The following is a 230686-nucleotide window of genomic DNA, read 5'->3' as shown; positions in this document are numbered from 1 at the left end:
CAGCATGGAGATATCCAGCCCATCGGGGGCGTAAATGAAAAAATCGAGGGTTTCTTTGATATCTGTAGCAAGCGGGGACTAACCGGCGACCAGGGCGTCCTGATACCCGACGCAAACATCAAAAACCTGGTGCTGAAGCAGGAAGTAGTAGGCGCCGTTGGAGAGGGGAAATTCCATATCTATGCCATCAAAACCATCAATGAAGGTATGGAAATCCTGACCGGCATCCAGATGGGAAGCCGGGACGACAGCGGGCGCTATCCCAAGGGGTCGATCAACTTCCTGGTGGAAAAAAAGCTCAACCGGTTCGCCTCCATACGCCGGGAGTTCGGCACCTCAATCAAAGAAAACGGCAAAGCTGAAAACACCTAGAAAATGAGACTATCCTCCATATTGGTTGCCCTGGATCCCTCCGGCTCCACTGCCGGATTTAAAGCTGCGGCTGAATTGGCCCGCCGGTCGTCTGCAAAGCTTCAGGCCCTGTATATTGAAGACCAGGAATGGTTCGAAGCCTGCCAGCTGAACTTCACTCAGCAGACGAGCAGTTACACAGGAGAACTTATCCCTCTTACCGAACAGCACATCCGGGAACAGTCGGAGGCCCTGAAAGCACGGCTGCAGCATGTATTTACCCAGTACAGCGAATCGCTGAAAATACACTATTCCTACCAGTCGGTGCGCGGGACTATCAACAATGAAATCATGAAGGCCGCAAGCCAGGTGGACCTGGTCGTTATCGGTCGCAATGCCCAGCCCTTCGGCCGTCGTGCTTCTGTCGGAAGTACGGCCCATTTCCTGGCCCGGAACAGCCCCGCACCGGTGCTGGTATGGAACAACGGAGCCTCATGGCCCCATAATGTCATTGGGATCTGTACCACTCCGGAGGAAAGTGCCGAAGTCATTCGCTGGACGTTCGGCCTGAGCCGGCTATTGCAAAGGGATATGCATCTTTTCTGGCCTTATCCTTTCCATATTCCTGAGGGCTGGCCCTTCCTGAAGACGGAGCCGGGAGCCCCAGAAGCCCCGGAACTTTCCGGCTCCAGTATCAGGGACAAAAGTGAAGTCCACCGCCATATGGACGTGGAATTCCTACGGTCTCACCGCAATGCCATATATCTCGTTCAGCGACAGGAGTCGCAGCCCAATATCTCCAGCCTTTTGGAAGAACTTCCCAATTCCATCCTCCTGCTGTAGCGGATGAATCCTCTTCAGATCAAGCCGATGACAAGATACAGGATAAATGTTATTCCACCCGTGACAAGAGCATAGGGCAGCTGTGTTTTAACATGGTCAAGATGATCGCAGCCGGCAGCCAATGAGGACATGAGCGTAGTATCGGAAATAGGAGAACAGTGATCGCCGAATACCCCGCCCCCGATGACGGCTGAGAGTAGAAGAGGGACCGCAAGCCCCAGATCCAGAGCGAGGGGAATACCAATGGGAATCATGAGGGCAAAAGTCCCCCATGAGGTGCCGGTGGTAAAGGCAATGGCCCCTGAAGCCAGAAAAATAAGGGGAATAATCAGATACCGTGGCAAAAAAACGCCGATGAGCGAAGAAATGTAGCTCCCGGTGCCCAGATCCTGTAAACTCATTCCCAGCGCAATGGAAAGAAGAACGATGGTAACCAGCGGCAGCAGGTTACTCATGCCTTCAAATGAAAGATCCACCAGCTCCCTGTGGGTGTACACCCCTTCAAAGCGAAGCAGCAGGTATCCCACAGCTATGGCCAGGGCCGTAGCCCAGAGCACCGAGGTAGCCCCCTCCCCTTCCATGATATTTCCATCCCCGGTCAGCCACAGGAAAAAGAGGATCCCCCCCGTCATTACAGCCAGCGGAACCAGCATATACCGAGCATTGGTCGGTGGTTCCGTGTCATCCATATCCGTTTCCCCATCATGGGTCTCCAGTTTTTTCATCGGCCCGTATACCCTGCCTGTCAATACCGTATAGAAGACAAGGCCGAGCGTGAGGAGAGCATAAAAATTCAGCGGGATCGTTGCAGCCAGAACGGAAACCGGGTTTTCAATCTCGTAATTGCCAATCAGCCCCAAGAGATAGGCTCCCCATCCGTTCAACAGAATAAGAACGGCCACAGGCGCACAGGTTGAATCAACAACATAAGCCAGCCGCTCACGGCTCATGTCAAACTTATCGAAAAGCCCGCGCGAAAGGATTCCCGCCGTAAGGATACTCAGATTGGTCTCAATAAAAATAAAAATGCCCGTGATGGTCGTCAGCATACCCACTTGGCGCGGCGTCTTGGTCAGCCCGATCGCCGAAAGCCGCTGTACCAGGGCGCTTACCCCGCCCGAAGTCTTGATAAACTCGATCAGTGCGCCCACCATAAGGCTGAAAAGCAGCACGCTGGTATTCGATGGATTTTCAAAAACGGTCACCAGTCGCTCCAGCAGCCCGGTAAAGGCGCTGCCGGGATGATAGGAGGCCACCATCCATTCCGACAGAAAGAGGGCAGCCAACAGCGATAAAATCACTTCCCGCCGCCACAGGGCTATTCCTATGGCAACTATCGGCGGTAAAATGACGATCCAGTCGTTCATGAATAGAACTCGAAGTTAATTAATCGATACGGATGATACTGAAATTTACAGGTGCTGCCAACCGCTATTTCACGCATGATGCACTCAAAACCATACCACTGAGCAATCGGGAAATTTAACATTATCATGCTATTGGCATGCCGCCGAATAGTTGATATTAATAAGCAGCATCATTAAATCAGACCCAAGCAGGAGGTTGTTATGATTAGAAAAGTATTTGTTACGACATTATTTATTGCATTTTTTAACGTGCCGCTGGCTGCGCAATCTACCTATATAGAATTAAGCTATCAATCGTTTAAACCCTTTGTTCACTTTCAGCTGAACCTCGGTCACTCCCACCGTTACTACCGGGATTCCTATCAGGCCGCCTACCTGAAAGGCTATATGGACGGGGTTAACGATGCCTATTACAACGATTACCGCTTCTACGACCTGGTCCGTGATATCGACATCTATGAGGCCGGGTATCGCGATGGCTTCAGAGACCGCGGACTGCTGATCCGGCTGCGGGGACGGGACTGGTATCATCGCCACCGTTTCACCTACAACGACTACCATTCGCCCTATTATTCCGTACAAATATGGCTGGATGGACTGACTTTTTCGTTCCTGCGCGCTCCAAGACACCGCCTGCCCGATCGATGGGCCTACCACATTCACCCCAAAGTGAGAAGATACCGGGCCCGCATGCAAAAAAGAAAGCATTATGCCCATATTGAAAAGCGGTATCGAAAACGCGTCAAGCGGTTAAGAAGAAATGCCCATAATGCACGCTCGCGATACCGCAGGCAGAAGGGACGAGATGCCTACCGGTCCGGAGCCGTAAAGCGCGCTTCGAAGGTGGACCGGAGCAAAGCCCGAAAAAAAATTCGCGGAAAACAGCACCGAAAAGGACGCGGAAACTCCGTATACCGCTCACCTAAAAAACGAAAAATTCAAAGCCGGTCCCCCCGGCAGTCCAAGCGTCGGATCCACAAGCGAAAAAAGGTGAGGTCCAACCGGACAAAAAGATCCAGCCGCAAGGCCCGCATCCAAAAGCGGCACAGCCGCAAGCAGCGAAAGGCGGTTCGCCCTGCCAAGCGAAAATCGGAAAATCGCCATCGCAAGGTCCGTCAATCAAACAGTAGCCGGAAAAGCCGGGGCACGGTCCGCAAAAAAGGAAACAGCAGGAAAAGCAAAAGCCGGCGCGGAGGACGCAGTCGCGGGCGCGGTAACTGACAACTTTCTTCGGAGGTACAAATAGCAGGGATTGTCTCGCAAGGGGCAATCCCTGTTGTCATTATATACCTCTCATCCTGATGACAACGGCCTCACGGCCATTGTTTCCACACAAAATGGTTGGTCCCGTAAAATCTTTTAACCGGCTGAACAGCGGACAAGGCGAGATCAAGAGGCAAGTCAGGATTTTGCCCGGTACAGAAACGAATTCATATAATATTCAATTAATTGTTTTATCATCCATAATTTAACACCAAAATTAAGATTAACGACTACTGCATCATGGTTATCATTGTAGGGGCTGGCCCCATCGGACTTGCTACGGCTATTGAGCTTCAGCGCAAAGGGATTTCTTCGAAGATCATCGAACGGGGCAGCCTGGTCAACAGTATTTTCCATTATCCCAAGGACATGACCTTCTTTTCAACCTCCGAGCGGCTGGAGATCGGAGAGGTCCCTTTCATCTCGCATAATCCAAAACCCACGCGCCGCGAAGCCCTCGAATACTACCGGCGGGCGGCGGAAAGCTACAACCTGGATGTGCACCTGTACGAAGAGGTCCAGGCCATAGACGGCGAGGATGAACAGTTCCTTGTCAAGACCGACCACGGGCAGTATGCAGCCTCCAAGGTAGTGGTGGCGACCGGATTTTATGACATTGCGCGGCTGATGAACATACCGGGTGAGGAGCTGGACAAGGTACGGCACTATTATGATGAGGCCCACGCCTATGCCTGGCAGGACGTACTGGTAATCGGCGGAGGGAACTCGGCCGTGGATGCAGCCCTGGAAACCTATAGGGCGCACGCCAATGTTACCCTTGCTGTTCGAGATGGCCACATTAAGGACACCGTAAAGTACTGGGTGAAACCGGATATTGAAAACCGTATCAAAAATAATGAAATCACCGGCTATTTTAACACAGAGGTACAAGAAATAAAGCCGGATGAAGTTGTGCTCAAAACGCCGGACGGCATCAAGACCATCCCCAATGATTTTGTGCTTGCAATGACCGGCTACCAGCCTAACTTTGAGCTGATGACCCGCTTTGGCATCGCACTGACCGATGACAGCAAACGTATGCCGGTGTACGATGATAAAACGCTCGAAACGAACCGCCAAGGCCTCTATGTTGCCGGTGTCGTGTGTGGAGGAATGGATACCAACAGCCTCTTTATTGAAAATACCCGCATTCATGCGGAACATATCTCCAATGATATCAGCCGCAAGCTGGCCACCGGTCAAAAGAAACCATCTCTCACCTGACCATCCATTATCGACTGCTTCCGCCGGGCCAATAGGTGGAAACCACAATCCCTGCCATGGTAGTCAATTACTGTTACGTGCTTGTGTTCGCCTGAGCACTGATAACAATGCGGTGGGAGCGGAATAATCTACTGAGGAGGGTAAAAAAAGAGAGGGTAAGCAACCTGCATCACGCCGCTACGACCTCCTACCGCTGCTACCTTCCGGTCCTGACGGAGTTGAGAGGGAGCTGGCTGCGCAGGGCCTACCCTCGAAGTCCTAAGATACGGGATCCAATGGGTGAATGGCAAACAAAAATCAGGACTAATTTCCCTTCCTGCCTCCTGTCTCCATAATTCGGAACATTTGCAGATCAAAAAAGTATCTCCTAACAGCATGCCGGGATGGGCCTGTACGCTGCTGTATTTGGAAAGGAAAAGAAAAGTGGAGCTACGGGGACTTGAACCCCGGACCTCTTGCATGCCATGCAAGCGCTCTAGCCAACTGAGCTATAGCCCCAATTCGAGTGTGCAAATATAAGTGGTTTATTGAACTAATGCTAACATTTTATGCATTCCTTTAATCAAGGGTCGCTGTTTGATATTTTTTTGAATCAAATATTTTTTGCCTTTGATTCTGTACAACCACATATTTAGTACCTTAAATTCTAAATTTTTTACAGGAGATTATCATTATGAAAAGAGCTCTCAATATTTTTTTAATATCGTTTATGTTAATAGGCGGTACACTCGTACAATATGGGTGTAGTTCGAGTGAAGAGGTGGTACAAAACGTTGATACTGATGGCGATGGGTTGACCGATGCACGGGAAAAAACCCTGGGCACGGATCCCAATAATGCTGATACCGACGGCGACGGATTAACGGACGGGGATGAAGTGAACGAATACGATACCGATCCCCTCGAAGCCGATTCTGACGGTGACGGACTCTCAGACGGAGAGGAAGTCAATTCCTACAACACCGATCCCAACGCAGAAGACAGTGACGGCGATGGGCTGACGGATGGACAGGAAGTAAATGAATATCGCACCGATCCCAATGCCGTCGACAGCGACGGCGACAGCATCAGCGACTATGATGAAGTGACGGAACACAATACGGATCCCAATAACGCAGACACTGACGGCGATGGATTTACCGACTCCCAGGAACTCGAACTGGGAACCGATCCCAACGATCCCAAGGATCCGCCCTACCTGCGACAGAGCGACCTGGATGTGGTTAACTTTGATTTTGACCGTTCCAATATCGACCAGGCAGCAGCCCGCATCCTCAGGGAAAACGCAAAAGCCATCATGGGCGCAGCGAAATTCCATGTACGCATTGAAGGCTATACCGATCACGTGGGCGGCGACCAGTACAACCTGCGCCTCAGCCAGCGTCGTGCCGAAGAGGTAGCCCGATTCTATATCAAGAACGGCGTAGCTGAAAGCCGACTTACGGTCCGCGGTTTAGGAAAAGCACCTGTTCCCTGCATGGATCAGGATCCGGGACAGGGATGCCGCAAGAACCGACGTGTGGAAACCATACCACTGAGTCCGTTCGACATGAAACCGGCAGCCAACTAACCCTCTGCGTATTTTCTCAGTAATTTTCCAAGGCGGCCCTGTCAGCAGGGCCGCCTTTTTTTATATGGCGTGCCCGCGAAGCTGAACCCATCGCCTTTCGCCCTTGATCTCACACATGAAAGCCTTTGCTCAACAGCAATAAAAATTTGGATATCCCGTTAAAAACTGGCTAACTTGCGTCACTTAAATTGTCATCTTCTCAAACAGCTTTGTTGACTGATTACATCCGACATACAGGTCTCCTATTACTTTTGGTCTTCACCGGATCAATCCTGTCCCGGACGGCCACTGCCGTATATCAGGTTCACCAGCTACCCGAGCTGACAACAAAGGCAGTGCAGTGGTCTCCCAACTGTCCAAAGAAAAACCTCTTTTCTTTCGGCAAGGTGCAAGAGTCCAAAACGGTTTTTGATCTCCCTACTTCCGATCCTGATACCGGGAAAAAGATCAGGATCAATAATTGCAATTCAAGTATTCACCTGATACCGGCGCATGCCATGCCATCGCCTGAGCTGCACAAAGAGTATTCGCTCATAAAGCATCTGACAACCCTGCACTCCCAGCTTTTTGTAATACGTATACCCGACCCCCCGCAATACGCTTAGCACACGGGCAAAGTATATCATATCCATCTGTCGAGGCGCCGATCTCCCTGGATACAGTATGATTCTTCCTTCTGCACACCTTTGCCAGTCCGCAGGGCATACCGGGCATTATAAACCGCAAACACTCTGAAACCCGATCGCCCATATATACACTAAGCGAATTAACGTATTTTCTCATACCATGAAATTCATCAGTACACACTTGATACCAGCAGTTATTCTTTTTTCACTTATGATCGCCTCCTGCGCGGCCGACCGTAAAAACAGCCAAGTCCAGTCACCGGCCGTCACGGCTTCCGCATCATATCCGGCTGAAGCTTCCCGGACCGATACGAGCCGCAAACTCAAAGACGCCCCGGACTTCACCCTCGAAAAAATGAATGGCGAGCGCTTTACACTTTCCGACCATGAAGGCAAGGTCGTCGTACTCAATATATGGGCTACCTGGTGCGGCCCTTGCCGAAAAGAGATCCCTGACTTCGTGGAAATACAGGAGGAAATGCGTGAGGATGGGGTTCTTTTTGTAGGAGTCTCTCTTGATGAAGAGGGCTGGGAAGTGGTTCGTCCCTTTGCCAAAAAATATAAGGTTAATTATCCCCTGGTAGTCGATGACGGCTCTGTCTTTGATGGCTATGGACCATTTCGGGGAATCCCAATGACTTTTATCATCAACAAAAAGGGCAAAGTGGAATATGTCGCTCCCGGTATGGTCAACAAAAACATGATCAAGCCGGCCCTGGAAAAACTGGCCAGCCGCTAGCGTATTTGAAATGAGCCGACCAGGGTCATTCCAAGAACAGAACAAAGAATTTAAATACACACCAAGATGAATACAGAAAACAAAAATAAGAAATCTTCAGGATTTAAGCGCAGCCTATTGGAATGGCTGGGCATAGCGGCCGTAGTGGCTATCCTCTACCTGACCGGTTTACATACCGAAGTTCTGGGTACGATGCAGCGCGCGCTGCTGTGGACCGGTCTTTTCGATGCCAATGCACACGAGGTTACCACCGTGGAAGGGCCTTTTCTCTCAGGGGATAGCCAACAGCTGTCCCTGGTTACGCCCAAAGGCGAACAGCGAACTCTCCGGGATTTCGAGGGCAAGGTGCTCTTCATCAATGTCTGGGCCTCCTGGTGCCCTCCCTGCGTGGCGGAAATGCCAACTATTGAAACCCTTTATGAAGAAGTGGGAGAAAATGACAATATAGAATTCCTATTGATCTCACTCGACGAAGAGCCCGAGAAAGCGGTGAATTTCATGAAAGGAAAAGAATTTTCCATGCCCTACTATTTTCCGACTTCAGGAATGCCGCAGGTGCTTCAAAGTCCCTATATCCCATCCACCTATGTGATTTCCAAAAAAGGGCAGGTCATCTACAAAAAAGAGGGCATCGCGGATTACAGCGCACCGGAATTCCGAAACTGGCTGGTCGGCATAAGCCAGTAAAAGCGTCCTATATCCAGCGGCGGACAGCCGACTGGTAACGGCGGTAGGCATCGCCGAATTTCTCAATCATGATTCGTTCTTCGGGAATAATCTGAAATCGGTTCATATACCAGACAAACAGCGGGATCAAAAGCAAGCTTGCAGCGCTTCCCAGGTAGAAGCCCCAGGAAAGCAGGACACAAGCCAGCGCCAGGTACATCGGGTTCCTGGACAGCCGGTAGACGCCGGAATCAACCAGCGAACTGGCCTTTGCAGGCTTATGCGGGTTTATGGTCGTGGCATGCCTGTAAAACTCCAAGAGCCCCAGAATACCCATCACCACCCCGGCCGACGCGGTGACGACAGCCGGCCAAAACCACAGCCCTCCACGCGGCCAGTACATGGGCAGCCACTGCTGCAGCGCCCACATTATGATACCGAAACCAATCGCAACTGCAGCGGGCGGTATTTTAAGTTCCAGATTCATCTGTTTTCACAAGAAATTCTGCCAGGCTGACCAGGTCCTGTTCAAAGATGGTGATATCAGTCGGCTGGATCCGGATTCCCGGCTCAGGCAACCTGCCGAAAACTTTTGCTTCTTTCCAGTCCTGTCTCAAAGTTCCCAGCTCAGCGTCCCCATGGCCCATCGCCCGGGCATGCGGGCGCCCAGTATATCCTGGTAGCGTTCATCAAATACATTATCAACCTCCAGGCCCAGAGTCACATTTTTATAGAAGGTATAGCCTATTTTTAAATTCCAAACGCTGTAGCTCGGCGATTTATACGCACTTATTGCTTCGGCACGGTCTGTTTCACGCTGTTTCCAGAGTCCATTAAGGGCGACCTCCAGGGCTCCCTGCTGCAAGGCCAGCATCCCGTTCACCAGGTGCCGGGCGTAATTGGAAATATATTTAGAAGCAATTTTTTCCTTGTTCAACGCATCGGCAAAGGTGTACCCAAGGCGGCTTTTCAAGATCCAGCCGCTCCCGACTTCCCTGTTTAATGAGAGTTCCGTTTCTATACCGGCTGTTCGTACGCTGCTCAGGTTATTGGCATAGAGGTACTCGGTATCATCAATCAGGTTCTCGTTATTGCGGATATTGCCCGAGTTCGTAAGCACGTAATCAATCAGGTTGGAGGAAGACCGGATAAATCCAGTAGCAGAAAACCGCAGATTCTGTACGGGAAACAGATCAAGCCCGGCTTCGCCTGACCACGACCGCTCCGCCTTCAGCCAGGGGTTCCCGATATTTCGCCCCCCCGCTAACGGTCCTTCAAGATTATTGGATATATACCGCTCCGTATAACTGGCAGAACGGATACTTCGCCCCCCGGAAGCCCGAAGGATCCATCGACTGCCTTCATACGATGCACTAAGCTGGGGCATCAATTCGGTCCCGTAATTCTCGTCATGATCGAGCCGCAGACTCCCCGTCAGCGTCAACGGATCGCGGGGCTTCCACTGAACCATTGAAAAGCCCGCATAATGCCAGTCGTTATGGCGTCCGCGATCGTTGCTGCGGATAAAACGATTGCTCATCTGGGCCCCATATGTCCATTCCCAACGGGAGGACAGTGATCGGTACTGATAGAGCTGAAGATTCAACAAATTCGTGGTATGATGATTGGCCGGGAACTCCGGGTTGAAAACAAAATCATCGGCATTGTGCTTGAACGATCCCTTCAGGGTTGTCACCTGCCGGTCGGACTTTTGGGTAAGCTGCAGCTGATTCCACCAGGCCGTAACCCGTTCGACAGCCTCATCATAGGGACTGACCGTATAAAAATACCGGGCATTGAAATCCCGGTCATCGTAGGCCGTACGGGCTGCAAGGTCCCAGCCGTGCCCGAGATGAAAGCCCGCGGACAAGGATGCATTGCCAATACTGAACCGATTCCTATACCCTTCACCCAGTGACTGTCCGGGCGTATGATACCACATGCCCCCGCCCCCTATGCGAAAGTTATCACCACGGTGAAAAAAACCGCCCTGGCCCATCTTAAGCTCATCCTGGCCATAGCCGATTCGGGCATCCGCACTGGTCACCTGCTCTCCTTCTGAGTGAGCAAAAGTGCGCGTAATAATGTTGATAACCCCTCCAACCGCATCGGCTCCATACTGCGCGGCTGCCGGCCCGTGCAACACCTCGATGCGCTCGATCTCGGAGGGAGCCACCGGGATGTTGGAATTGAAATGCGCCGTAAGTGGATCATTGATGCGTACGCCATCCACCATCACCAATACCTGTGAAAACGTGCTTCCCCTGATACTGAAGTCTGACTGGGTCCCGAAAGCGCCCCGGGACTGTACTTCAACACCCGATACATACCGAATCACCTCATCAACCGTATGTACCGGCATACTCTGAATGGTTTTGTATGGTATAATCGTCAAGTTGCGACCTGAAGCTGCCGCCGTCTGGGGGATCCGGCTTGAAGACACCACCAGCTCCCTGGAAACAACCATCGTGTCGAGGGTTTCGGCCTGCTGTGCCATTACGGGCAAGGCACAGAATACCAGCCAAAGGGCAAAGGCATGAATGATGATGCCCTGTTTTTGGAAGGGAAAAATGTTCGGGAAAGAAATCATAAATAAAAAGCTATCTTATTGATATGTTAACTGGGATACTACCATTAAATCCCGCCGAGAAGTTATCATGATTTTTTCCACAAAAAAAGGCTGTTTTCATAGATATTTCCTATGCCCCGGTAGTCTGAACAACAGCGAGGACCTTCCGGAAAGGTGTACACTGTTCTCCCAGCCCATCAGCCCATCCGTATTACAATAAGCCTCTTATCCCTGGAACTATAATCCCCTTACTCTTCCATGGCTGGATAAGAAACCCTGGAGGTGATATATAGATAATTCGCATTAAACTACTCTGCTCTCTTTTCGGACGGCTGCCCGTCGCGGTGCTCGGCATAGAGATCCACCTGGATCTGAAGGGGCGTTTCCTCCTTCCATGCACCCACATGGATATGCGGAGCTCTTGAATTGCCATTATTCCCCACCCGGCCGATAACCTCGCCGGCCTTGACCTGTTCTCCTTCTTCGACCTCAATCTCGCGCACATGGGCATAAATAACCACGGTGCTGTCCGCACGTTGAAAGAACACCAGTCCCGGCTGCGCCTCCCGGTTCATCACTCCCGGCCTGTTGGTCGTATCGGGATGGTTGACTCTCGTGATCCTCCCGCTGATAGGAGCCAACACCTTTTTGCGCCATCCGTACCAGTCTTCATTGGTAAGGCCCTGCCCTTTGAAACGACGCAGAATGCCGTGTTTATTTATTTTAGCTATGGAAAAGTCTCTTGCGATCTGGTCGCCGAGCCGCAGGTCTGAATTATAGGTGTGTTCCGAGCTCACAATATGATCATCGGCGATAACAGGATGAATGAGGACCGTCTGGGTCAGTGTATCAGGGGCCGTCTCTATTTCCGTCTGGGCCTTTGCCTGATTGGCCACTATCAGAGCGGTAACCATGACAATGCCTGTGAACCACCGGCTACAAAAGATGTTCAATGTGTGCATATGTTTCGTCTCCTTTTAAAAATTGAAACTGGTTTACCTAAGGCACACGAAAACAGCAGCTTATTGTTACACCGGGATCAGCCTCGGGCCCAACATTAAAAAGCTTCTCCGAATTGCAGATAAAATCCAATCGACTCTTTATTAAAGCCAACATCAATCCGAAGGTTTGTCGGGTCCTCCCTGTTCAGGTTCAAACGCAGGCCTGCACCCATCGTCCATTTGTACGTAGCAAAGCTGATATTTTCAAACCGCCTCCAGACTTCTCCTGTAGCAGCAAAAACGGCAATACCAAGTCTGCCCCTTAAATTTTGCCTTAACTCTGCCTGTGCCTGCGCTGCATTTTGGTCACGGTACCGGCCGCGGTAGTAGCCCCGGTTGATACGATCACCACCCAACAATGCCATATCACTGAATGGAGGGGAACCGGAATGAAGCTGAATTAAAGCCTGTAGCGCCAATACGGATCTGGCCTCCTTCTTCAGGGGCACGTATTTACGTGCATCCAACTCGTAGAGCATATAGTAATGAGAGTTCCCCGACCAGGCCGGCTGGCCCAGCAGCGTTATTTGCACAAAGTGATTTCTGGTAGGCGTCATATTGCTGTTGCGGCGGTCCCATCTCGCGATCCATCCGCCCCCCGCAGTCACCACTCCTTCTGCGCCCCGGACATCGGGAACAGCTATTCGATTTCCTTTCGTATCCTCAAATGTCAGATTATACAGTTTTGACCAGCGCAGATAAGGTCCCGTAAAGAATCCGGCTGCAACCTGCCTTAATAACTGCTGTTCCAGATTCACCTGGGTATACAGCACCGTGACCTCATCATCTTTATCGGTTGATGGTCCCACGCCCCAGTAACTCTCAGGGAAATAGTTGACAAAATAATTGCCGCTTGCTATCCACGTTTCACCCGTCCATACAATATCGGGAAGCATGCTCAACAGAATCTGTTTTTTGACTGTATAGATCGCCGAAACCAGGACACTTGACGATCGGGTTTCAAGTCCAGCCGAACCCATCTTAAACTGTGCGACCGCAACGGCCCCGAACATGAATCCAGTTTCCGGGCTCGATCCTATGGCCGGAAGAAGAAGAATCTTGTTTTTGTATTCAGATTCTGAGACAGCCGTACTATCCTGGGCGCTTCCAGGCTGCAACACTGCAAGCATCATTAACAAGGAAAAAAGGATTATCGCCCTGATTTTTCTCATGGCTGCTGCCGTTCTATTTGTTGCTTAACCCGTATTACCTCTCGGTTAAACCGTACTGTTTCAGCAATAAAGGGAGTATGAGCGGAATGCCTGAATGATATCAGGACCTTGCCCCGAGGGGCTTGAACAAACTGATAATATTCCTTGACCAGCACACAGGGCGTATTATAATCGTGCACGCCGGTGAAAAAGAATACCGGGATCTGAAGTGTATCAATTTCAGTAAACAGGTTCATCTCTCTGGTTTCGTTCCACATCGGACCGCTGCCTCGGCTGGCGCCTTTCAGCCATGCTATATAGTCTGAAAAACTGTATATGGCGGTTCCCAGCGATTTCCAGAGGAGCTTAAAAAATGGGGCATCCATCCCGCCGCCAAAGGCATCCTTCATTTTTGCAAATTTCACATAGCGATCGTGCTCCTCAAAAGGGGGAAGACCCAGTTCAGCAAGCTTTCGCCTGTCTTCTTTTGCTCCCTCTTTCTCTACCTGATTACGCAGCCACTGGTAGGATATTTTATCGGCTCTCTGCGGGTGCACCACTTGAGCTACAGAGATGAACGCCCTGTAATCCCCCGGATAGCGGTAGACGGCCTGGATTCCCAGCGTGGTACCCCAGGAATGACCCAGGAGGTAGATCTTTTCGCGGTCAAACCGTTTTTTCAGATACTGCGTCACTTCATGAACATCCAAAACAAATTGCGCCATCTCCATCGTTTCTTCCGCAAAACCACGATGATTGGATTTTCCTGCTCCCCGCTGATCCCAGTGAACAACAATATACTCTTCTTCCAGCTCACTGGTAAAAGCATCGTGTATGGGCATCTGGGCGGCTCCGGGTCCCCCATGAAGCCAAAGCAAAACTGGATTGTTCCTGTTTGCACCCCTGATTAAAACCCACTGTTGCATCCCTCCAATTTCGATGGCAAGCAGCTCTGCCACACCGTCTCCCGGAATGTTCTGCGTTGTACCCCTGCATGAAGATATAATCAGCAAAAGAACCAAAAAAGTCCCGGTAGGCATCGCCAATCCGACTATCTTTTTCCCCATAGCTTCCGATATTATTTCCATCCTCTACACCTGTTGCACATCCGTGATGTACCATCATTTACCGGGTATCAGCTCAATATCCCAGAAGCTGACATCACCTCCTCCTCTCATTCAGTAAGGATCCACATGTGATGTATGCATCGGCTTCCATTTCATCAAAAAAGCTTTGTCGTCCTTCCTCATAACCCGGTAGGCAGCAACAGAGACTGTAATTGAAAACGGAAATCCGGCACCGACGCCAAGCGGGGCGATACTTATCAAAAAGATGATGATTCCCAGGCAAGCCAGCCTGACCCACCAGCCCTGGAGCAGTATGCCAAGGGCAATAAGCCCCTGGCCGATGGCTATAGCACTTACCATAATCGTAATATGATCTTTGAACCAGCCCTCGATAAAGTCGCTGTACAAGGGAATGGACATAGTGGCATATTCCAGATACATTTGAGGAGATTCAAAGGCCGTAGTGAAATTATACCAACACGCCCAGCCAAACAGCAGGGAAAAGAGCCCCCTTGCAAGTTTTGGCTTTTTATAAGCAGCCCAAAGTATCAGCAGACCGATGACATTGGATACCGCGCACGGGATAAGATATATCTCCAGTCCTTTCATTGTATATTACTGATGACCGCTGGTTTTACGCCGGGCTATCTCAGCCTTGATTGTTTCCGGTATATCGCGGCATGTGCAGTTTTGCGCATGCTGAATATGCCATTCAATTCGCTGTTCCAGCGTTGGCTTCTCAGGCATTGGATGCTTTTTGTGCCATCCTTTATTTATAGTCATATCTCCCTGTTCTATGGATGTATCGGCTTTCAGGTTCAAAAATATCAGTTCCTGCTGCACCCCTCCAGGGTACAAACCCCAAGAGCGGTGTAAGGATTTAGCGCCTTCGTTTGTGGAGTATCCACAATTCTGCCTGTCTTATAATTTGGAACTTTTGGCCGCTCGCCCGGGATCGGCGGCGGGAGTGTTGTTCGGTCGCCCGTTGCGATACCACAGCATGAGTACGCCCCCCACGCCGGCGATGACAAGTCCCACATCCTCGTAGATCGTGAGGTGCAAGGCGGCGGAAAAACCGATCAGCGACCAGAAGGCCGGTATGACCAGCAGCCACAGCGGCACGCCCCCCCGGGCCTGGAGGAGCACCCCAAACGTGAATATGGTAGTAGGACACGGGGCTACACCAAACACCGGCGATTCGGGGTAACCATGCCCCAGCAAGTAGCCGAGAACCGGATAGATAACCATCGCGTAGAGGATAAACAGCATCCCCGTACTCCCGTAGCTGTCTCTGTGGAATCCATAGTAGAGTTTTACTTCACTTCGACTGAGCATCACAAAAGCAATCCCCTGGACCATAAAAAAGGTGCCGAATATATAGGCCGCAGGATTTATGGCGGCAAAAAAAACCATGTGATAGGCCACCCCCATCCAGATCCAAAACAGGCCAAGAATGCTGTTGATATAGGTATCTGCCGATCCCCGCCTCTTGTTGACCAGTAACCACAGGATCACACCCCCGAGCATATACCCGACCCCCTGGGCCGGCCAAATGGCCTGATTGTACTCCCGGAACACTTGCAGAAATTGTTCTGTGGTAAAAGGGAAATCCCCCATCGCTGATGTATTGAAATACAAGTTACCATCCATCATACGCCTTTGTCAGACCGGAAGGGGAAGGGATACCTGCTAATTCGTTGTAAGGTAATCGCCTACTGCTCACAGCCGGGAATACAAACATACGATTACAATTGGTACAGGTAATGCCCTACAGCTGCCATTTTGAAAAATGACTATTTACCGGCATAACCATAACCAATTATTAAAATAAGCGTCTGATGAAAAATCCAATCTTGCTACTCCTGTGTTCCGCGGCCCTGTTTGCCGGCTGTACCAGCTCCGGAGCGTTTCTCTCAGCCAATCAAACTATCGTCAATCTGAACGAGGGCAATTATACCATTGCAGCTCCCGGCGTGTCAGGCGAATCGGAAGCCGCCTACCTCCTTGGGTTGAGCTACTCCAATGGATTTGCAGCTACTACACTGGCCATCGCCCGGGTGGAAGGCAGCGGCATGCTGTACGCCGAGGCACTGGAAAACCTGTGGGCAAACTACGAAAGCGACCATGGCCCGAATACCGACCGCAAACTGGCGCTCACAAATGTACGCTACGATACCGACATCCTGAACCTGATTCTGTATACCAAAGTAAAAATTACCGTCCGGGCAGATATCGTCGAATTCGAATAAATGCTACCTCACAGGTTTATTGAAGAGCAATGCAAGAGTGATTATTCCTGTTTTACCTGGATACGGCAGAATCAATGAACAGATGAGACGCGTACTGGCTATACCCATGAGAAAACTATTCGTCATTCTTTGCGTTGCCATCATTTCCGGCTGCGGCAGTGTGAGCAACCCGGAAGCAGCGATTGACACTCTACAGGATCGACCGGGGATAACTCCTCTCCAGCTAAAGAATATAGCCCGTACCCTCCGCTGCTATCCCAACCTGACCCAGCTTTCCATAGCTTTTATTAACGACAGGAACAGCATTTTTTACGGAGCCATACGCAAGAACGACACGTTGAAGACCATTCGTAATGACACCGCTGCTTTTGAAATTGGCTCCCTGTCGAAAGTGTTCACATCAGCCCTTCTTGCGGACCTGGCATACCGCGAAAGGCTGTATATAAACCAGTCAATCCAGGATTTTTTGGACTTCCCCCTTAATGGCTCCGCCCGTATTACTTTCAAAGAACTGGCCAATCATACTTCCGGACTGCCTCGTATTCCACCCGGCTTTGTCTGGGAATCCCTCGGGCACATGGACAATCCCTACAAAAATTATGGGGAAGAGAAACTACGCCAATACATGCGTAAGGAGATGGAACCGGAACATGAACCGGGAACATTTTTCCAGTATTCCAATATCGGGGTGGGCATGCTCGGCTATGTGCTCACCCAAGTTGAAGAGCAGCCCTATGAGTCCCTTCTCCAGCAGAACCTGGTTCAGCCGCTGGGGATGCGGCATACCACAACAAAGCGTTCCCTGGTCAAAGGACAGCTTGTAACCGGGCTAACCAAACGGGGGCAGCCGGCTGCAAACTGGGACCTGGGAGCACTCCCGGGGGCAGGAGCTATTCTATCTACCGCCGAAGACCTGGTAACATTCGGGCAAACTTATTTTAACCCGGCAGCCCACCCGATGCAGCTGCAGTAGCTAAAGACGTTCAGCATAGATGCACATATGGATATCGCTCTCGGCTGGTTTATCCTCAAGCGGGGTTCCACCCGCCAGTGGCTCTGGCATAATGGAGGGACCGGCGGCTACCGCTCTTCCATGGTACTGGATACCGGCAACCGACAAGGAGTCGTCGTATTGTCCAACATCTCATCCGGTCACCGGGATGCAGCGCGCATTGATTCTTTGAGTTTCACACTGCTCCAGCACATGGCGTCTGAGACAGATTCACCATAACCCCATAACAACCAACTATACTGAACTTTTTATTCCCTGATTACCCTGCTCCACGGTCTTATACATCTCAGGGGGAAAGCCTTTCAGCTTACAGAAATCGAACAGCTGAGGTTGCCCATATCGAAACCCGCCGGTCTCTTCTGGCTGCTCGGCTCTTTTGTTGATGATAGCAGCAGGCCGTACCTACCTTCTTAAGATTGCCTGGTGGTGGATAATAGGTATCGCTCTACCCGTCCTTTCACAGATGCTTATCGTGCTTTATTGGCCGGTTGCCAAATACGGTATATCAGCCAATATCCTCATTGCCCTCTTTCTATGGATCAGTCGCCATTACCAGACTTCGGCCTGCGGTCCCCCGGCTGTGAAAACTGTTTTTCGACGGCATTGAGACAGAGCCTGTCAAGCTTAATCTGGTTGGAACAGTGCGGGATGGTATTGCATGTCACCACCCGGCTGGTATAGGCCTGCATCAACTTTTGATAGGCGCTGCCTGAGAAAACGGCATGTATGCCAATACAGACCGGGGGCTTCATGTCCGCCTCTTCCAGTAGTTCAACCGTTTTCAGCATGGTTTCTCCTGTAGAAATAATATCATCCAGCAGCACCGGGGTATGATCCCGGTAATGATCTATGTCGGGCAGCCTTATTTTCACCTCCCGGTCTCCGCGACGGGCTTTTTCCAGGATCATATAAGGCGTTCTGCTCTCATCAGCCACTTGGGATACCCATTGTGCACTCTCCTGGTCCGGGCCGATAAGCACCGGCTTCTCTACATGCCTTTGAACCCAGCTTGAAACAGGCCCCGCAGCATGTAAGATGGTGGTCGGCACCCGGTAAATGCCGCCAAGTGTGGTTCGGCGGTGCAGGTGCGGGTCGATAGTGATCACCGATCCTGCAAACCGGGAGAGGAGTTCAGCAAAATATTTTGACGTCACCCCCTCCCCCTCCTTAAACTGCCTATCCTGGCGCATATAGGCCAGGTAGGGAGCCAGCAGGCAGGTACTATGCCCCCCGAGATCCGTAATGGTCTGTGCCAGAAAGTAGAGCGGCATAACTTTGCGATCCGGGCGGTCGAGGGTGCAGATCAGGATACACCTTCTTCTTTTAACCTCGGTACAGAGCCGCACGTAGGTTTCGCCATCCGGGAAAGATCGAAACTCAGCCTTTCCCAGCTCAAGGGATCCCATTTCTGCTATTGAACGGGCTAATCGTTCATTTCCCGGCAGGGCAAACAGGAGCGGTTTCATGAGGTTATCTCCAGAATATCGGGTTGAGTGTCAATATACTCTAGGGCATACTCAAGCGTGCCCCGGGTTTCGGCATGGACAGTAAACAGCGGCTGCCCGCTCTCCACCCTGTGCCCGGGCACTGCCTGAAGCATCAGTCCTGCCGTGGGATCGTGCGGGGCACCGGCCAGCTTTGCTACTTTGGCCAGTCTGCGGTTGTCTATGGACAAAATGAACCCGCTGTGTCCTGCTTTTATCTCACGGGTATATGGAGCCTTTCCGGGGATCCTGAATCCCCCCTGCGCTTCACAAATGGCATAGAACTTTTCCCACGCTTTGCCGCTGCGCAAAATGGCGTCGGCTCTGGCCGGACCATCCCCTTCAGCCGCCTGTCCCGTCAATTCCAAGAGACTGCCCGCCAGCATCAGCGACCGCTGCCTCAGATCATCCGGCGCGTCTTGATCATTCCGGAGTACTGAAAGAACATCCGCAGCCTCCAGGGCCGGCCCGATACCACGCCCCACCGGCTGTATACCTTCGGTCAGAATAACCTTAACCTTCAGATCGATGGCATCAGCGACCAGTTCAAAATACCTGCTGAGCTGCTGTGCTGCCTCGGGGGTTCTTACTTTGGCTGTCGGACCAACGGGCATATCAATGACCACATGGGTAGAACCGGCAGCGACCTTCTTAGAGAGTACCGAGGCAATCATCTGCCCCTCACTGTCAATATCCAGTGCCCGTTCCACCCCGATCAGGATATCATCGGCGGGACTTAAATTTACTCCGGATCCCCAGACCACGCATCCCCCCACCTGTTCTACTACTTGCCTAACATGATCCATAGAAAGATTCACCGGGGCCATGGTTTCCATGGTATCAACCGTGCCTGCCGGAGATGTAATGGCCCGGGAGGACGTCTTGGGAATCGCAAGACCTGCAACAGCCGCAATGGCCACAATAATGGGCGTCGTACGGTTGCCCGGAAGTCCGCCTACACAATGCTTATCAGCAATAATCTCCCTGTTCCACTGCAGACGTGAACCCGTACTGACCATCGCCCTTGTCAATGCTATGATCTCGTCAAGCTGAAGCCGTTCTCCCGCACAGCTGGTTACAAAAGCCGCCAGCTCAGGTGTTGAATACTTGTGGTCGATGATATCGGCAATAATCTGATCGTAGTCCCCCCGCTCCAATGTCTCACCGTAGATTTTGGCCCTGACTCTGCTCATGGATTGAGCCGGCTGCAGGTGGCTGAAATGGATTTCATCCCCCTCGCGGGCCTCGAGCTTGTTCCATGCGCTCGTTGACAAGCTTGCCTCATCCCGGGCAAGGAGATCCGAATGGATAACATTCAGCGTAGCAATAATGGTCGTATTGCCGACCCTCACCATCACTCGCGTAAGCGCTTCAAACCCCTCGGAGATGCACACCGGGCAATCGGAGCGCATATAGACTACAAACTCCTTCTGGGTATCGATACCCAGCCATTTCAACCTCAGATTCGTTAAACCACTGTCCATAACATACTCTCTACAAGGGTAACGTTGCTATATCATAAAGTTCCGGTATCTCCGACTGCCAGTCAAAAACATCTTTCAATTTAACGCGCAGCGTATCTGAAGCCTGCGCTTCACCGTGAACGATAAACACTCGTTCCGGCTTTTCAGTAATTTCAGCAAGCCAGTCAAGCAACTCCCGCTGGTCGGCGTGCCCGGATAACCCCTCTAGATACTCAACACGGGCCCGCACCGGGTGATACTTTCCATAAAATTTCAACTCTCCCGCCCCCTGCAGCAGCTGTCGGCCGCGTGTCCCCTCAGCCTGGTAGCCTGCCAGCATAACCGTTGTTTCCGGACGGGCTATATACTGCTGCAAATAGGTAAGGACCCGCCCGCCGGTGACCATCCCACTGCCGGCAATGACTACTTTGGGACGCGGATCATCGATAATGTCCCAGGTTTCGCGGTAGGATTGAACTACACGTATTCGATAACACATCTCGGCACACTCTTCAGAACTCAGGGTGTGCCAGTCGTGGTGCTTGTGAAAGAGCTCCAGCACATTAGCACCCATCGGGCTGTCCATAATTATAGGAAGCGAGGAAGGCAGTTCGCCCCGTCGATCGAGCTGCCATAGCAGATACATCAGCAGTTGCGTTCGTTCCACGGCAAAGCTGGGAATAATTACCGTTCCCTGCCTTTGGACTGTATCATTGACCACCTGTTTTATCCGCTCCATGATATCCTCATCCGGATGGAAACGGTCGCCATAGGTACTCTCGATCAGAAGCACATCCGCTTTATTCGGCTTTTTAGGTGCACGCAACAATGGATCCACAGGACGTCCCACATCTCCTGAAAAAACGATCCTTTGTCCCGGGACATCCATTTCTATAAAAGTGGCCCCTAATATATGCCCGCTGTACTCGAATCGAATGCGGAGATCAGGATCAATATCTATCCACTTTCCCTCCTCCTGAATCTCAAAAAGGGGGAGTGTATGTTCCACATCATCGGTAGTGTATAAAGGTAAAGCCGGCTGATGTCTTGTAAAACCGGCCTCATTAGCCCTGTCCGCATCCTCCTCCTGGATTTTAGCACTATCGCGAAGAATAACCTCAGCAATGTCAAGCGTCGGCGAGGTTCCCCAGACAGGTCCCCCGTACCCCCGGCGCACCAGGCGTGGTAAAAACCCGGTGTGGTCCAGGTGCCCGTGGGTAAGCAGCACAAGGTCAAGCTGCGAGCTGGGAACAGGCAAGTCTTCCCAGTTCAACGTGCGCAGCTTTTTGACCCCCTGGAATAAACCGCAATCAATAAGTATTCTTTTCCCCTCAAGCTCGAGAAGGTACTTTGAACCCGTTACCGTTCCGGCCCCGCCGAGGAAATGTATGTTGATGGTATCAGCCATTGTTCTGTTGATTAGCATTGCATATGTCCCGTGCCTCTTCGCGTACTCGTACTTTTTTCAGGGCATCTATGTTCAGATGACTGAGCACCTGCTCGTCCTCACTGAGTTGCATGCAGAATACAACGTCACGCTTCAGCAACTCCTGTTTTTCCTTCTTGCCAAGAGACGAAAGACAGGTTATGGGATGAAGATTCACGCGGCTGATCAGATCTTTAAGCCCTTCGTGCCGGGGATAATCCCAGCTCAACAGCTTTAGTCTCACACATTTGCCATACTGCAGGGCATGCTGGGTAAATCGCGTATTCGTAACCACCCACCCGCGGTGCAGTTTATCTTTGTGCCCGGGTAGACTGCTCCATTTTTTCTCCAGATCCTTGAAGCGGGATTGTATATAGAGAGGGACCTTGACATCTGATTTATGGCCCTGGTGATTATGAAATTTACATTCTATCATAAAGCGCTTGTCGTCCTTTTCAGCAATCACATCTATTTCATGAGACACGCACTCACCCTCTACAATCACCCCTGTCCGACTGGTATATCCAAGCCTTTTGAGCATCTCGCTCACAAATTTTTCAAATGGAAAACCGGTGGGACCAAGTTCCAGGATGGCCTCCTTGAGCCTGTAGCGCCCGGCCAAACGATCCGAGGAGTGCCGAAGCCGGCGAAAAGCCTCCCGGTATATTTTCTGCGTAGAAATACCCTCATAAAGCAGATCCCCCATAGAACGTGCTATCTGGTCTATCGTATCCTTATCGGCACCTGCACTAGCCAGTGAGCGGCGCAACTTTGCCTCATTGTATTCTTCTTGCTCTCCTGACGCCTTGATAACTTTCATATCACTCACTTCTCCCTCCTCTTCAGAATTCGCTGTATTCCAAGCCGGCAAACAATACTTCTGTCTACAGCACTTGTAAAACTGCACTCAATAGTTATGAGAATCTTTGTATAAACATATTACATACTCACAACTAATATTGCTACACCCATATGCACAATTTTGTAAAATCAGGGCGTATAAACCTGCCAGCATCAACATGGGAGGTATAAAAATAGCCTGTATCCCTGTCTGGCGATACAGGCGATTAACTACAATGTTTTTTGATCAAAGCTGCAGCAAGAATCAGGCTGCCGTACGTTTAGCTACCCCTTCTGTTCTACAGCTATTCGATTTGTCCGCGCACTTCGCCGGAGGGATGCTGCGTCGTATGAACATTCACATAGGTATTTCCGGCTTCCATTTCATCAATCAAAGCATCCAGTGTCGCTCCCTCCAATGCCCCTGTAAGATCATCGGCTGTAATTTCGCCTTCAGCCAGTACTCCCTGGAAGGGTCCCTCAATAAGTTTCGGGGGAGGCGAAGCAGGGTAGAGCCAAACGACCACGCCCCCGTTTTCATCGGGAGGTGCAACGTGTATATGAGCCATCAACACATTCTCGATATTGGATACTAAGAGTTTATAGTAAATAGACGTGCCTTCCTTGTTTACTTTGAACAGGGCCTGTCCCTCGGCCTTTGTTTCAACGGGGGGAACTTCGTTTCTACCCTTGAGATGAGTGCGGAAATTGCGCTGTTCATGATCGGCTGCTATATGAGCCTTTCCCTTGACCTCCTGCAGGGCCGTGGCTTGTTCCTGCCCGGGCTGCGTGGATTTGACCGGTTGGTCTTCGCACCCATACCCCGTCAATAATGTACCTGCCAGTAATCCGATGATCCATCCTTTATTGGTCTTCATAATAATCCCTCTTATTTATTCTGGTTTGTGACATGATGTGCAATCCTGCCTTATCTCCTACAGCTATTCCCTTTAACCGTTAACGAAGACGTGCTGCTGCAGCGGCAAGGATTAGCAACACCTTTCTAGTCTATACAGAAAACCGGGTGCTGGGGTTGCCTTACCCTACAGATTGGAATCCCGGAACAATACTTTCTTTATTATCCAAATCAACTTGATTCGCTAACCTGCTATTAATACATTAGTTACAGATAAATACAAGAGAGAGCCATTGGCGGGGCGTCATTTACGGGGATAAACAGACACCTCTATAATCGTTGAGCAAAGAAGACCTCTTTCCATTCGCTCGCTCACTAACATCAAAATCATTCAACGGAGAATAGTTATGAAATCAACACAATTGCTGTTGCTGTCGGGAATATGTTTAGCTGCAACTTTTTTCACATTGAGCTGTGATAACAGAATAAGCAGTTCAAGTGATTCAACTACAGAGATCGAATCGATTGAAAAAAAGTCGAATACCAGCCATGCCCCGGGTGGAACGGCCTCTTGTAAAAGTGCTGGCGACACCGGCCAGACGGCCCTATACGTCAACCAGTCCGTAAAAAATGCCACCATCAATTTTACAAATCATGATTGCGACATCGCGATCTATTTCGATGAAAATGCCCCTGAAAATGCCATGGTACAGAATACCACCATTATTCAAGAGACGGGAAATAGTGGAGAAAAAACCGGTATATGGAACCAGGGTGGAAATGTTACAGTGCATCATTCAGCGTTTTCGACAGATTTTGCAGGCCAGTATATCCCCATTCGATTTGAGGATGGGGCCCGGGGAATGGTTTCTATGAACAAAGTGACTGGCAACCACCGGGTTGCCATAGTGGTGCGCGGCGCTCTTACCGAAGTAACCATCAAGGGTAATACCATTGCCGGAAGCGGCCCAAAAAAAGGAGACTGGGCTGAAAATGGCATCCAGGTAGACGGGGAAGCCACAGCTGCTATTATTAATAACGACATAAGTGGCCATTGGTGGGATGGCGATTCAAATTTCGCTTCATCCGCAGTCTCTATGCTTGGCGCATCGAACTCCAGGGTCACGAATAATACTTTTCAGAATAATGAAGTGAGCATTGTTCTCTTTGGCACGGGAAATAAAGTTACCGGCAACAGCACAAGCTCTCAAATTGTCAGTCAGTCTGAGTTTGATTTCAAAGCCTACGGTGCCTGGATAGGGGGCAGCGACAATCATCTGGCCGGAAACACCTTCAGCAGTCCCCCGGGGACCGGTGCTGTGGGAATCTACATATTTCCCGGAAGCCCGAACGCCAGGGTAACCGGCAATCACGTCCACGGCTTTACCACTGCTATCTTCGACGGTACAGGGGATGCCATGATAAAAGGAACGCCCACACCCCTGCAGGGGATATAAATAGGAGCCGCTTTATTCAGCTGTGTTCAATTTTTCAAAGGGGAGGACCACTTTTACGGGTCTTCCCTTTCCTGAAATCAAAATAAGGATAACCTTCGTCTATTGTACGACCCGGCCTATACCTCAGCAGTCCCATATCTTACATAACATTGACAGTATCAAGATGCCTTGGGCAGGCTGAATTTAAAGGTTGTTCCCTCTCCCTCCCTGCTCTCTACCGCAATTTCTCCGTCCTGCTTTTCCAAAAATTCCCTGCACAGCTGCAGGCCAAGTCCGCTTCCGCTTTCGTTATTCGTGCCAAGCCGCGGTTTACCGCCCTCTGAAAAAAGCCACTCCCTGTCTTCTTCCGAGATGCCGATCCCCTGGTCGGCGACCTCAAACACAACCGAGCCGTCTGTATTTTCAGCTGTGCGTACCACCACATCATCCCCTTCGTGGGAAAACTTGATGCTGTTCGACAACAGGTTCCGTACTACAAGCGAAAACAGGTTCAGGTCAGCCTGAACCTGAATATGGTCGGGGACCTCATTTCGCAATGATATTTTTTTGCCCTGCGCCTGGAACTCAAAGTTCTTGATTACCTCCTCGACGATGTCATGCGCTTTCAGAGAAATCGTGTTGACTTCCAGTCCTGACATTTGCTCACGCGCCCAGGCCAGCAGGTTATCCATCATGTTGATATTCTGGCTGATGCGCATTTTCAAGCTGGTACTCACCTCTTCAACCTCCTCCCTGCTTAACTTTTTCCGTTCCAGCATCTGAAGCATAACCTTCATAGATGCCATCGGTGAGCGCAGGTCGTGCGAGATAATCGCCAGTATTTTATCCTTGACCTGATTGAGCTCCCGAAGCTGGCGTTGCTGGGACTCGAGTTTTGCATTGGCCTTTTTCTTCTCTGCATTATACCGCGACAACAGCAACAGCAGTATGGATATGATAAAAATAATGGCAACGGTACCCCCTATCATCCAGTTCTGGACTGCAATACGCGCCTGCTGCTGCTCCTGTTTCTCCTGCAGCAGCTGGTTGATTTCCTCCTGGCGGCGCAGCCCCAGTTTGGTTTCCGCTTTTTCAATCTCCTGTTGGCGGGATACATTCTGCAGGCTGTCTGATATCACTACAAATTTCTCGTGGTAGTTCAAGGCTTCTTCATACGCACCCTGGCTTTTCATCAAATCATACAGGCTTTCCAGGGCATCCCGCTCCAGCGGGGCGATACTTATTTTCCGTGCAATGTTTAACGCCCGTTTATAATAGTTTTCTGATTTCGAGAAGTTGCCCCGCAATTCCGCCACATTGGCCAGCCCGCCGTAATTATAGATTAATCCCTGCGGGATACCCGCTTTTTTACAGTACTCCAGCGACTGCAGGTAATACGCTTCGGCCTTGTCCAGTTCTCCCTTTTTCTTGTAGAGCTGTCCCATATTATAATAGATCTGGAAGGGAGGAGTGTTCTTTCGTACTTCTTCATCCAGCTTAACAGCCCGTTGATACAGCGAAATGGATCGATCGAAATTCCCCAGTTGATCCTGGGAAATCGCCAGGTTGACAACGGAGCGCAATAGCCCAACCCGGTTATTAATCTGCCTATTCATTTTGATTGCCTGCTGGAGGTGGTGTTCCGCCTCCTCGTACTGGCCATAATTATTGTAAGCCACTCCAATATTATTGAGGGCCGTCGCCAGCAGGACACTGTCGGCGGTGGCTTCTGCAATGTCGATGCTTCTGAGATAATGATTGAAGGCAGAACCGAAATTCCCCGTTTCCTCGTGTACCGTTCCCTTGTTCAGCAGAATCCTGCCATATATCCGGGGCTGGCGCACCGAGTCAACCAGGGCGCTGGCCTCCTCCTGCCGGGCAATCGCCTCTTCATACCTTCCCATATCCATGTATGATCGGCCCAGCAGCGTTAAAACCTCGGCTTTTTTTGCCATTTCTGAAAATTTATTCAACAACCCGGCGAGTATTTTTTCGGCCGAATCGGGGTTATTATTGCTCAGGTAACTGTCGGCCAGCTGGATCTTCACCAGCTGCTCAAGATTGGACTTCCCCACCGATTCAACCACCGGCTGGGTTTTTTTAAGCAGTTGTATCGACTCCTGTATCTCGCCCACCTTCTTCAGGGAATCCGCCCGCCCGACAATGAGCATGATACGGTCGTTCATCGAAAACGCCTGAGCCTGCTTTTCCGATGGCGCCGGTTGCTGTTTTATCTGCCCAGGTGCAGAAAAAACAACAACAAAAAGAAATAATATCAAAGAAACCAACCGCATATTATCCAAATAACCTAACGTCCTTTATTATCGCTCCAATAAACCTAAATCCTGTGGTTTTTACCAAAATAAATTTCATCATCTAACATATCCTGTCCATTATTTGAATACTATTGGAGATCTGTTTCATAAAAAGCAATAGATATAGATCAATAAAACTTCACCATGTGGATATTCTGGAGATGCTGGTTATTATAGCTATTCTAAAAATTTATATTGACAGAATAAATTAAAGATTCCGCGGAACGATAGGCAAATGAAATAAATTATCGATAACTCTAAAATCCATTTATCGATACAGCTGAGAATGAAAGTAAGCATGAGTGCAGGAATTACTATTCTGAAACGATAACCCATAGTTAACTTTTAACACTACTTGAACGTCACTATGATCATCCTGGTAATTGAGGGAACCTACCCGTGGTACAGAGGGGGAGTCAGTGAATGGGTGTCACAATACCTGGGAGCATTTGAAGATACAGAATTTGCACTACTTCAAATTGCCACTGACCCCTTCAGGAATGCTTCCATACAAGACGCCCTGTATGAGGTCCCGTCTCATGTGACTCATTTTCTTCGGTTCCCACCCCCCATAATCGATATTGACTGGGAACAGGATATGAAGGACTGGGCCGCAGAGTCTGTCCGAAGAATAGATCGCAGGATTATCGATAATGCGAGCTGTGTGCATGTCGCCAACACCGGATTTGCAGGATGGCTGGGGATGGCCCTGGCTCAGCAGTATGACACCCCCTTGCTACTGACCGAACATGCCCTCTACTGGAAAGAGGTCGATATGGGTGCCGTAGCCCTGGAGTGCGGATATGAGATTTCAGAAGCCCATGGCGGAAAGAAGTTTATCTCTCATCTTTTCAGAAAGACGGCCCAAAAAGTATATCAGGCATCCGATCTTATAATCTCAGTTTCTGAATGCAATATGGCCGACCAGCGGTTGCTGGGTGCCCGTGATATAGCGTATATTCCCAATGGGGTGGAGGCCTCCTGGTTATTGGACGAGAAACCCTGGTCCGGCATGCTCACGCTCGGATGGATTGGCCGATGTGCTGAAATGAAGAATCCTCTGAAATTTATTGCCCTTGCCCGGGAACTCGGTGAAAGGGCCCGGTGCGTCATGATGCTGTCCGATGCCGGTGAAAAACAGCTGGCGCAGAAGGTCTGTACGCTTGCAAAGACGATCCCAAACCTGACACTCATCTGGGACCAACCTGCCAGGGCACACATCGATACCATGGATGCCCTCTGTATCACCAGTCACAACGAATCACAGCCCCTGGTTTTATTTGAGGCTCTCTCCAGGAGAATACTCCCCGTGGGCTGGCGGGTCGGTGATGTTACAGAAAAATATGCGGTAACCTTTGATGATGCCTGTCCCATTCCCGTCTTTGCCGATGCTGTTTTGCAGCTGTGGGCAGACAAAAAACAATGGCGCGAAAAAGTTGATCACTGCCACCGGAGGGTCAAAGAAAAGCATACCTGGCGCATCATCTTTGAATCCTACAGAAAAGAACTTTCCTCCTGCCTGACGAGCAGTGCCCGGCCGTCATAAATTCCGGGGCTTAATATTTCGAAATACACTGGACTCACCCACTACCTGTCTAAGTTCGTTCAATTTTTCCCGGGACCGGTGCCAATCGCTCATTTCCCCCGTTCCAACAATATACAGTCCCCGTACGGGATCAATGCTCAGGGAAATTTCATACTCATCAATTTTTTCCCGGATGCCAGCAGCGAACTCCCGGGCATGATCCCTGTCTGTAAAAGAACCGAACTGAAAACGATAGGTAACCGGCACCATATTACTGTCAGCATCCGTCGAATAAACAGACGTCGCATGCTCCATCGCGCCGTTTTTGTCCCTTATCCAGCCTGCCGCTTTTTCCCGGCTTGCAAAGCTTTCGTCCCCCCGTAGAACAATTTGGTTTTGTTGTTGGTCGTAAAAAAGGCTGGCTATAATATTGTGCTTCTGCTGATGTCGCCTGACCAGTGCGATGGCTTCGGGCAGGGTCTCCTCGCGGCCCAGCTCAACAGAATAGCTCTCCCCGGATGCTTCCCGTCGTACCTCCGTTCGGGGGTGTACCACAAACTCAACACCAGTACGTACCTGCTGTTCCAGGGGAGGGTGAAGTTCTACCAAGGTCGTGTCTTCTGCGGCCCTGAAGGTTGAATCTGCAGGATGCAACCAAAGTCTGTACGCCCCCTCAACCATATTTTCTATAAAAAAAGAGCCATCGTAGTACGTCTTTACCATTCCCTCTCTCCTTCCATCCACCCTGCGGTAATAGACCCGGTGATTATGCAGGCCAACCGAAGCCACGGAATCGGGCAGTGAAATTTGTCCAAGAATATGATACAATGGTGACTGCGTTCGTCTGCCGGCAAGATCTGGCAAAACAGTCTCGCGGGTTGGAAGGGACCGGTCGGAAGGGCTGCGGCGATCTTTTCTTTCGGGTTCGGGGAACCCCCGGGGAATGTCGAACCGCAGCGAAAAGCTGAACTGGTTGGATTGATAGGCCTCACTGCTGGAAAAATACCCTCCCAGCTCAATGGATGCATAATCGGTGAGGGGGGCGGATACAGACGCATTCAGGGAGCCGAATACCGGGGTATCCTTGTCATGATTAGCCCTGGTCTGGATCCGGATATCGGTACTGCTTTCCGGAAGTACATACGAAGCTGCGAGCCCCCCGCCGGATGTAATCAGGTTATCTGGGGTGAAGTAAGGAATTCCTGAATTGCGGTGCACCGTGGCATCTGCGTAAGAGATGTATGCCGTAGGCGAAAGTTCGACCAGTCCGATATCAAAAGGAAAGATAAACCCGGTCATCCCTGCCTCATAGTGGAACACACGGTCGCTGTAATACCGTGCCTGCCCCGATAGGGCGGTTCGGAAGTACTGATCCACCCATCGGTCCTCTCGGTAAATCGTCGTCCGCAGCTCTTTGATATCGGCCTCGATAGCCGCATTGGTATACACAGGATTGAAGCTGAATTCACTGCTTGTGTACGAACGGTCGCCGGCATAAGCAAATCCTGTTTTGACTGACGAAAAAAACCGGTCGCGCCGGTACTGCACCCCTCCCCCCATATGAACCTGCAGGCGTTCTTGCATAAAACTCCGGCCATAGTCATAATTGATCTTGTATAGCCGTTCTTCCCGAAGCTGACGGCTCACCCGCGAACCTACAAACAGATTGGAAAGGGCCAGCGTATGGATGCCGCTGCCGCCTGATTGCAAACGGGTTCTGAGCCCGGCCTCGGCAACAGTATTGTCAAAATTGTCGGTCCGGTATGAACCGTAGGGATTAACACTGAATCGGTGATTAGCCGCATATTGCTCGTACAGCTGGCTTCGAAGTGTATCGTTAAAAAAAGAGGGATAAGACTGGTACAGATCCAGACGTTCCTGGTAGGGCATGTATCCCACTTCCGTATGAATAACCCTGTCGACACTGTCCGGCTTCTGATTCTCCAGGAAAGGACGCAAAACGGAATAGGCTTCCTTGCGAAACCCCTGGTACAGCAGGTTCAGTCCAATATATGAACGCAGAGAATCGGATTGCGGATTCTGCTGAAGCGCCCTGAGGCCCCGGGATCGGAATTGCGCTGAATCAGTATCCGCCCGCAGTTGCTGCCAATAAAACCTGGTTGACGGATCAAACACAAAAGCCCGGTCGGCCCACTGCACGGCTCTGACATAATTCTGCTGACCGGCATATAGGTACGCCAGCTCATCAGCAAAAGGCCGCAACTGCTCATAGGTCCGGGGTGGAAACTGCTCCACGAGTTCCAGCGTGGCCTCAGTGGAATCGTACCAGAACGATCGCTGGAGCGTAAAGGCATAGAGCGTATCCGACCGGGGGACCGTACGGATGAGCTCCTGTGCCGCATTCTTTGCAATATCCCATGTAGAATCGGTGGCAAAAGTCCAGGCCACCCGTTGGTTTATATCGACTCGCTCCGGGAAAAGCTCATGTTCGCGCAGCAGCCAGGTACGCTGAGTTGGCAGATCCGGCCAGCCGTACCGGCTAGCAACGGTATCCCTGAGTTGCAGCGTGGTCGTATCCGGATACTGGGGCCACCGTCGTTCCAGGAGTTCCCAGGAGGCTTCCGGCTGTCCCTCCCAGCCGTAGAACGTTAACAGCCGTTCAATCTGCATGGGATCCCACTGCCGTTGATTCAGAATACGCTCCTCGAGCAAGGGGATCACTGCTTCGGTTTGATCGATGCCGGCAGCGACTCGTACAATCTCAGCCAAAAGCTGATCAGACTGCGGATTTTGTGCATAGGCTTCCTTAAGACTGTCCAGCCCCCGGACGGTAAAGGAGAGACCGGGATTCTGGACGTTGTTTCTGACCTGCTTGTAATTCTCAACCTGTGCATTTAATGCTTCAATAGTCAGGGACCGGCTGCGGGAACGGGATGGGGACAGCCGGGGCAATGCCAGACCTGCCTGTTCCGTGGAAAACTGATAGAGATGCCCCTCCCATATCGATGTTTTGGCAAAGTCAATACTCAGCTCCCGCACCAGTTCCTGCATCTGCGGATCGTCTTCGCCCGGTACATACATGAACCAGTATTTCGTACCGGAACCGGGCACCGATTCAATGGCTCTTAACCGCACAGAATCCTCCGATATTCTATACTGATACGGTGTATGCTGCAGCTGCCTCACTATTTCTGCGCCCCGGTGGGCCGGCAGGAACCGAAGCAGCGGGTACCAGTCTCTTGTATCCTCGAGCCGCTTTTTAAACAGGGGAAACAACCCTGTCCTGCCTCTTCCCAGCCCGCTTTTCCAGCCCAGATTCAGCGGATTCCTGGGATCAAACTCCTCATATTTTCCTCCCTCATCCGTGTCATATACATCATCGGGATGAATAAAGTGATTCCAGACCCCATGCTGCAATAGTTGGCCGTGCTGGGTGAAAATTGACCTGTTCAGATTGTAGTATCCATCTGTCGTCCGTGGATAGGTGTAAAGAGCCGGCGCATAAGGATCCTCCCCGAACCCTCTGCCTCCTCCCTCGGCCACCCTTCCCTGTTTGATGGAACTGAGAATGCGCAGGGCCGGCATCCCCTTGACAAGATTCCTGATCCCTGTAGAATCTATAATATTGTGCGGCGGTATATAGGTGACGGGGTAATCGCCATACCCCTCAATCAGCCACATGCGCCGGGCAGCTTCAGCAGCCAGGAACATGTATCGCGGCATTTTCCAGGGCGCCCTTTCCAGGGAAATGTGATTATATCCGTGAAATCCCAGCTCATGACGGCTTTGCATCACATCCTCGGTAAGCAACGGGCTCACATCACGAACTTCGGGCTCGGCTTCAACTTTACCAATACGCCATTCGTCAAAGTTAAAGGGCGGCAGCATTCTTTGATTATAGTTGAATACCAGGGCTGTTGTGTAGGTAATCCGGAGCGAATCGGCCAGCTCTTTCATGTCCGGCCACCAGATATCATGCACAAACTCAGCCTGTGTGATCCCGTATTCTTCCGCAATGGGCTGTTCCAGGGTGTTGTAGTAGGGTGCGGGAAAATCATCCAGGAAAATGGTTGATACATTACTCACCGGGTATGGGATACCCGGCAGGGTTCTGAGCAGGTTTGAGAAAAAGGCGTGCCTGAAAAGAAAATTGCCAAATGTGTAGCTGTTGTACAGGTATACCCGACCACCGCCGATACGGTGCTCCGTTATCACCGGATAGCTGCGCGGGGATGTCGCCGTCGCTATGACCTCTACCCCCGCTTTAAAAGTGTCCCCTGAAAAGCCCCCGTGGGCATCACTCCAGCCCAGGGAGTCAGCCTCCCCCCTGAAACCGGGGAAAATTTCCCTGTCAAAGATCACCCCTCGTGCTGTTGAGTCCGTCTGTGGTGCCACATTGGGCCTGATGCCCATCAAGAACATCAGCTCCGGGTTCCAGATGGGCCGGGTGATAATCATGTTATTGCCGGCATTCACATAAGGGACAAACTCACGGATATAGGTCGAATCACTCTGCTCTGGGTTGGTTGTCAAAAAGGTCGTCCGCGCCGTTTCGGGTATGGAGGCCGGCGCCGATTGCAGGTCAGTCGCACTGTAGGGTAATTTTGAGGAGGCCAGTATCTCTTCAAGATGATCAAACATGACAACACTGAGCGAATCATCCGCATCGTATACAATATGCACCAGCGGGGCTGATTCCACGGCCGGACCGGGGGCCGCTTCCAGAGGGATCGGATTTGTCCTTTTGTCACAGGCCGCCATTGTCCCTGCCAGGATCAGACCGATAAGGATATATTTTATCATAGCCTTATTCATTGAAAAGCGGGAAAGGTTCGTTGGTCTGTACCCTGAACAGTTCCGGATTTATCCGGGAGGTTCCTGTCTCATACTTCAACTCATAAATGATGCAATGCTCATTTTCGTAATAAAGCTCAACCGTCCGTCCCGGCTTCCGGCGGTATTCCCGGACCCACTGGTGCATCCGCCGCATCATATCCTCTCCTCCCACAACCATCTGGTGCTGAAAGACATAGGGGGCCTTGGCAACAAAAAGGAACATGCTTGGACTGGGCCGGTATTCAAACTTTATTTCCCTGATGGGTTCATCCGTAGTTTCCACTTTTTGAGCATACCGGGAGTCAATCCGGCTGAAATTGTTGAGAAAGAAACTGTAGCTCATAAATGCATTGCGGTTGGTACTCAGGCTTTGCATGATTTCGGGTCCAACCACCGTGTAGGTGTATGGAATCCGTGTGGTTGCAATCTGGTAATAGGACTCAAAAAAACCAGACGGCAGGGTTGGCGGGACCTCCGTTTTCCGGGGAAAGTGATACTGCACATAGGTAGCCCCGGTAATTGATATCAACAGAACCGGAATAGTGGTCCACGACAACATTTTTTTGGACGAAAGGTCATGCACGAACCGAACCACGTTAAGTGCTATAAGCCCATAAAAGACAGCCGTAATAAATGAAAAAAAGCTGAGCAGCTGATCATTATATACCCAGCTGAAACCAGTATTCAGGCTCGGATGATAAAGCAATGCCATGGAACAGAAGACCATGAACAGGAAGAGCTCCAGCAGCCGAGACTTTCGCCCTTTCAGCACCAGGATGCCATTCAGCAGAATAAACCCCAGACCGGTCCAAAAGCCGTACCACAAAAGCGGCAGCTGGATCCCAGAAAGCCGGGAGCCCGGATTATAGATCTCCGGGTTAAAGAACTGCCAGAGTAAAAAAGAGCGGTACGACAGACCGTAATAGGAAATAAGAGTAGCATAAATGGTAATAACTGCAGCTGTAGCGCCTATTAACATGCCTGCCTTCCCGATGCTTTTTTGCCAGCCTGCAACCACCAGGAAATAGGTACAGACCACAGCCAGAAGTGGCAGCAGAATGTAAACGAATATAAACAGGTCGATCGAGGCCACCGCCAGGAGTGACAGACTGAATAATAGTCGGTAGCTGAATTTTGCAGAGATATAATAGAAGCTGTACACACAGGGAATGGCAAAACTTATCGCCAGGGTGGCCTTGCTGTAGTAAAGCCCGGGATCAAAAGCATTGTGCATGACCAGAATTGGCGCAACGGCATAGACAATGACCGCAAGCAGTCCAGCGATATGCGAGATTCTTCTGTCTGTCCGGGCTGCCCATTGAACAATCTGGTAGATAAAAAAACAAAGGATAAAGACGGTCAGGCTTTCAACGAGGTGTAAAAGCAGTTCGGGCTGTATCTGGGTCACCTGGCTCGTAAAACTGAGCAAACCATAGAAACCGAAAGGTTCGGGCAGGAGAGAAGACAGATTCTGCAGTCGGAACTGTTTAATATTCTGCAGGGCATAGAACCACCCGGTTGTGGCCGGTACCGGATCTTTGACAACCGGAATCAGCCGCAACCCACCGCCCAGCAGGGCTGTCATGAACAGGGAGGTATTAAAAGGCTTTCCTGTGGATATACCTGTAAAAAGACGAGGGAAGGTTATTGCGGATTCGCCCTTTTTCCACTTGTTAATGAAATTGGTCAGGCGTTCGATTTTTTTTATCTGCCAAATCAAAAACCGGGAATGACCTTTCGGTTTTCCATGGGCCCCGGATGCCGGTTCCCCCCGACCCTTGTCACAGCCGGCCCTTTTGCGACCCACCACCTGAACCGTGGCAATAATGGCCAGCAGTGTGATGAGGATTCCTGCCAGGTCGTAGAGTCTAAAAAGAGCCAGCCCTATGACAATGGGGAGAATCATGGACCCGATAAAGCCCCAGTAAACCAGTACCCGCTGTCCAATCCACGGACTGTCGGAGGACAGTCGGAATGCCCGCGGCAGCAGGCTAAATAGGATATAGCCCCAGAACAAAAGCCGAAACTGGGCAAATAAGAGATCAGCGGTAAATAGATGTATCATAGTGCCTCATTCCTTCCTCTCTCCTGTTTAATAGGCTGAATAGTAGTAGTAATGCAGGTTCTTGAACAGCTTCCGTGTGTCGTAGGTCGTAATCGCCGCAAAGGTGATTCCCCCGGCCACCAGCCCCAAGACAGCATACTCATAGGAAACCATTCTGCTCGAGACAAAGCCAACAAGAATATTGATGAGAATGGCCGAAGTTATAGCCTTGACAATCTTTTGAGGGCGGCCAAGTGTAAAGAAAAACAAGGTATTCAACAGGCCAAAGGAGGTGAAGAGGTACCCAATGCTGGCAAGCCAAAAAACCTTGGTCAGTATCTTACTGGAAAAAAAGTCCTTCACAATCTCAACATCACCTGCCAGATCCTTCAAGCTGGTCACCAGGAAGTAGCTGCCCAAAATTGAGATAATCCCGACAACCATGAGTAAAACCAGTTGACGCACATAATAATGCCTGAAAAAATTCTCGAAATCTTTCTGGTATTGGATATCTGTTTTTTTCTGGAAGGGCAGTATAAGGTTTGAAAACCTGTTGATACTGTATTCCAGGGAGGCAGTAATAAATACAAGGCAGATCAGAGCCCAGTCCATCCCCAGTTCGTAGGAGGTATCGAACCAGATAATATATGCGGGCGGCGGAGTTCCCGTCGACCAGGCCATGATGCGGTCTATAAAGAGAAAAAGGAAGTAACAGGTGCCATAAATAAAATACCGGTAATTATTATAGTACCTGACCTCAAAACGGGGCAGGCCCTGCCCGGTTGTACTTTGGTCACTCTCGGCCATTAGCCTGTTGAAATAGATAAATCCATACAGGATCATGACCAGGGAAGAAACGAACATGCCAATCCAGTGAGCGAAATAGATGCCAAAATCATAGCCATCCATGACCACTACTAAAACGATGGTACCCACAATGACACTTAACAGAATCATGAAATTCTTCTGCAGGGCGTACAGCACCGTCGAGGAGAGCAGCCAAATGCCGATAAAAAAGGCATAAACCGAACTCAGGATCATCAGCTGGTGTGGAAAGAATGGAATCACAATATTCAATGCATAAACCAGTACGCCCATTCCAACCAGGGAAAACAGCCCCGTAATAACATTCTTGCTGGCTACCCGGTAGGACAGCTCATAATTTTCCTGCCCCATGTAGAAGGATATTTCCCGGCCCGTTACAAGGTTGATCCCCCCTGTCGCGATAAAGGCGATGATGGTTCCTATAGCCACGACCGTGGCCTGTAATTCATTGAAATAAAGCCATGCCCACAGTGAATACCCGATAAAAATCACGGAAAGAATCTGCGAAAACATCGGCGCCATAAATATCAAGCCGGATCCGTAATATTTTAAGAAGGCCCCCACCCGCTCCCATATCTGTGCCGCCGACAGGTTAAACGAATGCTGGTGCTGCTTCGCTTCCTTTTCCCCGGCGATATCCTCCTGAATCTGCTCATACACTCGCCCGGCTATGCCAAACAGCGTAGCGCTGTCCATCCTTTCCCGTAATTTCCGATCCGTGATTCCCATCAGTTCCAGCTGGATTGCCACGGCATATTTCGAGGTGGGGTTGGGCAGATGCCGACGTACCCTGCCGCTCAGTTCCTTGATGAATGCGCTGTCTATTTTTCGGGTCGTTATACCTCTCACAGCCTATGCATAGCTTAACATATTCATCTTCTGCCGGTCGTCGGGGATTCCTTCCATCCGCCGAACACTGTGGTAGTTTTCGAGGTACTTTGATATGGTGCCAGCGGAACCAAACTGCTCTATGACTTTTTTTCGACTCTTCTTGCCGAGCAACTCGCGTAATTCATCGTCTCTCAAAAGTTTGACAACCCCTTCGGCAAGCCCCTCCACCGATCTCGGCTCCGGTATGATTCCACAATCTTCGAGCACTTCCCGAACTCCGCCTACATCTGTGGCCACTACCGGACAGGCACAACTCATGGACTCCAAAACCGTGTAAGGCGCTCCTTCCGATATGGAGGTCAGTATGGATAGGTCCGCCTTGTTGTAGACCTCCACCGGATTATCATGGAAGCCCTTGATAAAGAAATGATTCTCAAGGCCCAATTGCTCGACCAGCCGCCTGCAATCCGCGGCATAGGATTCATCCACGGTCGTGTCCCCGTAAAGCAGGAATTGGACCTCCGGAATCTCTTTTCGGACGGCTTTGCATGTACGGATCATTGTCTTGATATCCTTAAGCGGAAATAAGTTTGCCAGCCCCACCACGGTTGGTCGCACGTATTGTTCCTCTGCCGGCACGCTGCAGGGCCGGAATTTATCAATATCCACCCCATTGACAACCGGTTTGATCTGTTCAGCTTCCGCCGAAAATTCCTCCTCCCAGCTTCTGTGAATGCTGGTCACCGGGGTCACAAGGTCAGCATAATAGTAAGCTGTTTTACAGATAATGATGGAGAGATTGGTCAGAAGCCTCTTGGAATGAAACCCCAGCTCTTTATCCTCGTTCAGATTCTTGATCCGTTCACGAATCCATACGCCGTGATCAGTTACAATATAGGGCGTTCCGTATTCTAACTTGCCGATAATAGATGGCAGAGCCGGCAGTCCCGATGAAGCAGCATGCGACACATCCACTTTCGGCACGGGCACATCCAGGGGCATCAAAAAGTGATAGAGCCAACGCAAGCCAAAGGTCTGTTCCAGTAGATTGAACGATTCAATCTGGCGATTAAGATCATTCGAACGGTAGTACTCCTTTACTTTTCGATCAAAACAACTCCATATCCGTTCGTTCTGAAGGGCTTTCTTGTAGCTGAACTCCTGGAAGAATTTCCACATTCGGTAGAAAAGCAGGCCTATATCGCGGGGACTGCTTTCGACAGGATGAAACAGGCAGGTCAGAAACTCTTCGAAAAGGGGGAAAAAAATATTCTCGATTACTCCCTCTGTTGTCAGCTCCTGCTCCAGAACCATCGACGAAAAAGAACGGTCGGGTTCATAATAGGCCATGGGGAGTTCAGCTCCCCACAGTGGTACCTTGGTGATGTCGGTGATATTCCCGGGCAGCTCATACTGAAGATCCAGATGCGGACTTCCCACCACGCTGTAAATATGAAAATCAATTTCCCCGGCTAGGCCGTTACACAGCATTTCAGCCCAGGTCGACACCCCTCCTCCTTTGACAAAGGGGTAAGCTCCCTGGGTTTGTAACAACACATGTAATCTATCGCTCAAAGTACAACTGTTCTTTTATGATTTATCCTTTGTGAAACATCTATCCAGGCCATTCTGCGGGAAGGATAAGCCTCTCGCAACAGACCCTCTTCAACCCTACTTTCCCACTCTTCCCGGAAGCGTATCAAGTTGAATATTACTGATAAAGTAAGGCTGACCGAGCGTATCCAGCCGTTTTGTTGCCTGTTTTTTCATCTCTTCCTCGACCGCATAGTCCAGCAGCAAGACCGGCTTTTTCAGCGTATCCGCAAATGAGTGAATCCAACGAACATGTTCTGCATAGCTTGTTTCAGAACGTATCGAATACTGTCCCGATGTAAAATCATATCGCGTTGTGACATCCTCTACCATCACCGCGTCAATATGGGCGGAGGATTGCGGCAGCAGGAATATTCCCCGGTTCTGGATGATGTAAGCCTCCGGGAACCGTCGGTCGAGCTCCCGGATCAACTCCACCATCTCATCCTGCAGGTGCCCCCGGTCGGTATGGGGGGCGACCCCGTCCACGGTATCCAGGAACAAACCGTCGAAGCCCATTTCCATGATTTCAGAAGCAACCTGGTCGAGCAAAACCGATCGAACGGTCGAATCTTTCAGGTCGATATAGTAACTGTTCCAGTTTTCATTTTTTCCCAGGAAGCCAGCCTTTCTAAACAGGGGATAATACCAGCGATGTGGGTTCACCTCACTCATGCTGATATAACCGATGATATCCGTCGCCGACTGCGACAGGGTTGCAATCTGCTGCCTGCTATACTGCTCCGGTTCAAGAATGACCAGGTCATAGCCTTCGATATCACCGAGTTCAACCTTTCCGTAATGAACGCCATATTTCATGATTGCTCTCTCTGTAGAACAGTTGGTAATAGCCACTACCATCGACATCAACAGTATTATGCTAAAAGGATAAAAATAAGTATGCTTCATATGAAGCCTTTCGGCCTGAATGGTCGTTTGTTTCAGGAATTATTGTTTCTCTACTTAACCTTCACAACAATAGAGGGAAAATCATCTCCCGAATAGCAATATCTCCTCGTGTGAAATTTTCGATGGTTAACCTAATTTGATTCCACCTAAACAGATGTGCCTAATACCTATCACTATTGTGACAAATGTTGCAATTGATATTAAATATCAGATATACTCCATCACAGCAATAGTACGTGGTGTATATAAATAAACCGCTGAGCGGGCAAAAAATGGGTGACAAAAACAATAAAACAAGCTTAAGGAATGATCGGGAACACCTGCCCCGAACGCGGGAATCCGTGCGGCTTAAAAATGAGCTGCTCAGCGATGTATCGCAAGAGTTTCGCAATACCCTGGCTCTCCTGAATCATCCGCTGAAAAAATTGAAGCAAAACCTCTCCAGGGATCAGGAAAGCGCCCAACCACTGTCCGAACTTATTGAGAAGCTAAGCCATCTGAATCGACTGGCGGATCAACTGCAGGATGTTGCCCGATTGAATGAGACTGATGATGAGCTTGAAGTCACAGAAATTGAAGTTCGTACCCTGTTACAGGTTTATACTGCTTTTTTTGCAAACAAGGTCGAACAGCGTGGCATTGAACTGGTAACCGATCTTCCCGATTATGAGGTTGTCCAGACAATGGATCCCTCGAAGCTGAAAGAAATCCTTATCATCCTCATTACCAATGCGCTTCAGTTAACCCCCGAAGGGGACCGAATACAGCTCGCACTGGCAGAGACTGAAGAAAATTTGCAGCTTACCATATCCCATGGGGGGGACCCTATTTCGCGGCCCGACACCTTTGACGAACTGGATGCTGATGCGCATATCCACCCTGGAAAGAATCGTTCTTTTGGTGTCCGCCTCTCCATTGTACGCCAGCTGGTCGACGCTCACGAAGGAGAAATGACGGTTACCGGAAATGATCAGGAGGGTACCACCATTTTACTGACGTTTCCCAAGGACGCTGAAAGTATTACGAATGCGAAGATAAGAGAGAGCGCACTGGATGACTGGGGGCCCTATCCCGACCCTGCAACGGTCGTGGGGGCCCCTTTGTCGCCGGTGGGTTTTAACCCGGACGGAGACGATACCTCGATTTTAATTGTGGAAGATGATCCGATCCTGCGTCGATTTGTATCTTCAATCCTTCAGGAAGAGAGAGTACGGCTGGAAGTTGCCAAAAATGGGGCTGAAGCACTTAAAAAACTTGCTATCACGGATCCGGACCTGATCATATCGGATATCATCATGCCGAAAGTAGACGGTTTTGAACTGGTTAAGAAAATTCGCTCCAAAGCCAAATACCGCCTGACTCCGATCATTTTAGTATCCTCCATGGCAGAAGAGAAGTCGCGGGTTCATGGTTTTAATATTGGAATCAGTGATTATCTGGTAAAACCGTTCAGCGAGTCAGAACTGAAAGCAAGGGTACAAAACCTGCTGCGACAAAAATTTGAACGAGATAAATATTTACGGGAAACGGACAAACAGTCGCACGAATCGGAAGAACAGAGTTTCATCAAGCGTTTAATTCAGTATATAGAAAATCATATTCACAATGAGACGATTACCATTGAGAAATTAAGTCAAAGCGTAAACACAAGCCGTCGGCAACTCTATCGCGACCTGAAATCGTACACTGGTTATACGCCGGCTGAATTTGTACGGGAGGTCAAACTCCGGAAGGCACGCAGGATGCTGGAAGAGAATAGCAAATTGACGGTGGCTGAGGTGGCCGACAGTGTCGGTTACAATACCGCGGCCCACTTTAGCAGAATATTCAAGGAGCGTTTTGGCAGCAATCCAAGCCAATATAAAAATGTCAATTCTGGTGTATAACCATACACCTTCCACCAAAATATATTACAGGCATTGTTAAAAAGTTGAGGTGTTTCATGAATCCAATAGTTAGGGAACAACAAAACAACAGAACTATATCTGCTCTTGTACTGCTAATGCTGTATGTACTGTGCCATCCCGCAATCAGCATGGGAGCCGTCCAAGGCTTTCAGCAGGTCCCTTCCAATTCAACGGTTATCCCAGGCTGGGTATACCTGCTGGGCGGGCTTATGCTACTGGCGATCATCAGCCTCTGGGCCTTCAGCAGGAAACGACAGCAAAAAAAGGATCAGATCATCAGCAAGCAGGCAGCATTGCTGAAACAGCAGGAAGAAGAGCTGAACGAGATGAAAATTTTTAAAAGAAGCGTGATGAAACTTATTGCGCATGATCTCAAGAAGCCGCTGGATGTGATCATTGGCATGTCTGAAAATTACCGGTTGAAAAAGTCGGGGCTTGTTATGCGCTCGGTTATGAGCAATATTCTGGATATTGAGCGTATGAAACAGGCAGAGCTGAAACCGGTGTTCCAGGTCATCCAGCTGTCAGCCCTGGTCGAAGGCATACAGCAGTATTTGGAACCGATTCTTAAAACAAACAAGCAGCACGTGGAGATCAGCATAGCCGAAGAGCTTCAGGTAAAGGGTGATCCCTTCCTGCTCTTTCGCACGCTGGAGAACCTTCTGTCGGAAGTGGCAGAGTATTCTCCATCGGGCAGTGTAATAAAAATACAGGCGACCCGGACAGGAAGGACCGCCGGGATTACCATCAGGAGTAATCTGAAGGGTACTTCAAAAAAACAGCTTAACGCAATCATTGAGAATACGGACACGGCCGGCGATACAGGCAGCAGTGATTCCTCGCTTGAGCTGGGACTTTCCTATTGCAAACGGGCCCTTCATCTTCATGAGCGGGATATCAGCCTCGAGAGCACCGAGGAAGGTGAGACCGTTCTCCGGTTTTCACTTCCGGTTAATGAAGAACTCTCAAACGATGCAAAACCCATAGAGACTCAGCAGCCCGTCCTCTGCCAATAGCGGTCTGACCAGAACCAGAAAATACATCCTGCACCTGGTCAAGAGGGTACATGATCTAGCGATCCGCGAGCAACGATGCCTGCAGCATATCTTCGGACCAGCCACAACCTATTGAATTCCCGGAAAGAGTATCCGCCTGAATCCCCCCTCTTCTATTTCAGGCAGCTGAACGAAAACTGCATTGGAAAGCACAAATCCTATCAGCATCAAAAGCTGTGTATGTTGACTGATATTCCAATAAGAGCAGGATTCCACCTGCCAATTCTATTGCCATCGTCACAGATTCAGCCATCTCAGCCCAGCGCTTCCAAGCCTGTAACTAAACTATATTTAGACTTAGTATAAATAAACTTTGCCCCTTTTTTAAAAGACTGTTATACTTTGGCGGAATTACAGCTACTTATACTAAATCTAAATAACAACTCCTGTCAAATGAAACGCCTGCACCTGATCACCCTTCTTCTACTCGCTTGCTCTGGATCTGCATTCGCCCAGCAAGCCGCCAGCATCCGGGGCACAGTAACCAATGCCGAATCCAAGGAGCCACTCTCCTATATCAATGTAGCACTCGAAGGAACCATAAAAGGGGGCTCCACTACCATTAACGGGACATACCAAATTACAAATATCAAGCCGGGCAGCTATACGCTGGCTGCCACGGCGGTTGGCTATCAAAGTGAAAAAAAATCCATCACGATCTCGGCTGGTGAACAGCTGGTCATCGACTTCAGACTTAATAAATCGGTCAGCAACATGAATGAAGTCACGGTCTCGGCCAGCCGACGTACTGAGAATCTTGATGAGGTCACCACTTCGGTGACCGTGGTCGACAACCAGCAGCTGAGCCGCCAGGAAACTATGAACAGCAATGTACAGGATATGCTGGCTAATACAGTGCCCGGCCTAGGCCCGGGTACCAATACCACCAGCAATACCGGACAAACCCTCAGGGGCCGCAACATGGTGGTCATGGTAGACGGTATCCCCCAGTCTACCCCCCTTCGCAGCGGCGGACGTGATGTACGCACCATTGATCCCGGTGTGCTGCAGCGGATCGAGGTAATTAAGGGGGCCACCTCCCTTTACGGCAGTAATGCTGAAGGCGGATTCATAAACTATATAACCCTGATGCCCACTGAAAATGATCCCCTGCGCAGCCAGACAACACTGAGTAATACCGGCTTGCTGGTGGAACCGGGAAATACGATGGGGGGACAGGTGGCCCAGCAGTTCTCCGGAAAAATAAATGAGCTGAGCTACGTGGTACAAGGACGGTATGAACAAACCGGCGTTAAGAAAGACGCCAACGGAGAAGTCCTTTCCCCGCGCTACGGACTTGGTGAGACCGATATTGTGAACACCTTTGGAAAAGTTGGATATGAGCTCAACCCCGACAACCGTATCGAGGCAATGTTCAACTTTTACAGCAGCCGACAAAAGACAAAATATAAATTGCAGGCCGGGCACTATGGATCGGAACCCGCCATCGGCGTTTTGGGCGACGACCTGGGAGTACCCCAGGGAACCCGCTACAATTACAACGGCTACCTGAGTTTCATCAGCCAGGATATTGTCGGCAGCACCAACCTGGATGCGAAACTGTATTACCAGGACTTCCAGACGATATACGGTTACTCCGGCTACTTCTACGAAGGCGGACAATCCACCATAACTTCTACCAAAAAGGGGGCACGCATTAACCTTGAAACGCCATTCCAATTTAATCCTGCTGTTAGTGGACACCTGATTTACGGAATGGATCTGCTGAATGATATTACGGCTCAAAAACTGGTAGATGGACGTGTCTGGGCCCCCGAAATGGATATGTGGAATACTGCCGGTTTTGCACAGCTTACCTTCAATCTCTATGATCATATTGTAGCGAAGGGAGGAGCCCGGCTGGAAGGTATCGGTATTACTGTTCCGGATTATACAACCCTGCGGACGGGCGACGGTTCCAGTGGCGGAGTGGATGTAAAAGGCGGAGATATCAATTATGATGCCCTGGTTTTCAACAGCGGACTACGCTATAGGCGCTACGAATCCTTTAAACCGTTTGTAAGCTACTCCCAGAGCTTTTCTATTTCCGATCTGGGCCGCATCCTCCGCGGGGCTACTGAAAATACGGTATCCAATGTACAGTCGGAGGCCGTCATAGTGAATAACTATGAAGTTGGATTCAACAGTAATCTAAGCCCGCTCTTCCTGAAAGGATCCCTCTTCCTGAGTAGCTCCAGTCTGGGATCCAGCTACAAGGAAGTAGATGGGGTTTACCAGATTGTACGGGCCCCGGAACGCGTATATGGCTTCGAACTGGCTGCAGATATGAATATTTCCAACGCTATCCGGGCCGGCGCTTCCTATGCCTACGTTGAGGGTAAAATTGATAATGACAGCGACGGCACCTACGAGCAGTTTCTGCCCACCAACCGTATTGCCCCGCCCAAAGCAACCTTCTACCTCGATTACAATCCGCTCTCCCGCTTCAGTGCGTCCCTGCAGGGTCGCATCATGGGATCACGCAAGCACTTTGAACCGACAGAGGATGGCAGCTACGGTTACGGCCTGGCTCCGGTAGACGGGCACTTTCTGGCGAATCTGTACTCGTCTTATGAAATAAGCCGGAACACCACCCTCAAGCTGGGAATCGAGAACCTGCTCAACCGCGACTACTATACGGTGATCTCCCAGTGGTACGGGCGTGACGACACCTACGTAAAAGGCAACGGAATCAACTATACGCTGACCCTTTCCGTCAACCTGTAGGAATGCTGTCTGCAAATGATAAAAAAGTATTCCAACAACATATTCGCTCTTCATACCTGGGCCGGAATTATGGCCGGCCTGGGTCTTCTTTTGCTGAGCCTGACCGGAAGCATCCTGCTGTTTCAGCACAACATTGACCACGCCTTTTACGAACCCGAACTGGAAAGTACGCACGAAACGGAATCGGGGGTTGCTTACGACAAGGCCCTGGCTACGATCCGTGAAGCCTATCCCCACTGGAATATTCGCATTCATCTAAAGCCAGCACAGGCCTCGCGTCCGCTGTTGTTCGACCTGCGACGGCCGGGAAAGAAAATTCATGTGTATACGCACCCTGCGACGGGAAAAATTCTTTCTGAACTTTCCGAGCGCAGCAGTGTCACCATGATCGCCCTGAAGCTGCATTATTCGCTGATGGCCGGGCTCAGCGGACGCATTATCGTCGCCATCCTCGGTATGCTGTTCCTGCTTTCCCTGCTGACCGGCCTGTACCTCTACCGCAACAAACTGTTGAAGATGCTTAGCTTCCAATGGACAACTAACAAACGCAGGAGACGAAAAAAGTATGCCTTCTGGCATAACCTGGTGGGCACCTGGTCCCTCATATTCAACCTGTTGATCGCCATTACCGGCCTATACCTCTGCTACCTGGTCGTTGCCAACGGTTTCCGAATAACCGGTCAGCAGGAGCAGCCCAATCCGCCCGCCATTCATGCTTCCCTCGCCACTGTTCTTGCTAATGTAACGGATAGCCATCCTGGCTTTACTCCATCCTACATCAAATTGCCTGTAGCCCCTGCCTCGGTGATAACAGTCTATGGAAGCATGCAAGATGATTTCTTTCTTTTCGACCATTACGCCAACCGGCTAACTGTACATCCGAAACGGGGAAGCCTGGAGAAACGCTATTTCATGCGAAATCAGCCGACAACGACACAGCTGGCCGCCCTCATGAAACCCCTCCACGCCGGGGAGTTCGGGGGCCTAGCCATCCGTATTCTATACCTGCTTGCCGGGCTGTCTATCCCTGTACTCTCCATTACCGGTTACCTTGTGAACTGGAAACGATAGATTCCTGCTGCGGCTGGATGCTCTGCCACCACAGGCGCAGGATATCAGCCCGACTCTACCAGCATCCGTAAAACAGCATGCTCTCGTCTCTTATTATCTGTTTGCTTAAGGATCCAGACCAGCAGAACTTTTGAAAAGAAGAGCGTGAACCCTGCTATCACTTATTCTTATTTTTGGCCGGGTGATAATAGAGCGTCACAGGTTCGCCTTTGGATTCGCTCAGCGTGTAATAGCCGTTTCCCCTCGGACCGATTGCAATAGCCTCTTCCTGCGGTCCTGTGCCATAGGAAAGTTCGCCGGGGGGGGCAGAAAGCATGTCTGAAATCGACTGGCCGGGCATACGATGCCATATGAAAATCCTTGGGAGGGTTTTCAACAAAAGGGTCTGTCCGTCGGCCGACAATTCTCCGCCTGCGAACTGGCTAAAGGGGAGTTTGCAAACAAATTCGACGGTATCAGTCTTGGCAGTGGATTGCGGATAAGGATAACGGTACACCCTGTCATGTGTCTCCTGCCTGGTAACGATATACAGGTCCCGGGTCGAGGGATCGATAAACAGCGTTTCAGCATCGTGACTTCCATCCGGGTAGACAAAACGAAGTTGATCAATACCGGTCACGGTTTTCCTAGGTTGACCGTCTTCCGTGCCGGCAGCGACCTCCGGCTGTTCCAGGCGATAAATGACGTAGCTGGAATAGAAGGTATAGTTGTCGCCAATATCGCCGATGTATAAATAGTTGGTGTCCGGCTGGGGACCTGGTCCGACCGCGATATCTTCCCAGTCACGGTTTGTAGCGCCCTCCAATTGGTACTCTGCCCGGAAGTGCCCGTTTTTCCGGATTAAAAATATCCGTGCTTCATCCCCGCTGTCATTATGGGTCCATAGAGAAAAGGGATGTTCTGGATTAACCACCAGGCCAGAGGCTTCGTTAATTTCCCTGTTGTCGATTTGCCCCATTGCCATGGCCCTTCCATAAGTATCATCCTTCTCAATGGTACCATGATTAGAATCGTGGCCCTTCTTTTTCCCATTCGTAGAGCATCCCCCCAGGGCCAGGAAATTGACGAGGGAGGCAATAAAAAAACACAGAAACCACGAGTGCAATACATACTTATTTCGGGACATATAAATTGTAAAACTGGCCATATGAAATTTACCGCAAAGCGGGCATAACTGTCAGTTAAAATCCGGGCTCCACTTCCTTAACTGAATCTTTGAACCGTTGAAACTCAGGTAAACCCATAGGCAAGGAAATCCGGAACAGCATTCTTTATGAGATGTTTTTGTGAGTCATCCTCAATACACATATACAATGTTCAGGGAATATTGTTCTCCCAAAAAAAATAAAGTTGGTTCCAGGGCATCATACAAGTCTCCCTGTTTTTCAACCCACTCAGAAGCACAGATTCAGCCGTGATTCAATATTAATGACTTTAAATTGAGATTCTCCGCATTCAAGCCATGATGAAGCTTCTGCATTGGGCTGATAACTCTTCAATCAAAAATAGCCTGTGATTTTCTCGTAAGATCTTCGCCCGGTGCCTACTCTAATGAATGAAATAACCGTTAAAATTTTTAGGCCAAGAAATAATATGACAAGGAATGACATTAGTATTGCCGCTCTTCTTATGGTGTTACTTTTTTTGGGAGCCTGCTCTGCCGAAGATTCAGAACCTACAACAGAAAATACGGCCATCAGCAGGTCGGATGAGCTTAGAAAAGCGCCAAATTTCGAGGTTGAAACCCTCCAGGGCGATACGGTTAGCCTGCAAACAACGATGAGCGAAAACAAACCGATGGTCGTCTATTTTACCGCTTCCTGGTGTCCTGTTTGTGCTAAAAACTGGCCGGTGCTTTCCGAGGTGTATCCCGATTATAAAGATGAACTGGATTTTGTAGCCATAGGGATAGATCCCACCGACACCAGAGAGGTTATGACCAGATTGGCCAGGGAAAAAGGCTTTACATTTCCCACTACCTGGGGACATCCACAGATTATGGTAGACTTTGGGGTCGAAAGCCAGGCTACAACAGTAGGCATCAACCGTGATGGCAAAATTGCTTTCCAGAAAAATAAGACCGCTCTCAGTGAAAAAGAATACCGGAAGCTTTTTGACCGGTTAGTGGGTCAGTAAGTATGGAGTTTGTCTATTTTTCCTTTATACAAGGGGTTTTTGCCTTCTTGGCTCCCTGTGCCGTGGCACTATTGCCCGGATACATTGTTGCTTTCATCTCGCGTAACTCGCAGGATGATCCTGCGATAGGAAGGCGCCTGTACCGAGGATTAAAGCTGGCATTTTTAAGTATACTGGGAATTCTGATGGTATATGCCCTGGCCGGTGGATTTATTATCGCAGCCGCGCAGGTACTCAAGGCATACATGAAATGGATTGCCATGGGGATGGGTGCTGTATTGATTGGGATGGGGCTTTTTATGGTAGCAGGAAAAGATCTCTCGTTCTCCATCAACATGAATAATCCCACTCATCAAACAGAAGCAGCCGAAGCACTTGTATTTGGAATGGCCTATGCCATTGGGGCCTTGGGTTGCTTGTTTCCCTTATTCCTGGTGGTTGCCACACAGGCCATGGCTGCCCCAACCCTCTGGCTGGGCGCTTCGTATATTGGAGCCTATTTTGTGGGCATCAGCGGGATGATGATCGGAACCATTTTGCTTTCCACCTTTGCTAAAAATTGGCTTAAGAAATATCTGCATAAGATTCTTCCGCATATGGAACGCATTACCGGTGGATTACTAATGGTAGCCGGAGCTTATGTTATCTATTATCAGACCGCATTGCTTTAAACGTAAGATAGGTTGATTTGTCAGCATCAATAGGTGTAACTCATAACTATTAAAGATCAGGACCTACATATGGATCAATTAAATAAACTTTCGGGAATAGCACACTGGTTGCCACGATTATCGTTAGCAGCAATCTTTATTTATCATGGGTTTCCCAAAGTAGCTATGGCAGGAGATGTGTCAGCGATGATGGGCATGCCATTTATAATGGTATTACTGCTTGGAGTTGCTGAAATAGGTGGCGCGCTGCTAATGCTGTGGGGTGGAGTTGGCCCGGACTGGGCAACACGACTATCCGGCCTTATTTTCACGGTGATTATGGTCGGTGCCATCGCGATGGTGCATGCCCAATTTGGCTGGAATTCTATAAATATGGGCAACAACGGTGGACGAGGAATGGAGTTTCAGGTACTTATTATAGCCGTGTCGCTGCTCTATGCCTTTAAAGGTAATGCTATTAAAAAATCGACCGAAGCTGTTGGGGCCTGAACAACGTAGTTCTAAACTGGAAGGGATAAAGGAGTGCTCCTTTATCCTTTTTTTATTTACCCCCCCTTTTATTGCCAAATGATCAGGCCTTCCACTCTCGATAGGATTTTCCGGGTCGTTGCACCATTCAAACCAACCCCCGTCGTAGACCGAGATCTTAGGCCATTCCATTAACCAGGCGTTTATAAAGGCTTCGCTTCCGCGCCAGCCGGTCCCGCAATAAAAAGCGACATGTTTGTCGGGCGTTATACCGCCTTCTTTCCAGGCCGATGCTATTTCCCGGTATTCCCGCATGGTATGGTCAAAGTTGCGATAATTTTCCATGTGATAGGCGTCGCTTCCGCAGTTGCCAAAAGTCGCACCAGGAATTCGTCCCTTCTTTTCAATATAATGATAACCGCTGCGGTTGCCGATAAACTCCTCCCAGCTTCTAATACTGACCAGCTCTCCTTCATTTGACTTCAGCAGTTGTTTGGCTTCCGGCGTATCAATCATATACTCGGGACGGGCGGGAACAGCTGTGCCAAAACCATCAACAGGAGTGGGCTCATGCTGTTCCGTTGAAAGCTCGTATCCTTCTGCCTCCCAGCTTGTGATACCGCCGTTTAGTATCCTGATATCCTCCACGCCCGCATACAGCATAATAGCTGCACACCGCAGGGCGCCAAGATGTCCGGCGCTTTTGCCGGGAAACTTTTCTTCATCATACACGGGAGCGGAAAAACGCCCATAAATCACGACCGTCGTATCGTGGCGAATACCCAGATTTTCCAGGGTTGCCCGAAGTTCCTCAGGAGTACGGCGGTTCCAGGTTTCGGTCGATTCCAGGCTGTTGGTGTCTAAGGGAATAGCTCCCGGAATATGTCCCCTGTGATAATCTTCGATATGATCGTAATGGGAGTGACACACAACGTAGTCATTATTATTGTAATGAGGTGGTTGCTGACCGTCAATTAACTGCTTTATCCACTCCGGATACACCAGGTGCCTGTAGCGGGGTAATTGATCCAACGGCAGATCCGCATTGGCGGTCCATTCCTCCATAAAATCATTATATATCATAACCTGTTGAAAACCAAGCTCATCTAATTTTTGGTCCATCTGCCAACCATCATCATTGTCGTATCCATATACAACAACCGGCTGTTCTCTGCTGATATTTTTCTCTTCCAGCACCTCGATCCAGTCCATATACTGGGTCCACGGCAGGGGGATACTTTTTGCACCGGGGATATGCCCGCCACGCTGCTCGTTTTGAAGCGTCCATCCATTGTAAGCTGCAATGGGGCGAACATCGATCAGGAGAGCATTAGATTCTTCAAGCTTAGAAATAAGTTCTTTCGTAGATAAGGTTTTCATGAGTAGTTACCAGATAATTGATTATGTGGATGGCATCTGCTGTTAAATCGATATGAATTATATTTTCTGCAGATATTGAAGCGAAAAGTAGTGGTCGGAGTCGGTCCATACTTTTTCTACAGAAAACCATTCGCTCACCAGGGTTTCAAAATCTGCCAGACTGTATTTATAGGAATTTTCGGTGTGAATGGATTCGCCCTGTTTAAAATGGAACACCTCCTTTTCAATGGTTACGGTCTGATCCGTTCTGGAAACCAAATGCATTTCTATGCGCCCTTCATCTCTATTGTAGAAGGCCTCGTGGCGAAAATTGTTTAGATTAAAATTGGCATCCAGTTTACGGTTGATGTGCCGGAGTATATTTTTGTTGAATGATGCCGTCACTCCCTGCCTGTCATTATAAGCCGTTTCCAATACACTGATATTCTTTTTCAGGTCAACCCCGACAAGCATACCATCTCCGGGGTCCAGCTGTGTGGAAAGGTTGTTTAAAAATGCTTTGGCCTGAGATGGCTGAAAATTGCCAATAGTAGAACCCGGGTAAAAGAAAACAATTTTGCTATAGGGTTGTGCGATGGCAGGAAGCTGAAAGGGCATAGAATAATCAGTACAGAGCGGTTCTATTTGTAAATCCGGGTATTCCTGATTTAGTTTCTGAACGACTTTTGCCAAATATTGCTCAGATATCTCTATCGGGATATAGGAAGTGATGCTCGGAAAATGGTCCAGCAGCAGACGGGTTTTCTTACTGCTGCCGCTTCCCAGCTCCGCCAATATGATATCACTGCCGACGGTTCGTATAATATAAGGCATATTGTCCTGCATAATACGCATTTCAGTCCGCGTGGGATAATACTCCTCGAGCTCGGTGATTTCTTCAAACAGCTGGGATCCCCGTTGGTCGTAAAAGTATTTGCTCGGCAACTCTTTTTGATCCTTTTCTAATCCCTCAATAATCTCATCCAACATTTTGGGAAAACTCAAAGTAACGTGATCATCCATACAAAACCTGCCTTCTAATGATTATTGACTTTCTAACTGCCAGATGCTACCGATGCTCGGGGTTGGGATGGTCAAACCGGCAGCCTGCCTCCCACTCCGACCGCTGGTTCCCGTGAGCTGGTATCCCGCCGGACTGATCGAGCATCCGGGCCATATGCATCAGGTTCCAGGTCATAAAGGTGGTATTGCGCTGGGTGAATTCATTATCAAATCCAACCGGTCCGTCTTCGCCTTCGTCCCCGTAACTGGGGCCGGGACCGGCTTCGCCGATCCATCCGGCATCAGCCTGGGGAGGAATAACATAACCCAGATGCTGCAGGCCGTAGAGGATGCTCATCGAACAGTGTTTGATGCCGTCTTCGTTGCCGGTAATCAGGCATCCACCGACGCGTCCGTAATAGGCGTATTGCCCCTTCTCATTGAGATTCCCGGAATAACCATACAGCCGCTCAATAACCTTGGTGGCGACCGAAGATTTTTCACCCAGCCAGATCGGAGAGCCAATAATTAAAATATTGGCATCCATGACCTTTTGCTGGATCTCCGGCCAGTCATCTTCCTCGAAGCCGTGTTCGGTCATGTCGGGATATACGCCCGGAGCGATGTTGCAGTCCACGGGACGGATAACTTCGGTAGAGACCTGATTCTTTTCAAAAATGGATTGCGATACCTCGATCAGCGTCTCGGTATGTGACTCGTTGGGATTTGGTTTGAGCGTACAGTTCAGGAAGAGAGCACTTAAATTTGAAAAATCCGTTTCGTTCTCTTCGCAAAGCCGACTTTGTTTTTCTGAAAGAGCCATAATAATTCGGTGTTTTATGGGCGTAACTAAATATTATCAGTTGATTCCCGCCGCAGTTTGGACATTTTTTTTGAGAGCCCTAGCTATCTTTTGAAGCTCCTGGTCACATCCTTCTATAGCGTGTCGCTTTTTCAGGTAATCCGGTGAATTATACCCCACATGGACCTGCCCGTCCTGATCTCTCCAGATCAGGATTTTTTGAGGCAGATCAATGGCGACCGTGGGTACACATTGCATTAATGGTGTGCCCAGTTTGGGGTTTCCAAAAATGAGTACGCTTGTTGGCGGCAGCTCCATACCTGCCGAGGCTGCCCCCTCCTGATGATCGACTTTCCTGAAGATGGTAAGCCCGTTTCCCGTTAGCACATTCTCAAGTCGGTCGATAGTCTTTTCGACAGAATAATTGCTTTTCAACTTAACCATCCCATCCTGGGCCATGACAGGAGTTACCGCTGCTCCCAGAATAACTACAATCGCTGTTATAATTGCTTTATACATATCATCTTTATGAGTTGATTGAGGCTACAGTAAAAAATGTATCCGAATCCATGAATTATTTTTTGCTCAAATCAATCCTGCTCTTCTGCTCTCCAAGGAGGCACTTTTTATACCAATAGGATAATATATTCAAGACCGTCCCCCCCGAATTCTCGGGATAATCTTTGGAGAAGAGAGGTTGGGAGTGGACAATGTTTATTGTTAGATCCATTGTGATATTAATATTTATATCCCTGCATCTCCTCTTCATTGGTTTCAACTCCCAATCCCAGGACCATGCGATTCACAAAGTTAAAGTAGCTGATAACCAGAACGGCATCGAGGATAGCCCGGTCGGAGAGGCCGGTATTTTTAAGGGGTTGCAGGTGCCTGTCTTTATCCACCCCACCAGGGTGCCTGGTAAGGACCTGTGCCAATTGACAAAGGCGGGCATTCACATTGTCGAGGTCCAGTTTGCGGTAATCATCTTGAAGCTGCTTGATGCGGCCCCGATCCCTCCAGTAGTGGTTGAGGGCTTCTCCGTGATGCTGCTGGCAATAGTCGCACTTATTGGCAGCTGAAACGACCACTGCCATCATCTCCCGCTGCGCTCTGTCCAGGGGAGATTGGCTAAACATAACCGACATGTAGAGGTCCATGTGCGCCGTTATCGTCGGCGGGTTCAGGCTCTGGATTTTGTGAACCTGCGCCAGTTTTCCCCGCTGTTTTTCAAGCTTATCGTATATTTCCCTGAGCTCACCCGTTGCATCTTCAGGTTCAATAATGTCGATAAATGCCATGCCGCTTAATCTTCTTAATGGTCTGTGTTGATAAACCCACGCGATTTCCTCCCCAGGTGATTCCGATTTTCTTGATCTCATTCCAGATAATCAGCATAAGATAAATCAGGTCTTCATCCCCCCATACTCTCTATATTTATGGGCTGACGTTGGGATGCGGTCATCAAGTCAAGTGCGATAAATAAAGAAACGTTTGATAACGCCGCATCATTTCCTGATCTATATATATGTAAAATATTCATTATTGTTTCTTTCTGTGTTCATTTAGTTTGTGACAATACCTCCATTTCACTATGAGTGATGTGATTGCCTGCCGTCGTCTTACTTTGACAAATTATTTTTTTCTGTCCGTCAGAGATGGCAGCTTTTGCAAAACGGCTTTTATTTTGGATATAAGTACGGCAAGTAAGAAATCTTATTCACGGTTCATCAGAGATATCCAATACATAACGGCAACAATGTTGCCAAGGTAAAATATTCAATGGAATTAGAAATAATACACAAGTGGCTGATGAGCCTGTCGGCCGGCTACAGCGTCAATCCATATGTCTTTGCGGGAATATATGTGGGCGCTATACCATTTTTCCTGGCATCTGTGGCATGGATTATGCGTAACAAAAAACGCAGAAAATCCCTCCTACTGCCCGTTTTGTCAACCGGGCTTTGTATGTCATCAGCTTATATTTACTTGATCATCGCTGGTGAAGGTGTGCCCATTTGGGTTTACCTTCTTATTGTCGGATTATTGGGGTACGGGTTATATTCAACATTCCGAAAGGTTCAAACCGGGAAAAAATTTAAGGATAGATGAAATACGACTATGATTTACTTGTAATTGGCGGCGGTGCAGCTGGACTTACGTCTGCAGGTATGGGCGTGAATTTTGGGGCCAAAACGCTGCTAATTGAGGCAAACAAACTGGGCGGCGATTGTACCTGGACCGGCTGCGTACCCAGTAAAACACTTCTTCATGCCGCGGGCCTCGCCCAAAAAGTAAAAGAAGCGGAAACATTTGGTCACAAGACCGCAAAGCAGATGGATTTTTCTTCCATTTTGAACCATGTTCGCGCCAAACGCGAAGAAGTTTACCGTGAAGCTGATGATCCGCATATATTCCGTAACATGGGCGTTGATGTTACATTCGGCAAAGCGCGTTTTGTGGATCCCCATACCATTTCTATTGATAGCGGTGAAAAGCATCAACAGGTATCCTCACGCTACATCATCATTGCAACCGGCAGCAAGGCCGTGGCTCCGCCCGTCCCGGGACTTGAGGATATGCCATATCTCACTAATGAAACGATTTTTGAGCTTGAAGAGCAGCCCCGCAGGCTGGGCATCATCGGGGCGGGACCGGTCGGCATGGAAATGGCACAGGCATTTCAACGGCTGGGTACCCATGTTACGGTGTTTGATATGCAGCCCCGCATCCTCATTAATGATGATGAAGAACTGGCCGGAATGCTGCACAGTCGCCTGGTGAAAGAGGGGATCGCATTCAGACTTTCCGCTTCTATCACCAGGGTATCCAAATCGGACAGCGGAGAAGTTCAGCTAACAGCGGAGGTCGGACGTGAGGAACAAGTGTGGACGGGGGATGCCCTGTTGGTTGCTGCCGGCAGAGTAGCTAATCACAACAGCCTTGCCCTGGACAAGGCCGGGATCGAATACACCCAAAAAGGGATTACGGTTAACGACCGCTGCCGTACGAATCATAACCATATTTATGCCGCAGGTGACGTCACGGGCCGGTACCAGTTGTCGCATATGTCGGAACACATGGCAAAAATTGCTACAACCAATGCCTTGCTGAAAATGCCCCTGAAAATCGATACCAAACACCTGACGTGGAGTACTTACACCGATCCCGAGCTGGCGCACGTAGGAGCAACTGAAAAGCAGCTTAAAGACAAGGGAGCAACATATGAGGTCTACAGGTTTCCCTATGAAAAAATAGACCGGGCACGGACCGATGAGGCTACTGACGGACTGATAAAGATATTTGCCAAAAAATGGACCGGTAAAATATTAGGGGCTGCCATCTATGGCAGACAGGCGGGAGACCTGATCAGTGAATATGCCCTGGCCATGCGTAACGGGGTCACACTCCGAAATATAGCTGATACTATCCATCCCTACCCCAGCTATGGTTTGGGAGTGCGTCGTGCGGCGGATCAATGGTATGTGAAAAATCAGTCGGAGTGGCAAATCAAGCTCATTAAATGGCTGTTCGGTTACCGCGGCAGCATTCCAGACCTGAGTAATAAGGACCGTATTCTATAATATGTTCCAATGTTTTCCTCTTGTCATTCTCAGTAATTGAACTCCACTGCTCAGGCTGTCTTTTCCAAACCTTTCATCGCTTCCAGCAAAGCCTCATATTCTTCCCTGCAGCTGCCGCAGCGTTCAAGATGATCACTAACCAACGGCATGGCCTCTTCCGGTGATTTGCCAACCAGTTTCATTTCAGCAAACTCATGGAGCTTATCATAGCATTCATCACAGCCAATTTCCTCCGTTTTGGTCATCTTGACCATGCGGATCATTTTTTTCAAAAAATCAGGCGTTAATTTCATAACCAAATATTGTCTTTTCTAACTATAGATGTGACCAGCATGATATTTCTTACATATTATTAAGCATTTCATCAGGATCAATGCCATCCAATTCAAATCGGGTTTTAAGTTTTAGCCGTGCATCATATATCACTTTATAAAGCGCATTCCGGTTGGTTCCCATTTGCTTTGCCACGACTGTCGGGGGCAGGCCATTTATTACAACGGCCTGAATGACCATTTTTTGCTTTTTGGTTAGCTCTTCCTCCATAATGGTCATCATTTTCTCCATCAGCTGTGCTTCGTGCGCTGATCGGTCGGGAGAAGGCTGGCTATCCGCGACATTCATTGAGCGTATCTCAGTGTCACTGTCTCTGGATTTCAAATCTTCAATGGAGATATTATCATAGCGTTTCAGTCGGAGTTCCGTTAGTCCTTCCCGAACGGCAATTTTCATGGCCCAGGTAAGAAGTTTGCTGTCACCACGGAAAGAATCAATGTTATCCAGCACTTTCAAAAGGGCATCCTGGGCAACATCTTCCACAAACTGATCGAGTTCATGATCAACATATTTGTGCAGGGCTGGTTTTAGTCCTCTGACCAGCTGTTCCCGCAACAACTCTACGGCACGTTCATCCACTGGTGGCTTGAGCGCCTCGACCCATTCTTCATTAGTGTCGTAAGATGTTTTCTTCTTGCGACGTCTCTTAAACCAGTTAATCATGTTATTTCAAGTTTTTTTGCTATCGCAACGGTAGATAATAATAGTCATGTCTGTATGCAAGCTTTGGAATTTAAGTTATGTAATAATCTTCTTGTTTGGAATTAGTTTGCCAACTTATGGACAGTCTCAAAATTTGCCGGGCTGGAAGAGCAGTACAGAAAAATTGCTGATTAATCTCACTGAACTTAAAAAGGGGGGCACCTAAAGATGGTATTCCTTCTGTTGATGATCCTGAATTTATATCTATGGATGACGCCCGGTCCTGGATTGCCAGTAAAGAACCGATTTTAGCCGTTGAATACAAGGGGACCGTTCGGGCCTATCCACTTCAGATTATGATATGGCACGAAATCGTAAATGACCGTATCAATGGAGATCCGCTTTTAATAACGTTTTGCCCGCTTTGCTATTCGGCACTGGTTTTTGAACGAACGGTAGATGGGGAAGTTCTTGAATTTGGGGTTTCGGGTTTTCTGCACCATTCTGACTTGGTAATGTATGATCGCAAAACGGAGACCTGGTAGCAACAGTTTACCGGCAAAGCCATTGTCGGTAAATACGCAGGGACTACATTGAAACAGGTGGCGAGTCAGATTATCTCATTTTCACAATTCCGGGAAAATTACCCGGATGGCAAGGTCCTTTCACGGAATACCGGTTATAATCGAAACTACGGGAATAATCCGTACACCGGATATGATGGTAGTAACAATACCCCGCTGTTCGGTGCCGGAAATGATGATGGCCGGCTGCCGTCCATGGAAAAAGTAATTGGTGTAACCTTAAATGACCAGCGAAAGGCTTATCCCTATTCCATTACCCATGAGAAACAAGTGATTAACGATGATATTGGTAACAGCCCGCTGCTAATTATTCATACTGATGGGGCAACATCGGCGGTGGATGCTGCCCGAATAGGGGAATCCAGAGAGTCGGGTTCAACGGGCGTTTTCAAACACACTCTCGAAGACCAAAAATTATCTTTTTTCGTTAAGGAGGGATACATCATAGATAAACAAACTCGGTATGGACCATTACGGGCCACGCTGTAGAAGGCCTTACAAGGGACAACGGTTGGAAACTGTTACTTTTGGGGATTATTTTGCGTTTGCCTGGCTGGTCTTTTGGCCGGATACTGAAATTTATACCACAATTAATACCACAAATAGCATTTATGGGAAGCAGGAAGATTAAATTTCCCGGAAGTTAGGGCGTCCAATTATCAGCCCGAATTGATGAACCAGATCAAGGGGTTGTCAAAGGGACGGTATTATTTGCTCACTGCTTTACCTGCAGTAAAAACCTGCGGGCTGTCGGGCATATCAGCCAAACATTAACAGAGCACGGGATGGGCGTTTTTCGTTTTTATTTTACCGGCCTGGGAGAAAGTGACGGAGACTTTGCTGACACCAATTTTTCATCCAATATCGATGACCTGCAAAAGGCAGCAGCGTATATGGAACAGGAATGGTCCGCCCCCCGAATGTTGATCGGCCACTCGCTGGGAGGAGCGGCGGTCCTTCAGGCGGCCCACCATATTTCATCGGCTGAAGCCGTGGCAACCATTGGTGCCCCGTGCAATCCTGAACATGTTACGCATCATCTTATGGATAAGATGGATGAGATTGAGAAAAAGGGAAAAGCCCGGGTTAAGCTGGCTGGAAGAGTATTTACCATCAAAAAACAGTTTTTGGATGATTTGAAGGAACAGGCGATGAACAAGGTTATTTCAACCCTTGATAAGCCATTACTCATTTTCCACTCTCCCGTCGACCAAACCGTGGGTATAGATAATGCAGCACATATCTATAAGCTGGCGAAGCATCCCAAAAGCTTCATTTCGCTCGATGATGCCGGCCACCTGTTACATAATGAAGAGGATGCAAAATATGTGGGTTCGGTGACAGCAGCCTGGGGCGACCGGTATTTATAGAATACGGTCACAGGCTTCAGGGGGTTAGCAACAACCTCCATTATTCTGTACGGGTGGACATGGATTATTGCCATAGGAACAGAACACACAGCAGTCTCCCTGTTTAGCCTTTAGCCCCTCACCGCAATGGGGACATTCCCAAAAATACTGGCACGAATCCTCCGGCATGATTTCTTTGGTCTCTTTCGCACAATTGGGACCGGTTATTTTAGAAGTAGGTGAAACTTCATTCATGATTAATCATACTGACTGAAATGAAACGAATCTTTTAATTCAAAGGCTCCAGATTCTCCAGCATCGTGGGGATAAGTTCCGAAACGGTCGGGTGAATATGGACCGCATCCCGAATCGTGGTATAGGATTCACCGGCATACATGATATCGATAATAGAGTGTATGATTTCGTCCCCTTCGATGCCCAGGATAGCGGCGCCAAGTATGTTCTCGGTATCGGCATCGACGAGTATTTTCATAAAGCCCCTGGTTTCTCCTTTCTCCTTAGCTCTTGCTATGCGATCCATTGGTCGCTTGCCTATTAGTACTTTTCTGTCAGATTCTTTGGCCCGGGCCTCGGTCATGCCCACGCGGCCCAAAGCGGGGTCGATGTACAACCCATAACACATAATGCGGTCAGACAGGCGGCGTTCTTTATCATCAAAAAGGTTGGCGGCTACAATTTCAAAATCATTATAGGCCGTATGCGTAAACGCTCCTTCGCCATTGCAATCGCCCAGTGCCCAGATATCTGTTCCAGTAGTACGCAGCTGATTATCTACCTGTATAAAACCGCGATCATCTGTTTGGACCGTTGTGTGCTCAAGTCCCAGATCATCGGTATTGGGACGGCGCCCGGTCGCCAGCAGCAGGTGCGATCCCGTTACCTGGGGAGGACCACTTTTACAATTTACATCCACGACGATCTGCCCGTCTTCATTGGATCCGCCTATGCATTCAGCACCAAACCGAAAATTTATGCCTTCGTTTTCCAATATCTCCTGAATGGCATTTGAAATATCCTCATCCTCTCTGGGAAGCAGGCGCCTGCCCTGTTCAATAATCGTTATTTTGCTGCCAAACCGGCGATACATCTGTCCAAATTCCAGGCCAATGTACCCGCCCCCAACAATGATCAGATGATCCGGTACTTTATCCAAATCAAGAATGCTGGAGTTGGTGAGGTAATTAACCTCATCAAATCCCGATGGGATGAATGCGCGTCCCCCGACGTTGATAAAAATTTTATCGGCCGTAAGTTTGTTTCGGCCAACAGAAAGAACATTCTCGTCTTCAAAACGCGCATGTCCTTCATAAACCCTAATATTTTCCGTGTCCTTAAGCCAACGCTCGACTCCTTCCGTCGATTCTTTGACGATCGCATCTTTTCGGGCTTTCACTTTCTCCATATCTATGGAAATTGAACCGTCTATATCGATTCCAAAATCACTCATTCGATGGGCCATGTAAGCAGCACGCGCACTGGCTACCAACGCTTTGGTAGGCGTACATCCGGTGTTTACACAGGTCCCCCCGAATTGATCACGCTCAATAACTGCGGTTTTTAGTCCCTCTTCGGCACATCGGGCCGCAAGAGATGGGCCTGCTTGTCCGGTTCCGATAATAATGGTGTCAAACTGTTCCATGGCTGCTATAATGGTCGGTTTTATTACGTTGGATTACATAATCGTAGACGGGGCTTATGCAAACATTCTTACATTTATTATTTCAGGTTATCATAAAGGTATATCTCATTACTCATAAGAAAAGTTGTATTAATTATCGTAAAAATATTGAGAGTACTGCTATCTGTTAATCTAATTAAAATCAATGAGACCTATGTAGCAGATGATAAAAACCTACCGAGATACCGAACTCGACAGCCGGATTATATTGGCTGACCGGGAGGCTGACCTTCATCGTTTTAAAGAACAGGACTTCTTCAAAATCCTCTGGAATCGCGGGGAGATGATGCATCTCAATATTGACGGGGAAGAGCTTCCGATGGAGCAAGATCAGATGATCTGCCTTACGCCCATTCAAAATCCGGACTTGTCCAGCTTATCCGGAGATTATTTTTTATTGATGTTCAATCGGGAATTTTATTGCATCCACGAGAACGACCATGAAGTCTCCTGCGAAGGCCTGCTCTTCTGGGGATCCTCAGAGTTACCGGTGATACAGCTTGATGAGGAGCAAAAACCGAAGTTCGAGTCGTTATGCCAGATACTTGTTGATGAAATAGAAACGAAAGATCGAATCCAGGGAGAAATGCTTCGCATGTTGCTAAAACGTTTAATTATCAAGGGAACACGCCTGGCCCGCAAGCAGCTCTTTCCCGAATCAGTGGGTAACAAACAGACCGAGCTGATCCGGCAGTTCAATATTCTGGTAGAGAAACATTTCCGGGAATATCATCAAGTGAGGGATTACGCCGAAATGCTGTACAAAGCGCCGAAAACCTTGTCGAATGTGTTTGCCGACGCCGGACACAAGACGCCTCTGGAAATGATTCACTACCGGATTACGCTTGAAGCCAAGCGTCAACTGAAAAAAACAGATAAGTTCGCAAAAGAGATAGCCTTTGAACTGGGCTTCGAGGAAGCTGCTCATTTCAGTCGTTTCTTCAAGAAAGAGACTGGGATATCTCCTTTACAGTATCGTAATCGTGCTGAGATATAAACGGGGAAAATATATTTCATTAAGTACCTCAGGTCATGCGTGAATCAATCTCTATGAACGCCTCTACTCCAAGAGAGATTATAAAACCCTTTACATTGCTATAGAGTGACATGCACTTCTTAAGAAATTCCTCTCTGGAGAAGAAGGTCAGGAGGATTGATCCTTCTACTTCTTAATATTTCAAGAGGTATTTATCAGTACACCATTTTTAAACAGTCGCCAAATAGTTTCAATAAAGGAAAAATTGGTAAGGATACGGGAATAGCTGTTATTCGCCTTCTGGTTTGGATCAATCATATTGGAGCAGAATCAAAATTGGAACAAACCAACACACACTATGAAAGAACTAAACTGGAAGAAAGCGATTATCGCCGGCATTATTGGAACAGTCTTGTTTGATATTGTTGGCTTCATCTTTACGGGTCAATGGTGGGATATTCCGGGCTTGCTGGGACAAAAAACGGGACTGGGTTTTGTCTATGGAATCTTTGGTCATTACGCCAATGGAATCGTATTGGCCATACTATACACCGCAATGGCGCCTCACCTGTGGGGCCCCCACTGGCTGCGACCGCTTATCTTTATAACGGCGGAGACCATCGCACTGGTCTGGCTGTTTATGCTGCCCCTGCTTGGCGCGGGCGTTGCCGGGATAAATCAGTCACCCATGGCCCCGGTCGTAACGCTGCTTCGCCACTTTGCTTTTGCTTTGCCGCTGATTTTCTGGATGAGTCAGGAATTCACCAATCCGCCCAAACAGGCAGAAGCTACGGCATAAAGAATCGACACCCAGCACCAATAATCAATTGACTAAAAAAACCAATACTATCATGAATTTTCCAATTTACACCGTTGATAATGCACCTGAAAACGCACAACCGCTGCTCAAAATAGCCAAAGAAAACTTCGGCTTCGTCCCCAACCTGCTGGGCGAATTTGCCGAAGCGCCGGCCGTCTTGGAGGGCTATCTAACCCTGAATGAGATTGTCGGCAAAACAGGCTTTTCGCCTGTGGAACAGCAGTTGGCTATCCTGGCCGTAAGTATTGAAAACAGATGCCCTTACTGCTCGGCCATTCACTCCACCATTTTGAAGAATCAGCTTAATGTTGATGAAGGGATCGTAAATGCCGTGCGCAGCGGTGATCCTGTCCCCGATGATAAGCTCAATGCCCTGGTTACATATGTCACAGAAGCTGTTCAAAGCAGAGGTTTTGTCGATGAAACAGCTCTTCAGGCATTTATCGATGCCGGGTACAGCAAGCAAAATATACTGGAGATCAATCTGATCATTGCACTAAAAACAATCAGCAATTATACCAACCATTTGGCGGATACGCCGCTTGATGAGGCTTTTGAAGCAGAGAAGCTGAATTTTCAAACGGCTTGACTATATATAAGGATCATCTGAAAAGGGTTAACTCTCTAAGTTAACCCTTTTCTATTTGTAACTACTGGTATATCAATAACAAATAGAACACCCAAAAACCGTCCATGATACATTTTTAAAAAGGACTATGGGAATCCTAATGATAAAAGATCCCCAATAGATGACAAGAGTGAGGCATACGGCTCAAATCCAGAAGACTGGTAACGGAATAGGAATTTAGATAGTTCTTGGTAATATACTGATTAGATGTTGAATGGATTTGGGCTATTTGGATAACCAGCTGATCTCCAAGATTTACAGCCGATCCATTGTACCCCGCCAGAAACAAAAATTTTTCCTCCCAATACTTTTTTAAAGTATCTGAGGGCTGAAAACATGACTTACTACAGATTTCTTGGGTGCCCTTATCCAATGTGATTCTTACGCCAACGATTGACGAATTTGTCGAGTTCACCGCCTAAAATGACCAAGAAACCTATACCAACTATCAACATCCACTGATCGATGGTGAGCGGCATAGTGCGGAATATGGTTTGCAAAAATCCAACATGAAGTACAGCCAGATGAGCAGTCAGGGCAGCGACCAGGCTGACAAACAAAAACTTGTTTGAGAAAAAATTGATACGGAAGATACTCCTGTCCAGCGAACGGCAGTTAAGAACATGGAAAAACTGGAATACGACCATCTGGGTCATCGCTGCGGTTCGGGCCATATCCAGGTCACCTGTTTGCTGGTATATCCACCAAAATATTCCAAGTGTCCCGGCAGCAAGAACAAGACCTACCCCGCCGAGGCGCTCCATCAAACGGCCGGTCAGTATGCCCTCTTTAGGGGGGCGCGGTTTGCGTTTCAGTATGCCCGGTTCCCCGGGTTCAAAGGCCAGGGCTATATCCTGCAATCCATTGGTTACCAGATTAATCCAAAGGATCTGAACAGCAATAAACGGGAGCGGCCAATTCATCAGAACCGCGATCAATATTACGATGAGCTCACCAACCGCTGTGGAAAGCAGGAAAAAGGTCACCTTTCGAATGTTTGAAAAAACAATTCTACCCTCTTCGATAGCAGCCGTTATGGTGGCAAAATTGTCGTCAGACAGGACCATGTCGGATGCTTCCCGGGCAACGTCGGTTCCGCTTTTTCCCATCGCCACCCCGAGATGAGCAGCCCGCAACGCAGGCGCATCATTTACTCCATCCCCGGTCACGGCCACCACATGCCCCGACTCTTTCAGCCGATCAACAATACGGTACTTGTGTTTGGGAGAGACACGGGCAAAGATATTGATCTTCATCAGCTGAAGATCGAGCTCTTCATCTGAGAGCCTTTCAAGTACTTTCCCTTCCAATGCTCCGTGCTCCTCAGGATCCAGGCCAAGCTGCCGCCCGATTGCTACAGCCGTGTCAATATGATCTCCTGTTATCATGATTACCCGGATCCCGGACTCCTGCGCGCTTTGCACCGCTTCTATGACTTCAGGTCGTACGGGGTCTTCCATCCCTTGAAGACCTGTAAGCACAAACTCTTCTTCCAAAACTGACCTGTCATCGAGGTATTCAGATTCCGTACTGCGGTAGGCCATCGCCAGCACCCGCAGCCCCTGGGCTGCCATCTGTTTGGAAACAGTCTTCACTTTTTCTGGATCAACGGGTACCAGTTCACCATCCTTCAGCTGGTACTTGCACCGGTCCAGAACTGATTCCGGAGCACCCTTCATAAAAATGGTCTGGCCATTTTCGTTTTTGTTCAAGGTGGCCATAAATTTTCGTTCAGGCTCAAAAGGGAGAAAATCCAACTGCTCTTTCTGCAACCGGATATCAGACAGGCGAATGCCCCCTTTGTAGGCCGACACATGCAGCGCGATTTCAGTGGGATCGCCTTGCGGTTCACCCATCTCAACAGCGGTTACATTAGCCTCATTGGCAAGTGTTCCCGCCAGGAGAGTTTGGAAAAGCCCGCTTTCGGCGGGAGGGGTTATCACATTACCACCTTCGCTAATCGTTCCTTCGAGTTGGTAGCCCGCTTCAGTCGTCTCGAATAGGTTATCATCAGCCCAAATCTGGCGGACAGTCATTTGGTTTTTGGTCAGCGTACCTGTTTTGTCTGAACCAATGACCGTGGTACTGCCCAACGTTTCAACAGCCGGCAGAGAGCGGATGATGGCCTGCCGGTTGGCCATCCTGCGCACACCTATGGCCAGTGTTACGGTAAGTATGACCGGCAGTCCCTCTGGAATGGCCGATACTGCCATTGCAACAACCGTTATAAAGATCTCCGTGGGATCCATGTTGTACAGGATCCCGATCACAGCGATCAGCAATGCAAAACCCAGAATAAGATTGCCGATATGCTTGCCCAGCTTGTCGACCTTCTCCTGCAACGGGGTTTTTGTGATGCCAATCTCCTTGACGGTAGAGGCTATTTTCCCCAGTTCTGTTGAGTCGCCAGTACGCACTGCAACCGCTTTTGCCCGCCCTTGCGTGACAATAGTGCCGGCAAAAGCCATGTTTTTCTGGTCGGCCGGAACGAGATTGGGCGTTCGCAGGGGATCTACGTGTTTGTTGATCACCTCGGATTCTCCGGTGAGTGCCGACTCATCTACCTCCAGCCCCTTTGACATAATAATGCGCATGTCTGCCGCCACCCGTCCGCCCGAGCTGAGCAGTACAATATCGCCGGGTACCAGGTCACGGCTCGGTATCTCGATCTCACGGCCGTTGCGAATTACCTGCGCTTTGGGATCCGACAATCGGGAAAGTGCACGAATAGCACTTTGAGCTTTGTTTTCCTGGATATAGCCGATCACTGCATTTAGCAGAACCACCGCCAGGATCACGCCTGAATCGACATAGTCCTGCAGCACAAAGGTCACAAAAGCCGCTGCAAGAAGAATATAAATCAGCGGATCTTTAAACTGGTGAATGAGGATCTGCCAGCGGGTCAAGCCGGCTTCCACGGCAATTTCATTGGGGCCAAAAAAGCTTAGGCGCTTCTCAACATCCTCTTCAGTCAAACCGGTTTCAGAAGCAGTATTGGCTATCTCACATGCTTTTTCCGAGGTAAGAGTATACCAGGGCTGCTCGGAGATATTAACATTAATCGGGGTTTCTATTGGATCGGTCATAAGCTGTAGGCTCTCTTTGTTTATCTCATTTTATCTAAGCTTCAATCTCCAATCAAAACAAGCAGTGGTACTTTGGTGTAAAAGGCCATTTCTTTAGTTCGGTTCCTTTCAACCAGCTTCTCCCAAAAAGCTTTTTTGTGTCTGACCATCACGAGCAGGGAATGTGGGTTATCTTTAAAGTAATCGGCCATGACTGCAAAGAAATCGGAATCATACTTGAGCTCAAAAGAGATATTTTTATAGTCGCTCCGGTCTTTAACAAGGTCCCTGAATCCCCTGAATTTTATTTCCGTTAACAGGCTTCGCTGTTTTGCGACATATATAACCTCAACCCTTGATTTAAACAGCTCTGCCAAGTCGAATGTCTGCTTCAAAGCATTGAGGTCTCCTTCATGGTAGTCGGTAGTAAAAGTGATGTGCTTTAGGTCATCAAGGCCTCCGTCCGGAGGTACGGCAAGTACCGGAACCTCCGATGAATTTATTGTACTTGATGCAACACTCCCAAAAATTATATTTCGATCTCCGGTGGCACCTTTCGTTCCCATTACAATCAGATCAGCTTTGTATTCACTGGATATTTCTAATATCCCGGCAGTGGGTTGTTCTGACTCCAACACTCTTGAGATCTCAATATCCTTGTATTGGTCATCCCTTTTGAGGTCAGCTATAAGTGTATCAAATCGTTGACTAGCTTTGTTGGTGACCTTCTTCTGGTCCTGTCTGAAATTTGGTGCAAAATCCAGATCAACCTGGATAGCATGGAATAAAATTAAGGTAGACCCGGTAAGTGAGGCTATTTTTGCAGCAAATGGTAGTGCTCTTTGAGCATTAATTGAAAAATCTGTTGGAAAAAGTATGTTTTTTAATTTGAGCGCCATAACTAACTCTCCTACATGAATATTGAATGTAACCAAATTAATTTTTTCCTCATCTATTCGTTGTAATGCTATACCTTATTTTTTATATAATTTGTTGCCAAAGGAACGCAGAGCGACAGCAGCAAGTGATTACCTGAGCCAACAAGAAAACTGCATGCAATGTGCTGATCTGTATGACAGAAAAATATTCGCATCCTGTCGGCAACCAAGGCTGGCCAATGCTACGATCACCCATCATTACTACAGCCGGTTATCCCAGGATCATGCTTACGACCTGCCACTCCATGAAATTTATAGATGGCCGGCCAAGAGGATATCGCAAAATGGAATGTGGACACCAACTATCATTAGCGGCCGCATTTGGCCTGTCCTGCATTTGTGAGAAAGGAACGCGCTCCCCCGTACAGCCGATCAATCCCACCTATTCTTCAGAAGCTTACAACAGGAAAAATTCATCACACTCTTATAGCATCCAGGTCCTTATAAGAAGTTCGGATAAGGAGGGATATTCAACCATTAATTTTTCCAATCCGTTCTCAAAAAGGCCAGATAAGGGGGGCAAGCAACACCGTAATGATCCCAATAATTATGTTCAGGGGCAGTCCTATTTTAGCAAAATCCGTAAATTTGTAACCTCCTGGTCCGTACACCATCAGGTTGGTCTGGTATCCTATGGGGGTAGCAAAACTGGCGGAACCGGCCATCATGATAACTATGACAAAAGGTTCGTAATTTAGTTGAAGGGAAGCTGCGATAGATATCGCAATCGGGAAAATCAAAACAGCTGCCGTATTATTATTGATGACCTCCGTGAGCAGCGTTGTTGCCAGATAGGTAGCAGCGAGGAAGAAATACGGACTGTTGGTGTCAATATTCAGGATCTGCCGGGCCATCATCTCGGCCGCTCCCGTTACCTGCAGCGAATTTCCAATGCCTATTGAGGCAGCAATCACAATCAATACCGCCCCGTCCATGTTTTCTTTTGCCACCTGTGGTCGGCAACAGCGGGTCAGGATCATGGCCGCCGCAGCGAGCACGGATGCCTGGAACATGCTCAGTATACCACTGGTTGCAAGCACTACCATTCCACCAAGGATTACCCATGCAATCTTGGCTTTTTCGGTAGCACGGGGACTGAAATATGAAATATTGCTGATGAGGGAGTAATCACTGGAGTTTTTATATCGCTCCAGAAAGGAAGGCAGAGTCTCCAGCAACAGCGTATCCCCCGTTTTCAATCTGATATCCCCAACGCTTTCCCGGATGCGCTCCCCATTTCGGGCAATTGCCAGAACCACGCCATCGTACAGATCTCTAAACCGCCCCTCTTTGATGGTCCTATTGTTTAAGGGATGGGTGGGGGATATTACGGCTTCTACCAGGATGCGATCACTGGGTAGCGCATCTAATTTGAATACCTGGTCTGTTGCCGGCTTTAGTCCCTTGATATGTTGCAGATCAACCACTGAGTCCAGGATACCTGCAAAAACTATTCGATCATTTTCTTTCAGCAACTGCCGGGGGTTATTAACCGCGATAACCTCACCACCGCGGTATATATCTATGATATAAAGACCGGGCAGGCCATAAATGCCTGCTTCCTCCAGTGATTTTCCCGACAACGGGCTCCCCTTCTCCACAACCATTCCGATGGTGTATTCCCGTGGATCCTTGAATAAACTCAAGCCCAGTCCTCTGTCGGGCAACAGCTTACCGCTTGCTAATATGATATATATGAAGCCAATGATGGCACAGGGCACTCCAATATAGGCTATTTCAAAAAAACCGATCCCCTCCGTGGATGCTTCATCAATTAACAGCCCATTTACAACCAGGTTGGTGCTGGTTCCAACCAAGGTACATGTACCCCCGAGTATGCTTGCATAGCTCAATGGAATTAAAAGCTTGGAAGCAGGGATTTTTTTCTTGCGCGACCAATCCTGTACGGCCGGTATAAAAGAGGCGACAACAGGGGTGTTGTTGATAAAGGAGCTTACAAGGATGACGGGGGTCATCAAACGCACCTGGGCTCGTTGAACCGTTCTCGAGGTCCCGATGATTTTGTTAACGACAACTTGAATAGCCCCGGTTTCCTTGAGGCCTGCCGCTACCACATATAAGGCGGCAACGGTTAACATGCCCTGGTTGGCAAAACCCAGGAGTGCCTCTTCCGGAGGAACAACATTTAATACGATTAAAGCAGCCAGCCCACACAGGAAGACGATGTCAGCAGATACGGTAGTCGTAACCAGTACCAAAAAGCAACACACAATTATAACAATTACAATCCATTCTGCTATCATCTACCGACCGGCCTTATTGGGATCATTTATATTGAAACCTATTTAATAATATACCTAATACTTCTAATTCTGAAGTATTATTTACTCTTTCAGTACATACGAAATACAGTCCTGTAAGGTCTATTCATTGCAGCTTGACGATATCAAAAGCGCTCAAGAGCCCGGCCAGGAACATCATTAACATGCGAATTGTGAGAAAGTGCTACCGAAAATACTAACAGAAGCTGATGGATGATAAGGGAAAGACCTCGGATTAAAACCATTCTATGATTCACTACAGGCTTGCGATTTATCGACCACCAGACATTCACTTTCAAAGTGCATTTCGATGGTGTCCCAAGGTGGTCCCTGTCGAATACCGGTATACTCATTCTCTGCCGTAGGAACCAGGATGACTGTTGGCCACGGTCCGCTATACACGCCTTTATAAGTGCCGTCCTTCTTCCAGACGATATTCCAGTATTGATTCCAATGTGCAAATTCTGCATAAACAAAGGTGGTCCAGGGACCATATTCTGAAAACCGAGAACCGGGAGTATTTGCATAAGTACCTATCACATGGAGCGAATCGAGATTGCCAATTTGGTTGATACGGTTCAGCAAAACACTGGTGGGTGCAACAGGGTCTTCCCCTTCGCGCATCAAGCCATCAAGGGCATCTTCCTGGCCGTCCTTAAGCTTATTCATGGCATCCCTGGTGCGCCGGTTAAGTTCTGCAAATTGTTTTTTCTGTTCCTCCGCAGGATTCATCAACAGATTAAGAGCCGGCTGTCCCCAGAGCTTGGCAACAAGCCGCGTGTCATCGGCGGTAAGTTCCAGCCTGCCTCCATCCAGATGGTAGGCTCCTTCTCTTTCCTGAGCGACCCGGGGTTTGGCGGCATCTTTGGACTCAATCAACGGAGGCATGAGGAAATCATCGTTAAAAGCCGCGCCAAGTACAGAGCTGCGCTGTTCGGAGGCGGCCATCATGGAGGTATTGCCCTGTATGTAAAAAAACAACTCTTTCTCGGGAAGCCACACAAAATCCGCTGAAAAAATCCTGTTGCTGCCGCTGTGGGCAATCATCGGACCCCATTCGGTATCATAAACCACCCAGCCATAACCGTACTGGGATACTCCGTTGCTCTCGGTGATGTAGCCCGTAGTCCAGCGTTTGACGATTTCTTCGCTTAACACACCTTCTCCTCTTAAGGTGTTTTGAAACCATCGATACATGTCGTCTATCGTGGTGTGCAGTCCCCCGTTGGCACGCAGGTGCCAGCCAGGTCCCTCTTCGAGCCAGCCGCGCTCATAGACCAGTCCCCACTTTTCGCCATATTGGTACCCCGCCGCCAGCCGGCTGCGATCCCAATCGGGAAGTACGTAACCGGTTTCAGTCAGACCCGCGGGCAGCAGCAGTTCTTCACGCAGGAAGTGCTCATACCCCCGGCCGGATACGCACTCCACGATAATTCCCAGTAGGGCATATCCGGCATTGGAGTAAGCATAACCCGTACCGGGATCAAACTGTAGGGACGCTCCCATCAGGCGATCAACATAGGCCGGAGCTGCGATAGGTTCATCATCGGGTCCTACCCCTCCCGGCAAGCCGGAAGTGTGGGTAAGAAGCTGATGAATCGTAATCTCCTGCTTCTCCTCCGGAATGTCCTCAAGATATTCTCCAATGGAATCATCGACCGACAGCAATCCGCGACTTTCAAGCAGCAGGATGGCCGCCCCCGTCATCTGCTTGGTAATGGAACCGTGCGACTGTACGGTGGTTGGCGCGTATGGGCGCCGGCTTTCCCGGTCTGCAAGACCATAGCCTTTCCTCAATACGATGCCGTCACCTTTGCTGACGACAGCCGCACCGGAAAACCCCATCGCTTCGATAGCCGAAAGGTAACGATCAATAGTTACACCAATTTCGGATTCTTTAACTGACTTTTCTTTGACAAAGGTCGAATTTTCCTCAGCTGAAGGGGCTGGATCGCTTTTATTATCCGGGCTGCAAGAATTGGCAAAGAGGAATAGCGATAATAAAATTACGGCACGTATTCGTTTCATCATGATTGTCTTAAAAAGTTTGTAAAACTAAATTTATCTCTAAAACAACCGCGGCTTATTGATCCTATGCCGGGTAATTATCCGATCCCGGCACATATTGAAAATCATCCCATCGGTTGCATCCGATACAGTACAAGTTCCAAGTAATCTTTTGCAGGCATAGATCATCCGGCAGTGGCCATTGGATTGCCGGCTATTGGATCAAAATGGGGTTGCTTTTATTGAAAGCGGGGAAATGGTATATAAAAGCCATTCTAAGGGGCATTTATGGCAATACCGCTTAAAAGAGGGATGAATTTTAAATGATGGGTAAATAAAGGCAGGTGGTTAAACAACGTCAGGTTCTTTCCCTGTATTAATTTATGACGCTTGCTGTAAAAGGTCGCGTCCACGGAACGTCCTTTTGCAGGCAGAAGAGAATAGGTTTGGGCTTGGTTAATAAAAACAGGTTTTTTCGTGCCGGTTTCAGCCTCTTTCTTATCCTCCCCTTCACTGAATAACAGTTCAGCTAAGTTACTTTTATCGCCTTTTTGTTCCTCAACCGGTAGATCAAGGTCATCTTCGGAGATGTTGCTGACGACCTCTGCTTCTGTATTCGACGACAGGCCAGAAGCAAATACCGCATGCTCGTAATGAGCAGTTGGACTCACCAAAAAGAAGACCGCCCCGATTAACAACAGGCCGACACTAAAAAACCGATTGATATGTTTTTTGGGAAATTCCATGTTGGTATAGATAATAACCAAAAATTGTATAATTACAACTTTGTAGTCATAGCTATCTGAAAAATGGCAGCTATAATAGTGCCTTTTGTTAAGAATGTTGACGAGAACTTAAATGGATAAGCCTTAAAATCCCATAAAAAGTGATATTGTACCCCCACCAGGAGTCGAACCCGGATTTAAGGTTTAGGAAACCTCCGTTCTATCCACTTGAACTATGGGGGCGTGTCACCGTAGACAATACGAATATTGGCATAACAAATTCAAGTCCGATAGCATCTATTCTGAATTGGATATGATCACCGATAAATGGTACTATGTACACGGACGGGCAATGGCGATAACATCTCGCTGCTCCGGCCCTCATCCGCGCCGCACCAGATCCGGCCGGTAACAAATCACGCAACCGCAACCTTGCAATTTATGAAACCATATACAGTACTCCTGGCTCTCCTGCTGCTCACTGGCTGCGGAGCGCAGCCCGAAACGGAAAACAACCTAAAACCTGAAGAAGCGGATACCACGGCTGCTCCTGAGATGATCGGAAGCATTGAACAGCTGAAGCCGGAACTGGCCGAACTGCTGGACCCCGAGAGCCGGCTGGAGGTACTTGGAACAGGCTACGCCTGGTCGGAGGGTCCGCTGTGGGTGCCGGAGCATCAGTTCCTGCTGTTTTCCGATATCCCCAATAACGTCGTTTACAAATGGAAAGAGACCGAAGGCATATCGGAGTATCTCAAACCCTCCGGTTATACCGGCCAACGGGAGCGCGGCGGAGAGATGGGCTCCAACGGGCTGATCATCGGGCGGGACGGCTCACTCCTTCTCGCCCAGCACGGCGACCGACGCATTGCCCGCATGGACGCCCCCCTGACCGATCCGGCCCCCCGTTTTGTGACGCTGGCCGACAGCTTTCAAAACAAGAAAATTAACACACCCAACGACCTGGTGCAGCACAGCAACGGGAGCATCTATTTTACCGACCCGCCCTACGGCTTTGAGCAGCAGGGGGACGATCCGGCCCAGGAACTCGGGTTCCAGGGAGTCTACCGCCTCAGCCCGGAGGGTAACCTGACACTGGTCACTGACGAGCTGGACCGCCCCAACGGCGTGGCTCTTTCGCCGGACGAGAAGACACTCTATGTAGGCAATTCCAGCGGTACCAATCCCCTTTGGATGGCCTTTGATGTGGACGAAGACGGTCATACTTCAAACGGGCGCATTTTCCTGGAACCCCGGGAGGTCGTGGATCAGCCCGGAGGTCCCGACGGCATGGATGTGGATGCGCAAGGCAACATCTATTCTACCGGTCCGGGGGGCGTCTGGGTGATTACGCCCGATGCCAACGTTCTGGGTATTATCAAAACCGGAAGGGCCACCTCGAACTGCACCCTCGGCAATGACGGGAAGATGCTCTACATCACGGCCGACGACTATCTGCTGCGGCTTCCGCTGAAATAAGGCTCAGCATGTCCCTTTTCTGGATATTCGCCGACTGCATCCGGATACCGCTGCAGTACAGCAGTCAGGCTGTAACATTGGCGGACGGAAGTAGTATAACAGCATCACAAACTATGTCATAGCTGAGAACTGATGTCCCGTTTTATAAAGAAGGGCGGCCTGCTCCTCCTGCTTTTACTGTCGGTGTCGCCGGCCCTGGCCCAAAAAAATATTAAAGGAACCGTCACCGATGCCCGGACAGGTGAAGCATTGCCTGCAGCCAATATCTCGGTTGAAAACACCTATCGTGGCACCATTTCCAACGAAAATGGCCACTACAGCCTTTTAATTCCCGATTCGCTGCTGCCGGCAACCCTGGTCTTCCGCTACATCGGCTACCAGACCCATAGCCTGACTATCGGGCGCGCCACACCCGCCCGGCAGGATATTGCTCTCCAGCCCTCTGTGACGGAACTTGGTGAAATAGTCGTTACCGACGAAAACCCGGCGGTCCGCATCATGCGTGAAGTCATCCGCCGCAAGCAGCAGTGGCGACGGCAGCTGCAGACCTACGAAGCGGAGGCCTATACCCGCCAGACCCTGGCCAACGATACCAGTATTGTCTCCATAACCGAATCCGCATCCCGCGTATTCTGGGATAACGAGCAGGGCCACCGCGAGGTGCTCAAGTCAAAGCGGCAAACCGCCAATATCCAGGATACTGAAAACCTGGCAGGGGTCAGCTACCTGCCCAACCTTTATGACGACAATGTTGATATCGCCGGATTTGAACTGGTGGGGGTAACCCATCCCGATGCCCTGGATTTCTATGACTTCCGGCTGCTCGAGCAAACGTCCCTGGACAATCAGACCGTCTACAAAATTGAAGTCATTCCGGCCCGCCGGCTGCAGCCGCTCTTCCGCGGCACCGTCTTTGTACTCGATGGAGCCTATGCCCTGCTGGAAGTAGACCTGCGTCCCAACGAGGTGGTCACATTCCCACCCCCTGTAAAGTCATTCGAAACTTCCTACCAACAGCAGTACAACAACTTCAACCAGGATTTCTGGCTTCCCATCGATATGCGCATCACCGGGGATGTCAAAATATCGATGGTGGGCCTTGACTTCCCGCTCATCCAGTTCAGGCAGATCTCCCGGCTCACCAACTACGAGGTGAATATCCCGCTCCCCGATTCACTCTACCGCAAGGAAGACCGGTTTACCATCGATAGCGCATCCCTGTCATCCGACTCCCTGCTCATCAGCCAGCGGGCCCGGGCCGTGCCGCTTTCCGAGGATGAAGAAAAAGCCTATGCCTCGCTCGACAGCAGCGCCACTCTGGAAAAGGCCTTCAAACCAAGCGGATTTCTGGCCCGGTTTATCGATGAGGAGGAAGAGGAAAGCGGGGATTCCGATTCCGGACGTTCATTTCGACCCTTTGAGCAGATCCCCGGACACCTGCGCCCCGATGCCCGGTTCAATCGTGTGGATGAACTTTTTGCCGGACTTAAATATAAGTACCGGCCCGCTGATCGTCTTGTGATGCATGGCAAGGGAGGCTACAGCACCGGCAATAATAAATGGAGCTACGGGGGCGGTCTTTCGTTTCGCTGGCTTAGCCGTGATTCCTACTATGCTGACACGGGCTGGCAGTACCATGCAGAAACCACTACCCGTTATACCTCTCACATCTACAGCCCTTATTTTACGATCATCCCCAACCTCTTGGGCGATAAAGGATACTTTGATTACTACCGTTCGGAGGGGTACCGTGCCTTTTCTAAGTGGACATTGAGGGCGCCCGACCTCTCCTTGGAAGTGGGATACCGCAGGGAAAATCACCGCTCACTGACTACCACCACTGCCTATGATCTGCTGGGCAGCACGGGCAACTACCGGTATAATCCCGCTGTTGACGAAGGCCACCTCGGCTCGGTCGACCTGGTGACCGGCTACAATCTCGGAGAATCCTATAATTTTGGCATCACCGGACGAAAATATCTGCGCTTTGAACTTGAACATGCTTCCGATGCCTTCGGCAGCGACTTCAACTTCACCCGCTATGAGACCCGTCTTGCCTGGTCTTTCCCCACCTTCTATCAGCGCAGGCTGCTTCCCAATACACTGGATGTGGGATTGAAAGCCGGCACGTTCAGCGGTGAACTGCCCTACCAAAAGATGGGAATTATTGACGGGGCGGTTGGGATGCTGAGTCCCTATGGCATTCTACGAGCTGCACGGGGACGCCCCTATGAAGGGGAACAATATGTGGCTCTCCACGCCGAACATAACTTCCGGACTATTCCCTTTGAAATCATGGGGCTGCAGCCAGTGGTGAAGCGCAATATCGGGCTGATTCTTTTCGGAGGCATGGCCCGAACCTGGGGCCCCGATGACCTGCCAGCCCAGGCTGCAGATACCTATCGCCCCCATGGAACCGGCGGCACCCACTGGGAAGTTGGAGCTTCACTGAATGGCTTGCTGGGACTATTTCGACTCGACGTGGCAGCCCGTATCGACCGGCCGGCTCTTCTGGTCAATGTCGGTATTGCCAGGCTCTTCTGATGATTTCCAGCTGTCGCCGGCACGATAGACAGCTTTTCAACGAAAGCCCATCAAGGGTGGGTGAATTGCGGGCTGTTCCCCCATCTAAAGCCTTCTCTTCTATCTTCTGCCCTGAACCACAAACGCATTCCCAATTGTTATGATTTTTTGGTATACTTAGACTCATTTTAAATAAGAAACCAAAGCAGCACGACCACCATGAATATTTTCGGGAACGGCACGGCACGTATATTTTCAATCCTGGGTCTTTTTATTGCTTCCGCCCTGATTATCCAATGCAATTCCCAGCCGGGTGAAGAGCCTGTATCGGAACAGCCGCAACAAGCCGCTCAGAAGGCCAAACAAGACACCCCCGAGCTGGCAGATGCCATGGGACAGCTCCAGTATTACACACACAAATATGCCCTGGCACTGGATGCCCGAAACCACGAACTGGCGACCTTTTATTTCCATGAAGTACGTGCTGCTGCGGATGGCATCATTGAAAACATTCCGGGCTACGAGGGATATGATATAGCCCGTTTCATGAATCTGTTCCTGAGTCCTACCCTGGAACCGGTGGAGACGGCCCTTGCCAGCAGGAACTGGGAGGAAGCACGGCAGCGAACGATCGAGATGGTCGACGCCTGCAACTCCTGCCACAATGCAACCAGCCACGGCTTTGTGAAAGTTACGCCCGGATTCTCAGATAATCCCTACAACCAGGACTTTTCCGCTCCTGAATAATCAGTTCTATACGCGGCGTCCCCGGGTAAGCAGTCCCACTACAATGGCAAAAAGGGCTGAACCGATAATAGACCAGATGATGGGAAAGGTTTCCCCGTCGATTTCGATGGGAAGCATCAAAGTAAGCCCCAATTCGGCTGCAAGCCATTTTCCAATCAGGGCACCGATAAATCCCACCACAATGGAGACCAGGCAGCCGCCCATCGAATAGCCGGCGATGCTCTGACCAATACCGCCGCAGATAGCTGCAATAAGTAGTAAAATCAAGAGACCCGTAAAAGACATAATAGATACTTTTTTGTTTAGTTTCCGCCTTCCAGTATTACAGCCGATTCCAACGGCTTGATTACAACCGAATCATTAGGTTCAAATATGACGCGATTATCAGTATGAACCAAATATTTTTCCCCATTCAGTTCCACATGGTAGGTAATATCATGTCCCTTGAACTCGCGGGCAACGACAGTCCCGACTTCCTCCGGCTGCTGGCCGGCAGGCTTTTCCAGCGTCAGGTGCTCGGGCCGGATCGAACACAATATCTTGCCGCAGGCGTTACAGTTGAGACGCATGGTACCGAGACTGGTTCGCACTTCTGATCCGCCAGTAGCGTCGGCATGAAATATATTGGTGCGTCCCAGAAACTGGGCGACAAATTTGGTCTTGGGGTTATAATAGACCTCTTCCGGTGTCCCAACCTGTTCTATTTTACCATTGTTCATAACAGCTATACGATCGGCGAAAGAAAGTGCCTCTTCCTGGTCATGGGTCACCAACAGGGCACTCATGCCTCCCTTTTTCAAAATAGCACGCACCTCTTTACGCGTTGTTTCACGAAGCATGGCATCCAGGTTTGAAAAAGGTTCATCCAGGAGCACCAGTTTTGGTTTGGGAGCTATAGCCCGCGCCAGTGCCACCCGCTGCTGCTGTCCCCCGGACAGCTCATTGGGACTTCGTTTCTGGTAGTCTCCCATACCAGTGCGGCAGAGCACTTCCTCGGCATAGACGTGCCGCTTGTGCTTGGGTATATCTGTCAGGCCGAAGGCAACATTATCAATAACCGACAGGTGGGGAAACAGCGCATAATCCTGGAAAACAAAGCCAATGCCGCGATCCTGGGGAGCGGTATGATGGTCTGGAGACTCCAGCAGCTGTCCTTCGAGCGAAACGGACCCCTTGTCGGCCCGTTCAAAACCGGCGATAAGACGCAGGCTGGTAGTCTTTCCGCAGCCGCTGGGGCCCAGGAGCGCAAAGATTTCATTCTCGCGTATCTCAAAATCGATACCATCCACTACCGGACCGGTCTCATCGAATGCTTTTGTTAAATTGGTAACACGCAGTAAATCTTTCATGTTTTTTTCCACTCTTTCGAGAATAAAAACCCTACAAACAGGGATGAAAATATTAAAATTGTCAATGCAAAAGGAGCAGCTTCCGCAAACATGGCCTCCCCGGTATAGGACCAGACCCTGAGCGCCAGCGTATCAAAGCCGATGGGAGATAATAAGAACGTGATTGAAAGCTCCTTCATTGCAGATAAAAAAACCAATGATGCCGATGCAATCATTCCACCGCGAAGCAGCGGCAGGGTAACCTTGAAAAAAGACTTGATAGACGAATAACCAAGGGATTGTGCCGCTTCTTCAAGCTGGGGCGGCGCCTGGTACAGCGCACTGCGCACCGGGCCAATAGCCTCGGCCAGGAAGTGCAGCGAATACGCTATAACAAGCAGCAACAGTGACTGATAAAGCGAAGAGGAGACATAAAGCGAGAAAAAAACCAGCGCCAGGGCAAAAGCAAGGGGCGGTGTGGCATATCCCAGGTAGGCGACCCGCTCGAGGGGATTGCTCAATCTTGTTTTGTATCGAACCCCGATATAGGCCAGCGGAAGTGCCAAAAACGTTGTCAGTACAGCGGCCGGGGCTGATGCCCGAACCGAGTTCCAAAAGGCATCGAACAAATTGAAGGATACGGAAGCAAGCGCCGTTTCATTAAACCAGAATCCGATAGAGGTGACCGGCAGCACCACGGCTATGATAAACAACACGCCTACAAAAAGATAAGCGGGAATCGTCCACGGCCCCAGGTTAAGAAACGTCTTGGCACGTGATGCCCCCCTGCCCAGCCGGTGGAAAATAGCCTGTTTGAGTAGTCGATACTCCAAGACCAGCGCTCCCGTGGTCAATGCCAGCAGCATCAACGCCAGCCACGCCGCATAAATGCGATCATAGGCCGAAATATACTGCAGATACAGCGCATAGCTGAACGTTTCAAATCGCATGAGCGAAACCGTTCCGAAATCCCCGATAACATGAAGGCTGATCAACAGCCCGCCGGCCAGCAGGGCCGGTTTCAGCTGGGGTAGAATTACCTTGAAAAAGGTGGATTTCGCATCGTGTCCCAGCGAACGGGAAGCTTCCTCTATTGACTGGTCCAGGCCCATTAACGCCGTGCGAAGATTCAGATAAAGGTAGGGAAAGGTACATATGGTTAAAACCAGCAGCGATCCGCTGAATCCGCTTACCCGGGGGAAATTCCAGCCGAACAAAGCCTGGAAAGTGCCGTTGTATCCACCCAGCCCCAACAGGGCGTACGCCATGATATAACCCGGCATCGCCAGCGGCAGCACTCCCAAGAGCGTAATAAAACGCCGTGCCCTGATCTTGCACCGCACCGACAGGTAAGCCAGGGGCAGCGCAATAAGAATATCCAGTGCCAGCACGCTCCCGGCCAGCAGCAGGGTATTGCCTAAAAGGCGCAAATTGCGTATTCTGAAAATAACGTTGTTTAACATCTCTGGCGAGGCACCAAAAGCACGAATCAACAGATAAAGTAAGGGCAAGAGTACACCGATGGCTATGATTCTCGCAAAAGCCAACAGATACCAGGGGGGGGATTTTCTATGTATTTTTGTGTCTATAATGCTCAGTCGCCTTACAATACAATGAGTCTCAAAATATTTAGACCAAATCTAAATAGAAACCTGCTTTATAGCAACATGGAACACCCTGAAAGCGGAACAAATTCTCCGAAAGAACATTTAATAACCTCCTTCTTTTTATATACTTTTTATTCCGCACTGATAATCATCCAACCCTTTAACCAGGCAGCACTATGAAACAGTGGATTCTTTTCTTACTCATTTCAACAATCTCCATTGGAATGCTAAATGGCTGTGGTCCAAGTGAGGAAGAGAGACGACGTGCAGAACAGGCACGGCAGGATTCTCTTGAGCAGGTGCGACAGCGGCAACTGGCCCAGCAACGGAAAGACAGCATTGCACAGGCCCGGGCCGACAGCCTTGCAGCCCAGCGAGAAAAGGAAGCGGACCAGCAGGATCAAATCGATGTCTCCTTTGATCCCGACGGTGCTTATGCGGTACAGGTTGAGGCCTGGCGCTCCGAAAGAAAAGCCCAGAGTCAGGTTGACAAGTGGGTGGAGCGTGGTTTTGAAAACGCTTTTGTTGTAAAATATGGCCAGGAAGAGACCGGGGACGTTTGGTTTCGCGTACGTCTTGGCCGGCTGTCGGACCGGGAATCTGCTCAGAACCTGCGAGAACAGCTGCAAGAAAAATACAACGCGCCCTCCTGGATATCATCACTCGGCGACTGATTCAGGGCACACTGCGACCGGGCATGCCTAGAGTCTTTTTATTATTTTGGGCTCTATGAATTTAATGACCGACATCCCCGATGATCCTTCCTGCCTGGACGATTTCCTTGAAGAAAGGGAATCGTCCTACAACCTAATGCCCGATACCCGGGCCCGGATAAGCTGGAACAATAAAGAAAAAACCCGAAAAACCGAATATGCCCTGGTCTATCTTCACGGTTTTCGTGCATCACAGCAGGAGGGACATCCCGTGCATCGGGCCGTGGCAGATTTTCTGGGGGCCAATCTTTTTTTAAGCCGACTGCAGGAGCATGGGATAGAATCGGACAGGCCACTGCAATATCTGACAGAAGAAAAACTTTTAGCATCCGCCCATTTCGCTTTGGCCATCGGAAAAAAAATTGGCAGGAAGGTACTGATTATGGGAACCTCCACCGGGGGATCGCTGGGACTGTATTTAGCAGCCCATCCTTCCTATAGGTCGAACATTTCGGGCCTTATCCTCTACTCTCCACTCATTCGTTTTTATGGCATCAAGGAAAAACTGCTGGAATGTTCGCTGGGCCGTCGAGCGTTACACATTATCCCCGGGAAGTCGCACCAAATAAAAACCCAGCAGACAACCTATGCCGAAGATCGCATCTGGTATCCTTCCTACATCCTCAAGGGCGCCCTGGCCCTGGGTGCCTTCGTTGACCATTATATGAATCCATCGCTTTTCAGGCAGATCCAATGCCCGGTCTTCGTCGGCTACTATTATAAAAACAAGCAGGAACAGGACAAAGTGGTATCAATAAAAGCGATCAGGAACCTCATCCGACACCTTAACCAAAATGGACGACAGGTATACGATCGCAATTTCCCGAACGCAAAAAACCATGTTATTTGCAGTTCATTGGTTTCCAGATCGGTTGACCAAGTCATACGCGAGACCCAGACTTTTTTGAAATCCGTTGGCTTGCATCAGAATAACCATGACACTTAAACCTGGAGCCATTGTGATTCCTTTCAAATATAATTTTATGATAACACTTGTTTAGTACTAAATAATTACATTATATTACAATGCGCTCAAGTAGCGTCTCTCTTGATGAATAGTCAGGGCCTCACACCTGATACGTGTGAGGCCTTATTATTTTTATTGAATCCTTTCTTCATTATTCCCGTATAACACCATCAACGAAACATCCCCTCCCTATGAAATCTTTCAAAGTGGAGGCTGAACCTTTTTTCTTTGAAGCTGATATACTATTTACAACAAGGTTATCGTAGTTTTCAAACGTTTTATAAAATCTATAGGCCGGTAGCGGGATTAAAGATTTTTCGATCCTTTATTTTTTACACATCATGTTAGAAATTTTTGTTTATGTTAGGAGCTGAACATCATCCGGGAATCGATAGTTAACTCAATGCTGCGATAATGAAAAACTTAAATATCAACCACAGGAAAGTAGAAACATACGAGGTATTGGAACTCGCCGGAGAGTTGGATGCTCACACCGCTTCAAAACTTGAAAATACGTTAAAGCAACTGATCAGCCAGAAGAAACACCAGATCATCGTCAACTGTGAAGAGCTCGACTACATTGCCAGTGCCGGCCTGGGCGTATTTATGGCTTATATCGAGGATGTTCGCTCCATGGGCGGGGATATCAAGCTGAGCAACATGAATCCCAAAGTATATAACGTCTTCGACCTGCTGGGATTTCCAACGCTCTACGACATTGTTCAGAAAGAAGAGCAAGCCATCCAGAAATTTCAAACGGACGAAAGCGAATAGTTAAAACGGTGGCAAAACCAACTGCTACATATAAAATCACTGTCAAGGCGTCGACCGAACACCTGTCGAAAGTCCGTAATTTTGTGGCTAAACACGCGGCGGCTTTTGGCTTTGACCAGCAAGAGGTGGCTGACATCCGGCTGGCCGTGGATGAAGCCTATACCAATATCATCAAGCATGCCTACCAGAATAAGGAAGAGGGAACCGTTGAAATTGAACTTGGACACGACCGTTCGAAGTTCTGGGTGACCCTGCTGGATACCGGCGCCGCTTTTGATACGACCAGTTACAGCGAGCCGGACATCCTCAAAAGAATCAAGGATAAAAAACGGGGAGGCGTAGGTGTATACCTGATCCAAAAGCTGATGGATGATGTTCAGTACCAAACAGAGGATGCCTGCAATACGATTCGCATGATCAAAAATAAGTAATGTTTTGAATCGCTCCGTCAACCAACAAGAAGATCACCAGTCAAGATTTGAACTGAAGACCCTGCTTGAGACCTCACGAATGCTTGTGGAGTCGCAGGACATGGACTTCGTGCTTAACAATCTGCTGCTTATCAGTATGGGCAAGCTCATGGTAAGCCGGGCAATGGTAATCATCTACCAGCCGGCAAGTGACATCTATGAGGTCTCAAAGTCCAAGGGCCAGCACTGCCCGCCCGAAGGTGAGCGCCTTTCTTTCAGTTTCGGCAGCGACGTGAAGGAACAGTCCGTCATTCAGTGTGGCATTGATGATATTGAACTGCCCGAGCTCCTTGAGGGTGAAGACCGGTGTACCCTGTTCAACCTGCAGACCAGCAACAACCACATAGGATTTTTATGCCTTGGGTCAAAAGGTAACAACCAGCCATTGAGCCCCCATGAAATTGAATTCATTGAAAGCCTCTCCATCATCTCCTCGGTGGCCATTGCCAACTCCAGGATGTTCACTGAACTGCGCCAGATCAACCGGAAGCTCGATCGCAAGGTCTATGAGCTGAATACGCTGTTCGATCTGAGCAAGGATTTCAATATTATGGTCGACCGGCAGGAAATCATCCGTATTTTCAAATTCGCCATGCTCGGGCAGATGCTGATTCGCAAGTTCTTCTTTGTGCTCGAGCATGAAGGCCAGCGCGAGATGGTAACCACGAGTGGAATCCGGAAAGCGCCCGACGTGCAGGACATCGACACTCTTTTTGAGCTTGAAGAGGATCTCACAGAAGTGGACGGGGACCTTCAGAATGCCATCCCCTTCCTTGAAGAAAATGAAATCAGGGCTGTGATCGGCCTTCGATTTCAAAGCGAAAAGATTGCATTGGTGGGTGTGGGAGCCCGGGCCAACGGGGAGGCTTACAGCCCCTCCGACTACAACTTTTTACGATCGCTGGGCAACCTTGCGCTCCTCTCGATACAGAAAACGTACCTGCTGGAAGAGCGCATTGAGAAGGAACGGCTCGAAGAGGAGCTTGATATCGCCAAAAGTATCCAGAAAGGGCTGCTCCCGGATCCAATTCCCCAAAATGACCTGCTGGATATTGCAGCCCGCAACATCTCCTCTTCCCAGGTAGGCGGAGACTATTTTGATATTTTGGAAACCCCTGACAAGCGGCTTCTTTTTGCCATAGGTGACGTCACCGGCAAAGGAATTCCCGCCGCACTGCTGATGGCCAACCTCCAAGCCATGTTGCATGTGCTTCTGCCCACCGACGTCACACTCTCGGAGGCAACCGGCCAGGTGAATAATATCATTTATCATAATACCCCGGCAGACAAATTTATCACCTTTTTCTGGGGCGTCATCGACCCGGTGGACCGGTCGTTTCGCTACATCAATGCGGGACATAATCCCCCCCTCTGGTTTAAAGCGGGAGCCGATGAACCCGTGGAATTGGAGGAGGGCGGTCTTATTTTAGGGGCAATGGCTACGTTTACCCCCTACCAGGAACAGACCGTCATCCTTTCCGAAGGTGATCTTCTTGTCTTCTACACCGACGGCGTGACAGAAGCCATGAACCAGGATGGTACTGAAGAGTTTGGTGAAGAGCGCCTGCTAAAATGCATTCAGCAACATCGCCCAAAAACCTCCACCGAGATTGAACAGGCGATCATCGATCGGGTCATGGCCTTTTCCCAGGGAATACAGTCGGATGACATTACCCTGATCGTCATCAAGGTAGATTAAAAATACCCAGCACCCCCGGCACGGATTGCTGGTCGTCCATCTCCTTCATCGCAAGTACATTCTTATAGATCTCGTACCTGTTCCTGATTTCCCGTACATAGCGTACCGTTTCAATACCCCGGCAGAAGCCGTGGCGTGCATTCCGGTAGTAGGTTCGATGCATTAACTTCAGGAGGGCATCGGCTACATTTTTCCACTCGTTGGGATTCTTGTACTGGTCCATGGCCAACCGCCGGGCATCGCCCAGGTGCCCCTGTCCGGCATTATAGGCAGCCAGCGAAAAGGCCCATTGGTTGGTGCTGTCCATATAGGAGTAGTGGTCAAGGTGCTCGCTTAAAATTCGCACCCCTTCCCGAAGGTTGATCTCTTCGTCGTAAAGCAGGGTGGAATCTTCCACCTCGGAGTACCGGGGCAGAATCTGCATGAGTCCCATGGCCCCGGCCCAGCTTTTGGAGCGGGGGTTAAATTTAGTCTCCTGGGCTATGATAGAGGCAACCATCAACCAGTCCAGGCCGGCGGAATCAGCCACAGATTTGATTATATCATCATAGGGTGAAATAACCCCTTTATTTTCCAGCCCGGAGTTCGGATTGTAGTAATCCGCCAGCGGCTTGCTGTCTTCAAAATAACGGTCACGCAGCACGTCCAGGAAAAAAGAACGCTTGGGCTTCCTGTCCTCTCCCCGAAACTGAAAATGGTCGTACAGGTAATCGTTTAACTCCTTCTTCAACTGCGGGGCATTCTTCCGGATAGCCCAGGCAATCGTATCGTTCTTTGCAATAGTAGGCCCCTGCACCAGGCCCTGCATATATTTGGCTGACGCCTGGAAAATATTGTCATCGGCTATGGTAGCCTGGTACTTATGCTGCGAGACATCAAAAAGCAGCGATTCAGTATCAAATTCGTTGGCCACCAGATTCACCGCAATATTCATCCCCTTTTTCTGCAAATCCTGAATATGATGATAGTAGGAACTGTTGCTGCGAATAGTTACGGGAATATCGCTTCGGGCTAATTCTGCAACAGTCCGGGGTGGATTATCAAGGTTGTCGGAATAGACCAGCACCTGGTTAACGAGATTATAGGGCCGGGTGAAATCGACCACCCTTTTCCGCTCCGGGGTTTTGGTATAATTGCCGGCAATCAAATCTCCCTTGCCACTGTTCAGCAAATCATAGGGATTTCCATCCACACCAATGATAACAACCTCCAGGCCCAGATCGTGTTCTTCCGCAAAGCGCCTGACAAACTCGTATTCGAAGCCCCACTCTATCCCCTGGTGAAGGAAATAGGTATTGGAGCTGTATCGGGTGATCATCCGCAGCACCCCGTCTTCCTTGATGGCATCAAAGTCGCGGGCAACCGGTTCCGTAATATTGAAATCAAGGCTGCTGTCAGCCGGACTTTGCTCCACAGAACCGCTACAGCCATACCCATAAAGGCTTAATCCAATGATAGCCAGCAGGCAAACGCCTGAAAACCGACACACCGTATGTTTCATATTCTGTATCTTTTATTGCGACGCACTCAAATAACGACCAAATCATTACGCCTGATACTTCTCTAAGTATAGAAAAAATAGACCTAAATTGTGCATTTTATGACAAAGGAGCCAGAATAGCGTTACAACTGAGCCCTGATGGCCAGCGATATATTACGCCCGGGCGCACTGATTCCCGATGAATAAGGACGATAGTGCTTGTCAAAAATATTCTCAATCCCGGCATTCATCATTAGTTCTTCATTGATCTGATACGATGCTTTCACGTTCAGCGTAGCCCACGCGGGCGAACCTTCGGAAGTATATAAATGGGGTTTGCCCCGTTCAGAGGGTGAAAAGCTGGAAATATCTTTCTTGCCATTAAATTCGGTATAAACCTCAGCCTGTATTTTACGGCCATGGAAAGTAAGTCCGGCCGACCCAAACAGCGGGGCGACATGGCGCAGGGGTTCGCCACCAGAACGATCACGGCCATAGGAGTAGGTGAGTCCGGAATGAAATATCAAATGCGGACCCATTTCAGCAGAAGCCCCCATGCTGGCCCCGTAGATATAGGCCTGCCCCGCATTTACCAGGGCCTCCACCCTGCTGGTTGTACCATCATAATCTATCTCCTTACGACCATCGAATTGAAAATCGCGCCGGACCATGGCATCTTCCAGCCAGGTATAATAGGCATTGAGTTCCAGCCGTGCCCGGTCTTCAACATTTTTGATGACAGTAAAATCCAGGTTGTAGGAATACTCCGGTTTCAGATTGGCGTTGGGCACCACAACGGTGCCCGGCTCCGAGTCAAATACTTTGGCGACATCATCGATATTCGGCGCACGAAAACCGGTGGACCCATTCAGCTTCAGTTGAAGATTCTCAAGCGGGCGGTAAGTAAATCCCAGGCTGCCGTTAAAAGACCCGGTACTGAGCTCAATGACTGAAAAGGGAAAATCATAAAATTTATCGCTGAATTGTGCATCCAAACTGATGTGACTGTACCGCGCCCCGGCAACGGCCGTCATCCTGGATGACAAATCATGCCGGTATTTGGAATAAGCGGCCAGCTGGGTATAGATGCTTCCTTCATCCGGGTATCGGGTGGGCACTTCAAGAGCGCGCCCGGTATCGATATTCCGGGCCCCGGCCGCCGAATGTACGTCGTTGTAAATGGTCTCCAAACCATAAAAAAGCTCCCTGTTCTCATTCCAGCGCTTGTCAAAATCCATATTGAAGGTATAGACATCCACATTTTCTTCCCTGTTGCGCAGGAACTCATCCCCAAAATCCCGGTCATTCCTGCTCTCCTGGAACCACTGTTGCGATATAGAGGCACTCATTTTGTCATATAAAGCAGTCTCGGCAAGGTGATCGGCCTTGACCATGTTCATCATCCAGATCTGGGGACCATAATACCATTCCGCATTGACAAGGGGCCCCGAATCGCCTTCCTCACGCTGGATGAGTCGGTCATAGCGGGGAATATCGGACGTTGTAGCATAATGGAATCCATAAGACAAGTTCCAGTCACCGGCCGGCTGATAGCGTACTTTCTGCATCAGGTTGAGTTGCTGGTAACCTGAAAAACGCTGAATAGTCACGTCATCATTTTCGACAATCACATCTCGTCCCCCGCGGCGTACTACATATTCCCTGCGTTTTCCAAACCGGGGAAAATCTTCATAAAAATCACTTCCTGAACGCAAACTGCTGAAGTTACTGTAGCTGACACTGCTCAGCAGCCCCCATTGCTCAAAGCCCGTGCTAAAATCAGCATGAAAGGTTCGCTCGCGGTTGGCTGAGCTGTACCGCAGCATGGCATTGGTTTCTGTGAGTGATTTTACATCGGAATAGGACAGCTTCGGATTTTTGGTTTGAAAATTCATTACCCCTCCCAGTGCATCGCTCCCGTAGATTACCGAACCCGGCCCGAACAGGACCTCTGTGCTTTCCAGTGAGCCGGGATCCAGTGAGATAACATTCTGCAGGTTTCCGCTGCGGAAAATGGCATTATTCATGCGGATGCCGTCCACGACAAGGACCACCGAATTGGCTGCAAAACCACGAATCATGGGACTTCCCCCTCCCAGCTGGCTTTTCTGAACAAAGACCTTGCCGGAACCCTGCAGGAGATCTGCTGATGTTTGAGGATTCCGGAACCGGATCTCCTCCCTGCTGATGCGGGTTATCTTCTGCGGGATATCGGCCAAATTCTGTTCCCACTTACTGGCCGAGACAAACACCTCATCCATGACAACCGGCCGTTTGGACAGCACAATCCTAAATCCATGGTTCTCAAGTTCCACATAAGGAATTGAATAATCCCTGAAAGAGGGATGCTGGAAATTGAGGGTATCTTTTGCTGAAAAGGATTCCAGAGAAGCCGCTCCCTCGGCATTAGTCACAGCCATCTCATTACGTCCGTTATTATATATATAGACCTTTGGTATCGCCCGCAGACTGGTTTCTTCCACCACCCTGATCGTCTGGGCCAGAGCTGAAAACGGGATGAATATACCGACTATTCCCATCACCAGGTAGATTAACCATTGCTTCATGGATGCAGCTGTCCGTTAACTTTTATTGCAGAATACTATGAATTATGAATACCATTGAACATACCATGATCATGCTATAGCCCTATCCGACCGAACCGTCTTTACGTCGCCAGGTCAGGCTTACTCCCAGCAGGATAATAACCATAGCGACAATAGAGCTCAGGGGCGGGAGCTCGGTGAAGAAAAAATAGGCCAAGACCGATGCCAGCAGCGGCTCTACCAGAATAAGCGTGGAAAGCAGGGTCGGCGAAATATACTTCACCGCATAATTCATCGAGCCGTGTCCCAGTATCTGGGGCCCAAAAGCAAGCCCTGCGCCCGCCCAGATACCAACGGAAGAGATAGCAAACAAATCCTTGCCCAGTACCACCGCAATGCCCAGACAGGTAGCTGCGGCGTAAAAATAGGTCGGAAAAACATAGTCGATCCACGCCCTTTTTTTGCGAACTTGCTGCCCAATCAACAGATAGACAACAAAAATCACAGCCGCACTGAGAGCCAGTGCATTTCCCAATAGCGGGTTGGCAAAAGGCTGGTCAATCTGGCTGTCTGAAATTCCCAAAATCAAGGACCCGGAAAAAGCCAGGATAACGCCCACCCAGGTAGTGCGTGCGAAGTGTCGCCTGAACCAGAGGCGTTCCACCAAAATCATGATAATAGGATGAATCGTTACCAACACCGAGGCGGAAGCGACCGATGTATAGTAGAGAGAGGTGATCCAGCAGGTGAAATGAATACCGAGACAGGCTCCCGAAAGGGCAATCCAAAGCCGCTCCCTGGTTTTACCACTGCGTTGCTCCCGGCTGCGTTTCCACAACCAGAAAGGGAGCAGTATGAGGGCGGCTATAACCGTACGGTACACCACCAGTACCAGGGGTGACGTATCGGGGGCGAGCCGTACCAATATGGGAGCAAAACCGAAGGCTGCAAGTCCGGCGGCGAGCGCTGCTAATACATTTACCTTCGGGTACGATTGGGAAGTCATGCCTCAGATGGGCTCTCAGTTGGGTTACCGGATGCGGTCCATCGACTTCACGAGCTCAATATCATCCTTGATCTTTTTTCGTGCAAAAAGGGTCAGCAGCAGAGCTGCAATCAGCAGGCCCAGGCCAATGCTTTCATCCCACAGGAACGAACCAAAACCGCCCAGCGAACTGTATATGCCCGTCCCGAAGCCAAGTGCCAGGATCTCTGTCCATAAACTGATGGTTACGACCCGAAGCTGAAACTGCCTGTTGTTGTACAGGAAGATGCTGACCAGCGGAAGGAGAGCGGCCAGCGTCAGTGTGACGGCAAATGTAATGCCAATCCAGCTGCCCGGATCTGTCACTGCATGTTCATAGAGCGCGTTGAAAAATACGCTTCCATTCAGAAGGAAACTCAAAAAAAGGATGATTGACTGTATCCGTTGAATCACAATGCTAACTTTTATTTGGATGTTAATGGAAACGGGCTAAGATACCATTTTTTGGCGTACGGGTCATCCCTGTACCCAAATCCATTAAAAGCCTATTTTCGGTCCTTGCCCCCGGCTAGTATTTTCAGCAGTATGCTTTCCCATTATCAGGCATCTGCTGATTGCACCGGTTCATGATGACGCCGGTGGGTGTGCTGCCGTATGGTACTCTGATTGTTCGCCGCTTCCGTCTTTCGTCTCCTCTTTTGCTACAATAATGCCCGGATTGGGATCATCGAAGAAAAATTGGTTAACGTTTCGGCGTCCATTTTCAAACATATAGTAAAGTACAGGGACCAGGATCAGGGTGAGAAATGTGGCAAAAATAAGTCCATTGATCACTGCTATGGCCATCGGTGCCCACCAGGCGGCTTGCTCTCCCCCCCAGTACAGGTACTCCCCGAGGTTTGTGAAAAACTCCACAGGGCTGTTCATGAGCGTCAAAAAGTCGAGGTTGAAGCCAATAGCGAGGGGCACCAGTCCCAGCGTGGTGGTCAGTGCCGTCAGTATAACCGGTCGAAACCGCACTTTCCCTCCTTGTACGAGGGCTTCAAACAGTGGCAGATTATCCCGTGTGCGCAGGATGTCGATATAGTCAATCATAACAATAGCGTTGTTGACGACAACCCCTGCCAGCGATATAATGCCGATACCAGTCATGATAATGACAAATGGCATCTGAAATATAACCAGTCCATAGAAGACCCCGGCTGTCGACATGATGACAGATGTCATAACGATAAAGGGCTTGCTTACCGAATTGAATTGCGAAATCAGAATAAAGGCGATCAGGAAAAGGGCAATCAAAAAGGCAGAAGACAAGAAATCGATGGCTTCCTGTTGATCTTCCTGCTGTCCGGTCCAGCTGGCATTGTATCCCGCGGGCAGTTCATTGCTGATATAATCGTCCAGTACCGTCTGTACCTCCTGGAGCACTGCATTGGCGTTGTAATTCGACCGTACATCGGCCATCACCGTAATCACACGCTCCTGTTCTATATGGGTAATACTTCCAAATCCTTCGCCAATTTCCCACGATGCAACACTGGAAAGAGGGATCTGGCGTCCCTCTTCGACGATAGTAAGATCATCCAGTGCACTTAGGTTATTCCGAAATTTTTCGTCAAGCCGTACGGTCACCTCATACTCTTCTTTGCCATCGCGAAACTGCGAGGCTTCCACCCCGTTTATTGCCTGCCTGACCGTACTTCCGATCTGCTGGGTTGAGAGTCCGAAAAGAGCGGCTTTCTCACGATTGACATTGATCTGAATTTCCGGACGTGCTTCGGAAAGATCCCGCTCCAGACCATCCAGTTTACCGTAAACCGGATCATTTTCAAGAGTGGTCATTATTTTATTGGACACCTGTTCCAGTACGTCCATATCCTTACCCGAAATTTCCAGGTTGATGGGCTTCCCGGACGGGGGACCGTTTTGCGGTTTCTCGACCGTCACTTCAGCACCGGCAATACCTTCGGGGAAATTGCTGCGGGCATATTCTATTGCATCAAAGGTAGTACCCGTTCGCTGCTGATAATCCACAAAGTTTAACACGATGGTTCCTAGATGGGTTGAGTTTCCCTGGCTGGCCATCGGATTGGCCGTTATGGCTGATCCCGAGGTACTCAACACTGATTCCACGTCCCCACTGTTTGGAATATTGGAAACCCTGCCGGACAGCTCATCCACAACGGACTTGGTAAAATCCACATTCGTGCCAACCGGCGCTTCAATCTGAACATAGGCCTGGGCCGGGGGGATGCTTTCGGGGAAGTACTCCACGCCCGAATTAAAGAGGCCGAACACCACAAAACTGGAAATGAGTACGAGCACGGAAATGCCCAGCACTGTCTTCCCGTGGTGGAGTGACCAGCGCAGGGACTTCTCGTATTTATTAAGCACATCAGGCAGACCATCACGCTGCCACCAGTCCCCCAGCGGATCCAGCACAAACCGGTTGAGCAGGTAAAGCAGGGTAATTCCGACCAGGATCATGGTCCACGTCAGGAAATTGCTCAGCAGCCCCGCCAGTAACAGCACCGCAGCCCCTCCCGCCATGAATCTCTTTCCCCTGGACGTCATCTTGGGTTTATCAGAGCTGTCTTCATGATCCAGGTTCATAAACAAGGCACACAATACCGGGTTGATAATCAGAGCAACGAAAAGCGAGCTGCTCAGGGTAATAATCAGCGTCTGGGGTAAAAACCCCATAAACTCTCCGGTTATGCCCGGCCAAAAAAGCAGCGGAAAAAACGCCCCAAGTGTCGTCAGGGTACCCGATATGATAGGTATTGCCACCTCGCCCGTACCCTTTTTAGCAGCCGTGAAGTTATCATACCCTTCCTCCAGGTAACGATAGATGTTTTCGACGACAACAATGGCGTTATCAACAAGCATTCCCAGGGCCAATATCAGCGAAAAAAGAACAATCATGTTCATTGTCATCCCTACCGCACTGATCACGATGAACGACAGAAACATCGACATGGGAATGGCAATACCCACAAAAGACGCATTGCGAACACCCAGAAAAAACAGTAGGACACCCACTACCAGCAACAGGCCCGAAATGATATTATTTTCAAGACTGCTGACCATCGCCTTGATGTTGTCGCTCTGATCCGAAGTGATCTCGTAATGGGTGGTGGGCGGCAGACCGGGCATCTCCTCTTCCAGCAGTGCTTTAACCGCCGAAGAGGTCTCCAGGATATTTTCACCGCTTCGCTTAACCACGGAAAGCGATATTACCGGGTCGCCATTCAGCTCTGCATAGGTTTCCCGTTCTTTGAAACCGAAACTGACTTCCGCCACATCCCGAATATAGACCGGCCGGTCACCGGGGGCATCGACGACAATATCCTCAATCGGCTCTACAGTCTTGAACTCGCCCGGCACACGCAACAAGAATTTTTTAGTACCGACATCGATATTGCCACCTGGCACCGTCACATTTTCAGTTTGAATGGCGGCGACAAGGTCGCTGAATGTCAATCCATAGTATTTCAGTTTGGGCAAATGGACGTCCACCTTAACCTCGCGTTCGAGTCCTCCTGCGAGATTGACCTCCAGCACAGACGGAATTGTTTCAATCTGGTCCTGCAGATCTTCGGCAATCTCCTTGAGCTGAACCAGGCCGTACTGACCCGACAGGTTTACCTGCATGATCGGAAATTCAGAGAAATTGATCTCCTGAATGATTGGATCCTCAGCTTCTGAAGGCAGCTCCGGTTTGGCTAAATCCACCTTCTCCCGCACTTTTTGCAGGGCATCATCAATATCGACATCTGCATTAAACTCCATATTGATATTCGAATACCCTTCAGCCGATGTCGACCCCATCTGCTTGATATCCGAAATACCGCTCAGCTCATCCTCGAGCTTGCGGGTGATGAGGCTTTCCATATCCTCGGGCGAGACCCCGGGATAAGTAGTAATTACCATCACATTGGGAATGGTGATGTCCGGGGATGCCTCTTTGGGAATCGACAGGTACGACTGTATCCCCAGGATAGCAACCAGCAGCACCAGTACCAATACGCTGATGCGGTTGTCGATAGAGAAAGAAGACAGCCCGAACTCTTTCTGCTCACGGCCCCCTTCCCTCCCGTTACCGCTAATATTTTTGTTATCAATCGTTGATTCACTCATTGTCAAATACCTTGCTAATTTTCCTGAACAATCTTCTTCTCCTTATCCTCGACGACCTCAATCCGCATTGAATCCTGGAGAAAAGAAGAACCTACGGTAATCAACCGCTCATCGTTACTGAGCCCCTCAGTAACCATTATTTCATTTTGGTAAGAGGGCCCCAGCTTCACCCGTTTCATCCGGGCCATGCTGTTGCCATCCCCGTCTTCATCCACCACATACACCACGTTTTGATTTCCCTCCTTGTAAATGTACTCCTCACCGATCACGACGGCACTGTCTTTCCTGAATGTGGAGATCTTGATATTTCCGATCATGTCCACCTTGTAGTCTTCCCTCTGAGGGGGAAGCTTGACCTCCACCTCGAAAGTACGGGCCTCGGGGTCAATCGACTGCCCGACAAAGGTGATGGGCAGCCTGAGAGTATCGCTCAGCTGAAAATCAAACCAAATCTGTGCCGTATCTCCTCTGGTGATGGCATCCGAATAAACGGAGGGGACGCCGGCTGAAACTTTGAGCCGGTTGCTGCCAATCAGCCGCACCAGCACGGCACCGGGACTGGCCATCTCCCCCGACTCCATAATGACCTCCTCCAGCGTAGCATCAAAAGGTGCCCGCACGGTGGTATTCCGCAGATCCACTTCAACCGACTCCAGGGCGGCACGGGTCTGCTCATAGGCTGCCTTGGCATTGATAAGCTCTATTTCCGAACCCACACTATCCTGTTCAAATACCCGCTTTAGGCGTTCATACTGCTCTTCCGCCTGCTGCACCTGGGCCTGAAGACGAGCCTGCTCGCGCTGGAGTTTGCTATCATCAATCTTGAGGATAGGTGCTCCCTGCGCAACGCGGTCTCCCTGGTCTACATAATACCGCTGGATTCGTCCTGAAACCTCAGCCGAAAGACGCACATCATTCTGAGCCTCAATCGATCCCACCAATTCAAGGTGGCGCTCAAAGAGCCGGGGACTGATGGTTTCCGTTTCCACGGTAACACTTTTCACGACCTCCTCTTCCGGCTGCTGCATATCTTCGGCACATCCGCTTGCCATCAAGAGAGCCATCAGTGATCCAAATAATAACTGCTTATTCATCCTGTTGTAGTCTAATAATTAAATTTAATCGTTAAGCGTCGGTTGATCACCATCAACAAAGGGAACCATACCAACTGCAAGATCATACCGGGCCTTGGCTGACAAATAACTGAACACCATTTGCGCATAATTCGCTTCAGCTTGTCGAAGCTGCAATTCTGCATTCGTAACATCCAGCTGTGAACCCAGCCCGTTCTCAAGTCGAGCCCGGGCCCGGCTGTACCCTTCCTGTGCCAACCGAAGCGCTTCCTTGCGTGCCGGTGCTGTTTCTATAGCCTGATCCAGTCCCTCCCTTGCCGATTGGATCTCATTTTTGGCTGAACGGAGAACGGCCCGTTGCTGCTCTTCGAGATCCTTCTTTTCAATCTGTGCGATACTCAGGTTGGCCGACCGCTCAAACCCCTCGAAAATGGGCAGACTGAGCGTAAAACCCAGAGTCTGGGAACGCGCCCTGCTATCCTGGGTACCGAAAAAAACAGGATTTCCAGCCTGGGCCGCCGTCCAGTTCAAATTGTAATTAGCGGAGAGTGTCGGCAGAAAACGACTCTTGATAGCCTTGATTTCCCGCATTTTGAGTTGATTCTGCTGCTCCAGTATGCGTACATCTCCGCGCAGATCAGCAGCTTTCTCCACCATTACCGGCTCTTTGGTGTACTGGTAAGGAGTCATCTTATCCACTCTTTTCAGATTCCGGTTGAGCTGATCTTCCGTCTGCTGGCTGGTAATGTCGAATTTATTGAGATTCCCCTGCACGGTAAATTTAATATCCAGGGGGATTCCCAGCACCACAGCCAGCTCCCGGTAGGCCTCATCAACAGCATACCGTGCCCGGGTCAGCTGCGGACGCTCATTGCCAAGCTGCACCTCCACCTGCAAGACGCTGTACTCGTCAACCAGGCCCGCCTTTTGTCGTGCTCTGTTTTCTTCCAGGTTCCTCTCCAGACGTTCTACGGTAGCCTGCTGAAGACGGAGCTGCTCTTTGGCCACCAGCACATTGTAATAGGCGATGCGCGTCTGGGTCACAATTTGCTGAGCAGTAGCACGCAGGTTCTCCGACTGTACAGCCTTGTAGACCTTTGAACTCCCAATTCCAATTATCGCTTCTCCCCGGAAAAGAGTCTGGCTGACCGACACGCCTCCCTGCCAGTTGTTATCGGTGCCGAACTGAAGGGGTACAAGCTCTCCGGAGGGGGCCTCCGGGTCAAAAAACTGGGCCGGGACAAAATTGACGGGGATTTCCAGGTTCCGGGTATAGGTCGCCGAGCCAGATATGTCAGGCAGCACTTCGCTCCACGCCAAGCGAACCTGCTCGTCGGCACTCTTCAGGCTCAAGAGAGATCTTTTGACCTCTGAATTATTTGCAAGTGCTACGTCAATAGCTTCAGTCAGCGTTAATATTTTCTGCTGACCAATAACGTCTGAGACGCCGGTCGTATCAGTAACCTGTCCTTCTGCAGGAATTGCCATTGCTGTGATAATCAATCCAACCATCAGCATAACGGTACATGCTGCTATTGATCGGCAGGCAGAAATTCTGAAATCCTTCATACCCTATAGTATGTGTTTCTTTAATGATATCATGAAATGGAAAACGTATACGCTAAATATTGCCATGAGTTTCACATTTTTTGACTGTCAGTCATTTTTTTCATTCGCGCCTCTTCCGTGGCAAGCCCGGTGCCCACCAGATCCAGAAAATTCTCAAAGAGTGAACTTACCTGGATTTCCATTTCGTCCAGCACTTTGAAATAATGACCCACACCCTTCATGTGGGTAATCGTGGTGATGCCGCGAGTGCTGGACCAGAGGACAATGGCCAGTTCCCTGGGGTCAAAACTGTCGTCTATAGTGCCATCCTGCATCCCGATTTGCAATGCGCGAACCATGAAACTCAGGGCTTCGCGCCGGTTTTCCTCACAACCGGCGGCGATCTCACTTTCACGGAGTTCATCAACCTCGCTCATGGATTCATAATACATAAAAGCCTTGAAATACTCCGGGTTTTCACTGACGAAATCGAGATAGGTCTCCCCAATCCTACGGATGAGTTCAAGACCGCTACAGTCACTGGCAAACACTTTGGCGAACCGTTGATTAAGCGTATCTGATCCTCGACGCGCAATGGCCGTATACAGCTCATTCTTGCTTCTGAAATAAAGATAGAGGGTACCTTTACTCAGTTCGGCTTCATGTGCAATCTCCTGCATGGTAGCCTGTTCAATTCCCTTGGAAAAGATCACTCTTTCTGCAGCATCAACAATCCGGTTATACCGCTGCTGCTTTTCTCTTCTTTTTCTTTCTTCTGTACTCATATATGAAACGGTTGTGAATGACTGACAGTCATAATGTGACCGAAGTTAACCATTTAATATCTGTCATCCAATAGTGAAGCGATAACTATTTCTTATAGCCCCCATAAATAATTAATTCTGCAGGCACTGAGATCAGTCTTGAATAAACCGTACCTTTGAATTTGATTTTGGCAGTGAAATAGCCAATTGCTGCAGCGTGCCAGCGCTGGTCTGCAGGTAAACACCTGCATACTGTTACATCGTTCCTGAATCAAGGAAGGCCAGCCTTTTCGACTTCACACAGAATATTCTTGTCATTACTGCATGAACTTTTCCAAAAAATCGCTGGTTGAATTTTCACTACTGGCGGTCGCATTTATTTGGGCCCTGAACTTCTCAGTGATCAAAAGCGCCCTGTCAGAAATAGATCCGCTCAGTTTTAACGGCCTTCGGTTTATTTTTGCTGCTGCGGCTGTCTGGATAGTGCTTTTATACCGGGGACAGCTTTTCACCATCCCTCCCGAAGACTGGCTCCCGCTGTTGGGAATGGGCCTGCTCGGCAACCTGGTCTACCAGGGACTATTCATCATTGGCATCGACTATACCTATGCAGCCAATGCGGCGGTCATGCTGGGAACGATCCCTATATGGGTAGCACTGTTCAGCCATCTTTTTAACCTTGAGAGAATGAACCTGACCAAAGCCATGGGCGTAGTCCTTGCTTTTGGCGGGATTGTATTTATTATGGCGGGGGGCAATGAATCGTTATCCATAGATTCCGATTCATTGCTGGGCGACCTTGTTATAATCGCGGCTGCCATCGTCTGGGGTGGTTTTACCCTGCTGTCAAAGTCATTTCTGGATCGTTATACTCCCATCCAGTTCTCTGCAATTATGGCTACGATCGGGAGCATCGTTCTCTTTTTGATCGGACTGCCCAATATCCTGACCCTGGAATGGAGCAGCATATCCAAGGCCGCATACGGAGGAGTTTTCTACAGCGGGTTCCTGTCTATCGGTATTGCCTTTGTAATCTGGAATTACGGACTGCAGACCGTCGGTGCCGTCCACACGGCCACTTACCAAAATCTGGTACCCGTGCTGGGGCTGGGATTCGGGGTGGTTCTGCTCAATGAACATCTTACCCTGCTTCAATATGGTGGATCAGCACTCGTTATCGCAGGCATCGTATTGGCAAGATGGAAGAAAAGAAAAAAAGCTGAAGCCGTGGTCTGACTTCCTGATTCAACATTGGCCGGGGAGGGCATCCCAACAAGACTACAGTGCCTCTGGCTCTTAAGTCCAGGACATAATCTTCAATAATCAGCCCTTGTCAGATCCTGGTTCCACCACTCAGCAGGTACAGGATAGCCATTCTGACGGCCAGCCCGTTTGTCACCTGGTCCAGAATGATCGAGCGGTCACTGTCGGCCACCCTGCTCTCCATTTCCACTCCGCGGTTAACCGGGCCGGGATGCATGATGGTGAAATCAGGATATTCATCCAGATGTTTCATGGTAATACCGAACAACTGGTGGTATTCACGGATACTGGGGAACAGTTCCGTTCCTTCATCCTGCCGTTCCAGCTGAATACGCAGGGCCATTGCAATATCACACCACTGCAGGGTTTCCTCTATATTGTACGACACATTGGCCCCCATTTCTTTCACAAAAGCGGGCATCATTGTTTTAGGTCCGCATACCGTGACTTCGGCCCCCAGCTTCAACAAGCCCAGAATATTGGATCGCACCACCCTGCTGTGGCTGATATCCCCGATAATAGCAATATGCCTTCCTTCCAAATCCGGATAAATCTGCTGCATGGAAAACATGTCCAGCAGGGCCTGGGTGGGGTGTTCATGGGCCCCGTCGCCCGCATTAATAATAGCAGCATCCACGCACCGGGTAAGAAAGTGCGGCACTCCGGGACTCTCGTGGCGCACCACCACCATATCGATTTTCATGGAACTGATATTCCGTATCGTATCTTTCAGCGACTCCCCCTTCTTGACACTTGATGAACCGGAGGAAAAATTGACGACATCTGCCCCCATTCTTTTTTGGGCCAGCTCGAATGACAGCCGCGTGCGTGTGCTGTTTTCGTAAAAAAGATTTACAATGGTCTTATCTCGCAGCGTAGGCACTTTGGGAACGGCCCGGTCCAGGATCTCACGAAAATACTGGGCCTGCTCCAGGATATAGAGAATATCTTCTTTCGTATAGTCGGCCAGCCCAAGCAGATGCTTGTGCTGAAAATCATAATCGGCCTTGTCTAATGCTATCTCGTCAGTCATCACTATTCCTTATCCGGGTTTTGTACCACATAGACCGCGTCCTCATCGTCCAGCTCCTTGACCTTGACCAATACCTCTTCCTGCACGTGCGTAGGCAGCCTGGTCCCAACATAGTCGGCGCAGATGGGCAGTTCCCGATGCCCGCGGTCAACCATGCAGCAAAATTTGATGCTGTGCGGACGGCCATAATCCATAATCGCATCCATAGCCGACCGAACCGTACGCCCGGTGTAGAGAACATCATCGATGAGTACGACATCCCGGTCGTAGAGATCGAAAGGTATTTCAGTAACCTTCACCTCCGGCATCTTCAGGCGTGATCGAAAATCATCGCGATAAAACGTTACATCCAGGACCCCGAAATCAATCTCATATCCGAATTCCTTCCTGATCAGCTGAATGATCTTCTTTCCCATGTACACGCCACGGGTCTGCATACCGATAAGAGCTAATTTCTCTGGATGGTCGTGCGGCTCCAAAAACTGATGGGCAAATCGCACATAGGTGCGATTCAAATCTTCGGCCGACATTATCTTGACAGTGTTCAAACGAAGTTCCTCGTTCTGTGTTTTTTAGAAAATAAAGGTAGGCAATGCATCGTAAGAACTCAATGCTTTTTTCAAGCAAAATCACAGCTTGTTCAACGCACAGCCACGAGCCATTGTACGGGCTTTTCACATATCCGAATTTAAGAATGTCCCCGGAGAGGCGATAAGTTACTATACGGAATAACAGACAAGAACAAACGATGAGCCTGAATCAATCTATTAATCAAATAGCACCGCACCAGATTGTCGCTCCCCGTATCAAACGGCAAAAAGCCCATCGTGTTCCGTTCTCTCCCCATCTTAACGAAAGCGACAAAAAATTCACTGCCGAAGAAGAGGCCAAACAGCAAGAGGAAGCTGATGCTTTCGGTGTTGAAACCGACGAGAACAAGGAAAGCGAAACCGGGGAGGCGCCCGAAATTTTCCTCCTTATTGCCAATCCCGATTTCAGGGAATTAGGCATGCTCGGTGCGGGCGACCAGGATCAATTCCTGACGATTATCATTAAAAATGCCAGGCAACAGAGAGGGGTGACCAGCCAACTGCCCATCTCCCGGAAACAGAGGGATCATAATCAGATTACTGACGAAAGAGCCTATCAGCATACCAACCGCTACTTTCGGAATCCCTCGGGCGAGGAGTTTCAGGGCCGTATGTAATCCACCATTATTAGTAGGCCTGAATTCGGGGCAGGCTAACCGTAAATAAACTTCCCTGCTGCAATTTGCTGGCCAGTGTGATAGAACCATCCATCAAATCTGCGAAAAACGAAGCAATATACAGGCCGAAACCGCTCGACAGTACATCACTCTTTGCCTCACCCAGCTTTACCGCCGGCAGAAAAATTTTTGACTGGTCCTCCTTTTTGATTCCCACGCCGGTATCCTTCACGAGCAGTCGCGCCTGACCGTCAACAGGGATGAGCCTGACCACGACTTCTCCCCCTTCCGGGGTATATTTGATGGCATTGGAAACCAGGTTGTAGACAATGCGCTTCAACTTCACCACATCCGCCTTCACAAACATCGGCTCGCCGGAGAGCTCCACTCTAAAATCGAGTCCCTTGGTGACGGCCCGGCTTTCAAGCAAGTCACACACTTTTTTTACCGGCCAGTTGAGGTTTACATCAACGGTATTCAAATAGACCCTGCCCGATTCAATTTTACTCAGATCACTAAATTGTCTCAGCATTCCGTTGACTTCAGAAAGACCCAGGTTAATACGCTCGTGATATCGTTGCAGCTGATCGTCCGAATCGTGCTGTTCCAGGTACTTGCCAATCAGATCAACATAGCCGGATATGGCATTTATGGGTGAGGTGAGATCATGACTGGTAATGCTGAGAAGCTTGTGATTGTACTCCTGTACCTTTTCCAGTTCCTTCTCCCTGGCTGCAACCTCCTGCATCCTGGTCTCCATTTCTAGTTCCTTTCGCATCTTCTCCAGCTCATGTGCCATCAATACGGCATAGGCATCTGCCAATTCCTTGAGCAGAATGTTGGAAAGACTGCTTGTTAAACCAATCGAAATATAGCCGACTACATGGCCATTAATCGTCATCGGCTGGAAATGGCATTTTGCCTTTCGCAATGGAATGTTGGAAAACAGCAACGGTTCATTTTCTTCCCCAATTGCGGTCCCCTTTTCCCTGCTGCCCGATTTTGCCAGCAGCAGATCCTGTTCCAGACACAGGTAAAGAAAGGCCGACTCTGCCACAGGGATTTTGGAAATGAGCGTTGATAACCGCTCGGTCACCTTTTCGTCGCCTGGCAATCGTTCAAAAACATAGCGATAGGCCTCCTCCAATCGCTTTCTGTTATATCGCTCGTTATCTCTGGACGGAGAATCCGTGCAGTCCCCACCCGAAAGGACCAATCGCGCTGGTCTCATATGCTGTACCCCGAAAGTCGCTTAAATTTATTTTACCAAAACCAAATGTATCAAAGAAATTTTGAAGTCGAAAAAAACTTTTTGTAAAAAATATACTATAAAATCGTAACGAAAGGAAAAAATCTGTTTACATTATCACTCATCCGGAAATTCAATCTTCTTAAGTTTATTCCGGATGGTACGGTCGGATACCTTCAGTAATTTCGCCGCTTCTTTCTGGTTGCCATCCGTCTTTTCCAGTGCTTTCTTAATCATTTGTAATTCCATCTCTTCAATAGGCAGCACCGGAATATCATTCATTACTTCCCGGGTCAGCTCTTCGTTTACATTTTCAAAGATGGGATTCTCGACATGCGAAAGGGTAATTTCATCCTCATCCTGAGACATTATGACCCCACGCTGGATATAGTTTTCGAGTTCCCGCACATTGCCTTCCCAGTCTCGCCGCAGCAGATGCTTTTTTAATTCCTTTGAAAGGCTCTTTTCATTCAGCCCGAACTCACGGGTAAACCGATCAATAAAATGCTGTGCCAATATTGGGATATCCTTTATCCGCTCACTGAGCATGGGGATCCGGATTGGAAATACGTTCAGTCGATAGTAAAGATCTTTGCGAAAGTATCCTTCATTGATTGCTCGTGCAATCTTTCGGTTGGTTGTCGATATGATGCGTACATCAATCTTCTCCGTCTTCTGGCTTCCTACTTTTTTAAACTCCTTTTCCTGCAGTACCCGAAGCAGTTTAGCCTGCAGATTAATGTCTATTTCGGTAACCTCATCCAGCAGCAAGGTTCCCCCGTCGGCTTTTTTAAAGGCCCCCTCCCGGTCCTCTATGGCTCCCGTAAAGGCACCCTTGACATGGCCGAACAGGGTACTTTCCACAAGTTCACTGGGTAAATTGGCGCAGTTTATTTTAATATAGGGCTGATCCGCGCGATTGCTGAATCGATGAATGAGGGAGGCGTAAACCTCTTTACCAGTCCCACTTTCGCCCTGGATCATGACGGGAGCGCTGGTAGGGGAGATCTGTGGCAAAATGGAAAGGAGCTTCTTTACCTTGGGATGCTCCCCTACGAAACGATCGCTGGCTGAGAACGACTCCCTTTGGGAAGGCCGGGATGAAACATCATATCCGGAAGGTCCCGTTGCCTTCCGGGCAGGCAAATTTTCTGCCTGGTTATCCGACTTTTTTGAAAAATAACGCTTTACCCGGGAAATAAACTCCGTGCCGCTGAAAGGCTTGGTGATATAATCAAACGCCCCCTTCCGCATGGCATTCACGGAATGACTGATGTTGCCAAAGCCGGTGATCAGGATCACTCCCACACCGGGATGTTCCCTTAAAACATGGTTAAGTACCTCATCACCGGTCATCTCATTCATTTTCACATCACTGATCACTAAAGCCGGCGGAGCCTCATCCAGGGCTTCAATAGCCTTTACCGGAGATCGAAAAGCCTGAACATCAAAATTATTGATAGAAAGATGTTCCCGCATATAACTCAGTATATGGGGATCATCATCAATAATATAAATACACTCTTTCATAAGACGTTAGGAGAGTTGCCATTAACTGCATTTAAGAATAAAAACCTGTTACAGGGCAAACGGAAAACAACAAATAAATATATAATTCAATCAATTCCAATAGCCATATTAATAACTGATACTCCATACACCCGGTATCCATGACATCAGGCAGCCTAACATTCTTCTTCACAGGCCAACACACCTTAGCCATTGAACTTGCTGGCAGACCTTTCATCTTAATGATACATCACCATTATACCCGGTACCCCGAAAACCAATAGGCGGGAATATTTTTTTCTTTGCAGGAAAAGCCTCTGCTAAAATAAAAAAAATAATTATCATTTACAGCCCGTGCCATTCTCCTCTCCGAAATCCCAGATCAGCATTCACCATTTCTCCCCTGGAACGGACAAAATTGTAGGCCGGCGGAATTTTTTTCCGCCGCCTCTTTACCCTGGACCGCATGATGATGCCGCCAACCCGGATCCAGCATTACTGACAGCTCAATAGCGTACAATTGCCGTGTGCTGGCATTTTATTTGCAGCTATACCGTAGTAAAACAGTAAATAACCGGGACTTCACTTTTGGAAAGTCAACTGAATCGTATTCAATCGCTTCTCGAGCACCCCGATACCAAGCCGAATGAAGCCTTAATGCTGCTCACACCACTTACCGGGGAAGACCATACCCCATGGCCTGTACTTTTCTACATCGGCATCGCCTACATACATAAACGAGCATTCAAAACAGCCTTGCGATGGCTTCAGAAAGCGCTCTGCGAAAGCAGCGACAAAGCCAGAATTTATCATGCCATATCAATATGCCATTACAACCTGAGGTCCTTCGAAGAAGCAGAAACCTATTCCAGGAGGGCCCTGGAGAACGAAGATCTTTACAAGGCATGGGTGCATCTGGGGTCGGTATACCGGGCCCAGGCGAAATTGCGGGAAGCACTGACATGCTATCAGGAAGCTGTTAACATCGAACCGAACAATGTAGAACTGGCTCACAAGATCGCAGAAATATACCGCGATCAGGGACAGCTGGATAAAGCCCTTGAACTGTTTCAATACAGCATTGAACAGCATCCGGACAACCATATTAGCAGGGCGGCCATTGCGCAGCTGCTAATTGAAAAAAAACGCTTCGGCGAAGCAGAAGAGCACCTTGAACTCATCATTGCAGAGAAGCCGGAGAGCATCCCTGCGCAATCAACTTTTGCTGATTTGTACCGGCAGAAAGGGGATTACCCCAAAGCACTGAAGCTTTGCCGAGATCTGCTGGAGGAACACCCCGGCAACGCCAATGTACGGCAGAACTATGCCCTGTGTCTTCAGGAAGTGGGACAGCTTGATGAAGCCGAACGTCATTATCTACAGGCCCTGCAGGATGAACCGGATCAATACCAGTGTCTTTCCAGCTATCTGATGTGCATTCATTATAACCCTGAGCGGAGCCGGAAGGAAATTTTTAATGCCCACAAACTTTGGGATCAGCATTTTGCTCCCGAAAACCAACCCAAAAGACCGATACCCCAAAATATAGATCCTGATAAAAAAATACGGATTGGCTTGATTTCAGGAGGGCTTAAGATGCATCCCGTTGGATGGATGATAACCCCTGGACTTGAAAATCTCCCGGCCGACCAATTCGAAATATACTGCTATACCACGAACAACAAATTCGACTGGATAACACAGCGGCTCCACCGCCGGGCCGATAAATGGCAATCGGTCATCGGTTATAATGATGAAATTATTGCCGGCATGATCCGCGATGATGAGATTGATATCCTGGTTGAACTGTCTGGCCATGCGGCCGACAACCGGCTCCGGACCATAGCCATGGAGCCCGCCCCGGTCATAGTGAAGTGGGTGGGCGGGCTGTTCAATACCACCGGCCTGCAGGCGGTGGACTACCTTATCACCGACCAGTATGAAAGCCCGGCCGGCGAGGAAGCTTTTTATACCGAGAAGCTGGTGCGCATGCCGGATGACTATATCTGCTATCTCCCCCCGGATTATGTCCCGAAGATAGAACCCCTGCCCGCGCTGGAAAACGACTTTATAACATTCGGATGTTTTAACAATCCATCCAAGGTAAACCCTGATATCCTGGGGCGCTGGGCAAGCATCATGAAAAGCGTGCCCCGCAGCCGACTGCTGCTAAAAAGCAAGCAGTACGAAACCAAGACACTCCGGGAAAGAATTATCAAACCCCTGGAATCGGCGGGCATAGCTGCAGACCGGGTGACCTTCCGGGGAGAATCGAATCACAAGGATCATCTGTCCCACTACAACCAGGTTGATATCGCCCTTGATCCCTGGCCCTATTCCGGGGGACTTACGACCTGTGAGGCCCTGTATATGGGAGTGCCGGTGGTAACCAAACCGGGGCCCACCTTTGCGGGACGCCACTCCGCCACCCATTTGACGAATGCGGGTTTCGCTGATTGGGTTACGGATTCCTGGGATGAGTATGTCGAAACTGCCGTTAATTTGGCAAAGGACCAAAAACATTTGACAAGGCTTCGCCAGTCGATGCGAGAGCAAGTTGAGAACGCACCTCTTTGCAACGGCCGGCGATTCGGAGCTCACCTTTCCATTGCATTACGGGAAATGTGGAGACAGTGGGTCGATGGATATGAAAATAATATCGAGAATTGGCAGGCCCACATTGATGTAGAAACACTGTCGGAGCAAGAAATTAATGAATACGCAGCACTGACTAAAGTAGAGGAAGCGACGAATAAAACCGAACATAAGGAAAGTGACAAGTCTGTGGAGGCCGATGTGGTGAAACAGCAGCAAATCACAACAGATCACGAAACAAAAGCTTGGAACAGTAACATGAATTCGATATCAACAGATCAAGGAATCAAAAATAGCATTACTCCCAACAAGGAAGATAATGATGATCGGCCTGAAGTGTTTAAGATAGAAACCAAGGATGGTGTGACGGTTTGTACACCACCAGACCTTGAACTGTTGACTCCATACGTACTGCTGGAACAGGAGCAGTGGTTCGAGCCGGAACTGGATTTCATCCGGGATTACCTGCAGCCCGGCATGCGGGTAGTGGATGCCGGTGCGGGATTTGGAGCCTATGCCCTCCCGATGGCAAAAATTGCAGGCGACACAGGAGCCGTCTACGCCTTTGAACCGGCTTCCGAAACGGCTTCTTACCTCGAAAAAAGCAAACTGGTAAATAACTTTGACCAGCTGGAGGTAAACAGGCGAGGACTTGGTGCAGAAACCGGCCCGGCGATGCTGCACCATGCACACACGCCCGAGCTGAATGCCATTGACGAAGAAGGAGACGAAGGGGTGTCCCTGACAACCCTCGATGCCTGGTGGACCTTTGCAGGCCAGCCGGCGGTGGATCTTGTCAAACTGGATATTAACGGCATGGAAACCGAAGCCCTGCAGGGCGGCCAACAGCTGCTGGAAGCCGACCGCCCCCTCCTTCTGCTTTCGCTGGGACAGGGAGCTGAAAGTCTCAGAGACCTCCATCAGAGCATTCATTCCCTCAACTATGAACTCTTCGAATATATCCCGGGGTTATCCCTGCTTGCTGATCATGAAGCGGGAGAGAAGGTGGATCCCTACCTGATGAATCTTGTCGCAGTACCTTTGGAAAAGAGGCAACAGCTTGAGCAGGAGGGCTGGATTTATAAGAAAGATACCCCAGGCGAAGAAGCCGTAGAAACGTCCTGGAAAGAGTTGCTGGGCGCATTCCCATGGACTACCGGACTGCTTGATCACTGGGAGCAGCAACTTGCCCCCAATCAACAGGGGGAATATGCACATGCTTTGAACCTGCTTAGTACTGCCGAGCAGATTGAGATCGACAGCGAGACCAGGCCGACCGCCGCCTCACAGAAAGGGAGCCTCATGCTTGCCGCGGCGCGTAAGCTTGTCAAGCTCTACAACGAAGGTAACACAACCCCGGCTGTGGCACTAACCCTGGCCCGGGTCATGGCGCAACTGGGCAAACGAAATCAGGCCGTTGAAATAATGGACGACCTGATGGAAAGGATGGATACCGAGGACAGCACACTGCTGGATGTCCATCTGCCCTTTTTCCTTCCACTGCCAGACCAGGACCAGGCAGAAATAGAAACCACATTCTCCCAGTGGCTGACAGTGCGCATTGCCGAGGCGTGGGTTCTGCTGAGAGAGCCGACCGGCTACCTGGGTGGAAAGCAAACCCTTCAAATGCTTGAGGCCCTCGAGGACAACCCGGAAACGTTGACAATCACCCGGGCAACAATCCGGCTGAGGAAGAACAATCTGAACGACCCGGCCCTGGATACGGATCATAATCGCTGGTTCTGGGATCCATTGAAAGAAAAAACCGCTGATTCAGCAACAGCCAACAGCGATTATCGTGTTCCCTCTGAAATTATAAATGTCAAGGTAAACTTTAACAATGGCGGGGATACCGCTTCCGTTACTATCAGGATTCCTGAAAAAGAAGTATTCCGGCTCAAAAACATTTTTGAAGATGACGAGTACGCCCTACCGGAAGGACTCAGTATTAAAGATAATGGAGTCATCATTGATATAGGGGCAAATGTCGGAGCCTTTGCAATCTACGCCAGCCAGTGGAATAAAAATGCCGTTATCCATTGTTTTGAACCTAATCCACAAGTAACTCCCCTGCTGGAACTCAACACACAGGACCTTCATAATGTTACCAGGAATTATATAGCCCTGGGTGACAGTGACGGAACGATAGCATTATCCCAGCACCCCATCAATACCGGGCAGAGCAGTACTTCACATCCAATCAAGGGTGGGAGCAAGGTTGATGTAAGTGTAAGACATTCAGGAGCAGCCGTTTTAGAAAAAGGAGTCACTCATATAGATGTACTGAAAATCGATACGGAAGGAGCAGAAGTTGCTATCCTCAGAGGCCTCAAGGATCTGTTGGCAGCTACAAAGGTGGTTATGCTTGAATACCATTCAGAAGATGAGAGGCGAGAGATTGACCGGCTATTATCCGGATTTCAGCTTTATGCAGCAGACGTACAGAAACTCTGGGGCATTGGGACAGTCAAGTATGTAAATAAAAAACTGTTAACGTCCTGAATTACAAGAATAGCATACCGGGAGCCCTATATGAAAACACTGTACCTGCATATCGGATCTTACAAAACAGGGACCACCTCTATTCAGAACACATTCCACGCCAATCGCAAGAACCTGGCCCGGCAGGGATTTATCTATCCGGGAAATTTATCAAACCATCATCATTTTTTCTTCGCCACCAAAAGCAATGAGGAAGATTGGCCAAGGCAGTTCAAACATGTCGATAAAAGCCTGCTGAAAAGAAGAAACACAATTTATTTTAACACCCTTGAGAAAGACCTGACCTCCAACTATAGCAAACAGATTTTTTCAACCGAATACCTGTTTATCGATAATAAACAGTACATTGAAAATATCTACACTTATCTGAGCACCTTTTTTTCTGATATCAGGGTTTATGTATTCATTCGAAATCCAGCTGATTATTTTAAATCCATTCAGCAACAGATGATTAAGGCGCGATCTTTTGTTTGCAACCCCGTAAGCTGGAAAAACAAGTTTAGAACGGTCATTGAGGCATGGAAAACTTTTTTTGAGGTGGAAGTCATAGCGTACCAGAAAGAGATGGATTCATGTCAAACACTATGCGAAGCAATAGGCCTGAATTATCATCGGCTAAACAAGCCGGACGGAGACAGCAATAGCTCGCTCTCCATAGAACAAATGCTGCTGCTGGAAAAAATTCAGCATCACCTTTATCAGGAGTATGAGGACCGGTTTAAGAATCACCTGGGGCTTATTCAGCAGATGCGTCCCTCTTTCACTCATGCTCCCCAACTCCGGGAATGGGTACAGTCCGTTATCTACAGCAACCACCTGGAGGATCTGTATTGGCTTAAAGAAGCATATGGTATCAATTTTCTGCAGGATCATGCTGAAGTACAACGGCAATCCGACTTACCTGCCTTTGATAGCGGCAAGGTCGCAGTCCGGGATGTCTACCGGGTGCCGGATAATGAGACAATAGAAAAATTTGAAGCACTGGTCATGGATGCCCTTCTCAAGAAGATGGTGGAGAATAGGTAGTTGAAACAGGTGGCATTCATCTTGAAAAGAAGGGAGCCAAACGCCTACTCTGCCCTCAAACAGCGAACATTTTTCCGATTTTCCTCACCTGAAAAAGGCAAAAACCTGATCCCCATCGTTACTTACCAGGGTCACTTACAGCCGTTTTAAATCAGCGGCAATCTGCTCAGCTACCCGGCTGATCACCTTGGGATTTTCAATCAGGTAGCGCCGGTAGCCTTCAGAAAGGGAAGTCTCCTCCGCTGCCGTCCCGGCTTCTGAAGGAGTGGCCAGCACATGTTCTATAGCGTTCAAATCTTGTTCAACAAGTGCTCCTATCTTCTTATGGACCTCGCTGCTGTTGTACTCCCCCCTCTCTATCCGGGCCTTGATCTTGCGCAAAGCCTCAAAGGAGCGGTTGTCCAATTTTTCAAGTTCCTTTTTGGCAAAAGCTGCATCCCCCTTGAAATCGATCTCCGAAAGGGTAAACTTGTCACTGATCGACCGGCGGTGCGCGCCGGCTTTGGGAGCCCCTTCAAAAGCACTTTCCTTCGCACCTCCGGACTGCCGGGATTTGCCGATATTTTTTTCAGGAATGTTATTTCCGTTGATCTTATTAATCGTCATCTGATCAGCCTAATTTAAAATCAATAATATTACGTCGGCCACCCTCATAATCAGCATGATCCGAATAGCGGGAGGCGGCCTCCTGGTGATCATGCAATGACTCCAGGTCCTGCCTTTTCTGCTCTTTCCACTGTCCGAGCTTCTCATTCAGTCTTTTTTCCAGTCGGGCCATCCGATCGAAAAGTACACGGCAGGCGTTCCGCTCTTTCTCGGAAATTTCATCTGCTGCATGCGGCATATCAGCTTCCAGTGCCGCTATTTCACGGCCGCGATCGTCATACAAGCTGCGTACGGCTTCAATAGAAGGATCCGGGCATTGCACTTCCTCTAAAATTGCCTGTCCCAGATCCAGAATCTTCCTGCATCTTTTCTGCATATCATTTATAGTACAAATTCTTCCGTTTCTTCACAATACACTCACCTAAAAGCTCATGCCCGACCGAAAATTCAAGATACTGTTAAACTGGTTCTGCCCCTGATTGATAACCTGGTTCAGCTCATTGAATTCCGCTCGCAGCTGCTCTTCCTTGCGAACGAGATAATCCTCTTCCCGCTGGATACGCTCATCCAGGCGGTCGATCTTGCGATCCATGCTGTCTGTGATACTGTCAAAAATATTCCCATCAATCTCGACATGGCGATCGATCTGCTGTTTCAATGAGGCTGCAATTCCATCATCGGCTGAGAAGAGCTGCGCGACCTCACCGGAATTATTGTTCAGGGCCTCGGTCAGTTTATCGCTGTCCTCTATCGACATCGTGCCGTCCTGTGCCAATTCGATGCCGATGTCGTTGAGGCTTTGAAGGGAAGAGCCGTCCATGCTATTGACCGGAAGAATAGCCTCTCTGCGCAACGTCAGGCTCAGGTTCCGAATTCCCCGCTCACCCTGTAACAGCCCCCGGTTGCCCGATTCTCCATCCAGGAACGTTTTTTCACGGATCAGGCTGTTCACCTGGTTGAATTTATCAATGAAGTCCTCAATATTTTCTTTTGCGCCTTCAGTATCACGGGTAACTTCAATAGATTCCGTCGCAGCCGTTTCTTTCTGCAGTTCAAAGGTTAATCCCTCCACCGCATCATCGATTAGATTGGATGACCGCTCAAAATTGACCCCGTCCATGGTAAATTTGGCATTCAGCTCATCGGCTGTATAATGATTGGCGAAGCTCATGGCCGCGAGATCCCCCTGCTGATTCGAGATACTGATACGGTGGGCTTTTCCGGTCTCTGCACTTTTAAAAGAGAGACGCGCCGTCCCGCTCTGGGGCTTTATAACGGAAGCGCTTATAAAATCACCAAGCTGGTTGTTGACCTCCGCTGCAACAGCCTCCATGACTTCCTGATTGTTCAGTCCCGTGGTATCTACCGAAATGGTGGCACTCTGCCCACTGGCGGTTGCAATATCAAAGGATCCGCTGCCCCCGGTATTGTAATCCGTACCGGTCGCAGATACCTCATCGGAAAGCATGATATCTCGCTTGGCCAGCTGATTTACGTTCACGGTAAAATTACCGGGACCACTCATCCCGGAGGTGGATACAATATCGATGGCATCCGGATTGGTTGAACGACCGGCAAGCGGAGCCACTTGCTCGCCGGGGGAAGTGATAAAGGATTCCAGTACCGAATTCAGCGACGACAGCTTGCTGTCGATACCAGAAATAGCGGTCATCTGGTCCTGCAGGAAGTCCTGCTGATCCAGCAGCTGCTCCTTCTTCATGCCCTCTATCCGCAGCAGCTGCTGGATAGAGCTTTCATAAGGATTTTGAAAAAGCGTATTCGTTGAAATCATACCACAAAGCCTCTTCCCCCCTGGTTAACCGTTTCCTGTTTATCCTTTACAACACTTTCCTCCCAGGCCTCACGGATAGGCTCCAGCAGCTCCCGTACTTCGTCAAATTCTTTCTGACGGGCCAGTCGCTGGCAGTATTCGTAAAGGCCGTATAGTTCACCTGCAATTTCATAGTCATAATTCAGCGACTGGATAAGCGTTTCCAGCACTCGGTTAAGCCGCTCGCCGTCTTCCTGATAACACGCCTGAATGGCAAAATCATACAACTTGCTTATAAGCTCCGTTGGAGAAGCGTTTTTTATGGCCTGTCGCTGGTATTTTATCTGTGGATTTTCCATCATGTTATTCCATTGGTTTCCATCTCTTTTTTTCTGTTATCGGCACTGAAATGGAAGACTTAAATATTTTTTCAGGCCATTCTGCTGGCAGTGTCTGCCACCGTCCTGGGATAACCTGAAAATGAAAAAGGGAGGCAACTCTCGTTGCCTCCCTTTTTACCGCCCTTAAAAGATAACGCATCACACGATTTAGCCCAGGAAATTGAGCACAGTCTGGGGACCGGCATTGGCCTGCGCAAATGCAGATGTGGCCGTCTGCTGCATAATCTGCAGCTTGACGGATTCGCTTTGCAGCTTGGCAAAGTCAGCATCCTGAATGCGGCTTCGGGCCGATTCATTACTATTGATCTGCTGCGCCAGGTTATCCTGTTTGATGGACAGGGAATTCTGGTCAATACCAATTTGGTTGAACTCGCCCGCCAGGCTTGAAATTGCCGAATCAATTGCGGTAATGGCCGAAGAGAAGTCTCCCTGGGTAGCGCCGCCCAACGTAGGAGCCCCGGTTTGCGATGCAATTGTAACTTCCATGGTATCGCCATTGCCTTCTCCAACCTGGAACGAAAGGCCCGTAGTTGCAAATGTACCATCCAGCAGCGTCTTGCCCTGGAACTCCGTACCGTTTGCAATTTTGTCAATTTCGGCCGCCAGCTGATTGATCTGATCCTGGATGTAGCCTCGCTCTTCGGAGCCCACCGTGTCGGAAGCACCCTGTACCGCCTTGGATTTCATGTCTATCAACGTATCCATAATTGAGTTCATGCCGGACTCCGCAACATCAAGCATGGCCTTGGCATCCCCGATATTCCGCTGCGCCTGCTCCATACCCTCCAGACGGCTTGAAAGCTTGGAAGCGATGGAAAAGCCGGCCGCATCATCCTCGGCCTTGTTAATGCGCAGGCCGGTTGACAGCTTGAGCTGATTGTCGCCCAGCTGGCTGTTGATTTTATTTAATGAATACCGGGCATTGAGCGCCTGTATATTCGTATTTACTCTGTTTATATCTCCAAAAGACATAGTATTCTCCTTTTTTGTTAAAAATTAGCATGAGTTTCACGCTCTTGAATTACTTATCGATGCAATCTCAGGGGAGCTTAAATTTTTTTTATTTTTTTTCTTCCTGCCGGTCCTGAACAAGGCTGATCGACAAATAAAAAAAGTGGGGATCATGCTGTGAAGCAGTGAACTGCTGTATCACTCTGGCAAATATGGAAAGACGGTTGCTGCGATGATTTCAGGGAAGATCGGGAAGCGCCCCAAGCAGTCGCGGGTCCACCCGGCAAACAGCTGTTTAACTAACAAGAAAAGCCAGGTTGAGCCAGGAGAAGAATAGATGTGTATAAATAAATACCATTAACAGCAGAATATACGCTGCCTACGGCAATGCGGGGCCGTCGCATGCCCTATTAGGATGTTCGTTCATTCAGCGTATCCGCAAGGGTTACCCCATGCGCAATTCAAAGGTAATGCCACGGATGGCGGAATTCCGGGAAAGGACGAGGTCATATCCCATTTCCCGGGCGTACAGCATGCATTGGGGAAGTCCCAGCCCAACGCCCCTGGCTTTCGTCGAGTAGAAGGGATAAAAAATTTGGTCTATTTCAGATCCGGCAATGGGTATGCCGCTGTTTGTTATTGAAATGCGGTAGTCACTTGAAAACTGAAGATCGACAGTATCACCGGGCGAAGTGCTAAATTCAAGGGCATTATCGAGCAGTTCCCGTACCATGGTGCCCAGCAGTGCCCTGTCACTCCTGAACTGATCTATATTTTCGTCCAGCGTGACCTCTATCCGCTTTCGCTCCCTGCGAGGGTAGGCCGAAAGCAATTCAACTGTAAAATCCTCTAGATCGATCATGGAGTAATGGGCTTTCACATCCTTTGCCAGTCCCTCGAGCTGGTCCAGCACCTTTTTCAAATCATCAACTCCTTTTTCCATCTCGGCGGCATACCTGCGCTGGCGATCCGAAAGATCCAGGCCCTGCAAAAGTTCCAGGTAACCGGCAATTCCGTTCACCGGCGAGCTTAATCGATGAACCATCAGTTTGTTCATGCGCTTCTGCATCTCCAGCAAAGCCAGGTAATGATCCCTGTCAATGGGTTTAAAACTCGACTTTATATAGGGTCGGCCCGAAACCACCACTTCTTCTTCCTCAACCTCGAAATGCTGATGGTCACATTGCCAGATGGTATTATGGCCAATGACCCGCTGATTTTGAAAATAATCATCCACTCTTGTCCCTCGCAACTGGGTGTCTGACCTCCCCAGCTTTTCCCGGGCTGCGCTGTTGCACCTGACAATATCGCCTGTGGCAGCATTGCTTAAGATGGTTGCTTCCCGAGAGCCCTCGAGTACTGATTCTATTGCTTTTTCCATATAACCTGATTTTGGAGAATATGCATCTGCGTTAACTATGCTGATCTCCGTACAGCCCTCTTAATCCAGATGCGGCTGTTTAACAAGAGATTGAGCAGACAACTTTAACATGAACTGTGTCCCATTGTTCCGCCTTTTATTGGTTATCAGCAAAAAAACTGAAAACTTTAATTTTTTTTTGGGATTTAGTAAATCCCGCCCCCGGCTGTCCTCCAGAGCCAGGCCGAAGCTGAAATCACCCTGTCAAACAGGACAGCTTTTCCGCTCTATGGAAAAAATTACCTCTCCCTCCCGGTGCGCCTGCAAAGATCATTCTTCACAGGCCGCAATTACCGGGATTATTAAATACGGCATGACACTTGCTCTCATAGAGAGTGCCAATTGAACGAACGATATTTCATCACTTTATCAGCATCATGAAACTGATTGACAATCAACATACCCGTCTGCTGGCCAAGGCCATGGATGTTTATTCTCTGCGGCAAAAGATGACCGCTTCGAATATTGCAAACATTGACACGCCGGGATACAACCGGGCTTCTGTTTCTTTTGAAGAAGAGCTGCAACGTGTGGAAGAGCTTTCGATTGATTCAAGGGAACTCAGCTCCGTCAATCCCACGGTAACGGAACATGATGAAAAGCCCATTCTCGAGGATGAACTTCTTGAGATGTCCGACACCCAGATGCGTGTGCAGCTTGTGACCCGTGCCCTGCGGCATAATTACGAGATAATGAGAACCGGAATTACCGGAAGAAACCGATAATATCAACCCCCAGCACCTATGCCGATTGATCGTTTTTTTTCAGTATTCAAAACTGCCGGAAGAGGCCTGGCCGCCCAGCGGAAACAACTTTCCATCGCCTCCGAGAACATTGCCAATGCCCAGACGACTCAACGGGCCGATGGTAAAGGCCCCTACAGGCCCAAGTACCTGCAGGCTTCCACCGGCGGAGAAGATCGTTTCAGGCGAACCCTGAAAGCATCAATCCTGGATATGGAGCGCACAAACAGCAGCCACCGGTCAGGACCACAGCCCGCTTCCTCTTCCGGTGCTCCTGTGGATCTCGGTCCGCAGACCGAAGTCGTTGAACAAGAACAGTTTCGATTCGAGTATGATCCTGGTCACCCCGATGCCGATGAGAACGGCATGGTAAAGTATCCCGATGTGGACATGGTAGAAGAGATGACGAGGATGGTCAGCGCCAACCGGCTCTATGAAGCCAACCTGAGCGTCATCCAAGCCGAAAAATCAATCATCAAAAGTGCACTGGAAATATAATTTACGAAGCGTTACCGCATGGAGACAAGAGGATTAGGATCATTTGTACCGACCCGGGAAAAAGGTCCCGAACCATCAGCCCGAAAACCGCACGGCCATACCCCGTCTTCGAAAACCGATAGAAGGACCCCGGAACTTTCTAAAAGGCGTACTATTACCCTGAACCTGTATGAAGGATCCGGCAGCCTGCGGACCGAGCAGCCCGATGCCCGGGGAAGAAATATTGATATCACCGTTTAATTACGAATTTCTCGACCATGGAAATTACACCCGTACTCAGTCAATTACAGCAGCGCGCCGGCTCCGAAGGCCTCAGCCGCAGTCGTGAACTGAACACAGAAACCGAAGAGCAGCAGACATTTTCGGATATGATTCAGGATGCCATCAACTCAGTGGACGAAGCTCAGAAAATATCGGACCAGAAAACCCAGGACCTGATCATGGGCAACTCCGACAATGTCCATGAAGTCATGATCGCCATGGAAAAGGCACAGCTCAGCTTTCAGCTGATGGTGGAAATTCGCAACAAAGCGGTGGATACCTACAAGGAATTAAGCAGAATGCAGATATAGTACAGGACGGACCCACATGGCACAATACATTGATGCTTTTAAAAATTTTTTCCGGCCGCTGAGCGGAGCCCAGAAAACGCTGTTTGTTCTACTCAGTGTTGGGATCCTCTCGCTGACCAGCATGCTCTTTTACTGGGCCCTGCAACCCAGCTATTCTATACTGTTCGGCTCGCTGTCTTCCGAATCGGCCCAGGAAATTGTGGAGGAACTGCAATCCATGGGGATCTCGTACGAGCTCCGGGATAACGGACAGGCCATTATGGTGCCCCGCGACAAGGTCTATGACCTGCGTCTGCAATTCGCCTCTGAAGGAGCTTCCGGCTCTGACTATCTCGGTTATGAGCTCTTTGACCAGAATACACTGGGCATGACAGACTTTATGCAGCAGGTCAACAAGAAAAGAGCCCTGGAAGGCGAACTGGCCCGAACCATCAGCAATCTCCGTCAGATTGAATCTTCGCGTATTCACATTGTCATGCCCGAACGCTCGCCCTTTCAGGAAGCCACCGTTGAACCTTCCGCATCAGCCATTCTGAATCTCAGGAAAGGTCAGCAGCTCGATAAAGAACAGATACAAGGCATTGGTGCGCTTATTGCAGGAAGCGTGGAAGGTCTGACCATTGAAGATATAACCATTCTCGACCAGCTGGGCAATCGCATATCAGAAGACGTGCTGATGACGGAAGAAGCCATGGCGGGATCCGGTCATATGCGACTTAAAGAGACCACTGAAAACTATTTGACCAACAAGGGGCAAAGCATGCTTGACCGCGTGCTGGGCACCGGCAACAGCATCGTCCGCGTGTCTACCGAGCACAATTTCAACAAAGTTGTACGGGAATCAAATTCCGTCGATCCGGAAAGCCGGGTCATCATTTCGGAAGAGAAACAGTCGGAAACCAACAACAGTATGAGCCAGCAGCCCAATCCCCGGCAAATGCCCGGCGATAATGCGATGGTTCCCACCAGTGAAGAGATGGATGAATCGAGCGTACAGCTTCGAAATTATGAAGTAAGCAAAACCAGGGAAACGCTTCAAAATTCGGTGGGAGAAATTGAACGCATCAGCGCCTCCATCCTGCTCAACTATAAAAAAACAACGACAACCAACGAGGAGGGCGAACAGGTAACCTCCTATGAGCCCCGGACCCAGGACGAACTCGACCAGCTGCGAAATACGATGGCAAGCGCCCTTGGCATCCAGCAGGATCGCGGGGATATGCTGACGCTGACCCAGGTTAAATTCCAGGATCCCTATGAAAATATGAGCTATGAAAACAACCTCTTCAACCAGCCTTACAACTGGTTTGAACTGATCCGCTGGGCCATTGTCGCAGTCATCATTTTAGTAATTGCCGGCCTGGCCTATCGTATAACGCAAAATGCCGACATGCCCCTTGACTCCCTCCTGACCAAAAAAGAACAGAACCGGCTTTCCGGCGAGGAGCAGGAGAAATACCTGGAGGGGGAGAGCCGGGAAACCGAAGATATCTACAAGAAGAAAATGAGTCAGGAAGCCAAAGCCCTTGCAGACACCAGCCAGGCCACCGATGAAATCAAGGAATTTATCGATACCAATACCGGGGAGGCTGCGAGCTACGTGCGCAGCATGATGCGCGGCGTATTAAAATCGGAAACATAGAGGGAAGGATCATGCCAAAACAGGAACAACTAATTGATGATGTATCGGATCTCAACGGAACACAGAAAGTGGCTGTACTGCTGATTTCCCTGGGCGTGGAAAAAGCTTCAAGCATCCTCAAAGAACTCAGGGATGACGAGGTGGAGGCCATCACCCTGGAAATTGCCACCATGAGCAACATCAGCCCGGATGTGGTTGAGGCAGTGATTCAGGAGTTCCACGGCCTCATCCGCAGTGAACGCTACGTGCTGGAAGGCGGCATGGATTATGCCCGAAATGTTCTTAAGGAGGCCAAAGAGGAGGATGAGGTACAGGGCATCATGAAGCGGCTGGAAAGCAAGACGGGGACCGATACATTTGGGCTGTTCCAATCGGCCGAGACTTCTCATATCGTACAGTTCCTCCAGGATGAACACCCGCAGATTGCCGCCGTTATCCTGGCCCACCTGAATGTCCGCCGGGCAGGTGAAATACTGGGCGAACTGCCCCCCGGGTATCAGACCGAAATAAGCATGCGCATGGCTACCATGGGCAATATTTCGTCGGAGGTCATTGAAGAAATAGAAAAGGTGATTCGCGACCAGATGGGCACCACGCTCACGCAGTCAGCAAACCTGCGCAGAGGAACTCTCGCGGTCGCCAACATCCTGAACGAAGTGGATATTTCGACCGAACGATCGGTCATCGGCAATATTGAAAAAATGGATGAGGAACTTGCTCATGACATCAAAAGCCAGATGTTCCTCTTTGAAGATATCATTGAGCTGGCTGATCGCTATGTACAGATCATCATAGCCAACATCGACCGGAATGACCTTGTCATGGGACTCAAAGGGGTCGAGGATGAACTGGTACAAAAATTCATGGACAACATGTCCTCCCGGGCCAAGCAGATGCTAATTGAGGATATAGAAGCTGCAGGACAGGTCCACCGCAATCAGGTTGAAGAAGCCCAGCAGCGCATCGTAAGCAAAATAAAAGAGCTGGAAGAAGAAGGACAGGTTTCCACCCGGAAGTCAAATGCAGAAGAATTCATCGAATAACACCACAGGATTATGGAAAGTAATATTATTGACGCATCAGATTTTACAGGCGGGCAACATGGCCAGCATCGCCTCTCCTACGACCTGCTGTTCGAGGAACAACCCCAAAACAGCAGCCCCGACAGTGTCCGGGCAGGGACGGGATCAAACGATGGGGCCATTTCCCGCAAGGAGCTACAAGAGCTGCAGGACAAATGGAAGCAGAAAATAGCAGTCGCACAGGAAGAAGCCTACCAAAAGGGATGGGAAGAAGGACAGCAAGCCGGACGGGAGGAAGCTCTCTCCTCAATGGAGCAGCACCTTGCCCCTCTCCAGGAGGCCATGGGCGCTATGGATCAAGAGATCAACAGTCTGATCGAGGAACTCAAGCCGTATATGGCCACCATGACTTTCGACATAGCAGAGAAGATTCTGGATATCCCCCTGGATGATAAAGAGCTGCGGGAAAAAGTGTCGGCAGAAATCAGGAATACACTCAGTGCCATAGACCGCGAGATCATGATCAAGATAACAGTCTCAGAAAAGGATTACGGTTATGTTGTGCGCAAGATGAAGGATGTCCCCCACTCGAATTACCTGCAGATCAGCGGATCTGACAAGCTAAAAACGGGTGAATACACCATTGATACGGAAAAGGAGTCCATAGTCAAGAATTTCAAAAAGATGCTGCGTGATTTCAGGGAAAAAGTGGCGCTGGAAAAAGATGATTTATCAATCGACAGCCGGGACTGCTGAGATGACTGATTACCTCAGAGAAATATCATCCCAGCTGGATGGGCTTGACAACACGCCCAAACGCTTCGGCAAAGTCTCCTCGGTAATCGGGACCGTCATCGAGGCCACCGGGCTGAATGCCTCAGTCGGGGAGCTGCATGCTATCCGTACTGATCATGGAAAGACCATCCAGGCAGAGGTCGTGGGCCTGAAAAATGAACGGACCCTCCTGATGCCGCTGGATCGCGTGGAGGGCATCAAATGCGGTTGTTTGGTCGAAGCCACTCCCCGGTCAATGAGTATCAAAGTGGGCCCGGGACTGCTCGGCCGCGTCATTGATGCCAATGGAAAGCCCATTGACCAAAAAAGTCCCCTTGCCAACTGCAAGAGCTATTCCGTCCATAATAATCCGCCCGGCCCTCTGCAGCGGGAAACCATCGATGAGGTCCTATATACCGGAATACGCAGCATCGACGCTTTCCTTGCCCTCGGAAAGGGACAGCGCATGGGCATCTTTGCCGGTTCCGGGGTCGGGAAAAGTACACTTATGGGCATGATCGCCCGGCACTCTTCGGCCGACATCAATGTTATTGCGCTTATCGGTGAACGCGGCCGCGAGGTTAAAGAATTTATTGAGGATGTCCTTGGGCCCAGGGGACTTGGCCGATCGGTAGTCGTAGCAACAACATCCGACAAAGCAGCCATGAGCAGGGTAAAAGCAGCATATACGGCCACAGCCATCGCTGAATATTTCCGTGATGAGGGCCGGGATGTCCTTTTGATGATGGACTCCGTGACACGGGTAGCCATGGCCCAGCGTGAGATTGGTCTTGCTTCCGGTGAACCCCCTACAACAAAGGGGTACACACCCAGTGTTTTTGCCATGCTTCCCAAACTTTTGGAGCGAGCCGGACGCACAGCCGGGGGGAGTATTACCGGCCTCTATACTGTCCTGGTCGACAATGACGACATGAATGAGCCCATTGCAGATGCCGCCCGCTCCATCCTGGATGGGCACATTGTGCTTTCACGGGATCTGGCTCACAAAAATCATTACCCGGCCGTGGATGTGCTCTCCAGTGTCTCGCGCATTATGAACAGCATCGTCGACAAAGACCGGCAGCAGCTGTCGCGGCAGGCACGGGAATTGCTCGCCACCTACAAGGAGGCTGAGGACCTGATCAATATTGGCGCCTATGAACAGGGATCAAATCAGCAGATCGACCGTGCGGTAAACACGATTGAGGCCCTCAACAACTTTTTGACCCAGGGCATGGAAGAATCGGACTTTGGAGAAGACATCTGGCCGCGGCTCCGTCAGATTGTGCAACCTTCAGCTAATCAAATGGGGACGCATAGATGAAGTTTGAATTTAGATATGAGTCTGTACTCTCAGTCCGTCAGTTTCGCAAGAAAAAAGAACAGCAGCGACTGGCAGCCTGCATTCAGCAGAGAAACGTCATCCGCAAGCGCTACCGGGAGCTGCGAGAACAGGGCGCGGCCTCCTCTCGCAATCCTGAATCAGAATCGGTCTCCGTGCATGAAGTCCGGCAAGACTACGAGCAGCGGCATCAGCTTCAGAAACAGCTTTGGCAGTTGAGGAACAAGCGTGACAAACTGGAAAAGGAAGTTTCAAAACAACGCAAAAGACTTGTCGAAGCCAACAGGGAAAGCATGATTTTGGAAAAACTGAAACAGCGCGAGCGAATCAAGTTTATTGAACACCAGCAGCATATCGAGCAGCTGCAGCAGAACGAGATTGCAACACAAATGTATAACCGCAGGTAGTAACATGAATTTAAAGAGCACACTTTATACCAGCTTCGGTGTTTTTGTTTCTTTTCTGGTGATTATGGTGGCGGTTTATTTTCTGATGCCCTACATCAATCCCGAAAAGGGAAAGTCTGCTGAAAACAACAATTTCCAGCAGACCTTCACCCCTATTGAGCGGAATATTTCTGCCGTCGACAGCTTGCAAAACATGACAGACAGCCTCCGGCAGGTCATTGAAACTTATAGAAAAGAAGAAACAGAATACCAGGGAATCATCGACTCGCTGAACAGCCGCCTTGCTTCAAGTGAAGAACAAAATGATACACTTAAGGCCCGCATTCCCCGTGTCGCCGCAGAAAATATAGAGGAAGTATCCAAATCACTGTTGACGCTGGATGAGGATCAGTTAACCCCGATCGTTAATATCCTGAAAGATGATCAGCTGATAAGCCTGTATAACTCGGCCAGCCGCATGCAACGGTCTAAACTACTCCGCTCGCTGGAACCGGAAAAGGCGGCCAATATCCTGAAACAAATCATGTAGCCATGAATCTACTATCGACTCTTATATCCGCGCACACATCATCCCCCGGTACTGCTACCGGCGCGGGCAACTCATCGATGCAGAAGCTGCCGGGTGAAAAATCGAATTCCTTTTCCAAATTCCTGATGCGGTTTCTGGGCATGGGAGCCTCACAAACAACTGAGGTTGCTTCCGCACTTCAGCCGCCGGAGGCGGACAAAGAATTTTCGCTGAACCCCATGCCCCGGCAGGGAAAACAGCATCCTGATGCCGCATCTCCCCTCTCCGTTCCGGGAGGCAACATCACCGGCCATGAGGAGGGCGGTAAGCAATCTTCAGAAACCGCGGCATCGGTACCAGGGAAAGGACAGACCGATACTTCCGGGGATGAGAGGCCGGCTGACCAAGCCCCTCCCTCCACCAGCCGGCCGCAAGCCGAAAAAACTGAAGATTCGCTGCAAAAGACAGCCGGGGCCGCCGCAGATACCCGCCTCCCCGTCGATACCGACAAGCGAGAGGCTACCACGGGCACTCCCTCCCAACGGCCCGGAGCCGTCCCATCCACACCGGGAGAAGGCGCGGGGCAACCTCAAAACGGAAATACTGACACAGTCACCACCCGGAAGGCAGGCAGCAGCAATAGTCGGACCGGCGGCAAGGTGATGACATCCCCTGTCCTGGATTCATCTTCACAGAAGGGATCGCCCGCCCCCGAAACGACGCGACAGAACACCAGCGTCAAAAACCCTGCACCAATGAACAGCGGGAAGACCCGGGCTGATTCGGATCGTCCTGCATGGCAGAAAAACGTTTCCAATCAGCAGCAGAAAACAGCATCACAGGAGGGTGAAGCCCGGTCATCAGCCGTAAGTCGAGGCAAACAGCAGGCTGATGCCACCGCTCGCCGACCCTCCGGTTCACCGCTGCGGCCGGCCGCCGATGCAAAAAGCGACCGCCTATTTTCCTTGAACCGTACAGATGCCGATACCGGAAAGGCAAACCATCATCCCCAACAACAGAAAACGCCCGTGCCGGGAGAAAACAGAAGATTGCCAAACACCCCCCAACCTTCGATACAGACGCAGCAACCTGGCGTTAAACATCTTGAGTTCCAAAGCCCGGCGGCACAGCCGGATTCTGCCGGCCTAAAGATGAAAGACATCATGGACCAAGAGCTTTCCCTGGAAATGGAACTGCAGACCGGAGGGAACAAAGACGGGGAGGCACCGGATGACAGTAAAACACTGCTTAAAACCGGGAGTAGCAATACCATCCTTCAGCTCAAGAATGTTACCGGCCGGCGAGAATTCAGTACCCAGCTGGTACGCCAGCTACAGCAGCAGTCCAAAGGTGAACAGACCGGCAGCTGGCAACATCATCGATTTGTCCTGGAAGACGGACAATCGCTGAATGTAGCTGCACGGAATATCGAAGGAGCTCTTCACCTTCAGCTGAGCAGTGGAAATACAGAACTGAACAAAGTCATACAGCAACATATCAATGAAATTCGTCAGCATCTCAAAGAACAGCTTAACATTGAAGTAGACCTGCATTTCCAACAGTTCGACGATCAGCAGGCTCAACAGCAATCCGGGGAATCTTCCGCTTTCAGCAGCAGCGACTACGGGCCATCGTCCGGACCGTCAAAAACAGAGCAATCCTCTGCATCCGGCTCGTCAATAAACCCCACTCGCTACCTCGGATTTAACCATAACGAATGGACCGCCTAACCAAAAAAAATTATGAATATTTCACCTATTGCAGCTCAAACACAACAGCAGACGACCGGGGGCCCACAACAGCTGGGCAACCAGGAAATGGGGAAGGATGAATTCCTCAAACTTCTGGTGGCACAGATGAAAAACCAGGATCCCATTAATCCCATGGACGGCACAAAGTTTGCTTCACAGCTGGCCCAGTTTAACTCCGTTGAACAACTTATCAATCTCAATGACGGAATCCAGCGACTGTCCAAAAGTCAGCAAATGATGAACAGCGGGTTGAACAATACCATGGCAGCCTCGCTGACAGGGAAGTCAGTACGTGCTATGAGCAGCCGTGTTGGCGTGATGCAGGGTCAGGATACGGAGATCCAGTTTCAACTAAACGGGGCGGCCAGCAAAACCACCCTTACAATTACTGATTCAGCGGGAAATATCGTGCGTTCGGAAGAACTGGGAGGGCGCAGCAGCGGTGATCACAGCTGGAGCTGGGACGGCGCCTCGGATTCAGGCGCCAGGGTCCCGAATGGCACCTATACTGTAGACATTAAAGCCGAAAACCCGGAGGGAGCTGTAACGTCCCTTAGTTTTATCGAGGGGACGGCAGAAAAAGTGCACTACACCAGCGACGGGGTGGAGCTGATGGTCAACGGCGTATACGTTCCCCTGGGCGACGTTGAGGAAATCGGCATCTGAGCAGTGCCCTTTCACTCCTAATTCAAATTGCCACTATGGATATACGACATTTAACAGGAAGAACCGCTCCCGATGCTTTTCGGGGCAGGCAGCAGGCCCCCCATCACCCCTCGGCCGATGCTCCCTCATTCAGGGAAATCCTGCAGGAGGTCACCGAACTGGAATTCTCGGGACACGCGATGCAGCGGCTGGAAGATCGTTCGATCTCCGTCGACAAGGCCGGCATGCAGCGCCTGCAGGAAGCCGTGGCACGCGCCGAACAGAAAGGAAGCAAGGATTCCCTGATCCTGGATGGCGACCAGGCTTATCTGGTCAACATCCCCAACAAAACCGTGGTAACCGCGGTGGATATGATGGAACTCAGGGAGCGGGTGTTCACCAATATCGACAGCACCGTTTTCACAAAAGAATACTAAACAATAACAATCAAATAATGGGCCGGACCCTCTACGGGGAGCCCTCAGGCAGTCAACCGACAGCGACTGTCCACTAAACACACGAGGTAATAATTATGTCATTAATGAAATCTCTCAATTCCGGAGTCAGTGGGCTGAAAGCCTTCCAGACGAAGATGGATGTCATTGGAAACAATATCTCCAATGTTGAAACTTATGGATTCAAATCATCAAGTGTTTCTTTTTCAGAAATGCTCAATCAGCAAATAGGATCGGGCGGAGGAGCTGAATCAGCGCCCTCTTCAAGCAACCAGGTTGGACTCGGGGTACGCATCTCCAATATCCAACGTGACTTCAACCAGGGGGGATTGCAGTCGACCGGTCGTGAAACCGACCTTGCCATCGAGGGCAACGGCTTCTTCATCCTCTCAGAGGGCGGTCAGCAGTTCCTGAGCCGGGCCGGGAACTTTTCATTCAACAGGGACGGCTTCCTGGTCGACCAGTCGGGACGCAACGTGCAGGGATTCAACGCCAATGCGGCCGGTGATGTGCTGCCCAGCGGCACAACGGATGCCATCCGCGTCGATTTTAACAGCGTTGATGATCCGCAGGCAACCCAGAATGTCTATGCCGCCGGCAACCTCAACGCAGAGACAAGCAAGCCTCAGATTGTACAGTCTCAGTCTACGTTGACGACTGACTCCGGCAGCATTGCAACCGGAAGCACCGCCCTCAACGATCTCGCCCAGACGGATACTGATTTTGTCAACAACGATACCATCGATTTTGATGTAACGCTCAATGACGGCAGCACGCAGACCATTTCGCATACGTTCAATGCCGGCGATACCGTGAGCGATCTCATCACCACCGTCAATAATGACCTCCCGGCCGGAGAAGCAACAGTGAGCCTGGTCGACGGGCTGCTCGTCATGCGATCCGAAAACCTGGGCAGCAGTGAGCTGGATGTCAACAGCGTCACCACCACGGGAACCGGGAGTATCAACTTTCCAGGTTTTCAAACCACACAGGCCGGACAGACCAACAGCCAGACGGTCAGCACTACGGTATACGACGCCGTGGGCAAGGGCCATACCCTGACCATGAACATGACCCAGACCGACACCAACAGCTGGGAATATGAAGCCAGTTTCCTGGATGGTGAAGAGGTCACTTCCGGCGGAACAGGGACCATCAGCTTCGACCAGTCGGGCAATCTTTCCAGCGACAGCACCATAGCGATGGCCTTTGACCCCGGCGGAGGCGCCGACGAAGTTAACTTTACGGTAAACCTCGGAAACAAGGACAAGGGATCCCGGCTGACACAATTTTCGGGCTCCTCTTCTGTCCAGTTTACCTCCCAGGATGGGTACGCCCAGGGAAACCTGGTAGACTTCAACATTGACGGCGACGGCTATGTCACCGGCATCTACAACAATGGTCGGAATGTAAACCTCGCCCAGGTGGCCATTGGCGATGTCTCAAACTACGACGGGCTCGAAACAGCCGGCAACGGCCTGTTCAAGGAGACCGTAACCTCCGGGAAAATCAGCATGAATACCGCTCCCAACCTTGCGGAAACCAACCTTAACTCCGGGGTCCTGGAGGGGTCCAATGTTGATTTGGCCAATGAGTTTACCGATATGATCACGGCGCAACGAGCCTACCAGTCGAATGCCCGTGTCATCACTACCGCTGACGAACTGCTTACCGAAGCGGTGAACCTGAAACGGTAAAGCAGTCAGGCGCAAACCTTAGAAACAGCAAATTATCATTTAAGGAAAGGGCTTTTGTTCCGATAATACTATTGAGGAGCAAAAGTCCTTTTCTGTTTAACAAAAGTATATCTTTCTGCCATTTTGGATAAATCAAGCACTATTGGTCTCCTGGGGGGCATCCTGCTTATTATAGGAGCGATTACCATACAAGGATCCATATCACTATTCCTGAGTTTATCCGCCTTTATCATCGTTATGGGCGGCATCATCTGTTCATCTTTCATCAACTTCAGTATCGAAGGGGTGTTGGGTACCTTTGCGCTGCTGTTCCGCACGCTAAGTTCTCACCAGCACGACCTCAGAACAGACATCGAACTGATGAATATGTTTGCCCGCAAGGCCAGGCGCGACGGCCTGCTCAATCTCGAACAGGACGTAGCGGAGATTGAAAATGATTTTTTAAAGAACGGACTGCAGCTTGCCATTGACCGCACGGAGAAAAATACCATGATAACGATTATGCAGGATCAGATTGAAAGCTCCAGGCGCAATCTCAACAAGAGTGTGGATGTTCTCCTGAGCATGGGCGGTTATGCCCCCGCTTTTGGCATGATTGGGACCATTATCGGCCTTATCCTGATGCTTCAGAACATGCAGGACCCCCAGTCGCTGGGACAGGGCATGGCGGTAGCCCTGCTGACGACCCTCTACGGCACCGTCTGTGCAAACCTGATCCTGAATCCGCTGGCCGGAAAGCTGGAGCATCTCGGGGATAAGCAGATCATACGCAACCAGATGTTCAAGTCTGCCCTTATCTCCATTGTTGATGAAGAGAATCCCCGCCTGATGGAAAACAAGATGCTCAACTACGTATCCCCGAAAGAGCGGGCTGAATACCGCTCCTATTTCAGCAACAGGACCTTCAACAAAGAGCGGGAACAACAACTGTACGAAAATTGGATTCAACACCAACATAATTCATGGGAAAATCTACTGACAGCTCTGGAAACTGGTTAATGACGTATGCAGATTTCATCACGCTGATGCTGATCTTCTTCGTGATGCTGTATACACTCACCCCCGGAGTGCAAAAAGATAAGTTCGAAGCTATCGTCGGCGTTTTTCAAAAGAACCGCGGCGTCCTTGAATACCGGTCTGTAGCTAAGGAAAGAAATCCTGTCAGTGCAGACATTGAACGCGCCAAAAGCTGGGAAGAACTCCAGCAGTACATTGATGACCAAGGTCTGTCGGAACAGGTGCAGCTCGACCTGATGCAGGACGGCATTCGAATCACCCTGGGCGAAGCAGTAACCTTTGATACCTATTCTGCCGAGCTTAAAAAAGCCGCAAAAGAACTGCTTGTCAAAGTGGGAGACAATATTCGGGACTATACGGCTGAAGATCTAAAACTGATCGAGATCGGGGGACATACCGATAATAAACCCATAAGAAGCAATGCTACCCGCTACCGAAGCAACTGGGAGCTGGGTTCAGCCCGTGCCACTACGGTCCTGAATTATCTCGTCGACAATATTAACGTATCCCCCCATTATTTCAAAGCCAGTACGTACGGGGAGTATCGACCGCGGGTCCCCAACGACTCTGAAACCGCCCGGCGGAAGAACAGGCGCGTGGAAATTCATGTAAAATACCAGCAGGACGGCCAGGCAGATTTTGACCCCCTGTCCGGACAGAAAATTAAATCCATGAAATACGAGAACTAAGATGCCAGAAGACATAAATCATGAGCAACAGGAGACTGCAGAGAAGAACACCTCCAAAGAAGAAAACGGCAATTTCTTTAGCAGGTATGGAAAATTTTTCCTCATTGCCATCATTCTAATTGTTCAGTGCAGTGCGGCTTATTTCCTTGTTAATACCTACTATGAGGATATTTCGGACTGGATGGAAGCAATCAATCCCAAGGAAGAAGCCTACCACAGCTTCGAAAATATCATTATTAATCCCCAGGGATCTGCAGGGGAACGCTATCTTTTACTCTCTGTAGTGGTTGAGGTGGGTTCAGGCGACGATGCACGCCTCCTGGAAAACCGTCAGGCGGAAATCGTTGATCGAATAAATACCATATTGACCCGCCGTACGGTCAAGGAACTTGCCAATCTCGAGAACCGGGAAAAACTGAAACAGCAGATTGGCTCTATGATTAATAACCTGCTGGAAAAAAAATCGGTACGGAATTTGTTCTTTACTAAGTACGTGCTACAGTAATGAACAAACAATTCCATGGAAGAATCGGTTTCCTCACCGAAAATTTTTGCCTCAAAATCCAGCGCCTCTCCCCGCAATGTGTCGGTAGAACCATACGATTTCAAGCAGCCCAAACTCGTCAGCAAAGGGATCATGAAAGGGCTGCAGAATATCCACGACCTGGTATCCCGAAGTTTGACCAGGATTTTTACCGACTCCATAAATCAAAAAGTGGAGGTATCACTTGAAGATATCGATGAGAGGATTTTTTCTGAATTTCTGAATGTCCTTGAGGCCCCGGAAGCTCTTTTCCTCTTCAACATCAAGGAACTGAGCAACTGGACCCTCATAGAAATCCCCCCCTCTTTCTGCCTATACTGTATTGAACGCCAGGGCGGCAGCCGAACTGCCAAAGTAAAGCCCCCCAAGGCACTGAGCAGGATCGAAGAGCGTATCATTTCACGTATCATCAAAAAGGTATCAGCGGAGCTAAGCCACGCCTGGTCTCCGTATATGAATATAACCTTCGAGGACTACGTCTACGAAAGCAAGCCTGCTAACGTTCGCACCATATCCAGCCACGTTCCGGGCATCATCGTCACCTTCAAGGTAAAGACCGGCGACATCACCATGCCGATCAGGATTTGCTATCCCTATGCCATGCTCAAGGACCAGATGGACAATTCCCTGCAAAATCCCAACACACCCTATCGGCAGAGAGCCCTCGATTCGAAGGAACAGCATCAATTTGAAACCTATATGAAGCAGGTGGATGTACCGCTTCAGGTCATATTGGGACAGGCGAACATCACCATGAAAGAGTTACTCAATCTTACTGAGGGAGATGTCATCAAACTCGGCCAGCCGATTGATAAACCGCTGCCCGTGCTCATTAACGGTACCCAAAAGATGAACGGATACCCCGGTAACTATAACGGGAACAGGGCGGTTAAGATATTTGATATTCTCACGCCTGTTAACACGGATTAAAAAATCGTCATGACCATCAACGAATGGGAAAAAGGAGTCCGAATCCACGCTTCTGCTCTGGAGTCTTTCCTTGCAAAGGCCCTTGCAACTGATTGCCGCATTAAGCTGAATGAAGCTGATGAGGAGAACAAGGCAGAAACGCTTACCCAGTTGCAGGAAGCCGACATCTGTATAAAGGCGCCTCTGGCAGACCTTGAGACAGAACTATTCTTTGCTTATGCAGGAACACCAGGGGGGATGCTGTTTCCTGCGGAAGAGAAAGAAGATCGGCAACAGCAAAGAGAGAACAGAAATCTCCTGGAATTGACCGGGCGTTTTTTAACGATACTCCAGCAAGCATGGCATAAAATGGGTACCGGGATCGACGTTGCAGCCGTCCGGGAACTCACTGATGAGGAACGCCCGGGCAGCCTGTCTCACGATCACTACTTTACGGCGGAACTGGAAATAGGATTCCCTGCTGAAGCCGATCAAAACGAGGAAAACCCTCTGAAACTGATGGTTGCACTGGCCCGGCCCAACACGCAAGACATTGGTCCTGAGATCCTCAACCTATTTGGAGATGAGGGATATCCCTCCCGTATAGCCCGGCATATGACAGAAGTAGCTCTCCCATGGAGGGAAGAGACAAGCAAGGCCCGTGAACCAAAACAGAATAACATCAACCTTACCAACCGCAATAAGAAAGTGGAATTCGAAGATTTTAAAAAAAGCGAGAACGCTGAAACCGGACAAGAGGTCCGTAATATTGATATTCTCAAGAATATTGAAATGAACCTTTCCGTAGAACTCGGTCGTCGGAAGATCCCACTCGGAGAGGTCTTACAACTGGTCAAGGGATCAGTCGTAGAGCTTGAAAAACTATCCGGAGAACCGGTGGAAATACTGATTAACGGTCACCAAATAGCACGCGGCGACGTCGTTGTCATCGACGAACATTTTGGCGTGCGCATCTCCGAGCTGCTGGCAACCCAGGAACATATGAAGGATTTGGGATGATAGACTGGGAAGCTTTTAAAAGACAGGTGCAGGCCAGGCCCTCCAGGATGCTCGGCTACGTACTGGCCATTGCTCTCTGTTTTCTGCTCTTATGGGTGCTGGTTGTCATTCAGACCGATAGCCCGGGCGGTCAGCGGGTGTCCGATGACGCCTCCGGCCGGCTGGACGGCCTGTATATGGATTCGGCCCGGGTTTCTCCGGCAGATTCCCTGAGGGCATCCCCTTCCGACCTCCAGTCGCAGCCCACTGCTGAAAGCAAGAGCGGCGACTCGCTGTTTCTGGATTCCCTGCCCACTTTTTTACTGCTCCTGGCCGCCGTCACCGGCCTCTGGATATGGATCAAAGTGCGGGATGCAGATCCTTCATCGGCCGCCTCCTCTTCCCTTTTCACAGAAATAGCTACCCAGGAGCTTTCCAACGGCCAGCAGCTTATTGTTATTCGTATTAACAGCGAATATTGGGTTTTAAGCAGCGGAATGAATGATCTTTCGCTGCTTCATCGGTTTACGGAGGAACAGTGGGACGGCCCCGACCATCCCGCTGCTTCCCCGCCGGCCAACCAGGCGTTGTTTGCCCGTCTTCTCAAGAAAGAGCAACAAAAGGATCCCTCTTCCGTATGACCCTCAGGAACTCTCTTGCAATGTTACAAAAAGCTGGCATCACAGCAGCTGTTCTGGGAATGCTGCTTCTGATCCCTGCTGAGTTTGCCTCCGCTCAAACAAGCGGTCAGTCCCAGCAGGGACCGGGGATCAGCCTGAATTTTAACAGCGGGGATGAAGGGGAGGAATTTTCCCTGGCCATTCAGACGCTGATCATCCTGACGATCCTCTCCTTCGGTCCGGCCATAGTAACCATGATGACCAGCTTTACCCGCCTGATTGTTGTCTTTTTCTTTCTGCGTATGGGCCTGGGAACCCAGCAGTCGCCGCCCAATCAGGTACTGCTGGGGCTGGCCATGTTTATTACCATCTTTATCATGGCCCCAACCTTTAACCAGATCAACAATGAAGCGATCCAGCCCTATCTGGATGAAGAGGTTACCCAAACCGAGGCCCTCTCACTGGCCAGTACGCCGCTCAAGGAGTTCATGGTCAAACAAACGCGGGAGAAGGATCTGTTGCTCTTCATGGATATGGGAGATATCGACAGCGTCGGCAGTATCGAGGAGCTGCCTATATATGTGCTGATTCCCTCTTTTGTGATAAGCGAACTGCGCATCGCATTTCAAATTGGATTTATGATCTACCTGCCCTTCATGGTGATAGACCTGGTTGTGGCTTCGGTGTTGCTTTCCATGGGAATCATGTTTCTGCCCCCGGTACTGGTGTCACTGCCCTTTAAAATTTTAGTATTCGTACTCAGCGACGGATGGTACCTGCTGGTGGAATCGATGGTACAAAGTTTCAACTAACAATACCCTCTTATGAATACAGAAGTCGGACTTTACTGGATACAGCAGGCACTCACGGCTATTGTTGCCCTGGCAGGCCCCCTTTTGCTGGGAGCACTCATTGTGGGATTGATTATAGCCGTCTTCCAGGCCGTTACAACCATCCAGGAGATGACCCTTACCTACATCCCCAAGATGGTGGTGGTGGCGGTCATCCTTTTTTTCCTGTCCGGCTTTATGCTCGAATACGCCATTGATTTTACCGAACGCATTTTTGCGTTCATAGCAACCGTCAACCAGTAGCTGACCGGATGCCATGACCCTATTCAGCGTGGAGATGATACTGACGGGTTTTCTCATCTTTGTCAGGGTCAGCGCCCTGGTGGGCAGTGCCCCCTTTTTCAGCAATGGGTCCATCCCCGTACGGGTCAAAATATTTTTCGCCATCGTACTGACCGTCATGCTGTACCCCATTGTACCGATCCAGGGGGCCGGCGTCCCCGTCGATGTCTCTACCCTGGAGCTTGTTATTCTTATCATCAAAGAGCTGCTGGTAGGTACCGCCATGGGACTGGTGGGACAGATCATATTTGCGGGACTGCAGATGGGTGGGGAACTGATGAGTGTCAATGTCGGCCTAAGCTTTGCAAGTGTCGTCGACCCGGTCAATCAGTCCCAGGGCTCCATCATCAGCCAGCTGTTCGGTCTGCTCGGGATCCTTGTTTTCATCGGTATCGGGGGCGACACTTTGTACATACAGGCACTTGCTCGCAGCTTTGACATCGTACCCATCGGGGGAGGACATATTGCCATGGCCGGTCCATCGTTTATTCAGATGGCCACCTATCTTTTTGTGGTGGGTGTACAGATGGCCGCCCCCTTTATGATTGTCCTTTTCCTGCTGGACCTCTCCTTTGCCATCTTTGCGCGCATCATGCCCCAGGCCAATATCTTCTTCATCGCCCTGCCACTCAAACTCGGCATTGGTATCATACTGCTGATTCTGATCCTGCCCTACACGCCCGCTGCTTTTGATCAGTTTTTCCAAAAGTTATGGGATTTCCTTGACAGGCTCATCCATGCCATAAGCTAACGCATCAGGGCCTGTTGACCGATTCCCCGACAAGCGAGGACCGCAGGCTGAGCAATAGCTTACCGACAATCTGGGATATTCTTGCCTCGGTCAATCCCAGCAATACCGCAATCTCATTGAGCGTGAGGTCTTCATAATAGTAGAGAGACAGAATCAGACGCTCCCGTTCTTTCAATTCCTTGATGGCCATCTCCAGCTCCTTCGACATGCTTTTGCGATTGAGCTCTGCATCGGGCTGCTCAACCTGTTCATCTTCGATGGTACTGCTCAGTGTTGACCCCTCGCTGTCTTCAAAAACCTGCTGATCCAGCGACAGCACCGCCCGCTGCTGTACGCTGCTAAGCAGTTTATGAAATTCCTCCAGGCTGATTCCCATCTCCGCGGCCACTTCCTCATCCTCCGGTTGCCGACCCAGCTCCTGCTGCAGTCTCCTCATCACTTCCTGGGCTTCTCCATAGGTTTTCCGGGCGGTCCGGGGAAGCTCGTCTATGGAGCGCAAGTAGTCGATGATGTTACCTCTGATGCGATAATAAGCGAAAGTATTAAATTGAATATCCTTGCTACAATCATAGTTATCCAGGGCCTGCAGCAATCCCATCACACCGGCACTTTCCAGGTCTTCATACTGTGAAAGCGGGGTATCAGGTCGACTTATTTTACCGATAATACTCTTTACCAACGGTATTGCTTCCGTTATGATGGCATGACGCAACCCCTGTGTGGGTTCATCACAATAGGCATTAACAAGCTCTTGTAAAGACTTATCCATGGTTCACGACGGATTCTTAATTGTGACTGTGCGATTCTTGCTCCCTTTGCGGGTTTTCACCAATGATATCGAACAGATACACGCATGTTCGCGTGCCTGCAATCAAACAGATGAATACTGTCCCGCTTTTAAACAGGGCGGAATCAATCGACGAACCCATGATGATAAGGGCCACACAGACCATAAGTGCTATAATTATAAATATCCGAACAAGCATAATACAGGCTAATTTTTGGTTGAACAATCTGTCTCCCGATCGCGCGGATTTCACTGCAGCCTTTTGCCCCATTTTAAAAATAGCCGGACAAAACGAACGAAATCAACTGGAGCGATCGGGGTGGACCTGATCATTATAACGGTAATATTTCTTCTGCAAAGCGGTCGGCGTCGAACCGCCTGATTCCGGCCTCAGGCTGCCGCCCTTCACTTATGTAACGAATCTTGCAGCCGCTCCCTGCCATGAGCGGTACAACCGCTCCCCGACGCGGGGTCTCATCCATATGTGTCAGGGCCAGGCAATCTGACTCCGACAGGTAGTCAGCTGTATATTCCTCCCCCAGCAAACTACCCTCCAGGGTGGCGTTCACCGTAAAGTGAATTTCCAGCGGATGCACCGAGGAAATGATCTGCCTGATGTCGCTGAATAGCGACAAGCCTTCCCCGGGATCCATGGGGAGGGCCGGCGTATCAAAAAGAACCCGGTCATAGTTTGACAGTTCATCCTGGAGCTGTTCCAGGTCTACCCGGGTTTTGACAGAATAGCAGGACAGTCCCCGATCTATCGCAAAGGATTTCAATATAGAATAGGGCACAAAAGTATCCGGCGGCTCTATTGCCACCACGGCCACCCTGTTCCCGTCCGAAAAACCGGCATTGGAAGCCAGTTTCATGATCAACGTTGACTTCCCTGCACCCGCGGGTCCCATGAACAACAGGTTACTCCCGACCGGCCCCTCTGGCTGGGCCCTGCTCAGTTTATTTCGAACAATGCCCGCAAGCTCCTTCGCAAAGGATCGGGATTGGCTGAAAGGATCTATTCCTTTCATTGCCACCTCCTTGAACCATAGCCCAGTCATTGATGCAGGAACCCCCGCTTCTGTCAGCCGCAGGTAGACCGGGTGCGACATATACTGCGAACCGGCCGAGATTATCCCCTCCAGGCGATCCAGCCGCTGCTGCAGATTTTTTTCTTCCCCGGTAGCTGCCGTGCTGACATCGCCCTGGACTTCCGGCCTAGGGTCGATCTGTCCGGGATGTCCCTGCTGTTCAAAGAACGACAGGCCTGTTTCATCTGACTGCCCGGGAGACTCCATCAGCTTGGCCGCCGGCCCCTCCTGGGGGGACGCAGGGGTTGTCTCGTGCCCCGTATTGTGGGGCCCTGAATTTTCTGCCTTGGCAATTTCAGGTTTAAACTGGTTAACCACTCCTTCTGTAATTAACTTTTTAACCTTGCGGATCGACCGGGGGATAAAATCCCCCTCTTCCTGGTCCGGGGCCGCATGCACGGCTTCCCTACCACCGCTCCCCCGTTCATCGTTGACGAGTACTGACACTGTGGCCTCCCGGTCTGCATCTTCAGCGGTCGTTTCCAATACTACACAATCCTTACCCAGCGCCTCATAGGCATTTTGTCGGGCGTCCTTTATGCTTTCGCCGTGAAATTTTTTGATAATCATAACAGCAGATTTAGTTTACCGGGGTAGACTCAGGTTCAATTTTCTGCAGGCTGATGGTTCCTGCTTTGTTAATCTGGGTGTCAATAGTCAGGTCGTTGTATGACAGGACCGTAATTTCAGGAATCACCGACACCAGAAAATCATAGAGGGCGGGCCGCAGCACCGGTGACGTCAGCAGAACAGGATCCTGTCCCCTGCCAATCATTTCCTCAAATGCTTTTGAACTTTTCACATACAACTTCTCGACCGTATCCGCCGTGAATCCGAGAGTGTTGGGATTAAGCTGTCCCTGCTGTGCTCGTTCAATGAGGTGTGATTCGAGCGGAGAATCCAGCACGCAAACCGTAACTTCACCCCCGCTGTCCTGGTACTGTTCCGTGATCGTCTCCTTCAGGGCCGAACGGACATACTCGGTCAGCACATCCGGATTCTGCGTCTGCGTGTAGTAGTCGGCCAATGTCTCCAGTATAGTATTCAAGTCGCGAATGGGAACCTGTTCTTTCAGCAGCCGGCGCAGCACTTTCTGTACGCCTCCCAGGTTCATCTTCTCGGGTACCAGCTCTTCGACCACGGCCGGTGACGTTTCCTTTAGATTGTCCACCAGCCGCTGTACCATCTGTCGATCCAGAAGCTTGTGAGCATTACGCTTGATAATTTCCATAAAATGGGTGGTGATTACCGCGCCCGCCTCGATAACAGAGAGACCGTACTTTTCCGCCTGGTACTTGTTTCGTTCGCTCACCCAGACCGCATCCATGCCAAAGGTGGGATCCGTTGTTTTTACGCCCGAGAGCTTGATATCAAAATCAGCGGGCAGCAGCGCAAGGTGATATTCCGGCAAAAGATCGCCGCGGCCCTGTTCTATACCCCGCATTTTGATCACATAATCATTGGAATCCAGCTGAATATTATCACGAATACGGATCGGCGGGACCAGTATTCCCAGCTCAATGGCAAGCTGTTTGCGCAGTGAGGCCATGCGATCAAGCAGATCCCCGCCCTGGTCGGGGTCCACAAGCGGAATCAAGCTGTAACCGATTTCCAGCTCCAGAGTATCCATCAACAGGTAGTCCTCCACCTTTTCCTCGGGCGGCTGATCGGTTTCGAGCTCCTCAACCTCCAGCTCTTCAACGGCCTGCTTTTGGTTCTTTTTATACGCATAGTAGAACAGGATACCGGCTATCAGCCAGAATGGGATGAGCGGCATTCCGGGCAAAATGCCCATAAGCAGGACAAAACCGCCCCCCATGGTGATCACTTTGGGACTTCCGAACAGCTGGGCGGTTATCTCCGAGCTGAGGTTCCCCTCCGAGGCCGCCCGCGTAACAATGATACCAGAGGCTGTCGAGATAAGCAGGGCCGGGATCTGGCTCACCAGCCCGTCTCCCACGGTCAGCAGCGTGAACTTGGCGGCGGCATCGGCAATGCTGAGCCCCTGCTGCATGGTACCGATAACCAGTCCCCCCACGATATTGATGAAGGTAATCAGCAGTCCCGCAATCACATCGCCCCGGACAAATTTGCTGGCACCGTCCATGGCCCCGTAGAAGTCGCTCTCGCGCGAAATCTCCTCCCGTCGCCTGCGCGCCTCCTCGTCGGTAATCAAGCCTGAACTCAGGTCGGCATCAATAGCCATCTGCTTGCCCGGCATGGCATCGAGGGTAAAGCGCGCAGACACCTCGGCCACCCGCCCGGCGCCCTTGGTAATCACGATAAAGTTGATGATGATCAGCACCGAAAAGATGATAATCCCTATCACGTAGTTTCCCTGTACCACATAACTTCCAAAAGCCTCGATAAGGTTGCCCGCATATCCTTCGCTCAGGATGAGCCGCGTGGAAGCCACATTGAGCGACAGGCGAAAGAGCGTCAGGATCAGGAGCATGCCCGGGAAAACGGCGAATTCAAGTGGCTTCAGGGTATAGAAAGCCACGAGCAATACGATGACAGAAAGGGAAACATTCATCGCCAGAAAGAAATCGAGTACCATGGGAGGGATAGGCAGGATCATCACCATCAGGATAGCAATGATGCTCGAGGCCACCAGAATATCGGTACGCTGGGTTAGCAGGCTTGTGAGTTTATTTGAATCGGGCTCAGCCATTTAAGTAGTATCTTGCTGTTTCAGTTGGTAGACATAAGCCAGAATTTCGGCAACAGCCTGATACAATTCCGGGGGCACAAATTCGCCTTCTTCTGCTGAGGCATGCAAAGCCCGGGCTACGGGCGGGTTTTCGATCACCGGCACCTCGTATTCGCGGGCAAGTTCGCGTATTTTCAGTGCCCTGTTCCGCATCCCCTTTACCTGTATAACAGGTGCATCCTCTTCCCTGGGTTCGTATTTAAGCGCCACGGCATAGTGGGTCGGGTTTGTGACAACCGCGTCCGACGACAGCACCGCATGGTCGAGCCGTTTTTGACGAACAAAACTCATGGCCTTCTCTTTTCGCTTGTTCTTCATGTGGGGATCCCCCTCCATCTGCTTCTGTTCATCCTTGACCTCCTCTTTGGTCATCCTCAGATCTTTATGGTGCTGGTACTGGGTATATGCGGCATCCATCAAAGAAAGAACCACCAGGGCTGCCAGAATGCGGCTGGTGACAAGTATGATATAGTCACCCGACTGCAACAGGATCTCTTTCAGCGGCATCACCAGGAAGGAGGTAAAATTTCCAATTTCCGTTCTGAGCGTAAAATAGATAATGACCCCTATCAGGAATATTTTGCTGAATCCCTTGACAAACTCAACAACACCCCTCATCGAGAATATCTTCTTCAATCCTTTGGCCGGGCTAAGGCGGCTAGCCTTGACCTCCAGCACCTTGGGAGCGAAGACCACGCCTGTTTGTCCCACATGAGCCAGGATAGCGACCACCACCAGTCCTGCGAAAAGGGGAGAAATCATCTCAAAACCAAACATGAGAGCCTGCCCCAGGTATTCCATGGCACTGGCCTGGTTGTTCAGTGATTGTCCATGATCAACAAAAGAAAACTCAAAAAGCTGCTCATATCGGCCGTATATCCAGTCACCAAAGTTGAGAAGCACTACCATCGCTATGACCATCAACATCACCGAGGCCACCTCCTGGCTCTTGGCAACATTTCCCTCTTCCCTCGCTTTCTTGAGCTTACGGGCTGTGGGCTCTTCCGTTTTATTCTGATTGTCTTGTTCAGGCATAACAGGTATAACAGAACAAAAAGGGTACCAAACAGCCATTCTTCGGCTGTGTTCTGAGAGCTCCCCGTTGAACAATGTGAGAACTACAATTTCTTCCGCTCTCAGGAAAAGATTTCCCATCTCTGCAGCCCGGTTATTTATTATCGCTTACGTGCCAAAGTTGCTTTCAACCTGCTGCCCTGCTGAAGGCTTTTCCGCCCCGGGGCAAATTTTTCCGATGAGAACGATGGGCCTCTCCCTCTCCTGCAACCGATCCCTGCCTATTACCTGATGTACGCTGTACAAGGCACAGGCTTCACATAAAGGCCTTCTGGTTGCCCATTCCCCCCTCCCTGCTGGAAGCTTCAAAACCCGCACACTATTTTTCTGGCACGGCTTTTGAACCTACAAGAGTGAACATTAACGATATGCAGCATGATATGATCGACCGTCTCAGACATTCTATGCGTGCCCTTCAAATGCTTATGCGTTCGCAGGAGGTGACCGCCAACAACCTGGCCAACATCAACACGCCCGGCTTCAAAAGTGACAAGTTATTTTACCGTGCTTTCCGGGAAAAGCTGGACGGTGAGAGCGTCCAGGGAGTAGAGACCCGGCAAAGCATCAGCATGCAGCAGGGAACGCTGGAAGCCACCAACAACCCCCTTGATTTTGCTATTGAAGGAGAGGGTTTCTTCCAGGTCTCCAATGGAACAGGAACCTTTTTAACCCGGAACGGACGATTTTCGCTCAATCCGGAAGGGTATCTCGTTGATTCGAACAACAGCATGGTGGAAGGCGTATCCGGTGCCATTCACCTCCCCCAGTTTGCCGGGTCGGGTGCCGACAGAGAAGTTACCATTGAGGTTGCCAAAGACGGAACCGTCAAAGTCGAAGGGGAGGAAGTCGCCCGGATTAAAGTCGTGAACGTGGATGATCTCCCGGGCCTGGAACGACGCACCAATTCGTATTTGGCCGTACCCGAGGGGCTGGAGATGTATGAAGAAAACTCCGCCCAGATCGTGCAGGGATATTATGAAGCGGGAAATGTCAACCCGCTTTCAGAGATGGTCGATATGACCCGCAATATGCGTCTTTTTGAATCCCAGCAGCGGGCCATGCGCACCTCCGATGAAATGCTGTCGCAGACAACCACAAAATTAGGAAGATTTTAAAAACCAATAAAAAACCAAGGTAGTTACTATGCCTATTAGCAGAGCACTGAGTACCGCGGCACTCGGAATGAGTGCACAACAGAAGACCGTCGACAACATAGCCAACAACCTGGCCAATGTAAGCACCACCGGATTCAAGCGATCCACCATTGCATTCCAGGACCTCTTCTATCAGAATATTGCCACTTCCAAACGCGGCGGGAGTATGGCCGACGGCAGTTCGGGGGGCGGCCGTCTTCAGATGGGACACGGGGCGAAACCTGCTGCAACCGTTCGCAACTTTTCACAGGGATCGGTGCAGGAAACCGGCGGTTCCCTCGATCTCGCAATCAACGGTACGGGCTTTTTCCAGGTGGAAATGCCGGATGGCTCCATCAGCTACACCCGGGATGGCAATTTCACCATGGACGCCAACGGTCGCCTGGTCACACAGTCCGGGCTTCCCCTGGCCGACCAGATTGATATCCCGGAAGATACAGTGGGGGTGCAGATCTCCCAGGACGGCATAGTCACGGCCAAGCTTGACGGCGATCGCGGAACGATTGACCTCGGTCAAATAGAACTGGCGAAATTTGTCAATCCCGGCGGACTTGAAGCGCTCGGTGACAACCTGTTCGGTACCACTGAAACCTCCGGCATGCCGTTCTACGGTACCCCGGGCATGGAAGGGTTTGGCGGGCTTCAGCAGGGGTTCCTCGAACAGTCGAATGTGGATATTGTAACCGAGATGGTCAGTCTCATTGAAGCTCAGCGGGCCTACGAAACCAACTCCAAGATGGTCCAGACGGCCGAGGATATGATGGCCATGACCAACTCCATCAAACGATAGGCCATCATGCGACGGGGACCTGTTCTGATACCAGTTATTATTTGTTGGTCGCTGCTCCTGTCCGACGCCCACGGCCAGGAGCAGGCCGTGCAGCGGATTGAGCATCTGGCCAAAGTCCAAATGCAAGAGCGATGTCCCGATTGCAAAGTCACCATTGAAGGCAAGTGGATACCCGGCTTGCTCCGCATGGCTGACAGCTCCCGGATACAGCGTATACAGTTAACCGCCCCGGAGCTTCCCCGTGGTTATCAGAAGGCTGTCGTACATTTTCACGATGCTGATCAGCAGGCACGTTCCACGCAGGTTCAGCTGTATATCCGGCTTCACCGGAAGGTGCCCGTAGTTCAGCAGCCTATTGAGCGGGGGGAAGTAATAACAGCTGAAAACCTGAGCTGGGAGCTGCGCGACATCACCAGCCTGCGAAAAGACCCGGTTGCATCTATTGATGAACTGCATGGCCAGTCGGCCCGCCGCTTTATTGCCGGCGGCAGTATCCTTTTTAAACAGGAGATACAACCGACGCCTCTCGTTCAGGCAGGAGACCGCGTACAGCTTATCTATACAAAAGACGGGGTTGCCATCAACCTGCGGTGTGAAGCCCGCGAATCAAAAGCCAAAGGAGAACTCATCCGGGTACAGAGCAGGGAAACACGAAAAATATACCAGGGCAAAGTACTCAGTGACACCAAAATAAAATGGACGAAAACCTTATGAAGAACTGTCTGACGATCGTACTCACCCTTCTGCTGTGCTACAGCCTGGCGATGCCGGCCCGGGCCCAGCAATCACTTTATTCTGACGTCAAGGCACATCGCCCGGGCGATGTCATCACGATTATTCTGACGGAAAATATCTCAGGATCCTCGACCACCAACGCGCGTTCGGCGTCCAATACCAACGGCAGCACCGAGGGCAGCATGAAAAGCAATTTCCTGCCCTTTGACCCGGTCTTCGGGGGTGATACAGAGGTCAACTATAATTCTGACGAGCGAATTACCGCCGATCAGAGCCAGCTTCTGCAGGGATCCTTCAGTGTGCAGGTGCAGGAGGTCAATCAGAACGGCAACCTGCTGGTAGAAGGCAACCGGCGTACGGAGATCAACGGCGAGCTGCATGAAATGTCGATCAGTGGCTATGTCCGTCCCACCGATATCAATGATGCCAACCAGGTGCTGTCGTACCGCATCGCCGATGCTGAAATCACCTACCTGAAAAAGGAAGGACTCAGGCAGCACCGAAACAAAACCGGCATCGGCCGGAAGATTATCTGGGGGCTCGTAGGTATCGCCACGGGAGCCGCCGCTATTATGGTTAACAACTAATGCAACGGAAGATGAACAAGCTTGCCATCTGCTTTTTTGGGTCTATCCTGTTTTTTGTACTCGGTACCGACGGTAAGGCCCAGACGAAGATCAGCGAACTGGTGAATATTGAGAATGCCCAGCGTATCGAACTGATCGGCTACGGACTGGTTACCGGCCTGGACCGGTCCGGCGATCGGACGATGGGGAGCCGCGGCTCCGCCTTTACGGTACAGTCCATCGCGAGCATGCTGGATAAATTCGGAGTCAGCGTCAATCCCGGGCAGCTGCGGACCCGGAACGTGGCTGCCGTCATGGTTACCGCTAAAGTAACGCCTTATCATGCACCCGGCAGCGAGCTGGATATAACGGTATCCTCCCTGGGTGATGCCAGCAGCCTGCGCGGCGGTGTCTTAATGCAGACGCCCCTGCTCAATCCCCAGACCCAGAAAGTATATGCCTATGCACAGGGCCCGCTGGTGCAGGGGGGATTTGAATCGGGCATTCCCGGTGCGCGTGTTTCCAGGAATCAGTCACTGACAGCTACAGTTCCTGCGGGGGCCTCCGTGGTGGCAAATAACATTTACACCCCCTCCCGCGACCAGCCGCTGGGACTGGTGCTGCGAAAACCGAATTATTCCAATGCCCGCCGTATTGCCGAAGCCATCAACGGACAGTATGAAGAAGAGATTGCGGCTGTTTCCAATGCCGGCAACGTGCGCGTGGCCTGGCCGGAGGGTTTTGAGAGCACCGGGGACCTCAACTTTTTTACCAGCAACATTCTGGATCTTGAAGTAGAAGTGGAGACCCCCGCACGCGTCGTCATCAACGAACGGACAGGCACTATCGTGGCCGGCGGGGATGTAGAGATCGGCGAAGTGCTCGTTTCGCACGGCAATATCCAGATTGAAACGCAGCGGATACCCTTTGTTTCTCAGCCCCCGGCATTGAGCGGCGGTGAAACGGTACAGGGGTCGATCGCCCAGGTCAAAGTCAATGAGGAACGAGCACAGAACATGGTCATCGAGCCGAATACACGGGTAACCGAGTTATCCCAGTCGCTTACCGACCTGGGACTGTCGGCACGCGACATCATATCCATCTTCCAGGCCATCGACAAGGCCGGAGCCCTCAAAGGTAAACTTATCGTTATGTAGTTATGACTATTGAAAACAGTCCAGTATACCCGAATCACCTATCCACAGAAAAAAACGGCAGCCGGGAATCTCCCCGGGAGATCGGCGCTAAATTTGAACAACTCTTTGCCCGGCAGCTGGTACAGGAAATGACTAAAGGTTTGTTTAAGAATGACGATAAGCAATCTATGATCGGCAATGCCGGAAGCGGGCTTTACCGGCAACACATCATTGATACTCTGTCGAAGGAACTGGCCCGGCACCAGGATTTGGGTATCGGGAAACAAATTGCACAATATCTGAACCAAAAAGAGCAGTAGATATAACCTCTTATTCGCAACAGCTAACACCGCTACAGCTTTTATGATGCCCCCACAAGATACGACATTCAATTCCATGCCCCTGAAAAAGATTCTAAAAAAACTGATCGAAGGCTATAAAACAGCCTTCCGGCTGCTTGAGTGCCAGCGTCAGGCAGTGATCGACGACACGATGGATGAGCTTGAGGACCTGGTTGAAGGACAGCTTCGCAACCATGAACAGCTGAGTACGGCGGAAGAACAGTTTCGCAAAGAGCTTGAAAGACTCTTTGCCCGGCACTGCCCGAATGAAGACCAGCTTTCGCTCAGCATCCTCATTGACAGGACCGGGGAAGCTGCGGAAGAACTGGAAGGACTTCGGGACGAACTCCGGGACCGGGTCCGGAAAACCCAAAAAGCGGGAGAACAGCTTGCAACTCTTCTCCACTTTGCCCAGCAGCACACCCTTGAAACCTTCCAAGAAATTTTTCAGCTGGGCAGACCCGGATCGCAGTCGTATGATGCTGCAGGCCGGCAACAGGATCGCAGCATCAATAGCATTGCAGTTAATAAAAAGGCATAACCCATGCGTAATATTTTTGAAATAGCACGAAGCGGCCTCCTGGCATCACAGAAGTCAACGGCTGTTGTATCGCACAATATTGCCAACGCCAACACCCCCGGCTATACGCGCCAGCGGACTGACCTCTCGGCGGCCACTTTGCAACAGGATGGCTTCACCGTTGGACGCGGAGTCAGCATCGAAGCGGTAGAGCAGCTCCGGAAAGGCCTTACCGACCGACAGCTCATGCTCAAGGAACATGAGCTGGGCGATATGAACGAGCGGACCCGTATTTACCAGCAGATTGAATCCACGATGGTAACCAGCGGGGGGAGTGACCTTGATGTAGCTCTGGATAATTTCTTTAACACCTTCTCGGAGCTGGCCAACAATCCCCAGGATATCAACCAGCGCAATGTCGTCATTTCAGAAAGCCGGTCGCTCGTGGCCACATTCAAGAATCTGGCCAGCGACCTCGGGAATATTAAAAGCCGCGTGCATGATGCGGCCCTGTCGCGGGTGGAAAACGTCAACTCTATACTGCAGAGCCTGACCCAGGTTAACGCAGACATTGCCCGCGCCGAGGCCAGCGGACAGCCCGAACTCAACGGCAAGGATCAGCAGATGGAGCTTATCAAGAAGCTTTCCGGACTGGTTGACCTGGACACCACCTTCAACAGTGACGGAACTGTAGAGGCCCGCATCGACGGCATTGTTGTCCTCGACGGCACGGACCATCAGACCATTACCGCTGAGACCGGGCCCGGCAGCGAGGCGTTCAGGCTGCGGCTGGATAACGGCAAACTGATTGAACCCGGCTCGGGATCCCTGGCGGCCGACATCGACATGTACGAAGAGGTGCTCCCTGAGACCCAGCAGCGGCTGGATGATATCGCCGCGGCCGTCGTAACCGAGGTCAATGCCATTCATTCCAGCGGCTACGGCCTGGAAGACAATACGAACAGATCTTTTTTCAACCCGTCCTATAAGACCGCCGGATCCATCACCCTCAACCCGGAGCTTGTGGAAAGCCCAGAGCATATCGCCGCCTCTTCCGCCGCGGGCGAAGCGGGCAACAATGACCTTGCCCTGCAGATGAGCGATCTCCGCAACAAGAAGATCCTCGACGGCAAAACATTCAACAACAATGTCATAGAGATGATAAGCCGTCCCGGCATTGAATTAAATAAACTTCAACAGAGCATTAAATCCAAAGAGTCGGCCAAACAGATGCTTGTCAATCAGCAGCAGAGCCAGGCGGGCGTAAACATCGATGAGGAACTCAGCGACCTGATCAAGTTTCAAAACGCCTACCAGGCCTCAGCCCGGGTACTGCAGACCGGGCAACAGATGTACGATACCCTCCTGGGAATCATTTAACCATACTCTATATTATGCGTATTACTCAACAGTTTCTGTTCAACGGACTATTAAAAGAACTCAGCCGCAACCGCGAAATGCTTGCCGAGTTCCAAGACCAGCTTTCCACCGGAAAGAGAGTCACCAAGGCCTCCGATGACGGTGTGGCTTTTGGCATAAGCCGGTCACTGGAAAACGTCCTCCGGAAAAATGAACAATTTAAAAGCAACATCAGCACCGGCTTGAGCCAGGCCCGAAGTACCCAGCAAAGCCTGCAGGACATGGTCGATATCATGATTGACCTGCAAAAGGTGGCTGTCAACGGGAGCACCGACACCCTTGCCGAAGATGACCGGTTGAGCTTAGCTGACGAAGTGGCCAGCTTTCGCGACCAAATGATTGACCTGGCCAACAGCAAATACAATAATACCTACCTGTTTGCCGGCACGAATTCAGACACTGTCCCCTTTACACCCGACGGCACCGCGACCGGCGGAGTCGCAGACAGCAGTACCAGCCAACCGCTTAAAATCCAGCTTTCCTCTCATGCGACCATCGAGACTTCCATCACGGGCTCCGACCTCCGCGATACTGATGCCGGGGACCTGTTCGAAGTCTTTGAATCGGTGGAGAACGCTCTTCGCAATGATGATACAACAGCCTTAAAAAATACGATGGGAGACATTGAAACAGCTACCGATCATATCATCGGACTTACCTCCGGCATCGGTAGCAACATCAACCGCATGCAGTTTGTGACCAACCAGATAGAATCTCAATCCATTAATCAGGAAGCTGAGATCAGTCAGCTAACCGACACGGATTATGCCGAGGCCATCAGCAATTTCCAGAAACATGAGACCACCTATAATGCAGCCCTGAATGTGCATGCCCGCATAACACAGACTTCGCTGCTTAACTATATTTAATAACAGCTTCACAGCCGTATGAGTATCAGCCAGAATATCAGCCTGCTTTACGTCGCCTCAGGCAAGCGGCAGGATCCGGCATACTGCCGACAACTGAAACAGCATTTTGACCATATCATAGCGGTCACAGCCCGTCATGCCGCATGCCCCTGGGTCCGGGAACTGACGTCTGAGCAGGTATGCTACGGAGAATCCGAGGGCAAAGTGCATGGCTTGAACAGGGCCCTCAAAAAGGTTGATACGCCTTTTGCCATGCTCCTTGAGCAGGATGAACGCTGTAAACTCCAGCATCTTCCCCGAACGATCGAAGACCGAAGCTGTTACCGGGCCCTCATTACCGAAGCCGAAAAAGAACAGCCAAAACAAAACTACCAGCTGCGGATTTTCCCGGTACAGCCCGACAGTGCCCCCTTCTTCGAGGGTTTTCATATTCCGGACCTGACCCGCCGTTTCACAGCCGGCAACTGGAAGCTATCCGAAAAATCTATTCCCATCCAAAAATACAGCCCCCTTTATGATTCTGAAGTCATTGAAGAGGAGGCGGAGTGGGCAACCGCTCTCAAAAAAACCTTTTGGAAGGCACATCTACAATCCGAAATGCAGCATTACGCCGGAGCGGAAGACAATTTTCGCCGGCTGCTGCGCGACGAACAGCTGCTGGAACACGATTACCTGGCAGCACTGAATGGACTTGCCCATGCACTCACCGAGCAGCATAAACTACAGGCTGCGGCTCTCGTCGCCCGTCAATCGCTTCAAAAAGAAAAGCAGCAGCGTGTTCCCTACCTGCTGTTATTTAAAATTTACCAGCTGTCGGGCGAAGTGGAAAAATGCTATGAAACGCTGACCGACTACCTGGAGATCTGCCAAGAGACTTCCCGTGCAAATATGGACGTCTATCTTTCTGAAGAGGAATGCCACTTTCTCCTGGCTGAAAACATGTTTCAAAAAGGGGATTACGACCGGGCCTTTATACATTACGAAACCTTCTATGACCTCAATAATGGTGATATTGGACAGGCGGTCCTGGAGAAGCTCTTCATTTACGCCATTGAACTTGAAAACTACCGGAAATCTGTCAAGTATTTTTATGAAATTTTTGGCGATCACATTCCCGACAACCTGGATGATGACATGTCGGCCCGGCTGCTGGAGTCGCTCTCCCTTTTTAAAGACAATGGCTGGTATTCTTTTGTGAATGACATCTATGAAGAACTCGTGGCACACAACCCCGATGACAACAGGCTGCTGCACGGGTGGATTTCCACGCTCATAAAAAATGAGCAAATTGAAAAAGCCCAGTCATTGCTTAACTGACAGGTGCTGATCACTCTTTGTGTAAATCTCATCAGCTGTTTCAGCACTTGCTCCCCGGGCTAAAGAGCACTAGATTAACTGTCAGTCCAGCACGATGACTCCCCCTTAACCTTCAAAGGCAGGCATCCCGATGGAACAACGGCTTACCCTCATTACACTTGGAGTCCGGAATTTAGCAAAGATGCGGGCTTTCTATAAAAATGTATTTGGCTGGTCTCCACTGGACAGCAGCAATGAGGAGATCGTCTTTTTTCAGCTCAATGGGGTACAGCTGGCCCTCTTCGGATGGAAAGACCTTACAGAAGATGCCGCCGTCAGCGCACGCGGAAAAGGATTCAGGGGATTCTCACTGGCCCATAACCTCCAGTCGGAAAAGGAAGTGGATGACCTTTTTGACACCCTTAAAACCAGGGGCGCTCATGTCGTAAAGCCTCCCGAAAAAACCTCCTGGGGCGGATACAGCGGATATATTAAAGATCCTGAAGGCAATCTCTGGGAAATCGCTTATAACCCGTTCATGAACTACGATGCAGATGGGAATGTACTGCCCTCATAACCTCTGTCCAGCTATTTTGACTTGTCCTTCTGATGAGCATAGTGGTTCTGCTTTGAAATCTCCAGGCGCATTTCCCGTCGTTTTTCCGCCTGCTTGTAACGCTCCTTCTCAAAATCCGTCTCGGGGATGATTTTGGGGACCGGAACGGTCTTTCCGTCCGCATCCACCGCCACGAAGGTATAAAATGAAGTCGTACAAAGCCGGCGTTCGCTCGTTCGTAGATTTTCGGCCCACACTTCCATGGCAATTTCCATGGAGCTGTTGAACGATCGAGTCACTTCCCCCTCGATGACGACCAGTTCACCCAGCTGAATGGCATTTTTAAATTCTATACTGTCGGCCGCCACCGTTACCACATTGCGATTGCAGTGCCGCTGGGCCGATATAGCGGAACAGATATCCATCCACTGCATGAGGCGACCGCCCATGAGATTCCCCAGCGGGTTAGTGTCATTGGGCATCACCAATTCATTCATGCGAACCCGGGAGGCGGAAACGGTCTTGTTATCGGTATCGGTATTTACACGAGGAGTCTGCTCAAATCGGTTATTCATGACAACATAGCTGTTAGGTTTTATTGGAGGGTAAGATACAAATAAAATGACCGAATGTTATCCGACTGTGGAAGGAGTACAGTCGGTAAATTGCCTATTGCCCCTTCTTATAATCTTAATCAATTCCTTTTTATGTAGCACCAGCCAAGGCCGGCTATTGGGGTGAATTGACTCACTACATTTTTTTCTAAAAACAGAGTGCTCGAATAGTAGAAGATTTCTCGCTGACGCTCGAAATGACTTCGAGGTGGTCATAGCGGGTAGCCTTATAAAAAAAATACATCAGCTGATGCATTAACTGTTGCCCTCTCTTCTGATCAATATTTTTTAACATAGAATCTTTTGGCTTGACCCTTCCGAAGTCTCGGAACCAGCAAAGCTGGGCTTGTAAAAACTCAAGAAGAATTTAACTTTACATTGTTGGTTGTACCCCCAAAAAAGGTTTTATAGTCCATTTTTTGTCACCAAAAAATAGACGAAAAAAGTGTTGGGGAAGAGCAAGATGTTGTAATGGCTAAAACTTTTCGATCAGGGATAGCTCTTCCACATGATTAATTGAACTAAATAATGTTTCCCGACTCTTCCCCAAGCCCCTGGTTACTCCTTATTGAACGTGATAAGTTTCATCTGGAGAAAGTCGTTTCATTAAGGAGCCCCCCCCTTCGGCCTAACGAAAAGTCAGGGATCTTTTTTGGCGAAGACGGTACAGAGGATCAAAAATAATTTATGTCTGAAGCTCCGCGACCAGCGGAGTAAGTTAAATTATTTTACGATGTACCGGCGGAGACTGATTCCTTAATTTTCTCAGCCGGTCATTTTTTTGGGTTTCCCAGTTCTGCTGGTTCCGAGAATTCGGAATTCATGACTGAAAAAATGGAACAATTACTTTGGTGACAAAAAATGATCAGCGAATAAATTACCTGTTGCACTCTCTTCTATATATAAATCAATTCTTTTTTATATATAAGCACTTTTGAATGGTCAAAAGGTACGTAAAACATGCTGAACCTGCTTCGGCGCACGGGATCGCTTGCTTTTCACGCCTCCCCAGCCAAGGCCGGCTGTCTGGGGAAACCCTGATCCATAACTTTTGATCTTAAAGCAGGGTACCCGGACAATTGAAGATTTCTCACTCCACTGTGTTCCATTCGAAATGACGGGGGTGCTGGATTGATGCGGGTAGCCTTATAAGGGCGACCATTTTTTACCTGCCCCCCGCATCGTCATCTCGAGCCTTGGCGAGAGGTCTTCTATTCGTAAGGCTAAGGGCCCGAGTTGCAGAAGGATTTCTCCCCAAGGCTCGAAATATCGTTGGGAAACATGTATTCTATTATCAGACCTCCTTTATCACTTTCATAAGAAAAAATCCCCGGCCTAATGAAAGATCGAACGTTTGGGTAGGTGGGAACAGTAGGGGAGAAAAAATAATATTTACCGCTCCCATTCACGGTTCAAAGATCGAGGCGGATGCTCAATGAGGGATGAAAGCCCGGCAGGCTGCGTTTCCGTATTTCATACGTCTCCCCGCCGTCTCCTTCATGCATGGGCTGCAGGCTCCAGTCGATGGTGTTGCGCCGGTCCAGGAGGTTGATCAGGTCGAGCCGAAGTTCTAGATCCAGCGTTTCAGATGAAGGTCGATAAAGGAAGGAGAGGTCCAGCTGGTGAAAGGGATCCAGGCGGTCGTTCTCCGGGTGGGTAAAGTCAAAATCCCCAAAATTATACTCCCCCTCATAGAGCAGGTAATTATAATAGGACTGCCGAAAGCCCCAGCTCCGGCCAAGGATGCTCTGCCATTTTGCTACGGCCGTCACCCCCGGAAAAAGATGCCACATCGTACGCAGCTGAAACCGGTGGGGTTCGGCCCAGGAGGCCGGCAGGCTGCGGCCGAACTGTCGATCCAGGCAAATTCGGTTGTAGTTGAAGTCGTAGCCCAATATAACTTTAGCCCGTGTATCCGCCAGCGACTGGTGCAATCGCATGCCCATGCCCATATTGGTCATCTCCGTTGACTCGGCAAAAGCGCCCATGTCCGACCGGTTGATCGCCTCTCCCTGCAGCAGATTATCATAGGAGACCATATACGTGGCAGGCTGCCACTTGTAAAACCACTCCAGGCTCAGCCTCGTATGCTCCGTTGGCTCAACATGAAAGGAATTGCTCAGGTGCCACGCTTTGGGCCTCTCCGACAACCCGGCATGCGACCAAACCGTAAAAGAGGGCACCAGGGAAGTCGGGCCGGGATTCGTGATTTCAAACTGGTTGACGAACTGCCGGTAGAGACCGCCTGCAAGCCGAACAGACCAGTAGCCGATGCCGGAATCGGGCCGGTCATACTGGATACTTCCCCGGGGTTCAGTATAAAGCCGCCTGGCCATGCTGACATAGGTCAACCGGTTGCCAAGCGTAAATTTCCAGTATTCGCCCTTCCTCAGACTCCCCCTGAGGTAACTGCTGAAAAGAGCGGAACGCTGATCAGACAACGTTGGCAGGTAGAAAAGGTCACTCAGGTTAACTTCAGAGGCTACATAATCGAACTGTAAGCCCCCCTCCACCCTGAAACGGGGCGTAAAACTGTAGGTGCCGTCGGTTTGGAAAATAGCATGCCTGATACTGTTCCTGCTGCGCTGGTTGGGCACCAGGTCATTCCGTATCGCCGTCTGGAAATCGGAATATACGGCCTCTGCAGACGTCCCCGCCATCATGGGAATAATGGGGTTATTGCTGGTCCCCAGCAGGTACCGGTGATTGAACTGGTTGGAACTGTAACTAAGCCGCGCGCTCATGTCCAGGCGGGGCGAAAGCAGCTGGCTGTAGGTAAGCTGCCCCATGAAATTATTCCAGTGGTAGGCATCCCGGGCATACAGGTATTCCGGAATGCCCTGTGGACTGGTGGCCTGGCGGAGCAGGTCCGTGCTCACCTCATTTTCGCCCAGGTACAGCGAGCCGAACAGCGTTTTGTAAGGATTGAATTCATATTCTGAAGCCAGGTGCAGGTCGTAGAAGCGGACGGCGGAATGATGTTCACGCGGGTCGTAAAGCGTGGCATCATTGTCACTGTCCACAAGGACGTTGGTCAGCAGGGGATCCAGATCATCCCACTGCCTGAGTGTCTGGTCAAGGGTCGGCTCCCGATACACCTTCCAGTAGTTGGAACGCGCTGCACCCATCACACTGAAAGCAGAATCCCGGCCGGCCGGGAAGGATAGACGTCCCCGCAGGTTTAAGCTCAGCGGATCTGCCTGGAAGGTAACCTCTGGATCACCCGTATCCTTGACATCATGCTTCAGGTTGATCAGACCGGCAATCTGGCTTCCTTCAGGCGTACCGTAGCCGGCCTTGAACAACCGCACATTGCTTATGGCATAGGGACTGAAAGCGCTGAACATCCGGCCGAAGCTGTAGGGATTATACACCGGGACGCCGTCGAGCAAAATACGGTGCTCGCCCCGCTTTCCTCCCTGCAGGTGCATATCCGTCAGCGGCAGACCGTACTGCACCCCGGAAAAGAGGCTCAGGCTGCGGATGGCATCCTGCATGCGGCCTGCCGATGCCCAGGCGCTGTTCGGGCTGATGCTCTGCTCACCGCCGTCCCCTGCAGCGGATACCTGCGGCAGATGTCCCGTAACCACCACAGGTTCGATGTCAACCGGTTGGGGCTTCATCGCAATTATTTCGCGGTAATCCTGCCGGGCCTCGATCTCAATGGTCTTGTACACCGCTTCGTACCCTATATAACTAAAGACAATATTATATGACCCGGAAACCATCCTGTTCAGCATAAAGTGCCCGTTTTTACCCGTGCTCGTTCCTCCCGAAGCATTTTTAAGCATGACGGTAGCCCCCGGCAGCGGCTCGCCCGTATAACTATCCACAATCTTGCCGGAATAGGAACCGTAGGACGGGGCGTCACTAACCTTTCGAACAATGACCACGGTTCCTGAAGAAAGGGTAAGAAAATCAAGGTCTGTAGCTCCCAGCACCTCCCGCAGTATCCCGGGCACCCCCTCCTCCTCGATGCGGGCGTACACACTTATTCCCTCGACAATCTGCGGATCGTAAACCATATCCGTCTGGGTCTGCTCAGCTATGGACTCCAGCGCCCGGGATAAAGGATCCCCTCTAAAGGTGAACGAGTACTGCTCGTCCCCCCGGTCCTGCGCTCCGGCAATGGCCGCCGTCAGCAGCAGTAACAGGCAACAAATGATCCGCCGCGCTACCTGGTAATGCATGTTCGCTGATCGTTTTGAATTGAACTGGAATGCTGGATAACAGACCTCATTTGTAGACACGGTATCCATTTGCCGTCCTGGAGTAGCGCAGCCCTTTTACCCGGCAGATATCCTTCAGCACCGTTTCCACATGCTTGGGACGGGCATAGAAAGCAGACAGCGTTTCGCCGGCCATATGGGGGGCGGTCAGCTCAATATCAACATCGAACCGGCGTTCCAGCTCCTGGAAAATAACCACCAGGGGTTGTTCATTAAACATCAATTTCTGCTTGCGCCACCCCAGCCGGTTATCAACGGAAACGCTCCGGGGTGCCAGAGGTTGCTTCATATTTTCCGACCAGCTGCTGAATTCTCCTTCCCGGAGCATCACCGAATGTTCGGGCAGATCTTCCGGATAAAACCGGACCCGGCCTTCCGTTACCGTCACTTCCGTTGTCCGGGACGGCTCCAGGCTCCAGGAACGTATATTGAATTGCGTGCCCGTCACCCGGACCACCGACTGCTGGGTACTGACAATGAAAGGGGAGCCCCCCTCCTTCACCTCGAAAAATGCTTCCCCGTCCAGGTGAACCGTTCGATTCGTGTATCCGAACAATCGGCTATACCACAGTTGACTTCCGCTGTTCAGCTCCACCGTAGACCCATCGGGCAAGGTCACCGTCGCCAGCTCGCCCCGCGGTACGGATATCGTTTGGGACTTCAACAGGAGCCCGGCTCCAAACACAAGCAGAACGACGGCCGCCGCCAGCCACCAGCGCACTTTTGTCCATCCATTTTTTTTGCCCTGTCCCGCTCTCTTCAATGGGCGCCCCCCCGTACGAATGCGTCCGTGTACTTCCAGGAGCGCCGACTCCACTTCCTGTTCCGAACTGTGCGGGGCCGGCGGACCGGCATCGGCCGACAGCTCCCATATTTCTTTCATACGATTCCGGTCGTCCGGCGGAAACTGTGCAAAAAAATCTCCGCGGCTGGAAGCATCCTCATTTTTTTCTCGCGGTACTTTATTCATAACGTGGGTCCTCCATCTGCTTCATCTTATAGGTATCGCATTGATCACGCAAGGTTTTCAGGGCCGCCACAATATGGTTGTTCACTGTATTCGGTGAGACCTCCATTACTTCGGCAATTTCATCATGTTCCAGTCCTTCAAACCGGCTGAGTTCAAAAGCCTCGCGCTGGCGATCCGGCAGCTGACTGATCCAGCCTTTCAACAAGGCCACCAGCCGCTCCTTTTCATGCCGTCCCTCGCTCTCCTCCGCCGCTTTCAGCGGACGATCCTCCAGCAGGCCCACCGCCTCCCTGGAATGATCCCGGATATAATTCAGTGATTTGTTTCGCACGATACTGTAAAGATAGCCCGTGATGGAGCGATCGGGTTCGAGCTGATCGCGTTTTTCCCACAGTGCTACAAAAGCATCCTGCACGATATCGCGGGCTACCGCCCTGTTTCGATTATAACTGCCTGCATAACGGATAAGACGGGGGTATAAGGACCTGAATAGGCTGTTAAAAGCCTTCCGGTCCGACGCCAGAATTCTCTCACCCCAAATACGTATTTGCTTTTTCGACGGCTTATCCATGGTTTGCAGTATAGCTACACATCAGTGAAACAGTATAACTATTGTGAGCTACTAATTTATGCAAAGAATTCAGAAGCCCGTCATCGTTCTCATGCGAACGGGGCAATGAATAGCCGAGGACAACAAGCCGTACTTTTAAGCAGCATAAACCCATAAAAAAAGCCCGGGAGCTACCCGGGCTGTGAGGCTACGCATTGGTGGTTATGTTACAGAAGGAACAGCATTAATCTTCTTCCTCTTCCTCCTCATCTTCATCTTCTTCATCCCCGTCTTCATCTTCGTAGAAATCATCATCTTCGACCTTGACGTCTTCAACACCATCCTTGAATTTGACGCTGAACTCAAGCAGCTCCTGGTGCTCTTCCCAGTCGTATACCGAGAGGTCGACCACATTTCCGCCTTCCTCCTCAAGCCAGCGAACGGGGTTTAGCTCAACAGAAACAACGCGTTCGATATTATCCTCCGTTATTTCCAGCGGGGGATCAAACTCCATCTCAATTTCTATCTCAGCCTTGGCGAAGACCTTAAACGGCTCAGGCGTCCCCCCATCAGGCGTATAACTACCCATGACAACCATGCTTGCCTCTTTTGGCCATTCGGGATAGTCCAGGCGTATGGTTTCCTCCAGCGACTGGTATTCCTCAACATCACTTTCCTCGTCTTCCTCTGCCTCTTCTTCCCTTTCATCCTCCAGGTCGAGGTCATTGACTTCAAACTCCAGCTCTTCATAAAAACCGGCCGGAATTTCATCTGCAGCAAGGCTCAGGATGTCTTCATTGAGGGGAAGGTCAACAAAAAAGGGTCCCGCTTCCAGCTCTTCTTCGCCCGATTCCACGGAGTCGTTCTCCATCTCTTCCATCTCAAGCTTGAATTTTTCAACGATAAAACGGATATCGTCGATCTGCAGCGTTCCATTGGCTCCCTCAATAACGAGAGAGTCATGTTCAGCATCGGCCGTGGCGCCTGAGGACGCCTTTTCAGCTGACGAAGAAGAGGGAACGGACTTGAACTGAATCTGTACTTTTCCCTCGCCTCCTTTGGTATCGGGACTGATATTCGTGGTATCGCAGCCGGTGAGCAACGCTCCTGTAAAAGCCACCAGCAGAAATAGTGTCAGTATTTTTGAAAATCTCATAGTCGTATATTTTATGATTATGGTATAATATCCCGCATCTTTTTCTTGTAGTGTAAAACAGGCGGTAATGTTCCAGTGCCTGCACGTGCCTGCTTCCGGCCCGCCCTTTAAAACCTGCGGCTATAGATGCCGCTCATCAGCGCGTCAATAATTTTGGCTATCTCATCCGGATCCATTTTTTTCACCAGATGGGAATGATGGGATTTTTGGCCGGCCAGCCACCTGTTGCTGCCGTCGTCGTTCACCTGCACCCGGCCTTCGGCATTCACCTTCCAGTACTCCTTTCTAAACGGAGAAACCGCGTACAATACCGCTGCCTGGTCCCAACTTTGTCTTCCCTCGAAATTATTAAAGAGCTGATACGCCCTCCATACCGGATTTTCTTCAGAAAGAGTTTTTTTCAAATACTGGCCACCCGTCATAATCTCATTTCCGATCTCCCAGCCTGCAAATACAACGTCCACAGGCCATTGTTCAACGGCTATGCCGGTTGAGGCCGGATCCGGACGATAAAAATTAGCCTCCCTGCCTTCGGGAAACCGCCCGCCCATGGCAGACCAGAACGTTACTTTCTTCTTGATTAACGCCTTGCCTGTCAGATCGCTGTATTCATCCGGACCGGATTCGATAAGATTCCTGATATTCGAGAGATGACCGATCGTGATAATAACGACGCTGGAATCCGGCTGTGAAGCAAGGAGCCTGCGGTACAGCCCGGTTGCAGCCTCTGCCTTATCATAGGAGGACAGGCTGTGGTCATATTCCTCACTTATCTTCCTGGTATATTTTGAAAACGATTTGAGCTTTATGCCCCTTTGTACCCCGATCGGAATATCGGGACGCCCGAAGTGCTGATTGATGGCATCTGCACACAACGGCGCATGCCTGTCGTCACTGGTAACAATGACGCCCAGAATATCCACAGCACCATGATCGGCAAAGGTATGCAGCATTGCCAGGGCCCCCACATCATCTACGTCGGAATCTATATCGGTATCCAGGATTACTTTCACAGGCTGTGCATAAGCTGATGCCGCCAACAGGCTTGTGAGCAGGGCCAGCAGTATTTTCTTCATATTTTTCATTGCTTCCGGGTTATTATCGGGTATCAAGTGGTTACATCCATGCTGTGGATACCCCCGTCAAGTTATCAAAACTTCAGTGACTTTTCCCGCCGGCTGTCTGAGCTGCTCACTGAGCACTGGCGCATGTCGATATCCACCAAACATCGCTATTGCCCGATCCCGTCCTGTCCTGGTGTTTACAGGCAAGAGATGCTTCATCGCCTGTCGCACATCACGGCTCTTATTTATGAACGGTCAGATTATTCAACCTGCAGCTCCCGGGATAACAGCATTACCGGTTCGGCGGCCTGCAGCCCCAGCCCGAATGGTTTTTACGGTCGGATTGCCGTCCAAAGGCCGGTGGTTTGAACCACACCCTGACCCCTTCAGATCGTACCGCCTCCCCGGGCAGCAGCCGGGCGCAATCTATGTTATCCACCCCCTGCGTCTTTGGTCCGCCTTGCCGGAAGGGGTGCTCCACCCGCCGGGCAAGATCTCCCACATAGCCTCCCACCTCCTGCATGTCATAGCGTGCAATGGTAACAGCCGTCTGCATCCAAGGTTCCATTCGCTCGAATGTGTGATCCGCCATGCGATCGGCCAGTTCCGCAGGGGGTAGGGCAGGATTATCCTCCAGGGCCGTGAGGGGGTCGGTATCGATGTGGGACAAATGTAGATTCTGGGGCGAGGCCAGCACATGGTGCGCCCGGCCCTCAAGATTGCTAATCATCCCCGGGGTGCCATTGTTACAGGTTGAGAGCACCACCAAGTCGAAAAGATCCGTGCCCGGTCCCTGAAAGCGGGCAATACCCTCGCTGAAGCTATCGCTGCCAAAAAGGACCGACGGTCGCGACTGATAATAGCCCCGGCGGGGACGGGCGGGGATTTCATGACCATAATATAACAGGATTCGTTTAGAACGTTCTCCGGAATCCCCCTCCCGGCGATGGCTCCGATACAGCGCTGCTTCGGCCCTGAAGGGAGTTTCCCCGCGGGGCGAATAGGACTTTCGGGCCACCAGAGTACCTCCGCGGTAGTGATACATCCGGCGATCTTTTTTAGGGAAAAGGCCCAGTATGTTCTTTTCCGGGCGCTGGTGAAAGATAAAAACTTCGCCCCGGCTGGCCTTGCGGGCAACCGCCCGGGCCTCCTTCAGCATTTTTTCATCTGCCTGAAGCGGGCTCCCCTCCCTGTCATGATACAGGTAATCGGCGTCGGCATGAAGCAGGTACACCAGCGTATAATCCATATCTTCTGCAGGGGCCGTAGTCCCGCCGCCGGCCATCTCCTGCGGCCCCGTACATCCGCCGGCCGCAAGCAGCAGCATTATCAACAGGCCCCATCGGCCACGCAGACGCGAGCACCATGCCGCCATGCTGCCATACGCTGCCGTGTGCCGGTCCATTTTCACCACAAAAAGAGTCGTTCTAAATGATCGTGCTATATCAGGAGAAGGATGATGATGATAAGCAGGAGCGTCGTGACCCCGATGGTGATGCTGTCGGCCTGCTCTATATCCTGCTGAACATACTGTGCAAAATTATTAAGCTGCCGATCGGGCACTTTTTCGTAACCGTCCGCGCCGTTCAGCTCGCTGCGCTTCTCCTCGATATCTTCTCTGAGCACGGCAATGCCTTCCTTGTCGGTCTCCGAGATGCCCGGCATGGAGCTCACGCGATCAAATGCCTTAATCATCTTGTCGAAAGAGGTATTGAGGATGGCCCTTTTCTCATCGGACGTCTCCGCCTCCTCGACTTTCTGAACCACGTCGTTGACATATGTCTTTAGTTGCTGGCTGCCCCTGCCGCTCTGGGCATAGCTAAACGCAGAAGTTGCCAGTACAAGAACAACAGAAAAAACAATCGTACGATATATTTTCATAACTATCCCTTTAGTTAGCATTTTATTCATTTTTATATAACAAAAATAACCTGTCAATTAAAAATATTTTGACCGGGCCCTTGTTCCGCAGCGGGCGTACCGGAGTGGAAATCCCGGCAGCCTGTTAAGCCGCTGTTATCCTTTCTGCAATCATTTGTAGTTTTACGATGCAATAGGTATATAATCTATTTGAGTTTCCCATATACAGGAACCCGCCCCGGTCGGGCGGAATCACTTTTCCCGTAATTCTACAGACTTTAATCCAGGCTGACTTATTATGTTTCAAAAAATTTCTACTCTCGTTTTCATCGGATTATTTTCCATAGCTGCGGCGGTACAGGCCCAGCACGAGCATCCCCACGATCACCAGCATCCCATCCGGGAGGTTACCTTCCCGGATATCCCCGGCTACCAAACCCTCTCCACCGATCTGCATATCCATACCGTCTTTTCCGATGGAAGCGTCTGGCCCGACATCCGCGTGCAGGAAGCCATGAAAGACAACCTGGATGCCATCGCCATGACCGACCACCTGGAGTACCAGCCGCATTCCGACGACATCCCCCATCCCGACCGCAATCGTTCCTATGAGATCGCCTCCGAACAGGCCGATGAGGATGAATTGATTGTCATCAACGGATCCGAAATCACCCGGTCCATGCCGCCCGGGCACTCCAACGCCGTCTTCGTGGAAGACGCCAACAAGCTCCTGGTCGACGATGCCAAAGCGGCTTTTCGGGAAGCCAAAAAGCAGGGGGCCTTCACTTTCTGGAACCACCCCTACTGGCTGCGACAGGCCAGCGACGGCATGCCCCCGCTCTCTGAGCTGCACAAAACATTGATTGAAGGTGATATGCTCCACGGCATCGAGGTGGTTAACATGGACCGCTACTCCCGCGAAGCCCTGCAGATCGCACTGGACTACGACCTGACCATCATGGGGACCTCGGATGTTCACGGGCTCATCGACTGGGATTACCAGACCCAGCACGACGACCACCGCCCGGTAACCCTGGTCTTTGCCAAAGAACGTACCAAAGAGGGGCTCAGGGAGGCCCTTTTCGCCGGACGCACGGTCGTATGGAAAGACGACCTGCTGATCGGCAGAGAAGAGTACCTGGTCCCCCTTGTCGAGTCCTCCCTGACGGTCGAGAACAGTTCCTATATTGATGAGACCTCGGTACTGCAGCTCACCATCCGCAACAGCACCGGCCAGAAATATCAGCTGGAGAATCTGAGCGACTATTCCTTTCACCGCAATGCCGGGCATGTTACCGTGGAACCCTTCGATTCTCTCAGCCTGCAAATCAGGACCGGCAAGCGCCTGGACCAGATCCAGCTGCCGTTCAAAGTGTATAATGCCGTCACCGCCCCCGAGACCAACCCGGAAATTATGCTGGAGGCCTCCATTGATGAATAAAAGCCGTACCGCATCCTCCCAGGGAGCGGCTGCCGCCCCGGTCATGCGCCCGACTGCCTGTGCTGTATCGCGTACAGCATCAGCATATCATAGACGGCATGGGCGCTCATGGCAGCCAGCAGTCCTGCCTGTTCAAAAAGATAACCCAGCCCCACGCTCAGGCCAAACATCACCGCGCCAAAAAGTAAGTGTGCCGGCGAGCTGAATTTGAAATAGCCGTGGAGTCCCACGAAGATGACCGACGTCGCGGCAATACCCAGCAGTGGCTGAAGGGCACCCCGAAAGAGCAGCTCCTCGCCCGCCCCCGCAAAGAGAGAGAGCTGGATACGGTCAAAAGGGGTAAAGGAAGCCCGGGAAATCGCCTGGATGAGGTGAAAATCATCCAGCACCTTTCGCACCGGGGAACGGATGACCACCAGCCAGATGACCAGCGAAGCAACACCTCCGGTGAACCCTCCGATGGCAAGCTGCACCAAGGGCGGGCAGCCATGCTCGAAGGCAGACAGCAGACCGGTATCCCGGAAGAAATAGAACACGAGAAAAGCCAGCAGCCCGTAAACCGCCGCCGAGAGCAGGGAGAGCATAAGCCATTGCCTGCTGCCGGCTGCAGCCAACGATTCCTGTTTCTCCTTTCTGCTCAACTGTTCCTCCATAGATGCCCGGTTTTAGTAATGGCTGATGATTGCTAATCCTTCCACAGCACGGTCCTGTTACAGTTCTGTCTCTTTAGCCCTGACCAGTGCATATTTGGCTGTCAGCGGACCGATGAGTTCATTTATGATAGCGGCACCCATGACCACCGCCAGCAGAAGCTCAAAAAAACCGTCAAACTGCGGATAGCGGTTGAGCAGCAGAACCAGCCCGATGACCACACCCCCCTGCGGGATGAGGCCCCCTCCTACGTTCTTCCTTACCGGGGCCGAGGCACCAGCCAGGCTTGCTCCCAGGTAACTGCCCCCATACTTTCCCATCATACGCAGTATCACAAACAGCATGATGGGCACCACGGCTGGGGGCATCTGCTGAATATTCAGATGAAGTCCGCTCAGCACAAAAAAGAACAGAAAAATCAGCTCTTCGGTATACCGTTCCAGTATCCTGAAGACCACCTGCGCATTTCTGCTTGTATTAACAACGACCACCCCCATCACCATACAGGCCAGCAGGGCATCCAAATCGAGCGCCGAAGCCGTACCATAACATAGGGAGATCAGCGAAAATATGATAATAATCCAGTGTCCCTCACTTTCCACCTTCAGGTACCTTAAAAACAAATTTATCACCAGCGCGGCCAGTACGCCGACTGCAATCCCTCCGCCCACGTGGACTCCCGCCACGAGGAGTGCACCCTGCATATCGCCCGACACTCCGAGTAAAAAAGAAGAAAGGCCGATGGAAATACTAAACAGGATGATGCCCATGCTGTCGTCCAGGGCGGCCACTCCCAGGATGGTGTCCTTGAGTGTACCCCTGGCCTTGAACTGGTGGATCACAGCCAGGGTGGCCGTTGGATCTGTCGGGCTGGCCAAAGCAGCCAGAAGTATGACAAACGGCAGCGCTTCCCCGGAAGAAGCAAAAGGCAGCAGGTCCGGAACAAGGAAGATGGTCAGGTACAGCCCGCCTGTAACAAGAAACACCGGGGTGAGGCTTTCGAACAGCGTGATACCGACAATCTGGCGTTCCAGTTTCTTGATTTTTGACCATTTCAGCTCACCCCCGATCTCGAAGGTGATGAAGGCCAGGCTCACCGACAGCAGTGCATCGGTCCCGGTGATAATCTCGGCCGGCATCCAGTCCATGGAATTCGGACTGAACACGATACCCACCAGGATATAGCCAATGATTTTGGGTATGGTCATTTTCTCCAGCAGCCTCCCCGTAAAGTAGCCGGTGATCACAAGCAGTCCGACAATCAGGAGCATATTCATAGTCGATACCAGTTTTATGCCCTCCCCCTCCCATGTTCAGGGACCAGGCTGTTCCCGCTGATGAATGCTAATATATTTTCTTGAATAAAAGGTATGATTATTATGCAACAAGGGAAATAGATGACCGCCAGCAGTGCCATAAAACTTTTTACTGTTTACTCTGTCTCTATTCTGAAGTAACTTATTTGATATATGCCATTGCAATTATACCGGGCCTGCCAGAACCTGCTGCCGGAGACACGGTGCTGCAGCTAAATCATCGCGGCCCCAACGGAAAAAACATGAGTTCACTCGAAGACTACCGGCAAAAACGCGACTTCCGAAAAAGCGGCGAACCCCGGGGAGGAGCAAAAGCTTCGGAGGGCGGCCCCCTCTTTGTTATCCAGAAACACCAAGCCTCCCGCCTGCATTACGATTTTCGCCTCGAAGTCAATGGGGTGTTAAAATCGTGGGCCGTTCCCAAGGGCCCCTCAACCGACACCAGCGAGAAAAGGCTGGCCCTGCCGACCGAAGATCACCCGCTCGATTATGCTGACTTCGAGGGGGTCATACCCGAAGGGCAATATGGAGCCGGCACTGTTATGGTATGGGACCGGGGCACCTATCGGAACCTGCAGGAGGAAAAAGAGGAGCCGGTCTCCATGGCACAGTCTATCCAGGAGGGTCAGGTGGAGGTGTGGCTGGAAGGACAGAAAATCCAGGGCGGCTATGCCCTCATCCGCTTCCGGGATGAGGACGACCCCCAGTGGCTGCTGGTCAAAATGGATGACGCCAAGGCGGATGCACGCAGGAAGCCGGTACATACCGAACCCGACTCCGTACTGAGCGGACGCAGCATGGAGGAGATCGCTGCCCAGGAAGACTCATGATTTGCCCGAGCACCCGCGGCCCGGCTTTTGCAGGTTCAATACCAATAAGAAACCCCAGCGAAGATGTCCCCATCACAAGAAATCCGGATCGGCGACCATACCATCGAGATCGATAACCTTGACAAGGTGTTTTTCCCGGGTAACGAGGTAACCAAAGGCCGGCTGCTTGACTACTACCGGGCAATATCCGATGTCATGCTGCCCCACCTTGAAGACCGCCCCCTTACGCTCCAGCGATTCCCGGACGGCATTGGCGGGGAGGGGTTCTACCAGAAAAAGGTATCCGACCATTTCCCCGGGTGGATAGGGAGAACCAGCGTGATGCTCAAAGGCGAAGACAAGAAGCAGGAACAGCTGTTCTGCAATGACGCGGCCACCCTGGCTTACCTGGTCGGGCAGGGCACCATCGCCTTCCATATCTGGCAGAGTCGGCGGGACAAGCTGCATCATCCCGATCGCCTCGTCTTTGACCTGGATCCGCCGGACGATAACTTTGAACCGGTACGAAAAGCCGCCCGGGAGCTCAAAAGGCTGCTGGAGAGCGTGGAGCTAACTCCCTTTGTCATGACTACGGGCTCGCGCGGCCTACACGTTGTTACGCCGCTGGACCGAAGCCATAATTTCGAGGCAGTCCGTACCTTTGCTAAAGATATTGCCAACCTGCTCACCGGGAAGTATCCCGATCGCTACACCACTGACATTCGAAAAGACAAGCGCGGGGACCGGCTGTTCCTCGACTATCTGCACAATGCCTACGGGCAGAACAGCATTGCGCCCTATTCGGTCCGGCCCCTGAAGAGCGCCCCGGTGGCTACGCCTCTTGACTGGGATGAGCTGAACAACGGGAAACTCCACGCGCAATCCTATACCCTGAAGAACATTCTGCGCCGGATGGGACAAAAAAAGGATCCATGGACCTCATTCAAACGCCATGCCCGTTCCCTTGACACGCCCCGGCGCCTGCTTGAAGACATCTAAAGCCCGGAAAGCGGCCTCCGTCCTCTTGCCGTTCCTACGGCTTGGCCTAACCAGCCTTTTGCTTAAAAAGCATGGGCAATACAAAAATCAGGGAGGGAAGTTGGAAATAGGACCGAACCGAGTCTGGGTAATCTGCCTGCATATGGCCTTTGCCCCGGAGTAGCCCGCATACTTCCACTGAAGACGGGAAAGCACCCGAACTTCGATATTATCGGTCACTCCAACGGAGTTCATGTAGTAGAGAATACGGTTGCCTCCCAGTGAAATCCCCAACAGGTCTTCGATAATCCAGTTGTTTTGGAAATACTCCGGCGTCTCTACAATATAGAATTGCTTGTTATGCTCCACAACCATGGCATAGGTGCCATTTCCCATGCAGCGGGACCGCACTTTATACTCCTGGGCTTGCAAGGCGGCGGGAAAAAATATCAATATGATCAGTGCCCATTTCATAACCCGTTAAGCTTTGGTTCTGGGTTATTTTAAATATAAGGAAATCAGTCATTTATATCATCATTTTTCATACACCAAACCAAATAATTTTTAGATTATTCCAATCCGATCCTTATAATTGTAAGCACATGATGGAGTTACAATAAAAAATATTATCCCCTGTCGCCGGGCCTGTCCCTCTTTGACCAGGCCACACAGCGGCAAAAAAAATACGTTCAGCCTATGATCACTGTTCCCCGTTCCCGCAGGGACGGCCTGCGACGCCACCGGTTTACACAGCCATGTATGCTCCTTCTGCCGGTATTGCTCTTTTCATTCGCCCTGACCAGCTGTCATTCTGATGCGGGAGCGTCCCGGGAAGACAGCCGGGATGTGCAAACCCAACAGACCATGCGTATTCTATTTGATTCCGATACCAACAACGAAATCGACGACCAGCACGCCCTGGCCTACCTGCTGTTTAACAGCGATGTTTTCGATGTGGAGGGCGTCACCGTAAATTCAACCAAGGAACCGGATGTCGAACTGGATTACGCCGAGGCCCAACGAGTCCTCGCACTCTGCCGGGCTTCCAGGAAGATCCCCCTGAAAAAGGGCGCCAACGGCACCTTCAGCGAGATCAGAAAGCAGCTGGACCAGCCCGATTTTGACGGGGCAGAAGCCGTTCAGTTCATCATCGACCGGGCCCTCGCCGAAGAGGAGGAAAAACTGATGCTCCTGGCCGTGGGCAAACTGACCAACATCGCCCTTGCCCTGGAAAAAGAACCGGCCATCGCCGCCCGCACGCGCCTTGTCTGGCTCGGCTCCAACTACCCCCGGCCCGGCGAGCACAATCAGCAGGCCGATACTACGGCGCTGAATTACATCCTGAACTCCGATCTCCCCTTCGAGGTGGTGACCGTTCGCTACGGGCAGCCCTCGGGGACGGATGCCGTCAGGGTGACCAAAGCACAGATTCTTCAGCGGATGCCCGGCATGGGCCCGATCGTCGATCCCCCCGTGGAAGGACGCCACGGCGGCACTTTTACCACTTTCGGCGATTACTCGGTTAACCTGTTTGAACATTATGAGATGGGAGGCACTCCGCCCTCGCGCCCCCTGTTTGACATGGCCGCGGTAGCCATCCTTAAGAACCCGGACTGGGCCCGGACCAAAGAAATACCTGCTCCCATCCTCATAGATAATGAATGGGTGGACCGCCCCGGCAATGAGCGCACCATCACCCTGTGGGAACATTTTCACATCTACGGGATCATGCATGATTTCCTCCAGACAATGGCACATCCCGTACTCCCCGGCGGCTAACCGGACGGGATCAGCGCCTCAGTCCAGCAGCCGGATCCTTATATTACGGAACTCCACCCCCTGTCCCTCGGCCTGCAGCCCGATATACCCTTCCCGCAGAGCCTTGCCATCCACCTTGACCGATGGATCATAGCCGTTGACCACCCCGCCGCCGATCTGGGGCCGGGTGTATTCCAGCACCTTCTCCCCATTCACTTTGTGAACCACCAGGGAATCGCCGTGAACGATGAGTTCCGCCCGAACCCACTCATCCCAGTCATAGGTAGCCGAGGTGGAGCTGATACAGTGCCGCGGGTCCATTGCCCCCTCGTAGAAGACCTCGGTGCCCGGCGAACACATGTTTCCGGTCGGCCGGGGCTCCCGCTCCTCCGCGGCCGCCAGCATCTGATATTCCACAGAAATCGGCCAGTCCTGTTCTTTCAGAATAGTGGCGGGATCCTGGGAATGAAACATGACACCGCTGTTGCGATAGGTGTACTCCGGGGCATCTTTGAGCCACTGGTCGGTGAAACGGTACTCAAACTTGAGGTGAAAGGACGAAAAGGGCTCCTTGTAGAACAGGTGGCCATAGCGCTCGTCAAAAGTGTCATAGTCGTCATAGTTCACCTGTATCACCCCGTCGGCGACCCGGAACGTATTGGCGTAGTTATCGCCCACCTCGTGATGGTGCAGCTTGACGACCCAGCCGTCAAGGTTCCGGCCGTTGAAGAGGGACCGCCAACCCTCCCCGCTGGTTTTTGTCCCCGGCGAGCCGCAGGAAATGACGATTGCCGCAAGAAAAGGGAAGAGTATAAAGAATCTGAGCTTCATGGTCATAAACATTCAATTCGCGGTTAGCAGCAGGTTACAGCCGGCCGCTGGTATATACGCTTTTATTACCACGATTAAAATAGCCCGGCGCCACACTTTTGCTTTGTTCACTGTCAAAAACTTCCTTTATTGCTATTCTGTTTATCGACAACATGGAACTTATGATGATATGATACTTTCCCTGCTATTCTGGACGTTCATCGCCCTCGTCGCCACGGGCATCATATGGAAAGGAAGCGACTGGCTGGAACATGCCAGCGAGGGCCTGTCCATCTATTACGAGCTGCCCGACATCGTGCAGGGTGCCCTGGTGGTAGCCGTCGGCTCCAGCTTCCCGGAACTGGCTACTGTCGTCATCTCCAGCCTGGTCCACGGGGAGTTCGAGCTGGGGGTGGCCGCCATCGTGGGCTCTGCCATCTTCAACATCCTGGTCATCCCCGCGGCGGCCGGCCTGGTCACCAAAAATCCGCTGCAGTCAAACCGCGACCTGGTCTACAAGGAAGCCCAGTTCTATATGATCTCGGTGGCGGTCCTGATCATCACCTTCTCCTTCGCCGCCATTTTCAACCCCGTCTCCGCGGACGAAGGCATCATCCTGGGCGAGATGACCCGCACCCTGGCCCTGCTGCCGCTTCTACTCTACGGCTTCTACATTTTCATCCAGTACCAGGATACCATGGAGTATAAATCCGAGGTGGATGCCAGCCAGGTCAACCCCCTGAAGCAGTGGGGCCTGCTGGCCGCCAGCCTGGTCGTCATCCTCATCGGCGTGGAACTGCTGGTGCAGGCGGCCATTGAATTCGGCGACCTGCTGGGAACTCCCTCCTTTCTGTGGGGTATCTCGGTTGTCGCCGCCGGGACCAGCATCCCCGACGCCTTCGTAAGTATTCGCAAAGCGCAAAAGGGCGATGCCGTCACCTCGCTGGCCAATGTGCTGGGCAGCAATATCTTTGACCTGCTGGTCTGCATCCCTGCGGGCGTACTCATCGCCGGGGCCACCGTCATCAACTTCAGCGTGGCCGCCCCGCTCATGGGGGCCCTCACCCTCGGCACCCTGCTCCTGTTCAGCTTCATGCGCACGAATATGATCCTCGGCCGCAGGGAATCCGTCGCCCTTATCGTAACCTACCTGCTCTTCCTGCTCTGGATGGGCCTTGAAAACTTTGGCATCCTCGACTCCATCCCCTCCCTCCCGGGGTGAGGTCCACGCTATGCTTGGTTTAAATATTAGGAACTGAGAGATATCCTGCACCATGCCTTCCCAGCCTGGGGGTTTCCCCCACATAGATATAATCATTTCCCTTTCATCCATTTACGTGCTCCTTATGTAGCATGTTGTTTGAATTTTAAAAATAGCGGGCATCCAGGATAAACTGACTATTCATCAAGAGAGCACATCCCGGCGAGTCCGCAGCATACGTGAGGTTATAAAACAAGGATGATCTCACGTATACAAAGAGTACAAACTACATGCAGATGGAAGAGTTAGACAGCGTATCGAAAGAGGATCGGGCTGCATTCAGAAGCCACTACCGCTACATTCACCAACGGGTTGAAAAAAACGTCGTGAAGATCAATACCGGGCAAAGACAGGTACTGCCAGCACCTCTGAAGCGGATCGACCGGTAACTTGCCGGCCCATTGATCAGAAGGAGAAGGTACAGGGAGTTTTCGACCTTTGTTACCTGCTATACGCCCATCAGGGTTCCTACTTGACGTATAGCAGAGATGAGCGGATTCCTGCAGCCGACGGTCCCCCCACGGCTGTCAGCGATCGCCCCCTACAAGGATATCCCCACAAGCCTGTTAGTCATTATCGTTCATAACGTATACCCTGTTTGCTATACGTTATATATCCTAATTATGCAGGAAGAATAAATAAGAAGGGGGTTGGGACGTCTGAGGGATTCCATTTTTCACATATCCAAATGTTAGTATTCCTTTTTAAACAGACTGGCTAATTGATGATGTGCTCATGGCTGACAGCATTTTCCAATAGCTGAGACAATGGGGAAAGGCAGGATACCTATCCATTCCCGCTCTTGTTTATAGCAGTAAATGATAATATGAGAGAAAGGGGAAGAAAGAAATGGGCACGAACGAGGAGGCGTTATCCACGGCGATCCAGAAGCTCAGAAACAACCTGTCGGACATCGCGCGGGTCCAAGAGTGGGCCGATTTTATGGGGTATGAAGATCCCAAAACCTTCGGTGAAAAATTTCACCAGCACTACAACGTCCGTCCCCACAGGGCCATGGTCTACATTCGCCTGAAGAGCGTGGCCCGGTATTTACGGGATCCCGAGGATTATTCGAACCACCACATCGCCCGGGTACACAGCTTCCCCGGCGAGAAGGCCCTGAATAACTTCACGAATTACCACACGGGCTATTGTCCCACCGATCTGAAGACGATGCCCGAAGAACAAGTGCATGCGCTGCTGGAAAAACTGGGTAGTAAAATTAGGGAGTGATTGGGAGGCTACTTAGCTTTGGTACCGGTTACCTTTACACTCAGCTGAAATTACTCCTTGCATGCATTGACTGATGCTACAATCTGGTACCAAACTCTCTTTTCTTTCAGGTGGCAGGTGTATTTTTTAATTCCAGGGTCTTTTACCCACATCACACTATGCTGTTCATAACTTTTCCAATTGTGTTGAAGATTTCTCAACTGGGTCTGGATAAGAAGGGACTGTTTTTCGGCCGATAATACTGCCGGGCAAGCCTACCGATCTGTTTCTTTTACCACCTCGACATGCTTAAGCTGGAACTGCCCGTCCCGCGCATCCCCCAGGTATTCCGCCTTCACCGTTATTACCATCCCGGCAGCCAGCTGCCCGACCGTATCCATATCCACATCAAAGGCAAATGCCTTTACCCGCTGCCCGGCGCGGGCGAATGTAGGCCCGTGCACGCTCTCAATCGCTTGAATGTCCAGTTCCAGGAGCCATTTGTCAGAAAATTTCTCCGACCGTTTCATGCTGAGCAGTTTTGCTGTAATCGTGCTTTCATTCGGAGCGGCCATCATACCGCCAGATTGAGATCCCATCATTACCCTCTGATCTTTTACCCGTCGGCGTCAGCGGCCGACTTGTCAGGAAATGTTTTAATATAATCCCCTTCCCCGGCCACGGTCAGGGTGTTTGCCTCCTCGTCGTAGCTGCCGTGGGCCACAAGATAATCTCCCTCCCGTATTGATCCGGCATGAAAGTCGAGGGTTATCTTCTTCCCGGCCCGGTCTCCCGCCGGAGAGGGAGGATAAGCCGTGTAGGTTACCTTCACGGGTGTGCCCTCTTCCACCTGGATCTCATACAGCAGGCGGCGCGGACTGTCCAGGAGCCCTTCGGGCGTGGTGTCCTCGGCTTTTAGAACCGTACCGCGAATGGTTTTCATATTCTTATTCTGCTCATTGTGTGTTTCGTTCTGCGTCGTAAAACAACCGGATCCGAACAGCACGAGGAAGCAACAGAAAAAGATTTGTGTGAAATTCCTCCTGTCAGCGGGACATCCCCCGCCGGATGCTGAATCTGCCATATCATGTCACTGCTGAGATTCCGGTAACCGATTATTCCTTTTCGTTTTTCCCTGCCGTTTGGGAACCGCCGGGGGAATTTACTTTTGCGCTTTCTCCAGCTCCTCCATGTCCAGGGGTTCAGGGGCCTGTGCGGAGCCTCTGCCCGAAGCCCCGGTATCAGCGGCAGGCGCGGGCAGTGTGCCGCTCCCTTTTCGCACGGCCTCAAGTGCTTCCAGAGAGGCGGGCTCGGGCGGCGTTTGTGCCGCGCTTCCTTCTTTCTCTTTAATATCATGTAATTCCCGGGGGGCCGCAACTGCGCGGGCTTCCCCGCTGGCGGGGCCCTGCGTGGCAAGTTCTGAAAGTGCCTCCGGCCGGGGACGATCCGGTTCAACAGCCGCCTGCCCCCTCTCGCCGGTGACGTTAATGATTATTGCTGGATTCATGGTTCTGCTCGGTTAAATTTTATGTATTACAGTAATCAGGCATCCATACCTGCATCGGGCTGGTTATACCATATAGGCGGTGGTGATCTTGTCGGTTCCGTCTATTTGCACATGAACCGTGCGGTCGTTCGCTTTCGCCGCGTTGAACAACACAAACAGGTTGGTACATCCGTCGGATGCGCCCTCTTTTATGCGCCGCCAGCCGATTCCTTCGATATTCGCGTAGACCAGGCTGCTGGTATGATGAGCCCAGGTTGCAACTACTTTCTTGTTATAATGCCACATGTCGGTATCCTCCGTGTTTAAAGGTTCAACTATGATCGTTCATTTTGTTCGGGGACTCTTCCGGCCGGTCCCTACGTGAGATACATCGTATAGAGAAACTGTTCGTCAGCATGAACGTGCACATTCCTGCCATTCGCCTGTGCTTCACAGCACAAATTAAACAGGTTTGTGACCCCGTCAGGCGAGTTATCCTTTATCCGGCGCCAGCCGACCGTATCAATATACGCCCAGGCCCACTGACTGGTGTGGTGGGTGTATGTCATCTTGACCGCCTTGTTGTAGTGCCATACTTTGGCAGCCCCGACGGTAATAGTGGCCGTTACATTGTCGCCGGACCGCGCGATATTTTTCACTGAGATTTTAGACTCCGTACCGTCATAGGCATCGCTGACCGGGGTGGACGTCCCGGAAAACTCTGTATTGCTGCTGCATGGAAATGCATCGTCGGCGTCTCCCCGGTTGGCGTTTTTGTTCAGGTCCCGCTGCCCGTCACACTGTTCGATATCGACCAGGTAATGGTTTTCATCGGTGTTATTGGACTGGTTTTCGTCCACATGCTCGATAATCATTCCCTCGCCCGGCAGGTGACTGTCAAATCCCGACTGCTGCCTGTTGGAGACCAGGAAATACTCTTTACTCCCGGTATTTCCCACCGGTAGCTTGTACACCTGCGGATTGTTGGTGTAGGGCTTGAGCGTCACATTCTGCTGCGCGTTGGAGATGGTGGTCGGCGTAATCCAGCCCGCCTGCGCCTTGCACCAGGCGGTGGGATGAGCGGGGGAGCGGCCGCCGTTGTTCCATGATCCGCCGGCCATCAGGTCCCAGCTCCCCGTGCCGGCCGAACTGTAGTCGGTATCATAGAGATCAGGCCATTTCATCAGAAGATGGCCCAGTTCATGGGCCATGACGCCCACACGTCCATCTTCGGGGGCCATGAAATAGTTCTGGACTTTTACGCCATCGACCATTTTCGGGCTAATACCCCACTTGTGCGACCAGATATCATTTACATCCCCGGTCGCCTCGGCGCCGGAGCCAGCCGCGATAACGACAAGCGCGTCTACGACCCCGTCATTGTCATTGTCGAACTGGGCAAAATCGACGTGCGGATCGGCCCGGTCGATAATATCTTCGACCAGCCGCTGCGCATTATTGGGGTAGGCGTCGAACCCATAGTTGCCGTTGGTGTAATAGGACTTGGGATTCGGGGCCCTGTACCAGCCGGCCGTCACTTCCCCGTCGCCGCTCACGGTGCCCACCACGTCAAGTGCGCCGTAAGAGGCCTCCCGATAAAAGTCGCGCATGCTGCCCGTAGGGTGGGAGCCGACCGAAAAAAGAAGGTCGTTGTAATGAGACTGGGATTCGCCGGCAGCCTCGTCAGAAAAATCGACCAGGAGCACCAGCACCCTCCTCGTTCCCGTGACCGGTGCGGCCGACCGGGTGGGTGCTACCAGGGTGTGTCCCCTGGTTTTGTTCGGGCGGCTCAAAATAAGGGATAAACTTCTCGCATCCAGGGAGTCGGACCCTTCCGTGGCTGCGACCGGGTCGGCTCCCTCGGCCATTCGCTTTTTCGCCCGGACGATTTGATTGTAGAGTTCAGGAGAGGGCGGACAGATACACTGGATATTACACATGAAAGACCTCCTTATATTTCTCTTGCTATTCATGGATTGCTCGCTGTTTCCGGCAATCCGTTACTCTTCCTCTTTTAAAAGTTTATATCCCAGGTGATATACGCTCTGCTTACTGTGATATACGCTCTATTTATTAATGAATAGAACTTTGGAACTAAAATCACTCCATAACTTTACTACCGAATTTTTCGATACCTCGTCTCAGCATGATCATTTTCAGAATTGGTATCGGGAATTGACCCTCCCTTTCAGAGTGGGATATTTTGAGTCGGGTTCTCCTCCAAGGAGGGAAACAGCTCTTTTACACTTAACGAAACGGTCCAGAATGTGATGGGGTGTTACAACCCTCCGCCCTCATAAGGCATGGTGCATATTCCCAGAAGAGTGTTGTTCGATATGCAAGGACAACCGACGAATTTTCCAACCACCACATCGCCCGGGCACCCGGCTTCCCCGGCGAGAAGGCCCTGAATAACTTCGCCAATTACCACACGGGCTATTGCCCCACCCATCTGAAGACGATGCCCGAAGAACAAGTGCATGCGCTGCTGGAAAAACTGGGTAGTAAAATTAGGGAGTAAAAATTAAGCTGGGTATGATTTACATTATAACAAAGAGGAAAGTCATGGGTGAAGAGAAATGGATTGTGTTCAACGTATTTGTATCCATCGTTATGAAATAAAAGGGGATCTTAAGAATGAAACGCAGGCGTGATATACTTTTTTATTCTGTCATTGTCATATTCATAGCTACGGCGGCCGTGGCGCTGCTCGGCATCACGGGGGTTCTGACCATTAATGAAACTTATCTTGACACCCTCTTCAAAGCGCTCATTATCGAACTGGTTGCGGCCGTCATTGGTTTATTTGTATCCACCAACTGGTTTGGCAAGAACAGGCTGGAAGCCTTTGAAGAAGTAGAGGGTGCCTGGTGGCAGATGATTCGCAAGCCCGGGGAAAATGCCATGGGATTTTTAAACATTTCGTTTACCAAGGAGGAACAGCAAATCAAGCTGGAAGGTCGTGCGTTTACCGAGCAGGGAGCCTCATGGGCGCGATTCTGGAGCATCTCCGCTGCCTTTAATGCCGACACCGACGAACTTTATTACTTCTGGCAGGGGGATGAATTTCAAAGTGATGAAGATTTTTCCGGCGTGGGTTTTATAAGGTTCACACAATCGACCGATAGCACGGGAAAATTTGGCAGTGCAACAGGATGGTTTACCCGGGGAGATCTTTTCCGGGCTGAAGTGACCGAGAGGAAGAAGGTGATCTATCGAAGAGCCGCAGATATTGAGGCGGAAGCAATGGAGGATGGCAGCGCGGCCCTTCAGCAACAGCTGGTCGCCCACGTGCGCACCCACTGGCCATCGCGGTGCAGCCAAACCTCGGTCGACGAGTTAAAAGACGAGCTGCAGCCGGATTCGGGGGAGCAGGGTAAAGAACTCCCTGCATAAAAGGTTGAGCCTGTAAAAGGATGACAGGCTGGCAGGATAGGTCTCCCCCACGGCCTCGCATCGATGCCCGAAGACGAATCGCATGCAGGCCTGGAAAATTCAATAGTACCATCAGGGAGTGAACTTCCCCTTGCATTTAGGCTGCATTGGTAATGCCTTTTGCTCTCTTTTGTTTATCTCCATTGGCATCACAAAAAAACACAATTATTCAAACGAAGAGGCCTGCTATGAAAAATGCCGGAAATACTGTCAACACTCGAACGCTGCCTGATGACATCAGGGAACGGTGCAGGGAGGGGTATTATCATTTTAAATTTTGGAGAAGGTTCCACTATGCTATTGGAACATTGGGTGCCGCCGTCTCGGCAATAGCCGCGACCGATATAACCATATTTGGATACTCAAGTACGCCTTTGCTCGCTGCTGCCGCTGCCGTCTGCTTTGCTATCATCGGTTTCGCCCACCCCGAACGGAATTATCTTCAGTATGTGAGGGCCTGGAGAATTCTCGATATAGCTTGTAAACGCTATCAATATGATGATCAATTCTCCATGAAGCACTTGTTGGATGCAATCGAGCAGGGAGAAAAGCTCATTTCTGAATATGAATTGATCACAGAAGGCAACTCGGAGACGACATTGCGTAAAGAAAGGAAGTGATGATTTTGTGCAGATCTTTCGTTTTTCCACTTCTGGTGAAAACGGTAAGTGATTTTAACCAAGCGCCTGCGGCCAACGCCGGTTCAAGGGCTGTGGGGACGATAGCAACATACACAGTAAAGGTGGCTGCCTTTGAAAACAAGAAACCCAACTGTTAGATGGGGTCCCCAAAAGAGAATATCACACAGATGTACATAAATATCCTTATAATGCATTATTGCGTTTAAGAAAACACAGGGGGATTAACAGGATGAAAGGGATTACCGCCATCGTTGTCTGCTCCATGGCTATTGGCTGCGCATCGGTGCCCAAGGAATCGATTGAGTTGTCCGCTACCGTGGGAAGAGATCTTGCCGTGGTTCACCAGGCCCATCGTGAAATGGCACGCATGCTGTTTGCAAGCATGCGCAGCGATGTCAACCGGTATATTGACGAGGTGTATACACCGTATCAGATCCAGCATCTGCTGGACCGCCAGCAGGCGCTTGCTGACAGCGAAGATCCGGAAGACCGGCAAAAGTCCATACTGGCCGCGCTGGCCGCCGCCTCGAAGCCGGATACATCACCGGAGCTGCAGCGTTCGGTGCGCAAGGGGATGAACATTATGATTCAGCGCCTGCAACGTGACTTACAGTCCATGCGCAATGAACTGCTCGAGCCGCTGAACAACCAGGAGCAGGAGGTACTGGGATCGATTGACCGGGCCTACCAACAGCTCCACTACGCCAATTCCATTGTTACCGGCCACCTCTCGTCGGTACGGAAGGTCCACGACACGCAGGATGAGCTGCTTGAATCGATGGGGGTGGAACGTAATCTCCGTACGAAAGTGGCCCGTCAAATTGCCAACACCTCAACCAAGATTGAAGCGCTGGTTGCATCTGGAGAAAATATGGACGAAAGACTGGATAAGGCGGAACAGACGTCACAAGCGATCAAGAAAGCGATAGAGAAATTGGGAGAGAATCTCAGGGTAAACTAACAGGAGGCCTGATATGTCAAATGGATTTGATTTGGATGCTTTTGAAGCCGATTTGGAAGATACACTGCAACGGGGGTGCGAGGCGTTCCGGGGAAAGTACCGGAAGGAGCTCAACGAATTAGCCGGGCTTTCGCGATCGGAAATCGATGCTATTACGCCCGGTATTACCGATCTGGAGAAATATGATGAACTAATGACGGTGGTGAAGGAAGCTTCCCGCGTTAATTTGTCTCAGGCCCAACTCAAGCGGATCGTTGAAGATCTCGGCTCCACAGCGGTAGTCATCGCGCGGAAGGTACCCTCGCTGGGGAGTTTTATTTGAGTGGTGCATTAATCACACCTTCCGGACCTCAAAATACAACAGGGCATGGTCCCAATATTTTTCCGTCCAGGCATCTTTTTGTTCATCGGTTGATTCATCCACCCAGCCGCGCACATCCACATTCCGACCATTGAATTTACTGAATGCAAGATGGCTGGAAGCGACAACATGATCCAGGTTGACCGGTTCATAAACGGAGTTCGATCCCGGCCAGTAGGTTACCTCCCGTGTCTTTTGCAGGACCTGCATATTCACGGTTCGATACGCCAGGCGCTTGCGCAATCGTTCGATCTCCTCCTCCCCGGATATATCTTTCTCACTGTACGTAAGATTCATTCCCATGGTATTGAGGTCCCCCAGGAAAATGAAATTAGCGTTGCCGCCGGGATCCGCATTGTTCAGCACTTTCTTAAAATGAATGGCCCGTTCTGTCATATCATCACGCAAACCGAATCCCTTGGGCTCCCCGAGGCTTTTCAGATGCAAAAAAAGTAAAGGGTAATTCCTACCTTCAATAATCAGCGTAAGGAGAGCGCCGGGCCTTAGTAACGCTTCCCCGGATTTAAATTCCGTTTTTTGGGTAAAAAAACTTGTGAAAGATTTTTTTACTCCAATCATTATCTCCTGCGTCTGTGGCCCTTCTGTGATATGAAACTGGTAGTCATCCATCTTCGTGACTATTTCGTCAAATACCGTTTTACCCACCACTTCATAAACGGCTACTACGTCCGCATTCTGATCAGCCAGATAATCGATTATCGGCGCAACCGGCTTTTTAGGTTTATCACGGTCCTTATTGGTAGCCCCAAAATGTTCAACATTCCAGGACGCAACACTAAAAGCTTTAGCCATCGCTACCCCTCCTTTTAGCTTAAGGATTTTTTTAAACTTGGAGATTGCAGGTATCCACGCCACGCACTCCCAAAATGTGGTCATTGATCTTTTTAATAGTGCGCACCTCCTATTCTACCATATCTGCAACCCGGTTGCTGTAGGCAGGAAACGCTAAAGTATGTAGGTGAGATTCTAACCCCCGGCGACAACAGCTTCCTGACCTGAGGTACGTAATCAGATAAGAAGCTATTATCTATCTTGCGGAAATGGCCCTGTCGGGGAGCCTGTGCCACCTTTTGTACCTGTTAATTAACAGCTCATAATCAGATAAGGCGGCTATGATTAGAAAAGAATTTTATGCGTATAGTTCATAGTTGCCTTAATGACTGTCATGTAGTTATGCAACCACAGATGCATCAACGTTGTAAAGGGATTACTTAAAAAAAATCTATACTCTGCCTTCCGCATATAAATAGAGCGTTTGGCTTCGGACAAAAGGTCAGGCATTCGAGTCTTCACGGATATACTTTCAAATAATGTGCCCGTCATTTTCAGCGGGCACATTATTTATTCAATTTCTCTCCAATTCCAAAAAGTTTTAAGCTCGTACTGCAAAAAGTACTACATGAGTTATAGCCTAAACTATTCTTTACCATCGGATGAGTTTCAATACAACTACATTTTTATTTACATAACGTACATTATCTGTCTTCTACACGATAACTAAATTCATCAAAAAATTGCCGTCCAAACATATCGGTAACACGAATAGTAATAGTGTGTTCTCCTTCCGGGAGATTTTTCGGGATGCGTGTCTTCCACAAATGACTCGAAGCTACGGCATTATTAGGACGCTTGCCATTAATAAGATCTTCGGATTTATCCCATTTATCGCGCAGCGAAGTAATGTAAGGATCACCAAGCTCAACTTTTTTCATCTGTCGCCACTTATTCTTTCCCTGAACCCGGTATTCAACGATTGTCGAGTCGCTGCCCAGAAAATAATTTACGTACAGATCAGCATTGAACCACTCGCGCTTCGGCACAACATCAGGCCCCCATATATTCATCTTCTTTTCCTTATCAGCACCGGCAACCTTATAATTAAGCGTAAAATCATTGCCTTCAAACTGGATGCTTGCATAGCCGTTAGGGGTACCATCTCTCATGATTGTTGGTGGAATGCCATCTTCCCCAGGCTCGCCCGACCACCAATCTCCCCCCGTTGTTCCAACATTATAATGAAGATGGGGCTTTTTTCCCCTCCATCCTTGCTTCTCATCTAAAAAATGCAGTTGCTGTACATGAGTATGGGCAGAAAGAGAAAGTGTGTGTGAATAATCTGAAAGCAGATTAAAAAGCTTTTGGCGATCTTCTACTCTGAAATATTCCTCTAACCCTCTCCAACGAGGTACACTTAAAGGAATATGAAAAGCGAGCACAATTAAGTGATCTGAGGAGACATGCTTAAGATCGTTTTCAATAAATATAAGTTGCTTATCGGTTAAGCCACCTATATAACCAGCCTCCCCATCTTTTCGAGGATATATCACATCATCGAGAATGATAAAATGCACGTTGCCCTTGTTGAACGCATAAGTCGGCGGACCAAACGTCGCCTCAAAAGTCTCATCAGCAAGAGAGTCACTCTCCACATCAAAGTTCATATCGTGGTTGCCATACACATTAAACCAAGGTAGACCAATTCGGGCAACCGACTTGGAATAAGGTTCAAAAAGGTCCAGATTATTACCGACAATATCACCGAGCGTAATACCGAACTCATAACCATCACCCCCTACCAGTTCATCCACAATATCCCTATTAAAATAATTTACCTCCTGCATATTGTAGGGTTGGGGGTCCCCAAAGACAAGCATCTCAAAATTATCGGTCTGCTCTCCTTTAATAAGCCCAAAGTTTACGGAATCGGGAAGCGGTCCAGTTGGAGATACGCCGCTGTAATCCAAATCTGGGGTCCCCTCTGGCTTATGGATATAGTAGAATTGGGGTCGGTGTTTATCGTCAACCGGCAGCTTATATCCATCTGGTTGTATAACAAAGATAATAGTATCATCATCTGCGGGGAGTTCATAACGTCCCTGCTTGTCGGTTAACACAACCTCCTGTCCGTTAGATACAGGGACCTCCGCCAGCCTTTGTTCTGATGAATCGACCTGTCCATTTTGGTTTTCATCATGAAAAACTATTCCGGTAGCCATATCTTGTGCCAGCGCTGAACTGGCTCCCAAAAGTAGCACTACAATTACTAAGGTTAAAAAATGCTTGTTCATTTTCCCTGTTTAATTAATGTGTTCCGACTTAATAATTAGAGCCTCCAGAGATAAACCCATGCCATACTATGCTTTTAAAAATAATATGACACGGGATTTGGAGTCCCCTATCACCAACCTGGGGTTTGCACTAGATTATCGTTTAAATTCAAATCTTCTTTGGGTATTGGATAATAGTAATCTTTGGGCTCCTCAAACGCTCCCCCATCAAACAGTTGTAAATTTCCAGAGGTCCCGTTGGTAAGAGGACGTTCATTAATATTTATCATTGCTGTTACTTCATCAGGTGCCCCAGCGGCATCTCCATCATGAACATAAACATCCGCATTGCCATCATTATCAAAGTCATGAGCTCCCAAGCCCGAGAAGTATATACCTCTGATTGGATCTTCAACGATATTACCTTCTTTCCATCTCATTAGATCATCCCATCGCAGGCCCTCGTTCACCATCTCAATTCTTCGTTCACGGCGAATTTCCAGAATTACTCCTTTGTTGCTCCCTTGTTCAACATTCTCATACAGAGCTTCTTGATAGGGGTCGGGATTGGCATTGGCATCTGCCATATTTAAGTGCGGCATTCCCACCCGATCTCGCAATTTATTAATTGACATATCCAGATCTCCCTGGGTGAGCGTTCCCAGCTCTGCTTTTGCTTCGGCATAAATCAGTAACACCTCGGCATAGCGAAAAAGAATAATATCGTTGTACGATCCACCCGATCCCCATTGTGGCCCTTTGGGAGGCAGCGCTTTAATGACTCTGTATCCTGTCCTGGTTATATCTAAATTTACCGGTTCACCCTCATTCGAACCATAGGTCGAATAATCAGGTCCTGCGGTGGTTTGCGTCAACCGAGGATCCCGATCCTGCATCTCCTGATAAAACCCCATGGTTTCATAATCATTTTGATCTGTAAAAGGTGTTCCATCAGCCATGAGATAACTATTGACAAGGTCTTTTGCGAGTCCCCATCGACCCTGGGTTGGAGCCGTCATCCTATAGGCTAGATCATGTGTTCTTTTACCAAATTCGTAATCTACCGCCAAAATAGTCTCCGTCATATCCTGACTATTTCTCGCAAACAGATCCAGATAAGCTTGGTCTGCCCCTCCATTGGTATATAATGTATAAGCTCCGGCATTGATGAGTTCTTCAGCAGCTGAAACCGCCTCTTCCAAAAACTTCTCATGATTTTCTAATTCATGGTACTTCCTGAAAGTCCCTTCAAACAAACTAATGCGAGCTTTTAAAATGAGTGCCGTATATTTTGTAATCAGACTTAGCTGCTTCTCAGCTGGAATATTATCGACCGCATAATTTATGTCGGCAAGAACGGAATCCATTACCATTGCCCGTGGATCCCGTGCTTTATTCAATAGTTCTTCATCATCAGCGTCGATCACCTCACTATACCAGGGCACGTCGCCAAACCGTTTCACTTTTTCAAAATAAAAATAAGCTCTGAAAAATCTGGCTATGCCGGAATATTTAGCTTTTGCATTCTCATTATCTACTCTGTCATAGTTTTCAAGGAAGTAGTTTATCTTTCGAAGATTCTCCCACGACCAACCTCCACTCCCCCTATTTGTTGGTACTGTACGCGACCCTTCAACGCGCGAAGCAGCACTTACGCCCAAAATATTATCGGAACTGGCATCATCCATATAGACCGATTTCTTGGGCATCACACTATATAAATCATTGGTGTAAACCCGTAAATCATTACTGGTATTGAAAAACTCCTCGGACGTTATCGCATCATCAGGTGGCTGGTTAAGAATGTCTTGGCAGCTTGCTGTTACTAAAACCAACATCAGTATTGCTAATATTTGTATAAGCCTATTCATTGTTATAGCTATTTTTTGAAATTTGTTTATAAAATTTGACTGCCGATCTGTTTCGAAGTTGATGAGTATGTATTAGAGACTTACTTCCACTCCTGCCGAATATGTTTTCCCCATCGGATATAATTGGGTATCCCGTGGAGGTTTTGCTCTGACACCATTGGGATTGGAGTAGCTTACATGTGCCCCTACCTCTTCCGGGTCCAGGTACTCTGTTAAACCCCCAAATCTCCAGGTAAATAAATTCTCGCCACTAACGAAGATTCTTAGTCTTTTGAGGTTGACCTTTTCAGTAAAATCGGTCGGAAGGGTATAACCAATTGTGATATTTTTTAATCTTAGATATCCTATATTGGTTAAATAGTGGTCATTAACATTAGCCGACATACGACCTGAACTTAAAGCATTATACGCTCTTTGACGTTGAGGATAAATTCTGTCGGGGTCATTCGGATGTTCAGAATCCCACACTTTGTCTAACATATCTTTTCTAATAAAAGACACGTACGGCCTGTGAAAGGTTGCCCAGTATAATGGACCTGACGGGTACCAATGTTGTTTTGCTATGCCTTGACCGATAACAGACACATCAATATTTTTCCAATTGGCACTGATGCTAAAGCCATAAGGAAATTGTGGCATCGCGTTTCCAATGCGTTGTAAATCACCGGGATCTTCCAAGGTATTTTCCCCATTGTTAATTTCACCATCCCCATCCACATCTACATATTTGAGATCTCCTCCTCTCAGGTAATTCCAATCCGAATTGGATCCCCAGTCAAGAATTCCCCGGTAAACCTCCACCAAATTCTCTGTGCCAAATTGATTTTGAAATGCTGCTGCCGCTTCGTCGGACTGAAATTGGCCATCAATACGATAGCCCCATATCTCACCAAGCTTCTGCCCCTCCCAAAAAGTGCTTAATAATCCATTTGGGTTATCAAATTTTGTGATTACCCCCTTGTTGTTTGATATATTGGCTTGGATATCAAAAGAAAGAGCGGAGCCCATTATGTTAAATTGGTCATTATAACCAACCGTTAATTCAAAACCTCTATTTCGCATCGATGCGTAGTTTCTTCGGGGTTCGGAAGCGCCAAAGACAGCAGGAAGTGGCTGTCCGGGCAGATACATATCACTTGTATTGCGTTCATAAAGATCCAGAGAAGTCGTTAACTTATCTTCGACAAATCCCATATCAACGCCGATATTTGTAGACGTAATTTTTTCCCAGCCAATGTTCGCCGGAAGAGGCTCTGGCGCCCTGGCATAGTTCACTTCCTGGCCGTTAACCAACCATGATTTTTTACCCATCCCTATGAGTTGTCGGAAGGTATTTACGCCTACATTTTGATTTCCCAACTTTCCATAAGAAGCCCTCAGCTTTAATGAGGAAACCACATTTGCTAACGAAGAACGCCAGAAGCTTTCATTATCTACCTGCCAACCCACACCCACTGAAGGGAATAAGCCCCACCGGTTACCTTCGGGGAAACGAGAGGATCCATCATAACGGGTATTAACTTCCAATAAATACCTGTCATCATAATCATAATTGAAACGACCAAAATAGCCTTGAAGAGCCCATTCCAGGGTAGAGCCTGACATATCTAACATTTCAGTTCCAAACGAAAGGTTAGCCTTATCTTTTGTGAGCAGCTCCTCAATTCTGGCACCCACTCTATCGCGATCAAACACCTCCTGATTGAAACCAAGCATTAACTTGAAATTATGCCTTTCTGCCACACCTTGAGTATACGTTCCATAAATATTCAACGCTTTATAATAATCCTTCCAGCGATACTCATTGTGTCGATTAAGACCGGCATTCTCTACTAACTCAAGCTCGTTACCCGACAGATAACTAAATGGCGTGTACGAAAATGTCCGGTCCGTTCTATCAATGCTGTAACTATAATCCATATTGAGTACTAATGCATCGATTGGACTCAATTCAGCTTTAAGCGTGTTCGTTTGTTTTTCATATCGCCATTCGCGATGTGCTGCCCCTTCTTTCAAGGCTCCCAAACGGCCTACATATCCATTTCGGGTTCGGCCCACACTTACTCCTTCTCCATCTACAAAAGCTGGATAGTTGGGAAAAAGGTCGCGCCATTTAGAAACCCCAAAGGCACCGCCCCAACCGTTTTTGGTCCCTGCATATTGCTCATCAAATCTGCTGCTGAACCTATTAATAGCAGATAATTCCAACCACTCATAAGGAGTAGCCGTTAAGTTAAGCTGAAGATTATATCGCCTCATTACCGCATCTTGGATATTTTGAATCCTATCTCTGCGATATATCCTTCCTGACACCGCCCCTCTCAGTTTATCAGATCCTCCGGAGACAGATAAGTTATGCATAACATGCGGACGCCGGTCTTTAAAAAGGATGTCGTAGTAATCATTATTTTCATAGAATTTATACGTCCCATCCGGCTGCTGCTCATAAAAGGGTTCTCTTTCGCCATTAGCTACCTGCTCTGCAACCTCATAATCTTCCTCATCATAACATACATAACAACCACTATGGTAGTTACCAATTGCACCATCCGCCCATCTGGCATAGGTTGCAGGGTTAGTTACAAAATCTGTACGCGCAGTATTTGTTGTGAAACCGACATTGTTGGAATATTCAACTTCAAACACTCCTTCCCTACCTGATTTTGTAGTTACCAAAACGACGCCAAAGGAACCTCGAGCACCATAAATAGCTGCAGCTTGCGCATCTTTCAAGACGGTTACACTTTCAATATTATTGGGATTCACATTCGCAAGATCCTCCTCGATTCCATCCACTAAAACAAGGGGCGATCCACCGTTAATCGAGTTAAACCCGCGAATATTAATCTCCGGCGTCGCCGAAGGGTCACCGCCTGATGACGATCTAATATTTAATCCTGGCACCGCTCCCTGCAAAGAACGTGCTATATCTGCAGATGGACGCGTTGAAATATCCTCAACCCCCGCTTTACTTACAAAACCAACAAGATTTTCTTCTTCCTGGGTACCATACCCAACAACGATCAATTCTTTGCTGGATAGAGCTTCTGACTGCATCTGTACCTTAATTTCTGACCGGCCATTAATTGATATTTCTTGCTTTCCATACCCAATAAATGAGAATACCAACGTATCCTGCAGCGACGGAACTGTTAACTCAAACCCACCTTCTGCACCTGATGAAGTCCCCGTATTCGTACCTTTAACGAGTATGTTAACTCCTGGAAGTGGGGTACCGGCTTCATCTGTCACGATTCCACTAACTTCTTGACCATATAACTGGGACGTGAATCCAATTAAGATTATAATCAAGGAAGCAGCTTGTTTCCGCAGTGCTATAGATTTTTTTTTCATTCTATCCCAGTTCATCATTCCTAAAAGATTAGCTTTTTTTGATTTTAACTTAGACCATGACCTTTCGTTTATTGGATGGAGATAATAGTTCTCAACTTTGACCATACTTGAAACTTAATATTATCAAACTATTACGAACTTGAGCCTGTGTGTCTTTATTCCTACAGCCATATTGGATAGATGAGAAAGTATATCACCGACAAGAATCGTTGGTCCGTTGGCCTCCCCTCATTTTCTTTGTCTGATCTGAAATGATATCTCCCTCAAGCGTCAGACAAATATCATGATGAAACCATGGTTCAGGTAAAACAACTGCTATTCATCGCCGGAATCACTACATCAAGCTCCAATGCATCCACATTGTAGTGCAGTGCTTTTTAAAATCTGAGAATGGAATTTTTTCGGGGCTAAACCCGCAGCCTCTCGATGACCAATCAGCTCAAGTGCTTTTTCTATTGGAATGACATACGCGAGGACCTTAACAACTTCGGCATCCCACCGCGACTCGCATCGCTAAAATCATTTAACTCCTCCCGCTGGTCGTCAGACAGCCCCGATTCATCGGGGAGCCCGCTCTCGCTCGCCCCGGCGAAACGGGCACCTCACCTTTCGTTAGGCCGGAGGGGGGTTGTTACTCTTTGATGAAAGGGGGAAGCTCCATTTGAAGTTAGTTTAGTTGCACGTTGCATGTTAAAGGTTGAAAGTTTTGACTCAAGGTTTCTTCAGACAGCCGGTCTTGGCTGGTGAGGCGTGGATAGGGAGATTCCCGTCCTTTCCGGAACCCAATATTTAGGTAAATGACCTACATATAAATATAAATCATCCGCCTAAATTTAAGGGGTAAAAGACGTAACTTTAAAAAACAGACCAAAATGGAGATAAAAAATATCCTGGCCCCAACGGATTTTTCCGATTGTTCAAAAAGAGCAGTTTCCTATGCTATCGAGATGGCTTTAAACCTGAAGGCTCGTCTGTATTTAATGCATTCAATGCAAAGCACGTTTTCACTATCATCAGAAAGGCTATTGGAACGTCTTATAAACGATGATCGCTTTCAGAAAGTTGACGCTCAGACATTAACAGAATTCGGGGACCCAAGTGCGTCAATACTCAGGCAAGCAAAAGAGATTGAGGCCGATCTTATCGTGATAGGGAGCAAGGGCAGTTCCGGCGGCAGAAAATTTTTAGGCAGTACAACCACAGAGGTGATTTCCAAATCCGGGGTCCCGGTACTTGCTATTCCTCAAAAAAGCACCTATTCGGGTTTTGAGGATATCGTGTTTATGACTGATTTTAACGAGGGGGATTTATCCGCCCTAAAAGAAATATCAGGCTGGGCCAGACATTTTAATGCCAACCTGCATGTTCTTCACCTGTTCACCGACGATTCCCTCGAAGAACTCATAAAATTCAGAGGGTTCAGGGAGGTAGCCTTGGAAGGGGTAAACTATGAAAAGCTTTCTTTTGAGCGGGTTTTTAATGCATCCTTCAAAAAAGGCATTGTTGATTATATGGCCACCCACGAGGCACAGCTTATCGTCTTGACACGGTATAAGAAAACGTTCTATGAAAAAATGATGCAAACAGATCATGCCCGTAAAATTGAATTTGAAAGCATCATACCGTTTCTCTCCTTAGCCGGAGAACGATACGCAGAAGAGGAACAAGAAGACAGAACCATCAAACAATAGATGTCCAAAACCACGGGTGGATGGAGACAGAAATTCAATTACTTGGCAGGATGGGCCTTGTTCTGGTCCTGGGGTTCATCATTGGTATCGAGCGCGGCTGGAGTTTCCAGCAAAAAAAAGAGGGACAGCGAACGGCTGGCATTCGAACCTTTACGCTAATTGCATTGTCCGGGGGTATCTGGGGTATCCTTTCGGAACATGTCGGAGCCATTCTGCTGGGTGCAGCCCTGGTGGGATTTGTTTTGATTATCATGGTTGGTTACTACCAGTATGTCCGGCAAACAGGATTGCTCGGCCTCACCACAGAGATGGCAGCTTTTGTTACTTTCGGGATTGGTGTGGCCGTGATCAAGGGGTACATCATATTGTCGGTGGCCGTAACAGTGGTCATGGTGTTGCTGCTAAGCATTAAACCCAGGCTGCATACCTGGGTTAAAACCATAGAGCCTCAGGAGTTTTATTCGGGGATCCTATTTTTGGCCATTTCAGCGGTCGTATTGCCCCTGCTTCCCAACCGCGGCTACGGGCCCTGGGGCGCTCTGAACCCATTTGAAATATGGGGCATGGTAGTCTTAATAGCCGGGATCTCCTACATGGGCTATTTTTCAATGAAATACCTGGGCAGTGATAAGGGAATCCTTTTTACCTCATGTGCCGGCTCGCTGGTCTCGTCCATCGCAGTTACGGTAACACTGGGACGTATTGCCCGCGATGGGGGAACGACTGACATGGTAGTTATCGGGGCTCTCATTGCCAATTTTACCGCTCTTGTCCACATGCTGTTGTGGGTGGGCATTTTTAATCCAGCCTTGATTTATGGAGTCGGGCCTTCAGTGGTATTGATGATTGTTGCAACATCAGGATTAGCCTTGTGGGTATGGCTGAATGGCGAGTATCCCAAAAAACAAAAGCAATTCTCTTCTATCAGGAACCCCCTGCAGCTAAGTACGGCGATACCCTTTGGACTTATTTTAGCCCTGGTTATGCTGCTTTCGGAAGGCAGCAAACAATGGCTGGGAGATCCGGGCGTTTATGGCCTGTCGATAATTTCAGGAATGGTTGACATGGACGCTATTGCCCTTTCCCTTTTGCAAATGGGAGGAACAACCCTTTCCGCAGAGGCGGCCGCAAATGGATTGATCCTTGTTGCTATCTCCAACACCTTCATCAAAGGGGCTATTTTCGCCTTTTACAGCGGCGTAAAAAACGCCTTGAAACCCCTGATTTTCTTTCTATTGATTATGCTGGCTAGCATACCCGGTTTGTTGTTAAGCTGACTACCTGTAATTAGGCAGACACGGGCCATGCCTTTCGATTTCTCTTGGTTTTCCTGGGCGCATTCAACGTATCAATCAGAAGCTGGCAGACATTCAAATAGAGCCTGTTAACGCTGTCTTCGCTTGGCCTCAATGCTGAGCTGGGTATGAGGCACCGCCTCTAATCGACCTTTGGATATTTTTTTACCCGTCACCTTGCAAATACCGTATGTTTTATTTTCAATCCGCTCGAGGGCGCGATTGAGATAGTTGATAAATTTGCGGGTTCGATTATATAATATGTAGATTTTATCCCGCTCTCTGGTATCTGTACCGACGTCAGCCATATGGGAAGAATAGGTAACCTTGGTGCTGGTATTGTCAATCTCTTCGCGTAAAGCTCCCTTAAGGGCTTCCAGTTCCTGACTGGCTTCGTTGAGTTTACTGAGTATGATTTGCCGAAAAAATTCAAGCTCCTGGTCGCTATAGGGTGTTATGCGATCGTTTGCTTTACTCTTAAGCTGTTTGGTTTCCATAATCCTTATTGATATAAATTATGAATACTGCGGACGTAGCGAAAAAAAATGGACGATTTAAAACACTTAGTAGACAGCTCGTAATTTTGAAGATGGGGCCTGGTTCTGATTGGAAAAATCTGAAGAAACAGTGGAGCCGTTTTTTCCTGATACCTTTTTTAATGCATAATGAATATTGTCGTAGTGTTCTTTGAAGGTCATTTTATCTTTAGGGGATATGTGATCCAGTTCTTCCATCGTTGCTTATGATTTAGTTTTCACACTGTTAAAAAAATTTTATCTAACTCTCTTAATAAATAGTCAGTTATGAGCTAATGGCAGGAATGTTAACTGATACACTAATACTTTGATGAAAGGGATCAGGATATAATGAATGTAGGGCAGTCCCCCCCTGCCTGACGGGAAAAACAGCATCTAAAATGGACAACTTCTAACTACCTCCCTTCCAGCTTAAGTGCATTGTTAATACATGAGCACTCGGCTTTTTCGTATTACGTGGATGGATTAATGACGGGAAGCCAGAATAAAGCCGTTAACGGACAATACCTTCCGGCCGCGCATTTTCAATTCAAAACAATGCTGTTTTTCGCTAAGTTAAAGCCTGCCCGTAACCAACTTTTGTTTTTTATGCCCGAGTTGCCGGAAGTCAGATATTTTAAGAAATACATCGATGCAACCTCCCTGCACAAACCGATTCAACGAACAAGGGTACATAATCCGGAGGTGCTGCGCGATCTTTCTTCTCAAAAATTACAGTCTTGCCTGAAAGGGGTAGCATTCGAATCGACGTATGCGCACGGAAAATATCTCTTCCTGCAGGCCGGCAAGAGCTGTCAGCTTGTGCTTCATTTCGGAATGACCGGCCGTCCGGTCTACTACAAAACAGAAGACCATACACCGGATTATCCGCGTGCGATCATGGACTTTGAAAATGGAGCCCATCTGGCTTTTGACTGCATGCGCATGCTCGGAAATATTAGCCTCACGACAGATCGGGAGCACTTTCTGAAAGATAAAAAGCTGGGGCCGGATGCTTTACGAGACCTGAGCGACCCCGAAACATTCCTACGTCTTTTTGAAGATAAACGAGGGATGATCAAAACCACCTTGATGGACCAACATTTTATTGCTGGAATTGGGAATGTATGTTCGGATGAAATATTATTCCAATCCATGATGCATCCCAAGAAGAACATTCCCACCCTGGGAGAAAATGAGCTGCGAACGCTACATGAAAATGTAGCTTTGGTGCTTGAAACCTATGTAGAGGCCGTTCCAGAGTATGAAACCATTCCCGACTCTTTTCTATTCAACTATCGCTCAGAGGGAAAAGAATGTCCCCGGTGCGGGACGGCTGTTGAGAAAATACCGGTGGGAAGCCGATCTGCCTATTACTGTCCTGACTGTCAATCCAGGTAGGTATAGCTCATTAACCGGGCCGGCATAGGATCGCAGCCTCCCCTTCTTCGATGTGCCCCCCCCCTGTCAGGGCAAAAGCTGACCGAACATCACTTTGAGGGGCTCAAAAATTGGTCCCGTTTCTGTTTGACAAATGCCTGCACCTCTTCCCACGAGCGGGTATTCAACATATTTTTGGCGGTACACCATCCTCGCCGGGCTATACTGATGGCCAGGTCCATATACTGGAAACTGGAAAGATCATGGCTGTCCGTCCCGGCCACGAGCAGGACCCCGGCTTCCCGCGCGGCTCTGACTGCATCATCGTTCAGATCCATTCGTTCCGGCTGCGCATTGATCTCCAGGGCGGTTCCCGTTTCCCTGGCTTTATGGATGACTTTTTCCAAATCAACAGCATATTCCCTGCGTTTGCCGATCAGGCGTCCGGTGAGATGCCCGATAACATTGACAAATGGATTTTCACAGGCTTTCAGGATACGTTCGGTGTTGTCCTGATTAAATCGGCTGTGGATGGATGCGGTCACCCACTCCATCTTTTCGAGCAGGCCGTTATCTAAGTCAAGGGATCCATCAGCCAGGATATCTACCTCTACTCCCCGCTTTAGAAGTGGTCGCCCAATGGCATCGTTGACTTGTTCGATCTCTTCAAATTGTTTTTCGAACTCCTCCCCGGTAAGCCCTCCTGCTATTCGGGACGATTTGGAGTGGTCGGAAACAACGGCATAGTCGTATGGATAGTGTTCATCCAAATACCGGGCCAGCTCTTCAAGTGAGTTGGTGCCATCCGACCAGTCGGAGTGAAAGTGCATATCCCCCTTGATGTGCTCCCCTTGGACAAGCTCGGGCAGGGCATCTTTTCGGGCCAGTTCAATCTCACCATTGTTCTCGCGCATTTCAGGAGGAATCCACTGCATGCCCAATTGGTCATACAGCTCTTCCTCGGTTTTACCTGCTACTTTTTCATCGTCATCAACTGTAAACATTCCATACTCGCTTATCTTGAACCCCTTGTCCTTTGCAATTTTTCGCAACTGAATATTATGCTCTTTGGACCCTGTAAAATAAAGCAACGCTGCACCCCAGGCGTCTTCTTCAATGAGACGCAGATCAACTTGCCGATCATGATGTTCCACAATAACGCTCGATTTCGTCTCCCCCCTGGCAATGACTTTTGTAACCGATTCCATCGAGGTAAAGAAATCGGCAATGGACGCCCATTCCCCGGAATCAGCTGTTGCCAAAATATCTATATCCCCGATCGTTTCTTTTTTTCGCCGAATGCTGCCTGCCACTTCCAGTCTAAGTATACTTTTCTGCTTTTCAAGCTCATTCAGCATCATTTCTGAAATTTCCAGTGCTTCAGCCAGAAGAATGCGGCGATCCGCTTTTTCCTTCTCTTTTAATCCCTCCAACAGATTTTCAACAGACTTTTCGCCAAATCCCTTGAGCTCTTCAACTTTTCCACTCTCTAACGCTTCTTTTAACTCCCCCCTGGTTGTCACGCCCAGCTCTTCATGAAATCTTTCAAGGGTTTACGGTCCAATGCCCTGTACGTCCATCAGATCTACAAAGTCCGGCGGGACATTCTTTTTCAGTTCCTCATACTTGTCGATTTTCCCGGTTTTGACATATTCGCGAATTTTTTTGGCTATACTTTCGCCGATGCCCTTGACTTCTACCAGGTGATCGTTCTTCATGTAATTCCGGATATCCTCCTGCAGGTGGTCAAGAACCCGAGCAGAATTTTCGTAGGCCTGAACCCTGAACCGGTCTTCGCTTCCCCTAAACCGGTAGATACCAGCCATTTCCCTGAAGATCCCGGAAAGCTTTTTGTTAAGTTTGTACATGGGTTTCTCCCTTTATTCTTATTCGTTTAGCAGTTCCAGGAACTTCTCCTCATCGATAACAGGAATGCCCTTATCCCGCGCCTCATCCAGCTTGGAGCCCGGCTCCGTACCCTGAACCAGGTAATCCACTTTTGACGAGATACTGCCGACCGCCCGGCCACCCCGTCGTTCAACCAGCTCTTTTGCCTCCTCGCGGGTGTAGGACTCCAGTGCCCCGGTAAAAACAAAGGTAAGGCCCGCCAAGGTGTCCTTCTTTTCCCGCTCTTCTTTTGATTTACATACCTGGACACCTGCGGCCTCAAGGTTTTTAATCATCCCGATATTCTCCTTTCGGTCGAAGAAATGCTGGACGCTCTCGGCCACGGCGCTGCCTATATCATTGAGTTTCATCAGATCCTCCCGGGAGCTCGACTCCAGGTCAGTCACGCACTCAATCGACTCAGCCAGCGTCCGCGCGGTATCGGCTCCCACCATGGGAATACTCAGAGCGTAGATCAGGCGCCGTATCGGCCGTCCCCGGGAGGCGTCCACCGCTTTTTTTAGATTGGAAACCGACTTTTCTCCAAATCCTTCCATCTGCCTGATTTTATCGTAATCCAGATCATATAGGTCGGGAATGGTTTGCAAAAGTCCCTTTTCATAAAACTGCTCGACAATTTTTGCGCCAAGTCCGTCAATATCCATGGCCTGCTTCGAAACATAATGCTTAATGCGCTGTTTGGCCTGGGCCGGGCAACTCGCATTTACGCACCGCCAGGAAGCTTCTCCCTCGGGCCGCACTAATGCGGAGCCACAAGACGGACATTCCCGGGGGAACCTGATCTTTTGGGTATTGCCGTGCCTGTGCTCTTTGATGGGTTTTACGATATATGGAATGACATCACCCGCTCGCTCGAGCAATACAGTATCATTAAGCTGAATATCCCTGTTGTTGATATAATCCTCGTTGTGCAGGGTAGCCGAAGATATCGATACCCCGCCTACCTCAACCGGATCCAATTCGGCCACGGGTGTTATTGTCCCCGTACGGCCGACCTGGAAATGAACTCCCATCAGCTTGGTTGTGGCCTGCCGCGCGCGGAATTTATAGGCGATGGCCCATCGCGGATGGTGAGATGTCAATCCAAGTTCGTCGTACAGTTTGAGATCATTTACTTTGATCACCACTCCATCAATTTCATAGGGGAATTCTTCGCGTCGCTCCTCCCAATCCTTGCATATGTCCAGCAGCTGTTCGGCCGACTCGGTCGACTCCAGATGTTCAGACGGGGTCTTGAAACCCAATTTATGGAGCGTTGCGATAACCTGTTCCTGTGTTTCAAATTGACTGGCAAGCACTTCGCGCCCCCCGGCATCCTCTGCATAACTTATTTGATAGATCCATGCTGACAGCTTCCGCCGGGCTACCTCTTCCGGATCCTGCAGCCTCAACGAGCCTGCAGCTGCATTCCGGGGATTGGCTAAGAGGCTCTCCCCACGGCCTTCCCGCTGTTTGTTTAGTTGTTTAAACTCCTGTTTTTCGATCAACACCTCTCCCCTGATTTCCACCCGGGAGATACCTAATTCGGATATGTTTATTTTGAGGGGGATGCTTCTCAATACTCTCAGATTGTGGGTGATGTCTTCTCCTTTTCGCCCATCGCCCCGAGTTGCGCCTCGTACAAATTTATCATCCTCGTAAACCAGTGAAATGCCCGCACCGTCCAACTTGGGTTCCACTGTATAGTTAACCTTCTTTTTGCCGATCAACTTCCTGACCCGCTTATCGAAATCCTCCAGGTCCTCAAGGTCATAGGAGTTATCCAGTGATAACATTGGCGTCAGGTGATCCACTTCCGGGAATTCACCCGATACTTTTTCTCCAATGCGCTGAGTGGGCGAGGTGGAAGTGACCAGGTCCGGCCAGCGATCTTCAACATCCTCCAGCAAATGAAATAACCGGTCATATTCGGAGTCGGAAATAACCGGATCATTCATTACATAATACCTGTGGTCGTGATAAGATATTACTTTACGAAGCGATGCAGCGAGGTCAGCCGCCTCTTCCCGGCTTTCAATCTCGTCGGCCGTAATTCCCAGCAGTTTTTCAGTTGCTTTCTCCGGGCTTTTTTCCAGGTTCACAACATTAAGACTTCTTCCCATTTTTCTGTCTGGAATGGATTAACGATGGCGAGACTGCAATATGAACTCATAATACGTATTCCGGTAATCGCTGTACGTAGGTCAATCTCCCTCCCCTTTGCAGGGCGTTTCCCTTGAGCGCCGAATGACATAACGCTTAACGGAATAATTGCCCCCGTTTGGGAGCCTGTTCGGCCAGGCTGCCCCCCGGGATCCGCCCTATGCCGTATTTGTCATAAGTATTATGAATGAATTTCAACCGATAATTTGTAACATTAGTTGTTGAGCACCTGACACTTACCCCACCAGCTGCGGACGATGGATTAATAGCCTCCCTGTATTATTGGGCATCTGTCATGATGGTGGGCAACAGCAACCGGAATAAATACTGAGAGACAGATGAAAGAGAACTTTACTGCCAGCCTGGTTTCTCTTCAGGAGGTATACAGGACCACATCGGAGCTTGCAAGAAATATCATGGAAGCCTCGGTAACGGCGGATATCATTATCGCTATTGCCCGCGGCGGTATGCTGCCCGGGAGGCTGCTCTGTGATTTCCTTAATGTTGACCGGCTCTCTTCACTGCAAATAAAACACTACTCCAGCGGCGCTCATCAGATGGAACAAGCGGAGATCATTGACCCGGTCAGAGTCGATCTTAAAGGTAAAAAGGTACTGCTGGTCGACGATGTGAATGATTCGGGAAAAACCATGCAGCTTGCCGTGAACCATGTACAATCTTTTCATCCTTCAGAACTGAACACGGCGGTACTTCATCAAAAAGAAGGAAGCTCTTACACCGTGGATTTTGTAGGCAGAAAGCAGGAAAGATGGGAATGGCTGATTTACCAGTGGGCTGCTACAGAAGATATCCTGGAATTTTTGAAACGGGATGATATGCTGCAGGCGGATACCGCGGAGGCCCGCAGGCATCTGGCTAAAAAATATGAGCTTAACGTTGATAAAGCATTGGTAGAGACGGTCATGAAAATGAAAGGAAATTACTTTTAGGAATATGCTGCAGCAGCGCGGTCATTAAAAATGAGTTGCCCCATTACTCCGAAGCTTAGGCGGATCAATTTGAACAGCCAGCGGCCCGCTCTTTCTTTTATCCACAGTTTCGGTTCGTCACCGGCAGCCTCCCGCATTTTGCCAAAGCCCGCCCCACGATGGCGGGTATTGCCGCGGATAGCGGTGCCCCCTTGACAAGCAGACTGCCTCGAAATATAAAATCCTGAAAGTTGAGCGTTTGAAAGCAGATAAAATTCAAAACCGGATGCCCAGATAAATACCCCAAGAGAAGGAGCTGGCATAGTTGAAAAAAGAACTGATTGGCGAACACAAGGTTCGATATATGCCAAAAAGGACATTTTTTGGTAACTCTATTCGAATACGACATACTAATCAATACCGTCTCATACATGGATAAGCTGCTTTTCCTCCTCAGCGTTGGGGAAGAATCTTTGAAGTTACTGCTCTCATCTTTTTATTGCCTACACTGGAACCGCGTGGCAAACTATAATACATATCGGATTCGCTCTTTCCCACTGTTAACAAGCCCCTAAATAGGTAAATGGTTTACAGCTCTTAGCTCAGAGATTCACTTCCTCCTTCTTATATCTGGCAAGCAACAAACCATCCGAGACCAACCCCACTAACCTATTGATATAGCTGAAGCAAGCATACTCTCTCTTGTCCAAATATTACCCATACTATGTGGTGAAAGATTTACACACTTGGCTGATATCTGTGTCCTCCGGTAAAAGGTATCTTTAAAAGCCCTTTTTCACCCTTCAATCGATAATATCCCCTAAAATTAAAAGCTGGCATTTTTTTTGCATCCTTTTGACCTGATTAACGCAAAAAATCTTCATCCTGGCTTTTTGGTACTGTAATAGAGATAGATCTCAATAAATTCGGAACCAAGAATTGAGCAGTAAAAGAGAAAGAGAGCAATCGGGTGCGTGTATGTTCACTTGAGAGACAAACCTGATTATTGTTTTTCTTTGTAATTGTCAGACAATATAACTCGTGAGAGACTATATAATTTAGCAGGCAAAACAACAGTTTAGTTGGCGTTCATTTATGGGATTAAGGTATAGCATCATTATATCTCTTTCTAGCATAATTACCTGTAGCTCAACGTTATACGCACAGAATAAAAAAGATACCGTACCCTACCAGTACACCGTCAAAGCCGGAGACAACCTGAAAAACATTGCAGAAGCTTTTGGCCATCCCAACTCTTGGGAAAAAATCTACGAGGCCAATGCGGATAGGGTTGATACTTCTTACACTATTTACATCGGTCAAAAGCTCACCATCCCGGCCCTTATAGTAACTCGCCGAGACAGCTCACTTGTTGAAAACAGGAACAGGTTAAAAAAAAGGAAAAAGCGAGAACCCCAATCCCCGGCCGAAAACAGTTCGCAGGGGAAAGCGGGAAACAAAAAACTCAGTGAATTCCGGGAGGCTTTTAAGAAAGTTGTTGCACAAGAGCAACAGACTGGAACCGATCAGGAAAAAACATCCTCCCCCCAGAGATCAACCATATCAATTAACGGTATGGTACTGGATGAGACGCGCAGCAAAATGGGTATTGATTTCTATAACCTCTTTTACCGCCACTGGGAACCTCCCTCCGGGGCCAGCAACTTTATGATCACGATATCGGAGCAACCTACTCCATCGCGGGGAACCATGATTACCATCCACATTGATAACGAAAAGGTATTTCAAAATCGTCTTCAGCCCAAGTACGCCTATACCGAAAAAATGGCTCGGCAAGCCGTGGTGATCTGCTATCGAACGCTCCTGCGCCAGCGATCTTCATCGAACTCACTATCAGGCTATTAATTTAATTACTTAAATAAGACTATGGATCAAAAAAAATTACTCTTTCCTTTTGTGCTTTCGGTTTGTGTAGTGCTGGGGCTTTCGAATTCCGCCGAAGCCCAGGACTTCGTTTACCAGCCCAAAAACCCGGCCTTTGGCGGCTCATACGCCAATTACAGCTGGCTGCTGAACTCGGCCAACCAGCAGAATAAATTCCAGGGAGGACGTTCGGGTTTTAACCGGGATCCCCTGGCCAATTTTGAACAATCCCTGCAGCGTCAGGTACTGTCCCAGCTGACCCGGCAGATTATCGGTGATCGATTTGGTGAAGACAATGTCAACCTTAACGAACAAAACAGCTATGAATTTGGTGAGTTTAACATTAAGGTAAATCCGGGGCCCGATGGGGTAAGCATAGATATACAAAATATACTATCAGGCGAATCAACAAGTATTACGATACCAACAGGATTTTCAGGTAATGATTAATTCCAAAAGGTACAGCTAAGAGCGAATAGCAAGCGGAACAATAGGAAATTGCGCGAAAAATATAGGAGATGAGACAAATAAAGAGGGCAGCGCCAGAGGAACTTTCTGCAGGCATTACTGCCGGCAGAAGTCGGAAAAAATCTGACGCCACCCGTTGAATATATTATTTAAGGTAAATTATGAACTCTTTAATAATTGTTCAACGCCACGCCTTCTTCATTGTTGCTCTCCTGTTTGATTTGGAAATAGTTTCCAAATCTGAATCCGAATAATCGGAATAGCTTACATAAGCTAACTTTAATAAAAAAGACACATACTATGAAGAAGCTAACAATGCTTACATTCGCATTTTTTTTGACTGCAGGCCTGGCCTTCGGTCAAAATAACGATGCCAATATCGATCAGGTAAATACTGGTAACGAGGCCACCATCGACCAGGTCGGTGAAGCCAACCAAGCAACTATTGGTCAAGGTGAAAATACGACATCCTTTGCGATAAGAACAACCAGCCCTACGGGTCCATTTTCTACCATTAATACTGGTCCGGGAAATGCTGCCAATAACAACGACGCATCCGTTGATCAGAGTGGCTACGGAAACGCAGCCTTACTCAGCCAGGGGTACGATGGAGGAAACTCCCAAAGTAACGAGGCTTTAATTGAGCAGACCGGTACACAAAACTTCACTAATCCCGCACAAGGAGCCGGTGCATATGCCGAAAATAATTACCTCGAAGTTTTGCAGGACGGTTATCGCAACCATGCTACAGTGAGTCAGGGTATAAATGTGAATACCTTTAACAGTGATGCTCTCATACTGCAGGACGGCGATCACAACTTTGCTGATGTTACACAAACGGGCCATAGCCAGTTTGCGGATGTAGATCAGGTGGGGAACAGCAATTCCGCCAATATCACCCAAAGCAACTAAAAGTTGTTTTAACGACACACTTTACTTGATAAAATAAAGCTTTTGACCGGGGAGGCTTAGACGAGCCTCCTACGGTTTTCTTATCAAGATATTTTTTCTATGAATCTCTAATCCAATTATCATATGAAAAAACAATTAATACTTACAATAATCGTAATATCATTAACAAGCATATCCTACGCCCAAAACAATGCCGAAACGATCCAAAAAGGAAATGACAACGATGCTACTGTTACCCAAGTTGGCAGTAACAATGCCTCTATTTTTCAGGGATCAGGCTTTGTCTTTTATCCTGCCGCTGCTGAGGAGGGGACTGCAGAAGGCAATACCGCAACCATAGACCAAAATGGCAGTTTCACGGCTTATATTGGTCAGGGCATCAATGAAGGAACCTCCATAAACTCTGAGGCTTTTGTGATACAGTCGGGTTCAAATGGATACGCGGATATCTTCCAGGGCGTGTTAGGGACTGCAGAAAATGCCGAAGCCAATATTATACAAAACGGATCAGGTAATTATGGAGCCATTCGCCAGTCTCAGGTAGGCTCCGCCGTAGATGTCGGTGCCTCTGTAACGCAAACAGGTTCTGGGAACTGGAGTTCTGTACTGCAAGGTTTTGGGGGCAATTCTTATTCTGCCAACAATTCAGCAACCATCACCCAGGCAGGTAGCAATAATGCCTCAACCACGCTATTACAGGGATCAAATGTAGCAGCTGCCGGACCCGGTTCCGGAGCAGGGACCGCCGAAAATAATACAGGTACCATTATTCAAAATGGTAGCAGCAATGGTACTACTGGTGATGGGGTACGAATTAACCAAGGTATAAATGGCGGCTCTGCATTTAACAATACCGGATATGTATTGCAGGATGGAGATTTTAATAACGCCATAGTCAATCAGGGTGTTGGTAACAATATGCTGTCTGAAAACAGTGAGGCCTCTGTATACCAGTACTCGGATAACAATGTTGCTACGGTTGACCAAATGGGTAATAATAATTCCGCGTCGATTACTCAGAACTAACAACAAAACTTCACCCGGGGCGACTTGAACCTGTCTCCTTTGGGGTTTTTGATGAGAAACACAATAAAACGATAATGAATAGTAACTTTTGAATTGAATGTATAAGATAGCCCCGACATCCCTACTTCTTTGTTTAATGCTACTGGCAGGCTGTGCCTCTTCCCTTCAGCCGCTGGAGACGGAACGTGTAAAGCCGGGCATCAACAGCAAAGTGCACGAATCGCTCACCCAAATGCCGGCGCCGCAAGAGAAGGTGGTGGCTGCGGTCTATCGCTTCCGGGATCAAACGGGACAATATAAGCCCACCAACCGGGGCGCCAGCTGGTCAACAGCCGTAACCCAGGGCGCTACCTCTATCCTTATCAAATCGATGGAGGATTCGGGATGGTTTACCCCTATTGAGCGGGAGGGAATTTCTAACCTGCTCAATGAACGGGAAATTATCAGTAAAACACGGCAGCAAAATAATCAGAGCGGAAAGCTCCCCCCGCTTCTCTTTGGCGGCGTACTACTTGAAGGCGGTATCATCGGATACGATACCAATGTTATTACCGGGGGCGGTGGCGTTCGCTTTTTAGGTACCGGCGCCTCCGGGCAATTCCGGAAAGATCAGGTGACAATTTATCTTCGGGCCGTCTCTACGAAGAATGGCCGTATTCTAAAAACAGTGCATACCACAAAGTCAATAATATCCCAAGAGCTTGAAAGCGGGGCCTTCCGCTATGTGGACACCAATAGGCTGCTTGAAGCCGAGGCGGGCTTTACCTACAACGAACCCCCAGTGATGGCTGTAACTGAAGCCATAGATGAGGCAATTAAAACACTGATTGTGGAAGGGGTGGAAGAAGGAATCTGGAGCCCCAAAGATCGTACTAACTATATGCAGTACCGTAAAGATTTTGAACAGGTCAAGGAATGGAAAGAGCGGGCCGAAGCCAATTACTTTGGGATAACCCAAAACAACAAACTTCGCTCAGGATTTTACCTTTCGACCAACGTGATTTTTGGCAGTCATATCGGCAGCTATCCGATATCAAAAAAAGCCGCTGGCATTTCATTGCAGGGAGAGTTTTTCTTTAGTTCGGGCAGCTCGCTCAAGTTGAATGGCCACCGATCACAAATAGGTGCACAGGATGTCTTTTTGGAACCTTATACCAACATAGACCTGACTTTCAACAAATATCTGGCCCCTGATTTCTCCCTATCACCCTATATGGGACTGGGTGGCGGCATTTTGATGTACGACCAGCAGCCGGATTTTACAGACCGTACGTTCTTTCCCTCAGCAAATGCCGAAGCGGGACTTGATTACCGCTTGTCGGAAAACGTTGGGCTCCGCATCGGTTTTAATTATCGTTACCTGATTGAGGACGGTATCGACGGGGTAAGCCAGGGGTCCATTCATGATCAACAGTGGAATATATCCACGGGCGTTTCTATCGGATTATAAACCGTATTGAACAGCTTAATAAACAAATATGGAGGTTACCATTATGAAAAATTATAAACTACTATTGATGCTCGCAGCGCTTTGCCTGTTGGGTACAGATACTGGAACCGCCCAGAAAAGTGAAGCCTTTATCAATCAGATTGAAAATCCGGGTATCGACCATAACAGCGCAGTCAGAGAATTCAGCCTGAAGTATGCATCGGGACTTCTGGATATGTTAAACGAAACGGGATTAGACTATACTGCCAATAACCAAGCGGTTATCCATCAGCGTGGAAACAGCAATCAAGCCATACTGCATCAGTATGGCAGTGACAATACGAGTATAATCAACATGACAGGCGATCGTAATTTTGCCAAATCTACCCAACAGGGCAACGCACTGCTTTCCATTATCAATATGGAAGGCAACAGGAACGCCCTTGATTTTATGCAACAGGGAGAGAACCGGGGAGCCTTCTTTCTCTTCCAGGGGAATGACATTCAATACGATGCCACCCAGACAGATAATATTTTTAATCTGACGCCCCAAAATAGTACTACCCCAGCATTCAACATTCAATCGACGCGGAGAAACCTCCCAGTCATCATTAGAAAAAACTAACATATACAGTGCTTATTTTATGAGTATTAAATATTTGCTGACCTACATGATTTGCATCACAGCATTGATGGGATGCTCCAAAGAAACCGTTTCTCCCGAACTGTTTGGCCGTATTGAAGGACAGGTTTTCAACAGCGAGACCGAGGAGAACCTTAGGGGAGTTAACATAACGACGAGTCCCGCCACAAATTCTATAACCACCGGAGAGGATGGCACTTTTGAGCTTAATGACGTCCCGACGGGACCGTATTCCGTGACAGCAAAGAAGTCTGGTTTTGAATCTTCAAGTGTAAACATACAGGTAAATGAAGACCAAACAGCAACAGCACAAATATATTTAGATCCGCAAGAAAATAATGGAAAAAAGTATCTATCTGCTAACGTAACGGTATGGACAGAAGTCTCAAGAAATGACAGTACCTTTGCCGAAGTAGAATATGAAGTTAGAAATACCAGCAAGAATAATCATATTAATGAATATGAAGTATACTTTAATATCTATACTTCAGATGAAACCTTCTCCTGGGAAGAGCGTGACACCACTCTGGCTCCTGGCGAACGTGACATAGCAGCATTTAAAAAATATGTCCAACAGGCCTCCATCGATTCTGTTACGGTAAGCGGCACTTTCACTACCAACTGATCCTCAGGTGGTACTTGCCACAGAGTGTCTCTGCCCATCTCCTTATGTAGATTAACAGGATAACAATTTTCTGAACTCTTTCATGGTGAACTCTTTTATTGAGGGAACAGGGTTTGTTTCTTGTTCATACGCAGAATGCTCAGTAGTGTAAACTGAACCCTGTCCGGTTTATTTATTTTTCGTGGTATCAATAAGGGTGCGAATCGACTGTGTATACTGGAAATAGGTCGTCAGCTTCTCCCAGTTGACCCGCCAAGATGCATTTACTACTGGGTATTTGGATTCCCATTTGCCAGCTAATTCGTCTAAGGCCAGCTCGGCTAAATCTTTGGTGTCGGCTCGATATACGCGCTTTAAATCCCGCATAAATTCCTTCTGGTCTTTGCTGGCCACATACTTCAGGGAGTTACGGATCTGGTGCACAATGCAGCTTTGTACGTCGGCTTTCGGATAGGTGCTTTCGATGGCTTCTTTGAATCCCGTGAGGTTGTCGGTGCAGGCGATCAGGATGTCCTCCAAGCCTCGGTTCTGCATGTCGGTAAGCACCTGCAGCCAGAAATTGTCCCCTTCGCTCTCCGAGATGTAGGTCCCAAGCACTTGTTTGTATCCATCTCGGTTAATACCCAAAATGTTGTAGAGCACCTTGTGGGTCACGCGTACTTTGTAGCGGGCCGCATCCATCCAAACAATGCAGTAGACGGCTTCCAGCGGTCGGGACTGCCAGGCTTTGACCTCAATGAAAATACAACCAGTAATCTTGGAGAGCACGGTGTGGGAGAGCTCGGTATCGTACATTTCGGAGATGTGAGAGCTGATGTCCCGCAGGCTCATCCCCAGCCCGTAGAGGCCGATAATTTTTATCCTGGCCTTTATCCAGCCAGGAAAACCAACGCAAAATGCCTATATCGAACGGCTTAACGGCAGCATTCGCACGGAGCTGCTCAACGCTTACATTTTTAAAACGCTGGGCGAAGTGCGCCAGAAAGTAGCCCAATGGAAATACGATTATAACCACAACCGACCCCACAAATCACTGGGATACCAAACACCAATAGAACTGTTAACATAACCGCAACTCTCTACTTTAGAATGGTCCGAAAAATGGGGAAGCTTACACTCTTTGTAGCTATTATCATTAATTTAAGCCATTTAAAAAATAAAAAATCGAAACTATTTAAAGAGGATTCATCATGAATGGAAATCAGAGTACCGCTCATATTCATATTGATGTTGATGAAGAAAAAAATCGAGACCGCCAAGCACTAGATAGCATTGTTGGACATACTTTGAAAGCTCATTCAAATATTAAACATTTAATCAATTTTCTGGAAGAAATAATTTTAACTGAAAAAAGTAGTACCCCAGAATTGCAAAGAGACAAGATACTGGAACTTATCTCTAATGATGGTGATTTTGTAAAAAAACAAATACAACAAATTGTATTTAATATGGAATGGATTGATTATGATTCATATGCACCATCTGTTGCTGCAAAATATGGCATTGAAATAACTAGAGTACTCGATTCTATAGAACGTTTGATACCTAAAATCACCCTAATCAAAATGAAGAAAGAAAAATTCAAGAATATGAATGGGAAAGGTTTTATGACAAAATCGAACCTACCCCTCCTTTAGTCTCGAAACAGCCCTATCTTAATTTAAAAGGGGATAGTTTAAAATTAAAACTAGACGAAATTCAAAAAAATGCACACACTAATTTGCTGAGAGCCAAGCAAATTAGGCGAGAAATTGGGATGTTTACAATTCCCGTAAGAATCAAAGGGTATATCCAAGAATTGGAAATGGGGGGTAAACCATTAGATTTCCATAAACGGTTCAAAGATGAACTTGAAGACATTGAAGATCGTAATTCAGTACTTCAACGACTAGCCAAATTGAACCCAAAACTAGTGGGTGGAATAGTAGATGTGGAAAAAGGAGTGATTTATCGAGTAGGAGGTTATTGGCGACGTGTTGCGAGTTACATTCTTATTCCTGCCACTGCTGCGATGGGTTTAGTCGCTATTTACTTTCTCAGTAGTAAACTGGGAAAAAACTTTAATAATTTTGCTTTAAAAGGAGATTTTTTTAATGTATACCTTATTCCATATTTGTTAACGATTGTTGGTGTTACAGGGCATATAATTAAGGAAGCCACAGCTTTTTCCTTGATAAATAGCAGCCAGGGATTTCAAATAGTATTAGGCAGATTAATGCTTTGGATTCATGTAAGAGAGTTTAAGTTTATGTTCTCTGTTTTAACGGCTATTGTTGCTTTCTATATTTTTGTGCTCTGGGACTATAGCAACTGGGAACAAGGTAACCTAGCTTCCAAAGGGGAGTATCAGATAGACTACCTAACAGCCATTCTCCTAGGATATAGTGTTGATAGCTTCTTTGAACCTTTATGGAAACGATTCAGTGTAAATGTATCGAAACAAACTCAAGAAATAAGAAAGACATTGTCTGAAAAAATACTATCCGAAAAATAATAAGGAACTGGTTCCTAGCCATTATATCTAAACAAAATAAAGAATCATCAATCGACTGACCATCGATTGGATTTTCTCTTTAGAAAGGCTTGAAAGGGAAATTTGAAAGAGTTTGTCCAACTTTTGACCCTACTATTGCTTAGGGCAAATTACGAATTGAAACTAGCCACTAGTCAAAAAAATTAAAACTCATACTGCTGGACAACATCTTCAAAACGGATCACTTTTTTTACCTCAGACGCATCAAACAAAAATGGTTCCACGTCTTTGGCCATTACTTCCATATCTAACTGCTGACAATGATCTAAAACAGCCTCTTTTAATGACTCGGGATTTGAGATAGAAACTTTGGCTTCCAAGTACTTGTAGTTAGGGGAAATATTCCGGCCCATCAGATAAACAAGATCATAAAAATCCCTTCCCTTATTGCGGTCCCGGTTTATGATAGCATATAGTTTTTGTGCCATCAGTAGGGACAAGGGGGTAGTCCAAATGGTGGTAAATACTTCAAAGCGGTTTAACAAAAACCGCTCCGGCTCATAATCAAAATGCTGGGGTTCGGTATCCAGCTGAATAAGAATCTTCTCTTCTTGATGGCCGGACAATCCCTCTTCAAACAGCAAGCCCGGAAATTTAATATGGCAATGCCAAGCTCCTTTCATTACCATTTTGAGTTCCACTTCGTATCCTTCCCGCTCAAGCCCTTTTTGAATTTCACTGGCTACCTTTTTAAAAGCATCTTCTTCCAGGGAGAGATTGTCAAAATCCAGATCTTCCGAAAATCGACGATTTCCATGTACAATACGAAGGCAGGTACCTCCAAGAAAACATAGGTCCGTTGCAAACGGACTCTCATATAATATTTCCAGTATTTTGTACTGCAGATATTCCCTGAGCATAAAACGGGGAAAACGATGTAGTTGTTCAGGGTAATAGGGATGGATCTCGCTAAGTGGTAACATCAAGATATGTCTTTAACGTATTAAGTCGCTTGCTTAGAGCCGGGGAATTTATATACAATTCATAGCTACTGAGTGTCTGCATCGAAATCCGATTATTGATCTCCGCAGCATTCCAGCGGAGGGCTTCGATATCAGCTGCCTGTTTTACATCGGAATGCAGATATAGATAATCGATCAATGTTTTTTCGGGTTCGGCCATAGCGTACCGATGGCCGTTCCATTCTTCAAGCTGATATCCAAAGAACAGTGACGGTTTGAGGTGGCGATAGGTAAAATTTCCGATTGGGGTATTAAACGAATTTGTTTTTAGTGTCGTGCAGGAAGTGATCTGAAATACGCCTTCCGGAATAAAGCCATACCGTGATAAAGCCGACTCCAGGGATACATAGGACGGATGAAACAGCTGGTTCGCCGTATAGTATAGAAAAGGCTCATCAACCTCCTGATCGGAAAAACAGTAGTAGCGGTTCCGTAGTTTTTGGATATAGCCTTTTTGCTGCCACTCAACCAGCCGCCTGCTGTCGAAGCCTGGAAAATGTTTCTCAATCTCCCGAACCGAAAAGTTCGGAAAGGCCTTCATTTCGTCTCGGAACTCGGTGTAGTTCATATCATCTGTTTCTATTTTTTGTTAAAAATAACAATTTATAGAAACAAAATAACCATTATTTATTACTTATATCCTTTAACTTCTCTTTTTCGCTATCCTACAGTACAGGCCAGAAGGGGAGGGATTGTCGCAATCGGGTGGAACGTTCGGAATCCGACTTTAAAAATTTCTTTAGACACTGCATCCCAAAATTCCGTAACAGGCCTGCAAGGGTTATGGGAGGAGCACGAGAGGAAGGAAAGTGGGCCCGGAGGGACTTGAACCCCCGGCCAATCGATTATGAGTCGACTGCTCTAACCAACTGAGCTACGGGCCCGGCTGCGAATAGAATTGCGGCGCGTAAATTAATGGTTTTTACTACCTCTTACAAGACTTTTAAACAAGAATTTATGCCCCGGCGATCGCTGTTACGGCTCTCCGGTCATTTCAGAGCTTCCCTTGTCCGGGCGGAGAATATATCAACATCCCTTGGTTGAAGAACTATGCCGGCGCTCCTGCCCTTCATGCTGAACAGGCAATTAATGGAAATACAGACCATATATTCCGAAACATCTGCCGTCCCGTCCGGCATAAACGGCCCTTTCGTCGCATTCCATAAAAAATATTTTTTAAAAATAGGAATTCTATGGAATAAGCGGTACCTTGCAATGTTATAATTAATTACCCACCTACAAAGTGTATTTTTTGAAAAGACGCGTTTACCCAACTCCTTTCATCAGATGAAGCCCATAGGTGCATAAAGACAGAATACAAGACATGACACAAGGCAAAGTAAAATTTTTCGACACCCAAAAGGGATTCGGATTTATTAAACCAGATGACGGAAGCAAGGATGTTTTCGTTCACAGAAATAATGTTGAGAACCTGGATTACAACCAGGGACTTGAAGACGGTGAAGCTGTAGAGTTTGACGTTGAAGAGACTGACAAAGGCTTAAGTGCTATCAATGTTACAAGCCTGGATTACAAGTAGGTCCCGGTTTAGTATCATTTAGATATTAAGAGCCCGCTTCTTTTGGAAGCGGGCTTTTTTTATTTCCCTGTCCCCCCCGCAATGGGATTTTTCGTCCCAACAGCCCTGTTGAATGAGGAGCAGAACCGGGAAAAACCGGGGCCACCAAATATTCTTTTCCTTTCTTAAACAGCTTTAGTTGCTTTTTAGCTCTTTCTTCCGGTAATTATTTGCTTACGATTCTTTACGGTTCAATACATTAAGATATTGGGATATCAAAAGGGACTATGAAGTTAGGAAGGATCATTATGCTTACCGCCCTGGCCGGCCTCGCCGCCTGCACGCAGGCAAAGGAGCCTCATACCTACTTTCCGCTGCCGGAGCACACCCAAAATGTTGTGCATTCCAGGGATCAGTCGTTCACGGTTGATACCGTCGTGACCGGCCTTAGCCGCCCGTGGAGCATGGCCTTTCTCCCGGACGATCGAATGCTGATAACCGAGCGGGAGGGGAACCTATGGATGATCAAAGAAGGGAAACTTCTTCCAGAACCGGTGCAGGGCCCCGTGCCATCAGGACTCCGGGATATCGCCCTGCATCCCCAGTACGACCAAAACGGGTGGATCTACCTCTCCTACTACCAGGAACCCGGAGACGGAGAAGGGGGATATACGGTCCTGATACGGTCGCGGCTCCAGGGCCACCGGCTGACCGACGTGGAAACCCTCTATACTGCCGGTCCCTTCGAGGAGGGCGGGAACTGGTACGGCAGCCGTATCGCTTTTGATACCAAAGGATACCTTTTCTTTACCGTTGGCATACGGGGCGCCCGGGCGAATGCCCAGGACCTGTCTAACCATGCCGGCAAAACGATGAGATTGTACGATGACGGGCGAATTCCCGAGGACAATCCCTTTGTGGATAGCCCGGGAGCCCTGCCGGAAATCTATACCTATGGACACCGGATGCACGAGGGGCTGGTCCGCCACCCCCGGACCGGTGAGCTCTGGTCGCATGAACACGGGGCAAAGGGAGGAGACGAGATCAACATTATCGGCCCCGGACGGAATTACGGCTGGCCGGAGGTAACCTACAGCCTTAACTACGACGGCTCCATCATCAGCGAGGATACGCTCCGGGAGGGCATGGAACCGCCCATCCACCACTGGACGCCCTCCATTGCGCCTTCGGGCATGGACTTTGCCATAAACAGCCGTTACCCGGCCTGGGAAGGCAACCTGTTTTCAGGAGCCCTATCACACCGGCTGCTGATGCGCAGCATCATTGAAGGACACCGTGTAATTGAGGAAGAACCGCTGCTCGAGGATATCGGCCGGGTCCGCAGCGTAAAGCAGGCCCCGGACGGCTTGCTGTATGTGATGAGCGAAGACAACGGCCTGATCGTCCGGCTGGTGCCCGCACCCTGATGCCGGCCGCCGCCCGAACTGCACTTTTAACTATGATAACACCTTTCATCATGAATGTAACTTGGTTTTTTTATTTCGCTGTCATCAAGCAATGGTTCAAACAGGGAGCGGCCCATCTCTTTCCTTTGCTGCTGATCCTGGGCCTGCAGGCTGCAGCGACCGAACCTGCCTTAGCTCAGCAAGGCCCGGAATATACCATATACCGCACAGCCACTCCCATCAACATAGACGGACAGCTTGAAGAGCCCGCCTGGACGGCGGCCCCGGATGTGGGGCCATTCGTTTTCCCATGGTACGAAGAAGGAAAACGGGAACAGACCGTGGCCAAACTTTTGTGGGATGACCGGAACCTATATGTCGTTTTCATCTGCGAGGATGCCCATATCTGGGCTGAACATACCCTGCGCGACTCCCAGGTGTACCTGGACGATGCCGTCGAAGTGTTTACCGCCCCCAATCCCGATCGCCCGCGGGCCTATTTCAATATCGAAATGAATGTGCTCGGCGCGTTCCTGGACAACTACCAGCCGGAAGGAACGCAGGACCGGGAAAACTGGAACGCCCGCAATATTGATATTAAAACAACCATCGCAGGCTCGCTTAACAACGACCGCGACAAGGACCAGTACTGGATCCTGGAGGCCGCAATCCCTTTTGAAAATTTCTCTCATGTTGCCCGGCAAACCCCACCCCGCGACGGAAGCGTATGGCATCTGAACCTCAACCGGCTGGGCGGAAACACCAACCCGCAGTTCAGCCAATGGTCAGCCAGCCAGATGGGCAAACCGGATTTTCATGTGCCCGAAGATTTCGGGCGGGTTATCTTTTCGAAACGCACCAGTCCTTTCCGGCGATAATATACACAAGCATTCCATCCCAACACTACCACACCTATGGACCCGATACTCAGAATAGTACCAGCGATCCTTCTTTCACTGCTATGCATCCTTGGACTTGCGGGATGTTCAGCGACAGAAGAACCGGCAGGCAGGGAGATTGTCTACGCCGGAACGTTCGAAGGCCGCGGAAGCGAGGGACTGTACGTTTATTCCTTTGACCGGGAAACAGGACGTTTCAACAGGATACAAACGGTTCGCGACCGAATAGCTCCCGACTTCCAGGCGCTGCACCCCGGCAAGCGCTACCTGTACTCAGTCAGTGATACCCCGTTTACGGATGAATCAGACCACGGTACCGTATCGGCTTACCGCATCGACCAGGAGACGGGGAAGCTGTCGCTTATCAATGAACAGTCGGTCCAGGGCCCGGGGCCTGCCCATGTCAGTGTAGACCCCGGCGGGCGGTTTGTCTACGTCTCGAACTATAGCGGAGGTAACCTGAGTGTGTTTCAAATAGCGGAAGACGGCCGGCTGAGTCCAGCGGTGGAAGTCGTCCAGCACGAGGGGCGCGGTGCCCATGAAACCCGCCAACAGGCGCCTCATGTTCATTCTGCTGTTCCCTCCGCCGATGGACGTTTTCTCTACGTTTCGGATCTGGGCACTGATCGGATCATGATCTATAAAGTTCATCCCCGGACCGGGGCGCTGAGTCCGGCTGAGATGCCCTATGCCGAAGCCGTGCCCGGCTCGGGTCCCCGTCATTTTACGATCCATCCGAATGGATCTTTTGCCTACTCAGCCCAGGAACTCACCTCCACCGTGGCCGCTTTCCAAGTGGATTCAGCAACCGGAGCACTCACCAAAATTCAGCGATTGAGCATGCTCCCGGAAGGTTATGAAGAACAGGGCAATTCGGCCGCTGATATTCATATCTCACCCGACGGACGTTTCCTGTACGCCTCCAATCGGGGCCATGACAGCCTGGTTATCTACAGCATTGATCCAGACAGCGGTACCCTCAGCCTTGTCGGTCATGCCTCCACGCAGGGGGCGCATCCCCGAAATTTTATGATCGATCGCAAGGGCGACTTCGTGCTGGCTGCTAACCGGGACAACGACAATGTCGTGCTCCTTCAGCGGAACAAAGAAACAGGACAGCTGCAATACAGCGGGCAGCAGCTGCAGATCCCCATGCCCGTCTGCCTGACCCAGCTCATACTGGAATAATAGCCACCTCATTCCTACTTTTCAGCCAACATAAATTTTCCATCGGCTAACAACTGTGCCCATGATCAGCTGGAATGATTTTAAAAAGGTAGACCTTCGTATTGGAACCATCAAAGAGGTCAGTGATTTCCCGGAAGCCCGCAAACCAGCCTACAAGCTGATCGTGGATTTTGGTGAAGAGATTGGCCTGAAAAAGAGCAGCGCCCAGATTACGGAGCGATATTCCAAAGAAGATTTGGTGGGCCAGCAGGTAATAGCTGTGGTAAACTTCCCGCCCAAGCAGATTGGCCCCTTCATGTCGGAATGCCTGGTTACCGGCTTCTACGACAATGACAGCGTGGTACTGGCCGTCCCGGAGCAGAAAGTACCAAACGGAGCCAAGCTGTGCTGATGCAGGGCTGACCGACGATGCAAGCTCTATGGTCTATTTCACTGGCGGCAACCAGGAACTCTGCAATGCGAACCATCCCGCCGACGTTATATGCTTTATCCGCAAACGGGCATGCCATACCTCCTCGAATCAGTCTTTGAACATGCCCCAGGAGCCCAGAGAGGCCCTGATCTGGAAGCCCGATTGTCCTGAAAAACCGATATCCCCGACTGATAGCAATTTTCACCTGTTTATGACAACTTGTTGGAAGGTTTTGGATAAAATATTCGTTTTATGCTTATACCAGCACAAAGAATAAAAACCGATTCCGGATTGTTTACGTATTAAGGGAATGGAAAGTCCCATCAACGAATTCTTTAGTTATGATGAACCCATATATAATACTACTCGCAGCTATGCTGGTATTTACAGCATGTAATTCTAATGCCCAAAACCGATCATCCATGGAAAACAACAAGACACCCTCGACCAATAGCCAGCTGCAGGAAGCCACTCTCGGCGCCGGATGTTTCTGGTGTGTGGAAGCTATCTTTGAGGAAGTCAAGGGGATCAAAAGCGTCGTAGCCGGCTATGCCGGTGGACAGAAGAAAGACCCGACCTATCGCGAAGTTTCATCGGGCACCACCGGCCATGCCGAGGTAACGCGCATCGTCTATGATCCCTCTGTGGTTTCCTTCGAGCAGCTGCTGGATGTATTCTGGCATACGCACAATCCAACGACCAAGAATCGCCAGGGAGCCGATGTGGGCCCCCAGTATCGCTCAGTCATTTTCTATCACAATGAAGAGCAAAAAGAGATCGCCGAGCAGTCCATGGAGAAGACCGACCAATCCGGCTTGTGGGACGATCCGATCGTTACGGAAATCGAGCCCCTAACCAATTATTCGGAAGCGGAAAACTATCACCAGAACTACTACGCAAACAACCCCAACGCAGGCTACTGCACGGTGGTCATTGCCCCCAAACTGAAGAAGTTTCGGAAAGAGTTTTCCCATATGCTCAAAGAAAGCGCGGCTAAACAATCAGAAAACCGATAACCTGCGCCCCGGGCTGACCCGCTCGGGACCTTGCTTCCAAGGCGAAGGGTCCCAAGGAACTATCCCCTTGGGGATTTCGGTTGATAAGTGCACACGTTCAATTCACGCAAATGAAAAAAATACAAACAACTCAATGGTGATGACTATGCTTAAAACAATATTGAATACCCTTTTTGGACTGTCTTTGCTTCTTTTTGGCCTAAATCCACAGGCGCTGGCCCAGGAGCGGGGCAACGAACAAGCGCGAACCAGCCCGAATGCATCGGTCAGCCAAACCATCGGTACCACCATCGTCAAGATCAGCTACGGGCGGCCGGGGGTTAAAGGTCGCGAGGTTTTCGGAGGGTCACTGGTGCCCTATAACAAGGTCTGGCGCACCGGAGCCAATGAATCCACGACCATCACCTTCAGCGACGATGTTACGGTGCAGGGCGAAGAGCTGTCTGCGGGGACCTACTCGCTCTATACCATCCCCGGGGAAGAGGAATGGACCATCATTTTCAACAAAAACATATCCTGGGGGACCGAGTATGACGAAAGCCAGGATGTGCTTAGGGTCACCACAACGGCCGAATCGGCTGATGCCAATGAACAGCTGATGTTTTACTTCGAGGACGTCTCAGAAACCTCCGGCACGGCCGTGCTGCGGTGGGACGATGTAAAAGTGCCGTTTACCATCGAGGTGTAGAAATCCTTTCAGCCTTCGGTTTTGAATGCAAAAGTATTATAAGAAAAGGGCAGCCCGGTCGGGGCTGCCCTTTTTGTTATCTAACCATTGACATATCTATCATATCAACTAAAATTTAAACGACAGCTGCAGTAAAAAATTGCGGCCGGCCTGCGGGTAATAATAATTGAAATACTGGGGGTTGCCATCTGCAATAAAGCCGTAGGTATACCCATTGGATTCATACATCACGTTGAAGAGGTTATTAACCATAAGCGTGGCCTTGACCTTCTCCATCAGGGAGATGGCGGTCCAGTCGTAGCTCAGCTGCACGTCGTTGACGAAATAGGGATCCAGCGAACGACTTCGGGTCTGGGTATTATCCAGATACTGGCGGGCAACATACTTGGATGACAGCTGGGCTGATAACCCCTCCCGGCTGTACCGCAGCAGGGAATGAGCGGTAACATCGGGAGAAAAAGCGATATCGGAATTCTCGTAGGTTATGACATCCTGCGTCCCCGAATCATAATCATCGAGATAATAGGTATAGTCTCGGATCTTGTTGCGACTGAAGGTCGCGTTCCCCGACCATTCCAGGTTGTCCAGCAGCTGCACGCCCGCCTGAAGCTCAATCCCCATCCGGTAGCTCTCGGGCACATTTTGCCGCACATAGGCCCCGACATCGTTGATTTCGCCTGTCAGGATGAGCTGATCTTTGTAATCCATGTAGTAGAAATTGGCCGATACCTGGAAAGACTCAAAGGTTCCGCTGTACCCGGCCTCCCAGTCGTAGAGGGTTTCGTGCCGGGGTCGGTTCTCGGGCGTGGAATTCACATACTCATCGCGGGTCGGTTCCTTGTTGCCGACACTGAACGAAAGGTAAGCCCGATGGTTGTTCCTGAGGCGATAGGTGAGACCTGCCTTGGGATTGAAAAAGGCAAGCTCATCACGCTGCTCTACATCCACAACCTCCTCTCCCCCGCCCGGCTGGCGCAGTCGATCCTTTCCCAGGAACTCGTAGGTAATCTGTCGGATCTGGGCATCCGCAAAAGCCGTGAAATGATCTGTCAGGTGGTATCGCCCCTTCAGATAGGTATTAAAATCCTTTTTAAAGGCGTTATTGAAGTAGTACCGGTCATCCATCTCGCTGTCGCCGGCATAGCGGGCCCAGACAACCTCCCCGAAATGATCGCCGTCATACTCATTATAGCCGCCTCCAAGGGTCAGCGACCACCGGTCCTCTTTTTTATAATCCGTGGAGAAAACCGCCCCGTAAAAATGGTTATCCAGCCACAGCTGCCGCACCAGGTCGCTCTGGCTGATCGTGGTATCGGGTAGGCCGATGGGGGCAATATTGTATTCCCCCAGCGGCTGTTCGGCCTTGTATTCCTCGTAATAGCCGCGTCCGTAGGTATAATGGGCCGAAAGGTTGGCATTCCAACTGTCGGAAAGTTGATAGGAGTAGTGGAGCTGATAGTGGTCCTGCTGGTAATTATCCGTCTGGTTGTCATAAGGCTCACCGGCTTTCTCCGTCCCTGCCGGGTTGTGTGTGCGATCTCCGTCTTCGAGCCTGCTTTCGGATACTCCGTACCAGGCCTGATAGGTCTTTTCCCGCCCCGAAAAGATGTCCGACCGCAGCAGGCTGCGGTCGCCGTTCCGTGCGGCAGACAGATAGAAGGATTTCAGATCCGAGCTGGCCCGGTCGATATAGCCGTCGGATGCTATCTTGGAAAGTCGTCCCTGGAACTGCCAGCCGTTGTTCATGAGACCCGATCCCAGCATCACATTAGCCTTGCGGGTATTGAAGGACCCCACCGAGGTGTTAACCTCGCCGTAAGGATCGGTTTGCATTTGCGTCGTCTGAATATTCATGGTCGCCCCGAAGGCGGCAGCCCCGTTGGTGGACGTCCCCACCCCGCGCTGCACCTGGATATTTTCAACCGACGAGGCCAGGTCCGGCATATTGACCCAATACACACCATGTGATTCTGCATCGTTGACCGGGATCCCATTGATGGTCACATTGATGCGCCGCTGATCAACGCCGCGAATGCGCAGGCCTGTATAGCCAATACCCCCTCCCGCATCCGACGTGGTCGTCACGGAAGGCGTACCCTCCAGGAGGTAGGGCAGATCCTGCCCCAGGTTCTTTTCTTCAATCCGGGTGTGACTTACATTTTCATAGGCCATCGGGGAGGCTTCGTCGGCTCGCAGGGCCTCCACAAAAACTTCATTGCTCATAAGCGTGCTGCGGTCCATTGCGATCTGCAGGGAGGCTTCATCCTTGCCCGCCTCAATCGTCTTCGTCCGGTAGCCCACGAACGTAATTCGGAGCCGGACCGGTTCTGTTCCGGTAATTTCAAGGGTAAAGCGGCCGCTGCGATCGGCGGACACCCCGTTGGAAGTACCGACTTCGAGCACATTGGCCCCCGCCAGCGGCTCGTTCGTCCGGGCATCGATAATCGTTCCGGTTATCGTTTGAGCCATGAGCGGACTGCTCATCGCCATAAAAAAACACAGGATACCCGTGCTGAATAGATAAAGTGGTAACTGTTTGGAAAACATAAGTTCCTCCGTCTTATCAGGTTATAAGAGCGGGAGATGAACTTGCAAGAAATGCTGATCAACGGGCAGCTGTTGCTGCCGGGTTTCCCTACGCCGGTGCTAACCGGTTCAGGTTCTCAGGGTATGATCTCAGCCTGCTGTTGCAAGCACCCCCAACCATGGGTTCTTTGTTATGTGCCGCAAAGATACGGCCTTGCCCAGTGATCTACAAAAGAAACCGGCCACTAATTTTTTTCCGCCCGTGTCAAACCACCCCATCCTGCATACCCGAACTATTTTTTGCTCTTCATTCCTGAATTGCCCATTATTGAAATAACCATTTTACAAAAAATGATTGTCATGAAGCATGTTGCGCTGATCGCCGCCGGATGTCTGCTGTTTGTAGGTGCCTGTTCCTCAGGAGAAAAGAACGCTGCCGCATCCGACTCTTCCTACCAGGCAATCTCGGCCCTTGGGGATACCCTGTATGCCCCGCCCCTCACCCCTGAAGATGAACGCCGGTTTGAATCCGAGCTGGAAAAGGCCCGGGCCGATTACGAAAACACCCCTGAAGACGCCGACGCTCTGCTCCGCTATGGGCGCTACGAGTCCAGCCTTGGAAATTACACAAAAGCCGTTTCCCTTTTCAGTGAAGGTATTGAGAATCATCCCAAAGACGCCCGCTTTTATCGCTACCGGGGACACCGCTATATTACGCTCCGCAAGTTCGATGATGCCATTGACGATCTCAAACGGTCCTCGGAGTTGATCTACGGTTCCGAGGACCAGCCGGAGCCTCCCCTTGCGGCAACAGCCGAGGGGAACGAAGAAACCCGCCGGACCCTTCATACCAGCATCTGGTACCACCTGGGGCTGGCCTATTACCTCAAAGGCAGCTACGATCAGGCACAGAATGCCCTGGAGGAATGCCTCCGCCTTTCGACCAATGATGATACCTTTGTGGCGGCTTCCTACTGGCTGTATATGGCGCTCCGGCGGGGCGGCAAAGACGACCTGGCCGGCGATGTACTGGACCCCGTTGCCGAAGAGATGGACATTCTTGAAAACATCCAGTACCATAAGCTCCTGCTCGTTTTCAAGGGCGTCTTTAAACCGGACATGCTGCTTGAGGAACTGCAAAACAGCGATGCCCTGGAATACGCCACACTGGGGTACGGTCTCGGAAACTGGCACTACATCAATGGCCGGGAAGAGCGGGCCCGGGAACTTTTCCAAAAGGTCTACAGCGGAGAGCACTGGCCGGCCTTTGGCTATATAGCCGCCGAGGAGGACCTCAGCCGCCTTTTCAGTCAATCGTCATAACTGTCACTGCCCCACCATAAACACTGCATTCCCAAACAGCAGCTTTCCATTGTGCCAGAAAGCCCGAAACAGCGGGTTATCGACCAAGTAGACGATGCTTCCACTGCCCATGCGCTGGACCCCGAAAACCAGGGTATTCTTCAGTCTCTCCTTGGCCTTGTACCCTGCAAAACCACTCATATGAGATTCCTCTCCCGTTACTCCCACATTCCAACCCTCGTCCAGGAATTTATAGGCATCGCTGTTGAGTTTCAGGGAGAAATAGTGAGAGTCGTAGCCGAAAGCAAGGGGATGGGTGGAATCCATCCTGACCTTGAATATCGATCCCGCATTAAAATCTGATATTCGCTGCCGCTGCTGTGCTCCAAAGGTATCGATCTCAACCTTGGATGTATCGGACGGCAGCGCCCTGGATGCCAGCGAAAAGTCATCCCGGTCAACCAGCATTTTATTGGCGCCCCCCAGGGCAATCAACTTGCCGCCCGCAGACACCCAGGCCTTGACCTTCTGCAGCTGCTGTTCATCCAGCATCTGACTGCCAGAACCGGCGGGCAGCACCAGGACGTCATAATTATGCAAATCCACGTCATCAAAATAATCGGTACGCAGCAGGGTCAGCGGATAATTGATCTGCTGATCAAAAAAGTGCCAGACTTCCCCCACCCGGTTTGGCGAAGTACTGCGCCCGCTCAGCAAAGCCACCCGCGGTTTTGCAATATGACGCACGGAAGAGGACCCGAAATCGGCCCCGGACTTCACGAATCCTGTTTCCACCGGCATCAGCTGCTGGCGGTGCCGGGCGGCAATATCCTGTACCAGCCGATCAAACCGCCCCCCCAAGGTTCTGTTATTCGTGCGGGTAATGATCAGCGTGCCGGCGGCGTACTGTTCTCCGTCAAGCACAAAGGCACGACGGGCATGGCGTACGTCTACCTCCTTCCTGAGGAGGTCTGCGAGCATTTTTATATCCTGCGTATCCTGCCATCTGGCCAGATAGGCATAAGGTTTTTCAGTCCTGAGGCCAGCGACCTCCTTGACCGGCCCTTCGAAAGAAGCCACCTCCACCTTCTTTGTCATGGCATATCCCTCCAGCCCGAAGGCATAGTGCTGCTCCCAGGCGGTAATGTCGTAGGTTACCGAATCTTCCAGCTCCGGGCGAGGCTCAAAAAAGATCCGTGCCAAGATCGATTTGGGCTGGTAGGCACTCACCAGGTAATCATCCCTGCGCAGCTGAAACCGTTCTTCCTTTCCCGTCGTATAGTTGTAGCCGGTCAGGGATTGCTCTTTTTTTGCCTTACCATACGCCACCTGGTGCCGGTCGAGCAGTTCAAAAAGCGCCTCCAGCTTGTCGGGATTGTTACTGCCTTTAATAACAAAGGTTTTGTACTTCCCGGTCGGCTCACGGTTGGATTTTCGGTAATAATTGCTGAATTCCTCTATAATCTCTTCGGCATGGCGTGCGCTGACTTCCACGGTCGACAAGCCGGTCGTAACATGATGGGTCAGGCGGTCTTTAAGTGTAAGGGTATCCCCCTCGGTTTTCAGAATACCCAGCCCCGCCCGGCTGTGTCCGCCCTGCTCATAGGTCATCCCGATGGCGCCGTTGAACATGGGATAGGTATCACCGTAGCTGGGGTAGAAAAGATCAAAAACTTCGCGGGTAAAATACAGCCAGTTATTCTTGTTGAAATAGGCCGCGTGGTTCTTACCAATGGTATACTGGAAATCGTGCTGCCAATCGGTGATTGCATGGTGAAAGGGTTCAGCGGCCGGGGCAAAATAGTAGGGTGCCTCATAGCTCTGCTCATGAAAATCCACATGAATGTGGGGCATCCACCGCTGGAACTCGGCTACCCGTACCCGGCTCTCGTGCTGTGTCAGCCATGCCCAGTCCCGATTCAGATCAAAATAATAGTGGTTGGTGCGTCCCCCTGGCCACGGCTCATGATGTTCACGGGCTTCCGGATGAATATTGGGCAGCTCGCCCGCGGTCTGCCTGTACCACTGAATGTATCGCTGGCGCCCGTCGGGATTCAGCATCGGGTCGATGACCACAACAGCATCCCGGAGCCAGCGCCGTGCATCCCTGTTGCCGGGCCGGGCCAGCTCGTAAAGGGTTTTCATCGCCGCCTCGCTGCTTGAGGGCTCATTCCCGTGCACGTTATAACTCAGCCATACGATGGCCGGCGAGTCTGCCGCCGGAGCCCCCTCAGTCAGTCCAGTTCGTTTCAGGTTATTCCTGCGGATCTCTTCAAGCCTGTCCATATGCTCCCTGCTGGAGACAAAGGCCAACAGCATCTCCCGCCCCTCATTTGATTCGCCATATTTTTTCACGCTGACCAGGGATGAATGATCGGCAACATGCCGGATGTAGTCCATCACCCTGTGATGAGGAGTCCACTTACTGCCCAGCTCGTATCCCAGATAATCGGAGGGGGAGCGAAGCTGTTCCTGTGCCCTGGCATCCACGACCGCTGACACCGCCGCAAGCAGGGCGAAAGCAGCCAGTTTGAAGTTTAGCGATTTAATCATCATACAATAACTATAGTGTATTTATCATCAGGATTTTGATGTCGGCCTGTTCAAGTAGTCTGTCCAGCTCCTACTCCCGCGGGGAGGCGGTGGTTTCGCGAAGGGCCTTTCGCACCTGCCAGACAACAGTATCGGCTATGGCATTGGGTATCGGAATTGAAAGATTGTAATGTGCAATTCGCCAGCTCGTACCGCGCCTCACCAGTACACCCGACCCGCGGACCGGCCCCAGGTTGGGCGTATCCAGGGATTCGTCAAACCAGGCGGTTTTTCCACGCTCCGAAAGATAGACGTAACGCTCCGTCGGTGTGAAGTTCCAAGCCCGCCCGCGTTCAAAATAGGGTTTGGCCCAGGACCTGAACTCCTCCACCGTCCATCGCTCGGTGGCATCCGTGCCCATGAATACCGCACTGTCGCTCGCGAAGTAACTGAAGTAGCGTTCAAAATCAGCAACGGCTGCAGCCTGGTGCCAGTCATCCAGTACCTTCGCCACGGCTTCCGGCGAACTTTCGGGAGTGGGATCTGTAGTGCAGCCCATTGCCAAACCGGCTATCAACAGCCCTGTCACAGCAAGATGCTTCATGGTTTCTGTTCCCCCGAAAACTTCAATAAACGTTCCATTACTTCTTCTGAAACTCTGAAGGCCGTCCCGTGGCGCATGGCTTCCGGCACCTTCAGCTCTTCGGAGCGGTCATCCCAGTCCTCCAGGTCTTTCGAGACTACCACCCCGTACTGATCCTGGCGGTATTTATCGAAATAGATATGCCAGCTTCCATCGATCTTCAGTGCCGTCGGACCTTCAGCCCAATAGTCGCCGGTAATCGGTACTGTCGGTTCCGACCACGGCCCCTCCGCCTGGTCACTGAAAGCCAGCCGGATATTCTTCTGAACCGGGAACGGTTTATTTGTCTCATCTTTCAATACCATCACATAGGGCTTCTGCTCCCTGAATATGGCCCCGTCAATGACATTGAATCCATGGTCATAAAATAATTCCGTATCACTGAAGGAAGAGAAATCACGGGTCGTTACGGCATACAGGCGGTGGTTGTATTTTTTCCCGTCCTGGCCGTCGGTTTCGGGGAACCGGCCCGGGATAGTCGTTGCCCAGACAATGACGAAACGATCGGTTTGCTCATCATAAAAAAGCTCCGGGGCCCAGCTGTTCAACGCCTCCAGCTCATGCTCCATGACCGGGATGTACTGCTGCTCTGACCAGTGTACCAGGTCTTTGGACGAAGCGTAGCCGATGCCTTTCTCTTCCCAGCTGACGGTCCAGACCATATGAAAAATGCCATCGGGCCCCTGTACAATGGAGGGGTCGCGCATCAGTTTATCCTCACCAACCCGGGGTTCCAGGAAGGAAGCTCCGCTGTTCAGCGCTCGCCACGTCATACCGTCGGTGCTGTACGCCAGGTGCAGCCCGTCCTCGCCGTTGCCGGTGAAGTAGGAAAAGAGGTAGTGCTCCACGCTGTCCTCCTCCTGCGCAAACGAAGGCAGTGCCAGAGCCAGTAACACGACAACGGCCAATACTTGTTTTTTCACCAGGTCGAAGGGGGATTGGTCCAATGGAAGCTGATTTATTTTTATTAATTTAGGGTCCTGTAACTTCTGTGAAAAGAAGGAATGATTCAATACTCTTTTTCCTTGTCACTGCCTGAACGTATTAACCAAATGAATGAGCCCTATGCCTGTAACAAATGATGAAGTAGCCGATCGCCTGCGCGAAATTTACCAGCTGATGCAGCTGGCCGGCGAAAATCGCTTCCGTGCCATCGCCTTCGATCGCGCCGCACAAACGATCGAAACGCTCAATGACGATATCAACGACTACATAGAAAATGACAGCCTGACCGATATCAAGGGTATTGGCAATTCTATCGCGGAAGATATCCGTTCCTATGCTGAAACAGGTACCATTGAAGTTCTCGAAGATTTGCGCAGCCGTATTCCGGCCGGCGTGATCAAGTGGCTCGACATTTCGGGACTGGGCCCCAAAAATATCGTCAAAATTCATAACCAGCTGGGAATCTCCGAGCTTGATGAACTGAAAGAGGCCTGTGAAGACGGCCGTGTGGCTTCGCTGGACGGCCTGGGCGAGAAGTCGGCCCAAAAAATCCTGAAGTCTATTGAATGGATGCAGCAGTTTGATGAACGCTGTCGCCTGGATGAGGCGACCGAGATTGCCCGTCCCCTCTATACCTTCCTGAAAGAGCTTGACGGCGTGGAGGCCATAGAAATTGCAGGATCCCTGCGGCGTTCCAAAGAAACAATCGGGGATGTCGATATCCTGATAGGCGCCAGCGAGGAACACATCCCTCCCCTTTTTGACGCCTTTGTCAACCACGAGCTGGTCGTGGAAGTACTGGGACGCGGAGATACCAAAAGTTCCATCCGTACCAGGGATGGACGCCAGGTGGATCTCCGTATCGTAAAACCCGCAGAGTTCCCCGCCGCTCTCATGTACTTTACCGGGAGCAAGGAACACAATGTGGTACTGCGTCAGCGGGCGCGGCAACGCGGACTTTCGCTCAATGAGTACGGCCTGTTTGAGCTGGATGAGGAAGGTAATACCAATTTTGAGGCGCCCATCGATTATGCCTCGGAGGCCGATATCTACCAGAAGCTGGATCTGCACTTCATCCCCGCCGAGCTGCGCGAAGACCGTGGGGAAGCGGACTTTTTTGAAGAATACGAGACGATGGATCTGGTAGCAGAAGAGGATATTCGTGGCGTGGTGCATGCCCACAGCACCTGGAGCGACGGGAAGTTTTCTATCAGGGCGATGGCCGAGGGCTGCATGGAACGCGGCTATGAGTACCTGGCCCTTACCGACCACTCCCGGACAGCGGCCTATGCCGGCGGACTTTCCGTGGATGAGATTAAACGTCAATGGGATGAGATTGACCAGCTTAACGAGGAGCTTTCAGCCGAAGGAAAGGACTTTCGCATCTTCAAAGGCATCGAATCCGATATCCTGAGCGACGGAAGCCTGGACTATGAGGACGAGATACTCGAGGGTTTTGACCTGGTCATTGCCAGCGTGCACTCCTCGCTCGGCCTTCCCCAGGAGAAAATGATGGAGCGGTTCCGCAGGGCTATTGAAAATCCCTACACCCATATGGTAGGCCACCCTACCGGACGCCTCCTGCTGAAACGCAATGGAAGCCGCCTCGACATGAACAGGCTGATTGAACTGGCGGCCGAGCATCATACCGCCATTGAGATCAATGCCAATCCCTGGCGGCTTGATCTGGACTGGCGCCACGGCGACAAGGCGAAGGAAGTGGACCTGCTCTCTTCTATCAACCCTGACGCCCACAGCATCGAGGGAATCGATTATATTCAATATGGGGTACGCATTGCCCGCAAGGGAAAATTTGACAAAGGACGCATCCTCAACACAAGGTCTGCAGACCAATTTGCAGCCTGGCTGAAGGATCGGTCAGCATAACGCTTCCACGGGCCTCCGCTGCCAAGAACATCAAATAACAGAGCCTTTATCGTCTTCAGAAGGATCAACTCCTGACACTGCGATGCCGGGCGGCAAGCCGGTGCCTCACACACGCTCATTCATACCGCAGGGATTCCACGGGATCAACACGGGCTGCCTTGACTGCCGGAAAGATGCCCGCGACAAGCCCGATGAGGGTAAGTACACCGACGGTGACGATGAGCGACAGCTGTGATATTTCAGGCTTGCCCAGAAAGGCGCCTGCTCCTTCTGTCATGTCGAGCGCCAGTACGCCGTAAACAATAGCCGACGAGATGGCCAGGCCAATGAAACCGCCTAAAAAGGAGATGACCAGCGATTCAAAAATAAACTGGGTGATGACATGAACCTTCCTTGCTCCCACCGCCATCTTGATGCCGATTTCCCGGGTACGCTCCTTCACAACCACAAACATAATATTGGCCACGCCCACCCCTGCGATGATGAGGGTAAACAACCCGACGGTAAAGAGAAAAATCTCGAGGCCGACGGCCACTTTTCTGTTTGTTTCCTCCATCTCTATGAAATCCCACATCGGTATTGCCTGCTCATCTTCGGGATGAAAAGCGTATTTGGAAGAAAGGATGGACACAATATCAGTTTTTATACGCTCCTGTAACGCGGGGTCGGAGGGACGGATAAGCATGGAATTCACATTCCGGCTGCCATAGATATTGCGGAAGGTTGTATAGGGGATGATAGCCCGGTCGGCATCCGGCCCATTACTCATGGACGTCTGCATTTTGGGCTGCATAACCCCGATAACCGTGAACGGCACATCATCGAGCCGGACCTGCCGGCCAACAGGGTCTTCCTCCCCAAAAAGCTGTTCGGCGATTTCATCACCGAGAAAGAGAACGCGCCGCTGCTGATCGACATCCCGCTCATTAATAAACCGTCCACCGGCTGCAGGAAACATGGTGCGCATAATTTCGAAATCTGGATTCACCCCTTCCATGTATGTATTCGTGATGACATCCCCTGCCCGGAGCTGTGCTCCCCAGCGTCCGTACTGCGGGCTGGAGTGAGAAATACCCGGCACAGCCTGCTGAAGTCTTTTCACATCCTCCTCGGTGAAGCTGATGCGGCGCCCGATGTCCAGCCCCTTATAATTCATGCTGGTCTGCCCGCCATAGACAATAATCACCTGGTTACCGGCACCAAGCATACCCTCCATCAGGCTGGTACCCAGCCCACGGCCGAATGCCAGAAGCAACACCACTGAAAGCGTTCCCCACGCAATGGCAATCAGCGTCAGGAAAGACCGCAGCTTCTGGTTACCGAGGTCTGCAATAAATTCTCTGATTAAATTTCTCCACATAGTTTGTATCCTCCTTTATCTCCTCAAGCATTCAACAATATCAAGCCGTGCTGCTCTCCAGGCCGGCAGCAGCCCGGCAGCAAAACCAACCAGGCCCAGCACGGCAAAGGCAATAAGTCCCACTTCAGGGGCGAAATAGGGTGATCCCACAAAGTCCTTGATAGGAATATTTTGGGTAGCCTGAACCAACAACCATCCCAGGGCATAGCCCGCTGCCGCCCCGATGCCAATGATCATAAAGGTCTCCAGGAAAAATTGTCCCATAATATGATGCCGCCGTGCCCCGACAGAACGGCGGATGCCGATCTCTTTCATGCGCTCCTGTACAACCACAAACATGATATTGGCTACCCCGATGCCACCGACGGCGAGCGTAAAAAAACCGATCAGCGCCAGGAAACCGTTGATCCCCAGGAACATGACATTGATGAACGACCAGAATTCATTGGTGTCCCAAATACCGATGGCATCACGGTCGGAGGGATCGAAACGGTGTTTGCGCCCCATGACCTCATACACCTGGTCTCTGATGCTTTCAGCCAGGGCGGGGTCTGATGGAGTATAGAGTATATTGTTGAGCCGGTCTGTACCCATCATCGCTGAATAGGTGGTAGCGGGAATAAAGGCCCGGTCGCGGTCTTGCTGGGAATAGGAGGAATTTTGAATTTTCTCCTTCAGTACCCCGATCACCGTAAAAGGCGTACCGCGCACCCCCACCTGCTTCCCAACAGGACTTTCCTCTTCAAAGAGATTCTCCGCCAACCGGTTGCCCAGAAAGATAACCCGTCGCCGCTCTTTCACATCGGCCTCGTTGAGCCATCGTCCGCCGGCCTTTTCAAACATATTCCTCAGATCCTGGTAAACCGGGTAGACACCCCCCACGGATGAATTACGGCGCTTTTTGCCGAACGATATCTCCATGCTTTCCATGTACTCCGGGGTCACAACATCGATATCAGCTATCTGGTTGCCCAGCAACCGGGCATCCGACTCACGAAATCGGATGGGGCGGCCAATTCCATAGCCTTCAAAAGCGATCGTCGTTTGTCCCGGAAACATAATGGCGATCTGGTCCCCCATCCCCCGCATATTCAGGATGGTCTGATCGCGGAAACCGACCCCGAAGGCCAGCAGAAGAATAAGGGTGGCCGTACCCCACATGATACCAAAAATGGTAAGGAAGCTGCGCAGGCGCTGTTGGCCCAGGTTACGGATCAGATCGTTTATAGAAGATATCAAAGACATGGGATCATGGTAAGAATGTATGTTAGCGTACCGTCAGGCTTTTTTCGGGTCGTTCCAGCACTTTTTCGCCTTCCTGCAGCCCGTCCTTAACTTCCACCGTTATGGCATCGCTTAATCCAAGTTCAACCTCCTTCTCCCTTCTACTGCCCTCCTCATCGCCCGGGATGTCGACGAAAGCATGACCATCTCGCATGGTCACCACCCGTTCAGGGATGGTGATAATCTCCTCCATGCGCTTGATGATGATATCAGCATTTGCAGAGTAGCCGGCACGAAGCGTGGCCCCGCCTGCATCCGTAATGCTTATTTCCACCGGGAAGACCGTCGCATTCTCATCTTCGATGGCCTTCAGCGATATCCACGACACCTCCCCGTGCACCGTGTCGGCCGGGAGCGCTCCTATCTTAATCTCCACCGGCATGCCTTCGGCTATCTTTCCCACATCAATTTCATCGATTGTCCCCTTGAAAAGCAGGTTGTCCATTCCGGCCATCGACATCAGCGGCGTACCTTCCTGGTAAGAGGTAAGGGGAACAACGGGCTCCCCGGCATCAACCATCTCCTCCAGGATATAGCCGTCAATGGGGGAACGGATAATCGATTCAATCACCATGTCGTCCACGACAATGCGTCCCGACTCCAGCAGTTCGAGGCGTTCCCTGTTAATCTGCAGGCGAACCCTGACGTCGTTGTACCGCTGCTGCACCTCTTCATACTGGCGATCGGAAATCAGATTACGACTGTTGAGCGTCTCCATGCGGGCCAGCTCTTTTGCCAGGTTCGCCTCCTCAATTTCGGTACGCTCGAGATTCCGCTTTGCCTCGGCCAGTTCAAGAGGCGTGGGGTCCGGGCTGACCTCAATAAGCGGGTCGCCCTTACGGACGTAATCGCCGGCCTTGGCAAAAATCCGGCTCACCACCCCGGAGATCTTTGACTTCACCTCGATCTCATTTTCCGGCTCAATGGTGCCCACTGCCAGGGCCTTCTCAACAATGGTCCCTATCTCCGCCGTCACATACGGCTGTTCCTCGTTCTCTTCGGCGGATGTGCGGCCGTATAAATAGTAGAAGGCTCCTCCGCCAAGAACAATAATGGCCACGATACTTATCCAAAATCCTCGTTTTCGTTTCTTTTGATAACCCATAATGATAATGATCTGAAAAGTTGCGAGTTATTCTGCTTTACGGAAAAGGGGGACTTCGGTTTCAACTTTTACGATCAGTGCATTATCAGACACCTGTACGGACGGTGGTACAGCTCGCAACATGATCATTAGCCCGGCCGACACTGTGGAAAGCCGGGGGAGGAACCATTGGGGGACACCCCGGCCCACGGAACATAATGCGCTTTCAAAAGCTATAAAAAATCAAGTAATAGCAAGCTCCAAAACCCTCTCTATGCTGCCAAGAACATTCTGCGCGATCATCCTTACAGCCGGGCTTTTCCTGTCTGTCAGCTGCTCAGATACGGATCCGGAACCCGCTCCCACACCGGCCAGTCGCCCCGACACCACGAAATCGCTTGATGACCTGTATTCCAATCCCGAATACGACATTGCACTGCGCATGCCCTCCTCCTGGATCCTGGTCGAAGAGCCGTTAGCCGATGGCGAACACATGGCCATCAACCTGTTCAAAGATGATGACAGTACGAGCCGGGCGCTGCCCCTGGATATTCACGGGAATGCCAAACGCTCTTATATTGCCGTATGGCCCGCTGGCATCGGCACGGAACTCCCGGCCAGCCAGTACGCCTCTTTCCATTCCTCAGCAGATACACCAGCCCTTTCTTTTCCTGTTGACACGGTGAAATCAAAAATACTCCTGCTCCAAGACGGCACCCCATGGGCCTATTTCATTGTTCCCGGGAACCCGCCCGAACAATGGTCGGATTCCGGCTTTATCTTTGCCCAGATACAGACATCAGACCACCTTACCACCTGCTTCGATGAGGAGACAGGAGAAAAGCTTCCCATGGAGAAATGTGATGTCCCGGCCGGTGACCGTTTTGTCCGCGAGGGGACCAGGAACAAGCGTGACGCACGGATCATCAACCGGGTTCTGCAGTCGATCTCCCTCAAGAACATTGACCAAAAGAAAGCAGCCAGTGAAATTATAACGGTAGAAGAGCCCCGGCCCGATGCTAAAGTCACCTCCCCGCTGCAGATAAAAGGGGAGGCAAGAGGTCCCTGGTATGCCGAAGGACAGTTTACCATCAGCCTCTACAGCTCCAGTGACAGCCTGCTCTCCAAAACTACCGCTGCAGCACAGGGCGAATGGATGCAGGATCAGTTTGTCCCGTTTGAGACGACCCTCAACTTTGCGCCCCCCGACACCGGCACGGGCCGGCTGGTCTTTGAACGAGCCAATCCTTCGGGGCTGCCCCAGCATGATCAGTCGTATGTGGTGTCGGTTGTTTTTTCTTCCCCCTGATACTCCTCTTACCGGCGTTCTATACCCACAAAGTCCAACTCTTCTCCTCCCTGGTCACTGCCTCTTGATTTGTAGTGCCGGCTGTTGCCAAAACAGATCAGCAGGTATCTATCCCGTATGAGCCACCACCGGCGTAATAATTAACTGCTATTTCTGTTATATTGAAGTAAGACAAGAATAAAAAAGAGAGGACATCATGGAAGCAAAAAAAACAACAGCACTCACCGTCTTTACACTGTCTTCGCTCATCACCCTTTTTCTGATACCTGTCTCGATACAAGCCCAGCAATCCAGGGGAGTCATACTGGCCGGTTACAACCACCAGCCGCCCGTACGAACGAGCGGTTCCGGCTTTGTGACCGTCACCTACCAGAAGGATACGCTGCGTGTGAAAGGAGAATTCTCTGACCTCAAGGGATTTTACCGCGGGGCCTACATCATGGTTGGAGAGAAGGGAGAGGCGGGAAATATGCTTTTTCGGCTCAAGGTGGAGGCCAACGAAGAACGTACCGGTGGTGTCATCAAAGCCAGGGATAACCTATTTCCCCTGAGTGACATACAGAAAAACCTGCTGAAAAAGGGAGATCTGTTCATCAATATATCGAGCACGCAGCATACGAGAGGGGAACTGCGGGGACAGATACCGCCTCTGGGCTGAGGGTAAGAAAAAGGCTGGCCACCTGCCGGAGTCCCGGCATCAGTGATCAGCCGATCCGATCAATCCACAACCGGTGCCGCCTGGTCGGGGGTGATGACACCATCGGGGAGTTCCATGATATCGATTTTCCTAAAGTGCACTTCCGCCCCCTCCGATTCGGGACAGATGTAACCCTTCTTGCGCTCCGTGGAGCGAATGCCGTTGACAAATTTGCCATTGACAGACAGCTTGATGGTGCCATCCACGCAGACCACGATATAGCGGTTCCACTGGCCGGTGCCCTTCACCCTGTTTTCAAGTGCATAGCTTCGCCCTTCAATCTCCGACGGATTGTCCGGAATGGTGCCTTCCAGGTTCATCGCCGGAAACAGGTGCCCGTGAACATATTCCACCGGCCGGTCATTGATTTCCGCCCACTGAGTGTCCAGCATCTGCACTTCCATGCCCTTGGGATATGGATTGTCTTTGTAGGGCGTGCCGTCGGACCATACAAAGACCCCGGAGTTGCCGCCGGGCTCCATATGTCGCCACTCAATATCCAGAATAAAGTTCTGGTATTGCTTTTCGGTACGGATCACCCCTATCGGCTCACCGGTGGCTTTGAGGATGCCGTCTTCCACCCACCAGGTATCTTCTGATGTGTTAACATCCACAAATCCGCTCAGGTCCCTGCCGTTGAATAGCGGCCTGAACGACAGGCCGGCCTCTTCGAGCAGGGATGACCTCTCTCGCGACCGTCCCGCTACCGGAGCTGCTGCTACCATAGCAGAAGCCCACAGTGCTTGTTTGGCAAACTCTTTTCTGTCCATATCACTCCCCGTTGCTTATTTTGATATTGTTGTTATGTCATATCCTGCAGTATGGCCCGGCTGCCGGTAGTCTCAGGCATACCGTTCGACCGACGAAGTAGAAGATCCAACCACCGGCGGATGCTGCGCTATGCCCTCGACCGGACCGAATTCATAGGCGTCGGGTCCAAGGCTGAGGTCGGAATTCAGCACCTCATCCCAGGTGATTTCCTTGCCGGTATAGGCCGCCATGCGCCCCATCAGTGCCATACGCGTGGAATTAACCTGGGTCTCCGAATCATTAATATAGTTACCGGTCCTGATGGCCGTTACCAATTCAATATGCTCCTGTACATAAGGGTTTTTCACCTGCCAGATGGACTCGGTATCGCCATCCTCGGGATAAGGGTACTCCCAAATAAGTTCGCCATCATGGTTGTAGAGCGATCCCGTTGCGTCAGCATATCCCTTTGTTCCGGTAATATGCTGTGTCTTGGAATTGTCACATCCATTGATCTGCCGGGTGGAGCAGTGGGTCTTCTTTCCATCAGCGTACTCATACTCCACGCTGAAGTGGTCGAATTTGTTGCCTGAAGGATTGTGCATCGCCCCGCCATAGCCAATCGCTTTGACCGGCCACTCATCCACGAACCAGTTCATAACATCCAGCTCATGGATGAACTGCTCGACATAGTGATCGGCCGAGAGCCAGCTGAAATTCTGCCAGTTGCGCAGCATATATTCCATATCGCTCCATTCCGGCTTTCGTTCGACCCACCAGATCGCGCCGCCGTTGCGAATGATATTAGCCCCGACAATCTCACCTATCTGTCCCTGGGCCACCCTGCGCTGTGTTTCGATAAAATCTTTCTGATACCGGCGAATGGTACCGCTGACCATGCACAGGTTCTTCTCTTTTGCCTTCTTGGTCGTTGCCATCATCCGTCGTGCACCCACAGGATCAACCGCAACCGGCTTTTCCTGGAACACATGTTTACCGGCCTCTATCGCTGCCTCAACATGCTGGGGACGGAAATGAGGCGGTGTGGCAAAAATGACAATATCCACTCCTGAATCGATGACCTGCTTGTAGCTGTCAAAACCGCTATAGCAATTTTCCTCCGGCACATCAATGTCTCGTGCCTTTTTGAGCATGGTCCTGCACTTCTGAAGCTGATCCTCAAAAACATCCCCGAGGGCCACAATCTCCAGATTCGGTCCGGCATCTACGAAATTAACGGCAGCTCCGGAGCCCCGTCCGCCACAGCCAACCAAACCGGCCCGCAATGGTTCTCCGTCGGGAGCTTCTCTCAATAGCGAAAGATGAGTATCTTCCTGCAATTCCTTGATGGGGTTCGTACTTGCACAATTGCTCAGGAGCCCGGCTGCACCAATAGTGCCTACAGCACTCCATGCAGCAGTAGAAAGAAATTCACGACGGCTTTGTTTGTTCTTCGACATAAAAGATTTTACAACTTAAGTATTAAATTTGAAGGTTCTTTGTCACATTCTGTGTCAGCAAATTCCCTGGTCGGTCTTCTGAACGGGTTGAGCGGCGCCGAATACAATCCTTGGCGAACCACTCCCCCCCTACCAGGTATAATCGATACAGAGACGATAATATTGCCGTTGACAACAAGTTTATTTTATCAGGGCAATCAACTATCAATCTAATGAAATGAAATTGTTTATTTTTATCAATAATTAAATAAGAATCTTCTTTTCATTCCTTATTTTTTGTGAAATATTATAGAGCGTATTTTCCTTTTGGCAGTTTGCGGATCGTTCGCTTTCGACCATCAGGAACGATTGCAGTTGCATGAGCCGCGCGATTCGACCCTCTTTTATCTTATTTTTTTAGGGTCTTATGAAGTATAGCATGTTATAAAAGTTTGTAACATATTGCTATACAATGAATAACAAGTATTACAAGCGCTGGGGAATTTCTGAGGCCAAATTTCGGCATTTAATTCGATGTTTTTCGTTGGATTTAACCGCGACTGAAACGGCCGAATTGACCGGAATTTCGTTGCGC

202 protein-coding genes, 3 tRNA genes, 1 other RNA gene, 7 pseudogenes and 1 riboswitch (1 of these 214 cut by a window edge) are annotated in these 230686 nt (G+C 49.9%); of the genes and pseudogenes, 110 read left to right on the top strand and 103 right to left on the bottom strand.

Going from position 1 to position 230686, the window contains the following annotated elements:
- Both FN808_RS08835 and FN808_RS08830 read left to right on the top strand, forming a co-directional pair.
- A protein-coding gene (locus FN808_RS08835) for a Lon protease family protein (RefSeq protein ID WP_142714199.1) crosses the window boundary here: on the top strand, positions 1-372 show its final stretch. It extends 2094 nt beyond the left edge of the window; only the last 372 of its 2466 coding nucleotides appear in the window; the start codon falls outside the window, past its left edge; it ends in the stop codon at positions 370-372.
- A 3-nt stretch (positions 373-375) separates the two neighbouring features.
- Positions 376-1194 carry a universal stress protein gene (locus FN808_RS08830; RefSeq protein ID WP_142714198.1) on the top strand — a complete coding sequence of 273 codons (819 nt, stop codon included), beginning with the start codon at positions 376-378 and terminating at the stop codon, positions 1192-1194.
- 14 nt (positions 1195-1208) lie between these two features.
- Here FN808_RS08830 and FN808_RS08825 read toward each other — a convergent pair whose 3' ends face one another.
- On the bottom strand, positions 1209-2561 hold the full coding sequence (locus FN808_RS08825; RefSeq protein WP_142714197.1) for a Na+/H+ antiporter NhaC family protein: 1353 nt from the start codon (positions 2559-2561) through the stop codon (positions 1209-1211).
- 201 nt (positions 2562-2762) lie between these two features.
- Here FN808_RS08825 and FN808_RS08820 point away from each other — a divergent pair, with 201 nt between their 5' ends.
- Together FN808_RS08820 and FN808_RS08815 are read left to right on the top strand one after the other, a co-directional pair.
- Positions 2763-3782, top strand: a complete 1020-nt coding sequence (locus tag FN808_RS08820; protein ID WP_142714196.1) for a putative RNA-binding protein — start codon at positions 2763-2765, stop codon at positions 3780-3782.
- Between the two features lie 282 nt (positions 3783-4064).
- Complete coding sequence (locus FN808_RS08815; protein WP_142714195.1) at positions 4065-5048, top strand: YpdA family putative bacillithiol disulfide reductase; 984 nt, start codon at positions 4065-4067, stop codon at positions 5046-5048.
- A 150-nt stretch (positions 5049-5198) separates the two neighbouring features.
- Here the strand turns inward: FN808_RS08815 and ffs are convergent.
- Positions 5199-5298, bottom strand: an RNA gene (gene ffs / locus FN808_RS08810) — signal recognition particle sRNA small type.
- Between the two features lie 174 nt (positions 5299-5472).
- Positions 5473-5546, bottom strand: a tRNA-Ala gene (locus FN808_RS08805).
- 175 nt (positions 5547-5721) lie between these two features.
- Between FN808_RS08805 and FN808_RS08800 the strand changes: the two genes are divergently transcribed.
- The 4 genes from FN808_RS08800 to FN808_RS08785 all read left to right on the top strand — a co-directional run bounded on the left by FN808_RS08800 (position 5722) and on the right by FN808_RS08785 (position 8670).
- Positions 5722-6618, top strand: coding sequence for an OmpA family protein (locus tag FN808_RS08800; RefSeq protein WP_142714194.1), 897 nt, complete (start codon positions 5722-5724; stop codon positions 6616-6618).
- A 251-nt stretch (positions 6619-6869) separates the two neighbouring features.
- The gene (locus FN808_RS08795) at positions 6870-7223 is read left to right on the top strand and encodes a hypothetical protein (RefSeq protein WP_142714193.1); all 354 of its coding nucleotides are present in this window, start codon (positions 6870-6872) and stop codon (positions 7221-7223) included.
- Between the two features lie 181 nt (positions 7224-7404).
- Positions 7405-7983, top strand: a complete 579-nt coding sequence (locus tag FN808_RS08790; RefSeq protein ID WP_142714192.1) for a peroxiredoxin family protein — start codon at positions 7405-7407, stop codon at positions 7981-7983.
- Positions 7984-8049: 66 nt separating this feature from the next.
- Positions 8050-8670: a TlpA family protein disulfide reductase gene (locus FN808_RS08785; RefSeq protein WP_142714191.1), complete on the top strand. Its 621-nt coding sequence runs from the start codon at positions 8050-8052 to the stop codon at positions 8668-8670.
- 7 nt (positions 8671-8677) lie between these two features.
- Here FN808_RS08785 and FN808_RS08780 read toward each other — a convergent pair whose 3' ends face one another.
- The 8 genes from FN808_RS08780 to FN808_RS08745 form a co-directional block, all read right to left on the bottom strand.
- Positions 8678-9136, bottom strand: a complete 459-nt coding sequence (locus FN808_RS08780) for a methyltransferase family protein (protein ID WP_142714190.1) — start codon at positions 9134-9136, stop codon at positions 8678-8680.
- A 126-nt stretch (positions 9137-9262) separates the two neighbouring features.
- Positions 9263-11239 (bottom strand): TonB-dependent receptor plug domain-containing protein, encoded by a 1977-nt coding sequence (locus FN808_RS08775; RefSeq protein ID WP_142714189.1) that lies wholly within the window; start codon positions 11237-11239, stop codon positions 9263-9265.
- A 287-nt stretch (positions 11240-11526) separates the two neighbouring features.
- A complete protein-coding gene (locus FN808_RS08770) occupies positions 11527-12180 on the bottom strand; it encodes a M23 family metallopeptidase (protein WP_142714188.1) in 654 nt (217 codons plus the stop codon).
- Positions 12181-12275: 95 nt separating this feature from the next.
- The gene (locus FN808_RS08765) at positions 12276-13391 is read right to left on the bottom strand and encodes a BamA/TamA family outer membrane protein (protein ID WP_142714187.1); all 1116 of its coding nucleotides are present in this window, start codon (positions 13389-13391) and stop codon (positions 12276-12278) included.
- A complete protein-coding gene (locus FN808_RS08760; protein WP_142714186.1) occupies positions 13388-14458 on the bottom strand; it encodes an alpha/beta fold hydrolase in 1071 nt (356 codons plus the stop codon). The genes FN808_RS08765 and FN808_RS08760 overlap by 4 nt, the downstream gene beginning before the upstream one ends.
- Before the next feature lie 90 nt (positions 14459-14548).
- A complete protein-coding gene (locus tag FN808_RS08755; RefSeq protein ID WP_185958320.1) occupies positions 14549-15046 on the bottom strand; it encodes a hypothetical protein in 498 nt (165 codons plus the stop codon).
- Between the two features lie 6 nt (positions 15047-15052).
- On the bottom strand, positions 15053-15220 hold the full coding sequence (locus FN808_RS18890; protein WP_185958319.1) for a hypothetical protein: 168 nt from the start codon (positions 15218-15220) through the stop codon (positions 15053-15055).
- Positions 15221-15358: 138 nt separating this feature from the next.
- Positions 15359-16090, bottom strand: a complete 732-nt coding sequence (locus FN808_RS08745) for a DUF6064 family protein (protein ID WP_185958318.1) — start codon at positions 16088-16090, stop codon at positions 15359-15361.
- 185 nt (positions 16091-16275) lie between these two features.
- Between FN808_RS08745 and FN808_RS08740 the strand changes: the two genes are divergently transcribed.
- On the top strand, positions 16276-16686 hold the full coding sequence (locus FN808_RS08740; protein WP_142714185.1) for a DUF6567 family protein: 411 nt from the start codon (positions 16276-16278) through the stop codon (positions 16684-16686).
- 82 nt (positions 16687-16768) lie between these two features.
- A pseudogene (locus FN808_RS08735) lies at positions 16769-17917 on the top strand (serine hydrolase domain-containing protein).
- A 320-nt stretch (positions 17918-18237) separates the two neighbouring features.
- Here FN808_RS08735 and FN808_RS08725 read toward each other — a convergent pair.
- The 5 genes from FN808_RS08725 to FN808_RS08705 all read right to left on the bottom strand — a co-directional run bounded on the left by FN808_RS08725 (position 18238) and on the right by FN808_RS08705 (position 23789).
- A complete protein-coding gene (locus tag FN808_RS08725; protein ID WP_142714182.1) occupies positions 18238-19164 on the bottom strand; it encodes a ribose-phosphate diphosphokinase in 927 nt (308 codons plus the stop codon).
- A complete protein-coding gene (locus FN808_RS08720; protein WP_142714181.1) occupies positions 19161-20666 on the bottom strand; it encodes a thymidine phosphorylase family protein in 1506 nt (501 codons plus the stop codon). The genes FN808_RS08725 and FN808_RS08720 overlap by 4 nt, the downstream gene beginning before the upstream one ends.
- 10 nt (positions 20667-20676) lie before the next feature.
- Complete coding sequence (locus FN808_RS08715) at positions 20677-22053, bottom strand: MBL fold metallo-hydrolase RNA specificity domain-containing protein (protein WP_142714180.1); 1377 nt, start codon at positions 22051-22053, stop codon at positions 20677-20679.
- On the bottom strand, positions 22046-22891 hold the full coding sequence (locus tag FN808_RS08710) for a restriction endonuclease (protein ID WP_142714257.1): 846 nt from the start codon (positions 22889-22891) through the stop codon (positions 22046-22048). The genes FN808_RS08715 and FN808_RS08710 overlap by 8 nt, the downstream gene beginning before the upstream one ends.
- A 325-nt stretch (positions 22892-23216) precedes the next feature.
- Entirely contained in the window at positions 23217-23789 is a 573-nt protein-coding gene (locus tag FN808_RS08705; RefSeq protein ID WP_142714179.1) for a CHRD domain-containing protein, read from the bottom strand.
- Between the two features lie 385 nt (positions 23790-24174).
- On the opposite strand from FN808_RS08705, the gene FN808_RS08700 reads away from it, so the two are divergent.
- Positions 24175-25224, top strand: a complete 1050-nt coding sequence (locus FN808_RS08700; protein ID WP_142714178.1) for a right-handed parallel beta-helix repeat-containing protein — start codon at positions 24175-24177, stop codon at positions 25222-25224.
- A 158-nt stretch (positions 25225-25382) separates the two neighbouring features.
- On the opposite strand, the gene FN808_RS08695 is transcribed toward FN808_RS08700, so the two are convergent.
- Positions 25383-27389: a tetratricopeptide repeat protein gene (locus FN808_RS08695; protein WP_185958316.1), complete on the bottom strand. Its 2007-nt coding sequence runs from the start codon at positions 27387-27389 to the stop codon at positions 25383-25385.
- Between the two features lie 496 nt (positions 27390-27885).
- Between FN808_RS08695 and FN808_RS08690 the strand changes: the two genes are divergently transcribed.
- Positions 27886-29064 (top strand): DUF3492 domain-containing protein, encoded by a 1179-nt coding sequence (locus FN808_RS08690; RefSeq protein WP_142714176.1) that lies wholly within the window; start codon positions 27886-27888, stop codon positions 29062-29064.
- Here the strand turns inward: FN808_RS08690 and FN808_RS08685 are convergent.
- The 5 genes from FN808_RS08685 to FN808_RS08665 all read right to left on the bottom strand — a co-directional run bounded on the left by FN808_RS08685 (position 29059) and on the right by FN808_RS08665 (position 39952).
- Positions 29059-33807, bottom strand: coding sequence for a DUF2194 domain-containing protein (locus tag FN808_RS08685; protein WP_185958315.1), 4749 nt, complete (start codon positions 33805-33807; stop codon positions 29059-29061). The two genes, FN808_RS08690 and FN808_RS08685, sit on opposite strands and share 6 nt — an antisense overlap.
- A gap of 4 nt (positions 33808-33811) precedes the next feature.
- Entirely contained in the window at positions 33812-35905 is a 2094-nt protein-coding gene (locus FN808_RS08680) for a hypothetical protein (protein ID WP_142714174.1), read from the bottom strand.
- A gap of 27 nt (positions 35906-35932) precedes the next feature.
- Positions 35933-37558: a hypothetical protein gene (locus tag FN808_RS08675; protein ID WP_142714173.1), complete on the bottom strand. Its 1626-nt coding sequence runs from the start codon at positions 37556-37558 to the stop codon at positions 35933-35935.
- A gap of 3 nt (positions 37559-37561) precedes the next feature.
- The gene (pelF, locus tag FN808_RS08670; RefSeq protein WP_142714172.1) at positions 37562-39115 is read right to left on the bottom strand and encodes a GT4 family glycosyltransferase PelF; all 1554 of its coding nucleotides are present in this window, start codon (positions 39113-39115) and stop codon (positions 37562-37564) included.
- 96 nt (positions 39116-39211) lie between these two features.
- On the bottom strand, positions 39212-39952 hold the full coding sequence (locus tag FN808_RS08665) for a glycoside hydrolase family 191 protein (RefSeq protein WP_185958314.1): 741 nt from the start codon (positions 39950-39952) through the stop codon (positions 39212-39214).
- Between the two features lie 362 nt (positions 39953-40314).
- Between FN808_RS08665 and FN808_RS08660 the strand changes: the two genes are divergently transcribed.
- From FN808_RS08660 to FN808_RS08645, 4 genes are all read left to right on the top strand, one after another.
- Entirely contained in the window at positions 40315-41928 is a 1614-nt protein-coding gene (locus FN808_RS08660; RefSeq protein WP_142714170.1) for a response regulator, read from the top strand.
- 56 nt (positions 41929-41984) lie between these two features.
- Entirely contained in the window at positions 41985-42965 is a 981-nt protein-coding gene (locus FN808_RS08655; protein WP_142714169.1) for a sensor histidine kinase, read from the top strand.
- 432 nt (positions 42966-43397) lie between these two features.
- Positions 43398-45731 (top strand): TonB-dependent receptor, encoded by a 2334-nt coding sequence (locus FN808_RS08650; protein ID WP_142714168.1) that lies wholly within the window; start codon positions 43398-43400, stop codon positions 45729-45731.
- Positions 45732-45746: 15 nt separating this feature from the next.
- Positions 45747-46802, top strand: coding sequence for a PepSY-associated TM helix domain-containing protein (locus FN808_RS08645; RefSeq protein WP_142714167.1), 1056 nt, complete (start codon positions 45747-45749; stop codon positions 46800-46802).
- 157 nt (positions 46803-46959) lie between these two features.
- Here the strand turns inward: FN808_RS08645 and FN808_RS08640 are convergent, their stop codons facing one another.
- A complete protein-coding gene (locus FN808_RS08640; RefSeq protein WP_142714166.1) occupies positions 46960-47928 on the bottom strand; it encodes a hypothetical protein in 969 nt (322 codons plus the stop codon).
- 467 nt (positions 47929-48395) lie between these two features.
- Here FN808_RS08640 and FN808_RS08635 point away from each other — a divergent pair, with 467 nt between their 5' ends.
- The 3 genes and pseudogenes from FN808_RS08635 to FN808_RS19440 all read left to right on the top strand — a co-directional run.
- Positions 48396-48938, top strand: a complete 543-nt coding sequence (locus tag FN808_RS08635) for a peroxiredoxin family protein (RefSeq protein WP_185958313.1) — start codon at positions 48396-48398, stop codon at positions 48936-48938.
- A 2-nt stretch (positions 48939-48940) separates the two neighbouring features.
- On the top strand, positions 48941-49609 hold the full coding sequence (locus FN808_RS08630) for a cytochrome c biogenesis CcdA family protein (RefSeq protein WP_142714164.1): 669 nt from the start codon (positions 48941-48943) through the stop codon (positions 49607-49609).
- 69 nt (positions 49610-49678) lie between these two features.
- A pseudogene (locus FN808_RS19440) lies at positions 49679-49897 on the top strand (DoxX family membrane protein); the annotation flags it as partial.
- Positions 49898-49900: 3 nt separating this feature from the next.
- Here the strand turns inward: FN808_RS19440 and FN808_RS08620 are convergent.
- The 5 genes from FN808_RS08620 to FN808_RS08600 all read right to left on the bottom strand — a co-directional run bounded on the left by FN808_RS08620 (position 49901) and on the right by FN808_RS08600 (position 54538).
- Complete coding sequence (locus FN808_RS08620) at positions 49901-51457, bottom strand: rhodanese-like domain-containing protein (protein WP_142714162.1); 1557 nt, start codon at positions 51455-51457, stop codon at positions 49901-49903.
- A gap of 57 nt (positions 51458-51514) precedes the next feature.
- Positions 51515-52459: an L-histidine N(alpha)-methyltransferase gene (gene egtD / locus FN808_RS08615; protein WP_246068315.1), complete on the bottom strand. Its 945-nt coding sequence runs from the start codon at positions 52457-52459 to the stop codon at positions 51515-51517.
- A gap of 46 nt (positions 52460-52505) precedes the next feature.
- A complete protein-coding gene (locus FN808_RS08610; protein ID WP_142714161.1) occupies positions 52506-53261 on the bottom strand; it encodes a flavodoxin family protein in 756 nt (251 codons plus the stop codon).
- Between the two features lie 36 nt (positions 53262-53297).
- Positions 53298-53759 carry a DUF302 domain-containing protein gene (locus FN808_RS08605; RefSeq protein WP_142714160.1) on the bottom strand — a complete coding sequence of 154 codons (462 nt, stop codon included), beginning with the start codon at positions 53757-53759 and terminating at the stop codon, positions 53298-53300.
- A gap of 218 nt (positions 53760-53977) precedes the next feature.
- Positions 53978-54538, bottom strand: a complete 561-nt coding sequence (locus FN808_RS08600) for a peroxidase-related enzyme (RefSeq protein ID WP_142714159.1) — start codon at positions 54536-54538, stop codon at positions 53978-53980.
- A 481-nt stretch (positions 54539-55019) separates the two neighbouring features.
- Between FN808_RS08600 and FN808_RS08595 the strand changes: the two genes are divergently transcribed.
- Together FN808_RS08595 and FN808_RS08590 are read left to right on the top strand one after the other, a co-directional pair.
- Complete coding sequence (locus tag FN808_RS08595) at positions 55020-55349, top strand: hypothetical protein (protein ID WP_142714158.1); 330 nt, start codon at positions 55020-55022, stop codon at positions 55347-55349.
- The gene (locus FN808_RS08590) at positions 55346-56821 is read left to right on the top strand and encodes a dihydrolipoyl dehydrogenase family protein (protein ID WP_142714157.1); all 1476 of its coding nucleotides are present in this window, start codon (positions 55346-55348) and stop codon (positions 56819-56821) included. Before FN808_RS08595 ends, FN808_RS08590 begins: the two co-directional genes overlap by 4 nt.
- 50 nt (positions 56822-56871) lie before the next feature.
- On the opposite strand, the gene FN808_RS08585 is transcribed toward FN808_RS08590, so the two are convergent.
- Positions 56872-57114: an anti-sigma factor gene (locus FN808_RS08585; RefSeq protein WP_142714156.1), complete on the bottom strand. Its 243-nt coding sequence runs from the start codon at positions 57112-57114 to the stop codon at positions 56872-56874.
- Between the two features lie 49 nt (positions 57115-57163).
- On the bottom strand, positions 57164-57817 hold the full coding sequence (locus tag FN808_RS08580) for an RNA polymerase sigma factor (RefSeq protein WP_142714155.1): 654 nt from the start codon (positions 57815-57817) through the stop codon (positions 57164-57166).
- A 173-nt stretch (positions 57818-57990) separates the two neighbouring features.
- Between FN808_RS08580 and FN808_RS19225 the strand changes: the two are divergent.
- Positions 57991-58869 (top strand): annotated as a pseudogene (locus tag FN808_RS19225) (DUF3179 domain-containing protein).
- Between the two features lie 179 nt (positions 58870-59048).
- Positions 59049-59750, top strand: coding sequence for an alpha/beta hydrolase family protein (locus tag FN808_RS08565; RefSeq protein WP_221929988.1), 702 nt, complete (start codon positions 59049-59051; stop codon positions 59748-59750).
- Positions 59751-59774: 24 nt separating this feature from the next.
- On the opposite strand, the gene FN808_RS19345 is transcribed toward FN808_RS08565, so the two are convergent.
- Both FN808_RS19345 and FN808_RS08555 read right to left on the bottom strand, forming a co-directional pair.
- Complete coding sequence (locus FN808_RS19345; protein WP_142714152.1) at positions 59775-59984, bottom strand: GDCCVxC domain-containing (seleno)protein; 210 nt, start codon at positions 59982-59984, stop codon at positions 59775-59777.
- 34 nt (positions 59985-60018) lie between these two features.
- Entirely contained in the window at positions 60019-61389 is a 1371-nt protein-coding gene (locus tag FN808_RS08555) for an FAD-containing oxidoreductase (RefSeq protein ID WP_142714151.1), read from the bottom strand.
- Between the two features lie 202 nt (positions 61390-61591).
- On the opposite strand from FN808_RS08555, the gene FN808_RS08550 reads away from it, so the two are divergent.
- The 3 genes from FN808_RS08550 to FN808_RS08540 all read left to right on the top strand — a co-directional run bounded on the left by FN808_RS08550 (position 61592) and on the right by FN808_RS08540 (position 63813).
- Entirely contained in the window at positions 61592-62425 is an 834-nt protein-coding gene (locus FN808_RS08550) for a helix-turn-helix domain-containing protein (protein WP_142714150.1), read from the top strand.
- A 337-nt stretch (positions 62426-62762) separates the two neighbouring features.
- Complete coding sequence (locus tag FN808_RS08545) at positions 62763-63203, top strand: DUF2938 domain-containing protein (RefSeq protein ID WP_142714149.1); 441 nt, start codon at positions 62763-62765, stop codon at positions 63201-63203.
- Between the two features lie 52 nt (positions 63204-63255).
- Positions 63256-63813, top strand: a complete 558-nt coding sequence (locus FN808_RS08540) for a carboxymuconolactone decarboxylase family protein (RefSeq protein WP_221929982.1) — start codon at positions 63256-63258, stop codon at positions 63811-63813.
- Positions 63814-64217: 404 nt separating this feature from the next.
- On the opposite strand, the gene FN808_RS08535 is transcribed toward FN808_RS08540, so the two are convergent.
- The 6 genes from FN808_RS08535 to FN808_RS08510 all read right to left on the bottom strand — a co-directional run bounded on the left by FN808_RS08535 (position 64218) and on the right by FN808_RS08510 (position 73112).
- Positions 64218-66938, bottom strand: a complete 2721-nt coding sequence (locus FN808_RS08535) for a cation-translocating P-type ATPase (protein ID WP_142714148.1) — start codon at positions 66936-66938, stop codon at positions 64218-64220.
- A 41-nt stretch (positions 66939-66979) separates the two neighbouring features.
- Positions 66980-67816 carry a universal stress protein gene (locus FN808_RS08530; RefSeq protein ID WP_142714147.1) on the bottom strand — a complete coding sequence of 279 codons (837 nt, stop codon included), beginning with the start codon at positions 67814-67816 and terminating at the stop codon, positions 66980-66982.
- Positions 67817-68352: 536 nt separating this feature from the next.
- A complete protein-coding gene (locus FN808_RS08525) occupies positions 68353-70086 on the bottom strand; it encodes an SLC13 family permease (RefSeq protein WP_246068314.1) in 1734 nt (577 codons plus the stop codon).
- 297 nt (positions 70087-70383) lie between these two features.
- Positions 70384-72168, bottom strand: a complete 1785-nt coding sequence (locus FN808_RS08520; RefSeq protein ID WP_142714145.1) for a serine hydrolase domain-containing protein — start codon at positions 72166-72168, stop codon at positions 70384-70386.
- A gap of 251 nt (positions 72169-72419) precedes the next feature.
- A complete protein-coding gene (locus FN808_RS08515) occupies positions 72420-72890 on the bottom strand; it encodes a hypothetical protein (RefSeq protein ID WP_142714144.1) in 471 nt (156 codons plus the stop codon).
- A gap of 149 nt (positions 72891-73039) precedes the next feature.
- Positions 73040-73112, bottom strand: a tRNA-Arg gene (locus tag FN808_RS08510).
- 198 nt (positions 73113-73310) lie between these two features.
- Between FN808_RS08510 and FN808_RS08505 the strand changes: the two genes are divergently transcribed.
- The 3 genes from FN808_RS08505 to FN808_RS08495 all read left to right on the top strand — a co-directional run bounded on the left by FN808_RS08505 (position 73311) and on the right by FN808_RS08495 (position 77618).
- Complete coding sequence (locus tag FN808_RS08505; RefSeq protein WP_221929981.1) at positions 73311-74348, top strand: SMP-30/gluconolactonase/LRE family protein; 1038 nt, start codon at positions 73311-73313, stop codon at positions 74346-74348.
- A gap of 132 nt (positions 74349-74480) precedes the next feature.
- Positions 74481-76892: a DUF5686 and carboxypeptidase-like regulatory domain-containing protein gene (locus tag FN808_RS08500; protein ID WP_142714143.1), complete on the top strand. Its 2412-nt coding sequence runs from the start codon at positions 74481-74483 to the stop codon at positions 76890-76892.
- Between the two features lie 198 nt (positions 76893-77090).
- On the top strand, positions 77091-77618 hold the full coding sequence (locus FN808_RS08495) for a hypothetical protein (RefSeq protein WP_142714142.1): 528 nt from the start codon (positions 77091-77093) through the stop codon (positions 77616-77618).
- Between the two features lie 6 nt (positions 77619-77624).
- Here FN808_RS08495 and FN808_RS08490 read toward each other — a convergent pair whose 3' ends face one another.
- The 3 genes from FN808_RS08490 to FN808_RS08480 are packed head-to-tail and all read right to left on the bottom strand — an operon-like array spanning position 77625 to position 80457.
- On the bottom strand, positions 77625-77903 hold the full coding sequence (locus FN808_RS08490) for a GlsB/YeaQ/YmgE family stress response membrane protein (RefSeq protein WP_142714141.1): 279 nt from the start codon (positions 77901-77903) through the stop codon (positions 77625-77627).
- A gap of 17 nt (positions 77904-77920) precedes the next feature.
- Positions 77921-78967, bottom strand: a complete 1047-nt coding sequence (locus FN808_RS08485) for an ABC transporter ATP-binding protein (RefSeq protein WP_142714140.1) — start codon at positions 78965-78967, stop codon at positions 77921-77923.
- Positions 78964-80457: an ABC transporter permease gene (locus FN808_RS08480; RefSeq protein ID WP_221929980.1), complete on the bottom strand. Its 1494-nt coding sequence runs from the start codon at positions 80455-80457 to the stop codon at positions 78964-78966. The genes FN808_RS08485 and FN808_RS08480 overlap by 4 nt, the downstream gene beginning before the upstream one ends.
- Before the next feature lie 272 nt (positions 80458-80729).
- On the opposite strand from FN808_RS08480, the gene FN808_RS08475 reads away from it, so the two are divergent.
- The 5 genes from FN808_RS08475 to FN808_RS08455 all read left to right on the top strand — a co-directional run bounded on the left by FN808_RS08475 (position 80730) and on the right by FN808_RS08455 (position 85176).
- Entirely contained in the window at positions 80730-81227 is a 498-nt protein-coding gene (locus FN808_RS08475) for an SPOR domain-containing protein (RefSeq protein ID WP_142714139.1), read from the top strand.
- Between the two features lie 55 nt (positions 81228-81282).
- Entirely contained in the window at positions 81283-82212 is a 930-nt protein-coding gene (locus FN808_RS08470; protein WP_142714138.1) for an alpha/beta hydrolase, read from the top strand.
- Between the two features lie 435 nt (positions 82213-82647).
- Complete coding sequence (locus tag FN808_RS08465) at positions 82648-83007, top strand: STAS domain-containing protein (RefSeq protein ID WP_142714137.1); 360 nt, start codon at positions 82648-82650, stop codon at positions 83005-83007.
- An 8-nt stretch (positions 83008-83015) separates the two neighbouring features.
- Positions 83016-83438 carry an ATP-binding protein gene (locus tag FN808_RS08460; protein WP_142714135.1) on the top strand — a complete coding sequence of 141 codons (423 nt, stop codon included), beginning with the start codon at positions 83016-83018 and terminating at the stop codon, positions 83436-83438.
- 4 nt (positions 83439-83442) lie between these two features.
- Positions 83443-85176, top strand: coding sequence for a SpoIIE family protein phosphatase (locus FN808_RS08455; protein WP_246068313.1), 1734 nt, complete (start codon positions 83443-83445; stop codon positions 85174-85176).
- Here FN808_RS08455 and FN808_RS08450 read toward each other — a convergent pair.
- The 8 genes from FN808_RS08450 to FN808_RS08415 form a co-directional block, all read right to left on the bottom strand.
- A complete protein-coding gene (locus FN808_RS08450) occupies positions 85163-86677 on the bottom strand; it encodes an MltF family protein (RefSeq protein WP_142714133.1) in 1515 nt (504 codons plus the stop codon). The genes FN808_RS08455 and FN808_RS08450 overlap by 14 nt on opposite strands.
- A gap of 122 nt (positions 86678-86799) precedes the next feature.
- Positions 86800-89223 (bottom strand): TonB-dependent receptor plug domain-containing protein, encoded by a 2424-nt coding sequence (locus FN808_RS08445; RefSeq protein WP_142714132.1) that lies wholly within the window; start codon positions 89221-89223, stop codon positions 86800-86802.
- Between the two features lie 82 nt (positions 89224-89305).
- A complete protein-coding gene (locus FN808_RS08440) occupies positions 89306-90208 on the bottom strand; it encodes a DMT family transporter (RefSeq protein WP_142714131.1) in 903 nt (300 codons plus the stop codon).
- Between the two features lie 24 nt (positions 90209-90232).
- Entirely contained in the window at positions 90233-90640 is a 408-nt protein-coding gene (locus tag FN808_RS08435; RefSeq protein WP_185958312.1) for a DUF4293 family protein, read from the bottom strand.
- Between the two features lie 171 nt (positions 90641-90811).
- Complete coding sequence (locus tag FN808_RS08430) at positions 90812-94327, bottom strand: efflux RND transporter permease subunit (RefSeq protein WP_142714129.1); 3516 nt, start codon at positions 94325-94327, stop codon at positions 90812-90814.
- Between the two features lie 14 nt (positions 94328-94341).
- On the bottom strand, positions 94342-95421 hold the full coding sequence (locus tag FN808_RS08425; RefSeq protein WP_142714128.1) for an efflux RND transporter periplasmic adaptor subunit: 1080 nt from the start codon (positions 95419-95421) through the stop codon (positions 94342-94344).
- 24 nt (positions 95422-95445) lie between these two features.
- Positions 95446-96969: a TolC family protein gene (locus tag FN808_RS08420; RefSeq protein WP_142714127.1), complete on the bottom strand. Its 1524-nt coding sequence runs from the start codon at positions 96967-96969 to the stop codon at positions 95446-95448.
- A gap of 71 nt (positions 96970-97040) precedes the next feature.
- A complete protein-coding gene (locus tag FN808_RS08415; protein WP_142714126.1) occupies positions 97041-97733 on the bottom strand; it encodes a TetR/AcrR family transcriptional regulator in 693 nt (230 codons plus the stop codon).
- Positions 97734-98036: 303 nt separating this feature from the next.
- Between FN808_RS08415 and FN808_RS08410 the strand changes: the two genes are divergently transcribed.
- Complete coding sequence (locus FN808_RS08410; RefSeq protein ID WP_142714124.1) at positions 98037-98948, top strand: DMT family transporter; 912 nt, start codon at positions 98037-98039, stop codon at positions 98946-98948.
- A gap of 97 nt (positions 98949-99045) precedes the next feature.
- Here the strand turns inward: FN808_RS08410 and FN808_RS08405 are convergent, their stop codons facing one another.
- Together FN808_RS08405 and pyrR are read right to left on the bottom strand one after the other, a co-directional pair.
- Positions 99046-100008: an aspartate carbamoyltransferase catalytic subunit gene (locus tag FN808_RS08405; protein ID WP_142714123.1), complete on the bottom strand. Its 963-nt coding sequence runs from the start codon at positions 100006-100008 to the stop codon at positions 99046-99048.
- 2 nt (positions 100009-100010) lie between these two features.
- Entirely contained in the window at positions 100011-100556 is a 546-nt protein-coding gene (pyrR, locus tag FN808_RS08400) for a bifunctional pyr operon transcriptional regulator/uracil phosphoribosyltransferase PyrR (RefSeq protein WP_246068312.1), read from the bottom strand.
- Positions 100557-100756: 200 nt separating this feature from the next.
- Here pyrR and FN808_RS08395 point away from each other — a divergent pair, with 200 nt between their 5' ends.
- Complete coding sequence (locus FN808_RS08395; RefSeq protein WP_142714122.1) at positions 100757-101215, top strand: hypothetical protein; 459 nt, start codon at positions 100757-100759, stop codon at positions 101213-101215.
- 10 nt (positions 101216-101225) lie between these two features.
- On the opposite strand, the gene FN808_RS08390 is transcribed toward FN808_RS08395, so the two are convergent.
- Together FN808_RS08390 and FN808_RS08385 are read right to left on the bottom strand one after the other, a co-directional pair.
- Positions 101226-102446, bottom strand: coding sequence for a sensor histidine kinase (locus FN808_RS08390; RefSeq protein ID WP_142714121.1), 1221 nt, complete (start codon positions 102444-102446; stop codon positions 101226-101228).
- A gap of 135 nt (positions 102447-102581) precedes the next feature.
- On the bottom strand, positions 102582-103994 hold the full coding sequence (locus tag FN808_RS08385; protein ID WP_142714120.1) for a sigma-54-dependent transcriptional regulator: 1413 nt from the start codon (positions 103992-103994) through the stop codon (positions 102582-102584).
- Positions 103995-104561: 567 nt separating this feature from the next.
- Here FN808_RS08385 and FN808_RS08380 point away from each other — a divergent pair.
- Both FN808_RS08380 and FN808_RS08375 read left to right on the top strand, forming a co-directional pair.
- Positions 104562-109070 (top strand): FkbM family methyltransferase, encoded by a 4509-nt coding sequence (locus FN808_RS08380; protein ID WP_142714119.1) that lies wholly within the window; start codon positions 104562-104564, stop codon positions 109068-109070.
- Between the two features lie 30 nt (positions 109071-109100).
- Positions 109101-110096: a hypothetical protein gene (locus FN808_RS08375; protein ID WP_142714118.1), complete on the top strand. Its 996-nt coding sequence runs from the start codon at positions 109101-109103 to the stop codon at positions 110094-110096.
- A 135-nt stretch (positions 110097-110231) separates the two neighbouring features.
- Here FN808_RS08375 and FN808_RS08370 read toward each other — a convergent pair whose 3' ends face one another.
- The 6 genes from FN808_RS08370 to FN808_RS08345 form a co-directional block, all read right to left on the bottom strand.
- Positions 110232-110702: a hypothetical protein gene (locus FN808_RS08370; protein WP_142714117.1), complete on the bottom strand. Its 471-nt coding sequence runs from the start codon at positions 110700-110702 to the stop codon at positions 110232-110234.
- Between the two features lie 4 nt (positions 110703-110706).
- The gene (locus FN808_RS08365) at positions 110707-111078 is read right to left on the bottom strand and encodes a hypothetical protein (RefSeq protein WP_142714116.1); all 372 of its coding nucleotides are present in this window, start codon (positions 111076-111078) and stop codon (positions 110707-110709) included.
- Positions 111079-111123: 45 nt separating this feature from the next.
- Positions 111124-112494, bottom strand: a complete 1371-nt coding sequence (fliD, locus tag FN808_RS08360) for a flagellar filament capping protein FliD (RefSeq protein WP_142714115.1) — start codon at positions 112492-112494, stop codon at positions 111124-111126.
- On the bottom strand, positions 112491-112835 hold the full coding sequence (locus FN808_RS08355) for a flagellar export chaperone FliS (protein ID WP_142714114.1): 345 nt from the start codon (positions 112833-112835) through the stop codon (positions 112491-112493). Before FN808_RS08355 ends, fliD begins: the two co-directional genes overlap by 4 nt.
- A gap of 186 nt (positions 112836-113021) precedes the next feature.
- Complete coding sequence (locus FN808_RS08350; protein ID WP_142714113.1) at positions 113022-113846, bottom strand: flagellin; 825 nt, start codon at positions 113844-113846, stop codon at positions 113022-113024.
- Positions 113847-114270: 424 nt separating this feature from the next.
- Positions 114271-115206, bottom strand: coding sequence for a sensor histidine kinase (locus FN808_RS08345; protein ID WP_142714112.1), 936 nt, complete (start codon positions 115204-115206; stop codon positions 114271-114273).
- A 416-nt stretch (positions 115207-115622) separates the two neighbouring features.
- On the opposite strand from FN808_RS08345, the gene flgB reads away from it, so the two are divergent.
- From flgB to fliR, 23 genes are all read left to right on the top strand, one after another.
- Positions 115623-115970, top strand: a complete 348-nt coding sequence (gene flgB / locus FN808_RS08340) for a flagellar basal body rod protein FlgB (RefSeq protein WP_142714111.1) — start codon at positions 115623-115625, stop codon at positions 115968-115970.
- 18 nt (positions 115971-115988) lie between these two features.
- Entirely contained in the window at positions 115989-116486 is a 498-nt protein-coding gene (flgC, locus tag FN808_RS08335) for a flagellar basal body rod protein FlgC (RefSeq protein WP_142714110.1), read from the top strand.
- An 18-nt stretch (positions 116487-116504) separates the two neighbouring features.
- The gene (locus tag FN808_RS08330; protein ID WP_142714109.1) at positions 116505-116726 is read left to right on the top strand and encodes a hypothetical protein; all 222 of its coding nucleotides are present in this window, start codon (positions 116505-116507) and stop codon (positions 116724-116726) included.
- A 17-nt stretch (positions 116727-116743) separates the two neighbouring features.
- Positions 116744-117058, top strand: a complete 315-nt coding sequence (gene fliE / locus FN808_RS08325; RefSeq protein WP_142714108.1) for a flagellar hook-basal body complex protein FliE — start codon at positions 116744-116746, stop codon at positions 117056-117058.
- 16 nt (positions 117059-117074) lie between these two features.
- Positions 117075-118700, top strand: a complete 1626-nt coding sequence (gene fliF, locus FN808_RS08320) for a flagellar basal-body MS-ring/collar protein FliF (RefSeq protein ID WP_142714107.1) — start codon at positions 117075-117077, stop codon at positions 118698-118700.
- A gap of 11 nt (positions 118701-118711) precedes the next feature.
- Positions 118712-119743, top strand: coding sequence for a flagellar motor switch protein FliG (gene fliG, locus FN808_RS08315; protein WP_142714106.1), 1032 nt, complete (start codon positions 118712-118714; stop codon positions 119741-119743).
- Between the two features lie 12 nt (positions 119744-119755).
- Positions 119756-120478, top strand: coding sequence for a FliH/SctL family protein (locus tag FN808_RS08310; RefSeq protein WP_142714105.1), 723 nt, complete (start codon positions 119756-119758; stop codon positions 120476-120478).
- Position 120479: 1 nt separating this feature from the next.
- Positions 120480-121820, top strand: coding sequence for a flagellar protein export ATPase FliI (fliI, locus tag FN808_RS08305; protein ID WP_142714250.1), 1341 nt, complete (start codon positions 120480-120482; stop codon positions 121818-121820).
- Complete coding sequence (locus FN808_RS08300; RefSeq protein WP_142714104.1) at positions 121817-122245, top strand: flagellar export protein FliJ; 429 nt, start codon at positions 121817-121819, stop codon at positions 122243-122245. Before fliI ends, FN808_RS08300 begins: the two co-directional genes overlap by 4 nt.
- A gap of 4 nt (positions 122246-122249) precedes the next feature.
- Complete coding sequence (locus FN808_RS08295; protein ID WP_142714103.1) at positions 122250-122774, top strand: hypothetical protein; 525 nt, start codon at positions 122250-122252, stop codon at positions 122772-122774.
- Positions 122775-122776: 2 nt separating this feature from the next.
- Positions 122777-124483, top strand: coding sequence for a hypothetical protein (locus FN808_RS08290; RefSeq protein WP_142714102.1), 1707 nt, complete (start codon positions 122777-122779; stop codon positions 124481-124483).
- 12 nt (positions 124484-124495) lie between these two features.
- Complete coding sequence (locus FN808_RS08285; protein WP_142714101.1) at positions 124496-125170, top strand: flagellar hook assembly protein FlgD; 675 nt, start codon at positions 124496-124498, stop codon at positions 125168-125170.
- 35 nt (positions 125171-125205) lie between these two features.
- Positions 125206-125586 carry a TIGR02530 family flagellar biosynthesis protein gene (locus FN808_RS08280; RefSeq protein WP_142714100.1) on the top strand — a complete coding sequence of 127 codons (381 nt, stop codon included), beginning with the start codon at positions 125206-125208 and terminating at the stop codon, positions 125584-125586.
- A gap of 95 nt (positions 125587-125681) precedes the next feature.
- Positions 125682-127301 (top strand): flagellar hook protein FlgE, encoded by a 1620-nt coding sequence (locus tag FN808_RS08275; RefSeq protein ID WP_142714099.1) that lies wholly within the window; start codon positions 125682-125684, stop codon positions 127299-127301.
- A 123-nt stretch (positions 127302-127424) separates the two neighbouring features.
- Positions 127425-128300, top strand: coding sequence for a motility protein A (locus FN808_RS08270; protein WP_142714098.1), 876 nt, complete (start codon positions 127425-127427; stop codon positions 128298-128300).
- Positions 128264-129007: an OmpA/MotB family protein gene (locus tag FN808_RS08265; RefSeq protein WP_142714097.1), complete on the top strand. Its 744-nt coding sequence runs from the start codon at positions 128264-128266 to the stop codon at positions 129005-129007. The genes FN808_RS08270 and FN808_RS08265 overlap by 37 nt, the downstream gene beginning before the upstream one ends.
- Position 129008: 1 nt before the next feature.
- Positions 129009-129512, top strand: a complete 504-nt coding sequence (locus tag FN808_RS08260; protein ID WP_142714096.1) for a flagellar basal body-associated FliL family protein — start codon at positions 129009-129011, stop codon at positions 129510-129512.
- A gap of 15 nt (positions 129513-129527) precedes the next feature.
- On the top strand, positions 129528-130481 hold the full coding sequence (locus FN808_RS08255) for a flagellar motor switch protein FliM (RefSeq protein ID WP_142714095.1): 954 nt from the start codon (positions 129528-129530) through the stop codon (positions 130479-130481).
- Between the two features lie 9 nt (positions 130482-130490).
- On the top strand, positions 130491-131480 hold the full coding sequence (fliN, locus tag FN808_RS08250) for a flagellar motor switch protein FliN (RefSeq protein WP_142714094.1): 990 nt from the start codon (positions 130491-130493) through the stop codon (positions 131478-131480).
- The gene (locus FN808_RS08245) at positions 131477-132100 is read left to right on the top strand and encodes a flagellar biosynthetic protein FliO (RefSeq protein ID WP_142714093.1); all 624 of its coding nucleotides are present in this window, start codon (positions 131477-131479) and stop codon (positions 132098-132100) included. The genes fliN and FN808_RS08245 overlap by 4 nt, the downstream gene beginning before the upstream one ends.
- A 20-nt stretch (positions 132101-132120) precedes the next feature.
- Complete coding sequence (gene fliP, locus FN808_RS08240; protein WP_142714092.1) at positions 132121-132891, top strand: flagellar type III secretion system pore protein FliP; 771 nt, start codon at positions 132121-132123, stop codon at positions 132889-132891.
- Positions 132892-132903: 12 nt separating this feature from the next.
- Positions 132904-133173 (top strand): flagellar biosynthesis protein FliQ, encoded by a 270-nt coding sequence (gene fliQ, locus FN808_RS08235; RefSeq protein ID WP_142714091.1) that lies wholly within the window; start codon positions 132904-132906, stop codon positions 133171-133173.
- A 13-nt stretch (positions 133174-133186) separates the two neighbouring features.
- Positions 133187-133963: a flagellar biosynthetic protein FliR gene (gene fliR, locus FN808_RS08230; RefSeq protein ID WP_142714090.1), complete on the top strand. Its 777-nt coding sequence runs from the start codon at positions 133187-133189 to the stop codon at positions 133961-133963.
- Between the two features lie 4 nt (positions 133964-133967).
- On the opposite strand, the gene FN808_RS08225 is transcribed toward fliR, so the two are convergent.
- From FN808_RS08225 to flhB, 4 genes are all read right to left on the bottom strand, one after another.
- Complete coding sequence (locus FN808_RS08225; RefSeq protein ID WP_142714089.1) at positions 133968-134732, bottom strand: FliA/WhiG family RNA polymerase sigma factor; 765 nt, start codon at positions 134730-134732, stop codon at positions 133968-133970.
- A gap of 350 nt (positions 134733-135082) precedes the next feature.
- Complete coding sequence (locus tag FN808_RS08220) at positions 135083-136408, bottom strand: hypothetical protein (RefSeq protein ID WP_142714088.1); 1326 nt, start codon at positions 136406-136408, stop codon at positions 135083-135085.
- Between the two features lie 10 nt (positions 136409-136418).
- Positions 136419-138512 (bottom strand): flagellar biosynthesis protein FlhA, encoded by a 2094-nt coding sequence (gene flhA, locus FN808_RS08215; protein ID WP_142714087.1) that lies wholly within the window; start codon positions 138510-138512, stop codon positions 136419-136421.
- A complete protein-coding gene (gene flhB, locus FN808_RS08210; protein WP_185958311.1) occupies positions 138513-139586 on the bottom strand; it encodes a flagellar biosynthesis protein FlhB in 1074 nt (357 codons plus the stop codon). It abuts the gene before it with no gap.
- Between the two features lie 392 nt (positions 139587-139978).
- On the opposite strand from flhB, the gene FN808_RS08205 reads away from it, so the two are divergent.
- The 11 genes from FN808_RS08205 to FN808_RS08155 all read left to right on the top strand — a co-directional run bounded on the left by FN808_RS08205 (position 139979) and on the right by FN808_RS08155 (position 149028).
- Entirely contained in the window at positions 139979-140740 is a 762-nt protein-coding gene (locus tag FN808_RS08205; protein WP_142714085.1) for a flagellar hook-basal body protein, read from the top strand.
- 34 nt (positions 140741-140774) lie between these two features.
- Entirely contained in the window at positions 140775-141569 is a 795-nt protein-coding gene (gene flgG / locus FN808_RS08200) for a flagellar basal-body rod protein FlgG (RefSeq protein ID WP_434084128.1), read from the top strand.
- Between the two features lie 6 nt (positions 141570-141575).
- Positions 141576-142283, top strand: a complete 708-nt coding sequence (gene flgA / locus FN808_RS08195; protein ID WP_142714083.1) for a flagellar basal body P-ring formation chaperone FlgA — start codon at positions 141576-141578, stop codon at positions 142281-142283.
- Positions 142280-142891: a flagellar basal body L-ring protein FlgH gene (locus FN808_RS08190; protein ID WP_185958310.1), complete on the top strand. Its 612-nt coding sequence runs from the start codon at positions 142280-142282 to the stop codon at positions 142889-142891. Before flgA ends, FN808_RS08190 begins: the two co-directional genes overlap by 4 nt.
- Complete coding sequence (locus FN808_RS08185) at positions 142891-144027, top strand: flagellar basal body P-ring protein FlgI (protein WP_221929979.1); 1137 nt, start codon at positions 142891-142893, stop codon at positions 144025-144027. The genes FN808_RS08190 and FN808_RS08185 overlap by 1 nt, the downstream gene beginning before the upstream one ends.
- Positions 144028-144029: 2 nt before the next feature.
- A complete protein-coding gene (locus tag FN808_RS08180; protein ID WP_142714080.1) occupies positions 144030-144326 on the top strand; it encodes a hypothetical protein in 297 nt (98 codons plus the stop codon).
- Between the two features lie 43 nt (positions 144327-144369).
- On the top strand, positions 144370-144888 hold the full coding sequence (flgN, locus tag FN808_RS08175; protein ID WP_142714079.1) for a flagellar export chaperone FlgN: 519 nt from the start codon (positions 144370-144372) through the stop codon (positions 144886-144888).
- A gap of 3 nt (positions 144889-144891) precedes the next feature.
- Positions 144892-146247, top strand: coding sequence for a flagellar hook-associated protein FlgK (gene flgK, locus FN808_RS08170; RefSeq protein WP_142714078.1), 1356 nt, complete (start codon positions 144892-144894; stop codon positions 146245-146247).
- A gap of 14 nt (positions 146248-146261) precedes the next feature.
- Positions 146262-147155 carry a flagellar hook-associated protein FlgL gene (gene flgL / locus FN808_RS08165; protein ID WP_142714077.1) on the top strand — a complete coding sequence of 298 codons (894 nt, stop codon included), beginning with the start codon at positions 146262-146264 and terminating at the stop codon, positions 147153-147155.
- Positions 147156-147173: 18 nt separating this feature from the next.
- A complete protein-coding gene (locus FN808_RS08160; RefSeq protein WP_142714076.1) occupies positions 147174-148472 on the top strand; it encodes a tetratricopeptide repeat protein in 1299 nt (432 codons plus the stop codon).
- Positions 148473-148602: 130 nt separating this feature from the next.
- Positions 148603-149028 (top strand): VOC family protein, encoded by a 426-nt coding sequence (locus FN808_RS08155; RefSeq protein ID WP_142714075.1) that lies wholly within the window; start codon positions 148603-148605, stop codon positions 149026-149028.
- An 11-nt stretch (positions 149029-149039) separates the two neighbouring features.
- Here the strand turns inward: FN808_RS08155 and FN808_RS08150 are convergent, their stop codons facing one another.
- From FN808_RS08150 to FN808_RS08115, 8 genes are all read right to left on the bottom strand, one after another.
- A complete protein-coding gene (locus FN808_RS08150) occupies positions 149040-149582 on the bottom strand; it encodes an acyl-CoA thioesterase (RefSeq protein ID WP_221929978.1) in 543 nt (180 codons plus the stop codon).
- A gap of 1451 nt (positions 149583-151033) precedes the next feature.
- Positions 151034-153811: a TonB-dependent receptor gene (locus FN808_RS08145; RefSeq protein WP_185958309.1), complete on the bottom strand. Its 2778-nt coding sequence runs from the start codon at positions 153809-153811 to the stop codon at positions 151034-151036.
- A gap of 46 nt (positions 153812-153857) precedes the next feature.
- Positions 153858-154820 carry a FecR family protein gene (locus tag FN808_RS08140; RefSeq protein WP_142714073.1) on the bottom strand — a complete coding sequence of 321 codons (963 nt, stop codon included), beginning with the start codon at positions 154818-154820 and terminating at the stop codon, positions 153858-153860.
- Positions 154813-155391 (bottom strand): RNA polymerase sigma-70 factor, encoded by a 579-nt coding sequence (locus FN808_RS08135; protein ID WP_142714072.1) that lies wholly within the window; start codon positions 155389-155391, stop codon positions 154813-154815. Before FN808_RS08135 ends, FN808_RS08140 begins: the two co-directional genes overlap by 8 nt.
- Positions 155392-155614: 223 nt before the next feature.
- Positions 155615-156526: a hypothetical protein gene (locus tag FN808_RS08130; RefSeq protein ID WP_142714071.1), complete on the bottom strand. Its 912-nt coding sequence runs from the start codon at positions 156524-156526 to the stop codon at positions 155615-155617.
- Positions 156527-156633: 107 nt separating this feature from the next.
- Positions 156634-157611: a nucleoside hydrolase gene (locus FN808_RS08125; RefSeq protein ID WP_221929977.1), complete on the bottom strand. Its 978-nt coding sequence runs from the start codon at positions 157609-157611 to the stop codon at positions 156634-156636.
- 271 nt (positions 157612-157882) lie between these two features.
- Positions 157883-159004, bottom strand: coding sequence for a hypothetical protein (locus FN808_RS08120; RefSeq protein ID WP_142714070.1), 1122 nt, complete (start codon positions 159002-159004; stop codon positions 157883-157885).
- Positions 159005-159030: 26 nt separating this feature from the next.
- A complete protein-coding gene (locus FN808_RS08115; protein WP_142714069.1) occupies positions 159031-159471 on the bottom strand; it encodes a hypothetical protein in 441 nt (146 codons plus the stop codon).
- Positions 159472-159748: 277 nt separating this feature from the next.
- Between FN808_RS08115 and FN808_RS08110 the strand changes: the two genes are divergently transcribed.
- A complete protein-coding gene (locus FN808_RS08110; protein WP_142714068.1) occupies positions 159749-160891 on the top strand; it encodes an Sb-PDE family phosphodiesterase in 1143 nt (380 codons plus the stop codon).
- 41 nt (positions 160892-160932) lie between these two features.
- Here FN808_RS08110 and FN808_RS08105 read toward each other — a convergent pair whose 3' ends face one another.
- Positions 160933-161544, bottom strand: coding sequence for a CPBP family intramembrane glutamic endopeptidase (locus FN808_RS08105; protein WP_142714067.1), 612 nt, complete (start codon positions 161542-161544; stop codon positions 160933-160935).
- A gap of 57 nt (positions 161545-161601) precedes the next feature.
- Positions 161602-162819, bottom strand: coding sequence for a cation:proton antiporter (locus tag FN808_RS08100; protein WP_142714066.1), 1218 nt, complete (start codon positions 162817-162819; stop codon positions 161602-161604).
- 281 nt (positions 162820-163100) lie between these two features.
- Between FN808_RS08100 and FN808_RS08095 the strand changes: the two genes are divergently transcribed.
- Entirely contained in the window at positions 163101-163688 is a 588-nt protein-coding gene (locus tag FN808_RS08095) for a DNA polymerase ligase N-terminal domain-containing protein (RefSeq protein ID WP_142714065.1), read from the top strand.
- A 63-nt stretch (positions 163689-163751) separates the two neighbouring features.
- Positions 163752-164666 carry a non-homologous end-joining DNA ligase gene (gene ligD, locus FN808_RS08090; protein WP_142714064.1) on the top strand — a complete coding sequence of 305 codons (915 nt, stop codon included), beginning with the start codon at positions 163752-163754 and terminating at the stop codon, positions 164664-164666.
- Positions 164667-164753: 87 nt separating this feature from the next.
- Here ligD and FN808_RS08085 read toward each other — a convergent pair whose 3' ends face one another.
- Positions 164754-165119 (bottom strand): hypothetical protein, encoded by a 366-nt coding sequence (locus FN808_RS08085; protein ID WP_142714063.1) that lies wholly within the window; start codon positions 165117-165119, stop codon positions 164754-164756.
- A gap of 222 nt (positions 165120-165341) precedes the next feature.
- Here FN808_RS08085 and FN808_RS08080 point away from each other — a divergent pair, with 222 nt between their 5' ends.
- Positions 165342-166424 carry a nucleoside hydrolase gene (locus tag FN808_RS08080; RefSeq protein WP_221929976.1) on the top strand — a complete coding sequence of 361 codons (1083 nt, stop codon included), beginning with the start codon at positions 165342-165344 and terminating at the stop codon, positions 166422-166424.
- A gap of 18 nt (positions 166425-166442) precedes the next feature.
- Here the strand turns inward: FN808_RS08080 and FN808_RS08075 are convergent, their stop codons facing one another.
- Positions 166443-167234: a 3-keto-disaccharide hydrolase gene (locus FN808_RS08075; protein ID WP_142714062.1), complete on the bottom strand. Its 792-nt coding sequence runs from the start codon at positions 167232-167234 to the stop codon at positions 166443-166445.
- A gap of 169 nt (positions 167235-167403) precedes the next feature.
- Between FN808_RS08075 and FN808_RS08070 the strand changes: the two genes are divergently transcribed.
- From FN808_RS08070 to FN808_RS08065, 3 genes are all read left to right on the top strand, one after another.
- Positions 167404-168435, top strand: a complete 1032-nt coding sequence (locus FN808_RS08070; protein ID WP_142714245.1) for a sodium:calcium antiporter — start codon at positions 167404-167406, stop codon at positions 168433-168435.
- A 275-nt stretch (positions 168436-168710) separates the two neighbouring features.
- Positions 168711-168863, top strand: coding sequence for a hypothetical protein (locus FN808_RS18885; protein WP_185958308.1), 153 nt, complete (start codon positions 168711-168713; stop codon positions 168861-168863).
- Between the two features lie 460 nt (positions 168864-169323).
- Positions 169324-169707, top strand: coding sequence for an AraC family transcriptional regulator (locus tag FN808_RS08065; RefSeq protein WP_142714061.1), 384 nt, complete (start codon positions 169324-169326; stop codon positions 169705-169707).
- Between the two features lie 254 nt (positions 169708-169961).
- On the opposite strand, the gene FN808_RS08060 is transcribed toward FN808_RS08065, so the two are convergent.
- From FN808_RS08060 to FN808_RS08040, 5 genes are all read right to left on the bottom strand, one after another.
- Complete coding sequence (locus FN808_RS08060; protein WP_142714060.1) at positions 169962-170285, bottom strand: hypothetical protein; 324 nt, start codon at positions 170283-170285, stop codon at positions 169962-169964.
- Between the two features lie 17 nt (positions 170286-170302).
- Positions 170303-170629, bottom strand: a complete 327-nt coding sequence (locus tag FN808_RS08055) for a hypothetical protein (RefSeq protein ID WP_142714059.1) — start codon at positions 170627-170629, stop codon at positions 170303-170305.
- Positions 170630-170848: 219 nt separating this feature from the next.
- Positions 170849-171193, bottom strand: a complete 345-nt coding sequence (locus FN808_RS08050) for a hypothetical protein (protein WP_142714058.1) — start codon at positions 171191-171193, stop codon at positions 170849-170851.
- Positions 171194-171256: 63 nt separating this feature from the next.
- Positions 171257-171478, bottom strand: coding sequence for a peptidase M6 (locus FN808_RS08045; RefSeq protein WP_142714057.1), 222 nt, complete (start codon positions 171476-171478; stop codon positions 171257-171259).
- 71 nt (positions 171479-171549) lie between these two features.
- On the bottom strand, positions 171550-173112 hold the full coding sequence (locus FN808_RS08040) for a M6 family metalloprotease domain-containing protein (protein ID WP_142714056.1): 1563 nt from the start codon (positions 173110-173112) through the stop codon (positions 171550-171552).
- 335 nt (positions 173113-173447) lie between these two features.
- On the opposite strand from FN808_RS08040, the gene FN808_RS08035 reads away from it, so the two are divergent.
- The 5 genes from FN808_RS08035 to FN808_RS08015 all read left to right on the top strand — a co-directional run bounded on the left by FN808_RS08035 (position 173448) and on the right by FN808_RS08015 (position 176531).
- Entirely contained in the window at positions 173448-173693 is a 246-nt protein-coding gene (locus tag FN808_RS08035) for a hypothetical protein (RefSeq protein WP_142714055.1), read from the top strand.
- Between the two features lie 116 nt (positions 173694-173809).
- Positions 173810-174568: a hypothetical protein gene (locus tag FN808_RS08030; RefSeq protein ID WP_142714054.1), complete on the top strand. Its 759-nt coding sequence runs from the start codon at positions 173810-173812 to the stop codon at positions 174566-174568.
- A 227-nt stretch (positions 174569-174795) separates the two neighbouring features.
- A complete protein-coding gene (locus tag FN808_RS08025; protein WP_142714053.1) occupies positions 174796-175227 on the top strand; it encodes a hypothetical protein in 432 nt (143 codons plus the stop codon).
- Positions 175228-175477: 250 nt separating this feature from the next.
- A complete protein-coding gene (locus FN808_RS08020; protein WP_142714052.1) occupies positions 175478-176209 on the top strand; it encodes a hypothetical protein in 732 nt (243 codons plus the stop codon).
- 13 nt (positions 176210-176222) lie between these two features.
- The gene (locus FN808_RS08015; protein ID WP_221929974.1) at positions 176223-176531 is read left to right on the top strand and encodes a hypothetical protein; all 309 of its coding nucleotides are present in this window, start codon (positions 176223-176225) and stop codon (positions 176529-176531) included.
- A gap of 12 nt (positions 176532-176543) precedes the next feature.
- Here FN808_RS08015 and FN808_RS08010 read toward each other — a convergent pair whose 3' ends face one another.
- From FN808_RS08010 to FN808_RS07995, 4 genes are all read right to left on the bottom strand, one after another.
- Positions 176544-177383, bottom strand: a complete 840-nt coding sequence (locus FN808_RS08010) for an endonuclease/exonuclease/phosphatase family protein (protein WP_185958307.1) — start codon at positions 177381-177383, stop codon at positions 176544-176546.
- A gap of 683 nt (positions 177384-178066) precedes the next feature.
- Positions 178067-179659 carry a calcineurin-like phosphoesterase C-terminal domain-containing protein gene (locus tag FN808_RS08005; protein ID WP_142714050.1) on the bottom strand — a complete coding sequence of 531 codons (1593 nt, stop codon included), beginning with the start codon at positions 179657-179659 and terminating at the stop codon, positions 178067-178069.
- A gap of 110 nt (positions 179660-179769) precedes the next feature.
- Positions 179770-181509: a RagB/SusD family nutrient uptake outer membrane protein gene (locus tag FN808_RS08000; protein ID WP_142714049.1), complete on the bottom strand. Its 1740-nt coding sequence runs from the start codon at positions 181507-181509 to the stop codon at positions 179770-179772.
- A 72-nt stretch (positions 181510-181581) separates the two neighbouring features.
- Positions 181582-184968 carry a SusC/RagA family TonB-linked outer membrane protein gene (locus tag FN808_RS07995; protein ID WP_142714048.1) on the bottom strand — a complete coding sequence of 1129 codons (3387 nt, stop codon included), beginning with the start codon at positions 184966-184968 and terminating at the stop codon, positions 181582-181584.
- A gap of 767 nt (positions 184969-185735) precedes the next feature.
- Here FN808_RS07995 and FN808_RS07990 point away from each other — a divergent pair.
- Both FN808_RS07990 and FN808_RS07985 read left to right on the top strand, forming a co-directional pair.
- A complete protein-coding gene (locus FN808_RS07990) occupies positions 185736-186554 on the top strand; it encodes a universal stress protein (protein ID WP_142714047.1) in 819 nt (272 codons plus the stop codon).
- A 20-nt stretch (positions 186555-186574) separates the two neighbouring features.
- Positions 186575-187831, top strand: a complete 1257-nt coding sequence (locus FN808_RS07985) for an MgtC/SapB family protein (protein WP_142714046.1) — start codon at positions 186575-186577, stop codon at positions 187829-187831.
- Between the two features lie 107 nt (positions 187832-187938).
- On the opposite strand, the gene FN808_RS07980 is transcribed toward FN808_RS07985, so the two are convergent.
- Both FN808_RS07980 and FN808_RS18880 read right to left on the bottom strand, forming a co-directional pair.
- Positions 187939-188346 carry a TraR/DksA family transcriptional regulator gene (locus FN808_RS07980; RefSeq protein ID WP_142714045.1) on the bottom strand — a complete coding sequence of 136 codons (408 nt, stop codon included), beginning with the start codon at positions 188344-188346 and terminating at the stop codon, positions 187939-187941.
- A gap of 66 nt (positions 188347-188412) precedes the next feature.
- Positions 188413-188583, bottom strand: coding sequence for a hypothetical protein (locus FN808_RS18880; protein ID WP_185958306.1), 171 nt, complete (start codon positions 188581-188583; stop codon positions 188413-188415).
- Positions 188584-188973: 390 nt separating this feature from the next.
- Here FN808_RS18880 and FN808_RS07975 point away from each other — a divergent pair, with 390 nt between their 5' ends.
- Positions 188974-189765 carry an Fpg/Nei family DNA glycosylase gene (locus tag FN808_RS07975; RefSeq protein ID WP_185958305.1) on the top strand — a complete coding sequence of 264 codons (792 nt, stop codon included), beginning with the start codon at positions 188974-188976 and terminating at the stop codon, positions 189763-189765.
- Positions 189766-189854: 89 nt separating this feature from the next.
- Here the strand turns inward: FN808_RS07975 and polX (FN808_RS07970) are convergent.
- From polX (FN808_RS07970) to ligA, 3 genes and pseudogenes are all read right to left on the bottom strand, one after another.
- Positions 189855-191279, bottom strand: a pseudogene (gene polX, locus FN808_RS07970) (DNA polymerase/3'-5' exonuclease PolX); the annotation flags it as partial.
- Positions 191280-191297: 18 nt separating this feature from the next.
- Positions 191298-191612, bottom strand: a complete 315-nt coding sequence (locus FN808_RS19100) for a hypothetical protein (RefSeq protein ID WP_221929972.1) — start codon at positions 191610-191612, stop codon at positions 191298-191300.
- Positions 191613-191630: 18 nt separating this feature from the next.
- Positions 191631-193733, bottom strand: coding sequence for an NAD-dependent DNA ligase LigA (gene ligA / locus FN808_RS07965; RefSeq protein ID WP_221929971.1), 2103 nt, complete (start codon positions 193731-193733; stop codon positions 191631-191633).
- Between the two features lie 399 nt (positions 193734-194132).
- Between ligA and FN808_RS07960 the strand changes: the two genes are divergently transcribed.
- The gene (locus tag FN808_RS07960) at positions 194133-194744 is read left to right on the top strand and encodes a phosphoribosyltransferase (protein ID WP_142714042.1); all 612 of its coding nucleotides are present in this window, start codon (positions 194133-194135) and stop codon (positions 194742-194744) included.
- On the opposite strand, the gene FN808_RS07955 is transcribed toward FN808_RS07960, so the two are convergent.
- Positions 194741-195094: a hypothetical protein gene (locus FN808_RS07955; protein WP_142714041.1), complete on the bottom strand. Its 354-nt coding sequence runs from the start codon at positions 195092-195094 to the stop codon at positions 194741-194743. The two genes, FN808_RS07960 and FN808_RS07955, sit on opposite strands and share 4 nt — an antisense overlap.
- A 724-nt stretch (positions 195095-195818) precedes the next feature.
- Between FN808_RS07955 and FN808_RS07950 the strand changes: the two genes are divergently transcribed.
- The 7 genes from FN808_RS07950 (at position 195819) to FN808_RS07920 (ending at position 201710) form a co-directional block, all read left to right on the top strand.
- Complete coding sequence (locus FN808_RS07950; RefSeq protein ID WP_142714040.1) at positions 195819-196589, top strand: CsgE family curli-type amyloid fiber assembly protein; 771 nt, start codon at positions 195819-195821, stop codon at positions 196587-196589.
- A 21-nt stretch (positions 196590-196610) separates the two neighbouring features.
- Positions 196611-197057: a curli production assembly/transport component CsgF gene (locus FN808_RS07945; RefSeq protein ID WP_142714039.1), complete on the top strand. Its 447-nt coding sequence runs from the start codon at positions 196611-196613 to the stop codon at positions 197055-197057.
- A gap of 318 nt (positions 197058-197375) precedes the next feature.
- Positions 197376-197987, top strand: a complete 612-nt coding sequence (locus tag FN808_RS07940; RefSeq protein WP_142714038.1) for a hypothetical protein — start codon at positions 197376-197378, stop codon at positions 197985-197987.
- Positions 197988-198110: 123 nt separating this feature from the next.
- On the top strand, positions 198111-199013 hold the full coding sequence (locus tag FN808_RS07935) for a curlin repeat-containing protein (protein ID WP_142714037.1): 903 nt from the start codon (positions 198111-198113) through the stop codon (positions 199011-199013).
- A 136-nt stretch (positions 199014-199149) separates the two neighbouring features.
- Positions 199150-200463, top strand: a complete 1314-nt coding sequence (locus FN808_RS07930) for a CsgG/HfaB family protein (protein WP_221929970.1) — start codon at positions 199150-199152, stop codon at positions 200461-200463.
- Between the two features lie 43 nt (positions 200464-200506).
- Positions 200507-201067, top strand: coding sequence for a hypothetical protein (locus FN808_RS07925; protein ID WP_185958304.1), 561 nt, complete (start codon positions 200507-200509; stop codon positions 201065-201067).
- Between the two features lie 19 nt (positions 201068-201086).
- Positions 201087-201710 (top strand): carboxypeptidase-like regulatory domain-containing protein, encoded by a 624-nt coding sequence (locus FN808_RS07920; protein WP_142714034.1) that lies wholly within the window; start codon positions 201087-201089, stop codon positions 201708-201710.
- Between the two features lie 180 nt (positions 201711-201890).
- Here the strand turns inward: FN808_RS07920 and FN808_RS07915 are convergent.
- Positions 201891-202568, bottom strand: a pseudogene (locus FN808_RS07915) (IS256 family transposase); the annotation flags it as partial.
- A gap of 10 nt (positions 202569-202578) precedes the next feature.
- On the opposite strand from FN808_RS07915, the pseudogene FN808_RS07910 reads away from it, so the two are divergent.
- From FN808_RS07910 to FN808_RS07900, 3 genes and pseudogenes are all read left to right on the top strand, one after another.
- A pseudogene (locus FN808_RS07910) lies at positions 202579-202779 on the top strand (integrase core domain-containing protein); the annotation flags it as partial.
- 121 nt (positions 202780-202900) lie between these two features.
- Positions 202901-203347: a hypothetical protein gene (locus tag FN808_RS07905; protein WP_142714032.1), complete on the top strand. Its 447-nt coding sequence runs from the start codon at positions 202901-202903 to the stop codon at positions 203345-203347.
- A gap of 119 nt (positions 203348-203466) precedes the next feature.
- Positions 203467-204204: a hypothetical protein gene (locus FN808_RS07900; RefSeq protein ID WP_142714031.1), complete on the top strand. Its 738-nt coding sequence runs from the start codon at positions 203467-203469 to the stop codon at positions 204202-204204.
- A 182-nt stretch (positions 204205-204386) separates the two neighbouring features.
- Here FN808_RS07900 and FN808_RS07895 read toward each other — a convergent pair whose 3' ends face one another.
- The 3 genes from FN808_RS07895 to FN808_RS07885 form a co-directional block, all read right to left on the bottom strand.
- Positions 204387-205166, bottom strand: coding sequence for a nucleotidyl transferase AbiEii/AbiGii toxin family protein (locus tag FN808_RS07895; RefSeq protein ID WP_142714030.1), 780 nt, complete (start codon positions 205164-205166; stop codon positions 204387-204389).
- Positions 205153-205773, bottom strand: a complete 621-nt coding sequence (locus tag FN808_RS07890; protein ID WP_142714029.1) for a type IV toxin-antitoxin system AbiEi family antitoxin domain-containing protein — start codon at positions 205771-205773, stop codon at positions 205153-205155. The genes FN808_RS07895 and FN808_RS07890 overlap by 14 nt, the downstream gene beginning before the upstream one ends.
- Before the next feature lie 242 nt (positions 205774-206015).
- Positions 206016-206089, bottom strand: a tRNA-Ile gene (locus tag FN808_RS07885).
- Between the two features lie 440 nt (positions 206090-206529).
- Between FN808_RS07885 and FN808_RS07880 the strand changes: the two genes are divergently transcribed.
- The 7 genes from FN808_RS07880 to FN808_RS07850 all read left to right on the top strand — a co-directional run bounded on the left by FN808_RS07880 (position 206530) and on the right by FN808_RS07850 (position 212333).
- Positions 206530-206745, top strand: a complete 216-nt coding sequence (locus tag FN808_RS07880) for a cold-shock protein (protein ID WP_142714028.1) — start codon at positions 206530-206532, stop codon at positions 206743-206745.
- Between the two features lie 266 nt (positions 206746-207011).
- Entirely contained in the window at positions 207012-208151 is a 1140-nt protein-coding gene (locus FN808_RS07875; RefSeq protein WP_142714027.1) for a PQQ-dependent sugar dehydrogenase, read from the top strand.
- Between the two features lie 50 nt (positions 208152-208201).
- Positions 208202-209008, top strand: coding sequence for a carbohydrate-binding family 9-like protein (locus tag FN808_RS07870; protein WP_185958303.1), 807 nt, complete (start codon positions 208202-208204; stop codon positions 209006-209008).
- Positions 209009-209044: 36 nt separating this feature from the next.
- Positions 209045-210217 (top strand): lactonase family protein, encoded by a 1173-nt coding sequence (locus FN808_RS07865; RefSeq protein WP_142714025.1) that lies wholly within the window; start codon positions 209045-209047, stop codon positions 210215-210217.
- A gap of 61 nt (positions 210218-210278) precedes the next feature.
- Positions 210279-210608 (top strand): tRNA-binding protein, encoded by a 330-nt coding sequence (locus FN808_RS07860; RefSeq protein ID WP_246068310.1) that lies wholly within the window; start codon positions 210279-210281, stop codon positions 210606-210608.
- Between the two features lie 443 nt (positions 210609-211051).
- Positions 211052-211645 carry a peptide-methionine (S)-S-oxide reductase MsrA gene (gene msrA, locus FN808_RS07855; RefSeq protein ID WP_221929969.1) on the top strand — a complete coding sequence of 198 codons (594 nt, stop codon included), beginning with the start codon at positions 211052-211054 and terminating at the stop codon, positions 211643-211645.
- A gap of 145 nt (positions 211646-211790) precedes the next feature.
- Positions 211791-212333, top strand: coding sequence for a DUF2911 domain-containing protein (locus tag FN808_RS07850; RefSeq protein ID WP_221929968.1), 543 nt, complete (start codon positions 211791-211793; stop codon positions 212331-212333).
- A 108-nt stretch (positions 212334-212441) separates the two neighbouring features.
- Here the strand turns inward: FN808_RS07850 and FN808_RS07845 are convergent, their stop codons facing one another.
- Positions 212442-214880: a TonB-dependent receptor gene (locus FN808_RS07845; protein WP_246068309.1), complete on the bottom strand. Its 2439-nt coding sequence runs from the start codon at positions 214878-214880 to the stop codon at positions 212442-212444.
- Between the two features lie 68 nt (positions 214881-214948).
- Positions 214949-215044: riboswitch (TPP riboswitch) on the bottom strand.
- 175 nt (positions 215045-215219) lie between these two features.
- Between FN808_RS07845 and FN808_RS07840 the strand changes: the two genes are divergently transcribed.
- Positions 215220-216182: a tetratricopeptide repeat protein gene (locus tag FN808_RS07840; RefSeq protein ID WP_185958302.1), complete on the top strand. Its 963-nt coding sequence runs from the start codon at positions 215220-215222 to the stop codon at positions 216180-216182.
- 3 nt (positions 216183-216185) lie between these two features.
- On the opposite strand, the gene FN808_RS07835 is transcribed toward FN808_RS07840, so the two are convergent.
- From FN808_RS07835 to FN808_RS07825, 3 genes are all read right to left on the bottom strand, one after another.
- Positions 216186-218714 carry a M14 family metallopeptidase gene (locus FN808_RS07835; protein WP_142714240.1) on the bottom strand — a complete coding sequence of 843 codons (2529 nt, stop codon included), beginning with the start codon at positions 218712-218714 and terminating at the stop codon, positions 216186-216188.
- Between the two features lie 70 nt (positions 218715-218784).
- The gene (locus tag FN808_RS07830) at positions 218785-219297 is read right to left on the bottom strand and encodes a nuclear transport factor 2 family protein (RefSeq protein WP_142714021.1); all 513 of its coding nucleotides are present in this window, start codon (positions 219295-219297) and stop codon (positions 218785-218787) included.
- The gene (locus FN808_RS07825; protein ID WP_221929967.1) at positions 219294-220283 is read right to left on the bottom strand and encodes a glycoside hydrolase family 43 protein; all 990 of its coding nucleotides are present in this window, start codon (positions 220281-220283) and stop codon (positions 219294-219296) included. Before FN808_RS07825 ends, FN808_RS07830 begins: the two co-directional genes overlap by 4 nt.
- A 118-nt stretch (positions 220284-220401) precedes the next feature.
- Between FN808_RS07825 and polX (FN808_RS07820) the strand changes: the two genes are divergently transcribed.
- Positions 220402-222168 carry a DNA polymerase/3'-5' exonuclease PolX gene (gene polX, locus FN808_RS07820; RefSeq protein ID WP_142714020.1) on the top strand — a complete coding sequence of 589 codons (1767 nt, stop codon included), beginning with the start codon at positions 220402-220404 and terminating at the stop codon, positions 222166-222168.
- 115 nt (positions 222169-222283) lie between these two features.
- Here the strand turns inward: polX (FN808_RS07820) and FN808_RS07815 are convergent, their stop codons facing one another.
- Genes FN808_RS07815 through FN808_RS07805 form a run of 3 tightly spaced genes read right to left on the bottom strand, consistent with a single transcriptional unit; the run spans position 222284 to position 225917 of the window.
- Complete coding sequence (locus FN808_RS07815) at positions 222284-223528, bottom strand: ABC transporter permease (RefSeq protein WP_142714019.1); 1245 nt, start codon at positions 223526-223528, stop codon at positions 222284-222286.
- A 15-nt stretch (positions 223529-223543) separates the two neighbouring features.
- Positions 223544-224773 (bottom strand): ABC transporter permease, encoded by a 1230-nt coding sequence (locus FN808_RS07810; RefSeq protein WP_142714018.1) that lies wholly within the window; start codon positions 224771-224773, stop codon positions 223544-223546.
- A 22-nt stretch (positions 224774-224795) separates the two neighbouring features.
- Positions 224796-225917, bottom strand: coding sequence for an efflux RND transporter periplasmic adaptor subunit (locus FN808_RS07805; RefSeq protein WP_142714017.1), 1122 nt, complete (start codon positions 225915-225917; stop codon positions 224796-224798).
- Between the two features lie 253 nt (positions 225918-226170).
- On the opposite strand from FN808_RS07805, the gene FN808_RS07800 reads away from it, so the two are divergent.
- Together FN808_RS07800 and FN808_RS07795 are read left to right on the top strand one after the other, a co-directional pair.
- Positions 226171-227205, top strand: coding sequence for a Gmad2 immunoglobulin-like domain-containing protein (locus FN808_RS07800; protein ID WP_185958301.1), 1035 nt, complete (start codon positions 226171-226173; stop codon positions 227203-227205).
- 196 nt (positions 227206-227401) lie between these two features.
- Positions 227402-227863 carry a CHRD domain-containing protein gene (locus FN808_RS07795; RefSeq protein ID WP_142714015.1) on the top strand — a complete coding sequence of 154 codons (462 nt, stop codon included), beginning with the start codon at positions 227402-227404 and terminating at the stop codon, positions 227861-227863.
- Between the two features lie 59 nt (positions 227864-227922).
- Here the strand turns inward: FN808_RS07795 and FN808_RS07790 are convergent, their stop codons facing one another.
- Together FN808_RS07790 and FN808_RS07785 are read right to left on the bottom strand one after the other, a co-directional pair.
- Positions 227923-228672, bottom strand: a complete 750-nt coding sequence (locus tag FN808_RS07790; RefSeq protein WP_221929966.1) for a 3-keto-disaccharide hydrolase — start codon at positions 228670-228672, stop codon at positions 227923-227925.
- Between the two features lie 72 nt (positions 228673-228744).
- Positions 228745-230112 (bottom strand): Gfo/Idh/MocA family protein, encoded by a 1368-nt coding sequence (locus FN808_RS07785; protein ID WP_221929965.1) that lies wholly within the window; start codon positions 230110-230112, stop codon positions 228745-228747.
- A 451-nt stretch (positions 230113-230563) separates the two neighbouring features.
- Between FN808_RS07785 and FN808_RS19220 the strand changes: the two are divergent.
- Positions 230564-230686, top strand: a pseudogene (locus FN808_RS19220) (IS1595 family transposase); the annotation flags it as partial.

This window comes from Fodinibius sediminis (assembly GCF_900182555.1).
Taxonomy (GTDB): Bacteria; Bacteroidota; Rhodothermia; order Balneolales; family Balneolaceae; genus Fodinibius; species Fodinibius sediminis.
This window is presented reverse-complemented; position numbering and strand designations above follow the sequence as displayed.

Excerpts from the sequence above, each read along its gene's own strand:
- flhA (WP_142714087.1), bottom strand. The coding sequence starts at position 138,512 with ATGGCTGAGCCCGATTCAAATAAACTCACAAGCCTGCTAACCCAGCGT.
- FN808_RS07975 (WP_185958305.1), top strand. The coding sequence starts at position 188,974 with ATGCCCGAGTTGCCGGAAGTCAGATATTTTAAGAAATACATCGATGCA.
- FN808_RS08355 (WP_142714114.1), bottom strand. The coding sequence starts at position 112,835 with ATGATGGAAAATCCACAGATAAAATACCAGCGACAGGCCATAAAAAAC.
- FN808_RS08275 (WP_142714099.1), top strand. The coding sequence starts at position 125,682 with ATGTCATTAATGAAATCTCTCAATTCCGGAGTCAGTGGGCTGAAAGCC.
- FN808_RS08065 (WP_142714061.1), top strand. The coding sequence starts at position 169,324 with ATGGGCACGAACGAGGAGGCGTTATCCACGGCGATCCAGAAGCTCAGA.
- FN808_RS08245 (WP_142714093.1), top strand. The coding sequence starts at position 131,477 with ATGATAGACTGGGAAGCTTTTAAAAGACAGGTGCAGGCCAGGCCCTCC.
- FN808_RS08095 (WP_142714065.1), top strand. The coding sequence starts at position 163,101 with ATGAGTTCACTCGAAGACTACCGGCAAAAACGCGACTTCCGAAAAAGC.
- FN808_RS08540 (WP_221929982.1), top strand. The coding sequence starts at position 63,256 with ATGAATTTTCCAATTTACACCGTTGATAATGCACCTGAAAACGCACAA.
- FN808_RS18890 (WP_185958319.1), bottom strand. The coding sequence starts at position 15,220 with ATGACTATAAATAAAGGATGGCACAAAAAGCATCCAATGCCTGAGAAG.
- FN808_RS07925 (WP_185958304.1), top strand. The coding sequence starts at position 200,507 with ATGAAAAATTATAAACTACTATTGATGCTCGCAGCGCTTTGCCTGTTG.
- FN808_RS08055 (WP_142714059.1), bottom strand. The coding sequence starts at position 170,629 with ATGAAAACCATTCGCGGTACGGTTCTAAAAGCCGAGGACACCACGCCC.
- FN808_RS08105 (WP_142714067.1), bottom strand. The coding sequence starts at position 161,544 with ATGGAGGAACAGTTGAGCAGAAAGGAGAAACAGGAATCGTTGGCTGCA.
- FN808_RS08630 (WP_142714164.1), top strand. The coding sequence starts at position 48,941 with ATGGAGTTTGTCTATTTTTCCTTTATACAAGGGGTTTTTGCCTTCTTG.
- FN808_RS08770 (WP_142714188.1), bottom strand. The coding sequence starts at position 12,180 with ATGCACACATTGAACATCTTTTGTAGCCGGTGGTTCACAGGCATTGTC.
- FN808_RS08345 (WP_142714112.1), bottom strand. The coding sequence starts at position 115,206 with ATGGAAAAAGCAATAGAATCAGTACTCGAGGGCTCTCGGGAAGCAACC.
- FN808_RS07870 (WP_185958303.1), top strand. The coding sequence starts at position 208,202 with ATGAATGTAACTTGGTTTTTTTATTTCGCTGTCATCAAGCAATGGTTC.
- FN808_RS08660 (WP_142714170.1), top strand. The coding sequence starts at position 40,315 with ATGGGTGACAAAAACAATAAAACAAGCTTAAGGAATGATCGGGAACAC.
- FN808_RS08350 (WP_142714113.1), bottom strand. The coding sequence starts at position 113,846 with ATGTCTTTTGGAGATATAAACAGAGTAAATACGAATATACAGGCGCTC.
- FN808_RS08720 (WP_142714181.1), bottom strand. The coding sequence starts at position 20,666 with ATGGACAGTGGTTTAACGAATCTGAGGTTGAAATGGCTGGGTATCGAT.
- FN808_RS08635 (WP_185958313.1), top strand. The coding sequence starts at position 48,396 with ATGACAAGGAATGACATTAGTATTGCCGCTCTTCTTATGGTGTTACTT.
- msrA (WP_221929969.1), top strand. The coding sequence starts at position 211,052 with ATGGAAAACAACAAGACACCCTCGACCAATAGCCAGCTGCAGGAAGCC.
- FN808_RS08610 (WP_142714161.1), bottom strand. The coding sequence starts at position 53,261 with ATGGCTCTTTCAGAAAAACAAAGTCGGCTTTGCGAAGAGAACGAAACG.
- FN808_RS07805 (WP_142714017.1), bottom strand. The coding sequence starts at position 225,917 with ATGGGTTATCAAAAGAAACGAAAACGAGGATTTTGGATAAGTATCGTG.
- FN808_RS08515 (WP_142714144.1), bottom strand. The coding sequence starts at position 72,890 with ATGGAATTTCCCAAAAAACATATCAATCGGTTTTTTAGTGTCGGCCTG.
- FN808_RS08045 (WP_142714057.1), bottom strand. The coding sequence starts at position 171,478 with ATGTGGCATTATAACAAGAAAGTAGTTGCAACCTGGGCTCATCATACC.
- FN808_RS08740 (WP_142714185.1), top strand. The coding sequence starts at position 16,276 with ATGAAAAATCCAATCTTGCTACTCCTGTGTTCCGCGGCCCTGTTTGCC.
- FN808_RS08585 (WP_142714156.1), bottom strand. The coding sequence starts at position 57,114 with ATGAAATTAACGCCTGATTTTTTGAAAAAAATGATCCGCATGGTCAAG.
- FN808_RS08550 (WP_142714150.1), top strand. The coding sequence starts at position 61,592 with ATGATAAAAACCTACCGAGATACCGAACTCGACAGCCGGATTATATTG.
- FN808_RS07845 (WP_246068309.1), bottom strand. The coding sequence starts at position 214,880 with ATGTTTTCCAAACAGTTACCACTTTATCTATTCAGCACGGGTATCCTG.
- FN808_RS07785 (WP_221929965.1), bottom strand. The coding sequence starts at position 230,112 with ATGTCGAAGAACAAACAAAGCCGTCGTGAATTTCTTTCTACTGCTGCA.
- FN808_RS08700 (WP_142714178.1), top strand. The coding sequence starts at position 24,175 with ATGAAATCAACACAATTGCTGTTGCTGTCGGGAATATGTTTAGCTGCA.
- FN808_RS08375 (WP_142714118.1), top strand. The coding sequence starts at position 109,101 with ATGAAAACACTGTACCTGCATATCGGATCTTACAAAACAGGGACCACC.
- FN808_RS08825 (WP_142714197.1), bottom strand. The coding sequence starts at position 2,561 with ATGAACGACTGGATCGTCATTTTACCGCCGATAGTTGCCATAGGAATA.
- FN808_RS08490 (WP_142714141.1), bottom strand. The coding sequence starts at position 77,903 with ATGTCTTTTACGGGTCTCTTGATTTTACTACTTATTGCAGCTATCTGC.
- FN808_RS07800 (WP_185958301.1), top strand. The coding sequence starts at position 226,171 with ATGCTGCCAAGAACATTCTGCGCGATCATCCTTACAGCCGGGCTTTTC.
- FN808_RS08580 (WP_142714155.1), bottom strand. The coding sequence starts at position 57,817 with ATGATTAACTGGTTTAAGAGACGTCGCAAGAAGAAAACATCTTACGAC.
- ligD (WP_142714064.1), top strand. The coding sequence starts at position 163,752 with ATGTCCCCATCACAAGAAATCCGGATCGGCGACCATACCATCGAGATC.
- FN808_RS07940 (WP_142714038.1), top strand. The coding sequence starts at position 197,376 with ATGAAGAAGCTAACAATGCTTACATTCGCATTTTTTTTGACTGCAGGC.
- FN808_RS08760 (WP_142714186.1), bottom strand. The coding sequence starts at position 14,458 with ATGGAAATAATATCGGAAGCTATGGGGAAAAAGATAGTCGGATTGGCG.
- FN808_RS08680 (WP_142714174.1), bottom strand. The coding sequence starts at position 35,905 with ATGATACATCTATTTACCGCTGATCTCTTATTTGCCCAGTTTCGGCTT.
- FN808_RS08470 (WP_142714138.1), top strand. The coding sequence starts at position 81,283 with ATGAATTTAATGACCGACATCCCCGATGATCCTTCCTGCCTGGACGAT.
- FN808_RS08110 (WP_142714068.1), top strand. The coding sequence starts at position 159,749 with ATGTTTCAAAAAATTTCTACTCTCGTTTTCATCGGATTATTTTCCATA.
- FN808_RS08370 (WP_142714117.1), bottom strand. The coding sequence starts at position 110,702 with ATGACGATTAATAAGATCAACGGAAATAACATTCCTGAAAAAAATATC.
- FN808_RS08365 (WP_142714116.1), bottom strand. The coding sequence starts at position 111,078 with ATGCAGAAAAGATGCAGGAAGATTCTGGATCTGGGACAGGCAATTTTA.
- FN808_RS08715 (WP_142714180.1), bottom strand. The coding sequence starts at position 22,053 with ATGGCTGATACCATCAACATACATTTCCTCGGCGGGGCCGGAACGGTA.
- FN808_RS07880 (WP_142714028.1), top strand. The coding sequence starts at position 206,530 with ATGACACAAGGCAAAGTAAAATTTTTCGACACCCAAAAGGGATTCGGA.
- FN808_RS08600 (WP_142714159.1), bottom strand. The coding sequence starts at position 54,538 with ATGGCATTTATCGACATTATTGAACCTGAAGATGCAACGGGTGAGCTC.
- fliE (WP_142714108.1), top strand. The coding sequence starts at position 116,744 with ATGGAAATTACACCCGTACTCAGTCAATTACAGCAGCGCGCCGGCTCC.
- FN808_RS07830 (WP_142714021.1), bottom strand. The coding sequence starts at position 219,297 with ATGAAGCATCTTGCTGTGACAGGGCTGTTGATAGCCGGTTTGGCAATG.
- FN808_RS08390 (WP_142714121.1), bottom strand. The coding sequence starts at position 102,446 with ATGAGACCAGCGCGATTGGTCCTTTCGGGTGGGGACTGCACGGATTCT.
- FN808_RS08075 (WP_142714062.1), bottom strand. The coding sequence starts at position 167,234 with ATGAAGCTCAGATTCTTTATACTCTTCCCTTTTCTTGCGGCAATCGTC.
- FN808_RS07930 (WP_221929970.1), top strand. The coding sequence starts at position 199,150 with ATGCTACTGGCAGGCTGTGCCTCTTCCCTTCAGCCGCTGGAGACGGAA.
- FN808_RS08295 (WP_142714103.1), top strand. The coding sequence starts at position 122,250 with ATGAATTTAAAGAGCACACTTTATACCAGCTTCGGTGTTTTTGTTTCT.
- FN808_RS08620 (WP_142714162.1), bottom strand. The coding sequence starts at position 51,457 with ATGAAAACCTTATCTACGAAAGAACTTATTTCTAAGCTTGAAGAATCT.
- FN808_RS08135 (WP_142714072.1), bottom strand. The coding sequence starts at position 155,391 with ATGGATAAGCCGTCGAAAAAGCAAATACGTATTTGGGGTGAGAGAATT.
- flgN (WP_142714079.1), top strand. The coding sequence starts at position 144,370 with ATGATGCCCCCACAAGATACGACATTCAATTCCATGCCCCTGAAAAAG.
- FN808_RS08425 (WP_142714128.1), bottom strand. The coding sequence starts at position 95,421 with ATGAATAAGCAGTTATTATTTGGATCACTGATGGCTCTCTTGATGGCA.
- FN808_RS08500 (WP_142714143.1), top strand. The coding sequence starts at position 74,481 with ATGTCCCGTTTTATAAAGAAGGGCGGCCTGCTCCTCCTGCTTTTACTG.
- fliR (WP_142714090.1), top strand. The coding sequence starts at position 133,187 with ATGACCCTATTCAGCGTGGAGATGATACTGACGGGTTTTCTCATCTTT.
- fliD (WP_142714115.1), bottom strand. The coding sequence starts at position 112,494 with ATGATTTCAACGAATACGCTTTTTCAAAATCCTTATGAAAGCTCTATC.
- FN808_RS08290 (WP_142714102.1), top strand. The coding sequence starts at position 122,777 with ATGAATCTACTATCGACTCTTATATCCGCGCACACATCATCCCCCGGT.
- FN808_RS07995 (WP_142714048.1), bottom strand. The coding sequence starts at position 184,968 with ATGGTCAAAGTTGAGAACTATTATCTCCATCCAATAAACGAAAGGTCA.
- FN808_RS08745 (WP_185958318.1), bottom strand. The coding sequence starts at position 16,090 with ATGATGGATGGTAACTTGTATTTCAATACATCAGCGATGGGGGATTTC.
- FN808_RS08040 (WP_142714056.1), bottom strand. The coding sequence starts at position 173,112 with ATGTGTAATATCCAGTGTATCTGTCCGCCCTCTCCTGAACTCTACAAT.
- FN808_RS08695 (WP_185958316.1), bottom strand. The coding sequence starts at position 27,389 with ATGAACGACCGTATCATGCTCATTGTCGGGCGGGCGGATTCCCTGAAG.
- FN808_RS18880 (WP_185958306.1), bottom strand. The coding sequence starts at position 188,583 with ATGGAAGAACTGGATCACATATCCCCTAAAGATAAAATGACCTTCAAA.
- FN808_RS08140 (WP_142714073.1), bottom strand. The coding sequence starts at position 154,820 with ATGAATAAAGTACCGCGAGAAAAAAATGAGGATGCTTCCAGCCGCGGA.
- FN808_RS08785 (WP_142714191.1), top strand. The coding sequence starts at position 8,050 with ATGAATACAGAAAACAAAAATAAGAAATCTTCAGGATTTAAGCGCAGC.
- FN808_RS08725 (WP_142714182.1), bottom strand. The coding sequence starts at position 19,164 with ATGAAACCGCTCCTGTTTGCCCTGCCGGGAAATGAACGATTAGCCCGT.
- FN808_RS07860 (WP_246068310.1), top strand. The coding sequence starts at position 210,279 with ATGATCAGCTGGAATGATTTTAAAAAGGTAGACCTTCGTATTGGAACC.
- FN808_RS08300 (WP_142714104.1), top strand. The coding sequence starts at position 121,817 with ATGAAGTTTGAATTTAGATATGAGTCTGTACTCTCAGTCCGTCAGTTT.
- FN808_RS08020 (WP_142714052.1), top strand. The coding sequence starts at position 175,478 with ATGAAAGGGATTACCGCCATCGTTGTCTGCTCCATGGCTATTGGCTGC.
- FN808_RS08085 (WP_142714063.1), bottom strand. The coding sequence starts at position 165,119 with ATGAAATGGGCACTGATCATATTGATATTTTTTCCCGCCGCCTTGCAA.
- FN808_RS08530 (WP_142714147.1), bottom strand. The coding sequence starts at position 67,816 with ATGGCGCTCAAATTAAAAAACATACTTTTTCCAACAGATTTTTCAATT.
- flgL (WP_142714077.1), top strand. The coding sequence starts at position 146,262 with ATGCGTATTACTCAACAGTTTCTGTTCAACGGACTATTAAAAGAACTC.
- flgC (WP_142714110.1), top strand. The coding sequence starts at position 115,989 with ATGCCGATTGATCGTTTTTTTTCAGTATTCAAAACTGCCGGAAGAGGC.
- FN808_RS08755 (WP_185958320.1), bottom strand. The coding sequence starts at position 15,046 with ATGAAAGGACTGGAGATATATCTTATCCCGTGCGCGGTATCCAATGTC.
- FN808_RS08690 (WP_142714176.1), top strand. The coding sequence starts at position 27,886 with ATGATCATCCTGGTAATTGAGGGAACCTACCCGTGGTACAGAGGGGGA.
- FN808_RS08100 (WP_142714066.1), bottom strand. The coding sequence starts at position 162,819 with ATGAATATGCTCCTGATTGTCGGACTGCTTGTGATCACCGGCTACTTT.
- egtD (WP_246068315.1), bottom strand. The coding sequence starts at position 52,459 with ATGGATGATCACGTTACTTTGAGTTTTCCCAAAATGTTGGATGAGATT.
- FN808_RS08220 (WP_142714088.1), bottom strand. The coding sequence starts at position 136,408 with ATGATTATCAAAAAATTTCACGGCGAAAGCATAAAGGACGCCCGACAA.
- FN808_RS08080 (WP_221929976.1), top strand. The coding sequence starts at position 165,342 with ATGATCACTGTTCCCCGTTCCCGCAGGGACGGCCTGCGACGCCACCGG.
- FN808_RS18885 (WP_185958308.1), top strand. The coding sequence starts at position 168,711 with ATGGAAGAGTTAGACAGCGTATCGAAAGAGGATCGGGCTGCATTCAGA.
- FN808_RS07950 (WP_142714040.1), top strand. The coding sequence starts at position 195,819 with ATGGGATTAAGGTATAGCATCATTATATCTCTTTCTAGCATAATTACC.
- FN808_RS08025 (WP_142714053.1), top strand. The coding sequence starts at position 174,796 with ATGAAAAATGCCGGAAATACTGTCAACACTCGAACGCTGCCTGATGAC.
- FN808_RS07895 (WP_142714030.1), bottom strand. The coding sequence starts at position 205,166 with ATGTTACCACTTAGCGAGATCCATCCCTATTACCCTGAACAACTACAT.
- FN808_RS08440 (WP_142714131.1), bottom strand. The coding sequence starts at position 90,208 with ATGACTTCCCAATCGTACCCGAAGGTAAATGTATTAGCAGCGCTCGCC.
- FN808_RS08475 (WP_142714139.1), top strand. The coding sequence starts at position 80,730 with ATGAAACAGTGGATTCTTTTCTTACTCATTTCAACAATCTCCATTGGA.
- FN808_RS08070 (WP_142714245.1), top strand. The coding sequence starts at position 167,404 with ATGATACTTTCCCTGCTATTCTGGACGTTCATCGCCCTCGTCGCCACG.
- FN808_RS08765 (WP_142714187.1), bottom strand. The coding sequence starts at position 13,391 with ATGAGAAAAATCAGGGCGATAATCCTTTTTTCCTTGTTAATGATGCTT.
- FN808_RS08555 (WP_142714151.1), bottom strand. The coding sequence starts at position 61,389 with ATGGAACAGTTTGACACCATTATTATCGGAACCGGACAAGCAGGCCCA.
- FN808_RS08705 (WP_142714179.1), bottom strand. The coding sequence starts at position 23,789 with ATGAAGACCAATAAAGGATGGATCATCGGATTACTGGCAGGTACATTA.
- FN808_RS08145 (WP_185958309.1), bottom strand. The coding sequence starts at position 153,811 with ATGCATTACCAGGTAGCGCGGCGGATCATTTGTTGCCTGTTACTGCTG.
- FN808_RS08590 (WP_142714157.1), top strand. The coding sequence starts at position 55,346 with ATGAAATACGACTATGATTTACTTGTAATTGGCGGCGGTGCAGCTGGA.
- FN808_RS08545 (WP_142714149.1), top strand. The coding sequence starts at position 62,763 with ATGAAAGAACTAAACTGGAAGAAAGCGATTATCGCCGGCATTATTGGA.
- FN808_RS08800 (WP_142714194.1), top strand. The coding sequence starts at position 5,722 with ATGAAAAGAGCTCTCAATATTTTTTTAATATCGTTTATGTTAATAGGC.
- FN808_RS08410 (WP_142714124.1), top strand. The coding sequence starts at position 98,037 with ATGAACTTTTCCAAAAAATCGCTGGTTGAATTTTCACTACTGGCGGTC.
- FN808_RS08420 (WP_142714127.1), bottom strand. The coding sequence starts at position 96,969 with ATGAAGGATTTCAGAATTTCTGCCTGCCGATCAATAGCAGCATGTACC.
- FN808_RS08155 (WP_142714075.1), top strand. The coding sequence starts at position 148,603 with ATGGAACAACGGCTTACCCTCATTACACTTGGAGTCCGGAATTTAGCA.
- FN808_RS08285 (WP_142714101.1), top strand. The coding sequence starts at position 124,496 with ATGAATATTTCACCTATTGCAGCTCAAACACAACAGCAGACGACCGGG.
- FN808_RS08655 (WP_142714169.1), top strand. The coding sequence starts at position 41,985 with ATGAATCCAATAGTTAGGGAACAACAAAACAACAGAACTATATCTGCT.
- FN808_RS07960 (WP_142714042.1), top strand. The coding sequence starts at position 194,133 with ATGAAAGAGAACTTTACTGCCAGCCTGGTTTCTCTTCAGGAGGTATAC.
- FN808_RS08780 (WP_142714190.1), bottom strand. The coding sequence starts at position 9,136 with ATGAATCTGGAACTTAAAATACCGCCCGCTGCAGTTGCGATTGGTTTC.
- FN808_RS08050 (WP_142714058.1), bottom strand. The coding sequence starts at position 171,193 with ATGAATCCAGCAATAATCATTAACGTCACCGGCGAGAGGGGGCAGGCG.
- FN808_RS08665 (WP_185958314.1), bottom strand. The coding sequence starts at position 39,952 with ATGAAATATGGCGTTCATTACGGAAAGGTTGAACTCGGTGATATCGAA.
- FN808_RS07935 (WP_142714037.1), top strand. The coding sequence starts at position 198,111 with ATGAAAAAACAATTAATACTTACAATAATCGTAATATCATTAACAAGC.
- FN808_RS08445 (WP_142714132.1), bottom strand. The coding sequence starts at position 89,223 with ATGAAGCAATGGTTAATCTACCTGGTGATGGGAATAGTCGGTATATTC.
- FN808_RS08150 (WP_221929978.1), bottom strand. The coding sequence starts at position 149,582 with ATGAATAACCGATTTGAGCAGACTCCTCGTGTAAATACCGATACCGAT.
- FN808_RS08060 (WP_142714060.1), bottom strand. The coding sequence starts at position 170,285 with ATGGGATCTCAATCTGGCGGTATGATGGCCGCTCCGAATGAAAGCACG.
- FN808_RS08775 (WP_142714189.1), bottom strand. The coding sequence starts at position 11,239 with ATGATTTCTTTCCCGAACATTTTTCCCTTCCAAAAACAGGGCATCATC.
- FN808_RS07875 (WP_142714027.1), top strand. The coding sequence starts at position 207,012 with ATGAAGTTAGGAAGGATCATTATGCTTACCGCCCTGGCCGGCCTCGCC.
- FN808_RS08185 (WP_221929979.1), top strand. The coding sequence starts at position 142,891 with ATGCAACGGAAGATGAACAAGCTTGCCATCTGCTTTTTTGGGTCTATC.
- FN808_RS08225 (WP_142714089.1), bottom strand. The coding sequence starts at position 134,732 with ATGGATAAGTCTTTACAAGAGCTTGTTAATGCCTATTGTGATGAACCC.
- polX (WP_142714020.1), top strand. The coding sequence starts at position 220,402 with ATGCCTGTAACAAATGATGAAGTAGCCGATCGCCTGCGCGAAATTTAC.
- FN808_RS08710 (WP_142714257.1), bottom strand. The coding sequence starts at position 22,891 with ATGAAAGTTATCAAGGCGTCAGGAGAGCAAGAAGAATACAATGAGGCA.
- FN808_RS08125 (WP_221929977.1), bottom strand. The coding sequence starts at position 157,611 with ATGAAAAATATGAAGAAAATACTGCTGGCCCTGCTCACAAGCCTGTTG.
- FN808_RS08385 (WP_142714120.1), bottom strand. The coding sequence starts at position 103,994 with ATGAAAGAGTGTATTTATATTATTGATGATGATCCCCATATACTGAGT.
- FN808_RS08280 (WP_142714100.1), top strand. The coding sequence starts at position 125,206 with ATGGATATACGACATTTAACAGGAAGAACCGCTCCCGATGCTTTTCGG.
- FN808_RS08405 (WP_142714123.1), bottom strand. The coding sequence starts at position 100,008 with ATGACTGACGAGATAGCATTAGACAAGGCCGATTATGATTTTCAGCAC.
- FN808_RS07850 (WP_221929968.1), top strand. The coding sequence starts at position 211,791 with ATGCTTAAAACAATATTGAATACCCTTTTTGGACTGTCTTTGCTTCTT.
- FN808_RS08520 (WP_142714145.1), bottom strand. The coding sequence starts at position 72,168 with ATGATGAAACGAATACGTGCCGTAATTTTATTATCGCTATTCCTCTTT.
- FN808_RS08430 (WP_142714129.1), bottom strand. The coding sequence starts at position 94,327 with ATGAGTGAATCAACGATTGATAACAAAAATATTAGCGGTAACGGGAGG.
- flgK (WP_142714078.1), top strand. The coding sequence starts at position 144,892 with ATGCGTAATATTTTTGAAATAGCACGAAGCGGCCTCCTGGCATCACAG.
- FN808_RS08605 (WP_142714160.1), bottom strand. The coding sequence starts at position 53,759 with ATGTATAAAGCAATTATAACAGCGATTGTAGTTATTCTGGGAGCAGCG.
- FN808_RS19345 (WP_142714152.1), bottom strand. The coding sequence starts at position 59,984 with ATGAATGAAGTTTCACCTACTTCTAAAATAACCGGTCCCAATTGTGCG.
- FN808_RS08130 (WP_142714071.1), bottom strand. The coding sequence starts at position 156,526 with ATGAGATTTTCAAAAATACTGACACTATTTCTGCTGGTGGCTTTTACA.
- fliG (WP_142714106.1), top strand. The coding sequence starts at position 118,712 with ATGCCAAAACAGGAACAACTAATTGATGATGTATCGGATCTCAACGGA.
- FN808_RS19100 (WP_221929972.1), bottom strand. The coding sequence starts at position 191,612 with ATGTACAAACTTAACAAAAAGCTTTCCGGGATCTTCAGGGAAATGGCT.
- FN808_RS08645 (WP_142714167.1), top strand. The coding sequence starts at position 45,747 with ATGATAAAAAAGTATTCCAACAACATATTCGCTCTTCATACCTGGGCC.
- FN808_RS08030 (WP_142714054.1), top strand. The coding sequence starts at position 173,810 with ATGAAACGCAGGCGTGATATACTTTTTTATTCTGTCATTGTCATATTC.
- FN808_RS08450 (WP_142714133.1), bottom strand. The coding sequence starts at position 86,677 with ATGAAACATACGGTGTGTCGGTTTTCAGGCGTTTGCCTGCTGGCTATC.
- FN808_RS07890 (WP_142714029.1), bottom strand. The coding sequence starts at position 205,773 with ATGAACTACACCGAGTTCCGAGACGAAATGAAGGCCTTTCCGAACTTT.
- FN808_RS08640 (WP_142714166.1), bottom strand. The coding sequence starts at position 47,928 with ATGTCCCGAAATAAGTATGTATTGCACTCGTGGTTTCTGTGTTTTTTT.
- FN808_RS07840 (WP_185958302.1), top strand. The coding sequence starts at position 215,220 with ATGAAGCATGTTGCGCTGATCGCCGCCGGATGTCTGCTGTTTGTAGGT.
- FN808_RS08160 (WP_142714076.1), top strand. The coding sequence starts at position 147,174 with ATGAGTATCAGCCAGAATATCAGCCTGCTTTACGTCGCCTCAGGCAAG.
- FN808_RS08000 (WP_142714049.1), bottom strand. The coding sequence starts at position 181,509 with ATGAATAGGCTTATACAAATATTAGCAATACTGATGTTGGTTTTAGTA.
- FN808_RS08265 (WP_142714097.1), top strand. The coding sequence starts at position 128,264 with ATGGGAAAATCTACTGACAGCTCTGGAAACTGGTTAATGACGTATGCA.
- FN808_RS08255 (WP_142714095.1), top strand. The coding sequence starts at position 129,528 with ATGGAAGAATCGGTTTCCTCACCGAAAATTTTTGCCTCAAAATCCAGC.
- FN808_RS08595 (WP_142714158.1), top strand. The coding sequence starts at position 55,020 with ATGGAATTAGAAATAATACACAAGTGGCTGATGAGCCTGTCGGCCGGC.
- fliN (WP_142714094.1), top strand. The coding sequence starts at position 130,491 with ATGACCATCAACGAATGGGAAAAAGGAGTCCGAATCCACGCTTCTGCT.
- FN808_RS08790 (WP_142714192.1), top strand. The coding sequence starts at position 7,405 with ATGAAATTCATCAGTACACACTTGATACCAGCAGTTATTCTTTTTTCA.
- FN808_RS08505 (WP_221929981.1), top strand. The coding sequence starts at position 73,311 with ATGAAACCATATACAGTACTCCTGGCTCTCCTGCTGCTCACTGGCTGC.
- FN808_RS08395 (WP_142714122.1), top strand. The coding sequence starts at position 100,757 with ATGAGCCTGAATCAATCTATTAATCAAATAGCACCGCACCAGATTGTC.
- FN808_RS08465 (WP_142714137.1), top strand. The coding sequence starts at position 82,648 with ATGAAAAACTTAAATATCAACCACAGGAAAGTAGAAACATACGAGGTA.
- FN808_RS07835 (WP_142714240.1), bottom strand. The coding sequence starts at position 218,714 with ATGATTAAATCGCTAAACTTCAAACTGGCTGCTTTCGCCCTGCTTGCG.
- FN808_RS07990 (WP_142714047.1), top strand. The coding sequence starts at position 185,736 with ATGGAGATAAAAAATATCCTGGCCCCAACGGATTTTTCCGATTGTTCA.
- FN808_RS08495 (WP_142714142.1), top strand. The coding sequence starts at position 77,091 with ATGAATATTTTCGGGAACGGCACGGCACGTATATTTTCAATCCTGGGT.
- FN808_RS08190 (WP_185958310.1), top strand. The coding sequence starts at position 142,280 with ATGAAGAACTGTCTGACGATCGTACTCACCCTTCTGCTGTGCTACAGC.
- FN808_RS08115 (WP_142714069.1), bottom strand. The coding sequence starts at position 159,471 with ATGAAAATATATCGTACGATTGTTTTTTCTGTTGTTCTTGTACTGGCA.
- FN808_RS08330 (WP_142714109.1), top strand. The coding sequence starts at position 116,505 with ATGGAGACAAGAGGATTAGGATCATTTGTACCGACCCGGGAAAAAGGT.
- FN808_RS07865 (WP_142714025.1), top strand. The coding sequence starts at position 209,045 with ATGGACCCGATACTCAGAATAGTACCAGCGATCCTTCTTTCACTGCTA.
- FN808_RS07945 (WP_142714039.1), top strand. The coding sequence starts at position 196,611 with ATGGATCAAAAAAAATTACTCTTTCCTTTTGTGCTTTCGGTTTGTGTA.
- FN808_RS08310 (WP_142714105.1), top strand. The coding sequence starts at position 119,756 with ATGGAAAGTAATATTATTGACGCATCAGATTTTACAGGCGGGCAACAT.
- FN808_RS08010 (WP_185958307.1), bottom strand. The coding sequence starts at position 177,383 with ATGGCTAAAGCTTTTAGTGTTGCGTCCTGGAATGTTGAACATTTTGGG.
- FN808_RS07795 (WP_142714015.1), top strand. The coding sequence starts at position 227,402 with ATGGAAGCAAAAAAAACAACAGCACTCACCGTCTTTACACTGTCTTCG.
- FN808_RS08830 (WP_142714198.1), top strand. The coding sequence starts at position 376 with ATGAGACTATCCTCCATATTGGTTGCCCTGGATCCCTCCGGCTCCACT.
- fliQ (WP_142714091.1), top strand. The coding sequence starts at position 132,904 with ATGAATACAGAAGTCGGACTTTACTGGATACAGCAGGCACTCACGGCT.
- flgA (WP_142714083.1), top strand. The coding sequence starts at position 141,576 with ATGCGACGGGGACCTGTTCTGATACCAGTTATTATTTGTTGGTCGCTG.
- fliF (WP_142714107.1), top strand. The coding sequence starts at position 117,075 with ATGGCACAATACATTGATGCTTTTAAAAATTTTTTCCGGCCGCTGAGC.
- FN808_RS08535 (WP_142714148.1), bottom strand. The coding sequence starts at position 66,938 with ATGACCGATCCAATAGAAACCCCGATTAATGTTAATATCTCCGAGCAG.
- FN808_RS08815 (WP_142714195.1), top strand. The coding sequence starts at position 4,065 with ATGGTTATCATTGTAGGGGCTGGCCCCATCGGACTTGCTACGGCTATT.
- FN808_RS07810 (WP_142714018.1), bottom strand. The coding sequence starts at position 224,773 with ATGTCTTTGATATCTTCTATAAACGATCTGATCCGTAACCTGGGCCAA.
- FN808_RS07905 (WP_142714032.1), top strand. The coding sequence starts at position 202,901 with ATGAATGGAAATCAGAGTACCGCTCATATTCATATTGATGTTGATGAA.
- flgB (WP_142714111.1), top strand. The coding sequence starts at position 115,623 with ATGAAACTGATTGACAATCAACATACCCGTCTGCTGGCCAAGGCCATG.
- FN808_RS07815 (WP_142714019.1), bottom strand. The coding sequence starts at position 223,528 with ATGTGGAGAAATTTAATCAGAGAATTTATTGCAGACCTCGGTAACCAG.
- FN808_RS07985 (WP_142714046.1), top strand. The coding sequence starts at position 186,575 with ATGGAGACAGAAATTCAATTACTTGGCAGGATGGGCCTTGTTCTGGTC.
- FN808_RS08015 (WP_221929974.1), top strand. The coding sequence starts at position 176,223 with ATGTCAAATGGATTTGATTTGGATGCTTTTGAAGCCGATTTGGAAGAT.
- FN808_RS07790 (WP_221929966.1), bottom strand. The coding sequence starts at position 228,672 with ATGGACAGAAAAGAGTTTGCCAAACAAGCACTGTGGGCTTCTGCTATG.
- FN808_RS08005 (WP_142714050.1), bottom strand. The coding sequence starts at position 179,659 with ATGAACAAGCATTTTTTAACCTTAGTAATTGTAGTGCTACTTTTGGGA.
- fliI (WP_142714250.1), top strand. The coding sequence starts at position 120,480 with ATGACTGATTACCTCAGAGAAATATCATCCCAGCTGGATGGGCTTGAC.
- FN808_RS07920 (WP_142714034.1), top strand. The coding sequence starts at position 201,087 with ATGAGTATTAAATATTTGCTGACCTACATGATTTGCATCACAGCATTG.
- FN808_RS08180 (WP_142714080.1), top strand. The coding sequence starts at position 144,030 with ATGACTATTGAAAACAGTCCAGTATACCCGAATCACCTATCCACAGAA.
- FN808_RS08260 (WP_142714096.1), top strand. The coding sequence starts at position 129,009 with ATGCCAGAAGACATAAATCATGAGCAACAGGAGACTGCAGAGAAGAAC.
- FN808_RS08485 (WP_142714140.1), bottom strand. The coding sequence starts at position 78,967 with ATGAAAGATTTACTGCGTGTTACCAATTTAACAAAAGCATTCGATGAG.
- FN808_RS08820 (WP_142714196.1), top strand. The coding sequence starts at position 2,763 with ATGATTAGAAAAGTATTTGTTACGACATTATTTATTGCATTTTTTAAC.
- FN808_RS07980 (WP_142714045.1), bottom strand. The coding sequence starts at position 188,346 with ATGGAAACCAAACAGCTTAAGAGTAAAGCAAACGATCGCATAACACCC.
- FN808_RS08650 (WP_142714168.1), top strand. The coding sequence starts at position 43,398 with ATGAAACGCCTGCACCTGATCACCCTTCTTCTACTCGCTTGCTCTGGA.
- fliP (WP_142714092.1), top strand. The coding sequence starts at position 132,121 with ATGTTACAAAAAGCTGGCATCACAGCAGCTGTTCTGGGAATGCTGCTT.
- flhB (WP_185958311.1), bottom strand. The coding sequence starts at position 139,586 with ATGCCTGAACAAGACAATCAGAATAAAACGGAAGAGCCCACAGCCCGT.
- FN808_RS08415 (WP_142714126.1), bottom strand. The coding sequence starts at position 97,733 with ATGAGTACAGAAGAAAGAAAAAGAAGAGAAAAGCAGCAGCGGTATAAC.
- FN808_RS07900 (WP_142714031.1), top strand. The coding sequence starts at position 203,467 with ATGTTTACAATTCCCGTAAGAATCAAAGGGTATATCCAAGAATTGGAA.
- FN808_RS08685 (WP_185958315.1), bottom strand. The coding sequence starts at position 33,807 with ATGATAAAATATATCCTTATCGGTCTGATCCTGGCAGGGACAATGGCG.